The organism is Sphingopyxis sp., assembly GCF_040216815.1.
GTDB lineage: Bacteria > Pseudomonadota > Alphaproteobacteria > Sphingomonadales > Sphingomonadaceae > Sphingopyxis.
Genome location: NZ_JAVJOJ010000006.1, coordinates 1 through 230,686 on the forward strand (window position 1 = coordinate 1; position 230,686 = coordinate 230,686).

Consider the following 230,686-nt stretch of genomic DNA (forward strand, 5'->3'; position numbering starts at 1 on the left):
CACGATCGACAGCTCGATGCCCGGCGGCCATGCCACGCTGACGATCGACAATCTGCGCGTCCCCGCAGACCAGATGCTCGGGCAGGCCGGCGAGGGTTTTCGCTACGCGCAGGTGCGTCTTTCCCCTGCCCGCCTGTCGCATTGCATGCGCTGGCTCGGCTGCTGCATCCGTGCGCACGAGATCGCGACCGACTACGCCAATCGCCGCGAGGCGTTCGGCAAGCCGCTGATCGAGCATGAGGGTGTCGGCTTCATGCTCGCCGAGAATATGATCGACCTGAAACAGGCGGAGCTGATGATCGACTGGTGCGCGGGCGTGCTCGACACTGGATCGCTCGGCACGGTCGAAAGCTCGATGGGGAAGGTTGCCGTGTCCGAAGCGCTGATGAGTATCGCCGACCGCTGCGTTCAGGTCATGGGCGGCACCGGGGTCACCGACCGGACGATTGTGGAGCAGGTGTTCCGCGAGGTTCGCGCCTTCCGCATCTACGACGGCCCGACCGAGGTGCACAAATGGAGCCTAGCGAAAAAGATCAAGCGCGACTGGAAAGCCGGCCTCGCCTGACATGGCTGCCAGTTGACCGGCGAGCGGCCGTAGCGTCAAAATACTTGACGTTTACGTTAACGTCCGGATGATGACCGGAAACCATAGGGTAGAGGAATCGGGCCGATGTCGATCTTGTACGACGAAGGGCAACAGGCGATCGCAACCGAATCGCGGCGCGCGCTCGAGGCGCGGGTCAGCAAGGACGACCTGCTCCCGTTGCTTCAGGCCAGCGGTCAATATCATCAGGCTTTCTGGACCACAGCGAAGGAACAGGGCTGGACGGCACTTGCTCTCCCCGAAGCGCACGGCGGGCTCGCGCTGGGCCTCGTTGAACTGGGGCTCATCGCGCATCAGGCAGGGCGGACGCTAAGTGGGGCTCCCTTCCTGACCTCCAGCTTCGGCGCGGCCAAGGCGATCGAACTGTGCGGGAGCGACGATCAGAAGGCGCGCTGGCTTCCGTCCCTCGCGAGCGGTGAGACGATCGGCGCCATCGCCTTTGCCTCGGGGGCGGATGCCTTGCCCGCCGTCCCGCCGGTGACATGGAAGGTAGGCCAAGTCGAAGGGACCGCTCCCGGCGTATCTGGTGGGCTGTTTGCTGATGTCGTCATCGTTCTGGCGCAAGAGCAGGGAGTGCCTGCGCTGGTCATTGTCGATCTTGCCGGCGTCGAACGCAAGGCCGTCGACAGCTTTGATAACAGCCGCTGTATCGCCGATCTTTTTTTCGCCGGTGCCGCGGCAGAGGTGCTCGTCACCGGCGCCGCGGCGCGCGCGGCGGCGCTCCATATCCTTGCGCTGCAAGCCGTTGTGACCGCGCATGAACAGACCGGCGGCGCCGAAGCGCTGATGGAAATAGCGCGCGACTATGCGGTAACGCGCAAGGCGTTCGGCCAACCGATCGGCGCCTTCCAGTCGATCAAGCACCGGATTGCCGAGCTTTACGGCCTCGTCGAACTCGCGCGCGCCAATGCGATCCACGCTGCCGCGCGCGAAGGACAGGATGATTTCATCACGGCGGCGGCTGCCGCGCGTCTTTCGGCGACAGAAGCCTATGACACCGCGGCCCGCGATTGCGTGCAAATCCATGGCGGGATCGGGGTGACCTGGGAAATCGGCCTCCACCTCCACATGCGCCGCTCGCGCACCCTCGCGCTCGAACAGGGCAGCAGCTTCTTCTGGGAAGATATACTCGTCGACCGCCTTGCAGGAGCTGCTGCATGACCGACCTCGAAACCTATCGGGCCAAAGCCGCCGAATGGTGCGAAGCGATGGTTCCCGCATTCGGCAAGGCCGCGCGCAAGGGGCTGAGCGTTGAAGAGGATCTCGCGCTCGGCCGCCGCTACCAGAAGGCCAAGTTTGACGCGGGCTATGCCGGAATCAACTGGCCGACCGACCTCGGCGGTCAGGGGCTCGGTCATATCGAAAAGATCACCTTCGAAGCCGAAGAGATGAAGCATGGCTTCCCCAATGTTTATTTCGGCATCTCGCTCGGGATGCCCGTCCCGGTACTCATGCAGTTCGGGTCCGATCGCGAATTCGTGAAGGAACGCGTGCTCAAGGCGCTGCAGGGCGAAGAAATCTGGTGCCAGCTGTTTTCCGAACCCTCCGGCGGCACCGATCTCGCCGGTCTGCGGACACGCGCCGAGCCCGACGGCAATGGCTGGAAGATCAATGGACAGAAGGTGTGGACGAGCTGGGCGCAATATAGCGATTATGGCGTGATCGTTGTTCGCACGGACCCGACCGTCGCGAAGCACAAGGGACTCACCTATTTCTGGGTCGACATGAAAGCGCCCGGCGTCACGGTGCGCCCGATCAAGCTCGCGGGCGGCGACAGCCATGTCAACGAGGTCTTTTTCGACGATGTGAAGATCGGTGACGACCATCGCATGTCGCCCGTGGGCGGCGGTTTTGCCGTTGCGATGGCAACGCTGATGATCGAGCGCTATGTCGCGACCGACAGTGCGGGTTTCGGCCCGCACCTCGACCTGTTCGTCGAACTTGCGAAAGAGGTGGAACTGAACGGCCGTCCCGCGATCGAGGACGGACGCATCCGTCAACAGATTGCGCGCAACTATGCGATGCGCGCCGGGCTCGATTCGATCAACCGCCGCGCGCGGTTGATGATGCAGGCGGGTATGACGCCGGGCCCCGAAGGATCGCTGAACAAGCTCGTCGCGGTCCGTTCGCGCCAGAAGCTTTCCGAACTTGCGCTCGACCTCCAGGGAACCGGCGCGTTCGCGTTCGACGAACATGCCTCGCCCAAGGATGATTGGGCGTCGAGCTGGATCAACGCGCCGACCGGCCGCATCGCCGGGGGATCGGACGAAACGCTGCTCAACACGATCGCCGAACGCATCCTGGGGCTGCCGCAGGATCACCGCCCAGACAAGGGCATTCCCTTTAACCAGATTCCCGCCTGAGGAGCTTTCCCATGAAATTCGATTCGACTACTGCCGCCGTTGTCACTGGGGGGGCGTCGGGCCTCGGTCGCGCGACGGCCGAGGCGCTGGCCGCGGCCGGGGTGAAGGTCGCGATCTTCGACATCAACGACGCGCTTGGCGAAGAGGTCGCCGCATCGATCGGCGGGCTGTTTGTCCATGTCGACATCACCGACGAGCAGTCGGTCTTGGGCGGTTATGCAAAGGCCCGCGCCGCACATGGCCAGGAGCGCATTTGCGTTCACTGCGCGATGACCTCGCGCCGCGGCAAGACGCTCGCCTATGACAAGGAAACCGGCAAATACCGCCGCACGCCAACCGAAGATTATGCCTTTGGCGTCGAAGGCATATTGACCGCCAGCTACCGCGTCGCTTCGATCGCCGCCGAGGGCATGGCCACCCTGCCCGAAATGGAGGATGGCGAGCGTGGCGCGATTGTCCTGACGGCCTCGGTCGCCGCGCAGGACGGCCAGATCGGACAGGTCATCTATGGCTCGGCGAAAGCCGGCGTGAACGGCTTGGTGCTGCCGATGGCGCGCGATCTGATGGACCTTGGCATCCGCGTCAATTCGATCATGCCGGGCGTGTTCGGCACGCCGCTGCTCAACAATATGAACCCGAAGGTGAAAGAGAGCCTCGAAGCCTCGGTCCCCTTCCCCAAGCGGCTTGGCAAGGCCGAGGAATATGCCAGCCTCGCGATGGAAATGATCCGCAACACCTATTTCAACGGTCAGGCCGTCCGCCTCGACGGCGCGATCCGCATGGCCCCCCGTTAATTCTCTCCACGAAAGGATATCATCATGGCCGAGGCCTATATCATCGACGCCGTCCGCACCCCGCGCGGGATCGGCAAACCCGGCAAGGGCGCGCTCTCGCACCTCCATCCCCAGCATCTCGCCGCGACCGTCCTCGCCGCGATCCGCGATCGCAACAATCTCGACACCGCGACCGTCGACGACATCGTCTGGTCGACCTCGTCACAGAACGGCAAGCAGGGCGGCGATCTTGGCCGCATGGCGGCGCTGTCGGCCGGATATGACATCAAGGCGAGCGGCACGACGCTCGACCGTTTCTGCGGCGGCGGCATCAGCTCGGTCAACTTCGCGGCGGCGAGCGTGATGAGCGGCATGGAGGATTGCGTCATCGCCGGCGGCACCGAAATGATGAGCTATACGACCGCCTATGCCGCCGAACAGGCGAACGCGGGCCTGCCGCCGCGCTTGATGGGATCGGGCCACGAAGCGCTCGACGAGCTTCACCCGCAATCGCACCAGGGGATCTGCGGCGATGCGATCGCGACGATCGAAGGGATCAGCCGCGAAGATCTCGACGCGCTCGCGCTCGTCAGCCAGCAGCGCGCCGACCGCGCGATCAAGGAAGGCCGTTTTGCCAAGTCGGTCGTGCCGGTGCACAATCCGGACGGCAGTGTCGCGCTCGACCGCGAGGAGTTTCCGCGTCCCGAAACCACCGCCGAAGGTCTGGCCGCATTGAAGCCGAGTTTCGCCGGCCTCGCCGATTTCGACATGGGCGGCGGCTTCACCTTCCGCAAGCAGATCAATCGCCGCTATCCCGATCTCGAAATCCAGCATTTCCATCACGCGGGCAATTCGTCGGGCGTGGTCGACGGCGCGGCCGCGCTGCTGCTGACGTCGAAGGATTACGCCGACAAGCACGGCCTCAAACCGCGCGCGCGCGTGGTTGCCTATGCCAATATCGGCGACGATCCGACGCTGATGCTCAACGCGCCGGTGCCGGCGGCGAAGAAAGTGCTCGAAAAGGCAGGACTGACGAAGGACGACATCGACGTCTGGGAAATCAATGAAGCCTTCTCGGTGGTTGCCGAAAAGTTCATCCGCGACCTCGACCTCGATCGCGAGAAGGTGAATATCAACGGCGGCGCGATGGCACTCGGCCACCCGATCGGCGCCACCGGTTCGATCCTGATCGGCACCGCGCTCGACGAGCTCGAACGCTCGGGCGGCCGCTATGGCCTCGTCACCATGTGCGCCGCGGGCGGCATGGCGCCCGCGATCATCATCGAACGGATCTGATCAAAAGGGACCGCGGATCGCGAGCGTTTTGGTCGGACTGTAGAGGTTCACGAACATGGTCTTGCCGTCGGGCGCGAAGCACACGCCCGCCGGCTCGGTCTGCACCCGGATCCGGGCAAAGGGATAAACTTCGCCGAAGGGAGTGACGCCGCGCAGATGATTGTCGACGGTATCGAGATACTGGTCCTCGCACACGATCAAATGCCCATTGGGCGCGACCGTCAGATTGTCGCCAAAGCTGTAATGAGCGGGATCGGTCGATTCGAGGAACAGTTGCAACCGGCCGGGGACCGCACGTTCGCGGTCGGTCCCTTCGTGAAGCGAGGGACGGTATCGCATGATCTGTCCCTGCTTCACCGCGCCGCCCGAGGTGCAGGTGAAATAAAGTTCGCCCTCGCCCCAATGAATCCCCTCGCCGCGCGCAAACACCGCCGCACCCATTTTTGCGCCGCGATGGCGCAAATCGTCGACGGGGCTTTCGACATCGTCCAGGTCGATCCACCGCGCGAAAAGCCAGCTTCCTGTGGCGATACGCCGCCCGTCCCAGTTGCGGCTGTCGGCGATCGACGTATCGTGAAAGGCGAGCGCCTGCAGCCGCCCGCCGCGGTGCAGCGAGCCTGGCACATCGGGAAGGAAACGATAGAAAAGGCTGTCGTCGCGGTCCTCGGTCATATAGACGATGCCCGTGCGCGGATCGACCGCCGCCGCCTCACGGACAAAGCGTCCCATGGCCTTCAGCGGTTCTGCCTTCACCAACGTCCCCGCATCGGCGGGCACGTCGAAAATCCACCCATGCGGCTGTCCGACGCCTTGAGCGGGGCCATCGACGCTTTCTTCGCAGGTCAGCCAGCTGTTCCATGGCGTGATCCCGCCTGCGCAGTTGCGGATCGTTCCGACCAGGCTGAGATACTGGCGTTCGACCGCCAGGCTGTCCGGATCGAGCACCAGCGTCGTCGTCCCGCCCGGCAGCGCGGTCCCGGCACGACTGTCGAACGCTTCGGGGGGCAACGCCGCGGCTTTGCCGAACGGGCCGTCCCCGCCGTGTCGCGGCTGAAGCTCATGGTTGCGGACCAGCGCGATCTTGCCGCCGCCGAGCTTGAAACATCCCATACCGTCGGCGCGGTTGGGGACGCGATGCCCGTCGGTCATCGATTGGCCCAGCTCGGAGAGGATGCGGTAAGAAAAGCCCGGCGGAAGGTCGATCAGCCCCGCCGGATCGGGTTGCAGCGCACCATAGCCGGGCGCGGTTGCCATCAGCCCGCCCGCTACGGCACGGGTCTGCGCCGCCAGTCCGGCAAAGGCGAGGGCGGCTCCGGCAAAACTGCGGCGATCGAGCATATTCACATCCTTCCCATTTTTAAGAACCAAGACGCACCGAGGCGCCATTGGACACATCGATGACCATTATGCGACGAACATCGTCGGCCATGAAAACGAAAAGGAGCAAATCATGCCAGGACCGCTGAAGGGAATTAGGATCATCGAGTTCGCGGGCATCGGTCCCGGGCCCTTTTGCGCGATGATGCTCGCCGACCATGGGGCGGAGGTGATCCGTATCGATCGCCCCGGCGGCTTCATGGACCCCCGCGATCCGCTCAGCCGCAACCGCACGTCGATCGCGCTCGACATGAAGAACCCCGATGCGGTGGCAATCACACGCGATCTGTGCAAGGGCGCCGACGCGATTATCGAGGGCTATCGCCCCGGCGTGATGGAGCGGCTCGGCCTCGGCCCCGATGTGCTGCTCGCCGATAATCCGCGGCTCGTCTATGGCCGGATGACCGGATGGGGCCAGTTCGGACCCTATGCGCAGGCGGCGGGGCACGACATCAACTATATCGCGCTTTCGGGCGTGCTCCATGGCATCGGCCGGGCGGGTGAGAAGCCCGTGCCACCGGTCAATTATGTCGGCGACTTCGGCGGCGGCGGCATGATGCTGGCCTTTGGCATGACGAGCGCGCTGCTCCACGCCGCGCGCACCGGCGAGGGTCAGGTGATCGATTGCGCAATGACCGACGGATCCGCGCTGCTCGCGGGAATGACCTGGGGGTTCAAGGCGATGGGCCGCCTGAAGGACGAGGCCGGGGTCAACATGCTCGACGGCGGCGCCCATTTCTACGACACCTATCGCTGCGCCGACGGCAAATTCATCTCCATCGGCTCGATCGAACCGCAATTCTATGCGCTGCTGCGCAAAAAGACCGGGCTCGACGCCGACCCCGCCTTCGACGCGCAACTCGACGCTGCGCAATGGGGGCCGCTCAAGGACAAGCTGACCGCGCTGTTCGCGACGAAAACACGCGATGAATGGTGCGCGATCATGGAAATGACCGACATCTGCTTCGCGCCGGTGCTGTCGCTCGAAGAAGCGCCGGAGCATCCGCACAATGCCGCGCGCGAGACATTTCTGACCGTCGGCGGGGCGATCCAGCCGGCCCCCGCGCCGCGCTATTCGGCCACCGCCACTTCGACGCCGCGCCCGGCACCGGAGGTTGGCGCCGATGGCGACGCGGTGCTCGCCGCGCTGGGCTATGACGCCGCAAAGATCGCGGCACTGCGCGAGACCGGCGCGGTGCGCTAGGCCGGTCGAGCGCGGCGCTGCTTTGCTTAGCCGCGCGCCACCGATCATGCTAAGCAACGTGACGGCCATGCGCCGCGAAAGGATAAGCAGACAATGGGCGAATTTTTGAGTGTCGAGCGGCGGGGCAAGATCGCGATCCTGACGATGATCAAACCCGAAAGCATGAATGCGATCGGGACCCACGAGGATTGCCAGGATATCATCGAAACGCTGCGTATCCTGGGGGAAGACCGCAGCGTCAGCGCGATCATCCTGACCGGCAGCGGTAAGGCATTCAGCGCCGGCGGAAACCTGAAAGGAATGCAGGAACGCCAGGGCATCGGTGTGCTCGACCAGCCCGATTCCACCCGCGCCAATTACCGCAAGGGCGTGCAGGCCGTGATCCGCGCCCTGATGGACTGCGAAGTGCCGATGATCGCCGCGGTCAACGGCCATGCGATCGGGCTTGGCGCCGACCTCGCCTGCACCTGCGACATCCGCATTGCCGCAGAAAGCGCCAAATTCGCGTGCAGCTTCATCAAGGTCGGGATCGTTCCCGGTGACGGCGGCGCCTGGCTGCTCCAGAAGATACTCGGCTATCCGCGCGCCGCCGAGCTGTTCCTGACCGGCGATCGCTTTGACGCCGCTCAGGCAAAGGAATATGGTCTGGTGACAGACGTGGTGCCCGATGCGGAGCTGATGGACCGGGCGATCGCGATCGCCGAGCGGATCGTTTGCAATCCGCCGCGTGCGCTGCGTCTGACCAAGCGTCTGCTGCGCGAGGCGCAGCACAGCCGGATGAGCGATATTTTGGAACTGAGCGCGGCCTATCAGGCGATCGTCCACGAAACCGCGGACAACCGCGAAGCGATCAATGCGTTCGTCGAAAAACGATCGCCCGTGTTCACAGGAGAATGACCATGCTCGCCGAGCGCGTTCTGCCCTTGTCCGGCATCCACAATTTCCGCGATTATGGCGGCTATGCGGTCGAGGGCGGCGGGCGGCTTTGCGACGGGGTGCTGTGGCGGTCGGCGCACCATGAAGCCGCCACCGATGACGATCTGGTGGCGCTCGACCGGCTTGGACTCGAAACGGTAATCGACCTGCGCGGCGACGACGAGCGCGAGATGCATCCGTGCCGCCGGTCGGAGAATTTTTCGGCGCGCGTGCTGTTCGCGGGCGGCCTCACCGCCGGGCTTGCCCCGCACCTTCAGGCCGCGGGCGGGGCGATCGATGTCGAGACCGCGCGGGCGCGGATGATCGACACCTATGCGGGGATGCCCTATCGCCCCGCGCTCGTCGCGACGCTGCGCCTCTATCTGGCCGCGCTCGCCGAATATGACGCGCCGAGCCTGGTTCACTGCGTTGCGGGCAAGGATCGCACGGGTTTCGCTGTCGCAATCGTCCACCGGCTGCTCGGCGTGCACGAAGACGATCTGATGCACGATTACCTCCTCACCAACACCGCGGGCAAGATCGAGGAGCGGATCGCGCAGGGCGCGGCGCATATCCGGTCGCGCTACGGCGCCGAAATCCACGACGACGCGATCCGCGCGCTGATGTCGGTCAACCCCGCCTATCTGGATGCCGCATTGGCGACCGTGCGCCGCGACCATGGCGACGTTGCAAGCTATGCCGAGGCGGTGTTGAACTTCACGCCGACGATGCGCGAGGCGATGATCGACCGACTGGTGGCTTATTGAGCCGGCCGATTTCCATCCGACATCCCGGCCTTCGCCGGGATGACGACGGGTTGGAGGTTGCCCTTCGGCTTAGAAGCTACTCCCCCTTCACCAGCACCCCGCCCTTCACCACCGCATCGACGCTTTCCAGCTCGCGCACATCGGCCAGCGGGTCGCCATCGACCGCGATCAGATCGGCAAAGCGGCCCACCGCAATCGCCCCCACATCCTTCTCGCGCCCCAGCGCTTCGGCGGCATTTTTCGTCGCCGCCTGGATCGCCTGTAACGGCGTCATTCCATATTCGACCATGACGCGGAACTGCTTGCCGATGTCGCCGTGCGGCATCACCCCCGCGTCCGATGCGAACACCATGCGCACCCCCGCGCGATGCGCTTTGCGGAAATTGTCGCGCTGGATCTGGGCGATTTCGCGGTCCTTGCGCAGATTATCCTCGAGCACGCCATTTTTCGCGCCCTCCGCCTGCGTATATTCGGTGTTGTAAATGTCCATTGCGAACCAGACGGGGCGCTTCCGGGCAACGGCCATGCGGATACCTTCGTCATCGACGAGGCTTGCATGTTCGATCGTGTCGATCCCCGCCGCGATGGCGGCGCGAATCCCCGCCGCGCCATGCGCATGTGCGGCGACGCGCAGCCCCCATTGATGCGCCTCGTCGGCGATCGCGCGCAGCTCATTTTCGGGCACCTGCAACTGGCCGGGTTCGGTATTGCGCGAAAAAACGCCGCCGGTTGCGCACACCTTGATCACCTCCGCGCCATATTTGCGCTGGCGGCGCACCTGGTAACGCAGTTCGTCGGGCGTGTCGCCGATCCCCTCCTCCTTGCCGTCGGCTTTCTCCAGGCTGGGCGGCAGAAAGGTGCTGTCGCAATGCCCGCCCGTCGCGCCCAGTGCATAGCCCGCCGGCACGATCCGCGGTCCCACCGCATAGCCCGCGTCGATCGCCTGCTTGAGCCCGATGTCGTTGCGCTCCGACGAACCGACGTTGCGCACGGTTGTAAAGCCCGCATCCAGCATGTCGCGCGCGTTCTTCACCGCGGTCATGCCCCAGAAACTGTCGGTGAACTCCAGCCCGCGATAACCGCCGATATCGGCGGGACCGTCGAGATGGACGTGCATGTCTATGAGGCCGGGAATCAGCGTCTTGGTGCCCAGGTCGATGTGATGGACGTCGCTGACCCAGCGGGCAGTACGCGCGTCGGCGATGTCGATGATACGCCCGTCGGCGTCGACGAAGATCGCGGGGTGCTCGACCGTCTTGCCGGTCAGGACGTCGACATAGCGCGCGGCGGTGATGACGGTTTGCGGCCCTGCCCCCTGCGCTGCTGCGACGGTGCCCGTCACGCAGAGCAACGCTGCTCCGCCGACTCCGATTCCGCGCAGAAATCTACGCAACTTTACTCTGGATTGCATATCCCGCCGCCTCATTTTTTTGTGTCTTCAGCCTAGATGGCAAAGCGCAACCGATTAGGACAGCGGAAAATGTCGTCGGCCAAGCACCATCAGATATGCAGCACGCGCCCATAAGCGGCCAGCACGCTTTCGTGCATCGCTTCGCTGATCGTCGGGTGCGGGAAAACGCTGTGCATGAAATCTTCCTCGACCAGTTCGGCGGTCTTGCCGATGGTATAGCCCTGGATCATTTCGGTCACTTCGGCGCCGACCATATGCGCGCCGAGCAGCTCGCCGGTCTTGGCGTCGAATACCGTTTTCACAAAGCCCTCGGCCTCGCCGAGCGCGATTGCCTTGCCATTGCCGATGAAAGGGAAGTTGCCGACGCGAACCTCGTGCCCCGCTTCCTTCGCCTTGGCCTCGGTCAGCCCGACCGATGCGATCTGCGGGTGGCAATAGGTGCAGCCCGGGATGTTGCGCGCATCCATCGGGTGCGGGTGGACGTCCTTGTTGCCGAGTTCCTGCGCGATGGCTTCGGCGGCGATCACGCCTTCGTGACTGGCCTTGTGCGCGAGCCACGGCGGCGCGGTGACGTCGCCGATCGCCCACAGCCCCTTTGCGTTGGTGCGGCAATAGGGGTCGGTGTCGATATGCCCCTTGGTCGTTTTGACCTTCAGCGCCTCCAGCCCGATATTCTCGGTATTGGGGACGATGCCGATCGCGACGATGGCATGGCTATATTCGTCCGCCTGAACCTTGCCGTCCTTGGTCTTGATCTTGGCCGACACGCCGTTGGCGCCGGGCTTCAACTCCTCGACCCCCGCGCCGGTCAGGATGGTCATGCCCTGCTTCTTGAGCTGCTTTTCGAGGAAGGTCGACACGTCGGCATCCTCGACGGGCACGATGCGGTCGAGCATTTCGACGACTGTAACGTCGGCGCCCATGTCGTTGTAGAAGCTCGCAAATTCTATCCCGATCGCGCCCGACCCGATGACCAGCAGCTTCTTCGGCATTTCGGGCGGGGTCATCGCGTGGCGATAGGTCCAGACGCGCTTGCCGTCGGCGGGCGCAAAGGGGAGGTCGCGCGCGCGCGCGCCGGTGGCGACGATGATATGCTTGGCAGTCAGCGTCTCGCTGCCCTTCTCGCCCGTCACTTCCAGCTTGCCCGGCGCGGTCAGCTTACCCGTGCCCATGTGGACGGCGATCTTGTTCTTCTTCATCAGGTGGGTGACCCCCTGATTGAGCTGCTTCGCCACGCCGCGCGACCGCTTCACCACTGCGTCGATGTCGGCGCTGATGTTCGCCGCGGCGAGACCATAATCCTTCGCATGCTGCATATAATGATAGATTTCGGCCGACCGCAGCAACGCCTTTGTCGGGATGCACCCCCAGTTGAGGCAGATGCCGCCGAGCAGCTCGCGCTCGACGATCGCGGTTTTGAGACCGAGCTGCGCGCCGCGGATCGCCGCGACATAGCCGCCGGGCCCCGAGCCGAGGACGATGAGGTCGTAGTTGGTGTCAGCCAAGATTTGCTCCATTTTCAATCCCCTCTCCCTTGAAGGTAGAAGGTTTCATCAGGCCACCAGTCCCAGCGGGCTTTCCACCAGTTCCTTGAAGGTCTTCATCAACAGCGCGCCGTCGGCGCCGTCGATCGCGCGGTGATCGAAGCTGCCGGTTGCCGACATGACCGTCGCGATCGCTAGCGCATCGTCGACCACATAAGGTCGCTTCTCGCCCGCGCCGATCGCCATGATCATCGCCTGCGGCGGGTTGATCACCGCAGTAAACTGCTTGATCCCCATCATCCCCATGTTCGAGATTGAGGCCGTGCCGCCCTGATATTCATGTGGCTGGAGCTTGCCTTCCTTCGCCTTCGCCGCGAGTTCGGACATTTCAGTCGAGATTTTCGACATCGACTTGGAACCGGCATCGGTGATGATCGGGGTGATCAGCCCGCCGGGGATGCTGACCGCGACCGAAATGTCGGCGCGCTTGTACTGGCGCATCACGTCGCCGCCGAAACTGACGTTGCACGAGGGCACGCGCTCCAGCGCGACCGCGAGCGCCTTGATCAGCATGTCGTTGACGCTGAGCTTGATCCCGCGGCTTTCGAGGCTGGCGTTAAGCTCGCCGCGCAGCTTCAAAAGCGCGTCGAGGCGAATGTCGACGGTGAGGTAGATGTGCGGCGCATCCTGCATCGACTGGCTGAGGCGTCGCGCGATCGTCTTGCGCATACCCGACAGTTTTTCATCTTCGTGCGGGATGCCGAAATCGGGGATCGGGCCAGCGGCGGCGGGTGCGGAAGCCGGGGCAGCAGCGGCGGGCGCCGAAGCGGCGGCGGGTGCAGTCGCGCCCGTCGGCGCGCCATCGAGGTCGTCCTTGACGATGCGGCCGCCGGGGCCGGTGCCGGTGATCGTCGCCAGGTCGATGCCGCGCTCGGCCGCGAGGCGCTTGGCGAGCGGGCTCGCCTTGATGCGGTCGCCCGACCCGGCAGGCGCGGCGGCGGGTGCCGGGGTGGGCGCAGGAGCAGGCGCGGGGTCCGCAGCCTTCAGCGCCTCGGCCTTGGTTTCTTCCTTGGGCGCCGCGGCGGGCGCCGGCGCAGCCTTCGCCGCGCTGGCATCTTCGCCCTCGCCCGCGATCACCGCGATCACCGTCCCGACCTTCACATTGTCGGTCCCCTCGGATACCAGAATCTGCGCGATCGTGCCTTCGTCGACCGCCTCGAACTCCATCGTCGCCTTGTCGGTCTCGATCTCGGCAAGCAGGTCGCCCGATTTGACCTCGTTGCCTTCCTTGACCAGCCATTTGGCGAGCGTCCCTTCCTCCATCGTCGGCGAAAGCGCGGGCATCTTGAGTTCGATCGGCATCTTTGTCCTTGTCCCTGTCAGTCTTGCAGGCCGCGCCTGCCGCTACGGATTCTTCCTCGCCATACGCACTGGCCCGGTCAAGGTCCAGCGCGGCAACTTGCGTTTCATACGAATGTGACGCACTCTCCACGCACAAAAAGCATAGCGGGGGTCGGGGGTAATGCGGACATATCTGGTGGTGATCGACGACAGCCCGGAGGCGTCGCTGGCGCTGCGCTTTGCGGCGCGGCGCGCGGCGCGGACGGGCGGCGGGGTCATGGTGCTCGCGATCGTCGCGCCGCAGGATTTCGTGGCGTTCGGCGGGGTGCAGGCGACGATCGAGGCCGAAGCGCGCGAACATGCCGAAGAACTGGTCGCTGCCGCCGCCGACGCGGTCGTGCAGGAAGCGGGCGTGACGCCGCAGATCATGGTCAAGGCGGGCAAGCCCGTCGAGGTGGTGCGCGAGGTGATCGGCGCGAGCGACGAGATTGCGGCGCTGGTGCTCGCGACCGCGGCGTCGGGCGCGCCGGGGCCGCTTGTATCGCATTTCACCGGACAGGATGCGGGAACCCTCCCCTGCCCGGTGATGCTGGTGCCGGGCGGGATCGACCTCGCGCGGCTCGATGCGTTGAGCTGACCGCTGGTCAGACGGTAACGGCGGCGCGCGGCGCCACGGCGCCCTTCCATTCGAGCACAGCAAAGCCAAGGACGCCGAGCGCCTGCGCGGTCACGACGGCGATTCCCAGGCCGGTCATCTGCGCCGAAAAGGCGGCGATGACAGCAAAGCTGGCGGCAACCCAGCCCAGATTGCCGATCGCAATCAGCTTGACGAACGCGGGATTGGGCACCGCCTGCCGAGCGGCGACGATCATCGACAGCGCGGCGGCGAGGCATATCCAGCCGCCGATCGCGACGACCTGCGCCGGCAGGCCGAGCAGTGCGCCGACGGGTTCGGCGGCGAGCAGACCTGCGGCGAAGACACCCGCGCAAGTGAAGGCATCGGCGATAAGAATGGTCTTGAGATTGCGGATCGACATGGTGATTCTCCTTTCGACCCGCCTCAATTGAACCCGAATGCGCATGGCGTCGATTACGCCCAAGGTAATGGAAAAGCCGAAGCGCGACGTATAGCTGCCGTTACGAAGGAGACGATCTATGACCCTCGCACCCGTGGGCGAGCAGCTTCGCGAATGGCGCGCGCGGCGGCGGATGAGCCAGATGGACCTCGCGCTGGACAGCGAGATTTCGACCCGGCATTTGAGCTTTATTGAAACGGGCCGGTCGCGGCCGAGCGCGCTGATGCTGCAACGCATCGCCGATTGCCTGGAGGTGCCGAACCGCGCGCGCAACGCGCTATTGCTTGCGGCGGGATATGCCCCCGATTATCAGGAACGCGATCTCGACAGCCCTGAAATGGCGGGCATGAAAGCGATCGTCGAACATGTGCTGAAGGGGCACGAGCCTTATCCCGCGCTGGCGGTCGACCGGCACTGGAACATGATCGCCGCGAACGCAGCCGTGGGGCTTTTGACGCAGCTGGCGGCGCCCGAGCTGCTGGCGCCGCCGGTCAATGTACTCCGCGTCGCGCTGCATCCGGGCGGGCTGGCGCCCCATATCGCGAACCTCGACGAATGGCGCGCGCACCTGCTCGAACGGCTCGACCATCAGATCGACGCCAGCGCCGATAGCGGGCTGATCGCGCTGCGCAGCGAACTGGCGGGTTATGGCGACGCTGAGCGCGGACAAGACGGCAGCGCGGCCAACGGCATTGCGGTGCCGCTGATCCTCGATACACCGATGGGGCAGATCCGCTTCGTCTCGACGGTGACGATCTTCGGTACGCCCGTCGACATCACGCTGTCCGAACTCGCGATTGAGGCTTTTTTTCCGGCGGATGCGGAAAGCGCGGCGCTGCTCCAGAAAATGGCCGAGGCAGAATAAACCCGTCATTGCGACCCCGGCGAAAGCCGGGGGAAGCAATCCAGAGCGGTCTGCGCAGGCTCTGGATTGCCGCGTCGCTTCGCTCCTCGCAATGACGGGTGCAGGTCAGCGCCGCTTGCCCTGATGCCGGATATTGCCGGGGCGGCCGCGCTTGCCGACCATATGCTTGCCCGCCTTTTTCACCCCGTCGCGTCGCGGCGGACGGTTCCGAAATCCGCCCTCTGGCGCGTCGGGAAGCTCGAAGCGCAGCGCGCCGCTCACCGGGTTCGCTTCCATCAGCCTCAACTCCAGCCGCTGCCCGACGGTATAGCTGACCCGGCCATGTTCGCTGTCGAGCGATCGCGCCGCCTCGTCATAGAAAAAGCGTTCGCTGCCCAGCGTCGATACCGGCACCAGCCCGTCGCCGCCCAGCCCGTCGACCGTTGCGAAAAAGCCGAACGGTTGGACTCCGGTAATGCGCGCGGCGACGATTTCCCCGACCTTGCCCGCCAGATAAGCGGCGACATAGCGGTCGACCGTTTCGCGTTCGGCCTCCATCGCGCGGCGTTCGAGTGCGCTGATTGCCTCACCGATGCGCGACAGCCCCTTGCCATCGGCCTCGCCCAGCCCTGTCTTCGCAGGGAGCCCCTTGGGCTTGCCCGGCACTTCGAGACGGTTGCTGTCGACCAGCGCGCGGTGGACGATCAAATCGGCGTAGCGGCGGATCGGCGAGGTGAAATGTGCATAGGAGCCGAGCGCGAGTCCGAAATGCCCGGAATTGGCGGGGCCGTAATAAGCCTGCGTCTGGCTGCGCAGGATCGCCTCCATGATTTCGGGCAGGCGGTCGTCGCCCGAAAAACCGTCGATCAGCCGGTTGAATACCGCAGGGGTAATCACCTGCCCCAGCGCAAAGCTCTGCTCGAACGTCTCCAGATAATCTTTCAGGCTGACGAGTTTCTCGCGGCTCGGCGGTTCGTGGATGCGGTACATGACCGGCGATTTCTTTGCCTCGAGCGCCTTCGCCGCCGCGACATTCGCCGCGATCATATAATCTTCGATCAGCCGGTGCGCATCGAGCCGTTCGCGCACGCGGATTTCGGCGATATTGCCCGCCTCGTCGAGCATCACCTGCCGTTCGGGGAGGTCGAGGTCGAGCGGAGCCCGCGCGGCGCGTGCCTTGGCGAGCAGCGCCCAGCAGCCCCAGAGATGCTTCAGCGCCGGCAGTACGTCGTCGTCCCAGCCATCGTCGGCCATCTCGGCGTCATAGGCCGCCTGCGCACGCTCATAGGCGATGTTCACGCGGAGGCGGACCAGCGCGCGCGCGAAGCGCCATGACGTCACCTTCCCATGTTTGTCGACCGTCAGATGGCATGCCATCGCAGCGCGATCCTCGCCGGCTTTGAGCGAGCAGACGCCCGCCGACAGCGTTTCGGGAAGCATCGGGACGACCTGATCGGGAAAATAGACGCTGTTGCCGCGCCGCCGCGCCTCGCGGTCGAGCGCGCCGTCGGGGCGGACATAAAAACTGACGTCGGCGATCGCCACGATCGCCTTCCATCCGCCCTTGTTGCCCGGATCTTCGTCGGGAATTGCCCATACGGCGTCGTCATGGTCGCGCGCATCGGCGGGATCGATGGCAAGGATGGGAAGATCGCGCAGATCCTCGCGCCCATCGGGCGTCAGCGGTAGTTTCGCAGCGCGTTCGGCGTCGGCGATTACCTCGTCGCCGAAGACATGGGGTATCTCGTGCTTCGCGATCGCGATCATGCTGAGCGAACGCGGCGCAAAGGGGTCGCCGATGCGGTCGATCACGCGCGCCCTGGTCGCCGGGCCGCGCCCCGACAATTCGGCGCGCACCAGATCGCCGACCGCGGCATCGCCCATGTCGGAGACCGCGAAGTCAAAGCGCGCCCGCTTGTCGGCGGGGCGCAGCCAGGTCATCGGCTTGCCGCCCGGACCCGTATCGGAAACGAGCACGCCGATGATGCTTTCGCCTCCGGCCTGAAGCTTTTTCATCGGGTGCGCAACATGGCCCTTTCCGCGCTCCTCGGTGCGCGCCAGGATACGGTCGCCCACGCCCAGCGCGCTGCGGCGTCCCTTTTCCATCACGCGCAGCCGCGGCGGTGGCCCGCTGCCTTCCCATCGGTCGGGAACGGCCCACACGGCATCGCCCTCGGCCGCCGCGACGCGCAACACGGTGACCCGCGGCAGGCCGCCGCGCTTATGAAAGGCGCGCCCCGGCGCCATGTCGACGATCCCTTCGTCGGTCATGTCTTTGAGCAGCGCCTTCAGCGCGATCTTGTCGGCGCCGCGCAGGGTGAAATGCTTTGCCAGCTCGCGCTTGCCGACGGCGCCGGGGCTTTCCTCGATAAAGCGCAGGATTTCTTCGCGTGACGGAAGACCTGCCGATTGGGACCGTTTGGGTGCCTTCGCCAATTAATAAGTCCGCCCGATCAGCACGCGCTCTACGGCGGGTTCGCCGGTGAAGAAGCAGGCGCCGTCCGCCGGGGCTGCATCGAGCGGGGTGTTGCGCATCGTCAGCTTGAGTGCCTTGAGCTGCTCGACGATCTTGTCGAGCGCGGCACCGGTCGGGCGCGACCATTGGACTTCGACCCAGCCGACGAATTTGTCGTCGCCCGAAAAATGAGCCGCCAGATCGGTGACATCACGCCGGATGCTGGCGTGCAGCCGCGCCTGCGCTTCGGAATGGAGGTTGCGCTGAATTTCTTCCAGCATCGCAACCGCGCCCGCGACGAAATCGGCTTTGCCCAGAAAAGCGGTGTCGAGCTTGCCGTCGTCCTTGTACAGCCGGTCGCGGCGGATCGCGGCGACATTGCCGCCCGCGACGTCGCGCGGGCCGACCTCGACGATGATCGGTGTGCCCTTCTTGACCCAGCCCCAACGCTTCGTCTGCGCCTTGTTCGCACCGGTGTCGAGCAGCACCCGGACGGGCTCGCGGAAGGCGTCGAGCGCCTTGAGGCGCGTTTCAAGGTCGCGGCAATAATCGAGAATGGCGGCATCCTCCTCATTGTCGCGCAGCATCGGGACGATGACGATCTGGTGCGGCGCGATGCGCGGCGGACAGCGCAGGCCGTCATCGTCGCCGTGCGTCATGATGACGCCCCCGATCATCCGCGTCGATGTACCCCAACTCGTCGTGTGGCACAGGCTGTGACCGCCATCCTTGTCCTGATAACGGATATTCGCCGCTTCGGCGAAACCGGTACCCAGATAATGCGACGTTCCCGCCTGCAAGGCCTTGCCGTCCTGCATCATCGCTTCGATCGAATAGGTTGCGACCGCGCCGGGGAACCGCTCATGTTCGGGCTTCTCGCCCGCGATCACGGGCATCGCGAGCACCTCTTCGGCGAAGGCGCGGTACATTTCGAGCGCGCGCAGCGTTTCCGCCATTGCGTCGTCCTTGTCGGCGTGTGCCGTATGCCCCTCCTGCCACAGAAACTCGCTGGTGCGCAGGAACATGCGCGTGCGCATTTCCCAGCGCACGACATTGGCCCACTGGTTGACCTTCAGCGGCAAGTCGCGCCAGCTCTGCACCCAGCGGCTCATCGCCGATCCGATCACCGTTTCCGATGTCGGGCGGACGATCAGCGGCTCTTCCAGCCTTGCCTCCGGGTCGGGAACCAGCTTGCCCTTGCCATCGGCGATCAGCCGGTGGTGGGTGACGACCGCCATTTCCTTTGCGAAACCATCGACATGGTCTGCTTCCTTTTCAAAGAAGCTCAAGGGAATGAAGAGCGGGAAATAGGCGTTCTGAACCCCGGCATCCTTGATCGCCGCGTCCATCACCGTCTGAATACGTTCCCAGATGCCATAGCCCCACGGCTTGATCACCATGCAGCCGCGAACGCCCGATTCCTCCGCCAGATCGGCCTCGGCAATGACATCCTGATACCAAGCCGCAAAATCGGCCTGACGGGTTACGCTGAGCGCATGCTTGATCATCTATCCTGTTTTCTGTGCTGGGGGAGCGGAATACGCCCCGCATTATTTCTTCTTCGCGAGCTCGGCCTTGAGTTCGTCGATTTCGGCCTTGAGCGCTGCGATCTCCGCATCCTTGGCCTTGCCGCCGGCCGCCCCTGGCATGAAGGCCCCTGCCGCCTGCTGGAACATTTCCATGTTGCGCCGCGTCAGCTCGGCGAGCGGGTTCGCGCCCAGCGCGCCTTCGAAGGCGGCGCGCACGTCCTGCTGGTTCTTGCGGAACGCCGCCATCGACGCTTCCAGATATTGCGGGACCATCGCCTGCATCTTGTCGCCATACATGCCGATCAGCTGGCGAAGGAACGACACAGGCAGCAAGGTTTCGCCGCGCGTTTCGGTATCCATGATGATCTGGGTCAGGACATTATGCGTTATGTCTTCGCCGCTCTTGGCATCGACGACGCGGAACTCGCGCCCGTCGCGCACCATCGTTCCAAGGTCGTCGAGCGTGATGTAACAGCTGCGTTCGGTATCGTAGAGCCGCCGGTTGGCGTATTTCTTGATCGTGACGACACCGTCGTCGGCCGTCCCCCTGGACTTTGCCATGATGGCCTCTGCTCCTGCGCATCCGGTTTCGTGGCATTGGCGCCGTTCCGGACAAGCTGCGGCATTAGCATCAAATATTGATGCGTCGCAACATGTCCAGCACGGCCCATCGTCGGCAGGGAGTGATTCGCCTGCGCGGTGCGGTTTGCGTCATCGGCGAGCCCTCTGCCGCTTGCTCCGAGCCAACGCTTGCGTGTCGACCTCATGGCCGCTTCAACGCAATATAGTTTCATCAGAAACGGAAAATTCATCACTTTCTCTCGTATCTATGCCCCTATGAACTGGTTCATTTCGTGTCATTGCATCAAAATTCCAACCCGCGTCGCCTCCCCGGGGTGCCCATCTGTTGCTGAAATGACACACAGGCGTAGCTGGAGTCTTGCCGCTGTAAGAAAATCTACATCAAAGGGTTGTGCGCGCGGATTTTTGCGGCTCTCTAATAGCCAATCCGTTCTCTCAACTCTCTTCTTGAACGGTAACCGGGGAAACATCATGAAAAAAACCAGCCTGATGGTTCGGGGATCTGCCCTGACTCTTGCATTGCTCACCGCTATGCCGGCCTTGGCTCAGGACGACGTGGCGTCGGCCGACGATACGACCGTCGCCGATGACGGCGGAAGGGACACGATTATCGTCACCGGCTCGCGCATTCGTCGTCCCAACCTTGATTCGACGGTGCCGATCACCTCTATCGCCGGTGAAAGCTTTCTGAAGCAGGGACAGACAAACATCGGCGACACGCTGAACGAGCTTCCCCAGCTACGCAGCACCTTTGCCCAGCAAAATCCGGGTCTCGGCATCGGCATCGCCGGTCTGAACCTCCTCGACCTTCGCGGTCTCGGAACACAGCGGACGCTGGTTCTGGTCAACGGCCGTCGTCACGTTCCGGCAGACATCCTGAACAACGCCGTTTCGCCGGACGTTAACACGATCCCGAATGACCTGATCGAGCGCGTTGACATCGTCACCGGCGGCAACTCGGCGATTTACGGTTCGGACGCAATCGCGGGCGTCGTCAACTTCGTGCTGCGCCGCGACTATGAAGGCGTTCAACTGCGCGCCCAGGGCGGCATCACGCAGGAAGGTTATGGCGGCAACCAATATGTGTCAGCCATGGCCGGCAAAAATTTCTCGGAAGGCCGCGGCAATATCACGCTGCATGGCGAATATGCCCGTCAGTCGCGCGTTTTTGCGTCGGATGTTCCGGAGTTTCGTACGCAGGACGGCTTCTTTGTCGTTGATTCGGACATTGGCGGCCTTCCGGGCAACAGCGACGGTTTCCCCGATCGCATTTTCTTCCGCGACGTGCGCAGCTCGACCATTCACTACAACGGCCTCGTGCCGGTCAACCAGCGGTCGAACGACCCGGCCACACCGGCGTTCGAAACTGGCCGGTGCGGTAACGCGACGGCAGCGAACAATGGTGGCACAAACAGCGCCGGTGTGCCGTTCAACTGTACCTACATCTTCACGGACAATGGCCGCCTGACCCCCCAAACCGGTGCACGGTTCGGTACGGGCATCAACAGCGGCGTCGTCGGCGGTAACGGTGACTCCGGTCGCGATGGCAAGCGGCTGTCGGTCCTGCCGTTCACCGAACGTTACAACTTCAACCTGCTGTCCCGCTACGAGTTCAGCGAAGCGGCCGAAGTGTTCGTCGAAGCCAAGTGGAACCGTGTCAACGCGCTCGGCAACAATGCAGGCCCCTCGTTTGTCCAGGGCACCGGCGGGACCGTCGACTTCCGCGAGCGCGTTCGTCTCGACAACCCGTTCCTGCATCCGGCCGATCGCGCCACACTCGCCGATGCTATCGTCGCATCGGGTTGTAACACGTCGTTGACCGTTACTTGCCCGGCCGCAGGAAATTTGACGCCAGCCAACCTTGCCGCGATCGCCGATGGCAGCTACCGCTTCGTCATTGCGCGCAGCTTGATCGACGTCGGCCTGCGCGATGAAAAGTTCCAGCGCGATACCTGGCGCATCGTGGGTGGCCTGCGCGGCACGTTCAACGACGACTGGAGCTACGAAATCTCGGCAAACTATGGCAAGTTCCGCGAAGATGTGACGACTGGCGGCTTTATCGATCGTCAGCGGTTTGCGCTTGCGATGGATGCGGGTCGCAACCCGGTGACGGGCCAGATTCAGTGCCGCTCGCAGTTTGATCCTGCTTCGGCGGTCCCGCTGGTCGGCTTCGCCGCTCCTGCCGCCGACAATGCCGCCCGTCTTGCGGCGGACATCGCAGCGTGCGTTCCCTACAACCCATTTGGTTCGCCCGATAATAGTGCGTCGATCGACTATTTCGCTCGCACCTTTACCGCCAGCTCGGGCCTGTCGCAGTTCGTTCTGTCGGGCTTCGTCTCGGGTGACACCAGTGGGTTCTTCAACCTGCCGGGTGGGCCGGTCCGTTTCGCGCTCGGCGCTGAATATCGCGAGGAAAAGGCGTTTTATGAACAGGATCCGTTCGTAACCAACGGCTTCACCAACGGTGTGTCGATCCCGTCGTTCCGCCCTGATCCGTTCGAGGTGAAAGAACTGTACGGCGAAATCCAGCTCCCGCTGCTCGCGGACATGCCCTTCGCGCATGAACTGACCGTCAGCGGCGCAGGTCGTGTTGCCAAATACCAAGGCGGCACGGGCACGGTGTGGTCGTACAATGCCGGTCTTGACTGGGCACCAATTGAGGATGTCCGTTTTCGCGGGAACTACAGCCGCGCCGTTCGTGCTCCGAACGTGTCGGAAACGGCGTTTCCGCTGGTGCCGAACTTTGCGCCGGGTTTCACCGATCCGTGCGATCCCAGCCGTATCAACACCAATTCGAACCGTGCGGCGAACTGCCAGGCTGACTTGGGAGCGCTGCTTGCCGGCTTCTCGGACATCACCTATTCGCTGCCCATCGTCAGCGGTTCGAACCCGAACCTCGAAGCGGAAAAATCGGATTCCTGGACTTATGGTGTGGTCATTCAGCCGCGCTTTGTCCCCGGTCTGAACGTTTCGGTCGATTATTACGACATCAAGGTGAAGGGTATCATCGCTTCCCTGACGGCGCAGCAGATCGTCAACAGCTGCTACGACGCGGCGGACCTCAACAACGTGTTCTGTCAGCAGTTCACCCGCTTCCGCGGTCCGGGCACAGGTCCGAACGGAGAGATCCCGGGTCGCATTCTGGGCAACTCGCTGATTGCGGCGCCGCTGAACTATGCCAGCCGCGAACGCAAGGGCATCGACGTCAACGTCGCTTATCGTACCAACCTGGGCGACAAGCTGACGTTGAATACGAACCTGATCTACACGCACAATCTGAAGATCAGCAACTTCCAGGATCCCACGAATCCGACCTTCGAAAACCGTATTCTCAGCGAACTCGGTGATCCGAAGAACGAATTCCGTTGGGACGTCGATCTCAGCACCGGTCCGTTCACCTTCGGCTATCGTATGCGTTACATCGGCCCGCAGTATATCAGCGTCTATGAAGATTACTTCGGCATCAACGGTGACGAAACGGGGGGCAACCTCGACTATGCCGACCGCGATACCTATCCGGCGGTATTCTATCACGACATCCGCTTCGAATGGGACGTTACCAAGGAATCGGGTGGTCCGAACCTCAACTTCTACGTCGGCGTCGACAACGTCCTCGACAGGATGCCTCCGCTTGGTTCGACAGCGACGGGTGCCGGTAGCGCAATCTACAGCTTCCGTGGCCGCAACTTCTACGCCGGCGCTCGCGCCCGCTTCTAATCGCGACGCGATCGGAATAGATTGGGGGTCGGGACGATGTCCCGGCCCCTTTTTTCGGTCAGAAGGACGAAACCGTTGCAATTGAGCAACCAAGAGGCGGAACGATTGGTCAAGGAAGGCGTCGACGCGCTCCAGCGCGGTCAATCGGCCATCGCCCGCCAGCGTTTTGAAAGCATCACGCGCAGCGGCCGCGCAAATGGCCAGATATGGCTTTTGCTGGCGGTCGCCTGCCGCAGGGAAGGAGACGTCCTTGCCGAAGAGGCGGCGCTCGATCAACTGCTCGAACTCGAACCCCAGGCGGTACGCGGTCATATCATGAAGGGCGATTGCCGCGCCAAGGCTGGTGACGAACGCAGCGCCCTGCAACGGTATGAAATCGCGCTCCTTATCGCTGGCAAGCAGGAACTGCCGGCTGATCTGCGCGTCGAGGTTCAACGCGCCGAAGCGTGGGTTACGGCTTTCAAGGCGCACGTCGTCGAGCGCCGCGAGGCCAAATTGATCGCTCAGGGTTTGCCACCCGAAAAGCGCAGTAGCCGTTTTCAGCAATCGCTGGATATTCTTGCCGGCCGCCGGAAAATTTTCGTGCAGGAACCGACGGGCTATTATGTCCCCGAACTTCCGCAGATTCAGTTTTTCGACACCGGCGCTTTTGACTGGGTCCCCGCGATCGAAGCCGCGACGGGTGTGATCCAACAGGAAATCGGTGCGCTGCTTGCAGTGGGAGCCGAGGGGTTTCGCCCCTATATGCAAGCCCATGCCGAACAGGCACGCGCGGACGTTAATCCGCTGTTGGATAACGCCGACTGGAGCGCTTTGTTTCTTTGCGAAAACGGAGAGGTCTTCGACGATGCCGTAGCGCGCTTTCCGCGGACGTGGGAGGCGATTCAGGCGGCACCGCTGCCGCGCATTGCGAGCTCGCCAACCGTGATGTTCTCGCTGCTGCGAGCCGGCGCGCGGATCGCGCCGCACACCGGTACGCACAATGCCCGGCTGATCTGCCATCTCCCGCTGATCGTGCCCGCCAATTGCGGCTTTCGCGTCGGCAACGAAGTGCGCGAATGGGATGAGGGAAAACTGCTGATCTTCGACGACACGATCGAACACGAAGCCTGGAACGGCAGCGACGAGGACCGCGTCGTCCTGATCTTCGATATTTGGCGCCCCGAACTTAGCGAGCACGAGCGCGACGAAATCGCGCTGTTCTTCGACACTCCAGCACTGAACCAGCGGCAATGAGCGAGCAGGCCCCTGTTGATCGTGCCCATGCGCTGTTGGAGGCTGGCAAGGCGCAGGCTGCGGTCGACCTGCTCGTTGCCGCTGCCAAGGGTGGAGATGGAGGTGCGCTTTATGAGCTCGCGTTATGGCACGTTTACGGCAATCCCGTGCCGCGTAGCTTCGCGGTCGCGCGCCAGCTGTTTGGGAAAGCTGGCGAAGCAGGACATCGTGATGGTGCGCTGACGCATGCCGTTTTCGTCGCCCTTGGGGCAGGCGCGCCAGCTGACTGGCGTGCAGCACACGCTCTGATAGACCAACTTGCCGCTGGATGTCCGATGGCGGCGCGCCAGCGCGACCTGATTGCGGCAATGGCATTGACGGCCAAGGGAGACGCCGCGCATCCACCGGTGTCCGAGGTCTTATCCACCAATCCCAGAATCGCGGTGGCGCGCGCCCTCTTCACCCCCGACGAGTGCGCTCATATCGCGGCGCTCTCTACGCCGGCGATGCGACCCTCGGTGGTTGTAGACCCAGCGACACATCGTCAGATTCCTCACCCTATCCGCACGTCCGACGGCACTGTGCTTGGGCCGATCCAGCAGGATCTGGTGGTCCATGCGCTCGACCGGCGTCTCGCGGCCGCGACCGGTACACGGGTCGAACAAGGAGAGCCGTTGACAGTGCTGCGCTATGCAGCCGGCCAGCAATATCGCTTGCATCACGATTGCTTGCCGGGCGAAGCGAATCAGCGGGTGATCACTGCGATCGTCTATCTAAACGATGGCTATGATGGCGGCGCCACGCATTTTCCGGCCGCCGGTCTCGAATTCCGCGGTGCGGTGGGCGATGCCATAATATTTGCCAATACGTTGCCCGATGGCCGCGTCGATGAGCGCAGTCGCCACGCGGGCCTGCCCATAGCACGCGGTGAAAAATGGATTTGCACCCGCTGGATTCGGGCGCAGGATTTCGATCCGTGGGGTATGCGCGGCGGCTAAAAGCGTTGCGGTTCAGCACCACCCCCGCGAAAACCGCCTGCCTAGCCCCGTCAGCAATTCATATTGCGACAGGCCGCTGCGATCGGACGTCGACGGCAAATCATAATCGAACGCCAGCCAGTCCCCCTCGTCCAGACCTTCGGTCGCGCCCGCATCGAACGCCGTCAGATCCATCGAAACCCGTCCGATCAGCGGCAAGGCCCTGCCCTGCCATGTCGCACCGCCCGATCCGGCGTGGCTGCGCAGATAGCCGTCGGCATAGCCCAAGTTGGTCACCGCAACGCGCGTGTCGTGCGCCGCGCGCCACGTTGCGCCATAGCCGACGCTTTCCCCGGCGCGAACGGTGCGCAATTGTAGCACGCGCGCTTCTGGAAAGACGACCTGCCGGATATGTCCGTTCGCCTCGTGACGCGGGGTGCCGCCGTATAGCGCGATACCGGGGCGCGTCAGATCAAAGGCATATTCGCTGCCAAGACAGATGCCCGCGCTGTTCGCGAGGCTGTAGCGCCGCGCCCCAACGTGTGTACGCAACGACTGGAAAGCCGCCAGTTGCACCGCATTCTGATCGCTGTCTTCATCGGCCGACGCCAGGTGGCTGAGCAGGGTTTCGATCGTCAGTCCATCGAGCGCGCCCGCCATCGCTTCGTCGATGCGCAGGCCAAGGCGGCTCATGCCGGTATCCACCATCACGTCGCACGGCCGCCCCTCCCCCGTCGCGCGCCAACGCGCTACCTGTTCGACGCTGTTGAGGACGGGCCGCGCGGGAAGCGTTCGCGCCGCGACCATGTCGCTTTCGCCGACGCCGTGCAGCACCGACAGTGCGACGCCTTCCGGCAGCGGCATCAACGCCGCGGCCTCCGCCCAGGTGGCGACGAAAAAGTCGCGGCATCCGGCGACCGCGAGCCGGTGCATGACCTCGCGCGAGCCCAGGCCATAGCCGTCGGCCTTGATCGCCGCCCCGCACGCGGCGCCGCCGCTCTGCGCGGCGAGCCAGCGCCAATTGGCGACGAGCGCGGAGGAATCGAGACGAAGGCGGAGCGGCGGGGTAATTTCGATCATCGCCCTGCCCCTATACGGCTTCGCGGGCCGCGCCAATGGGCCCCGCGAATGGGGGCGTCAGGACGCGGAGGGCGCCCCCTCCCCTGGCCTCTCCCACTGCTCTTCGACCGGATCTTTCAGCATGAAGGCCGTGATCAGGAACGCCGCGAGCACGACGACCCATGTGTACCAGAGGCCGGCGTAGGCATTGCCCGTCTTGGCGATGATGAAGCTGGCGATCAGCGGCAGGAAACCGCCGAAATAGCCGGTACCCAGATGATAGGGGATCGACAGCGACGAATAGCGGACATGCGGCGGGAACATTTCGGACAGCAAGGCCGCGACGGGCCCATAGGTAAAGCCCGATAGCGCGCTGAGCCCCAGCAGCGCGAGGAAGATCATCGCGATCCCGCCCACGCCTGGCACCTGTTTCGCAAAATCATAACCCATCGCCTCGAGCGCGGGCTGGAGCAAAGCCGGGTCTTCGCTGGCAACCTCGCGATCACCGACGCGGATCGTCACGGAGTCGAAGCGGCTATCCGTCTCGGCAATCGTGTAGGGTACGCCAAGCCTGGTCAGCTCGCCCAGCGTTCGCCCGCACGCGGTCGCCTGTTTTTGCGCGAAGGGGTCAAAGCTGCACTGCGATCCCGTCACTGTGACCGGCGCTTTTTCAGCTGCGGCGGTCAGCGCGGGATTGCCGACGCTGCCCATCCACCAGAAGAGCGGAAAGAGAAGCAGCAGCGTCGCGCCATAGCCCCAGACGATCGGCTTCTTGCGCCCGATGCGGTCGGACAGGCGCCCCGCCCAGATGAAAAAGCCCATGCCCACGGCCGCTGCTGTGCCGACGATGATTTCGGCGGCTGTGTCCTCGACCTTCATCGGCCCTTTCAGGAAGGAAAGGCCCGAAAACATCGCGGTATACCAGATAACCGTCAGACCCGCAGCGATGCCGAACAGCGCGATAAAGATACGCCGCGGATTGCCCGGATAGGTAAAGCTTTCCTTCAGCGGGTTCTTCGCGAGCTCGCCTTCCCTTTTCATCGCCTGGAACACCGGGCTTTCGGACAGCTTGAGCCGCATCCAGAGCGAAATGCCGAGCAGGATGAGCGACAGCAGGAACGGCACGCGCCAGCCCCAGCTTTCCCACACCGCGTCGGGCATCAGCGCCTTGCAGCCGAGTACGACGATCAGGCTGAGCACGAAACCGCCGACGACGCTCGCCTGGATGAAGCTGGTATAAAAGCCGCGCTTTCCGGGCGGCGAATGTTCGGCGACATAGACGGCAGCGCCGCCATATTCGCCGCCGAGCGCCAGTCCTTGCAGGATGCGCAGCAGGATCACGATGATCGGCGCAGCGATGCCGATCGTCGCCGCCGACGGAATCATGCCCACGCCCGCGGTCGCGATGCCCATCAAGGTGACGGTGACGAGAAAGGTATATTTGCGCCCCAGCCGGTCGCCGAGAAAGCCGAACAGGACCGCGCCCAGCGGCCGGAATCCGAAACCGACCGCAAAACCTGCCCACACCAGCAAGATCTCGAGCGTCGCATTGTCGCTGGGGAAAAAGGCCTTGCCGATGATCGCGGCCAAAGTGCCATAGATGAAGAAATCATACCATTCGAATACCGTGCCAGCCGACGAAGCGGCGATAACCATGCGAATATCTTTCGCGGTCGGCTGATAAACCGCGCCATGGTCGGCGACGGCGGCTGCGTCGGTCATATGCTCTCCCTGACCCTGAACGGGCTTTGGCTATCTCTAGCGGGCGTCCGCCGCCGCGCAACCCTTCTTGGCGTAGCGTCATTTCGGTGGCACGCTGCAACCCATGAAGTTCATCGACCTATCGATTCCGATCACCAATGACGTCGTTTCCGACCCGCCGGTGATGCGCCCCCAGATCAGCTACATGACCCACGAGAATACGTGGGAACAGATTGCGATGTTCTTTCCCGGCCTCACGAAGGAGGATTTGCCCGACGGCGAAGGCTGGGCGGTCGAGATGCTGTCGCTGAGTACGCACAATGGTACGCATATGGATGCGCCCTGGCATTATCACTCGACCACCGACAACGGCGCCTCGCGCGCGCCCTCGATCGACGAAGCACCGCTCGACCTCTTCTTCCGTCCGGGCGTGAAGCTCGATTTCTCCGACCGCCCGCACGGCCATGTCGTCAGTGCGGCCGAGGTCGAGGCCGAACTCGCGCGGATCGGATACGAACTCCAGCCGCTCGACATCGTCCTCGTCCAGTCGGGCGCCATCTATGGCACCGACAATTTCACCGATCAGGGCTGCGGCATGGGCGCCGAGGCGACGCTTTATCTGACCGAACGCGGCGTGCAGGTCGTCGGCACCGACGCCTGGAGCTGGGACGCGCCGTTCAGCCATACCGCCAGGCGCTGGGCCGAAACGCGCGACCCCTCGATCATCTGGGAGGGGCATAAGGCGGGGCGTATCCGCCCCTATTACCAGATCGAGAAACTCACGAACCTGAAGGCCGTCCCTGCCTTTGGCTTCACCTTCAGCTGTTTTCCGGTCAAGATCGAACGCGCGAGTGCCGGGTGGATCCGGGCGGTGGCCATCGTGGGCGATTGAACCCCGCCTGGACCGCGAACAAGCCGCGCTAACGCCCCCTCATTCCATAATCGATCCGGATACGAACCCACGCGCCGACCATCGGCTTTCCGCCCAGCCGTGGCGGACGCACGCGGAACTGCCACGCCGCGGCGAGCGTCGCGCGCGCGATCTGCGATCCGTTCGGATATTCGTCGAGCCCGACGCAATCCTCGACGCGATAGTCGGGCGCGGTGCGGCAGGCGATCAGCCCCCAGCCGGGGCCGTCGGCGGTGGACAAATAGCCGCGCAGTTCGCCGTCGGTCGGCTCGCGGTACCAGGCCGCGGCATAGAGCGGCTCGCCGTTCGGGGCCGTCCCCACCCGTTCGGGATCGCGATACGCAGAGGATGATCCCCCGGCGTTGGGCGGGCCGTAAACCTGCCCGCCCGTGCGCACGCCGATCCGCGGGACCGGCGCGGGCGGCGACGGGGGCGGGGTCGGTGCTGGCGGCACTGGCGAGATGGCCGGTGCCGCTGGATCGGGCAGCACCGGCTCGTCCGGCGGCGGCTGCGGCAGCGGTTCGAGAACGGCCTGCTCGCTCGTGCGCGGGCTCGCGTCGGCGGTGCTGTCCGCCGCCTGCGGCGCAGCGATGCTGACGACGCTGATCGGTTGCTCCTCGGCGCGCGGCGGCCTCATCCCGCCAAAGCGCAGCAGCATCAGCAGCAGCGCCGGGATCAGAATGGCGAGCCCGACGGCAATCGCGCGGCGCCCGGGCCCGATGCTGAGCCGGTCGACGCGGGAAATGGCGGGAACTGGAGTCAGGAGAGACGATCTTTTGAGACGTTGCCGCCGAAAGGACGGGCCGCATTATGGGTTTCGCGGAAATAGTGGGGCAGCGATTCTTTGGCAAGGCCGGGCGCGGCGGAGTGCGGGCGAACAGCGGCATTTCTGCTATCGATTCTGGCGCTGTCCAGGAACGGCGTTCCGTGTTTCCCTTCATTGTCATTCCCGCGAAAGCGGGAACCCGGTGATGGGTCAGCCGACGCCCGCTCCGGGTTCCCGCTTTCGCGGGAATGACGAATGTTTGGTGAAGAGCACTCCTCTGCCCGGAACCGCCGATGCCGTCAAAACAGCCGCGACCCGTTCGGCACTTCCCGATCCGGCGCAAACAGGATCACTGCACCTTCGGCGTCGGCAAAGCCCAGCGTCAGCACCTCGGACATGAATTTGCCGATCTGGCGCGGCGGAAAGTTGACGACCGCGGCGACCCGCCGCCCCGGAAGCTCATCAAGGACGTAACGATCGACGATCTGCGCGCTGCTTTTCTTCACGCCGATCGCGGGGCCAAAGTCGATCTTGAGCTTGAACGCGGGCTTGCGCGCTTCGGGGAAAGGCTCCGCCTCGACGATCGTGCCGATGCGGATGTCGACCTTCAGAAAATCGTCGAAGCTGATCGGGTCGGCAGCGGGCGTGTTGGTATCGTGATTGAGATGCATCCATTGGGTCCGTCATTGCGAGCGTAGCGAAGCAATCCAGAGCTGTTTACGCGACTCTGGATTGCTTCGCTACGCTCGCAATGACGAAATGGACGCGGCCTTATTCCATCTCCAGAATCACCGCGTCGACCGCCAGGCTGTCACCCTGCGCCGCATTTACCGTTTTCACCGTCCCTGCCTTTTCGGCGCGGAGGATATTTTCCATCTTCATCGCCTCGACCGTCGCGAGCGGCTGGCCGGCCTCAACCGCATCGCCCTCGCCCACGTGGAGCGCGACGAGCAGGCCGGGCATCGGACAGATGAGGAATTTGGAAAGGTCGGGAGGGATCTTTTCGATCATATGTGAAGCGAGCGGCGCGACATGCCAAGGCAGCACGCGCACGTCGTGGATGCGTCCGCGCGTCGTCATCCTCCAGCCCGTGCGCGTCTTGGCGACCTTCACCGCCAGTTCGCGCGCGTCGATCTCGGCGACAACCAGCCGGTCGCCCGGTGTATATTCGAGCGCGATGTCGATCGCCTCGCCGTCGACCTTGATATGCTTGGTCCCAACCTTGACCTTGTGGCTCGCGCCGCCGACCGACACCTGCCACTTCGCGGGCGGGTCGAGCCGTTCGCCGAGCTGGCCGTCGACGCGCCGCGCGCGGTCGGCCTCGGCGCTCGCCATGAAGCCCGCAATGGCCGCCAGCGCGCGCGTTACCTCGTCGGCAGCGGGCGCCCCTGCAAAGCCCTCAGGATATTCTTCGGCGATGAAGCCCGTCGTCAGCTCGCCCGAGCGGAAGCGCGGGTGCTGCATGATCGCCGACAGGAAGTCGATATTGTGGCCCAGCCCCTCGATCTCGAAGCGGTCAAGCGCCGCGACCTGCGAATCGGCCGCCGCGTCGCGCGTTTCGCCCCATGTCACCAGCTTGGCGATCATCGGATCGTAGAAGATCGAAACCTCGCCGCCGTCATAAACGCCATCGTCGACGCGCACGCCGTCGACGCCGCGGCGGCCATTTTCGGCGCCATCATCGGTCCAGCCCGGCACCGGCGGCTTGTATTGCGTCAGTCGCCCGGTTGACGGCAGGAAGCCGCGATAGGGGTCTTCGGCATAGACGCGGTTCTAGATCGCCCAGCCGTCAATCTTGATGTCATCCTGCGTCAGCTCAAGCTTTTCGCCCGCGGCGACGCGGATCATCTGTTCGACCAGGTCGATACCGGTGATCGCCTCGGTCACCGGATGCTCGACCTGCAGCCGCGTGTTCATTTCGAGGAAATAGAAGCTCTCGCCCGTCGGGTCGGCGCCCGACACGATCAGTTCGACCGTCCCCGCGCTGTAGTATCCAACCGCCTTCGCGAGCGCGACGCACTGCTCGCCCATCGCCTTGCGCATCTTTTCGGTGACGAAAGGCGACGGCGCTTCCTCAACCACCTTCTGGTGGCGGCGCTGGATGCTGCACTCGCGCTCGTTCAAGTAGAGGATGTTGCCGTGTTGGTCGCCGAGGATCTGGATCTCGATATGCCGCGGATTGAGAATAAACTTCTCGATGAAGACGCGGTCGTCGCCGAAGCTGTTCAGCCCCTCGCGCTTGACGCTCTCGAACCCCTCGCGCACGTCCTGCTCGCTATAGGCGAGCCGCATGCCCTTGCCGCCGCCGCCGGCGCTCGCCTTCATCATCACCGGATAGCCGATTTCGTTGCTGATCTCGACCGCATGGTCGGTATCGCGGATCTCGCCGACGAAGCCGGGGACGACATTGACCCCCGCTTCCTTCGCGAGCTTCTTCGACTCGATCTTGTCGCCCATCGCCGCGATCGCACCCACCGGCGGGCCGATAAAGGCGATGCCTTCCTTGGCCAGCGCCTCGGCAAAGCTGGTGCGTTCGGACAAGAAGCCATAGCCCGGATGCACCGCCTCGGCGCCGGTTTGCTTGCACGCCGCGATGATCTTGTCGGCGACCAGATAGGATTCGGACGCGGGCGACGGCCCGATATGCACCGTCTCGTCGGCCATCGCCACGAAGGGCGCGCGCGCGTCGGCATCGGAATAGACGGCAACGGTCGTGATGCCCATGCGCCGTGCGGTCTTGATGACGCGGCAGGCGATTTCACCGCGGTTGGCGATCAGGATTTTCTTGAACATCAGCGATCCAGCTTCTTCCAATAACGTCTTGCGTAAAGCGAAAAACTCAACACTGAGACGGCGATTATCACAGCTTTCCACGGCCAGAAGGGAACCTTGCCCGGCGCTTCATCGCTGCCCCAACTTACGAAAAAATAGACTAATCCAGTCAGCATGACCCAAATGACAAATCCTGCGACAATGTTGGCTAGGACGTCGAACAATTTCACTCCGCCGCCTCCATTCGCATCGGCTCTTCGCTCTCCATCGGCCGCAGCCCCAGCTTCGCGAACAGCGCCGCATCGGCATTGTCGCCCGCATTGGCCGTCGTCAGCAGCTTGTCGCCGGTGAAGATGCTGTTCGCGCCCGCCATGAAGCAGAGCGCTTGGCAAGCCTCCGACATGCTCTCGCGGCCCGCCGACAGGCGGACCATCGACTTCGGCATGGTGATGCGCGCGACCGCGATGGTGCGGACAAATTCGATATCGTCGATCTTCGCGAGCGGCGTATCGGCCAGCATGTCGCCGAGCACGGTGCCCTTCACCGGCACCAGCGCGTTGACCGGCACGCTTTCGGGATGGCGTTCGAGCGTCGCGAGCGCGTGGATGAAGCCGACGCGGTCCTCGCGCGTCTCGCCCATGCCGACGATCCCGCCGCTGCACACGTTGATCCCCGCGCTCCGCACTTCCTCCAGCGTATCGAGCCGATCCTGGAAGGTCCGCGTCGAGATGATATTGCCGTAATTTTCCGGGCTCGTGTCGATATTATGGTTGTAATAATCGAGCCCCGCCACCGCTAGCGTCTGCGCCTGCTCCTTGGTCAGCATCCCCAGCGTCATGCAGGTTTCCATGCCCATCGCGCGCACGCCCTCGATCATCTCGACGATCGCGGGCATGTCGCGGTCCTTGGGGTTGCGCCACGCGGCGCCCATGCAGAAACGCTTCGACCCCGCATCCTTCGCCTGCGCCGCCGATTGCAGCACCGCGCGCACGTCCATCAGCTTGGTGGCCTTCAAACCGCTGTCGGCGCTCTTCGACTGCGAGCAATAGCCGCAATCCTCGACGCAGCCGCCGGTCTTGATGCTGAGCAAGGTGCAGAGCTGCACCTCACCACGCGCATGATGGCGGCGATGGACGCCCTGCGCCTCCCACATCAGCTCGTCGAACGGCAGGTCGAACAGCGCAGCGATTTCCTCGCGCGCCCAGTCACGCCGGCACTCGTCGGCGTGCCCCTGCGCAGGCAGGGGCCCATCTCCTGCGCGTGCGGCAAACGCCGCGCCATTTTGCGAGACCCGATGATGGGCCCCTGCCTTCGCAGGGGCACGGTCGGTATTGTAATTCACGCAGCTTCTCCAATCGGCGGCATATTATGTCCAAGCAGGCGCAGCACGTCGGCCGCGCATTCGACAACATTCGATCCCGGCCCATAAATGCCCTGCACGCCCGCGTCGCGCAGATAATCATAATCCTGCGGCGGGATCACGCCGCCCGCGATCACCTTGATGTCGCCGCGTCCCGCTTCCTTCAGCCCCTTGATCAGTTCGGGGATCAGCGTCTTGTGTCCGGCGGCGAGACTAGACGCACCGACCGCATCGACCCCATTTTCCAGCGCCAGCACCACGGTTTCCTCGGGCGTCTGGAACAGCGGCCCCGACACGACATCGAAACCCATGTCGCCAAAGGCCGAAGCAATGACATTGGCGCCGCGGTCGTGGCCGTCCTGTCCCATCTTGGCGACGAGCAGTTTCGGCCTGCGCCCCAGTCGCCGCTCGACCGCCTTCACCCCGTCGACGACCTGCGCCCAACGATCGTCCTCCTTATAGGGTGCGGCATAGACGCCCTTTACCGGCGTCGGCACGGTCGCATAGCGACCGAAGGCATCCTCCATCGCCGAAGAGATTTCGCCCAGCGTCGCGCGCGCGCGCGCTGCGTTGACCGCATGGGCAAGAAGATTGGTCTCGATCGACTGCGGCGCGGCGGCGGCATCGCGCAGCGCCTTCAGCGCGGCCTGGCACGCCGCCTCATCGCGGCTCGCCTTCATCTTGTTGATCCGTGCGACCTGCGCCTCGCGCACCTTCGTATTGTCGACCTCCAGCGTTTCGAGCAGGTCTTCGTCTTTCAGCCGATATTTGTTGACGCCGACGATCACATCGTCGCCGCGGTCGACGCGCGCCTGCCGTGCCGCCGCGGCCTCCTCGATCATCGCCTTGGGCCAGCCCGCCGCGACCGCCTTTGCCATGCCGCCCTCGGCCTCGACGCGGTCGATGATCGCCTGCGCCTTGTCGACCAGTTCCTGCGTCAGCGCTTCGACATAATAGGAGCCGCCCAGGGGATCGACCACATTGGTCATCCCCGTTTCCTCCTGCAGGATGATCTGCGTGTTGCGCGCGATCCGCGCCGAAAAATCGGTCGGCAGCGCAATCGCCTCGTCGAGCGCATTGGTATGGAGGCTCTGCGTCCCGCCGAGCATCGCCGCCATCGCCTCGATCGTCGTGCGGATGACATTATTATAGGGGTCCTGCTCGGTGAGTGAGACGCCGCTCGTCTGGCAATGGGTGCGCAGCATTTTCGAGCGTTCGGATTGCGCCCCGAGCTTGGTCATCGCACGGTGCCACAAAACGCGCGCCGCGCGCAGCTTTGCCGCCTCCATGAAGAAATTCATGCCGATCGCGAAAAAGAAGGACAGGCGCCCCGCGAACTTGTCGATATCGAGCCCCGATGCGACGCCATATTTCACATATTCGATGCCGTCGGCGATGGTGAAGGCCAGCTCCTGCACCTGCGTCGCCCCCGCCTCCTGCATGTGATAGCCGGAGATCGAGATGCTGTTGAACTTGGGCATCTCGCGCGACGTGTAGCCGAAAATATCGCTGATGATCCGCATCGAGGGTTCGGGCGGATAGATATAGGTGTTGCGGACCATGAACTCCTTCAGAATGTCGTTCTGGATGGTCCCGTCGAGCGCCGCGCGTTCGACCCCCTGCTCCTCGCCCGCGACGATGAAAAAGGCGAGGATCGGGATCACCGCGCCGTTCATCGTCATGCTGACCGACATTTTGTCGAGCGGGATGCCGTCGAACAGGATCTTCATATCCTCGACGCTGTCGATCGCGACCCCCGCCTTGCCGACGTCGCCGACGACGCGCGGATGGTCGCTGTCATAGCCGCGGTGCGTCGCCAAATCGAAAGCGACCGACAGCCCTTTCTGCCCCGCAGCGAGGTTGCGGCGGTAAAAAGCGTTCGATTCCTCGGCGGTCGAAAAGCCCGCATATTGGCGGATCGTCCACGGGCGCCCCGCATACATCGACGCCTTCACCCCGCGCGTGAAGGGCGCGAAACCGGGGAGGCCGGGATCGGTGGCCACATCCTCGGCGGTATAGAGCGGCTTGACCTTTATCCCCTCGGGCGTGTCCCAGGTCAGATCACGGCCCTTCACCTCCTTCTCGGCGGCGGCCTGCCAATCGGCGATGGTGGGTTTGTCGGTCATATGCGTATCTCAACCTCATTCCCCTCTCCCCTTGTGGGAGAGGGTTGCGAAAACTTGGCGGCTCAGCCGCCTAGTTGAAGCTGGGTGAGGGGTATGCGGTCCACAGGACCGCGCGAGCTTCGCTCGCAACCCCTCATCCAACTGCGGCTAGCCGCTATCGCGGCAAGCCTTCCTATCCTTCTCCCACAAGGGGAGAAGGGATTAATGCGCGCGCCTCGGCGTCTCCATAATCTCGGTCAGCACCCCGCCCATATCCTTGGGATGCAGAAAGAAAATCAGCGTCCCATGCGCCCCGATGCGCGGCTCGCCGAGCACCCGCTTGCCCATCGCCTCGAACTCGGCCTTGGCGGTATGGATATCGGGCACCTCGTAACAAAGATGATGCTGCCCCCCCGCCGGGTTCTTCTCGAGGAATCCCGCGATCGACGTGTTCCCCGGCAGCGGCTCGATCAACTCGATCTGCGTGCCGTTCATGCCGCTGTCGGTCGGCGTATCGACGAAGCACACCTTCACCCCTTGGCTTGGCAGGTCGAAAGGCTCATGAATATGCGTCGCGCCCATCACGTCGCGGTAAAAGACGATGCTGTCGGCAATCGACGGCGTCGCAATGCCGATATGGTTGAGGCGGCCCAGTTTCACGGCTTCCAATGCTCCACTACCTTGCGGATCGACACGATGAGTTTGTCATAGACCATATTCATAAAGTGACGCCCGGCCTCCGGACTCTCGAAATGGATGTGGACGCCAAGTCCATCGTTTATCGCCGGTCGAGGGTCATATTGCGAAGATTCGACGTTGTTCCAGTCCCACCATTGTCGCACGATTGTCTGCCGTATTTCGAGAGGATGATCGTCGATCGCTCGATCAATCGCCGCCTCCGGGCTCGCATCAGAACGGTCCCAATCTTCGTGCAGATAGCTTTCAAGGAACCGCCGAAGGTCGGGCCAGTTCTCCTCTGCCTTCAACCGGCGCTCGCGCGTTTCCCTGCTCACAGCGGAATATTGTCATGCTTCTTCCACGGGTTCTCCAACTGCTTGTTCCGCAGTTTCCGTAACCCCAACGCAATCCGCCGCCGCGTCGAGTGCGGGTAGATCACCTCGTCGATATACCCCCGCTGCGCCGCGACGAAGGGGTTGGCGAAGCGGTCCTCATATTCCTTCGTCCGTTCGGCGATCTTTTCGGGGTCGCCGATGTCGCTGCGGAAGATGATCTCGACCGCGCCCTTCGCGCCCATCACCGCGATCTCGGCGGTCGGCCAGGCATAGTTCAGATCGCCGCGCAGATGCTTCGACGCCATCACGTCATAGGCGCCGCCATAGGCCTTGCGCGTGATCACCGTGATCTTGGGCACCGTCGCCTCGGCATAGGCGAAGAGCAGCTTCGCGCCATGCTTGATGATGCCATTATATTCCTGCGCGGTGCCCGGCAGAAATCCCGGCACGTCGACGAAGGTGACGATCGGAATCTCGAACGCGTCGCAGAAACGGACGAAGCGCGCCGCCTTCTTCGACGAATTGATATCGAGCACGCCCGCGAGCACCAGCGGCTGGTTCGCGACAATGCCGATGGTCCGCCCCTCGATGCGGCCAAAGCCGCAGATGATGTTTGCGGCGTGCGCCGGCTGCACCTCGAAGAAATCGCCCTCGTCGACCGTTTTGCGGATAAGCTCGTGCATGTCATAGGGCTGGTTCGCGTTGGGCGGGATCAACGTGTCGAGGCTTTCCTCGATCCGGTCATAGGGGTCGGCAGTCGGCCGCTCGGGCACCCCGCTGCGGTTATTTTCCGGCAAATAATCAAAGAAATCGCGCGCCGCGAGCAGCGCCTCAATGTCATTTTCGAACGCCACATCGGCGACCGAGCTTTTGGTCGTGTGGGTGATCGCGCCGCCGAGCTCTTCCTGCGTCACCACTTCATTCGTCACCGTTTTGACAACATCGGGGCCGGTGACGAACATATAACTGCTGTCTTTGACCATGAAAATAAAGTCGGTCATCGCCGGGCTGTAAACCGCGCCGCCCGCGCAGGGGCCCATGATCAGGCTGATCTGCGGCACCACGCCCGACGCCAGCACATTTTTCTGAAACACCTCGGCATAGCCGCCGAGCGAGGCGACGCCTTCCTGAATGCGCGCGCCGCCGCTGTCGTTGAGGCCGATCACTGGCGCGCCGACGAGCATCGCCTTTTCCATCACCTTGCAGATTTTCTCCGCATGACGCTTCGACAGCGAGCCGCCGAAAACGGTGAAATCCTGGCTGAAGACATAAACAAGGCGGCCATTGATCGTCCCCGATCCGGTGACGACGCCGTCGCCCGGAATCCGCTGATCCTGCATCCCGAAATCGACGCAGTCATGCTCGACATATGTGTCGAGTTCCTCGAACGAGCCTTCGTCTAGCAGCACGTCGAGCCGTTCGCGCGCGGTCAGCTTGCCCTTGGCATGCTGCGCGTCGATGCGCTTCTGTCCGCCCCCCATGGCGGCGGCGGCGCGGCGGCGTTCCATTTCGGCGATATTGGCAGACATGCGGCTCTCCGATAGTGTCGAATGCGCCGTCTGCCCCCGCTGGCGCGGCGATGCAAATGCGAATTTGCAAAGTTGCAAAGTGCAAGTTTGCAAAGTACAACCCTTTATGACCGTTCGTGTCGAGCGAAGTCGAGACACCCTTCGACATCGTGCCACACCGAGGGGCATCTCGACTTCGCTCAATGCGACCGGGGATGGAGAAGCGAACAGTGACCCCCACGCGCCTCTACGCCGGACGGCAACTTCGCGGGCTTCGGGAAAGCCGCGCGCTCCGTCAGGCCGATTTCGCGGGCCAGCTCGGCATCTCGGCCTCCTACCTCAGCCAGATCGAGCATGACGACCGCCCGCTGACCCCCGCGTTGCTCGACCGGTTGCAAAAGCTGTTCCCGCTCGAATGGGAAGAAGTCGCCGCCGACGTCGGCGACCGGCGCGCCGGCGCGCTGCGCGAGGCCGCCGCCGATCCGCTCTTTGCCGCCTCGCCCCTCCCCCCCGAGCAGATCGAGCGCGCCGCGCTCCAGCAGCCGCAGCTCGCCGACCAGTTCGTCGCGCTCCACGCGGCCTACCGCCGCGCGGGACAGCGGCTCCAGATCATCGACGAAGCGCTGACCGGCGGCACGGCAGAGGGCAGCCGCCTGCCGTGGGAGGAGGTGCGCGACTGGTTCCACGACGCAGGCAACTATGTCGATCGGCTGGACCGAGCGGCCGAAGCGCTTGCGGGCGAGCTGAGAGGGCGCGTCCCTTCCCCCCCCATCGAAACGATCGAGCGCCGCCTGCGCGACGCGCTCGGCATCTCGATCGTTTACCGCCAAGCGCAGGCGCTCCGCGATTTTGACGCGACGATGCGCCATCTCGTCATTGACCCATCGCAGCCCGCCGAGACGCGGCGCTTCCAGCTCGCGCATCAGCTCGCCGCGCTGGCGCTCGCAGACGAGATCGCGGCGGTGGTCGAGGCGAGCCCGCTGCGCACCGCCGCTGCCCGCCAATTGCTCCACGTCGGCCTTGCCAACTATGCGGCGGGCGCGGTGCTGATGCCCTATGCCCCCTTCCGTGCCAGCGCGCGCGCGGTGCGCCACGACATCGACCGACTGCGCCTCGAATATGGCGTCAGTTTCGAACAGGCGTGCCACCGGCTTTCGACGCTTCAGCGCCCCGGCGCGCGCGGCATTCCGATGTTCTTCTGCCGCGTCGATATGGCGGGCAACATCACCAAGCGGCACAGCGCAACGCGCCTGCAATTCGCGCGCTTCGGTGGTGCCTGCCCGTTATGGATCGTCCACGAAGCGGCGGCGATCCCCGACCGCATCCTGTTCCAGCTTGCCGAGACGCCCGACGGCCTGCGCTATGTGTCGATGGCGAAGGGGCTGGTGAAACCGTCGGGCAGTTACGCGCGGCTACCGCGCCGCTACGCCGTCGCGCTGGGGTGCGAGGCGCAATATGCCGCCGACTTTGTCTATGCCGACGGCGTCGACGTCGAAGCACCGCAGGCGGCAGCGCGGATCGGCCTGTCGTGTCGCATCTGTCCGCGCGATGACTGCGATCAGCGCGCCTTCCCGCCAAGCGACCGCCCGATTTTGGTTGATCCCGACCGGCGTGACGTGGTGCCGTATCGGATTGGATAGTCCGTCGTCCCCGCGAAGGGGGGGCCGTCGTCTGCCTTGCCGTTCCTCGTTCTGAGCAATGCTGCCAGCGGCCCCCGCCTCCGCGGGGGCGACGATTTGACCTATTTCAGCAGCACCAACTCTTCCGCCATGCTCGGATGCAGCGCGATGGTGGCGTCAAAATCGGCCTTGGTCAGCCCCGCCTTCACCGCAATTGCAGCGGCCTGCAAAATCTCCGGCGCATCGGGCCCGATCATGTGCAGGCCGACGACCTGATCGGTCGCCTCGTCGACGATCATCTTGTAGAGCGCGCGCTCATTGCGGCCCGCCAGCACATTTTTCATCGCGCGAAAATCGCTGGTATAAGTGCGGACCGTGCCCAGCTTGTTGCGCGCCTCCGCCTCGGTCATCCCGACCGCACCGATCGGCGGATGGCAAAACACTGCGCTCGGCACATTGCGATAGTCAACAACGGTAGGCTTGCCGCCATAAACGCTGTCGGCAAAGGCCTGCCCCTCACGGATCGCAACGGGGGTCAGCTGGATGCGATCGGTCACATCGCCGACAGCGTAGATGCTGGGGACCGACGACTGGTTCGTATCATCGACCTTGATCGCGCCCTTTGCGTCGAGTTCGACCCCGACATCTTCCAACCCCAATCCCTTGGTGTTGGGGACGCGGCCTGTGGCGATCAGCACCGCGTCGGCATCGATCGGGTCGCAATTGCCGAGATGGACGGTGAGCGATCCGTCCTTCTTTTCCTCGATCGACTGGAAGGGCGCGTTGAATTTGAACTCGATGCCCTTGGTCATCGAAATCTGGAGCAGACGGTCACGGATCTGCTCGTCATAGCCGCGCAGGATCGTATCGCCGCGATTGACGATCGTGACCTTGCTGCCGAACTCGTTGAAGATGCCGGCAAATTCATTGGCGATATAGCCGCCGCCGGCAATCACGATCCGCGACGGCAATTTGTCGAGATGGAAAACCTCGTTCGAGGTGATCGCATGTTCGCTGCCGGGAAATTCGGGGACAAAGGGCCAACCGCCGGTCGCGATCAGAATACGCTCCGCCGTAATGTCCTGACCGTCGGCGAGCTTGACCTTTTGCGGTCCTACGACCGTCGCCCGGCTCTTGAACAAGGTGACTTTGTGATTGTCGAGCGTCTGGCCATAGAGGCCTTCGAGCCGCGTCACTTCGTTCAGCACATTGTCGCGCAGCCGGTCCCAGTCGAATTTGCAGTCGGGCACGTCCCAGCCGAACTGCCGCGCGTCCTTCAGATCCTCGGCGAAATGGGCGCCATAAACGAGCAGCTTTTTGGGAACGCACCCCCGGATGACGCAGGTTCCCCCCACCCGATGTTCCTCCGCCACCGCCACGCGCGCGCCATAGGAGGCGGCGACGCGGCTCGCGCGCACCCCGCCCGAACCCGCGCCGATGACAAAGAGATCGAAATCGAATTTACGCATGGGGCCCCCAATTTTCCGGTCCGGGTGAAATACGGTTCAAGGCCCCATGTGGTTACGCGCCGCCGCCTTGCCAACTGCAAATTGCGCCCGGCGAGGCATGGTGCGCCGGTCAATCGCCCATTGCAGCGTCCATCAACGCCCGCGTTGCGGGATCGAATTCGATCGTGCCTTCGGCCAGACCCTTTGCCATTTCCTTGCCCAGTTCGACCCCGAACTGGTCGAACGGGTTGATGCCAAGCAGCACGGCGTTGGCAAATGTGCGATGCTCGTAGAAAGCGATCAGCGCCCCCAGGCTGCGCGGCGTCACCTGATCGAGCAGGATCGTCGTCGAAGGCCGGTCGCCCGGATAGTGGCGCGCGCCATCGTCGCTCGCCCGCCCGGTCATCAACGCGGCGCCCTGCGCGATGCAATTGGCAACGAGCGTTTCGTGGTGCGCATCGTCGAGCAGATGGTCGGGCTCGCGCGCGACGATGAACTCCACGGGGGTCAGATGCGTGCCCTGATGAAGCAGCTGAAACACCGCATGTTGCGCATCGGTGCCGACGCCGCCCCAGGTGATCGGCGCACTTGCGCGGCCCAGCGGGGCGCCGTCCAGCGTCACCGATTTGCCGTTCGATTCCATTTCGAGCTGTTGCAGATAGTCCGGGAGCAGCCGCAGCCGCTCGTCATACGCAAACACCGCACGTGTCTGGGCCCCCAGCCGGTTGGCGTAAAGCTGGTCGGCAAAAGCAGCGAGCAGGCAGACGTTATCGGCGCCCTCGGCAAGCCGGAAATGCCGGTCCATCTCCGCCGCGCCTTCCAGCAGGTCAGCAAAGGCATCCCAGCCGAGCGCAAGTGCGGCGGGAAAGCCGATCGACGACCAGAGCGAATAGCGCCCGCCCACGGTTTCGCTGAACGGCAGAATGCGCGTTTCGTCGATCCCCCATTCCATTGCGCGGTCGGGCTTGGCGGTGAGCGCGATAAAGCGGCCGAGGGGATCGTCAACGCCCGCCTCGTCGAGCCATTGGAGCGCCGAATTGGCGTTGAGCAAAGTTTCGGTTGTGGTGAAGGTTTTGGAGGCGACCGCGACGAGCGTGTGTTCGGGGCTGAACCGGGCGAAGGCTTCGTCAAGCGCCGCGCCGTCGACATTGGACACCACCGCGACATCATACCGGTCGCTATGACGGCCAAGCGCATCGACGAGCAGATCGGGACCCAGCGCCGACCCGCCGATGCCGATATGGAGCAGATGGCGGATTTCGCCAAAGGCTCCGGCCTCGATCGCGTCGATCATCATCCGCATCCGCTGGTGCAGCGCCTGCGCGACATGCACCGACTCAGGCGCACCATCGCCACGTTCGGCGCTGTGCTCGGCGGCGCGATTCTCGGTCGGATTGGCGATGCCTCCCGAAAAGAGCGTCTTGCGCCGCCCGCCAAAATCCTGTGCCTCGGCAAGTCCCGACAGGATCGCGATCGCCTCGCCGTCGAGGTGCGTCTTGGCGAAATCGAAACGTATGTCGGCGACGTTGCGGACCAGTACTTGCAACCGCGCTTTGGGGTCGGCGGCGATCAGCTCGGCAAGCTTTCGGGGTTGCCAGTCGGCAAGGGCCTGCCAAATGTCTGATGCGGTTGTCATAGGAACGTCCTTCTTTTCCGCTCGGCACGAACGGGGTGCCATGTCGGCTCTTTCTCTAGGCCTGCCGTCCGCACCGCGCCAGCGTCATCCGCCGATATTTGCTTGACGTGGTAACCTATTCATCGCCAATGCCGCGGCATGACCGAAGCCAGTATCGCCGCCGATAATTCGCCCTCCCCCTCCGCGCCGACGCCCGCCCCGGCATCGGCCAAGGAAGAGGCGGTCGACACCGTGCGCTTTCTTGCATTACTCGCGGTCGCCGTTCTTGTTTTTCGCAGCTTTTTTCTGTCGCCGTTCAACATCCCGTCGGAGTCGATGCAGCCGCGCCTGCTGATTGGCGACTATCTGCTCGTCAACAAAATGGCCTACGGCTATTCGAAATACAGCCTGCCGTTCAGCGTGCCATTGATCCCGGGCCGGATATTTCCGCGCACGCCCGAACGCGGCGATGTCGTCGTGTTCAAGGCGCCGCCGACCGCCGACAATGATTATATCAAGCGCGTCATCGGCCTGCCCGGCGATAGCGTCGAGCTGCGCGACGGTATCGTCTGGCTGAATGGCCAGCCCCTGCCCCGCGTACCGATGCCCGATTTCGTGATTCCGGTGACGCCGAACATGGTCGACGCCGCGCGCGCCACCGGCACGCTCCCCTGTTATGCGATGGAGTTCGAGGAAGTGGGGGCCGACGGGCAGCGCCAGTGCCGGTACCCGCAATTTCGCGAAACATTGCCGAACGGCAAGAGCTACGCGATTCTCGACATCACGACGATCGCCGAGGACAATATGCCGCTGACCGTCGTGCCCGACGGGCATTTGTTCCTGATGGGCGACAATCGCGACCGCAGCGCCGACAGCCGTTTCCCCGCGATGGAGAACCAGGGCATCGGTTTGGTTCCCGAAGAAAATCTGGTCGGCCACGCGCTCGTGGGAATGTTCTCGACCGACGGGTCGGCAAGCTGGTTCAATCCGATCAGCTGGTTCACCGCCGCGCGCTGGGATCGCATCGGGGACGGTTTTTGAGCGAGGCTCTCGACACCGCGGCGCTCGCCGGGATCATCGGCGCCGCGCCGGACGACGTGACGCTCTATGACCTCGCGCTCACCCACGGCAGCACCGGACGCGCCGATTATCAGCGGCTGGAGTTCCTGGGCGACCGCGTGCTCGGGCTCGTCCTGGCGTCCGAACTCTTCCGCCGCTTTCCCGACGCCAGCGAGGGCGAGATGTCGTCGCGGCTGCATGTGCTCGCATCGGGTGCAACCTGCGCCGCGGTCTCGCAGCGTCTCGACCTTCCCGCACTGATCCGCTTTGGCGCGCAGGCGCGCAACGACGGCGGGCGCCATAGCGACAATATCGCCGCCGACGTCATCGAGGCGCTGATCGGCGCCATCTATCTCGACCGCGGCATGGATGCGGCGCGCGATTTCATTGTCGCGCATTGGGGCGCGATGATCGACGGGCAACAGGCGGCGCCCAAGCACCCCAAGGCTGCGCTTCAGGAATGGGCCCTCGCGCGGGGGCGTCGCCCGCCCGAATATGAAATCGTCGCGCGGGAGGGGCCCGACCATGCCCCGCGCTTCCGCGTCGCGGTGCGCATCGGAAAGCTCGCGTACGCCGAGGCCGAAGGCGCGAGCAAGCAGTCGGCCGAAAAGGCCGCGGCGGCGGCGCTGCTCGCCGAACTCGAAGGACAGGAAAAATGACGCAGCATTGCGGTTTCGTCGCCGTCGTCGGCGCCCCCAATGCGGGCAAATCAACCCTCGTCAACGCGCTCGTCGGTCAGAAGGTCGCGATCGTCAGCCCCAAGGCGCAGACGACACGCACGCGGCTGATGGGCGTTGCGATGGAGGGCGAAACGCAGATCATCCTGATCGACACCCCCGGGATCTTTGCGCCGAACCGCCGGCTCGACCGCGCAATGGTTGCCGCCGCCTGGGGCAGCCTGGAGGAAGCCGAGGCGATCCTGGTGATGGTCGATGCCGCAGCCAAGCTGACGGGGCGCGTCGAGCGCGTGCTGGAGGGGGTCGCGGGGCGGCCGGAGAAGAAATATCTCGTCCTCAACAAGGTCGACCTTGTGAAGAAGGACACGCTGCTCACAATAGCCACCGAGCTCAATTCGCGGCTCGCCTTCGACGAAACCTTCTTCATCGCGGCGAGCAGCGGTGATGGCGTCCCCGAACTCAAGACGCATCTCGCCGCGCTGATGCCCGAGGGGCCGTGGCACTTCCCCGAAGACGAGGTCAGCGACGCGCCCGAGCGTATGCTCGCCGCCGAAATCACCCGCGAGCAACTCTATCGTCAGCTCCACGAAGAACTGCCCTACCAATCGACCGTCGAGACCGAACTCTTCAAGACGCGTCCCGACGGCAGCGCCGAAATCCACCAGCAAATCTATGTCGCGCGCGACAACCAGCGCGCGATCGTGCTCGGCAAGGGAGGCAGCCGGATCAAGGAAATCGGCGCCAAGGCCCGCGCCGAACTCGCCGAGTTGATGGGGCGCAAGGTCCACCTGTTCCTGCACGTCAAGGTGAAGGAAAATTGGGACGAGGACCGCAGCGTCTACCGCGACATGGGGCTCGATTGGGTCGATTGACGCGTTTCGTCGACTACCTCGCCTGAAGGTTTAGAGCCGCCGGCAATCGTCCGGCGGCGCCTGTCCGTCGAAGCGCGCGGAGATCCACGCCAGCGTGTCGCCCGTCGCATTCCCGCGCGCGCTGTCGATGTGGCCGCCGCCAGGTATTTCGATCCAGCGGAGCGGCGTGCGGCGCTTGCACACGGCCTTGGCGAAGGTTCGGGTGACCGCGGGGGCGACGATCGTGTCCTTGGTGCCTTGGGCGATGAGCAGTGGCCCCGGCACGTTCGCGGGATCGACGCTGTTCGCTCGCATCGTCGCGGCAAAGGGTTGAAGCCGCGTGACATCCTTGCGCTTCACCGCCTGCCGCACCGCGAGGATGCCGAGGATCGTGCCGAGCTTCGGCTTGTTGTGCAGCTCGATGCAATTATTCTCCGCCAGGCGCCGGATCACGCCCTGCGTCGATTTGTTGGTGAAGCCGTCGAGCGAATAGCCGAAATGCTGCGACCAGCTGTGGAGCGTGAAGGCGAGCAGCATCGCGCGCGCATTGGCGTCGCTAGCCTGCCGCATGTTCGCGGCGAGGTCGGTCGGCGGCGCGGCGGCGGCGGTCCCCACGAGCGTCAGGTCGGGCGCATAGTGGCGCGCCGAGGCGGCGGTCCAAAGCGCGGCGTGTCCGCCCTGCGATTCGCCCCACAGCGCAAATCGGCTGCCCGCCGCGGCGCCCGAAATGCCGCGCGCCGCGCGCACGGCATCGAGCACCGAATGAGCGGTGTCGGTCCCGACCAGATAGGGGTGCGGCATCGCACTGCCCAGCCCCGGATAGTCGGGCGCGACGACCACGTAATTTTGCGCGATCATGTCGGCGAGTCCCGGTGTCGCGTCGTAAAATCCGGCGCTGTTCGACGGCGCGCATTTTTCGACCACCCCTGATGTGCCGTGCGCCCAGGCGATCACGCGGCGCGGTTGGCGCGGCATTGCCTCGCGCGGCGCGACGACCATACCCGTCACCTGCTGCGGGCTACCGGCGCCATTACTCGTCCAGTAGCGGATGCGCCATGCCTGCATTCCGGCGGGAGTATCGACGACCGGGTCGGCGGATATGAGAGCGCCGACCTGTTGGGCGGACGCTGACGACGCGAGCGCAAGCAAGGATGCAGCACAGACAGCGAGCAAAGACCGCATACACAAATTCTCCCCGTTTTGCAGGGAGGCTATCATATGCAAACCACAGCGTCATCCCGGCGAAGGCCGGGATCTCTATGGTGCGTCAGGCCAGGACGGCGAGATCCCGGCTTTCGCCGGGATGACGTTAGAGCTGGCTACTCCGCCGCAGCCTTCTTTTTCGCGGGCGCTTTCTTCGCTGTCGCCTTCTTGGCAGGTGCCTTCTTCTTCGCCGCAGTCTTCTTGCCCTTCGCCGGTCCCTTGGCGGCGCGCGCGTCGATCAGTGCGATTGCTTCCTCCTCGGTCAGCGCATCGGGCTCAACCGTCTTGGGCAGCGTCGCATTGGTCGTTCCGTCGGTGACGTAGGGGCCAAAGCGCCCCGCCATCAACTTTATCTCGCCGCCGCTCGTCGGATGCGCACCAAAGGTCTTGAGCGGCTCGGCCTTCGCACGCCCACGCCCACCGCCGTTCGCGGCATCGGCAATGCGCGCGACCGCCGCGTTCATGCCGATCTCGAAAATCTCGGCCGTACCCGTCAATTTCGCATATTTGCCGTCGTGGAGCAGATAGGGGCCATAGCGCCCAAGGCCCGCGACGATCGGCTTGCCCGTTTCAGGGTGCATGCCGACGTCGCGCGGCAGGCTCAAAAGCCGTAGCGCATAATTGAGGTCGAAATCTTCGGCCGCTATGTCCCTGGGGATCGACGAGCGCTTCGCTTCCTTGCCCTCACCGAGCTGGATATAGGGGCCAAAGCGTCCGCTGCGTTTCGTCACTTCCAGCCCGCTTGCGGGGTCGATGCCCAGCGTTTCGGGACCGGTATCGGCCTCGCCATTGCCGCCCGGCTGCGCGAATTTGCGGGTGAACTTGCACTCGGGATAGTTGCTGCACGCGATGAACGGCCCGAACTTGCCGCCGCGCAGCGCGAGCCGCCCGGTGCCGCAATTGGGACAGACGCGCGGGTCGCTGCCGTCACCCTTGTCGGGGAAGAGATAAGGGCCGAGAAATTCGTCGAGCGCGGCGGTAATCTCCGACGGTTTCTGCTCCATCACCTCGCCGGTGCGCGGCTTGAAATCGCGCCAGAAACGGTCGAGAACCGCCTGCCACTGCGCCCGGCCGCCCGATACGTCGTCGAGCTCTTCCTCCAGCCCGGCGGTAAAATCATACTCGACATAACGTTCGAAGAAGCGTTCGAGGAACGCCGTCAGCAACCGTCCGCTCTCTTCGGGGAGAAAGCGGTTCTTTTCGACGCGCACATAGGCGCGGTCCTTGAGCACCTGAAGGATCGAGGCATAGGTCGACGGCCGCCCGATGCCGAGTTCCTCCATCTTCTTGACGAGGCTTGCCTCCGAGTAGCGCGGTGGCGGCTGGGTCTCGTGGCGCTCGACTTCGACGCCCGTTTTTGCAGGCGCATCACCCTTCGCCATCGCCGGGAGCAGGCGCGCGTCCTCGTCCTCAGCGTCGTCGCGTCCTTCGTCGTAAAGCGCGAGGAAGCCAGGGAATTTCACCACCTGTCCCGTCGCGCGCAGCATCGTCCTGCCGGTGCCGTCGGACAGATCGACGCTGGTGCGCTCAAGGCGCGCCGACGCCATCTGGCTCGCGAGCGCGCGCTTCCAGATGAGGTCGTAGAGCCGCGCATGATCGCCGCCGCCGACCTTGTCCTTGCCAAAGTCGGTCGGGCGGATCGCCTCGTGCGCTTCCTGCGCATTCTTCGCCTTGGTCTGATACTGGCGCGGCTTGTCGGGAACATAGCCGCCGTCGTAGCGGTCGGCGATCGCCTTGCGCGCCGCGCTGATCGCGCTGCCGTCCATCTGGACGCCGTCGGTTCGCATATAGGTGATCGCGCCGTCCTCATAGAGCGCCTGCGCGATCCGCATCGTGTGGCTGGCGGAGAAACCGAGCTTGCGCGCGGCCTCCTGTTGCAGGGTCGACGTGGTAAAGGGCGGCGGCGGATTGCGCGTGAGCGGCTTGGTCTCGACCGCATCGACGGTGAAATGACCGGCCTTTACATCGGCTTCAGCGGCGCGGGCATCGGCTTCGCTTCCGATCGACAGCCGCTCGATCTTGTCGCCCTTCCAACGCGACAGCCGGGCCTTGAACGGCGTGCCGCCCATTTCGAAGAGGCCGGTCACCGACCAATATTGCTGCGAGGCAAAAGCTTCAATCTCGCGTTCGCGTTCGACGACGAGGCGCAGCGCGACCGACTGGACGCGCCCCGCCGATTTGGCGCCAGGCAGCTTGCGCCACAGCACCGGCGACAGGGTGAAGCCGACCAGATAGTCGAGCGCGCGGCGCGCGCGATAGGCGTCGATCAGATCATCGTCGAGCCCGCGCGGATGCGCCATCGCGTCGGTGACGGCCTGCTTGGTGATCGCGTTGAACGTGACGCGGTCGACGACCTCCGGCAGCGCCTTTTTGCTGCGCAGCAATTCCTGAACATGCCAGCTGATCGCCTCACCCTCGCGATCGGGGTCGGTCGCGAGGATCAGGCGATCGGCGCCCTTGGCCGCGTCCGAAATTTCCTTCAGCCGTTTCGCCTTGTCGGGATAAAGCTGCCACTGCATCGCAAAGCCGTCGTCGGGATCGACCGACCCGTCCTTGGGCGGCAGGTCGCGCACATGGCCATAGCTTGCCAGCACCTTGAAATCGCGACCGAGATATTTCTCGATCGTTTTCGCCTTGGCGGGCGATTCCACAATCACCAATTGCATGAAAAAACTCGTTCCCCGAAAACTCTTGCGTACATGCGCGCGAGGGTTGCGGGCGCTCCGTCCTTCCGTCAAGGGAATTTAAGGAGCACCCGCAGGGGGATTTCAGCGCAATGCGCCCAGCCGTCCGGTAAGCAGCTCGTTCGCCAGGCTGGCGGCCTTGGCGGCGCCCTCTTCATAATTGCCGGGCTTGGCGGTGAACTGGAATTTTCGCGTCTTGCCAAAGCGCGGCAGTCCGATGCCCGCCGCAGCCGCAAGCCCGCCCGCAACATTCGCGGTCGATTGCACCGCCTTTTCGGTGCCGGTCGACGCGTCGCTCCGTTCGATGAAATCGCCCTCGACGCCGACCGGTGCCTTCACCGTGATCACCGCTTGTTTTCCGTTTGGCGCGATCAGCGTCATGCGCGAATAGTCCGCGGCGACCGAGAGCCCACTGTTCACTTCCAGCCCCTTGAAGCTGAAAAAGCCGGGGCGCTTCTGATCGGAAAAGTCGATCAGATAGACGACGTCGACGACACCGATGCCCGTTTGCTTGGCGTAGTTTGCAAGCGCCATGCCGACCTGGCTGCCGGTCATGTTGATTCCCATGCTGCTCATTCCCGATCCAGTAAAGTCGCCGGGGATCATCAATTGCGAAGGCAGCGCTGACGGCTTGTAAAAGGTCGCCTTGCCCTTGCTGCCCTTTTCGAGCGTGATGTTGATGTCGAGTGGCGCCTCCCGCGCCTTGGTCCTGGCGAGCGCGTCGTGCGCGAAAAGGTCGGCGGGCGTTTGCACAGCATAGCCGCGCGCTTCGAGCTGTGTAACCAAATCGGCATAGGCGGCATCGGTGATCGACTGCATCATTGCGGGCGTCACTCCGACAAGCTCGCTCTTTGCCTTGGTCGTACCGCCAAAGGCGCCCATCAACCCGCCGGTTTTCTGCGTCTGGTCGATCGATTCGAAAATAAAGCCGACATTGAAGGCGCCGATCGCCACGGTGGCGACGCCCTTGGCATTCGACGGGCCCGAAATCTTGACGGGCTCCTTGTCGCGAGCGGTGGCAATGACGGGCTGAACAAGCAGTGCGGCGGCGGCGATCGCCGACAGCAATTTTCGCATGGATATTCCCTCCGACCCCTCTCCCCGCCGTCGACCCCCCGACCGAAAAGAGAAGCTAATCGAAGCAACCCACGCCCCCGCATCGGACAGCTACGGGGGGATGTCAATGGGATGGCGTCATGCCATCAGCTGTTCTGCCACTTGAAATCGGCAGGAAGGATGCACTTGCCCGCATCATATTGGCCGACGCTACGGATGATCTCCCGCTCCTCAGGTTCGATCCGGCGACCACTGATCTGGCTGTCGATCACGCGGCGGACGAGCGCGTCGAGCCGGGTGACGAGGTAACAGTCGATCGCCGGCGGCGCGTGCGGATTGCCAACCCCGCTGTCGTCGGTCAGGAACAGATAGCGCGACTGCGTGGCGGCCGCCATCGCGCGCATCGCATATTCGGCCTTGTCGGCAACGCCCGACGCGGCGACGGGTGTGATGTGGATGCGCTTCGCGCGCGCCGCCTCGGCCGCCCGCCACGTCCGTCCGAGCTTGTCGTCGTGCGGCGGTGCGTCGGCGACGAGCAGCAGCGACTTGACCGCGTCGGCGCGCCAGTCCTGTCCGACCGCGCGGATGAGCGCCTGGTCCATGGCTTCGGGATAATCGCCGCCGCCATTCGCCTGTTGCCGCGCGAGCGCGCCCTGGACGCGCCCGATGTCGCGGTCGAACCCGACCGTCTGCGTCACATAATCGTCGCCGAGGTCGCGATAGAAGACGAAGCCTACGCGGATGTCGAGATCGCGGTGCTTGGCCGTGATCGCGCCGATGATTGATCGCAACTCGGCCTGCAAATATCGGATTTCGTCGCCCATGCTGCCCGTCGTGTCGATCACGAGCATCAGGTCGAGCTTGGACGCCTTGGTTGCTGCGCGGTTGGCGGTCAGCCCCACCTGTTGCCCGCCTGCGGCGTTGGTAACAAGCACGGGCCGCGCATCGGCGATGGTCCGCCCCGCCTGGCGCGCCGAAATGCTGATCCGCTCGCTCAGCCGGTCGAGGCCGGGAAAGAAGACCGCGCTGCCGTCGGCCTGTGTCGCCATCGTGATGCTGTTGCCGTCGCTGCACGTCACGACGACGTCGGCAAAGGGGATCGGCTGGCCGTTCCGGTCCTGCACCTTCACCGTGACGACGCGGGTGGTATCGACACGCGGCAGGTCGCGCACCTCCTGCCCCAGATTGCCGCTGCGGTTCACATAGGCGGCATAGAGTTCAGGGTTGAGCAGGTCGTCATGTTCGCCCGCGGTCAAAAGACCCGCCTGCGGTTGCGGCTGCGGATAGGGCCGCGGCGGATAGGGTGGCAGGATAGATCTGTCGGGGGTCGGGGTCGGCATGGAGGGCGGCGCGGCGCGCGCGCGCGATCCGGTGACGACGGCTTCGGCCGCCGCGCCCGCGCTGTCATAACCCGACGCCTCGGCCGTTGCCGTCGCTGAGATTGGCGGTGGGGGCGGAGGGGGCGCCGGGGGTGGCGGCGGAGCCATCGCCATATCGTCGCGGTCGCGCCGCCCCCGGTCTTCGGATTTGTGATCGCCCCCGGTCTGCCGGCGCGTGGTCGTTTCGGGTCCAAGCTGCGGCAGCGGCGCAGCGTTACGGCAATAGCTTTGCGCGCGATCGGCCGCCGGTTGGGCAATGGCAAGGGAAATGGGCGCTGGGGCGCTCGCCAGCACCGCTGCCATCGTGGCGCTTGTCAAAAGCCGGTGGCGCATCGTCCATCTCCCCACTCATGTAATACAATATCATCAGCCTGTCGCGAGGCCGCTGAACCGTGGCTGAACCGCGACCAGTGGATAGAGGGGCAGTCGCGCGGCGCTGTGCCGTACCTCACACGAGCGATATTTTAGCTCCGGCGTGGCGCTCGATCCGCCCGGCAAGCTCGAGTTCGAGCAGCACCAGTTGCACCGCCGCCGCGTCTTGCCCCGACTGGCGTACCAGTTCGTCGACAGCCACCGGCGTCGGGCCGAGCAGCTCGACAAGTGCGCGCCGCTCGCCCTCGGCCGGCTCGGCGACCGGCGCTGCTGCAAATGCGCAGCCAGTTTCGCGTACCATGCGCCGATCGATCGGACCGATCGCCTCGATCACATCATCGACCGTCTGGATCAATGTGGCGCCTTCGCGGATCAGCAGATTGCATCCCTGCGCACGCGGATCGAGCGGGGAGCCGGGCACCGCCATCACTTCGCGTCCGTAATCGCCCGCACGGCGCGCGGTGATCAGCGACCCGGACCGGGGCGCCGCTTCGATCACCACTGTGCCGTGCGCCAATCCCGCGATAATCCGGTTCCGCGAAGGGAAATGGCGCGCAAGCGGCTCGGTGCCCGGCGGCTGTTCGGCGATCAGCAACTGGTCGTACGCGATCTTTTCCTGAAGGGCTGCGTTTTCGGGCGGAAAAGCGATGTCGATCCCGCTCGCGATCACGCCCGCCGTCGCGCCGACGAGCGCACCGACATGCGCGGCCGTGTCGACTCCGCGCGCCAGACCGCTCACCACCGTCGCGCCCTGCCCTGCCAGATCGGCCGCGAGCTGGCGCGCAAAGCGGCATGCGGCCGCCGACGCGTTGCGCGCGCCCACAATGGCGACGCACGGCGCCCGGAGCATCGCCGTATCGCCGCGAACGACCAGCACGGGCGGAGCCCCCTCGACTTCGCGAAGCAGCGGCGAATAATCCTCTTCGTCGCAGAACAGGTGCCGCGCGCCGAGCGCCGCGACACGCTCGATCTCGCGTTCGGCGATTTCGGCGGGGGCGATCCGCGCCCTGCCCGCGCCGCCACGCAGCACGAGGTCGGGCAGAGCCGCCAGCGCCGCCTCGCCCGACCCGAAACGCTGCATCAGCTGGTGCCAGCTCACCGGGCCGACGTGCGGCGTGCGGATCAGCCGCAGCCGCGCCAGCCGTTCGGCATGGTTCACGCGCGCTCCCCGGCGCCGCCGACGCGCGGCTCGGTCCCGGCGCGCAGCCGCGCGATATTCTCGCGATGCCGCCAGAGGACAATCACCGCGAGGCCGGCGAGGCCGGCGCCGTAAACGGGGTAGCCAAGCGCAAAGGCGGCCGCCGGAGCCGACACCGCCCCCAGCATCCCGCCGAGGGACGAGATACGAAGAAGCAGAACCGCAGCAAGCCATACGCCCGCGAAAACCAGGCCGATGGGCCAGGCGAGCGCGAGCGCGAGGCCAAGCAATGTCGCGACGCCCTTGCCCCCGCGAAATTTGAGCCAGACGGGATAGCAATGGCCGATCATCGCCGCGGCCCCCGCGATCATTGCGGCGTGTTGGTCCAGTTCGGGTGCGAATTGGGGCGCGAGCAGCACGGCTGCGGCGCCCTTTGCCCCGTCGAGCAGCAAGGTGGCCGCGGCCAGCCCCTTGCGCCCCGTCCGCAACACGTTGGTCGCACCGATATTTCCCGACCCGATCTGGCGCAGGTCGCCCGCACCGAACAGGCGCGTCAGGATGATGCCGAAGGGGATGGAGCCCAGCAGATAGCCGCCGGCAATCAACAAATAGATGGTCATTACACTCCCCGCTGCCTTCGCGCCCCTTCTGGCCGGGTTGGCCGAAGCAATCAACGGATTCGCACATATCGCTATCCGAAACGGACAAAGCCGTCACCGCAGCCAAGACGATTGAGGGGCTTTGCATCGCCTGCTAGGCGGAGCCCATGCAGCCAACCGCCCCCGATGCCCCCATTCTTTTCTTCGACAGCGGCCTCGGCGGGCTGACGGTGCTCGGCCCCACGCGCCGCCTGCTACCAACCGCGCCGATCGTTTATGCCGCCGACTATGCAGGGCTGCCTTATGGCAAGAAGAGCGACGAGGAACTTGCCGCGCGCGTGCCTGCGCTGCTCGGTCGCCTTGCCGAACGCTATCAGCCACGGCTCGCGGTTATCGCCTGCAACACCGCCTCGACCATCGCGCTCGCGCATGTTCGCGCGGCGCTGGACCTACCGATCGTCGGGACCGTGCCAGCGATCAAGCCCGCGGCCGCGATGACAAGGACGGGCGTGATCGGGGTTCTGGGCACCGAAGCGACGGTGCGCCAGCCCTATGTCGACGATCTGAGCGCGCGCTTTGCAGGGGACAAGACGGTGCTTCGCCACGGCAGTCCCGGCCTCGTTACGGGCGCCGAAGCAAAGCTTCGCGGCGATCCGGTCGATCCGGAGGTGGTCGCGCGGGCGGTTGCGGGACTTCGCGACCAGCCGGGAGGCGAAGCGATCGACGTTGTCGTCCTTGCCTGTACCCATTTTCCGCTTTTGAAAGACGAACTCCAGTCGGGTTTCGGTCCCGGCGTCGCGCTGATCGACGGCGCCCCGGGCATCGCACGGCGCATCGCATATCTGACCGACGGGCAATCTTGGCCCAGTACGACAACCCCCGCAGCAGCGGTCTTTACGCGCAGCGATCAACGGCGTCCTCCCCCTCTCGAGGCGCTGGCGCCCTATGGCATCGGATCGATCGAAACGATTTGATGGGACAATCTGCCCCAGTGCTGCGAATCGTTCGCACTGGCCTTCGACCGCTTTCGGCGTTATTGGCCCCGATGTTAACAGCCGCCGGGGGAGCGGCGCCCGAAATTTGACTGGCACCTGACTGCGGGGCTGACACGTGAATTACAACGACATTTTCGCCCGTGCGATCGACCGCCTTCACGAAGAAGGGCGCTACCGCGTCTTCATCGACATCCTCCGCAACAAGGGCGCCTTTCCGAACGCGCGCTGCTTCGCCGGCCACAATGGGCCAAAGCCGATCACCGTCTGGTGCTCGAACGACTATCTCGCGATGGGCCAGCATCCGAAGGTCATCGAGGCGATGGAAGAGGCGCTGCACGACGTTGGCGCGGGATCGGGCGGCACGCGCAACATCGGCGGCAACACGCATTACCATGTCGATCTCGAACATGAACTTGCCGATCTGCACGGCAAGGATGGCGCACTGCTGTTCACATCGGGCTATATTTCGAACGAAGCGACGCTCGGCACGCTTGGCAAGCTGCTGCCGAACTGCATCATCTATTCGGACGAGCTCAATCACGCGTCGATGATCGCGGGCATCCGCAATTCGGGCTGCGAAAAGCGCGTGTGGCGCCACAATGACCTTGCGCATCTCGAAGAATTGCTCGCCGCCGACGATCCCGAAGCGGCCAAGCTGATCGCGTTCGAAAGCGTCTATTCGATGGACGGCGATGTCGCGCCGATCCACGCAATCTGCGATCTCGCCGAAAAACACAACGCGCTCACCTATTGCGACGAGGTCCATGCCGTCGGCATGTACGGCCCGCGCGGCGGCGGCATCACCGACCGCGACGAAGCGGCGCATCGCGTGACCATCATCGAAGGCACGCTGGGCAAGGCCTTCGGCGTGATGGGCGGCTATATCGCCGCTGAAAAGAATATCATCGACGTGATCCGATCCTATGCGCCCGGCTTCATCTTTACGACCAGCCTGTCGCCGGTGCTCGTCGCGGGCGTGCTCGCCAGCGTGCGGCACCTGAAGGCGTCGAGCGTCGAGCGCGACGCGCAACAGGCGGCCGCGGCCTATCTGAAGCAGTGTTTCCGTGACGCGGGGCTGCCTGTGATGGATTCGACGACGCATATCGTCCCGCTGATGGTCGGCGACCCGGTGCGCGCGAAGAAGATCAGCGACATTCTGCTCGCCGAATATGGCGTCTATGTGCAGCCGATCAATTTCCCGACCGTGCCGCGCGGCACCGAACGCCTGCGCTTCACGCCCGGCCCCGCGCACGACGAAGCGATGATGCGCGAGCTTACCGAGGCGCTGGTCGAAATCTGGGACCGGCTCGACATGCGCAAAGCGGCCTGAGCGGTCGATAGCGGTTTTCCGGTCCAACCCGGGCAAGACCGTTTCCACCCACGACGCGCGGTGCGGCGTCCGCTGCAGCGAAGGATGTCAAATCCTTTTGATACTTGTACAAATCCTGCAAAGAGCTACCAACTCCTCGCATGGGCGCCCCACGCTACAGCTACACCGCGGTAACACTACACTGGCTAATCGCCCTGCTGCTCGCTTTCCAGATTGCGCTCGGCTGGGCGCTCGAGGGCGATAACAGCCCCGAACTTTTCGCGCGCTATCAACTCCACAAGTCGGTGGGGATCGCCATCCTTCTGTTGAGCGTCGCGCGCCTTGCCGTCCGTTTCGTTTTTCCGCGACCGCCGGTATCCGATGGACCGGCGTGGACGCGCAGCCTCGCAGCGCTGGTCCACGGCCTTTTCTATGCAGTGATGATCGTCGGCCCAGTCACGGGCTGGCTGTTGGTATCGACCGCAAAGATGAAGGTTCCAACGCTGATCTTCGGCATCATCCCCTGGCCGCATCTCCCCGTCGGACGCGGCTGGCATGAACCGGCCGAAGCGATCCATGGCGCGATGGCGTGGCTTGCGATCGCGCTCTTCGTGCTGCATGTCGCGGGCGCGTTGCGCCATCAGTGGCTGCTCGGCAAACCCGAGCTTCAGCGGATGCTTCCTTGGGCGCGCGGCAGGGCCGCCGGGCACACCCTGATCGCGGTGGCCCTGGTTGGCGGCGCCTTTGCGGTTGGCGCGGCGGTCTATCCGGACCGCGAGCAAGCGGCTTCCGCGGAGCCAGCGCGCCCGGCTGCTTCGACGGCGGCGACACCCGCAACTGCCCCCTCCCCATTCCCTGCCGAGACGAACACGCCGGAAACCGGCGAAACATCCGAAGAGCCCACCGCCGCCGAGGCACCAAAGAAGGCGCAGCTTCAGCCGCTTGCCGGCTGGACGGTCGCGCCGGGCGGACGGCTCGGCTTTACGGCGCGCTGGAACGGCGAAGGGATCGAAGGTCGCTTTGAGCGTTGGCAATCGGCCATCCGCTTCAGCCCCGACGATCTGGCAAGGTCAAGCATTCGCGTCACGGTCGACCTTTCCTCGGTCGATACGGGCGACGGACAGCGCGACGATTCGTTGAGGGGCGCCGATTTCTTCGACACGGGGTCGCATCCGAAAGCGGTCTTCACCGCGCGCGACATCCGCCATCTCGACGGAGACCGTTATGAAGCGCGCGGTACGCTTGGCCTGCGCGGCGCAACCAACCCCGCAAGGGTAGGTTTCACTCTGCATATCGACGGCAATCGCGCGCGCGTTGCCGGAACCGCCCGGATCGACCGCACCGCCTTCGGAGTCGGTCAGGGCGAATGGGCGGCGACCGACGCCATCGCCGCGGCGGTTGATGTCGCCTTTTCGTTCAGCGCGACGCGCCCCGCGCCCTGACCCTATCGCGGCCGCCTGTCGAGCCGCAGCGACCAGGCGTAGCCGCGATAGAGGCGCGTAACGGACAGTGCCCCGCCCGCCTCGTTCGCGATGTCACGCGCCGTTTCGATCAGCGTTGCGCGCGGTTCGACATGAAAGCGGGCGAGCCAGCCGTGCAGCGCGGCGCGCCACCATCCGGGCAATTCCTCCTGCTGGCCGAAATCGACGATGTGGAGCGATCCGTGGGGCGGCAAGTGCCGCACCGCTTCGCGCATCGACCCCGGCCAGTCGGGGATCATCGACAGCGTATAGCTTTGAAAAATGCGGTCGAACGGGCCGATCCCGAACAGGCGCTCGGGATCGAAGCCCGTCGCATCGGCCTGGGCCACGCTGATCCGCCTCGAAAGGCCCGCCCGGGCAATCGACGCTCGCGCGCTCTTCAACATCTCGCCCGAAATATCGATGCCATAGAGGCGCGCGCCGGGCCAGCAGCGCGCGGCGGCAATCAGGTTGCGCCCCGTCCCGCAGCCGATTTCGAGAATGCGTCCGCCGACCGGCGGCGCCAGTTCGTCGATCAGCCGATCGCGGCCGAGCAGATAATATTTGCGGGTAAGGTCATAGATATGCCGCTGTCCGCGATAGACGCGATCCATCTGCGCGCCATGTCCCATTCCTTCGCGCACCCATCAGCCTTTCAGGACATAAAGATGCACGCCGCCATAGATCGCCGAACGATCGCGGCGCGTATAGTCGAGCGAAGCTTCGACGCGATAATCCCACCGGCCGAGCAGGTCGTCGGGAAGCCGCCCCGGCAACAGGCTCGGTTCCGCCGCCGTTCGAAAGAGCACGCGCGCGCCGGGCCGCGCGGTGCGCGTCACTTCGCTCCATAGCGCCGCGAGCTGCGCGTCGGTCATCCAGTCCTGCGCATCGAGGAAGATATAGCGGTCGAAGCTCGCGGCATCGCTTCCCGCCAGCATGTCGGTCATATTCGCGTGGAGCATCGTCACCCGCTCGGCGCGCGCCTTGACCGTCGGATAATTTGCGGCCTGCAAATAGGGCGGCAGCGGCACCGCGATCCCCTTGCCATAACCGCGCCCGAACGCCTGCCAGGCGAAATAATTTTCCTGAAGCGGAAAGTCGCAGGCGAGTTTTTCGAGCCGCGCGCGGAGGACGTCGGCCATCGGCTTTCCCGCGGCAAGCGCATCATATTGCGCCGGCGGAATGCCCAGACCGAAAAGCGACGAGCGTTGGTCAGTGATCCAGCGGATGAACTTGCGGTCAAAGAAGGGCGCGAATTTCTCCTCGAAGATCGCGCGTTGCTCCTCGATCGTTCGGGCGGCGAGAAATTCCTTGGGATCGATCCGGTGCAGCCGCGCTACCAGATGCGCAAGACCGATGAAGCTGCCGAGAAGTCCCCGCTTGTAAAGACCATGGGCAAAGCCGTTGATGCGGCGGCGCCCCGCGAGATCGCGGCCTTCCCAATAGCGGCGGCTGTGGTCGTCGAGGTGGGGCCGGACAAAGATGCGATAATCGGCGATGTTTGCGCCGCTGTCGGCATCGGCAAAAAAGCGACGGAAACTCAAATAGTCGGGCAGGCGTTGGACCGCGACCCGCTTCAGATTGCTGAGCGCGACATGCGCGGTGTTGAGGTCGACCGCGACGATTTCGGCAGGGTCGGCGGTAAGGTAAGACAATAGGTTGCAGCCGCCGCTCGCGATCGTTGCGATCCGGTTGCCGGGCTCGATCGCCAGGGCCTCCATGTCGACGAGCGGGTCTTCCCAAATCTGCGCATAGACGAGGCCCTTGAACGCCAGCGCAAAGGCGCGGTCGAGCAGGCGCTGCTTGCGCTCGGCACCCTCGCGGACAACGGCGGCGGCAATTTTGCGATTGGGCTGGCTTGCCATATGTCATGCTCTTCCGGAAACGATGGATCCGGGGTCCACATGACAGCATTTGTTGCGATTCCCGCGTCGGTTCGATGACAAATCGGCGACAGCGTCAAAAATGCGCTGCCGCCACGGTACCGATCGCCGTCACCGTTCAGTCGCGGCAATAACCTTCGCCCTGCTTGACGATCAGGCAGTCCTTCTTGCCCGCAAGATATTTAAGGCCGGTCGCCTCGCCGCTGCCAGGCCGCAGGCTCAACTCCTCCGTACCCCGCGTGAACAGGATGCCTTCTTCGCTGTCCTTGCCGTCGTAGGTCCCCTTTGTGTCCAGATCCGACTGCATCTCCAGCTTATATTTGCCGGGCTCGGCGAGGGTGATTGCAGCGTACATCCCTTCCACACCCATCCATTTTCCGGCCCAATTGGCAAAGCGATGCGCTCCCGCCTGATCGGATGCCGTCGCCGGAGCGCCCCCGGCCGAGACATCGGCTGTCGTCGCCTCCGCGGGTGCCGGTGCGGGCGCTTCGGCCTTTTCACAGCCTGCCAGCAGCACAAGCGCCGCCGCGCTCATCAGAATCACGCTTTTCTGCATCCTGCTTCTCCTTTGCCGTCCAAACGCACGCCTACGGATAAGTTTCCGCCGGCTATTCGGTGATGATCTCCGCAAATTTCAGCGGATCGACATTGCCGCCCGACAGGGTGACGAGCGTTGCATCGGTCGCGCTCACTTTTCCGGCGAGTACGGCCGCAAGCGCCACCGCCCCCCCAGGCTCGACGACAAGGTGCAGCCTTTCGAACGCCAGACGCATGGCGTCGCGCACCTCGCCGCGTGTCACAACAGCGCCCGTCACGCCGCGGGCGCGCAGAACGGCGAAGTTGATCGGCCATGTCTCGGGCGTTTGTAACGCGTCGCATTCGGTGGGATAGGCCATGTCGTCGACGCTCAGAATTTCGCCCGCGGCAAGGCTGCGCGTCACATCGTCCCATCCTTCGGGCTCGACCGCCACGATCTCGGCCTCGGGACAGGCGAGCGCAAGCCCGGCCGTCAAGCCGCCGCCACCGCAGCAGGCGATCACCTTGTCGGGACCGTCTAGTCCGCGCGCCTTCATTTGCGCGGCCGCCTCGATCCCTGCGCTACCCTGTCCCTCGATGATCCACGGGTCGCCATAGGCATGTACCAGCGTTCCGCCGCTCTGTGCGAGCAGTTCGGCGGCGACCGCATCGCGCGATTCGGCGACGCGGTCGTAAAGCACGACCTCGGCCCCCAGCTTGCGCGTCGCCGCAAGCTTCATCGCGGGTGCATTGCTCGGCATCACGATCGTCGCCTTGATCCCCAGCCGCTTTGCCGCCCATGCCACGCCCTGCGCGTGATTGCCGCTCGACACGCCGACGACGCCCCTGGCAACCTCTGCGGGCGTGAGGTCGGTCAGCCGGTGCCAGGCGCCGCGAATCTTGAAGGCGCCAACGGGTTGCAGGCATTCGGCCTTGCACCAGATGGTGCGCCCGTCGATATCGAGCGGCAGCAACGGGGTCTGCGGCAGCAATGCAGCGACTTTGGCCGCAGCGCGTTCGACGCCCGCACGCGTCGGCGCGCGGGTCGGGTCCAGCAAGGGATCGGGGCTTTGTTCTGTCATGGCTTCGTCCTATAGGGCCGGGCATACAAGACAAGGCGGCAAGCGTCCGCGACAGGAGATTTTTCGATGAGCAAGGTTCTGGTGATCGGCGCAGGCGGCGTCGGTTCGGTCGCGGTGCATAAAATGGCGATGAACCCCGACATCTTTCCCGACGTCACGCTCGCCAGCCGGCGCAAGTTCAAATGCGACGCCATCGCCGATTCGGTGAAGAAGCGCACTGGCGTCACGATCAAGACCGCCGAAGTCGATGCCGACCATATCGACGCGACTGCGGCGCTGATCCGATCGGTTGGCGCGACGCACGTGGTGAATCTCGCCCTCCCCTATCAGGACCTGACGATCATGGAGGCGTGCCTGTCGACCGGCGCCCATTATCTCGACACCGCCAACTACGAGCCGCGCGACGAGGCGAAGTTCGAATATCACTGGCAATGGGCGTATCAGGACCGTTTCAAGGAAGCGGGGCTGATGGCGCTGCTCGGATCGGGATTCGATCCCGGCGTCACCAGCGTTTTCACGACCTGGCTTCGCAAACATCATTTCGAGCGCATCGACACGCTCGACATTCTCGATTGCAACGGCGGCGATCATGGCCAGCATTTTGCGACCAACTTCAACCCCGAAATCAATATCCGCGAAGTCACCGCGGTCGCGCGTCATTGGGAAAATGGCGATTGGGTCGAAACGCCGCCGATGTCGGTGAAGCAGTCCTTCGATTTCGAGGAAGTGGGCCCGAAGAATATGTACCTCATGTACCATGAGGAGATCGAAAGCCTGAAAACCCACCTCCCCGAAATCAAGCGCATCCGTTTCTGGATGACCTTCGGCGATGCCTATATCCAGCACCTTACCGTGCTCCAGAATGTCGGGATGACGCGTATCGACCCCGTGATTTACGAGGGCAAGGAAATCATCCCGCTGCAATTCCTGAAGGCCGTGCTGCCCGAACCGTCGAGCCTGGGTGAAACGACGAAGGGCAAGACCAACATCGGCGTCATCGCGACCGGGCTGGGCAAGGACGGTCAGGAAAAGACGCTCTATCTCTATAACATCTGCGACCATGAGGACGCTTATGCCGAAACGGGCAATCAGGCGGTCAGCTACACCACCGGCGTTCCCGCGATGATCGGCGCAGCGATGATGGTGACGGGCACCTGGAGCGGCGACGGCGTGTTCAACATGGAACAGATGGATCCCGATCCCTTCATGGATATGCTGATGAAGCACGGTCTGCCGTGGCAGATGAAGGAACTGGACGCGCCGCTGGACTTTTAACTCTCGCGCCAACTTCTATGCCGTTTGTCCTGAGCTTGTCGAAGCACCGTTCTTCTCTTTAGCCAAGGAAGAACGGCCCTTCGACAGGCCCAGGGCGAACGGCTTTTTATTGGTCAGTAGCTGCAAGGACGCCCCATGAGATATCCCTTCGCAACCCTGGCGGCGCTTGCCCTCGCCACCCCTGCCGCCGCGCAGAATGAAGACCCTTTCGCCCCCGCGCGCGCGATTGTCGCCGACATCGGCAAGATCGTGACGCCAAACGGCGTTCAGGAGACGTTCGAGGTCACGCTGGGCGGGGCACGGCAGGTGGTGAACGTGCGCGGCACCGACCGCGACAATCCGATCCTGCTCTTTGTCCACGGCGGTCCGGGGGCGGTCGAAATGCCCTTTGCCTGGGCCTTTCAGCGGCCGTGGGAGGATGTCTTCACCGTCGTCCAATATGACCAGCGCGGTGCCGGTCGTTCTTATCCGCTGAACGACCCTGCGGCACTCGCGCCGACGATGACTCCCGATCGCTACCGCGACGATGCGATCGAACTGATCGAGCATCTGCAAAAGCGTTTTGGAAAGAAAAAGGTCGTGCTGCTGGGCCACAGCTGGGGTTCGGTCGTCGGCCTGTCGGTCGCGATCAAACGCCCCGACCTGCTGTACGCCTATGTCGGCGTCGGCCAGGGCATCGATTTTCGCGAGGGCGAAAAACTCGGCATGGCGTGGACGCGCGCCAAGGCGCTGGCGGATGGGAACACCGAGGCGGTCGCCGCCATCGATGCGCTGGCGCCCTATCCGCAAGGCGATTTCACCATCGCCAAAGCCGACGGCTGGCGCAAATATGCGATGCCCTATGGATCGCTGATGTACAATAAGCCCGACCTGAAGCTTTATTTCCAGACCCCGCTGCTGTCGCCCGAATATGGCCCCGACGACGTCAAGGCATGGGGCAGGGGCAGCGCCTTTTCCGTCTCGACCGTCTGGCCCCAACTCGCCGACATGAGTTTCAAACCGATCCGAAAGCTCGAAATCCCCGTGGTTTTCCTGCTCGGACGCCACGACTATACGACACCCTCGCCGATCGCCGCGGCATGGCTCGACACGCTTGAAGCCCCCTCAAAATCGCTCGTCTGGCTCGAACATTCGGCGCATATGCCGATGGTCGAAGAGCCGGGCCATTTTTTCGCCGCGCTGGTCCGTGAAGTGCTGCCGCTTGCGCAGTCACCTGACTGAACCGCGCGCTGCGCCGATGCAAATGCTTGCAACGCGTGCCCACGCCGATCATATTCGCTGCGTTCGTGGTCCTCGGGCTCGATGAGCGGCTGCCCACGAATCCTCTCGCTGGCTGGAATCGACCGCGGCGGAGGCATATTTCGTCTTCACGCGACCGCCACGGTCTGACAGGAAATCACACGCCATGGAAACCCGTGCCGGCGACCCCGGAGCCTTTGCCCGCTTCGACCTGAGCCGCGTCCCCTCCCCCGCCTTTGTCGTCGACGCTGCCAAGGTTCGCGCGAATCTTGCCGTGCTGCGGCGGATCGGCGACGCATCGGGCGCGCGCGTTCTCGCGGCTCTGAAAGCCTTTTCCATGTGGTCGCTGGGATCGACGGTCGCGGACTATCTCGACGGCGTCTGTGCGTCGGGGCTCTACGAAGCCAAGCTTGGCCGCGGCGAATATGGCGGTCGCCATGGGGACAAGGAAGTTGCGACCTATTGCGCCGGTTACAAGGAAGCCGACCTCCCCGAAATCGCGCGCCTCTCCGACCATCTGATCTTCAACTCGCCCGGCCAGATCGCGCGGTTTCGGCCGTTGCTCGACGATCTTCGCGCGCGCGGCGAGACGTTCGATGTCGGCCTGCGCATCAATCCGATGCACAGCGAAGGCGACGTCGCCAAATATGACCCGGCGGCGCCGTGCAGCCGGTTGGGGTTTCCGATCACCCAGTTGCTTCCCGAACATATGGAGGGCGTCGACGGTGTGCATATGCACAGCCTGTGCGAACAGGACTTCCCACCGCTCGAACGCACCTGGAGCGCAGTGCAGGCGATGCTGCGCCCCTTTTTCAGCGGGCTCAAATGGATCAACTTCGGCGGTGGCCACCATGTCACGCGCGCCGATTATCAGGTCGATGATCTGATCGCCTTTTTGAAACAGGTGCGCGCCGCGACCGATTGCGACGTGATGATCGAACCGGGCGAAGCGATCGCGCTCGACGCAGGCATCCTCGTCGGCGAGGTCCTCGACCTCTTCCACAACGGCATGAGCATCGGCATCACCGACATTTCGGCGACCTGCCACATGCCCGACGTGATCGAAGCGCCCTACCGCCCCGCGATGCTGGGTGAAGCGAGCGAAGGCGCTCCCACCCGGCTCGGCGGCCCATCATGCCTCGCCGGCGACGTGATCGGCGACTATCGCCTGCCCGGCGGGCCGCGCATCGGCCAGCGCTTCGCGTTTCTCGACCAGGCGCATTATTCGATGGTCAAGACCAACACATTCAACGGCGTGCCGCTGCCGTCGATCTGGCTGTGGGACAGCGAGAGCGACGACCTCAAGCTGATCCGCGAATTCGGATATGAGGATTTCAAGACGCGGCTGGGGTGATCTGACCTGGTACCGTCATCCCGGCCTTCGCCGGGATGACGACTAAACAGCGACAGCTATTATTTCCGCCAGCGCCTGGTGAATGTCGCTCACCACGACCGATCCCTCTCCGACCGATGAAGCGACACGCTTCACCGACCCCTTGCGTACGTCGCCAACGGCGTAAATGCGCGGCCAGCTGGTTTCATAACGCGTCGGCATACGGTCGAGCGACCAGCCCGCCCGGACCAGCTCGACGGGCGCAATGTCGGTGCCCGTCTTTACGAAACCGCGCTCATCGCACACCATTTCGCTTGGCAACCAGCCGGTGTTCGGCGTGGCGCCGAGGAAGAGGAACAGGAAGCGGCATTCGCAATGCCCCTCGGCCCCCGTCTCGCGGCAGCGATAGGTCAGTGCATCGAGGCTGTCCTCGCCGTGCAGCGCCACAACGTCGGTCGACGCGATAATCTCGATATTCGGATGCTCTTCCAATCGCTTGACCAGATATTCCGACATCGTTTCGCGCAGGCTTTTGCGGCGAAAGATCACGTAAACCTTCCTGGCGACACTCGCGAGATAGATCGCGCCCTGCCCGGCCGAATTGCCCGACCCGACGACCGCAACCTCGGCATCGCTGCAAAGCTGCGCCTCCATCGGCGTCGCGCCATAATAGATTCCCCGGCCTTCATAGGCCTCTATCCCCTCGATCGGGAGGCGCTGATATTGCGCGCCCGAGGCAACCACCACAGCGCGCGAGCGCAGTTTGCGCCCGTCGGCAAGATGGAGGCAATAGGCGTCCTTGTCGGGTGCAATCGACGCCGCGCGCACTGGTGCGGCGATTCGTGCGCCGAATTTCTGCGCCTGCACCGTCGCGCGGCGGGCGAGTTCGTTGCCGGAAATGCCGGTCGGAAAGCCAAGGTAATTTTCAATTTTCGACGAGGTGCCCGCTTGTCCGCCCGGCGCGTGGGCATCGAGCGCGATGACCGTCAGCCCTTCGGATGCCGCATAGACCGCCGCCGCGAGCCCGCCCGGCCCGCTGCCAACGACGATCACGTCGGCTGTTGCGCCATCGGGGAGCAGGTCAAGGCCGAGCGCCGCGGCCAACATCTCGGGAGTCGGCTGGACGAGCAGGTCGGCCGCGCCGAGTATCACGACGGGCAGTTGCTCCTCCGCAACGCCCCGCTCGGCAAGCAGATGCGTCGGCACCGGCCCGTCGGCGGGGTCGAACCAGCGATGCGCGACGCCATGTTTGGCGAGCAGGTCGCGGAGTGCATAGACGCTGCGGTCGAGCGCCGCGCCGATCACGATCGTCACGGCGAATCCGCGCTGGTTGCTGAACTCGCGGCGCGCCGACAGCACGCGCACAAAAATGTCGGAATAATGCGAATTGCCCGCGATCAACCGCTGAAAATCGCTATGTGCGATCCGTAATATTTCGCCATCGGCTCCCATTTCGACGCGCGAAAGATGGCGCTGTCCCGTCAGCACCGACAGGTCGCCCGCAAATTGTCCGCGCTCCATCCAGCCAACGCGCTTGCGCCCTTCGTCGGTCGACGCAAAAATGTCGGTGTGCCCCGACAGCGTGACGATGCAATCGGGCGCCACCGCGCCTTCGGCGATGATCAGATCCCCTGCCTTGTACGATTCGACGGTTCCAAAGCCGCAAAGCTCGTCGAGCTCGGCGTCGGAAAAGCTATGATTGACGTCGGCGCGGGAGACCATGGGCACGTCCTTTCAGGATCTTTGATGGCGCAATCTAGCGGCCTTGCTTCCGCCTGTCTCGCGCCGCCGCACCGCTGCCCCGGTTCGCCCCGCCTGCCGCTGCCACGTTACAAAATTGCGTCCAAGGGTCTTTACAGCCCGGACCCCCCGCCATATATGCGCCACCGCTGCCCCAGGGGGACTTCCAATAACCGCAAGGCAGCCTTGGATGTTTCACTTTACCTTTGGGGGTCCCTTGCATTGCACCAGCATCATAGCGCCCACGGGCTGATTCAGGCACTTTCGCCGGTCGAACCTGTTACGCTTGTCCGCCCGCATGCCGCGCGGCGCGCAGCGCGTTTCTTCATCGAGCGATTTCCCGGCACCACCATGTATGCGGTAAAGGCGAATCCGTCGCCTGACCTGCTGCGCGTGCTGTGGGATTCGGGCGTCACCCATTATGACGTCGCCTCGATCGCCGAGGTGCGTCTTGTCGCGCGCACGCTGCCGCAAGCGACGCTCTGCTTCATGCATCCGGTGAAGGCTGAGGAAGCGATTTCCGAAGCCTATTGGAAACATGGTGTACGCACCTTCTCGCTCGACACGCTCGACGAACTCGAAAAGATCGTGCGCGCGACCGAGGGGGCACAGGATCTGAATCTGCTCGTGCGCCTGCGCGTGTCGTCGGACCATTCGAAGCTCAGCCTCGCCGCCAAATTCGGTGCCGAGCCCGAGGATGTCGCCGAGCTGCTGATGGCGACGCGCCAGGCCGCCGACGCGCTCGGCATCTGCTTCCACGTCGGCAGCCAGGCGATGACGCCGCATGCCTATGCACAAGCGATGGAGCGCGTCCGCGCCGCGATTGTCGCCGCGTCGGTCACGGTCGACATCATCGATGTGGGCGGAGGCTTTCCCTCCTCCTATCCGGGCATGGAGCCGCCGCCGCTCGACGCCTATTTCGATACGATCCACCGCAGCTTCGAAAGCCTTCCGATCAGCTATTCGGCGGAACTCTGGTGCGAACCGGGCCGCGCGCTGTCGGCCGAATATAGCTCGCTGATCGTTCGCGTCGAAAAGCGCCGCGGCGAGGAGCTCTACATCAACGACGGCGCTTACGGCGCGCTGTTCGACGCCGCGCACGTCGGCTGGCGCTTTCCTGTCGTGCTGCAGGGCGACGCCGAACGCGATACCGAGCTGGTGCCGTTCAGCTTTTACGGTCCGACGTGCGACGATCTCGACCATATGGCGGGCCCCTTCTATCTGCCTGCCGACATCAAGGCCGGCGATTTCATCGAAATCGGGATGCTCGGCGCCTATGGCTGCGCGATGCGGACCAAGTTCAACGGCTTCGGCGCCGACGAAACGCATGTCGTCAGCGACGAGCCGATGACGAGCCTCTATACCGGCGAAATCGAACAGGAACGCCGCAGCGCGACGGTAACCAAGCTGTTCTGATTGGGCGGCCAAAACTGGTACCGTCCGCCTCGTTTCAATCGTCATCCCCGCGAAGGCCGGGATCTCGCCGGTGCAGAATGACGCCTCGCCGAGATCCCGGCCTTCGCCGGGATGACGTTATTCTCCAGGCTGGTATCGGGAGTTCTCGGCGCTAGATTGCGCCGCCCATGCAGCCCTTTCATCATCTCCTCGCCAACAACCTTGTCGCCAACATCACCAATTTCACGGTGTGGTTCGCGCTGACCTTCTGGACCTTCCTCGAAACCCAGTCGGTATTCGCGACAGGGATGATTGCGGGCATCTATCTGGTGCTGACCGCGATGCTGGGGATCTGGTTCGGCAGTCTGGTCGATCATCATGGCAAACGGCGCATGATGCTCTTCTCCAGCCTCGCCTCGCTCGCGCTCTATGCGGTCGCGCTCGCCGGCTATGCGTTCGATCCCGACATCCGCGACGCGCGAACAGACAGCATCATGCTCTGGCTGTTTGTCCTGCTGACGATGTTGGGGGTAATCGTCGGCAATATCCGCATGATCGCGCTGCCGACGCTTGTGACCATATTGGTCCCCGCGGAACGGCGCGACAAGGCGAACGGGCTTGTGGGGATGGTGAGCGGCATCGGCTTTCTGACCACTTCGGCGATCAGCGGTTTTCTGGTTGCCTGGGGCGGGATGGTCGCGACGCTGATTTTTGCGATCCTCCTGTCGCTGGTGGCGGCGATCGACCTGCTGTTCGTTACGGTCGACGAACCGCGCCCGGCCGAAGCGGACGAGCGGGTGCGCCGCGTCGATCTGGCAGGAACCTTCCGCGTCGTGCGCGGCATTCCCGGCCTGTTCGCGCTGATCCTGTTCGCGGCGTTCAACAACCTGCTCGGCGGCGTGTTCATGGCGTTGATGGACGCCTATGGCCTGTCGTTGATGAAGGTGGAGGAATGGGGCCTGCTCTGGGCGGCCATTTCCTGCGCCTTCATCCTCAGCGGCATCGTCATCGCGCGCACCGGGCTCGGCGCCAATCCCGTCCGCACATTGCTCGCGGTCAATCTGGTGACATGGTCGGTTGCAGCCTTTTTCACCATTCAGTCGTCGATCCTGCTGCTCAGCTTCGGCTGCTTTGTCTGGATGTTCCTGGGCCCCTATGCCGAGGCTGCCGAGCAGACGACGCTGCAAAAGGTCGTTCCCCTCGAACGGCAGGGACGCGTATTCGGCTTTGCCCAGTCGGTCGAGCAGGCAGCCTCGCCCTTCACCGCCTTTCTGATCGCGCCGGTCACGCAGTTCATTTTTGTGCCGCTGATGACCGACGGCGCCGGAGCGGCGGCTATCGGCGACTGGTACGGGCGCGGGCCGGAGCGCGGCATCGCGATCGTCTTTTCGATCGCGGGCCTGCTCGGCGTGCTCGCGACGCTCGCCGCCTTCGCCTCGAAATCCTATCGCCGCATTTCGGCAGCCTATGCCGATGGCGCAGACGGCGACACCAAAGCGGTCGCCGCTGTCTGAAACGCCAGGCGCAAAGCCTCTTCCGTTTCACTTTGCAATGCGTCTATCGTGCGCGGCGATAAAGAAGGAGAGGCCATGTCCATGCTGTCCGGCATTCGCATCATCGATCTGACGACCGTTATTTTCGGCCCCTACGCGACGCAGATGCTGGCCGATCTGGGAGCCGAGGTGATCAAGGTCGAAACGCCGGGCGTGGGCGACATCTCGCGCTATCTGGGAAGCGGCGTTCCCGACCCGACGATGGGGTCGATCCACCTTACCGTGAACCGCGGAAAGCAATCGATCGCGCTCGACCTGAAGAGCGCGGAGGATGCGGCGGTGCTCCGCGAACTCATCGCCACCGCCGACGTCTTTTTTCACAATATCCGTGGCAAGGCGATCGCCAAGCTGGGGTTCGACTACGCGGCGTGCCGGGCTCTCAAACCCGATATCATCTATGTCCACGGCACCGGCTTCGCACAGGACGGCCCCTATGCCGACCTTCAGGCCTATGACGATGTCATCCAGGCGGCGAGCGGCACCACCAGCCTGCTCCCGCGCGTCGACGGCGACCCGCGGCCGCGATATTTTCCGTCGCTGATCGCCGACAAGGTCGCAGGACAATTCGGCGCGCAGGCGATCCTCGCGGCGCTGATCCACAAGCTGCGGACCGGCGAGGGTCAGGCGGTCGAGGTGCCGATGTTCGAATGTTTCAGCGCCTTCATGCTGACCGAGCATCTGCGCGATGCCGCGCTCGACCCGCCGCTCGGCGCCGCGGGCTATCCGCGCCAGCTCGACCCGACGCGCCAGCCCTTCCCGACCCGCGACGGCTATGTCGCGATCGTTCCCTATACGCCCGAATCCACCGCCCGACTGATGGCGCTGCTCGGCAGTAGCGCGCTGCTCGAAACGGCCGAGTTTGCCGCCGCGAAGGAGGAGGGACGGCATATGCCGCTGATCTACGCTGAAATTGCGCGCAAGACGCCCGCAAAGACGACCGCCGAATGGCTCGCGCTGTTCGCCGTGAACGACATTCCCGCGATGGCGGCGCGCGACCTCGACGACATCACGAACGACCCCCATTTCGCCGCAACGGGATTTTTCCGCCGCCGGACCCATCCCGATGTCGGCGCATTTCACGAAATGCAGCCGCCCGTCCGCTATGGCGCGATGCCGCCGCGCGACCTCGGCTTTGCGCCGCGCGTCGATGGCGACGGCGACGCGATCCGCGCCCGGCTGGCCGACGCGAAGGATGGCATTGCATAATGCCGCGCTTGGCGTAGCATCGCGCCACATTGATGGAGGGGGGAAGCCATGTCAGATAGTCTACTTGCACCCGGCGCGGTCCTTGCGCTCTGGACGGTGCTCATGCTCGGCTGGGTCGCCGCCACGCGCTTTTCGGCGATGGCGAAGGTCGGCATCGACATCAAGACGGCGGCGCCGGGCGGGCGCGGTGTCGATCTGGAGCAAGCGCTGCCGCCGCAAACCAACTGGAAATCGCATAATTACACGCATCTGTGCGAACAGCCGACGATCTTTTACGCCGTCATTGTATTCCTGCATCTGTCAGGCGGGGACACCGACCTGACGCGCGGACTGGCGTGGGCCTATGTCGTGCTCCGCATCGTCCACAGCCTGTGGCAATCGACGGTCAACCGCATTCCGGTGCGCTTCGCGATCTTCACGCTGGCAACGATCTGCCTCTTCGCGCTGTCGATCCTCGCCGTCATTGCGACGCTGGGCTGAAAGGATCCGTGATGGACAATAACGCCATACTGGGCCCCGTCGCGACGCTGGCGCTCTGGTCGATGATCATGTGGGTCTGGATGTACGCAACGCGGCTTCCCGCGATGCGCCGTGCAAAGATCGATACGGCCAATCTGGTCGGCGGAACGGGACAGAATCTGGAAAATGTCCTGCCGCCGCAGGTGCAGTGGAAGGCGCATAATTACAATCATCTGATGGAACAGCCGACCGTGTTCTACGCCGTCGCGATCGCGCTGGCGGTGGGCGGCATGGGCGGCGGACTCAACGCGCAGATCGCCTGGGCCTATGTCGCGCTGCGTATCGTGCACAGTCTCGTTCAAGTGACGGTCAACCGCGTGATGTGGCGTTTTCTGGTGTTTGCGCTCGCGAGCATCGCGCTGATCGCGCTCTGCCTCCATGCCTTCATGGGTTTCGTGCTGCACTGAGCATCGATCAGCGGATGAAACGCGCGGCCAGTTCCACATGGGTCGACCAGCGGAACTGGCCGACGGGCTGCACCCGGTTGAGGCGGTAGCCGCCATCGACGAGTATCTTTGCGTCGCGCGCAAAGCTTGCGGGATTGCAGCTGACATAGGCGATCACGGGAACCGATGCCGCGGCGAGTTGCTTCACCTGTTCCTCGGCACCTGCGCGCGGCGGGTCGAGGATGATGGCGCCGAATCGATCGAGCTCGGCGGGCACCAGCGGACGCCGGAACAGGTCGCGATGCTCGGTCGCAACCAGCGCGCGCGCGCGGTTGGCCGCGCCGGCGAGCGCCGCGATCGCATCGCGCGCGCCCTCGGCCGCATAGACTTTGCGCCCTGCCTGCACCGACAGCGCAAAGGTGCCGACGCCCGCGAACAGGTCGGCGACCGCGGCGGCATCGCCGATGCTCTCCATGACCTCCGCGACAAGCGCTGCCTCTCCGGCCGCCGTCGGTTGCAGAAAGGCAAAAGGCGGCACTTCGACCGCGATGCCGCCGAAATTCATCGTCGGCGGATCGGGCTGCCACAGGATTTCCAGCCCCTCACCCTGATCGACCGCGAAGCGCGCCAGCCGATGCGTTCCGGCGAAATCCTGAAGCGCCATCGCCGCGTCGAGTCCCTCGGCGCGGACCCCTTCGAGAATCAGTTCGGCCCCCTGGTTGAGCAACTGCATCTTGACCTTCACCGGCCGCCGCGGCGGTGCGATCATCGCCAGCAGCTCGCGCACCGGCGCAACCAGCGCGAACAGATCGGGGTGCAACAGCGGGCACGTGCGCATGTCGACGATCTGGTTGCTCTGCGCCGCATTGAAACCGATCGCGACCTGCTTGCCTGTGCGAAGCGCGGTGAGCGCGGCGCGGCGACGGCTCTGCGGCGGCGACAGCTGCGCGGGCAGGATGTCGCCCGCCCTTACTTGCTGCGCCGCCAGCGCCCCCGCGACGCGATCGCGCACATAATCGGCCAGCGCCGCCTCAGCGACATGCTGCAGCTGGCAGCCGCCGCATTTGCCGAAATGGCGGCACAGGGGTTCGGCGCGGTTCGGGCCGGGGATCAGGATGCCGTCGGCCCGCACATGGTCGCCCGGCACCGCGCCCGCGACATGGCGGCCATCGCCGGTAACGCCGTCGCCGCGCGCAGCGATGCGGGTAATCAGGGCGGTTTCGCTCACGTCAGTCTTTCACCATATCGTCGGCCACAAGGCCGGGGCCGATAGCGCGGGCGCGCGCAATATGCCAGCCCACCGCCGCCACCGCCGCGTCAAAGGCATCGCCGCCGCGCGCCAGCATCGCGCCGCACGCCCCGGCAAGAACGTCGCCCGTGCCGGCGGTAGCGAGCCAGGGGCAGCCCGGCCACGCGGCCACCACGCGGCCATCGGGGGCGGCGATCACCGTGTCGGCCCCCTTGTAGATGACGACCGCGCGCGTCCGCGCCGCAGCGGCCTTGGCCTTGTCGACCTTGCTGCCGTAAAGTCGCGGAAAGGCGCGCGCGAACTCGCCTTCGTGCGGCGTCAATATCGCCTTGCGCGGGGTTTCTGAGAGGCGGGGTAGCGCCGCATCGATCGCCGCGGCGTCCAGCACGAGCGGCTTGCCCGAATCGAGCGCCGCCTCGACGTCGAACAGCAATTCGTCGCCCGCCGGAAATCCCGGCCCGATCACGACGGCACCAACGCGCGGATCGTCGAGCCGCTCGCCGAACTTCTCGTCACTCTCGGTAATGATCGCCGAAAAGGGTGCGCGCTCGCTGCCGTCGAGCACGACATAGCCCGCACCCGCGCGCAGCGCCGCTGCGGCCGTCAGGCCGGCGGCGCCGCGCATCGGCCCGGAAAAGACCAGCACCATCCCGCGCGTAAACTTGTGCGCCGCAGCCTCCGGTTTCGTCTCGCGCGACCTCGGCAGCGTCCGCATCGCCTTGTTCGCCCCTATGCCGATCGGCGCGAGCAGGACGCGGCCGCAGGCGGGCGCGGTCGGCAGCAGGACGTGCGCGGGCTTCAATGCCCCCAGCGCCAACGTCACATCGGCGCGAAGCGGCGGCATCCAGTCGGTGCCCCCGTCGCTGTCGACGCCGCTCGGCACATCAACCGCCAGGATGCGCCGGTCCGTAAAATGTCCCAAAACAACTGCAATATCGTCGGCGATGGGCCGCGAAAGGCCGGCGCCGAATAGTGCATCGACGATCAGAGGCGCCGCAGCTAGGTGGCCATTAAGGGCTTCGACGGGGCCGCTCCACCGCGCCCGCGCAGCCTTTGCTAGCGCGGTCGCGGGTTCGCCCAGCGCCGCGACGCGCACCGATGCCCCACGTTCGGTCAGCCGTCGTGCCGCGACATAGCCGTCGCCGCCATTGTTGCCCGGGCCACACAGGATCAGGATCGGTGCCCCCGCGGCGATCCGCCAGGCGGTGTCGGCAACGGCCGCGCCCGCGAGCTCCATCAGGTCTGAAAGCGACCTTCCCTGCACCGCGCACGCCGCCTCGGCCTCGCGCATCGCGGCGGCGGTCAGGATCGGGGCGTCGGCGGGAACGGACATGGTGCCATGATTAGCACGGCGCACGGAAAAGATGCGGCTATTATTCTGTGGCGCCGACGCTCGCGGGAAGCCGGTATCGATCCCCCCCGATCGTGACTTCGATCAGCTTGTCGCCGGCAATCGCAACTTTTGCCGGTTCGGAGCCGTCGGCCGACACGACGCCGCGTCCGTCGGTCGTGATCCGGAGACGGCGGTAGCCGACATCGCTGCGCCCGACGACCAGGATAGCGCCGTCGGCGCCGTCCATTTCCTCGATTGTGCAGCTGCGTTCGAAGGCTTCGGCACCCTCGAGCGCACATTCGACCTTTTGTTTGACCGCGTCCGCTTCCTGAGGCGCGCCGCCGCACCCCGCCAGCACGCATAGCGACGCCAGCGCGGTCCAGCGGCGCATCAGCCCTTGCCGCCCTTGATCTGCGACAGGTCGCGCACCGCGCCGCGCGCGGCGCTCGTCGTCATCGCAGCATAGGCCTGCAGCGCCACCGAAACCTTGCGCGGGCGGGGTTTCGCGGGCTGCCAGGCGGCGTCGCCTTTTGCTTCCATCGCCGCGCGGCGCTCGGCCAGCACACTGTCGGCCACGGCGAGCGTGATCGTACGCGCCGGAATGTCGATGTCGATCATATCGCCATTCTCGACCAGCCCAATCGCTCCGCCTTCCGCCGCCTCGGGCGAGACATGGCCGATCGACAGCCCCGACGTGCCGCCCGAAAAGCGCCCGTCGGTGATCAGCGCGCACGCGGCCCCCAGCCCCTTCGACTTGAGATAGCTGGTCGGATAGAGCATTTCCTGCATCCCCGGTCCGCCCTTCGGCCCTTCATAGCGGATGACGACGACATCGCCCGCCACGACCTGTCCGGTCAGGATGCCCGCGACCGCGGCGTCCTGGCTTTCGAACACCTTTGCCGGGCCGCTGAATTTCAGAATGCTGTCGTCGACCCCCGCGGTCTTCACGATACAGCCATCGCGCGCGATATTGCCCGACAGCACCGCCAGCCCGCCATCCTTGCTGAAGGCATGGGATGCCGAGCGGATCACCCCCGCCTCGCGGTCGAGGTCGAGGCTGTCCCAGCGCCGTTCCTGACTGAACGCCGTCTGCGTCGGTACGCCGCCCGGTGCCGCCATGAAGAATTTTTGCACGTCGGGGTCATTCGTGCGCGTGATGTCCCATTTATTCAGCGCATCGCCCAGCGTCGCGCTGTGCACTGTGGGCAGGTGCGCGTGGAGCAGTCCGGCGCGGTCGAGTTCGCCAAGGATCGCCATGATGCCGCCGGCGCGGTGGACGTCCTCCATATGCACGTCGCTTTTGGCCGGGGCGACTTTCGACAGGCAGGGCACGCGGCGCGACAGCCTGTCGATGTCCTCCATCGTGAAATCGACCTCGGCCTCATGCGCTGCGGCGAGCAGGTGGAGCACGGTGTTGGTCGACCCCCCCATCGCGATGTCGAGGCTCATCGCATTTTCAAATGCTTCAAAGCTCGCAATGCGGCGCGGCAGGACGCGATCGTCATCCTCTTCATAATAGCGGCGGCACATTTCGACGATCATCCGTCCGGCGCGCAGGAACAGCGCCTTCCGATCGGCGTGCGTCGCAAGCGTCGAGCCATTGCCCGGCAGCGACAGCCCCAGCGCTTCGGTCAGGCAGTTCATCGAATTAGCGGTAAACATGCCCGAGCATGATCCGCAGGTCGGGCACGCCGAGCGTTCGATCGCCGTGACCTCTTCGTCGGTATAGCTTTCGTCGGCCGCGGCCACCATCGCGTCAACCAGATCGAGCGCGACCTCCTTGCCTTTCAGCACGACCTTGCCCGCTTCCATCGGGCCGCCCGAAACGAAGATGACCGGGATATTGATGCGCAGCGCCGCCATCAGCATTCCCGGCGTGATCTTGTCGCAGTTGGAGATGCACACCATCGCGTCGGCGCAATGCGCGTTGACCATATATTCGACGCTGTCGGCGATCAGGTCGCGCGAAGGCAGTGAATAGAGCATTCCGTCATGCCCCATCGCAATGCCATCATCGACCGCGATCGTGTTGAATTCCTTGGCGACCCCGCCCGCCGCCTCGATCTCGCGCGCGACCATCTGGCCCAGGTCTTTCAGGTGGACATGGCCCGGCACGAACTGGGTAAAGCTGTTGACCACGGCGATGATCGGCTTGCCGAAGTCGCTGTCCTTCATTCCCGTCGCGCGCCACAGGCCGCGCGCACCGGCCATGTTGCGGCCGTGGGTCGTGGTGCGCGAACGATAAGAAGGCATTTTAATTGTTCCTGATAATTTTATTTCAAAATTTGGCGAGGAAAAGCGCCTCTACACGCCTATTCCGCGATATTCAATGCCAGACTGTGACACATGCGCGCCAGCCGCTCGGCGAACAGCGCCTGCCCCTCGGCATCGCTGACCAGATCCTGTCGCATCTCGATCCCGATATAGGGTATCGCGTTCGCCTCGGCGTGGCGGTTCATCGTTGCGTTGAGCAGCTTGCCCGAATAGGGCTGCTGATCGCCGACGATCATCCCTTCGGCCTCCAGCGCGGCGATCGCTGCCGGGGCAAGCCGGTCATCGTCGTTATAGAGCACGCCGACGTGCCACGGCCGCGCCTGATCGGGATGCGCCGCGAGCGACGGCGTGAAACTGTGGAGCGACAGGATCATCGCGGGCCGATGCGCCGCAACCGTCGCCGCGATATGATCGTGATAGGGCCGGAAAAAGCGCGCCAGCCGCGCCTCGCGCGCGGCATCGTCCAGCGCATTGCCCGGCACGGCGTGGCCGTCGCTGGCGATCGGGAGCACGCCGGGCGCGTCCTCGTCGCGGTTGCAGTCGACGACAAGGCGGGACACGCCGCCAAGGATCGCCGCATCGACCGCGCCGCGTTCGACGAGCAACGCCGCGACCTCCGCGACGCCGATGTCGATCGCAATATGGTTCGACAGCAGCGCGGGATCGATGCCCAGGTCGATGTCGTCCGGCACATGCGCCGACGCATGGTCGCCGATCAGCAATATGCCGCCCGCGTGCGCCTCGCCGATCTGCCGCCACGCTTCGCTCACCTTAATGCTCCCGTCATCACCCACCAGCCCGGATGCCGCGCCGCGAGCGCCGCGGCCGCCGCGTCGCGCTCGGCCGCGGCATCGAACAGCGCAAAACAGGTCGCACCCGATCCCGACATGCGCGCCAGCCACGGCCGCAAGGCTCCGAGTTCGAGAAGTAAGTCGGCGATTGCCGGGCAGGCCGCGGTTGCCGGGCGCTGCAAATCGTTGCGCGCGCCGATCAGCTGCGCGCGGTGATCGGTCCCGATATAGAGCGGTCCGCGGTCGATTCCGTCCCATGCAGCAAAGACCGGCCCGGTCGCGACCGGCTGGCGCGGGTTGACGAGCAGCACCGGCGTGCCTTCCACCCGCAGCCCGGCGACCGGGTGCAATTCCTCCCCGGCGCCCGTGCCAAGGCAGGTTGTGCTTGCCACGCACGCGGCGATGTCGGCACCGAGCGAACCGACCAGCCGAGCCAGTGCCTCGTCGCCGACTTCGGGCAGGAAATGCTCGCGGATGAGCCGCGCCATTGCTGCCGCATCGGCCGATCCGCCGCCGATCCCGGCCGCCACCGGAAGCCGCTTGATCAAGCGCACCGCGAGCGGCGGGACCCGGTCGGCGCCATGGCGGCCGCGCAGAAGCGTCAGGATGCGCAGCACCAGATTGTCCGAACCGGCGCTCAGCCCGTCGGCAAACTCGCCTTCGATCACCAGACTGTCGGTCTCGGCAACGACGGTTTCGATCGCGTCGCCATCGTCGACGAAGGCAAACAGCGTTTCGATGTCGTGATAACCATCGGGGCGTCGCGCGCGGACGTGCAGCGCAAGGTTGATCTTGGCCCAGCCCGTTTCGCGCATGATGGCGCTCACGGCGCCACCGTCGCGGGGGTCAGGCCGTCGCGCAGCTTCGCCTCGATCCGCGTCGCCATGTCGGCGTCCGCCAGCAAAGCCGCCGCACGCCAGCTGTAGCGCGCCTGAAACTTGCGGCCCGCCTGCCAATAGGCATCGCCCAGATGCTCGACGATCACCGGATTGTCGGGCTCGCCCCGCTCCGCGCGTTCGAGCAATTCGACGGCATCGTCGGTGCGCCCGGTCAGGAAATAGGCCCAGCCGAGCGAGTCGGTGATGCTGGCATTCTGCGGCGCCTTTGCCCATGCCGCCTCGATCCGCGCGAGCGACTGCTTCACATCCTTGCGCCGTTCGAGCGCCGAGTAACCAGCGAAATTGAGGACGGTGGGATCGTCGGGCTGCAAGGCCACCGCGCGTTCAATCAGCGGCACCGCCGCATCCCATTCGTCCGCCTGGAGCTTCAGCTCCGCGCGCGCCAGCAACAGCGAGCTGCGCAGCGGATGGTCGCCTTTGCCCTGGTCCAGCGCAGCCTCAAGCCGTTCATAAGCACCTGCCGCCGCCTTGCGGTCGCCCGACCGCCGCGCCAGGTCGGCAAGGCGTACGAGCAAGCTGCGTGCGGCATCGCCCCTTGCGGCGGCCTCGGCGCGGCCGAGCGCGGCGGCGAGATCGCCGCTGTCGGCGATGAGCTCGGCCTGCCGCATCGCCAGCACCGCAGGCAGAGCGGCGCGGCTTGTATCGAGCAGCGCCACCGCCGCCTTGCTCTGGCCATCGCGCGTCAGCGCCTCGACCAGCGCCGCGCGCACCGTCCAATCGTCATCGTTCAGCCAGTGGGCCGCACGCGCGAAAAGCAGCGGCAGCTTCGTGCTGCCATTGGGCGTGCGTGCGAGCCCGTCGGCAAGCAGGCCGAGCCATTGTGCGGTCCCCGCGCGCGGGCTTGTCACCGGCTGGTCGGGCAGGAGCAGCATGGGATCTTCGCGCTCCCCGGCGGCCAGCGCGATACGGCGGCGGAGCCGTTCGGCCGCCGCACTCTCGCCTGCCTTCGCAAGCGTTGCCGCGGCGCGCAGACCGACGAGCTGGCTCATCCGGTCGCTGAGCGTAATGCTGTCCGCCAAGGTCGCAGCTTCGGCCGAACGCCCCGCGGCGGCCTGCACCATGACGGCCTGCAAAACGAGCGCCGGTTCGGGGCGCGCGCCGCGCGTCGGATCGATCAGGTGACGCTCGGGCCGCCGACTGCGCGCGCCGGCATCGATCCACGCCTGAAAGGTCGGCGCGATCACGCGTGCGATCGAGTCGGTTCCCGTCTTGTCAGGCCGCCCCGCGAGATAGGCGCGCGCGCCCTTCCAGTCCGACCGGCGCATCGCGTCGACGATCAGGACGAGCTGGGCATCGAAACGAAGATCCCCCGCGCTCCACAATCGCTGCGCGGCGCTGCGCGCGGCCACCAGATCGCCCGCCGCGATCGCCTGTTCCAGCATCCGGCCGCGTACGCCCGGAAGCCCCGGCGCAAGGCTCGCCACCACATTCAGCGCCGAGAGCGCTGCCGCGGGCGTCCCATTTTCTTCGGCCAGCCGGGCGCGGATCAGCGCGTTGAGCGTAGCTCCATCGCTTTCCGAAGCCGACACGGGCGCCGCTGTCGCCAGCGCGCCGGCGGCGAGCAAGCGACAGGCGGGCTTACATATTCGGATAATTGGGGCCTCCGCCGCCTTCTGGAGTGACCCAGTTGATATTCTGGGTCGGGTCCTTGATGTCGCACGTCTTGCAATGGACGCAATTCTGCGCGTTGATGACGAATTTCGGGTCGCCCTCTTCCTCGCCGACGATCTCATAGACCCCCGCCGGGCAATAGCGCTGCGCGGGTTCGTCATAAAGCGGCAGATTATATTCGACCGGGATCGACGGATCCTTGAGCTGAAGGTGGACCGGCTGGTCCTCTTCATGGTTGGTGTTCGACAGAAACACCGACGACAGGCGATCGAACGTCAGCACGCCGTCGGGCTTCGGATAATCGGGTTTGGGCATCATGTCGGCACGATAAAGCGTCTCATTGTCCGGATGATGCTTCATGGTGAAGGGCATTTTGATCTTGAGCGTTTCGGCCCACATCGTGATGCCCGCCAGGATCGTTCCGCCGAGATCGCCCCATTTTTCGACGAGCGGCAGCACGTTGCGAACGACGCTGAGCTCCTTCTTGACCCAGCTGTCGTCATAGGCCGCCTGATAGGCATCGAGCGTGTCGCCCGCGCGACCTGCGCTTACGGCGGCAAAAGCCGCCTCGGCCGCCATCATGCCCGACTTCATCGACGTATGCGTGCCCTTGATTCGCGGCACATTCAGGAAACCGGCGCTGTCGCCGATCAGCGCGCCGCCGGGGAAGGCAAGCTTGGGCACCGACTGATAGCCACCGTCGCTGATCGCGCGCGCGCCATAGGAAACGCGCTTGCCGCCCTTCAATATCTTCGCGATCTCGGGATGCGTCTTCCACTTCTGCATCTCCTGAAAGGGGGAGATGTGCGGATTGCGATAGTTGAGCCAGGTCACAAAACCCAGCGCGACCTGCCCGTTCGCCTGATGATAGAGGAAACCACCGCCGTTGGCATGTTCATCGAGCGGCCAGCCCTGCGTGTGGATCACGCGACCCGGCGCATGAAGTTCGGGGTCGATGTCCCACAATTCCTTGACGCCCAGGCCATAAACCTGCGGCTCGCAATCGGCGTCGAGCGCAAATTGCGGCTTGAGCATCTTGGTGAGGTGGCCGCGCACGCCCTCGGCAAAGAAGGTATATTTGGCGTGAAGTTCGAGCCCGGGGGCATAATCGCCCTTGTGGCTTCCGTCGCGCGCAATGCCCATATCGCCCGTCGCGACGCCTTTGACCGAGCCATCATCGTTATAGAGGATTTCCGCCGCCGCAAAACCGGGGAAGATTTCGACCCCCAGCCCCTCCGCCTGCTCGGCGAGCCAGCGGCAGAGATTGCCGAGGCTGCCGGTATAGGTGCCCGTGTTGTGCATGAAGCCCGGCGAGATGAACTCGGGGAGGTTGAATTTCTTGTTCTTGGTCAGCACCCAATGCTGGTTGTCGTTGACCGGCACCTCGGCGAGCGGGCAGCCCATGTCGCGCCACTCGGGCAATAGCTCGTCGAGCGACTTGGGGTCGATGACCGCACCCGACAGGATATGCGCGCCGACTTCGGACCCTTTTTCCAGGATACAAACCGACAGCTCGCTGCCCGCCTCGTTCGCCAGCTGCTTTAGGCGGATCGCCGCCGAAAGCCCCGCCGGACCCGCGCCGACGATGACCACGTCATAAGGCATCGATTCCCGTTCGCTCACCGCAAATCCCTTTCTGCCGTCCCCGCGCCGATCATTCATCGTGTCCGGCGCTCATTCTGTCACGAAATGCGATGCCCGCCAATTGACGCACCCGTCAACCTCCTGTTTCAAACATTTTCATGGGCGGGCAAAACTCGGCATTGCAGGCGGAAAGCTATTGCGACTGGTGGTCGCTGGCGGGCGTAGACACGCTCGTCGGCGAACAGCCCGCGGGGTGGCTTGCCATCCCGCCCGCGAATGACGCTGCGGCAAAGCGGCCGAAGCGCGCAGCTGAAGCACCCGCGGAACCGCCGCCGCTTCCCGCCGCGCTCCATCGCCAGCCAGTCGAACAGAATGCCGAACCCAGGGGGCCGGTGTCCATTCCCGGCGAATGGGACGATTTCCAGCGCTGGCTGGCGACGCACCCCGACGTTCCGGGCAGCCAGTGGGACGCACGCCGCGTGCTCCCCACCGGGCAAGCAGGCGCGCGGCTGATGCTGCTCACCGCATGGCCCGAAATCGACGATCAGCGCGAAGCACGGCTGTTCGCGGGACAGGCCGGCAAGCTGCTCGATGCAATGTTGCAGGCGATCGGCCTTAATCAAAGCCAATGCTATGTCGCCAGCCTTGCGGTCACGCGCCCGCCGGGCGGCCGGGTCGATGCGGCCGCCGCGGCCGAGCTTGAACGGCTGCTGGAACACCATCTTCGTCTCGCGGCACCGCAACGATTGCTGCTCGTCGGCAGCGACATCCTGCGCATGGCGGCGGGGACCGAGCTGCCCGATGCGCGCGGAAGGTTACTCGATATTAACCAGGGTGGCGACAAGGTGGAAACGGTAGCCGTCGCCCACCCTGCGATGCTGCTGGCCCGCGCGGCGCAGAAGGCGGCGGCGTGGGATAGCCTGAAACTGCTCAACCGGGGACGTTGAGAGATGCCGATCATGACCAGAAGCCTTTTTTCATTGGCCGCCACCGCCGCGGTCCTGGCCGCGGCGCCGGCCATCGCCGCCGACGCCGATCACCCTCCGTTCGCCGGCACGCCGCAAACGGTGTCCAGCATTTTGTCGGCGAAACAGAAACAGCTTTATACACAGATACTGGCGGCGATCCGCGGCGCGCGGTGGAGCGATGCCAAGGCGCTGCTTGACGGCGCGGACGCGGACCCGCTCACCGATTTTCTGCGCGCCGAGCTGCTCGTCGCCGCGAACAGTCCGCGTGCTGAAGTCGCCGACATCATGCCGATCCTTGCGCGCTCGCCGTTCATTCCCCAGGCGGCGCAACTCGGTCGCCTCGCTGCAAAGCGTGGCGCGACCGACATTCCGGCGCTGCCGACCGAGGCGCGCCTCACCTGGGCGGGCAGTGCGCCGCGGCGCGTTGGCGCCGATGCCGTCAGCAGCGATCCCGTTGCGGCGAGCCTTGCCAGCACCATCCCCGACCGCATTAAGAACGACGATCCGGCCGGCGCCGAGGCCTTGCTCAACGCGGTCGTCGACCAACTCAGTCCGCAAGCGCGCGCCGAATGGCGGCAAAAGGTCGCCTGGTCCTATTATATCGAGAATGACGACCGCAACGCGCTCCGCCTTGCGCTCGCGTGCACCGCCGACGGCGGCCCCTGGGGAACCCAGGGCGCCTGGGTCCAGGGTCTCGCCGCGTGGAGGCTCCACGACTATCGCACTGCGCTCGCCGCTTTCGACCGCGTTTCGCGCGAAGCGCCCGACAGCGAGCTGCGCGCCGCTGCCTATTATTGGGCCGCTCGCGCAGCGATCGCAGCGGGCGAACCCACCGCAGTTCAGTCGCGCCTCCGCTCCGCAGCCGCTAACGACGAAACGCTCTACGGCCTGCTCGCGGCCGAGACGCTGGGGATCGAAGCGAACAACCAGCGCGAGAATCTTCGCGCCGACCGCAGCGCGTGGCGCACACTCCAGCGCCTGCCCAATGTGCGGCTCGCCATGGCGCTGGCCGAACTTGGCGAGGAAGATTATGCCGGTGAAACGCTCCGCCATCAGGCGCGCATCGGCGCCCCGGATCAGCATGACGAGCTGATCGCGATGGCGGGCGCGCTCAGCCTGCCCGAAACGCAGCTTTACCTTGCGCATAACACTCCACACGGCCGCAAGCCCGCGATCCAGGCGCGCTATCCGCAGCCCAAATGGGAACCGAGCGGCGGCTGGCGCGTCGATCCGGCGCTCGTTTTTGCCCACACGCTTCAGGAATCGCGCTTTCGGCGCACGGCGGTCAGCAGCGCCGGGGCAACGGGCCTGATGCAGGTGCGTCCCGGCACAGCACGCGACATCGTGCGCTGGGATAGCGCGGTCGCGGCGCTCGGCGACCTCAAGACGCCCGCGGTCAACATGGATCTCGGCCAGCGCTATCTTCAATATCTCAGCCGCGAACCTGCAACGGGCGGCCTGCTCCCCAAGGTCATCGCCGCCTATAACGCCGGGCCCGCTCCGGTCGCCCGCTGGCAGAGCGAGATTCGCGACAATGGCGATCCCCTCCTCTATATCGAATCGATCCCCTATTGGGAAACGCGGGGCTATGTGGGTATCGTGCTGCGCAACTATTGGATGTACGAAGCGCAGCAGGGCAAAACCTCCGACAGCCGCGCCGCGCTTGCGCAGGGCAAATGGCCGCGCTTTCCCGATGGAAAGGATCGGACGCGCCTGAGCTGGGCCGGCAGTATTCCCGATGCCGATTGACGCGAGCCTGGACTTCAGGCCCGTTCGCATTGCGCTGCTGACGATTTCCGACAGCCGCAACGCCGCCGACGATCGCTCGGGGGACAAGCTCGAAGAACTGCTCACCGCCGCGGGACATATTCTCGCCGCGCGCGCGATCATCAGGGACGAGACCGACCTGATCGTCTCGCGTCTCCATAACTGGATCGACGACCCTGAGGTCGACGTCGTGATTGCCACCGGCGGTACCGGTCTGACCGGCCGCGACGTGACGCCCGAAGCGCTCCACCGCCTCGACGGCAAGGATATTCCGGGCTTCGGCGAGTTGTTCCGCTGGCTCAGCTACCAGACGATCGGCACGTCGACGATCCAGTCGCGCGCCTGCGCGGTCGTCGCCCGCGGCACCTATATCTTTGCGCTCCCGGGCTCGACGGGAGCCGTCACCGACGCATGGGAAGGCATTTTGTCGACCCAGCTCGACAGCCGATACAGGCCCTGCAATTTCGTTGAGCTGATCCCGCGGTTGACGGAGTAGCCTCCCCTTCCGTCATCCCGGCCTTCGCCGGGGTGACGATATACAATTGTTCTTTCTTTGTTCTGCGCGGTGCGATACCATCGCCAAGTGGAACCAGCCACCCCCCTCCCCCCGGTCGCCGGCCGCGGCGCGCCGACAAATCTGCGCCCGACACGAACCGGATCGGCCGAACGCATCGCCGATGGCGACTGGCTCGATGCGGCGGAGGAGATCGACGGCGAAGCGCCCAAGTTACGGACGACCGTAACCGTCGAGCATCCGAAGACGATCATCGCGCGCAACACATCACCCGACATCGGTTTCGACCGTTCGATCAACCCCTATCGCGGGTGCGAGCATGGATGCGTCTATTGCTATGCGCGTCCGACGCACGCTTTTCACGACCTGTCGCCTGGGCTCGATTTCGAAAGCCGGCTGTTCGCCAAACCCGACGCCGCGCGGCTCCTTCGGCACGAACTGGCGAAGCGCGGCTACAATCCCGCTCCACTCGCAATCGGCACCAACACCGACGGCTATCAGCCGATCGAGCGCGAATGGCGCATCACGCGAGAGGTGATCGAGGTGCTCGCCGAAACGCGGCACCCGCTGATCATCACGACCAAGTCCGACCGTGTGCTGCGTGACATCGACCTGCTTGCAGATATGGCCCGCGACAATCTGGTCGGCGTCGCCGTGTCGGTGACGACGCTTGATCCGCACATCGCACGAACGCTCGAACCGCGCGCGCCGCACCCGCGTCGCCGCCTTGCCGCGATCCGCACGCTGATCGACGCGGGGGTGCCAACACAGGTCAATATTTCGCCGATCATCCCGGCGATCACCGATCACGAGATTGAGGCGATCATGGCCGCCGCAGCGGAAGCGGGCGCGATCCGCGCCTCCTATATATTGATGCGCCTTCCGTTCGAGGTGGCGCCATTGTTCCGTGCCTGGCTCGACGCGCATTATCCGGACCGCGCGGCGAAGGTGATGCACATGGTCCAGGACATTCGCGGCGGGCGCGATAACGACCCCGGTTTTTTCACGCGCATGAAGGGACAGGGCGTCTGGGCGCAGCTCATTCGCGCGCGTGTGAAGCGCGCCGCGCGCGAACAGGGCATGGATCGCAGCTTCCCCCCGCTACGCAGCGATCTGTTCAAGACGCCCGAACGCGACGGGCAGATGGAGCTGTTCTGAAAACCCCGTCGCCCCCGCGAAGGCGGGGGCCGCCGACGTCATGGAGCGACCGTCGATGAGAAATGCCTATGCCTACATCATGACCAACAAGCCAATGGGAGTCCTTTACATCGGCGTGACGGACAACTTGCCGGTCCGGATTTCTGCTCATCGCGCCCGAACAGGATCGGAGTTCTGCAAAAGGTGGGGCTTAACGCGGCTGATTTATGCTGAGAGGTTCGATCGCATCGACGAAGCGATCTCCCGCGAGAAGGCCCTCAAGAAGTGGAATCGGGTGTGGAAATTGCGACTGATTTCCGAAGCCAACCCGGAATGGGTTGATCTGTTTGAGACCGTCAACGCTTGATCAAGACAGCCAGCGGCCCCCGCCTTCGCGGGGGCGACGCTGTGGTCACGCCTCCGCCAGCGACTTCAGCTTGTAATCCTTGTAATCATCGCGGATCTGCCGCTTCAAAATCTTGCCCGTTGCGGTGTGGGGCAGCTCGTCGACGAACACGACTTCGTCGGGCAGCCACCATTTGGCGACCCTGTCCTTCAGATAGTCGAGGATGCTCGTCTCGCTCACCTCGGCGCCCGGTTTCTTGACGATCAGCAGGATCGGCCGTTCGTCCCATTTGGGATGATAGACGCCGACCGCCGCCGCTTCCTGTACGCCCGGCGCGCCGACTGCGGCATTTTCCAGCTCGATCGAGCTGATCCATTCGCCGCCCGACTTGATGACGTCCTTCGCGCGGTCGGTGATCTGCATGACGCCGTCGGGATGGATCACCGACACGTCGCCCGTGTCGAACCAGCCATCGCTGTCCGCCGCATCGGCGTCGGCCTTGAAATAGCGCTGGACGATCCAGGGCCCGCGAATCTGGAGTCGCCCGCTCGTCTGGCCGTCGCGGGGCAGCTCCGCCCCCTCGTCGTCGACGATGCGCAGTTCGACCCCGAAGGGCGGGCACCCCTGGCGAGAGATGATGTCGACTTGTTCATCAAAGCTTAGCGCATCCCAGTTCCACGGCCGCTTGCCCATCGTCCCGATCGGGCTGGTTTCGGTCATCCCCCAGGCGTGACCGACATAGACGCCGGCTTTCATGAAGCGCTCGATCATCGCGCGGGGGGCCGCCGATCCACCGATGATGACGTGATGCAGCGCGCCATAATCCATCCCGGTCGCGTCCATATGCGCGAACATCGCGAGCCAGACGGTCGGCACGCCCGCGCTGTGGGTCACGCCTTCGGCATGCATCAGGTCGCACAGCGTCTGCGCGTCGTTGGTCGCCGAGAAAACAAGCTTCGCCCCCACGGTTGCCGCGGCGAAGGGAATGCCCCAGCTGTTCGCGTGGAACATCGGCACGATCGGCAGGATTACGCTGCGGCTCGACAGGTCAAAGGCGTCGGGCTGAATTTCGGTTATCGCGTGAATGACGTTCGAGCGATGCTCGTAAAGCACGCCCTTGGGATTTCCCGTCGTGCCGCTGGTGTAGCAAAGCCCCACGGGATCGCGCTCGTCGAGGGCGACCCATTGAAAGCCGTCGTCAGCAGCGGCGATCAGGTCGCGGTAGGATTTATAATCGCCCTGTGCCGGCGCATCGAACAGCACGAAATGCTCGACGGTTGGCAGCTGGTCGCGCAACCGCTCGACGATCGGAAGGAATGCCGCGTCAAAGAAAAGGACACGGTCCTCGGCGTGGTTGATGATATAAACAAGCTGTTCGTCGAACAGCCGCGGGTTCACCGTATGCAGAACGCCGCCCATCCCGGCGGTGCCGTACCAGCTCACCAGATGATGACCGTGGTTCATCGCCAGCGTCGCGATGCGGTCGCCCTTCTTCATCCCCAGCTTCACCATCGCGGCGGCAAAGCGCCGCGCGTCGGCGCCAACTTGGCCCCAGTTGGATCGCGTTATGCTCCCGTCGGCCCATCGCGATATGATTTCGCGCTCCGCATGTTCGCGTGCGGCGTGATCGATCAGGCTGGTGACAAGCAGCGGCTGGCCCTGCATTCCCATGGTGCGGCATCCTCAATTTTTGTCGTTGCCGTTCGGGAATAGGGCGCGATAGCGCCGCTGCGCAAGGGTCAAAGCGTGTCAGCGCGCGCGGAACTCGCGCGGCGCTGCCAGCGACAACTCAACATCGGAAACGCCTGCGACCATGTCGAGCCTCGCGGCCGTATCGGGACCGAGCGCAAAGCCGCGCCCCAGATCGATCCGTATATCCGCTTCCGTCAGGGGATCGCGCGTCGCGACGACGACGCGCCCGCGCGCATCGCCGCGCCGTTCGAGCAGGCCCGCCATTTCGGCGATCGCGTCGGGCAAGTCGACGCGGCACAAAAGCTGAAGCGAGGCGGTCGCCGCGATTTCGGCGAGCGGCTGTGCGCCGCGAACGGTCACGCGCGGCGTCTCTTCGCCTTCGAGCAGGTCGAGTTCGACCGACAGCAAGGCGCAGCCCCCGTCACCCGCCAGGCCTTCGAGCACCTTGCCCGCAGCTTCGTCGAAACAGCTCGATTGGAACTGCCCGCTGCGGTCGGACAGCGTCAGATTGAGAAAGCGGTTCCCGCGCTGCGATACGCGCGCCCGCGCGCTTTCGACCATTGCCGCCATCATCATGGGGATGCGGGTGCCCGGCGTCATTTCGATATTTTCGCAAATATCGCCATAGGTGCGCGCGCCGCGCGCCGACAATATCGCTTCATATTGTTCGACCGGGTGCGCCGAAAAATAGAAACCGAACGCTTCCTTCTCGCGCGTCATCCGCTCGGCCAGCGTCCAGGGTTCGGCCGCGGGCAATTGGAGCACCGGCGCAATCGCAATGTCGCCGCCGAACAGACCGCCCTGCCCCGTCGATCGTTCGTGCGCCGACGCGTTTGCGCAGGCGAGCAGGGCCTCGGCGCCGGCAAAGGCGCGCGGACGGTCGGGTTCGACGCAATCGAACGCGCCCGCTCCGGCGAGCGCCTCGATCTGGCGGCGATTGAGCAGCTTGGGATCAATGCGGCCCGCAAAATCATCAAGCGACGCGAAATCACCCTTTGTCCGCCGCTCCGCCACCAGCGCTTCCATCGCCTTTTCGCCGACCCCTTTCAGCGCACCCAAGGCATAGCGCACCGCCAGGCCGGCATCGGTACGCCCGACCGAGAAATCGGCTTCGCTTTCGTTGATCGACGGCGGTGCGACGTCGATGCCCAGCCGCCGCATATCGTCGATGAATACCGACAATTTATCGGTCTGGTGGCTGTCGAACGACATCGACGCCGCGAAAAACTCGTGCGGATAATGCGCCTTCAACCATGCGGTCTGGTAGGAAAGCAGGGCATAAGCCGCCGCGTGGCTCTTGTTGAAGCCATAGCCCGCGAACTTGTCGATCAAGTCGAACAGCTCGTTCGCTGTCTTTGCGTCGATGCCATTATGCTCGCCGCACCCCTTTACGAAGGTTTCGCGCTGCGCGTCCATTTCTGCCTGGATCTTCTTGCCCATCGCGCGGCGGAGCAGGTCGGCGCCGCCAAGGCTGTAGCCCGCCAGGATCTGCGCGGCCTGCATCACCTGTTCCTGATAAACGAAGATGCCGTAGGTTTCGGCGAGAATGCCTTCGAGCAGCGGGTGCGGATAGGCGATCGGCTCGCGCCCGTTCTTGCGCGCGCCGAACAGGGGGATATTGTCCATCGGCCCCGGACGATAGAGCGCGACGAGCGCGATGATGTCGCCGAAATTGGTCGGTTTCACTGCCGACAGCGTGCGCCGCATTCCTTCGGATTCGAGCTGGAACACCCCGACCGTGTCGCCGCGCTGGAGCAATTCGTAAACGCCGCTGTCGTCCCAGCCCAACGTATCGAGATCGACGTCGATCCCGCGCAGCGCGAGCAGCCGCCGCGCCTCCTTGAGCACCGACAGCGTTTTCAGGCCCAGGAAGTCGAATTTCACGAGCCCCGCGGTCTCGACATATTTCATGTCGAATTGCGTCACCGGCATGTCCGAACGCGGGTCGCGATAGAGCGGAACAAGCTGGTCGAGCGGGCGGTCGCCGATCACGACCCCCGCGGCGTGGGTCGAACTGTGGCGCGGCAGGCCTTCGAGTTGCCGTGCCATGTCGAACAGGCGGCGCACCCCGTCGTCCTGCTTATATTCGGTCATCAGCTCCGAAACGCCGTTCAGCGCGCGCTCGAGCGTCCACGGATCGGTCGGATGGTTCGGCACCAGCTTCGCCAGCCGGTCGACCTGGCCATAGCTCATCTGGAGCACACGCCCCGTGTCCTTCAGCACCGCGCGCGCCTTGAGCTTACCAAAGGTGATGATCTGCGCGACCGTATCGCGCCCGTATTTTTCCTGCACATAGCGGATCACTTCGCCGCGCCGCGTTTCGCAGAAGTCGATGTCGAAGTCGGGCATCGACACGCGTTCGGGGTTGAGGAATCGCTCGAACAGCAGCCCCAGTTTCAACGGGTCGAGGTCGGTGATCGTCAGCGCCCAGGCGACGACGCTGCCGGCGCCCGATCCGCGCCCCGGCCCCACCGGAATATCCTGTGCCTTCGCCCATTTGATGAAGTCGGCAACGATCAGGAAGTAACCGGGAAAGCCCATTTGCGTGATGACATCGACCTCAAAGTCGAGCCGCTCGACATAGGCCTGCCGCTCCTCGGCCGTCAGGTCGGGATAGAGCGCCAGCCGCGCCGCCAGCCCGGCATGGGCGTCGGCCTTCAGCTGCGCCGCTTCCCCCTCGCGGTCGCCGGCAAGGCTCGGCAAAATTGGTTTGCGCTTCGGCGCCATGAAGGCGCATCGCTGCGCGACGACCAACGTGTTGCGGATCGCTTCGGGCAGATCCGAAAAAGCGTCCTCCATCGCTTCGGCCGATTTCAGCCACGCCTCGGGGTTGCTCGATCGGCGATCCTCGCTCTCGACATAGGCCGATTGCGCGATGCACAGCATCGCATCGTGCGCGGGGTGGAACTGCGGCTCGACAAATTGCGCGGGGTTGGTCGCGACCAGCGGCAGCGCGCGGGCATAGGCCATATCGATCAGCGCGCTTTCGGCCGCCTGCTCGGTGGCATCGCCGCGGCGCGACAGCTCGATATAGAGCCGCCCTGTGAAAAGCGCCTCCAACTGCTCGATATAATTCTGTGCGGCCGTCTGCTGCTCACCCGCAAGCAAGCGCGCCAGCGCGCCTTCGCCGCCACCCGTGAGGCAGATGAGCCCATCGGTCTTGCCGGCGAGATCGGCCAGCGTGACATGCGGCTCCTGCTCGACCGGGCGGCCGAGATGCGCGTGGGACACCAGCGCACAAAGATTGTTATATCCCGTCTCGTCCTGCGCATAGAGCGCCAGCCAGTCGATCAGCGGTGCGCCGTTCGCCAGCCGCTGTCCCGGCCGCGCGACGCTCAGCAACGCGCCGACGATCGGTTGCACCCCCGCCGCCGCGCACGCATCACCGAATGCCATGACGCCGTAAAGCCCGTTGCGGTCGGCGACCGCAATCGCCGGAAACCCGCGTTCGCGCGCTGCTTTTGCGATATTCTTGGGGTCGATCGCCCCCTCAAGCATCGTGAAACTGGAAAAAACGCGCAGGGGAACAAAGGGGCTATAGGCCATCCGCCGACGCTAACGCCCCGTCGATGATTCGACCAGCAGAAGTGAACGTCAGTCCAGCATCGCGCGCCATGCGCGCGACACATGCTCGCGGCCGCGCGCGATTACGCAGGCGGCAAGCCCCTGCTCATCGGCGAGCGCGATGGCCGCAGCCGGACCAAGCACGGTCAGCGCAGTCGCCCAGCCGTCGGCCATCATGCAACTGCGATGGACCACCGTGGCCGACGATACGCCGTTGACGATCGGCCGCTCCGTCGCGGGGTCGAAGCTGTGCGAATAATCGCGCCCGCCGTCGGAGAAGCGGCGCCGATAGCTGCCCGACGTCGCCACCGACAAATCGTGCAATGCGACGCGCCATGGGGGCAGCGAAACCGCCGGGGGCATCTCGACATCGACCCACCAGGGTTGGCCATCGGGCCGAATGCCTTCGCCGCGCAATTCGCCGCCGATTTCGAGCAGGAAATGCCGCACGCCCTGCGCCAACAGCCATTCGGCAGCCAGGTCGACAGCATAGCCCTTGGCAATGCCCGACAAATCGAGGGCCGCCTCGCCCGTGCGCCGCACGCGCTGCTTCGCGGCATCGAACTCGATTGCACCGCCTTTTGTCCCCGCATCGGCGGGAACGCGGCCGACCGGGCCGGCGGCACCGAAACCCCAGGCGTCGGTCAGCCGGCCCAGGCCGGGATCAAAGGCACCGCGGCTCGCCTGTGCGATGCCGAAAGCTGCCCGCAGGACATGGGCAAGCTCCGCCGCCACCGGATGCCATATCCCTGGCGGATCGCGGTTGATGCGCGACAGCGCGGACGCCGCGTCCCACTGGCTCATCTGCGCGATAACGACGTCGAACGCCGCCTTCACACCGCGCGCTACCCCCTCGGGCGGCGCCACGGCGTGCAGCGACCAGCACGTCCCCATCGTTTCGCCGACGATGCTTTCGATCGCAGCCTCCGCATCGCGCGCGGCAAAAGCAGCGGGGGTCAGCGCCTTGGGGATCAGAACGCGGTCGGTCAGGGGGCCAGAACCTCAAGCGTCGTCACATAACTCGCGCGACGCTGCGGCCCTGCCGCCGCCGCGGCGTCTTCCTCGCGTCCGGCACGCGGTGTTGTCACATTCAGCCAATAGAGGCCCGGTTCGGGCCAGTTGATCTCGACCTTGCCGTCGGCGTCGGTCTGAAAATCCAGCTGGCCCAGCTGGTCACGATAGCGGATGCCGCCGGGAATGACCGTGACGGGCAGCCCCGCGACAGGCTTTCCGTCGAGCAGGAACTGAAAGGTTGCGGCCTCGCCCGCGAACAGGTCGTTGGGATGGGTCACGGGCACAAGCTCGATCCCCTTGCCGGTCGGTACGAACAGGTTCGTCGTCGGCTCGCCCACCGTCACGAAAATTTCGTTGCGATTGTTCGATTCGGCGGTCCTCACGTTGGTCGCGCCCGCGGGGATACGCTCGGCGAGGTTCGCCGTCGTGGTACCGCGCGGCAGGCGCTCGGTCTTGCCGTTCAGATCATAGCTGCCCATCACGCCGTCGACGACCGAAGCGATGCGCCACGTACCCTTCTGGGTCAGATGGACGTCGAAGGTGCTGCGATAGCGACCCGTCGCCTTGTTTTCGATCGCGGCTTCGTTGCCGTCCGGCGCCCACGCCTTCATCGCATCGAGGCGCAGCGGCTGGTGCTCGAAATAGAAAAGATCGTTCGAGACCGCGGCATCGACCGTAACCCACACGTCGTCGCCCGACAGGACGGTCGACGAAGGCATCATCCACTGACGGTGCGCCGACGCCGGAACGGCGGCAAGGGCCGAAAGCGCGGCGGCCGCAGCGAAACCCCAAATTCGCGTCTTCATATCCCAGTTCCTTTCAATATCAACGGAAGGCGATCGAAACCGCGCCCAATTCGCTCGTCCCGGCGGCACGGCCGCCCGCGCTCGCCTTTGCCGGCCAGCTGAAAGGGATGCGCAGCAGTTCGCGCCCGCCGACTTCGCGTGCGGCTTCGACGACGAGCGTATATTGGCCGGCGTCGGTCGCGCCGAGCTGCACGCGCGAAAAGGAAATCTTGTGCGCGCCGGGTGCGCGCGTGGCGCCGGTGATGCCGTTGGCGGGAAAGCTCATCGACCGGCCCGCCGCGCGCCACCACTGGCGGACGTCGCGGAGCCATTTGGTGCCCTCATTGGCCTTCATGTCATGGTCGTACCAGACCGCGACGGTCTTTGCCTTCGAACCCGGCTTTTCCACCCAGATGGCGACATAGGGTTTGTGATATTCGGCGACCTTCAATCGCGGAATATGGATCGTCACGTCCATCGTGCCGGGGTTCGCGGCAACCGCGGGGGCGACCAGAACGGCACCAAGGCCGATCGTGCCGCCAAGGATGCGCGCGGGGGTGGCAAGCTGCATGTCTGGTCTCCCTAGTGGATGAAGATGATCGCGATCGCGGCGGGAATCGCGAGACCGGCGCCGACAAGCGGCCAGGTGCTGCGCCGCTTGGCCGCGTGAAGCTGGAGGAGAAAGAGGCCGGTTATGGCGAAAACGACGCAAGCAAAGGCAAAAATGTCGATGAACAGGCTCCACTCGCCGCCCGAATTGCGCCCCTTGTGCAAATCGTTGAGATAAGAGATCCAGCCGCGATCGGTGATTTCACCCGTCGCCGCACCCGTCATACGGTCGATGGCCACCCACCCGTCGCCGCCAGGACGCGGCGCGGGCAAATAGACTTCGTCGGGCGACCATTCCGCCTCTGCCCGGGCCTTGACCGGAAAGGCCGCTTCGACCCAGTCGGCGATCGCGGGTGGCAATTTGGCCGCTCCGTCGGCCGGTCCGGTGCGCAACGCCGAAAGCATGGGCGCCGGCATCTGCGCGGTCCTTTCGACCGTGACGGGCGCGCTTTCGATCTCGGCAGCGTGATTGAGCGTAAAGCCCGTAATGGCAAAGAGCAGGAGGCCGATCAGGCTGACGGCCGAGCTCATCCAGTGCCACATGTGCAGCTGTTTCAGCCAAAAGGCCTTGCGGTTCTTTTTCTTCGCCGCCGGTTTGGGCGTGATCGGTGCGTGCATCGAAGCGGATCTTATTCAGTTGGACGCCGCGCATTATCGAGAACGATTCGCAATTACAATTAAATTCCACGATAGCGAGCAGCGCGGCCGAGCGTCGTCACCCGCCCCACGAGCATCAACAGCTTTGCTTGCACGCTTGAGCCTGATCGTTCCCAGAGAAAGGAGGTGGCGGAGACGGAGGGATTCGAACCCTCGGTACCGGATTTACCAGTACGACGGTTTAGCAAACCGTTGGTTTCAGCCACTCACCCACGTCTCCGCATGGTCTGCCGCGCTAACGGCAGGTTTGGCCTAGGGGGGTCGCTATAGCCATGCGCTTCGTGCCTCGCAACGCCAAAGATCGTCCATTTTTTACCGTGCGGCCGTCATTTTGCCGCACAATCGATTCGATCCGGCGCAAAATCGACTCAGGTCATCGCCCGTTCATTGCCCGCCCGCCAAAGCGAGTCATGATTAACGCGGGATCGCTTTCGCGGCGCCGAGATATTTGGGGGTCACCTATGCACAAGACATTCACCAGCCTGGCCTTGGCGACATTGGCGTCGGTCGGCCTTGCGCTGACGCCGGTTCCGGCGGCTGCGCAGATGCGCGAGATCGATCCAAACAATATGCGGATCGATTCCGACCTCGATAATCCGCCGCCGCCGCCGACGGCCGGAGACCCGGTATCGAGCGAATCCTATGACAGCGACCTCGCCACCGGCGACGAGCAGACGAGCGAAGTCGTCGACCCGCCCGCCGCGGCCGGAACAAACAGCGATGCAACGGCGGCAACCGTCGCGGCAGACACCGATTCGACCTACAAAAAGGATGATCTGATCGGCGCCGCCGAAGGCGTGTTCGGCAAGGGCGCCCAGGGCCTCGCCGCGATGATCGAGGACATATTGAAGAAGCAGGGCGAGCCCAACGCCTATATCGTCGGGCGCGAGGCCGGCGGCGCGCTCGTGCTCGGCGTGCGCTACGGGTCGGGAACGCTGCACCACAAGATCGAGGGCGAACTGCCCGCCTATTGGACCGGCCCGTCGGTCGGTTTCGACGCCGGTGCCAATGCCGGCAACACCTTCGTCCTCGTCTACAACCTCTTCGACAGCGAAGACCTCTACAAGCGGTATCCGGCGGGCGAAGGCGCCGCCTATCTCGTCGGCGGCTTCAACGCCAGCTACCTGCGCCGCGGCGACGTCGTGCTGATCCCCATCCGCGTCGGCGTCGGGGCGCGCCTCGGCGCCAATGTCGGCTATATGAAGTTCCGCAAGAAGCAGAACTGGGTGCCCTTCTGAGAACACCCGTTTGCCACGGGGGCGACAGCCCGCGCTTCGGCGCGGGCTTTTGCCTTGCCGGTAACAGCCGCTAACGACCGAAAGCTGCCCTAAACTCTATCGTCATCCCGGCGCAGGCCGGGATGACGGATAAAGAAAGGTCGGAAACCACCCCAAAGCCGACATCCCCTGCGCAAAAAGCACTGTCCTACATGACCCGGCTGTGTCAGCCATGGTTCTGGCCATTTCAACATGTGGACAAAAGCGGACGCCCCTGGGTTCGAGCAGGCGGGCCGATCCGGTCACCGCCCACCCGCCTCCGGGCACAACCGAACGGGGTCTGCACAAGGCTGACCTTTCCTGACCTTTGGCGGGACCAATTACGCCGGGGGCTGCGCAGATCGCTCATCACCCCAGTTCCGGCGCATCGCTAATCGCCGTCGAACGCGATCAGCGTCTCACAGGGCAATCCCGCCGCCCCCAGCCGCGCCGATCCGCCCAGATCGGGAAGATCGATAACAAAGAGAGCCGCTGCCACCTCGGCGCCCACGCTGCGCATCAGCGCCGCCGTGGCGAGAATCGTGCCGCCCGTGGCGAGCAGGTCGTCGACCAGCACGACGCGGTGCCCGGGCAGGACGGCGCCTTCGTGGAGCTCCAGCCGGTCGGTGCCATATTCAAGCTCATAGTCGACGCCGATCGTCACCCCCGGCAGCTTGCCCGCCTTGCGCACCGGCACGACGCCCAGTCCCATCGTGGTCGCCATCGCGGCGCCGAACAGAAAGCCGCGCGCTTCGACGGCAACGATAAGGTCGGGGCGATAGGCCGCGGCACGGGCGCTCAGACGCCGGACGCTTTCGCCGAAACCGGCGGCGTCGCCGATCAGCGTCGTGATGTCGCGAAACTGGATGCCGGGCTTGGGAAAATCGGCGATCGTGCGGACGAGCGACGCGAGGTCGAGGTCCGGCTGGGGCGGGAGGGCGATCATCGGCTGGTCGCCCTCCCCGGCCCTCAATGCTTCTTGTCGGCCCAGATGTTCCGGTACGACAAATATGTCAGCACGGTGAAGATCAGCAGGAAGCCGATCACCGCCCAGCCGACTTGCACGCGCTTCACGAGCTTGGGTTCGGCGGTCCAGACGAGGAAGGCGGTGACGTCCTTCGCCATCTGATCGACGCTCGCCTTCGTGCCGTCGGCATAGGTCACCTGCCCGTCCGACAGCGGCTTCGCCATCGCAAGGTTCAGGTTGGGGAAATAGGGGTTGTAGTGCAGCCCCGTGCCCGGCTTGAGTTCCTTCGGCAGGTTCGCCGGCGGGTTCTGATAACCGGTGAGCAGCGAATAGACATAATCCTTGCCGCCTTCGCGTGCCTTGGTGATCAGCGACAGGTCTGGCGGGAGCGCATTGTTGTTCGCAGCACGCGCCGCGACTTCATTCGCATAGGGTGCCGGGAAATGATCCGACGGCAGGCCGTCGCGCGTCGCCGGTTCGCCGGTGTCGGGGTTGACCGACGGCACCTGGAAACCCTTGGCGAACGTCTTCACCTGGCCTTCGGTGTAACCCAGATCCTGAATGTTGCGGAAGGCGACGAGGTCAAGGCTGTGGCAGGCCGAGCAGACCTCTTTGTACACCTGCATCCCGCGCTGGAGCTGCGCCACATCCCAGTGCGGCATCAACCCGTCGCTGGCGAGCTTCAGGTGCCGCGGATGCTTGACGAAACTATAGGCGGCATTGGGTTCATTCTTCAGCGGCGTCGTGAAAATCGCAAAGACGAGCGCCGTGATGAAACCCAGACCGACGAGAAAACCGAGCGGACGAACCATGGCTGTATCAGCTCCTATAAAAGTCCGGCGCTCAGGCCGTGGCCGCCGACGTGTCGTCGGCATGCTTTGCAAGGACCGCTTCCGTGATCGAATTGGGCATCGGAAGCGGGCGCTCGATGCGCGAGACGATCGGCAGAATGATCAGGAAATGCGCGAAGTAATAAGCCGCACCAATCTGGCTCAAAATGACCCACGGCTGTTCGGCAGGCATCTTGCCGCAGATCGCGAGCAGGACGACGTCGGCCACAAGCACCCAGAAGAAGATGCGATAGAGCGGACGATAGTTCGACGATTTCACCGGCGAACTGTCGAGCCAGGGCAGGAAGAACAGCACGGCGATCGAAGCGAACATCGCGATGACGCCCCACAGCTTCGCGTCGATCCACAGGAAGTTGAAGGTGAAGGCGCGCAGGATCGCATAGAAGGGCCAGAAGTACCATTCGGGGACGATATGCGCCGGCGTCGAGAGCGGATTCGCGGGGATATAGTTATCCGCGTGGCCGAGAAGGTTCGGCGTGAAGAAGGTCAGCGCGGCAAAGACGAGCAGGAAAATCCCGACGCCGAAGCCGTCCTTCGCGGTGTAATAGGGGTGGAACGGCACCGTGTCCTGTTCGTCCTTCACCTCGATACCCGTCGGGTTCGACGAGCCCGGAATGTGCAGCGCCCAGATGTGGAGGATGATGACCCCCGCGATCACGAAGGGCAGCAGATAGTGCAACGAGAAGAAACGGTTGAGCGCGGCGTTATCGGGCGCAAAACCGCCGAGCAGCCAGACACGGATCGGCTCGCCGACGACGGGTATCGCCGAGAAGAAGCCCGTGATCACCTGTGCGCCCCAGAAGCTCATCTGACCCCAGGGAAGCACATAGCCCATGAACGCGGTCGCCATCATCAACAGGAAGATCACGACGCCGAGCAGCCACACCATTTCGCGCGGCGCCTTGTACGACCCGTAATAAAGGCCGCGGAAGATGTGCAGATAGACGACGATGAAGAACATGCTCGCGCCGTTCATATGCGCGTAGCGGATGAACCAGCCGGCGTTGACGTCGCGCATGATATGCTCGACCGAATTGAACGCGACACCCGCATTGGCGGCATAATGCATCGCAAGCACGATTCCGGTGACGATCTGGATCACCAGCGCGGCGCCGGCCAGAACACCGAAATTCCAGAAATAGTTGAGATTGCGCGGCACGGGATAACCGGCGCCGATCGCATTATAGACGAGACGCGGCAGCGGCAGCTTCTCGTCCAGCCACTTCATCAGCGGCTGTTTGGGTTCATAGTGCTTGGCCCAGGGAAAGCTCATCTTATCTCGCTCCTCAGCCGATCGTCACGACGGTGTCGCTGGTGAATTCATAAGGCGGCACGACCAGATTGGTCGGCGCCGGGCCTTTGCGGATGCGTGCCGCGGTGTCGTAGTGCGACCCGTGGCACGGACAGAAATAGCCGCCGAAATCGCCGCGATTCTCGCCCTCGGCCGCACCGAGCGGCACGCAGCCGAGGTGGGTGCAGACGCCCAGAGTGATCAGCCAGTTTTCCTTGCCGGGCTTGGTACGCTCGGCGAGCGTCTGGGCGTCGCGCAAATCGCTCATCGGTACATTGTTCGCCTCGGCGATCTCGGCCGCGGTCAGGTTGCGCACGAACACCGGCTGCTTGCGCCAGCTGGTCTTGATCGCCTGCCCCGTCCCGATCGCCGAAATATCGATCTCGGTCGACGACAGCGCCAGCACATCGGCCGACGGGTTCATCTGGTTGACGAGCGGCACCACGACCGCAACCGCCCCGACCCCAGCGAAACTCACCGCCGCAATGTTGATGAAATCCCGGCGGCGTACGCCATCCTCGATACCGGCGTTGAGTTCAGTTTCACTGGCCATTCGACTGCCCTTGTATGGGTGAACCAAAAATCGTTCTCGAAGGAATGACCGCCCCTGTTGCACGCGCACGAAAACGCACAACCCGGCGGCCCCTCCGGGAATTGCGGGCCTGATAGCGGCACTGTCCGGGCTTGCCAACAGGCAATTTCCGCTTCGTTCGCCGGGGGACGGGCACCCCGCCAAACCTCTCGATTCGCACAAGCTTCAGGATTATGGGCATCGGCATGGAGATCGCGCTGTTCCAACCCGATATCGCCGGCAATGTCGGCACGATATTGCGCACCGCTGCTTGTTTTGGCGTGCCTGCGCACATCATCGAACCCTGCGGATTCCCCTTTGGCGATGCCGCGCTGCGGCGGGCAGGCATGGACTATGCCGTCCGCGCCAATGTGCGGCGCCACGCCGATTGGAAGGCCTTTTCGGCATGGTCGCAAGGCGTTGACGCGCGAACGGTCCTGTTGACGACCGGTGGCGCGGCGCCCCTCCCCCGCTTCACCTTCGAAGCCAATGACATTCTGCTGTTCGGGTCGGAAAGCGCCGGCGTTCCGCCGCATGTTCACGCCGCGACCCGCCACCGGGTCGCGATTCCGATGCAGCCGGGCTTTCGATCCTTGAATGTCGCGGTCGCGGCTGGCATCGCGCTCGCCGAAGCGCTCCGGCAAACGAAAGGTTTTCCCGCATGATCACGCTCGACCCGCAGCAGCAGACCGCGCGCGACTGGTTCGAATCGCTCCGCGACCGTATCTGCGCCGAGTTCGAGGCGATCGAGGCCGAAGCGGGCAGCGACGCGCGCTTTGCCTATACGCCGTGGGACCGCGAGGCCGAAGGGGTCGAGCCCGGCGAAGGCGGCGGCGGCGTGCGCGGTGTGATGACGGGCGCGGTCTTTGAAAAGGTCGGCGTCAATGTCTCCACCGTCGGCGGGCAATTTGCCCCCGACTTTGCCGCGTCGATTCACGGCGCGGGCGAAGACCCCAGCTTCTTTGCCACGGGTATCAGCCTCGTCGCGCATATGGCGAACCCGCATGTGCCCGCGGTTCATATGAACACGCGTTTCCTTGTCACCACGAAGCGCTGGTTCGGCGGTGGCGCCGATCTCAACCCGCCGATTCCCTATGATGAGGATACCGCCGCCTTTCACGCGCGCCTGCGCGCCGCCTGTGCGCCCTTCGGGCCCGAGGTTTATGAACGCTATGCCAAATGGGCCGAGGATTATTTCTACATTCCGCACCGCGGCGTTCACCGCGGCGTCGGCGGCATCTTCTACGATCATCTCGAATGCGGCGACGATGCCGAGTATGATCGCAATTTCCAGCTGACCCAGGCGGTCGGCGAAGCCTTCCTCGACATCTTTCCGCAAATCGTGCGGCGCCGGATGAACCAGCCGTTCACCGACGCCGAGCGCGAGGCGCAGCTCGTCTGGCGCGGCCGCTATGCCGAGTTCAACCTGGTCTACGACCGCGGGACGTTGTTTGGGCTCAAGACCGGCGGGAATATCGACGCCATCCTGATGAGCCTGCCCCCGCTCGCCAAGTGGAGCTGACAAAAGGGACGCCCCGTTCCCGAAGCGCCCCGCGTTCGAATGACCGCTCCGATCAGGCGAAAATATCCCCGGATGCGCGCGGAGCGATGGCGCGATAGACGCCGACCGGCATCGAGAAAGACAACATGATGACCGGCAGATAGACGAGCGCCGCCATCACGATCATCGTCAGTACCGCCCCTGCGGCCGATCCACCTGCCACTGCGCCCAGAATTCCGCCAAAGATCATGCCCGCAACGATGGCATAGGCGAGGACGCCGATGGTGAAGATCAGGTAGAAGCCGACGATCACCCATTGCGACGCGCCGGTCAGCCGCCACGATTCGCCGAGTCCGGTGACCGGATTGCGCGTCAGGCGATCGGCCATCACCGGCCCTGCGACCATGAAGCGGCCCTGGAGCCACAGCATGAAGACGATGATCGCGATATAGACGAGCACCATTACGAAGATCGCACCGCCGCCGATGGCTCCGGCGCCGCCCGATTCCAGCGCGGCAGGCGAAAAGGCCCCCATACCGCCGAGCGCCGTCCCAAAAATCAGCATCAGGATGAGCATGACGATGAAGATGGCGATATAGGCGGCGATCATAATCACGATCATGCCAAAGGCCAGCGCCGGTCCCGCTTGAACCGCCCATCCGAAATTTGGGGCTTCGCCGGGGTGCATCCCGCCGCGCCAGATCAGCATCGACACGGCATAAAAAATGACCGCCGCGATCAATGCGAACAAGCCGATCCTGCCAAATGCGCCGATCGCCACCGACGGGTCGTTGGGCGCCATCGCCATTGCCGAAAAGGTCGATCCAAGGACCAGATAGCCCAGCAGCCCGACGAGGATCAGCGCGCCGCCGACCCACATGAGCATCTGCACCCAATTGGCCTTGAGAAACGCGAACGTCTCCGAAAAGACGCCGCCTATCGTCATCTTGTTCATCTCACTTCCCCCTGTTGTCGAACCATCCTTCTTGCAAATTCGATACGGGTGAGAGCCTGATCTGCGACGCGGCGCGGTTCGCCGTTCCTATCCCTTGCGCGCACCATGTCTCATTGAAACACGTCCGATGCTCCGCGCAGCGCAAGCTGGCGATAGGCTGCGGCGGCAACGGCGGCCGAGAACAGGCTACTGATCGCGCCGAACATCGCCTCGACAAAGCCGCCGGCCATGCTGCCAAAGCCCGGACCGCTGCCCGCGATCACCGCAAGGACGCCGCCGATGATGAGCGCGACGATGAAAATGACGATCGCCACAAGCAGAAGAAAGAAGAACACCGACCAGCCGTTGTTCCGCGTCAATTCCCAGCTCGTGCGAATCGCATCGATCGGATTGTAGATCGCGCGGTCGGCAATGGCCGGCGCCACCAGCGCCAGCCGCCCGACCAGATAGAGGCCCGGTACGATCAGCAGAATGATACCGATGCCGATGGCGATTCCGGTCAATATCTGCGCCACCAGCATCGTCGGGAACAGCATGAACCCGAAGGTCAGCGCTTCGCCGACGCTGACCCCGGTGCGCGCCAGCCATAGGCGCAGGATCGCGGCAGTGCCGACCATCGTGGACAGGGCAACGACGATCTGACCGGGGATCATCTGGCGCGCGCTTTCGCGGAACGACGCCATCAGTTGTTCAAAATCGGCCCCCGCCGGCGGCTCGACGGGCGCGGGTCCGAACCAGGCGAAGGCAAGCGCCGGCAGAAAGAAGAAGACACCGGCAATGGCGATGACCAGCGCCGTGTGGGATTTGAGCAGCAGCAACGTATCGTCCCATGCCGCGCCCATGTCGAATTTTGTCATTGATACCCCGTGATTTTTCGATTTCCCCGTTGCGCCGAAACTGACGATGTTCGGTCCGTCTGTCCAGTCCCGTCAGCACGATCGCGCCTGGGCCTTGCGCAGCGGGCAGCGACGCGCCAGATAGCCCGCACAATGCCCACGCTTCCGCCCCCCCAATGGACAATCGCCCCCGGCCTCACCGACTATGCGACGGCGCTTGCCGACATGGAGGATCGCGCCGCCGCGATTCATTCGGGCGAAAGCGGCGAACGCATCTGGCTGCTGGAACATCCACCGCTTTATACCGCCGGCACGAGCGCCGATCCCGCCGAGTTGCTCGACCCGCGCTTTCCGGTTTATGACGCCGGACGCGGCGGGCGCTATACCTATCACGGCCCCGGCCAGCGCGTCGGCTATGTCCAGCTCGACCTGACACGGCGCGGCCGCGATGTGCGCGCCTATGTCCACGCACTCGAAGACTGGGTGATCGATGCTCTCGCACTACTTGGTGTTGCAGCACGCCGCGCCGAGGGACGCATCGGCATCTGGACCGACGACGAACAGGGGCGCGAGGCCAAGATCGGCGCGATCGGCGTGCGCGTCAAACGATGGGTCACGATGCACGGCTTTTCGCTCAACGTCGCGCCCGACCTCATGCATTTCTCCGGCATCGTGCCCTGCGGCATCGCCGAATATCCCGTCACCAGCCTCGCTGCGCTGGGCAAGGACGCGGATTTTGCCAAGGTCGATGCTGCTCTGGCTGATGCGCTGCCAGCCTTTCTCGACAAGCTGCAGCCGAAAGTTTAGGAACGCCGCATGACGCGCACTTCATTCGTTTCGCTCGCCCTGCTTTCGCTCGCCGCGTGCGGGGGAGGTGACAATGGCGGCAAATCGACGACCAAGCTCGACGCGGTCGAGGTTCAGCCGGGATCGATCAGCGATTCGATGATCATCCTCGACGATGCAACGGGCGACGGCACGGCGATCGACAACAGCGTTCCCGACGACGGCACCGCAAAGAAGGGCAGCGAAACGGACGAAAAGGGCGAGAACGCGACCGAACCCGTGCCCGCGGCGGAAGCCGACGAGAATCCGGAGGCGGTGGACATGCCCGCTGCAAAAAAGGCGGCGCCATCCAGCGCCGCCAAAAAGGCCGAATAGGATCAGCGCAGCCCCAGGCTCTTGTGCGTCTGAAGCGACAGGCGCCAGCGCGGATCGTCCATCACCAGATCGATGCACGCCTGGACATTGGCCGCGGCGTTCGGATCGTCGAGCGGCTGCACGAGCCGGTGCCGGAAATCGAGCTTGGCGAGCCTCGCCACATCGCTGCCGGGCTGCGGCCATACCAGTTTGAGTTCGTCGCCGCTCAATTGCACCAGTTCGCTGCCCGCTTTCGGGCTCACGCAAATCCAGTCGATACTGCGCGGGATGGGCAGCGTTCCGTTGCTTTCGATCGCGACCGCGAAACCGCGCGCATGAAGCGCGTCGATCAGCGCATCGTCGACTTGCAGCATCGGCTCGCCGCCGGTCAGCACGACATAACGATCGTCGGCGCCCGCCCCCCAGCTTTCGGCAATGACATCGGCGAGCGCGCCCGCATCGCGATACTTGCCGCCGAGCGTTCCGTCGGTGCCGACAAAATCGGTGTCGCAGAATTGGCAGATGGCCTTCGCGCGATCCTGCTCGCGTCCCGTCCACAAATTGCACCCGGCGAAGCGGCAAAAGACCGCGCGGCGACCCGCCTGCGCGCCCTCCCCTTGCAGGGTGAGGAAAATCTCTTTGACCGCGTAAGCCATTGGTCAGGCGTAGCGCGTCGGGTCGGCGAGCCGAGCGTCGGCAAAGCCCTTGCTGCGCAAACGGCAACTGTCGCACGCGCCGCAGTGCAGCCCCTCGGGCGTCGGATCATAGCAGGACCAGCTCATCGCCGCATCCATGCCGAGCCGCGCTGCCTCGGCGGCGATGTCGGCCTTCGTCATATGTTGAAGCGGCGCATGAATGTTGAACTGAACGCCCTGATCACCGTCGCGCGTCGCGAGCGCGGCGAGTTTCTCGAACCCCGCGATAAATTCGGGACGGCAATCGGGATAGCCCGAATAATCGAGTGCGTTGACCCCGATCACGATGTCCTCGGCGTGCCGCGCCTCCGCCAGTCCCAGCGTTAACGAAAGAAAGATGAGGTTGCGCGCGGGCACATAGGTGACCGGAATGTCGGCTCCCACCCCGTCCTTGGGCACATCGATGTCATCGGTTAGCGCCGAACCGCCGAACCGGCGAAGGTCGAGCGGCAGCACGATATGTTCGGCGGCGCCGACATCTTCGGCAATCCGCGCGGCCGATTCCAGCTCGACACGGTGACGCTGGTTATAGTCGATCGTCAATGCAACGATCCGCGCGCCGGCTTCGCGTGCCAGCCCCGCGCAAACCATCGAGTCGAGCCCGCCCGACAAGAGGACGATCACCGATTTTCCGGACATATTCTGCATCGGCGCCAGATAGGCCCCGCCTGCGGCGCGCGCAAGGGCCGCGCCGAGCCAAAGAAATGGGCCGCAAGGCTGTGCGCCGTACGGCCCAGTTCGGCGCGAACGCCTTCAGGGAGAAGGGCACACATCGGTATGCCGCGCGTTCGGTCCTAGACGAAAATGGTTAACAAGCGGTTCGCTTAGCAGGCCCCAACACGGCGCGCTTCGATCGCCTGGGAAAAGGGACGGCCTTCGGCGATGCCCTGTGTGTCGATCTGGACCAACCGGTTCGTTTCGCTGCGGATGGTCGTGCGGCCGTGCCCGGCGCCGGGGCACGTATAATGTACCGTCACGGCGTCGGCCTGGTCCTCGATCACATAGCGCGAACAACTCCCACGCGGATGGTGCAGCTGGATCAGGCGGCGCGCGTCCCCGATGCACAGCGTCTGCACGACGGTGGCCGTGCCGCGCTCACGAAGTTGCCAATTGCCCTTTTCCAGCCGGTCGAGCATCGCCAGCGACGGCGCTTGCGCAGGGACCGCGCTCGCAGTGGCCAAAGCGAGCGTCGTCACGGAAAGTCGCATAGAGAGAGAGAAGATCGCCATTCCACCTGTCCATTGGTCGCGTGAGCGACGGATTGCGACCCAGCTCTGTGCTAATCTAGCAATACGCCCGCGTGATTTCAACCGCTTGGCGCCCGATTGGCTCGGCTCGTCGCCGCCGCCGACAGCGAGGCCAGCCTAAGCCGGCGGATTATGTCCCGCGATCTCGTCGAGCGGAATGGGGAAAAAGCGCGAGCAGAAGGCGCAATCGACGACGATTGCTCCCTGATCGTCGGCCATCTCGGCGCGCTCAGCTTCGGGGAATTGCGCCAGGACACCGGCGAAATAATCCACGCTGCACCGGCAGCCGCGCGATACCGGCGCCCCCGGCTCGACGCGTACCTCGTCTTCGTGAAAAAGGCGCCACGCCAGCGTCTCGAGCGATGTCGCCGGATCGGTCAGTTCGTCATCGCGCAGCGTCGCGGCGATCGTCCTCGCATGGTCCCATTCGGGATGATCGTGGCGCACGTGCAGCCGGTCACGCCCGACCTCGCCTTCGGGCAGATGCTGAAGCAGCAGCCCGCCCGCGACGCAGCCCGCTTCGGCATCGTGGCGCGCGGCCAGGCGGATCAGGCTGGGTATCTGTTCCGACTGTTCGAAATAATGTTCGGCGGCATCGCCAATCGACGACCCTTCGAGCGGGACGATGCCCTGATAGCGCTCGCCCGTCGCGGCCTGATCGAACGTGATCGCCAGGAAACCTTCGCCGAACAGAGCAAACAGGGTCGGATCGGATCCGACCTCGGCCAGCCGTTCGCTGTCAAATTTCAGATAGCCGCGCAGCTCCCCCGACTTGTAATCGCATACGAGCAATTCGACCGGACCGCCCCCGGTCTGCGCCTGGAGCGTCAGCTGGCTGCCCTCGGTCTTCAGCGTCGATCCGAGCAGCACGGTGAGCACCAGCGCCTCGGCGAGCAGTTTTTCGGCAGCCGGCGGATAGCTGTGCGCTGCGATGATCTTGTTCAGCACGGGTCCAAGCCGCACCAGGCGCCCGCGCACGTGCCGCTCGGCGATCGTGAAAAGCAGCGGCTGGTCGAACCAGGTTTCGATCGTTTCGCTCACGCCTGCGGCCTCACAGCTTGCCCAGCGCCCAAAGGAGGATCGATTTCTGTGCATGGACGCGATTCTCCGCCTCGTCCCAGACGCGCGACTGCGCGCCGTCGATCACCGCATCGACCACCTCTTCGCCGCGGTGCGCGGGCAGGCAGTGGAGGAAGAGCGCGTCGGCCTTTGCCCCCGCCATCAGGCGTTCGTCGACCTGAAAGGGCGCCATCGCTGCAATCTTGTTGTGCGCATGGTCCTGCCCCATCGACACCCAGGTATCGGTGACGACCAGGTCGGCGCCCGCAACGGCCTCGCGCGCGTCGCGGACAATGTCGATCCGCGCGCCCCTGGCGCGCGCGGCTTCGACGAACGCGGCGTCGGGTTCATAACCCTGTGGAACCCCCGCGCGCACGTTGAAGCCGAACAGTCCTGCCGCCTCGATCAGCGACGCGAGCACATTATTGCCGTCGCCGAGCCATGCGAGTTCGAGCCCCGGCAGCGCCTTCCCGCCTTCGACGATGGTGAGCAGGTCGGCAACGATCTGGCACGGATGCGACAGGTCGGTGAGCCCGTTGATCACGGGAACGCTGGCATGTTCGGCCAGTTCTTCGGCCTTGGCATGATCGTCGGTACGAATCATGATCACGTCGGCGTAGCGGGACAGCACGCGCGCGGTGTCGGCAATCGTTTCGCCACGGCCGAGCTGCGTAGTTCCGGCGTCGAGGATCATCGGCACCCCGCCCAATTGGCGGATCGCGATGTCGAACGACGCGCGCGTGCGCGTCGAATTTTTCTCGAACACCATCGCCAGCACATGATCGGCGAGCGGATTGTCGGCGTCGACCCGCGCCTTCGGCCACTCCGCCCGCGCCGCCTTGCGGTCGAGCGCGTCGGCGAGCATCGCCGCGACGGCGTCGCCGCCCGCATCGGCGAGATTCAGGAAATGCCGCATTACGCTTCGGGCGGCGTATAGCTCGCCGCGCCCGCCGACAGTTTTTCGACAAATTCGTCGATGTGCGACTGTTCGATGTTGAGCGGCGGCAGCACGCGCACGACATTATCGCCCGCCGCGACGGTGAGCAGCCCGTGATTGTCCCGCAGATGCGCGACGAACGCGCGGCTGTCCGACCGCATCTTGACGCCCAGCATCAGCCCCATGCCGCGCACGCTTTCGAACAGTTGGTCGTGATTCGGAATGAGTTGTTCGAGCGCACCGCGCAGCCGCTCGCCGGTGGCCTTGACCGACTCGAGAAAACCGTCCTCCAGGATGACGTCGAACACAGCCTGCCCCGCCGCCATGGCAAGTGGGTTGCCGCCATAGGTCGATCCATGGGTGCCAATCACCATGCCGCGCGCGGCCTTTTCGGTCGCGAGGCACGCGCCGAGCGGGAATCCGCCACCGATCCCCTTGGCGGTCGCCATGATGTCGGGTGCGATTCCATATTGTTCATAGGCGTAAAGCGTGCCCGTGCGCGCGACACCGCACTGCACCTCGTCGAACACCAGCATCAGGTCGCGTTCGTTGCAGATGTCGCGCAGCGCCTGCAGGAAGGGCTGCGACGCGGGACGAATGCCACCCTCGCCCTGCACCGGTTCGATCAGGAACCCGGCAGTGTTGTCGTCAACGAGGTCGAGCGCGGCGTTGAGGTCGTCGAACGGCGCATAGGCAAAGCCCGGCAGCAGCGGGTCGAACCCCTTGCGCAGCTTCTCCTGATTGGTCGCCGAAATTGTGCCGAGGGTCCGGCCGTGGAACGCGTTATTGAACGTAATCAGCGTGTGCTTTTCGGGATTGCCCGCGCTCGAATGATAAGCGCGCGCGGTCTTGATCGCGCACTCGACCGCCTCGGCGCCCGAGTTGGTGAAAAAGACCGTGTCGGCGAACGTATTGTCGACCAGCCGCTGCGCAAAGGCTTCGCCCTGCGGGCTGCCGTAGAGGTTCGACACGTGCATCAGCGTCGCGGCCTGATCCTGGATCGCCTTGGTCAGATGCGGGTGGCCGTGCCCGAGGAGATTGACCGCGATGCCGCTCGCGAAATCGAGATAGCGTTCGCCGCGCTCGCCGATCAGATAGGCCCCCTCGCCTCGCACCGGACGCACAGCGCACCGGGGGTAAACGGGCATCAGCGGCGTGATCGACATGTCGGGCACCTTTCAGGCAAAAGTAAAAAGGCGACCCCGGATGGGCCGCCCTTGGTCGGACCGCCCCTATACCGCCGCGCCCAGAGCCGCGTCAACATGGGTGCTGGCCGTGCAACCAAGGCCAGGCTGCGGCGTTCGCGGAACGATGAATCGCGTGCTCACCTCGCTTGTCCTTGTCACGGCACTCGCCGGATGCAACGCGCTGCCGCGCGACGCCGCGGGGACCACCGAACGAATTGCGCGCGAAGGGGCGATGCGCGTTGCAGTCCTTCCGGGAACCCACGACGCCAGCCCCGCCCTCTCCCTCCTCGGCAATCATGCAAGGCGGCATGACGCGCAACTGGCCATCGTAAACCTTTCGGGCGAACATGCCCTGCGGCGGCTGGAGGATGGCGAACTCGATGCCGTCGTCGGCCATTTCGCCAAAACGTCGCCATGGATGGCCAACATCTCGCTTTCGAAACCCGTCGGACAGGCCGAACCCGTGGATAGCCGACAACCCATATTGCGCATCGCGCGGCGCAACGGCGAAAACGCCCTGATTCTCGCGACCGATCGCGCTGTCGCACAGAGCGCGAAATGAGCCTGCATGGCGGCATCCCGCCCGCAATCGCGGCCGATGTCCGCCGCGGCGAGCGGCTCGAATGGTGGACGCTCGGCTGGATGGGGAGCGTGGTGCTCGTCATGTGGCTGGTGATGGGCGCCAGCCAGGCGATGAAGGCGGCGGTGATTGAGGATTTGCTGAGCCTCATCCCCGCAATCGTTTTCCTGCTTGCGGCGCGTTGGGAACGCCGGGCGCCGAATGCGCGCTTTCCCTTCGGCTATCGCCGTGCGAACAGCCTTGCCTTCCTCGTTGCCGCGACAGCGTTGCTCTCGGTCGGCGCGTTCCTGGCCTATGAAAGCATCTCGACGCTGCTGCGGCAGGAGCATCCGACCGTGGGCGGGATCACGCTGCTCGGGCACACGATCTGGCTCGGCTGGCTGATGCTGGCCGCGCTGGCCTATTCGGTCGTCCCGCCCGTGATTCTCGGGTGGCTCAAGCAGCCGGTCGCCGAACGGATCAAGGACAAGGTCCTCCACACCGACGCGCTGATGCAAAAGGCCGACTGGCAGACAGGGCTGGCGGGGATCGCCGGCATTCTCGGCATCGCCTTGGGCTGGTGGTGGGCCGACGCCGCCGCGGCGCTTTTCATTGCGCTGTCGATCGGCAAGGATGCGACCGGCGCGCTCGAGCAGGCGGTCGCCGAACTGCTCGACGGGACGCCGCGCGCGCTCGATTCGAACGCGCTGTCGGACGATGACACCGCGCTGATCACAGCGCTGAAGGAGCGCTTCGGCGATGTCGATGTTAGGCTGCGCGAAACCGGGCGTTATATCGCGGCCGAAGTCGACTGTCCGTCGCCGCCGACGATTCCGACCGCAGTGGAACTGATGGGCTCCGACGCCGAATGGCGGCTCGCCAGCCTCAGTTTCCGGCCAGAGCCTTCGGATGGCCCCGTTTAAAGGCCCTTGGCCGCCCTTATCGTGAGCTCGAGCGAATGCTTGCGCGCGTCATGGTCGTATATCGACGACGCGATGATCACCTCGTCGACCCCCGTGCGCGCGACAAAGGCTTTGAGCCCCGCGGTGATGTCGTCGGCCGTGCCGACCGCCGAACATTGCAGCACATGGTCTAGGATCGCGCGCGCATTGGGCGGCAGGCTGTCCTTGTAACCCGCGAGCGGCGGCTTCATCTTGCCGGGATTGCCCGTACGCAGCGCGACGAACGCCTGTTGCTGCGAGCTCGCGAGCAGTGCGGCCTCCTCACGCGTGTCGGCCGCGAAGGCGTTGAATGCGGCAACGGCGTAAGGCTCGGCAAGCTGCGCCGAAGGTTTGAACTGGCGGCGATAGATGTCGAGCGCCTCGTCAAGCGCGTCGGGTGCGAAATGGCTGGCGAAGGCATAGGGCAGCCCCAGCATCGCTGCCAGTTGCGCCCCAAACAGGCTTGAGCCCAGGATCCAGAGCGGAACATTCGCCCCCTCGCCCGGCACCGCGCGGATGCCGAGGCGCTCGTCACCGGCAAGAAAAGCCTGCAATTCGAGGACATCCTGCGGAAACTGCCGCTCGTCGCTCGCAAGGTTCCGTCGCAGGGCCTGTGCGACGCGCTGATCCGACCCCGGCGCACGGCCGAGGCCCAGATCGACACGCCCCGGAAACAACGCCTCCAGCGTCCCGAACTGCTCGGCAATCACCATCGGCGCGTGGTTGGGCAGCATGACCCCGCCCGCGCCGATACGGATCGTCGAGGTCGCCTGTCCGATATGTGCCAGCACCACAGAGGTTGCGGCGCTGGCGATGCCTGTCATGCCGTGATGCTCGGCGACCCAATAGCGATGATAGCCCAGCGCTTCGGCGTGGCGGGCCAGATCGGCGGCATTGTCAAGCGACTCTGCGACCGTGCCGGTGTCGGTAACGGGCACGAGGTCGAGGAAGGAGAGTTTCGTCATGAAACCGATATGCGGTGGGCGCCGCGCCGGTTCAAGCGCACCCCTTCGCGGGCGACGCGAAGAAAAACTACGCCCGCTCGTCTTTCGGCGAATCCATGAGCACATAGGTGGTGATCGAATGCACCTGCGGCAGCACGCCGAGCACTTCGGTATGGAAATGCTTGTAGGATGCGAGATCCTCGGTCTCGACGCGCAGCAGATATTCGATCGTGCCGGTGATATTGTGGCATTCGCGCACCTCTGGCGCTTCCGCCATCGCCGCCTCGAAATCGGCTTGCGATTTCTTCGTGTGCGACGACAGGCCGACCGTGACATAGGCAAGGAAGGTCAGGCCGAGCCTTGCGGGGTCGATTACCGCGCGATAGCCCTTGATCACGCCGCTACGTTCAAGTTCCTGCACGCGGCGCAGGCACGCCGACGGTGACAGCCCGACACGGTCGGCGAGCTCGAGGTTGGAGATTCGCCCATCGCGCGACAGTTCGTGCAATATCTTGCGACCAATGGCGTCTATCTTGATCATGGATTGCATAATCTATCGCAATGCAGCCCATTTTTGCAATCCGTAGCGCGCCGAAGCGCATTATATTGCGCGCATGAACCAGACCAGCTTTGCGGCGCTGGCCGCCTTTGCCCTTGTTTCGTCGATCACGCCGGGACCGAACAATATGATGCTGATGGCGTCGGGCGCCAATTTCGGGCTGCGCCGCACCGTGCCGCACGCCCTTGGCGTTGGCATCGGCTTCACGCTGATGATCATCCTGGTCGGGGTCGGACTGATGGGGCTGTTCGACCTCTTCCCCGTACTCAATACCGTGCTCAAGGTGGTCAGTATCGTCTATCTGCTCTGGCTCGCGTGGAAGATTGCAAACGCCGCCGCGCCCGACACGACAGGCATAGCGCGCGGCAAGCCGATGAGCTTTTTCCAGGCGGTGCTGTTCCAGTGGGTGAATCCGAAGGCCTGGTCGATGGCGCTGACGGCAATCGCGCTTTACGCCCCCGACCGCAATCTGGGCGCGGTGGTTCTGGTGGCCGTGATCTTCGGCATCATCAACCTCCCCTCGACCAGCCTGTGGGCGGTGATGGGCGTATCGCTGCGCCGCTGGCTGTCGAGCCCGGCGCGGCTCAAGGCGTTCAACTGGACGATGGCCGCCTTGCTCGTCGGTTCGCTCGCACTGCTGATCTGATTGCAAGGTTGCTTTCCGCAACCTAAAGACGGCGCTCCCCTTCCTGAACGGAGAAAAGAGCCATGCAAAGCCGTCGCCTCGGAAACAGCGCCATCCATGTGTCCGACATCTGCATGGGAACGATGACCTTCGGCAGCCAGACCGACGAAGCCGAAGCGCATCGCATCCTCGATCGCTGTTTCGACGAGGGGATCAGCTTCTACGACACCGCCGAAGGCTATCCGGTGCCGCCCGATGTCAAATGGGTCGGCCGGACCGAAGAGATCGTCGGGCGCTGGATGAAGACCAAGCCGCGTGACGCGATCATCATGGCGACCAAGGTATCGGGGCCGAGCCATGTGTGGTTCAAGTCGCCGTGCCGCGGCGGGATGACCGCGCTCGACCGCCACAATATCATGAAGGCAATCGACGACAGCCTGACACGACTCCAGACCGACTATGTCGATCTTTATCAGACCCACTGGCCCGACCATGACGCGCCCTATGACGAGATGATGGACGCGCTTGATGAGCTGGTCCGCGTCGGCAAGGTCCGTGTCCTCGGCTGTTCGAACGAGACGAGCTGGGGACTGATGAAGTCACTGGCCGCCTCCGAACGGCTGGGGATTGCCCGTTACCATACGATCCAGAATAATTTCAGCCTCAACAATCGCCGGTTCGAGGATGAGCTGGCGCAGGTCTGCCGGCAGGAAAGCGTCAGCCTGATCCCCTATTCGCCGCTCGCGGGCGGCGTTCTGTCGGGCAAATATCAGGGCGGCGCGACGCCCGAAGGCGCACGCTTTTCGCGCTACCTTGCGATGGAGGGTCGGCAGGCGGCAATGGGACGCCGCTTCGTTAACGAGAAGACCCTCGCCGCGACCGAGCGCTATCTGAAAGTCGCCGAGGAGGCCGGACTGCATCCCGTGGCGATGGCAACCGCCTGGTCGAAACAGCATGATTTCGTGGCCTCCACGATCGTCGGGGTCAGCAGCTATGACCAGCTGCAACCCATTTTGGACGCCAAGGAACTCGTACTGGCGGACGATCTGATGAAAGCGCTGAACAAGGTCGGCAAGGACATCCTCTACCCGATGGGCTGAACACCTTGCGCGCTTGCCGCACCGCGCTATTCTGGCCCACCGGACCCAAGGAGCGCCTCATGCCCCCCACCCGCCGTTTCCTCTTCGCGTTCGCCGCTTCGATCGCCGCTGTCGGAACGGCTTATGCCGCCAACCCGGTGATGTTTCGCGACGCGGGGTGCGGATGCTGCCTCAAATGGCTGGAACAGGTGAAGGCGTCGTTCGGCCGCAAGGTCACTGTGGTCAATTCGGCGGACATGGCCGCGATCAAGGACAAGCAGGGCGTGCCGCCGGCGCTGCGCAGTTGCCACACGGTGCTTGTCGGCGGCTATGTGATCGAGGGCCATGTCCCCGCCAAAGACATCGCCCGCCTGCTTCGCGAAAAACCGAAAGGGGTAAAGGGCCTGGCGGTCGGCGGGATGCCGATCGGATCGCCCGGCATGGAACATGGCAGCCACCGCGAGGCGTATCAGGTGATCACCTTCGGCCCCGGCGGCCAGCGCGTTTACGCGAGCTACACCGCAAGCAGCGGTACGCACGCGCATTGAATCATCGCCCGTTATCCCGGCGAAGGTGCGGATGACGATGGAAAGGATGTCGTATTCCGGTCGCTTCTCGCCATCTACCCTACCGCCCGATCTGCGCCGCCTTGTCGCGCAGATCCGCTGCGGCCTGCCGCTTGCCGCGCCGTTCCAGTAGCGCCGCGTATAATTCCATGATCCCCGCGTTCAGAGGCTGCAGGCGATAGGCGCGATCGATCAGCGCCAGCGCGCGCGCATCGTCGCCTCTTGCCGCCCAGGCGCGCGCCAGTTCGCGCAGAACGACTGCGTCGCGGTCGCCGATCCGGCTCCTTATGCGGTCGAAGTGGCCGATCGCCGCCTCCCAATGCTCAAGGTCCATCGCCAGATGCCCGGCAATGCGATCGGCGGCGATGCTCGACGGCTGGCGGTCACGCAGCGCGAGAATCGCCGCGCCTGACCCGGCTGTATCGTCCGCACGATAAAGCGCATTCGCAAGCCGCAGGGTCGTGCGCTCGCCAGCATCAAGATCGCGCGCGGCGCGATACGCCTCGATCGCCAGATCGTAGCGGCCGCCCGCCAGCGCCGCATCGCCCAGCAGGATATGCGCGTCGGCCACTCCGGGATTCGCATCGCGCAGCCGTGCCGCCCGCCCGATCGCGCGCGCCGTATCGCCGCGCAACAAGTCGGCCGAGATCGCCGGGACCGCCTTGACGGGATCGAGCGGCGCCGCATCGGCCGCCGCCGCCAGCAGGCCATAATCGGCATCGACCGCAAAAGGTACAGCTTCGCCGCGGTTCAGTGCCGCTGCGCGGCCCTGATAGTCCGCCGATTCCCCATCGCGGCCCAGCTCCGCGGTCGCGCGTGCGGCGAGGAGCAGCGACCAGCTGTCGGCATCTGGCCGCGCCACAAGCGGCCGCAACGCGGCCAGCGCCGCATCCGGGTCGCCGCCCGCCCACTCGGCCGCCGCGAGAATGCGTCGGGCTGTGAAATTATGCGGCTGTTCGGCCAGCAGCCGTTCGGCCCAGCTCGCCGCCACCGCCTCGCCGCCCAGTTCGAGCTCGACCACAGCATTCAGCAGCATGAAGCCCGGCTCGGCATCAAGTTCACCGCGCGTGCGCTGCAACAGGCTGCGCGCCAGCGCATAATTGGCCGCACGCGCGGCAAGCACCGCCTGCATATAATAGAGCCGCGGGTCGCGCGGCGCGAGCACCGCCGCGCGGCGCAGCGCGACCAGCATCGCGCGATAACGGCCAAGGTCGCCAAGCGTCGCCGCCTGGTCGATCAGTGCGGCGGCATTGCCGGGATCGGCGGCGAGCGCCTTGTCGTACCAGGCGAGCGACGCCCCCAGCCCCTCGGTCGTCCGCACCAGATTGGCCTTGAACGCCAGCGCGGCGCTGTTCCGGCCGTCGAGCTCGATCGCATAATCGACCGCATCGCGTGCGCCGCGCGCGTCGGCATTCGCCTGACGAAAGCGTGCGACGTCAACCCACAGCCCGGCGCTCCGCGGCAGTTCGTGAACGGCGCGGTCATAGGCGTCGCGCGCGCGGCCCAGATCGCCGTTCGCAAGATGGACGTCGCCCGCCACCCATGCGGCCTCGCCCAGCATTTCCGGGATCACGGTCCCTTCGTCGAGCACGGCGAGCGCACGCCGACCGTCACCTTGCAAGACGTGCGCGCGCGCCAGCAACGGCCGCAGCGCTGCGGCGTTCGCGCCCTGGGCCAGCGCGCCCTTCACCGCCGCCTCAGCGCCGACTCCGTCGCCGAGCATGATTGCGACACGCGCCAGCGCGACGCGCTCTGCAATCGCCGACGGATCGTCCGCGATCGTCTGTTGCAAGGCGGCGCGGCGCGCCTCCAGCTGCGCACGCGGCGCATCGCCGCCGTCGCCGCATCCCGCGAGCGTCGCCGCCGCAACAAGCAGCGCGCGCTTCCAGAGGCGGCGAAGATCCATTCAGCCCTGCATCCGATATTGTTTGAGCAGGTCGTACAACGTCGGACGGCTGATTCCGAGCAGCTTGGCAGCGTGGGAGATATTGCCGTCGCACTGCATCATCGCGCGCCGGATCGCCACGCGGTCGGCCGCTTCGCGCGCGCTGCGCAAATTAAGCCACGCTTCCTTGCCGTCGCCTTCCTCCGCCGCCAAATCCAGGTCGTCGCGCGTCACCAGCTTGCCATCGGCCATGATGACCGCACGCTTGATGCGGTTTTCCAGTTCGCGCACATTGCCGGGCCAGCGCCCCTCGTCGATCGCCTGCAGCGCGTCGGGCGCAAAGCCGCGCACGCCGGGGTTCATCTCTGGCGCGTAATGATGCAGAAAATGACGGGCGAGCAGGACCGCGTCGCCCGGCCGTTCGGCGAGCGCGGGGATTTTCACCACCATCTCGGCAAGCCGGTAATAAAGGTCGTCGCGAAAGCTCTGCTCGGCGATCATCGCATCGAGGTCGCGGTGCGTCGCGCACACGATGCGGGTATCAACCGCGATCGCCTTGCGCCCGCCGATGCGTTCGATCGTGCGTTCCTGCAGGAAACGCAGCAGCTTGACCTGCAGCGGCAGCGGAATATCGCCGACCTCGTCGAGAAACAGCGTCCCGCCATGCGCCAGCTCGATCTTCCCCTCGGTGGTCTTGACCGCGCCGGTGAAGGCGCCCTTCTCATGCCCGAACAATTCGCTTTCGAGCAGATTTTCGGGGATCGCGGCGCAGTTGATCGCGACGAACGCGCCGTCGCGCCGCGCGCTCGCTTCGTGCAGCCCGCGCGCGAGCAATTCCTTGCCGGTCCCGCTAGCGCCGAGCAGCATCACACTGACGTCGAGGTTCGCGACACGCTCGATCGTGCGCGCAACTTTCAGCATTTCGGGCGCGCCGGTGATCATGCCGCCAAGCACGCGGTTGTCGCTCGTGCCCTGGCTTGCCAGCCGCGCATTCTCGACCTCCAACTCGCGGACGTGAAAGGCACGCGCGACGATCAGTCCCAGCGCGTCGATGTCGATCGGCTTTTGGTAGAAATCCCATGCCCCGCTCGCGATCGCGGTGAGCGCGCTGGCGCGCGCGCCATGCCCTGATACGACGATGACCTTGGTGTCGGGTTTGGCCTCGACGATGGTTTGCAACGTCCGGAACCCCTCGCGCGTGCCGTCGGGATCGGGCGGCAGGCCGAGGTCGAGCGTCACCACTTCGGGCTCTTCGGCGCGCAGCAGCTCGATCGCCGCGTCATGGTCGCCCGCGACGAGCACCTCATAATCTTCATACGCCCATTTAAGCTGCGTTTGCAGCCCCGGATCGTCCTCGACGACCAGCAATTTGCGCTTCGCCGCCGCTTCGCTCATCCCTGCCCCACCTTCATTGTCCGCGCATCGACATCCGCACCGCTTCGCGCATCGGCGAGCGGCAGCCACAGGGTGAAATTGCTGCCCTTGTTCGGCTCGCTCGCCACCTCGATTGCGCCGCCCATCGCCTCGGCAAGCTGCAACGCCTCGAACGCACCGAGCCCAAAGCCGCCATTCTTGGTCGAGACGAAGGGTTTGAACAGCTCGTCACGAATGAACGCGCGCGTCATCCCGCAGCCCTGGTCGATGACGTCGATCCGCACGCGCCCCTGTTCGGCGACGGCAACAATCTGCACCGGTGTTGCAGGCGCGGACGCATCGATTGCATTGGCGACTAGGTGGCCGACGATCTGCCGGACCGAGCCGACGTCAGCCCATGCGGCAAGCCCCGCCTGGCACCCGACAAACAGCTCGCGCCGCGGCCGCACCTCGGCCGCGATGTCGTTCAGCAGCGTTTCGATCAGCACGCGCCCCGGCTCGGCCGCCGGCCCGCGTTCGCGCGGCGACAGGCGGATCAGCAAATCGGAAAGCCGTCCCGCCGAAATCTTCAGCGTTTGCGTCATGTCGGCACGAAAGGCGGGGTTATCGGCATGTCGCTCCGCGTTGCGCGCGAGCAGGCCAAGCTGGCTCGCCAAATTCTTGATGTCGTGCATGATGAAGGCAAAGCGGCGGTTGAACTCGTCGAAGCGCCGCGCTTCGGACAGCGCCTGCTGGCTCTGCGATTCCGCCAGATAGCTTGCCGCCTGCTGCCCGGCGATCCGCAGCACGTCGAGATCCTCCCAGTCGAGCGCGCGCGACACCGTGGGGCGATGCAGCACAGCGACCGCGATCATCCGCTGGAAATGCAGCACCGGCACGACCACCCAGGCGCGCATATCCGCGAGCAGCCATTCGGGGATCGCCAGATCTTCGCCTCCCTCCCCGCGCCGCTCGGCGTCAAGCTCGACGATATGCTGCGTCTCCTGCAGCATGAAGGCCGACCGCAGCGACAGCATCGCATCCTCGGCAACGCTGCCCGGCCAGTGCCATTGTTCGGCGATGCGAAATCCGCCCGCCGCGCCCGGCGTCAGCAAAAGGGCGCCGGGGCTGCCGGTCAATTCGGCAAGTGCCTTGGCCACGCGGCGGTAAAGGTTGCGGTCCTCTTCGCCCTCATCGTCCTTTGCGCTCTGGCCCAACGTCGCGGTAAAGCGCATCCACTCAGCGCGATAGTCGTAGCGATGCTCGAAAAAATGCTTCGAGATCATCACCGACAACCACGCGCGCGACCGCGCCGACGCGAGCATCAAGACCGCCGCGCCGAGCAGCGCGACGAGCGAGATCGCCTGCGCCAGTTCGGCATAATCGCCGCCCGCAGCGCGCGCGATTGCGACGGTAAGGGCGATCAGAATCAGATAAGCCGCGGCGCCGACCAGGACGAGCGTGCGCGTCGCGGCGGTCCGCGACAGCCGCATCCGTTCGCGCCCCACGTCCATGCCCGCGATTATGTAGGTCGGCAGGGTGAGCAGTCCCACGGCGGGGAGCAGTGCGATCAGCGTCGTCGCCCTTTGCCCGGTCAGCGCGCCTATCAGATAGACGTTGAGTTGATAGGCCCAGAGCATCGCAAAGCCGCCCGCGACCGCCATCACCGGCATCCGCAGCCCCGAGCCGCCCTGCCGCACCCCGGCATCGACCATGATCAGCCCGCCGGTCGCGACGATCATGGCGGCAAAGGTCAGCGTCGGCGCGAGCCACGGTCCCGCCCCCGCGCCGCCGCGCCAATAGGCGATGACACCCAGCAGAAGCGTCAGGAGGGAAATCGTCACGAGCATCCGCAGGATCAACCGCAACGGCGGCGACATCGGCGCGCGAACCGACCAGAAGGTCGCCCCCAGCCAAATGAGCATCGCAAGGTCGCGAAGCGTCTGGACCACGAGCACCTGCGGTGCGGCGGGCGTAAAGATCATCATCGCCGCCGCCCAGAGCGCGGTCGCGGCCGCTGCGAACGCGAGCAGGCGCGGCGCGGGCATCAGCGCCGCGATGCGCGCGTGCGGCCGCAACAGCAACCACAGCGCCGCGCCGGCGAAACCCGCCACCGCAATCCCCGACAATATCTGCGAGAGGCCGCCCAGCGTGGACATTATCGCGCCCCTTCGGGCCACAGCACGACGCGTACCGTCTGGAGCAGGATCAAAAGGTCGAGGAACGGCGAATAGTTTTTGGCGTAATATAGATCATATTCCAGCTTCGCGCGGGCATCCTCGACCGATGCGCCATAAGGATAGTTGATCTGCGCCCAGCCGGTCAGTCCGGGTTTCACCATGTGACGTTCGGCATAATAGGGAAGCTGTTGTTCGAGTTCGGCGACGAAGCTCGGACGTTCGGGCCGCGGTCCGACGAAACTCATGTCGCCCTTCAGCACGCACCAGAGCTGCGGCAGCTCGTCGATGCGGAGCGTACGGATGATCCGCCCGACGCGCGTGATCCTGGGATCGTTCGCGCTTGCCCACACCGCCTTGCCCGCCGCCTCGGCATCGACGCGCATCGAACGAATCTTGACGATATTGTATGTCTCACCGAACAGCCCGACGCGGGACTGGCGGTAAAAAACGGGTCCGCGGCTGTCGAGTTTGACCGCAATCCCCGCAACGATCATCAGCGGCAGCCCGATCACGAGCACGATCAGGCTCGCGGCAATGTCGAACAGGCGCTTGCCCACCTTGGAAATCCGCTGTCCCGCCGAAAAACCGTCGGAAAAGATCAGCCCGCTAGGGTTGGTCGTCGCCAGATCGACGCGCCCCGTCTCGCGCTCGATGAAACTCGCAATGTCGTTGACATACACGCCCGTGGTCTTGACGCGCAGCAGGTCGTTGAGCGGCAGCGCCTTGCGCCTTTCCTCCAGCGCCAGCACGACCTCGCCGGCCCTCAATGCGACCACATGATCGGCCAGGCTGGCGATCTCCTGCCGCGGCACCGCGCCCGGTACGGCGGTCTCGTTCGCGCTCATCGCAATGAAGCCCACCATGTCGAGCCCGCTTCCCGGGGTGTCGGCCATCGCGGCGAGCCGTGCCGCGCGGGGCCCGGCACCCAGCACCAGAATGCGGCGGCGAAACGCATCGGCGCCCGCGGACTGGGTGAGCGCCAGCCGGATCAGGAACAATGCGGCAATCGCGATCCCCATCGCATACAGGCTGTTCGCGCGCCACAGCGTCGCGGTGGGCAGCGCGAACCCCAGCACCGACAGGAAAATCACGCCCAGCGAAATGGCGGCAAGCAGGCGCGCGGTCGCAAAGCTCATCGAGCGCAGCCCTTCGCTGCCGTACATCCCCGTCGCCATCATCGCGAGCGAGTTGGCGGCAGCAAAGGTGGCAAGCGGCAGCGCGCGCTCGCCCAGCGGCCCCGCGTCGAACCCCGCCTGATGCGCATAGAGGTGCCACGCCGCCTCGGCCGCGCCCAGCAGTGCGCAAAATTCGATCAGCGCGAGCCAGACGACCGCGTGCGGGACATAATGTTTGAACAGCCGGAACATGCGCGCGCGATACTACAGCCGAGGCGTCAACTGTCGGTTAATTTTACACTTGCCAAATTGCGGTGACGGGATGACCGATTGCCCTCGACGCGATAGACAGGCCCGATGCCGCACATGATCCGCCCCCGCTTTCGCTTTCACTAGGTCGATGGGATCGCCGTGTTTCGCCGACGCGCCGCTCGGCCTGCTCGAACATGTTCCGAACGAACTGCGCCCGCGCCATTGCCATGACGGCGCCTTTGTGGCGGTCGTGCTCGAGGGCGGCTATCAGGAGGCGGGCGATGAGGGCCGCTTCGACGTTCGACCCGGCGACGCGCTGATCCATCACCCCTTCGAATCGCACCTCGACCGTGTCGAGGCAAAGGGGGCGCGGGTGCTTCTTCTCGGCCTCTCCCCCGCACTCGCGGACACCGCACATGTCCGCGGACGCGTCGCCGATCCCGACCTGCTCGTGCGGCTCGCCGCGCGCGATCCGCGCGCCGCCACCGCGGCCTTCGCCGAACAGTTCGTCGCGGCGCCCGATGCAGCGCTCGACTGGCCCGACTTGCTCGCGCGCGACCTGCGCCGCGGCGAACCCATCCTGCTCGGCGAATGGGCCGAGCGCACCGGAGTGCGCGCCGAAACGCTGAGCCGCGGATTCCGCGCCGCCTATGGTTGCACGCCCAAGGCTTTTCGCGCCGACGCGCGCGCTCGCGCCGCCCTCGCGGCGATTCGCGCGGGCGCCGAACCGCTATCCGACATCGCGCACCGGCTCCATTTCGCCGACCAGGCGCATATGACACATGCAATCGCACGGCTGAGCGGCGCGACGCCCGGCGCGTGGCGCCGCGTCAAGTCGATACAAGACGCCGTCGATCCCACCGTGTAGTGCGCAAACAACACAGTTGATCGGAGATTCGCATGCTCGACCGCCGCACCCTTATCGCCAGTCTCGCCGCGACGTCGGCGCTCGCGGGCTTCCGCAATCCTGCTGCGGCGCTGACTGCCCCCGCGACCACCGGCGAGGGCGCAAAGCTGACGGCGATCTACGAGCGTCTGTACGACCGTCTGGTCGACGAAAGCCCCGAGTTTGCGACCGCGCTCGGGCTCGACAAGGACGCGCGCGCACCGCTCAAGGCCCGCCTCGACGACCGTTCGCCCGCGGGTATCGAAAAGAACCACCAGCTTTATCGCGATGGGCTTGCGGAGCTGAAAAAGATCGACGTGTCAAAGCTTTCGGGCATGGACCTTGTAAACTATGAAACCTTCCGCGGTCCGTGGGAATATTTCGTCAAGGCTTATGACACATTCGACTATGGCCTCCACAGCTGGCCCGAACCGCACCCGGTGACGCAGCTCAGCGGCACCTACCGCTCGATCCCCGATTTCCTCGCCAACCAGCACAGCATCGCGAACGCCGCCGACTCCGAGGCCTATCTGGCGCGCTGCGCCGATTTCGCGGTGCAGCTCGACAATGAAACCGGACGGATCAAGGGCGATCATGCAAATGGGGTCATCCCGCCCGATTTTGTCATCGACCGCGCGCTCGGCCAGTTCGACCGCATCTGGGCGCCCGCGCCTGACGCGCACGGACTGACGAAGAATCTTGCCGTCAAGACAAAGGGCATCCCCGGCGACTGGGCAAAACGCTGCGCCGCAATCGTCGAAGGCAAAATCTATCCCGCGATGCGCCGCCAGGCCGCCGAACTCCGCGCCGTGCGCCCGCGCGCGACGCACGATGCGGGTGTCTGGCGCCTGCCCAAGGGCGAGGAATATTACGCCTATGCACTGCGCTATGCGACGACCACGGGCATGTCGGCCGCGGAGGTGCACCAGCTGGGACTCGACCGCGTCGCCGACCTGAGCGCGCGCGCCGACGCGATCTTCAAGGCGCAAGGGATGACCAAGGGCACGGTCGCCGAACGAATGCGCGCGCTCGGCAAGGATCCGCGTTTTCTCTATCCCAACACCGATGAAGGGAAGGCGAAGCTGATCGCCGAGCTCAACGCCCAGATGCAGGCGATGCAGGCGCGGCTGCCCGAGGTTTTCGGCCGCTTGCCGAAAGCGACCGCCGAAATCCGCCGCGTTCCCGCCGACATCGAGGATGGCGCAACCGGCGGCTATTACCAGATCCCTGCGCTCGACGGTTCGCGCCCCGGCGCTTATTATATCAACCTGCGCGACACCGCGGAAAATCCGTCGTGGACGCTGCCGACGCTGACCTATCACGAGGCATCCCCCGGCCATCACCATCAGATCGCGCTCGCGCAGGAAGCGACGGGCATTCCGCGCCTCCGCCGCCTTCCCGCTTATTCGGTCTATACCGAGGGCTGGGGCCTCTACGCCGAGCAGCTCGCCGACGAGATGGGCGTGTATGAAAACGACCCGTGGGGCCGCCTCGGCTACCTCCAATCCTATATGTTCCGCGCCGCGCGCCTCGTCGCCGACACGGGCCTTCATCATTATCGCTGGAGCCGCGAAAAGGCGATCGCCTATTACAACGACACGCTCGGTACCCCCGAGCCGTCGAACATCACCGAGATTGAGCGCTATTGCGTCTGGCCGGGACAGGCGACGAGTTACATGGTCGGACAGACGCGCTGGGTCGCGATCCGCGAAAAGGCGCGCGCTGCGCTCGGCAACAAATTCGACCTTCGCGCTTTCCACGACACCGCGCTGGCAGCGGGCGCGATGCCGATCTCGGTGCTCGAATCGGTGGTCGATCGCTGGGTCGCGGCGCAACAGGGCTGAAGTCAGCCGCTGGCGGCGGGTTCGCCCAGGTCCGCGGCCAGCACCCCCGCCACGACGCCCCGCCAGTCATCGAAGCGCCAAAAGCCGGGGCTCGACCGGCCGACGATGCGCAGTTGGCGGTCGCCGGGCCCAATCGCCAGATCGGCAGGCCTCACTTCGGCCAACAGATTGCAATCAAAAAAGGTTCGCACGATCACCGCCGCGCCATCCGGACCCGCGCTGCCGATGACGATCGCCAGCATCGCGTTCGAAAGGCTCACCAACGTCCCGACGGGATAAATGCCCAGGCTGTCGGCGAACTGGTCGAGGAGTTGCGGGTCGAAGTGCCCTGTCCAGCGCTGCATGGCGGTCAGCGCTTCGCAAGGCGTCCACGCCCCCTTGTACGGCCGTTCCGACGTCACGGCGTCATATACGTCGCAGATCGCCCCCATGCGGGCATAGAGGGACAATTGATCGCCCGCGAGTCGGCCGGGATAGCCGGTCCCGTCAATTTTTTCATGGTGGCGCAGGCACACTTCCAGCGCAGCGGCGGGAATATCGCCCGATTGCTTCAGAAAGGCATGACCTGCCTCGGGATGCAGCTCGACTGCGCTGCGCTCATGCGTCGTGAGCTTGCCCGGCTTGAACAGCACATCGTCGGCAATCGCGACCTTGCCGACATCGTGCAGCAATCCCGCAACCCCCAGTTCCTGCACCTCGGCCTCGTCGAGCTTCAGGTGGCGAGCGAAATTGATCATCAGCGCACAAACCGCCACCGAATGCAGATAGGTATATTCGTCCTTCTGTTTCAGCCGCACCAGGTCGATCATCGCGCGCGATTGCCGGTGGATCGATTTGCCCACCGTCTCGGCCAGCGCCGCAATCCGCCGCGTCTCGACTGCCCGGCCCATCCGGGCCGCCCCGAACAGGTCGATCACCGCCTGCTTCGATTTGGCAATGATGCGCTCGGCGCGGCGACGTTCCGCCGAATAGCTTGCCGGACGTGCGGGGCGTGCGCCGGGCGGCGGCGCAAAGATCCGCGCCCGCCGCCGCTCGACCCCGTGCCAAGGCGGCGCCAACCCCGGAATCGCCTTGCGCCGCCCGACAGGCGCAGCCTCGGCGTCGGGGTCGCGGATCATCCGGCTGCGGCTGCGATCGACGATCACCCCCCTTACGTCCGACGACCGGATGCGCGCCAGCTGATCCTCGGTCTCGACCATGAACCGGCTACGCCAGAAGGGATGGTCGATCCACCGCCCGTCGAATGCGTCGACGAACATGCCGATTTCAACCTCTTCGGGCTTCATGTGGAGCAACATCGTTTCGGTCCCGCGGGGGCGCCACGCCCTCCTGTCCATTAACGCCGGAACGCTTCGATAATTAAGCAATTATCGCGCGCCGCAGGCGCGTCTTTCGCGGCATCCGTCCCGCCGGAACATATTAATCGGTCGATCACATGTTGCTAATGCGACTGCCTCGCATTAGTGAACGCCACGACTCATCGGAACAATCAGGGGAAAATCAAAGTGAAAACCGCGCGTATCGTCATGCTCGTCTGCACCGCGCTGACCAGCGGCACCGCACATGCCGCCGACGCGGCGACGGCCGATTTCGAGGATCAGGACCAGATCGTCGTCACCGGCTATGCGGGGACCAAGACCGATACCGCGCTGATCGAACTGCCGCAGCCGGTGAAGGTCATCACCGCCGACCAATATGAGGCACAGGGCGCGATCAACATCAGCGACACGGTGAAATATGCCGCGGGCGTGCTTGCCAACCCCTATGGCCGCGACACGCGCGTCGACGGTTTCAACGTCCGCGGTATCGACGCGCTGCAATTCCGCGACGGGATGCGCGACATCTTCTCCTACTATGCCAGCATTACCTCCGACCCCTATAATTTCGAGCGCGTCGAAATCGTCCGCGGCCCCGCGTCGGTGCTCTTCGGCCAGGGCTCGATCGGCGGCCTCGTCAACCTCGTGTCGAAAGCCCCCGGTTTCGAAACGCAGGGCGAAATCAGCCTCGTCTACGGCAGCTACGACCGCAAAGAAGTGCTCGCCGACGTCAATCTGGCCTTGTCCGACAGCGTCGCGATCCGCGCGGTCGGGCGGGCGCGCGATTCCGACACTTATGTCCAGCACGTTCCCGACGACCGGGTGATGTTCGCGCCCTCGCTCCGCTGGAAGCCGACGGCAGACACCGACGTCGTCCTGACCGGGCTGTATCAGGAGGACGACACCGGCTCGACATCGCAGTTCCTGCCGATCATCGGCACCTTCCGTCCCAACCCCGGTGCGCCGGGGCCGCTCGACCGCTATACCTTCGTCGGCAAGCCGGGCTGGGATCGCTACGCCGGTCGCTCGCTCCAGGGCATGGCCAGCGTCACCCATGATTTTTCGGATGCGGTGCGGCTCAGCCTGAAGGCACGCTACATCGACAGCGACCTTGAGTATTTCACTCATTATACGAACAGCTATTCCAACCCCACCGACCCCTTCGCCGCCGACCGCCGCACCATCGGCCTTTACGCCGACGCCAGCGACGCGCGGATGAACGTCTTTTCGACCGACAATAATCTCCAGTTCAATTTCAACACCGGTGCCAATGTTGAGCACAAGCTGCTCGTCGGCGTCGATTACAGCTGGAACAAGGTCGGCAAGCGCGGGGTGTTCGGGTTCGAAACAATCGACCTCTACGACATCGATTATGACGCGCTGCTGACCTATGATCCGACCGGCCCCTTCGCCTATGATTCGCAGAAACAGCTCGGCGTCTATGTCCAGGACCAGATCCGATTCTTCGACCGCGTCTCGGTGGTTCTCGGCGCGCGGCGCGACCGCGTGACCTCGTCGGCGGGGAACAAGGACAATGCCACGACGTTTCGTGCCGGCATCATCGGCGACATCGGCGCGGGCCTCTCGCCTTTCGTCAGCTATACCGAAAGCTTCCTGCCGATCGCCGGGCGCAACGAAAATGCCGATGGCAGCGTCGGCGACCCGTTCCGGCCGCAGACCGGCGAGCAATGGGAAGCGGGGATCAAGTGGAACCCGCGCCCCGGCACGCTCGTCACCGTCACCGGCTTTCGCGTCAAGGAACGCAACCGTGTCCTCTATCTCGCGGGCGGCGGCACCGCCCAGTCGGGCGAGCTCACCACCAAGGGCATTGAGTTCGAGGCGAGCCACAGCCTGCCCGGCAATTTCGACCTGCTCGTCAATTACGGCTATAACAAACTGAAATCCGAAGTGAATACCGACCTCGACTATCTGCCGCGCCACATCGCCTCGATCTGGTCGACCAAGACCTTTGGCCTGCCCGACGAGGCGCAGCTGCGGCTTGGCGCCGGTGTCGTCTACACCGGCAAGCGCCGCTCGACCGGGCCGGCCTGGTCGCTCGTCACCCCCAGCAACACCACGGTCGATGCGCTCGCCGAGGTCAGCTGGAACAACTGGCGTTTCGCGGTCAACGCAACGAATTTGCTCAATAACAAATATTTCGCCTCATGCCTCGCGCGTGGTGACTGCTTCACCGGCGCGCCGCGCAATGTGATGGCGACCCTCGGCTACCGCTTCCGGTGAGTGCGACCGCGCTCCTCCTATGGATCGGCACCGCGGTTATCGTCGCCGCCGTGCTTCAACTGCGCCGTGCATGGGGCCTGCCGCGCCGCTCGACGGCGGCGAACACCATCGGCTGGACGCTGCTGCTCACGGGCGCCATCCTTGCGCTCGCGGGCAACGGCGCGTGGGGTCTCGCGGTCGCATCGCTCGCCGGCATGGCCACCGCCGCGCTGCTTCTCGCCCACGCCGGCTGGACCGCGCCCAAGGGCAAGGGCCGCGCGTCGGACCGCAAGGCGCATATGCTTCCCAAACGCGGCGAACCGCGTGCATTGGGCCGCCGCCTGCTGACCTTCCTCCTCACCGTCCCGCTCGCCTTTGCGGCATCGCTGCTCGCCGCGCTCGGCGCGCGCGCGCTCGCGGGGATGGCGGGGTGGAGCGACGCCGACGGCAACGCCATGACGCTCCTGCTCCTCCCGCTCCTCTGGGGCATCCTCGCTTTCTGGCTGCTGATGCTGCCGCGCCGCCGCGCGCAATGGACCTGCCTCGCCGTCCCCGCCACCATCGGCCTCGGCCTGATCTTTATCGGAGGCGCTGCATGACGCTCGCCATTTCCAAGGACGCCGTCCAGCGCGCGCTTTCGGGGCACGCCGCGATCGGCCTGCTCGCCTCGGCGCTGCTTTACCTCATCTGCCTTACCGGTACCGTCGTCGTTTTCTATCAGGAATGGCAGCGGATCGAACAGCCGGACGCGCCCGAAATGGCGGCGATCGACCCCGATGCGGTCCAGCGCGGCGTCGCCGCGGTGCTTGCGACCGAACAGGGCAAGCCCGCCACCACGCATCTTTACGTCCATATGCCGGTCGAGAGCCTACCGCGCACGACGATCACCACCGATCATCAGGCGTTCCACATCGATGCGGCGGGCAAGATCGCGGCCCCCGAGGAAAACGCCTGGTCCGAATTCCTGCTCGGCGCCCATTATGCACTCAACATTCCGGGCCTCGTCGGGATGACGATCGTGGGCATCTTCGGGGTGATGATCCTCGCGCTGTCGCTGTCGGGAGTCGTCGCGCACCCGCGCATCTTTCGCGATGCCTTTCGCCTCCGCGCGCGCGACAATCATGGCGTCGGCCTCGCCGACTGGCATAACCGGCTGAGCGTCTGGACTTTGCCCTTTTCGCTCGCAATCGCGCTCACCGGATCGATGATCGGGCTCGGCGTCGTCGGTGCCTACGGCCTTGCCGCCGCCTTTTACAAAGATGACGTCGAGGCGGCCTACGCCCCGATCTTCGGCGAAGAACATGGCGCCGACCCTACCCCCGCCCCGCTTGCCAACGTCGCCGCGCCGCTCGCCTGGCTGGCCAAGAACCATCCTGAGGTGCGCCCCACCTATGTCATCCTTCACGACCCCGGCACGCGCGGCCAGCATATCCAGCTCATCGCCGAGCATCCGCGGCGCCTGATCTATGGCGAAACCTATCAATTCGGCGCCGACGGACACTATCACGGCAAGGTCGGGCTGTCCGACGGCCACCTGGGGCAACAACTCGCCGCTTCGACCTACAATCTTCATTTCGGCAACTATGGCGGCCTTCCGATCAAGCTCGCCTATATTCTCTTCGGTCTCGCGCTCACCGTCGTCGTCGCCACCGGCACCTCGATCTGGCTCGGCAAGCGCCAGCGACGCGGCCTCCACGAACCTCGGCTGCGCGCGGGCTGGGACGGCGTGATCTGGGGCGTTCCGCTCGCGCTGGCTCTAACGTTCCTTGCGCGCCTGATTCTCGGCAACGGCGCGCCGCTGATCGCGATCTTCTGGACGCTGACCATCGCGATCCCGCTGCTCGCGATCGCTGTTCCGGCACCGCGCCCGAAACGGCTGCTGCAATATCTGCTGGGTGCGAGCCTCGCCCTGGCGCTCGCGAGCTGGTTTGTCGTTTAAGGACAGCGCCTTCGGCGTCGAGGCGGGGGCCCGCGTCACGCACTGTCCAGGCGTTTTCCCATGCTCATGCGCGCTTCGGGCGCATAGCCGTGCCGCCGGTAGAAGGCCGCGACCGCCTCATTCCCCTCGCGGATCTGGAGGTTGATCTTTTGACAGCCGCGACGCCGCAGACGCGTTTCGGCCTCCTCGATCAGCGCTGACCCGATGCCCGATCGGCGCAGCCCTTCGGCGACCGCAACGGCGTACAGCCAGCCGCGATGACCGTCATACCCCGCCATGGCCGTGCCGACGACCACGCCCTCCGCTTCGGCGACCAGGAACAGGTCGGGTTGGATGCGCAGTTTTTCGGGGATCGCGATGTGCGCGCGATTCCAGGGCGGATCGCCGGGAAAAGCCGCCCGCCACAGCGCGTCCACTCCGTCGAAATGGCGCGCCTCATAGGTCGCGATAACCGGTGCGGTGCTGTCAAACGATGGCGCGGGACTCGTACTGCTCGACGGCGGGTTTCGGGGATGGAGCGGTATCGCCGCGGGCAGTTCCAGCCACTTGTGCTTGTCCTCGGCCCAGACGGCTTGCACCGGCATGGGGAAGTCGGGGTCGGCAAAGCATCCCGCCGCGACTCCGATCAGATGTGGCATCCGGTCGGGCTCCCACCAGACTGCAGATCCGCACGTGACACATGAATGGAAGGTGACGGCAAAGCCGCTCGCCGACGGCCGACGATAGCGCATCGTCTCACCCGCGAGGGTCCGCACCGCCTCGCGCGGGAAAAAGGCGGCGACGCAGAACAGCGAGCCGGTGCGCCGCTGGCAATCGCGGCAGTTGCACAGCGAGACTTTGGCCGGTTCGCCGCGGCATTCGATCCGCAGCGCCCGGCAATGGCACGCGCCCTCTCTGATCATGGTCCCAGCTACAATGCTGAGCGCGCACGGCGCAAACGATTCCATTGCCGCTTCCATTGCCCTTCGGATCGAATGGCGAAGCCCTCCGGTCCGCGCGCTCCCATGCGTTGGCAACGGCCTAACGCGGCTGCTCCTTCGGACAGCGCCTGTGTCTTCGACAAAAAAGGCCGATTTCAGCCATTTCGGGGTTGACCCCCTATGCCCCCGGCGGCCAACATGAGGTATCCAGACAATTGAACGGGGGGTGCGTAATGCGCAAAGCGATAGTCTTTGGTCTTTTGACAATCGGCCTTGCAGGATGTGGGGGCGGGGATTCCGCTACCGAAGCCGGCAGCGTCGACAAGGGCGGAGCGGCGACCGCCGCGACGGCAAGTCCGGATACCGTGCCCGCCAACAAGTTCGACGCGCGGATGTACAGCGTCAGCGAGGCGATGAATACCAGCGTCTTTGGCCTGAAGTTCGACATGACGATCGATCAGGTCCGGGCCGTGCTTGCCGAACAGGGATTTGCGATCCCCAAGGACTATGCCGACCGGGGCGACCCGCGCGTGCGCGGCGAATCGCTCGATCTCGGGCTGGGCCCGAACGCCGACAAGGCACCCGGAACGCGGCAGAAGATGAACTATAACTGGTTCCGTATGCCCGACGGCGTGTCGATCGACACGCCCCGCAGCCAGCGCCCGCGCGAGACCGAGATACTCGCCCCATGGTTCTACGTCGATGCAAAGGGCGAGCAGCGGCTATTCTCGGTCCACTATCGTCGCGGTTTCGATCCCAGCGTCGATCCGCGCGCTTACGCCGGGACGCTGGAAAAACGGTTCGGCGAGCCGAGCAAGATCAGCCGGAACCCGCAGAATGTTTCCGCCTTCTATTATATTCAGATGCCGATACCCGATGGTTATGAAGCCGATGTCGACGACCGCGAGAGTTTTGAGATGGCGCGGCAACAGCCGATCAAGGAAAGCCGTTATTTCTGTCTGACGGCGATGCGGCGCGATGTCGCGAAGTCGCCCACATCCGAATGCGCCAAGGCTCTGGCAGGCGACGGCGCCGGCCAGCGCCTCTTCACTGCGCTCAACGCGCGCAACAAGGGCCATCCCTTTTCACAGTTTCTCGAATATCAGGTGCTGGAAAACAGCATGACGCTCGAATTCCGCGCCGAATGGCTGCCCGAACTGATCCAGAGCGCGGCGGCCGAGCAGGAAGTGCGCGCCGAAATTGAAGCGCGCAAGGCCCGCGCCAGTACCCCCGCGGCCGCACCCAAGGGGCTCTGAAGCGACAGGGACAGGGCGCGGGGATGATATTGGCCAACACCCCGCGCCGCTCCGCGTCCTGCCGCCACTACTTCGCGCCACCAGGCCTTTTGCGATCGCGACGTGTCTGCGCCAGCGCCGCCAGTCGCAGCATCCGTGCAAAGCTGGGGCATTCGAAATGATCGGGTGCCGGACAGGCGGCGACGTGCCGCAACGCCCGCTGGGTCGCCGTCAAGCGGCTGATCGTCCGCCCGATTTCGTCCGCCTTCGCCTCTACCTGTGAGCGGTCGATCCGCGGCTTTCCGTTCGGGGCGAACATGGCGGCGATCTCGCGCAAACTGAAGCCGCCTGCCTGCGCCAGCGCAATCAACGCCAATTGTTGCAGGGTCGCGGGGTCGAATGTCCGTCGAAGGCCGCGCCGCCCGACCGATTCAATCAGTCCCTTTTCCTCATAATAGCGCAGCGCAGAAGCGGGCACGCCGGACCGCCGCGCAAGCTCGGCAATGTCGATCGGGTTCATCGCTTGACCTCAAGTGAACTTAAAGTGGCACTATCAGGGCGAATCGTCGTGCACAAGGCGCGTCGAAGAGCGAGCGGAGGCGATGTGACGGAATTGGAATGGATCATTCTGGTGGGCATCGGCGCGACCCTCACCATGGATGCGTGGAGCCTGCTTCTCCGCACCTTGTTCGGCACGGCATCGCTCGATTACGCTTGGGTGGGCCGATGGATCGGGCATCTGGCGCAGGGCCGGGTCGCGCATCTGCATATTGCTGCGTCGTCCCCCGTCGCGGGCGAACGGCTGCTGGGGTGGACCGCGCATTATGCGATCGGCATCGCCTTCGCCGGACTGCTCTGGCTTCTGGGCGGTGACGAATGGGCCCGGCAGCCGACGCCCTGGCTCGCGATCGCAACCGGGGTCGGGTCGATCGTTGCGCCCTTTTTCATCATGCAGCCCGCGTTTGGCCTCGGTATCGCTGCTGCAAGGACGCCGAACCCGACTTTCGCCCGTTTCCGCAGCCTGCTGACGCACCTTGCCTTCGGTCTCGGTCTTTATGGTTCGGCCTCGCTCGTGGCGGCCATGGCGTCGCCGCAGTTTTGAGACGGCGAGCCCCGAGATATTGCGAGGAACCCTCCCTCAATCCCCCGCGAAATCGAACGCGCTCACGCCGCGCTCGCCGTCGCGGAACCGCAGCGGGCGGCCGAGCGGCGGCATCGATCGCTGGACGCAGCCGGTGCGCGTGCAGCGGCGGCAGCCGAGCCCGATCGGCGTCGCGGGCGACCGCATCAGGTCGATCCCCCGCGCCGCGATCAGCGGCGCTGCAACCTTGGCATCGACCCCGACGCACACGGCGAAGCGCGCGGGCGTGCCGCTGCCCGTCGCGCCGGGCGCGGCGACGCTGCGGCTCTGCGTGAACCAGCGCGTTCCGTCCTCCAGCTCGACCAGGTCGGCGACGACCTCGCCCGGCCGCGCGAACGCTTCGTGCACACCCCACAGCGGACAGCGGGCGTCGCCATCGACCAGCGGCGACTGACTCGCTCCGGCGTAACGCTTGCTCCCTTGCCCTGCGCGGTCGATACGCAGCATGAAGAACGGCAGTCCGCGCGCGCCGACGCGCTGGAGCGTCGTCAGCCGGTGCGCGACCTGCTCATAGCCCGCACCGAAGCGCCGCTGAAGCAGCAGCAGGTCGTACCCCGTCGCGTCGCAGGCGCGGAGGAAACGACCATAGGGCATCATCAGCGCCGCGGCGAAATAGTGGATCAGATGCCGTTCGAACAATCTTGCCGCGGCGGACTCGGTAAATTCCGCCCCCGCGACGAGCGCGTCGATCTCGTCCTTCGCCTCGATCTGCGCCAGTGTCGCCGCCGCCTGAAAGGTCCGCGAGGCAGGGCGCAGCAGCTCATTCAGCATCAGTTGCCGCGCGTGCCAGTCGAGCCAGCGCAGCCGGTCGGGCATCACGTCGGCGGGCAGGATGCGGATGCCAAGCTGGTGCCGCGTGCGCAAACGCTCCGCAATCGTGCCGTACAGGTCGCCGCCCGCAAGCCGCAGCTCGTCGGCCAGATCCTCGGCGCGGGCGTCGAGATCGGGGAAATGATTGCGCCATTTCTCGATCGCGCGGCGCACCGCGGCGACTTCGGGCGCGTCGCCTTCACCTTCGGCCACCGTTTCGGGCATGGCATCGAACAGGCGTGCAAAGGCCGCCGCCGTCGCGGGCGCGGTCTGGAGCCATTCCTCGACATCCGATGCGCCGATTCCCAGATCGGCGAAGCGCGCGTCGGCGAGCCGCCGTCGCAGCCCCGCCACGCCCCCCGGCACCTCGTCGGCGTTCAGCGACGCAGCGTCGAATGCAAAACGCTCGGCCAGTTTGACCAATACCGTGGCACTTAACGGGCGCTGGCCATTTTCGATCAGATTGAGGTAGCTCGGCGAAATGTCGAGTGCTTCGGCCATCGCCGCCTGCGTCATCGCCGCCTCGCGCCGCACGCGCCGCACCGCCGGTCCCGCAAACACCCGCCGTTCCGTCATGGCTTGTAACTTTCTTTTCTAATTTACATGCTCTTTTACACCCTATCGGCCAAATTTACAAATATCATTGACAAAGCTTTTCACTTTCGGTGCGCGGCGGTGCACATTCTACCCATCACCCGGCCACTCTCCCGAACTGGTCGCACCGAAAGGACAAGACGATGGGCTACACCGAAGACATGGCACAGGCAGGCCGCCTCATCCGTGACTATGATGGCACGTGGGACGGCATCAGCGGCGAAAGCGTCGCCCGTATGCGCGCGCAGAACAAGTTCCGCACCGGTCTCGACATCGCACGCTACACCGCGCGCATCATGCGTGCCGACATGGCCGCCTATGACGCCGACCCTGCGAACTACACCCAGTCCCTGGGTTGCTGGCACGGTTTCATCGCGCAGCAGAAGATGATCTCGGTCAAAAAGCATTTCGGCACGACCAAGGGCCGCTACATCTATCTTTCGGGCTGGATGATCGCCGCGCTGCGCAGCGAATTCGGCCCGCTGCCCGACCAGTCGATGCACGAAAAGACCAGCGTTCCGGCGCTGATCGAGGAAATCTACACCTTTCTGCGTCAGGCCGACGCGCGCGAGCTCGGGATGCTGTTCCGCGACCTCGACGCCGCGCGTGCCGAGGGCGACGAGCTCAAGGCGAAGCAGGTCCAGGCCGCGATCGACAACCATGAAACGCACGTCGTCCCGATCATCGCCGACATCGACGCGGGCTTCGGCAATGCCGAGGCAACCTATCTGCTCGCGAAGAAGATGATCGAGGCCGGCGCCTGCGCGCTCCAGATCGAAAATCAGGTCTCGGACGAAAAACAGTGCGGCCACCAGGACGGCAAGGTCACTGTCCCGCACGAAGATTTCATCGCGAAGATCCGCGCCTGCCGCTACGCCTTCATGGAACTCGGCGTCGAGGACGGCATCATCGTGACGCGCACCGACAGCCTTGGGGCGGGTCTCACCAAACAGATCGCCTACAGCCGCCAGCCCGGCGACCTCGGCGATCGCTATAACAGCTTCCTCGACTGCGAAGAGGTCGAAGGCGCGGGCAACCCCGGCGACGTCCTCATCAACCGCGACGGCAAGCTGATGCGCCCGAAGCGCCTTCCCTCGAACCTCTATCAGTTCCGCCCCGGAACCGGCGAGGATCGTTGCGTGATGGATTGCATCGCCAGCCTGGAAAATGGCGCCGACCTGCTCTGGATCGAAACCGAAAAGCCGCACATCGAACAGATTGCCGGCATGGTCGACCGCATCCGCGAGGTTTTCCCGAATGCGAAACTCGCCTATAATAATTCGCCGAGCTTCAACTGGACGCTCAACTTCCGCCAGCAGGTTTATGACAGCTGGGTCGAGGAAGGCCGCGACCTGTCTGCCTACGACCGGGCGAAGTTGATGAGTGCCGATTATGACGAGAGCGAACTGTCACAGGAAGCCGACAACCGTATTCGCACCTTCCAGCGCGACGCGGCGAAGCGGGCGGGCATTTTCCACCACCTGATCACGCTGCCGACCTATCACACCGCGGCGCTCAGCACCGATAATCTCGCCAAGGAATATTTCGGCGAGGAAGCCATGCTCGGCTATGTCAAGGGCGTCCAGCGCAAGGAAATCCGCGAGGGGATCGCCTGCGTCAAGCACCAGAATATGAGCGGCAGCGACATCGGCGACGATCACAAGGAATATTTCGCCGGCGATGCGGCGCTGAAAGCCGCAGGCAAGGACAACACGATGAACCAGTTTGCGGCTTAACGGCCGCGGGGGCAGCGCATTCGCCCCCTGACACGAGCTCGGCGCGAGGGACCCGTTGCACCCCTCGCGCCAACCCTCTCGGCGCGGGACGCCTTGCACAAACGTCCCGCGCCCACCGAGCTTTCCTGGGGAGGAAAGCCTGTCCGCCGGAGGCTTATACGGCCTTCCGGCGGACATTTTTATCGCGGCGTCGCCGTTTCGGCTTCACGCGTCTTGACCAGCGACCAGACAATGCCGCCCACGATCAGCGCGACCGTCACGCCCAGGCTGATCAGCGGCGGAAATTTGTCGCCGCCGAGGATGAAGTCGGCGACGAAAATCTTCGACCCGATGAACACCAGCACCAGCGCGAGCGCATATTTGAGGTAATGGAAACGGTGCACCATCGCCGACAGCGCAAAATAGAGTGCGCGCAGGCCAAGGATCGCCATGATATTCGACGTATAGACGATGAAGGTGTCAGTCGTGATCGCAAAGATCGCCGGCACGCTGTCGACCGCGAACACCAGATCGGCCAGGTTGATGACGACCAGCGCGAGGAACAGCGGCGTCGCGGTGACCACCAGCCTGCCCGTCTTGCTGTCGGCCACGCGTACGAAGAATTTCTCGCCGTGCAGCTCGTGCGTCAACGGTATGTGGCGCGACAGCCATTGGACGACCGGATTGCCCTTCACATCCATCGGCGTGTCGCTCGCGAACAGCATCTTCACACCGGTGAAGACAAGGAACGCCGCGAAAATATAGAGTACCCACCCGTATTCGGTGACGAGCGCCGCGCCGCCCGCGATCATGATGCCGCGCAGCACGATCACCGCGACGATGCCCCATAAAAGCGCGCGATACTGATAGCGCGGAGGGATCGCAAAGGTCGAAAAGATCAGCGAGATGACGAAGATATTGTCGATCGACAGCGCCTTCTCGATGAAAAAGCCGGTATAATATTGAAGGCCCGCCTCGCCGCCCTTCGCGGCCCAGACCCACGCCCCGAACGCCAGCGCAATACCGATATAGAGCGCCGAGAGCTTCAGGCTCTCGCCGATCCCCATTTCCTTGTTTTCCTTGTTCAAAATGCCAAGATCGAAGGCGGTCAACGCGATGACGATCGCGATGAAGGCAAGCCAGAACCAGGCCGGAGTGCCCAGCCAGTCGGTCAACAGAAATTCCATGACTATAGTATCCCTGGATACGCCGAGCGCGCCGCCTTTCGGCAGCGCCCCGGTCGTCAATTATCGGTGATCAGCGGGCGGGCGCGAGCCGAGGTGCCGGTCGCCCGAGCGAACGCAGCGTTATCGCCGCGAGCCGTTCCTTCACCGCGAGCTTGAGCGTCTTCAACCGCAACAGGCGAAGCGGATCGGCGCTCTCTCGGCGCACCTCGTACCGCTCGGCCTCGTCGAGCTGGCGGTGAAGCACGGTCAGGCGATAGAAATTGGGAGAAAAACGCATGGAAGAGGGCCTCCTGATTGAAGAATCAAGCAGGTGACGCCGATGCCGAAACCCTCAGAACAGGGGGGAGAAGGGCCGCAAGCATCGGTGTCACCCGATGCGGTCCGACATCACGTGGCGGGACATGTCCCGCCGACGCCAGAGGGGCCCGGCCCGCATGAATCGCATGTAGGAAGTCCCTCCGGCGCTTGCAAGGCCTTCGCGTCTCGCGCTGTATAGCAAAAAACCGGCGCTCCGGGGGCAAGCCCGGAGTGCCGAAGATTGGGAGGGGGGCTTTATATGCGTCCGGCGTCGGCGGCTTGGCCAACCTTTTGGACGCAGGACCTCCGGCATTTCTCTCCAGCCCCAGGCGATGCCGGAATGAAGACAAAGGCGCGGTCAGGAGACGCGATCGAAATGGGTCGTTTCCAGTCTTTGCCGTTTGTCGCTCGACCAGACAATCGTTTCGGTCATGGATTTCATATCCTTGGCGACGGTATACACCCGCGTCGACACCCGCGCGCCCGCCTTGCCCAGCGTCATTACCAACGTGTCGGGCGCCGGTTGACGCAGAGCGACACTGTCGATGAAATCCATATTGCCCGTGACCGGCACGGCAACACCATCGAGTGCGGCGGTCGATTCCGAATATCGGAAGGAGCCGTCGCGGGCGACAATTTCGACGAGCGTTGTCCACTTGCCGTCCGGCAACGCACGAAAGGTCATTGTCACCCTTTGCGGCCGCTCCTCCGCGGGCATGGGCGATGCGTCGAGCGACCAGCTTCCGACCAGCGGTAGCGACATCGATTCCGCGCCATAGGCGGCGTTAGCTGTTTCGGTCCGATCGGCGGACGGGGCGGCTGCGACCATTAGCCCGGCCGCGGCGAGAGGGATTGCGATAAACATGACGATCATTCCTTTCGAACCACGAACCCCAGCGATTGCGGGGCGTGCCGAACCTGTCACTGTCCGGCGTCCGGTCGAAAGATCGAAATTTTTGTCACAAGTTTCCTGGAGGGTCAGCAGCCGCGCCAATTCGCGGCTGCTGCCGACCCCGGTTTTCCGGCGCGCGCTTCGCAAGCGCTCGTTGATCGACGTTTCCGAACGACCCAGCCGCGCGGCAATCGTCTTGACGGTGTGGCCGACGACCAACAGGCGCAAAACTTCCAACTCGCGCTCGGAAAGGCGCGCGGAGAGGCCCGAAGCAGGTTCATTGGCAGGCATGGCGTCTGCTCACCACAGCGCCGCGAACAGGTCCATCCCAATTTATTTGGGAGAGGAAGGAGCGGGGCGCCGCGCTATGACGCCCCCTTCCCCATCAACTTCATCGTCATCGCCGTCAGCGCCTCGGTCGCGGTCGAGATCACCGCGGGAGCGTCGGGCGCCCAGAAGGGCGAGTGCAGGCTCGGCAGCGTGCGCCCTTCCTTCTTCGCAGCGTCATATTCGGCCTGCGGCACGCCGCCGACCCAGACGATCAGGCTCTTGATGCTCTTGTCCTCGCGTCCGAAACGGCCGAAGTCCTCGCCGCCCATCACCGGCGGCATCTGCACGACACGCTCTTCGCCGAAGCTCGTTTTCAGAAAGGCCGCCATTTCCTCGGTGAAGGCGGGCGTATTATAGGTCGCGGGGGTATATTCGTCCCGCTGGACCGTCACCACCGGCATCCGGTCGTCGGGTATGCCCGCCGCAATCGCTTCGCCCTTCGCAATCCGGGCAATGCCGTCGAGCAGATGGTCGCGCACCGTGTCGGTATAGCTGCGCACCGTCAGTTGCAGCCGCGCCTCGTCCGAAATGATGTTGTGCTTGGCTCCGGCATGAAAGCTGCCGACGGTTACGACCGCGCTGTCGAGCGGGCTGATCTCGCGCGACACGAGCGTTTGCAGCGCGCCGACAATACGGCTCGCGAGGACGATCGGGTCTTTCGTCGCCTGCGGATAGGCGCCATGCCCGCCGACGCCCTTAACCAATATGTCGACGCTGTCGACATTGGCGAGCGCATAGCCCGGCGTATAGCCGATCTTGCCGGCGGGAAACTGCGCCGCGTCGTGGAAGGCGAGCACATATTCGGGCTTGGGGAAACGCGTGTAAAGCCCGTCCTCCAGCATCATCCGCGCTCCGGCGCCGCGTTCCTCGGCAGGCTGGCCGATCATCACCAGCGTGCCCGACCATTTATCCTTGTTGGCGGCCATCAGCCGAGCAACACCGATCCATGCGGTCATGTGCGTATCGTGGCCGCAGGCGTGCATCACGCCCGTCTCGACGCCCTCGGCGGTCGTCACGCGAACCTTGGACGCGCCGGGAAGTCCCGTCTGCTCGGTCACGGGCAGGCCGTCCATATCGGCGCGAACCATCACGACCGGGCCGTCGCCATTTTTCATCACCGCGACGACGCCGGTACCGCCCACTTTTTCGGTCACGCTGAAACCCAGCTTGCGCGCTTCCGCGGCCAGGATGCCCGCCGAGCGCACTTCCATGAAACTGAGTTCGGGATTGGCGTGCAGATCCTGATAGATCGCCATCAGCGACGGCATCTGTTCCTGCACCTCGCCGCGCAGCGCCTGTGCCGACGCGGGCGCAAACGCAGGTGCCGACACGGCCAACGCCGCCACGCTTACCCAAAATCCCCGCATAACCTTCCTTTCCATCATCAATCTGCCGGAACCAGCTCGATCACGTCGAGCAGCGATTCATAGGCCGGCGCGGGCAGCACGAGCCGCCAGCGATTGTCGCCGATCCGTTCGATCAGACCGGCCATGTCGCGCATCCGGTCGCTGCCGTAATTGACCGCCATTTTTTCGTCCCCGAGTTCGAGTGTGCCTAGGAAAATCTGGCGTTCCAGATTGTCGGGAAAGACCAATCCAACCGGCCGCTGCGACCCGGTGAGCTTGGTCAGGCTCGACAGGCCTTGTTCGACCGCAACGCGGCACCGGAACCAGCTATAGGCGATATAGCCCAGTCCGCCGCGACCTTTCGCGCCGATCTTGATCGTCCGGCACCGATAATCGCCCGCGGGCAGATGCGCATTGGGGAGCGCGGCCGTCGGGTGAAGCAGTGCGCCCTCGCGCTCGACGTCGGCGCCATGCCCCTTGGCGCGCGCGTCGGCAAGCGCCGCCTGCCAGCTCGTATACCAACCGCGTATCCGCTGTTTGTCGGCGTCGGTCGCGGTCGCGCGCCACGTCCCGCTCGCCTCCGCCACATCGGCTGCCGACGGCGGCACGGCAGGAACCGTCCGACACGCGCCAAGCGTGACGCCCAGCGCCACCGCCAAAACCCATAAGGTGCGACCCATGATTCTCTGTTTCTCCCCTGTCCCTCTATGGTTAACCTTAGGAGGCGAAAGGGGATTGCTCAAGGGCGGAGCCGGTCAGGCGGCGGTCCACCCCCCGTCGACGCTCAGATTGGCGCCGGTGATATTCGCGGCCTCGTCGCGCGTCAGAAAGGTCGCGAGCGCCGCAACCTGCTCGACGGTCACGAACTTCTTGGTCGGCTGCCCGGCGAGCAGCACATCGTTGATCACCTGTTCGCGCGTCATCCCCCGCGCCTTCATCGTGTCGGGGATCTGGTTTTCGACCAGCGGCGTCCAGACATAGCCGGGGCTGATGCAATTGACGGTGATGCCGGCGTCGGCAACCTCGAGCGCGACCGTCTTGGTGAGCCCCGCAAGCCCGTGCTTGGCGGTGACATAGGCCGATTTGAAGGGCGATGCGACGAGCGAGTGCGCCGACGCCGTTCCGATGATCCGCCCCCATTTTTTGGCGCGCATCCCCGGTACGGCATGGCGGATCGTGTGGAAGGCCGCGGTCAGATTGAGCGCGATGATCATGTCCCATTTTTCGGGCGGGAAATCCTCAACCGGTGACACGAACTGCATGCCGGCATTGTTGACGAGAATGTCGACCCCGCCGAAATCCTTGTCTGCGCGCGCGAACATCGCCTCGATCTCGCCGGGCTTGGTCAGGTCGGCGCCGTCATAGGCGGCCCTGCCGCCGCTGATCGCTTCCAGTCCCTGTCGTTCGGTCTCGATCGCATCGGCGTCGCCGAACCCGTTGATGACGATGTTCGCGCCCTCGGCGGCGAAGGCTTTGGCGATGCCGAGCCCGATGCCCGACGTCGAGCCGGTGACGAGAGCCGTCTTGCCTTTAAGATACATGGTGGAATTCCTTTCGGGTGGGGGATATTATCGGGGATCGCCCGGATCGGCCTTGGGCCTGAGTGCGTTCGATTGCACCGCAAAACTTTCCGACCGCCCTTCGGCGATGCTTTCGGCCAGCAGATGCCCGTCCTTCATCGCCGCTTCGACCGCTGCGTGCCCGAGCGCCCAATTGACTTCCATCGTCGAACGCGAAAATTCGAAGTCGCGCGCGCCGGTCTGCCATGCGGGAGGTTCGTGGATCAGCTGGACGACGTTGAGCGCCTTGCATTCGACCATCCGCCGCACCGCCTTCACTTCGGCGAGGTCGGCATATTCGGCGGGCAGCTTTTCGAGCATCCGGTCGATCAGCCGATGCTCCTTGCGCCGCCGCACCAGCCCGTCGGAGATGCGCCGCGTGCGGCTGGAGTAACGAATATCCTTTTCGCGCGACCAGGCCTCTTCCAGATCGTGCGGCCGCACACCGCGCGCGGGAAAGAGGTCGACCTGAAACACCAGCATGTCCTCGTTCGCCGAATCGACGACATGTTCGAGCGGAGTGTTCGATACAAGCCCGCCGTCCCAATACCATGTCCCGTCGATCTCGACCGGCGGCAGGCCGGGCGGCAGCGCCCCTGACGCCAATATATGCCGCGCGTCGATCGTGTCGCGCCTCGTATCGAAATAACGGAAATTGCCCGTTTCGACCGCGACCGCGCCGACCGACAGGCGAACACTGCCCCGATTGACACGATCCCAGTCGACCAGTCGATCCAGCGTTTCGACGAGGGGCGCCGTGTCATAGAAGCTGACAGCCTCCGGCGTCTGCCGCGCGGCGAGCGCGGGCGGCGGCCAACGCGGCGTGAAAAAGCCCGGAACGCCGAATGCCATCACCTGTCCCGCCGCGGCGATATGCGACCATTCGCGCGCCCAGTCATTGTCAGGCGTCGGCAGCGAGGGGAGCGCCGACGAGACACCTTCCCAGAAGGTGCGCATCCTGCCTACCGCCTGATCGCGCTCATTGCCCGCGATGATCGCAGCGTTGACCGCGCCGATCGAAATGCCGGCGACCCAGTCGAGCTCGATGCCAAGCTCGATCAGCGCCTCATACACCCCCGCCTGAAACGCGCCGAGCGCTCCGCCGCCTTGCAGGACAAGGACGACAAGGTCGGGAAGCGGCAGGGCGGCACGGGCGGCGCGGCGGGGCATGGACTCGCGATCATCGGGTTGCAGACGCGCGATTTGTGCACCGCAGCACGCGCCATTGCAATGGCTTGCCGACCGCGAAGCCCCTTCCAATTGCCCGGCGCTGCTGTAACAGTCAGCATCAAGGACCCCTTGCCGCCGGAGAAAGCCCATGCGCCTCGACGATTATGATCCCGGAGACGATATTCGCGATCTGGGCCGGGGTGGCGGCGGTTTCGGCGGTGGCGGAGGCGGCGGCCTTGGCGGACTATTGATCGGCTTCCTGCCGATGCTCCTCGGCCGCAAGATGGGGTGCGGAACGATCCTGCTGATCGGCGCGGTCGCCTTTTTCGTTCTCGGGCCCGGCGCCAACATGCTGAGCATGGGCGGCGGCACCAGCGATCCGATGGCCGACAGCCGCAGCGGCGCCAATATCGCGTGCGATACCGAGGCTGAACGCTTTGCCTGCAACGTCTTCGGTTCGACGCACACGGTGTGGGAAGGTCTTGTCAGCGGATACCGCAAACCGACGCTGAACTTTTATTCGCATCGCGTCGACAGCCAGGGCTGCGGGTCGGCAAGCGCGGCGATGGGGCCCTTTTATTGTCCTGCCGACCAGGGCGTCTATCTCGATACCGATTTTTTTCGCGAACTCGACCAGCGCTTCGGCGCCGCAGGCGACGCCGCGCAAGCCTATGTGATCGCACATGAAGTCGGACATCACCTCCAAACGATCAGCGGCATTTCGGATCAGGTGCGGCGGGCGCAAGGCCGCAGCTCGCAGGCGGAGGGCAACGCGCTGCAGGTCCGGATGGAGCTTCAGGCCGACTGCTACGCTGGCGTCTGGGCGGCACGCGCCAAGACGCGCGATGGCCAGCCGGTGATGGAGCCGGGCGATATGGAGGAAGCGATGCGCGCCGCCAATGCGATCGGCGACGACACGCTGATGCGCTCGGCGGGCCAGCGCCCCGTGCCCGAAAGCTTCACGCACGGGACGAGCGAACAGCGCATGACCTGGCTGCGCCGCGGTCTGCAAACGGGGGATCCGCGGCAGTGCGACGCCTTCAATACCGCTATCTGACCGCCGCGCTCGCGGCGTCTCTTCTGGCGGCGTCGTCCGCGTCGGCCGAAACCCTCTATATCGAGGCGGGGCGGCTGATCGACGGCGTGACGAACGACGTGCGCACCGGTCAGTGCCTCACAGTCGCGCGCGACCGCATTGCCGCTGTCGGCCCGTGCGGAGCGGCGCCGGAAGGCGCGACGCGGCTCGACTGGTCGGCCTTCACCGTGCTGCCCGGCCTGATCGATCTCCACACCCACCTCGCCGACCTTGGCCAGAGCGCCGACCTGGCCGCGCCGATCAAGGCCTCTCCCGCCGAAACCGCGCTCGTCGGCGCGCGCAATGCGCGCGTCACGCTCGAAGCGGGCTTCACCAGCGTCCGCGACGTGGGCACCTATCGCGGGCTCACCGACGTCGCGCTCCGCAATGCGATCGAGCGTGGCGATGTGCCTGGCCCGCGCATGTGGGTCGCCGGCGCCTATATCACCATTCCCAAAGGCGGCGGCGAACTCAACGGCGTCATCCCGAACGAAGATTTGCCATCCGACATGCGGCTCGGCGTCGCCGCGACGCCCGACGAAGCGGCGGCAAAGACGGCTTATCTTCTCGACCAGGGTGCCGACTTTATCAAGACGATCGCGACCGGCGCGGTGCTCGCGATCGGCACCGAACCCGGCGCGCCCGAACTGACGGTCGATCAGCTCCGCGCCGTGGTAAAGGTCGCGCATTCCCGCGGCAAAAAAGTCACCGCCCATGCCCATGGCGCCGAGGGGATCAAGAATGCGATCCGGGCGGGCGTCGACAGCATCGAACATGCGAGCCTTGCCGACGAGGAAGCGCTTCAGCTTGCGAAGACGCACGGCACCTGGCTCGCGATGGACATCTATAACGGCGATTATATCGACGAGATCGGGACGAAGGAAGGCTGGCCCGCCGAATATCTGCGCAAGAACCGCGAGACGACCGACGCCCAGCGCGCCGCCTTTCGCCGCGCGGTCGAGCTTGGCGTCAACATCGGCTATGCCACCGACGCGGGCGTCTATCCGCACGGACTCAACGCGCGGCAGTTCCGCAACATGGTCCGATATGGGATGACGCCGATGCAAGCGATCCAGTCAGCCACCGGCCGCGCCGCCGAGGAGATGGGGCGCGACGATGTCGGCGCAATCGTCCCCGGCAGGTACGCCGATCTGGTCGCGGTGAGGGCCGACCCGCTCGCCGACATCACCGCCCTCGAAAAGATCGACCATGTGATGAAGGGCGGTATGCTCGTCCGGTAGCGTCGAACGGCGCGCGGTCGTTCAGCTCCCGGCGTCCATCCTAATATTCGACGATGATCCGCACCCGGTCGATGCCGAGCCCCGCCGCGCGCGCGATCTGTTCGCGGCTGCGATCGATCAGGTCCTGAAACTCCTCTGCTCGCGCTGCTTCAGCGCCCGCGTCCTCCCGGGCAGTCGCCAGCGCGACGCCAGTGGGTCGTTCGGGATTCGGGGCGACCGCGCTCTTCAGCTCCACCGCGCTGAGCGTCGCCGGCGATACCGGGCCTTCGAACTGACATCCGAAAAGCCGCCCACTGGCCCAGATGACGACCGCGGTTATGCCCCCCGCATGGGGCAGTTCGATTTCGATCCTGTCGCATGCGGCCAGCTTGATGTCGCTTTCAAACAGCAGGCCCGTTCCCGATATATTATGGATCTGGACCTCGATACCGATCCCGTCATCCTGAACCCCGCTGGCACGGAGGCTCAGTTTTCGGCGCACATTCTGACGTTTTTCGCTATGGGGCGCTACGGGCAGGAAATGTCCATAAATGGGCATAGCCATTTGTCGGCGTTGCCGGTTAACAGAGAGTTAGCGAGACAAGCAAAATGAAGCGTCAGGCTCGCGACAGTCGGATACGCTGGCCGACGGCGGCGCGATCAGCTCGCGCCCGATCCGCGCCGCAGCATGAATCTCGGCGCGCGCGAGCAACAGTGCCAAGTCCTCGCGCCCGATGTCGAACGTTTCACCCAGATCGTCGAGCGCTGCGTCGATATCGCCGATCAGGACACCGGCCGACGCCGCCGCAACCGCGGGCTTCCCTTCAACCGGCGCCGCGCGGTGCGGATAGCTGTGCCCCGAAAAACGGTGAAAGATCCAGCCTGCCAAGACGAGGATCAGCGAATTGATTGCGACGGGCAGCAGCAGATTCGTTGCATGGCCCGACGCCCATGTGTGTCCGCCGATCACGGCGCTCAGTGCCGCAGCGCCGCCCGGCGGATGCAGGCAGCGGAGCAGCGACATGATCAGAATTGCACCGCCGACCGCGATTGCCGACGCCAGCGCCGGCTCGGGCCCCATTCCGGCGGCAACGACCCCGAACGCCGCCGAAATGACATTGCCTCCAACAATCGACCAAGGCTGGGCCAATGGACTTGCCGGCACCGCGAACAGCAGCACTGCAGAGGCGCCGATCGGAGCAACGATCCACGGTGTCGCGGCCGGAAAGCACAAGGCGCAGATTATACCCGCAATGCCTATTCCGATGAGCGCACCGATGCTACCGATCGCGCGGTCACGCAGACTGGCGCCGGCGAGCAATGGCGCAAAAACGCGACCGGTGGCTATCGAGAACGCGCGAAACACATAACTCTCCTTGTCAGGCCTGCCAGTGAACGAGCACGCCGCAACGATCCAGACAGCTTTGGTTGGACCGCGCAAAGTTCGATTTACGATCGCGCTTGAATGCCGCCAGCGCGGCGTTAAACCCCCGCCATGCGAAACCAACTTCTTTCCAGCGCGCTCGCGCTCACCGCCGCCCTTTCCGTCCCCGCCGCCGCGCGGCCGATGACCGAGGTGGACCTAGCGACGATGAAGCGCGTCGCCGCACCGACGGCATCGCCCGATGGCCGCTGGGTCGTCTTCCAGATGACGGAGACTGAGACGGGCACCTACAAGCGTTCGACCGGCCTCTGGCTCGTCGACCGTCATGCAAAGGACGCAAAGCCCACACCGATCGCCGATACGCCGGGCAAGAATGAAACCTCGCCCGCCTTCGACAAGGACGGGCTCCTCTATTTCCTCTCGAACGCATCGGGCAAGGATCAGGTCTGGCGGATCGACCCGAAGGCGGGCGGCGCCGCGACGCAAGTGACCGACACCATGGCCGACGTCGCGGGTTTCAAGATTTCACCCGACGCCACAAAGCTCCTCGCCTGGGGCGACATTCCCAAGGAATGCCCCGATTTCGGCTGCGATGCGAAGGACAAGGGCGCGCTCGTTGGCCCTGGCACCGGACGCCTTTACAAAGATGGCGTCGGCTTCGTCCGCCACTGGGACCATTGGGAAACCCCCGGCACCTATAGCCGCCCCTTCGTTTTCAATCTGGAAGGCGGGAAGGCGACTGCCGCGCGCCCGGCCGATGCGGGGCTCATCGGCGACACGCCCTCCAAACCCTTTGGCGGCGGCGAGGAACTCGCGTGGGGCGCCGACAGCCGCACCGTCTTTTTCACGCTGCGCAAGGCCGACCGGAACGAGCCGATGTCGACCAACCTCGACATTTACAGCTGGCTCGTCGACAGCCGGATGATGCCGATCAATCTGACCGCGGATAATCAGGCGACCGACACCCTCCCCACCCCGTCGCCCGACGGCAGATGGCTCGCCTATGCGGCGATGGCGCGTCCGGGTTATGAAGCCGACCGGCAAGTGTTGATGCTCCGCGAACTTGCGACCGGCCGGACAAAAAAGCTTACAGATGCGTGGGACCGTTCGGTCGGCTCGATCGCCTGGGCACCCGATGGCAAGTCGCTTTATGTCACCGCGCAGGATGTGCTCGAACATCCGGTGTTCCGCGTCGAGGCCGCGACGGGCAAGGTCGAGCGGCTGAAAGCTTCGCCCGACGCGCATGAGGGCAATATCGGCGACGTCACGCCGCTGGCGGGCGGCGCCATTCTCTATTCGCGCAACAGCGCGCTTGCACCGGCCGACCTGTTCGTGCGCGATGCGAAGGGCAAGGTGAACCAGCTCACCGCGGTCAACGCCGCGCAGCTCGCCGAGTTCGACCCGGTCGAAATCGAACGCATCCAGTTCGCCGGCGCGAACGGCGACAAGGTGTGGGGCATGATCCTGAAGCCCGTCAGCCCGGTCCAGAAGCTCCCCGTCGCCTTCATCGTTCACGGCGGCCCGCAGGGCAGCTTCGGCAACAGCTGGTCGACGCGCTGGAATCCGCGCCTCTTTGCGCAGCAGGGTTACGGCGTCGTCACCGTCGATTTTCACGGTTCGACGGGCTATGGTCAGGCGTTCACCGACAGCATCAACAAGGATTGGGGCGGCAAGCCGCTCGAGGATCTGAAGCTCGGTCTCGCCGCGGCAGGCAAGCAGGACGCACAGCTCGACATCGCCAACGCCTGCGCGCTCGGGGCTTCCTATGGCGGCTATATGATGAACTGGATCGCGGGCCAGTGGACCGACGGGTTCAAGTGCCTGGTCCAGCACGACGGCGTTTTCGACCTTCGCGCCATGGCGTTCGAAACCGAGGAGCTGTGGTTCGACGAATGGGATCATGGCGGCCCATGGTGGGAACGCAGCGATCCCGAAAAATGGAACCCGGTGAACCACGTCGCCAAGTGGAAGACGCCGATGCTCGTGATCACCGGCGAAAAGGATTTCCGTATCCCCTACAGTCAGGGGCTGGCTGCATTCACCGCACTCCAGCGCCGCGGCATCCCTTCGCAATTGCTTGTTTTTCCCGACGAGAATCATTGGGTACTGAAGGGCGCAAATAGCGTCCAATGGCATCAGACGGTGTTCAACTGGCTGGAGAGCTATTTAAAGAAATAGAAACCGCTCACGCCATTCGTGTCGAGCGAAGTCGAGACACCCATCGAGATTGGCCCCATGCCGAGGGGCATCTCGACTTCGCTCGATGCGAACGGGTCAGGAAGCTGGAGCGGGCAATCACCCCTTGCCGCCTCGCCCACTGGCTGGCAAAGGCGCCCGGCTATGCCGATGGAAAAGACATTCGATCCCGCCGCTATCGAGGCCAAATGGGCCCGGACATGGGAAAGCCGCGGGCTGTTTCGCCCGTCGCGTCCCGACGCCCAGCCCTTCACGATCGTCAACCCGCCGCCCAACGTCACCGGCGCGCTGCACATCGGCCATGCGCTCGACAATACGCTGCAGGACGTGCTCGTCCGCTACGAACGGCTGCGCGGCAAGGACGCGCTGTGGGTCGTCGGGACCGACCATGCCGGCATCGCGACGCAGATGGTCGTCGAACGCCAGCTCGAAGCCCGGCAGGACAAGCGCACCAACTATTCGCGCGACGACTTCGTGCAGAAAGTGTGGGAATGGAAGGCCGAAAGCGGCGGTCAGATCACGCGCCAGCTGCGCCGCCTCGGCTGTTCGATGGACTGGAACCGTGAACAATTCACGATGGACCCGCATTTCACCCGCGCGGTCGTCAAGGTGTTCGTCGACCTCCACAAGAAGGGGCTGATCTACCGCGACAAGCGGCTCGTGAACTGGGACCCGAAGCTCAAGACCGCGATCAGCGACCTGGAGGTCGAAACGCACGAGGTTCAGGGCGGCTTCTGGCACTTCAAATATCCGCTCGCCGACGGCGTGACGCTGGGCGATGGGCGTGACTTTATCGAGGTCGAGACGACGCGCCCCGAAACGATGCTCGCCGACATGGCGGTCGCGGTGCACCCCGACGATCCGCGCTACAAGAGCATTATCGGCAAGGATGTCCTCCAGCCGATCACCGGCCGCCGCTTCAAGGTGATCGCCGACGAGCACGCCGACCCCGAACTAGGCAGCGGCGCGGTGAAGATCACGCCGGGGCATGATTTCAACGACTTCGACGTCGGCAAGCGCGCGGGTTTCAAGCCGGCCGAGATGCTCAACATGCTCGACGGCGACGCGAACGTCATCCAGACCGCCGACGGGCTGATCCCGGACGAATATCTCGGCCTCCACCGCTTCAAGCGCGATGGCGTCGATGGCGCGCGCGAACTCGTCGTGCAGCGGATGAAGGAAGGCGGCTTCCTGATCCCGCACGTCGACAAGGACGGGGGCGAGCATGACGCCGAACCGCGCACGATCCAGACCCCCTTTGGCGACCGCGGCGGCGTGGTGATCGAACCCTGGCTGACCGACCAATGGTATGTCGACGCCGAAACGCTCGCGCAGCCGCCGATGCAGGCGGTGCGTGACGGCCGCATCAACATCGTGCCGAAGACGTGGGAAAAGACCTTCTTCAACTGGATGGAGAATATCCAGCCCTGGTGCGTCTCGCGCCAGCTTTGGTGGGGGCACCGGATTCCCGCGTGGTACGCCGAAGATGGCCGCATCTTCGTCGCCGAAACCGAGGAAGAGGCGCAGGCAGAGGCCGGCGCGGGCGTTGCTCTCACGCGCGATGAGGACGTCCTCGACACCTGGTTCTCTTCGGCACTCTGGCCCTTCGCCACGCTCGGCTGGCCGGAAAACACTGACCTCCTCAAACGCCACTATCCCAACGACGTCCTCGTGTCGGGCTTCGACATCCTGTTTTTCTGGGATGCGCGCATGGCGATGATGGGGATGGAGTTCATGGGCCCCGAGCGTGAACGACCCGAAGACCAGGTGCCGTGGAAGACGCTCTATCTCCATGGCCTCGTGCGCGCGCCCGACGGCGCGAAAATGTCGAAGTCGAAGGGCAATGTCGTCGATCCGCTCGGGCTGATCGACCAATATGGCGCCGACGCGCTGCGCTTCTTCATGGCGGCGATGGAAAGCCAGGGCCGCGACATCAAGATGGATGACGCGCGCCTCGCGGGCTATCGCAACTTCGCGACGAAGCTGTGGAACGCCGCGCGCTTCTGCGAAGCCAATGGGATTTCGGCGTCGGCCAGCCTCGAAGCGCCCGAAGCGACGCTCCCCGTCAACCGCTGGATCATCGGCGAGGTCGCGGACACCGTCGCCGCGATGGAGACGGCCTTCGCCGCCTATCGCTTCGACGAGGCCGCGAACGCGATCTACAGCTTTGCCTGGGACCGTTTCTGCGACTGGTATCTCGAACTGATCAAGGGGAGCATCGGCGACGAGACCAAGGCCGTCGCCGGCTGGGTGCTCGACCAGATCCTCGTCATGCTTCATCCCTTCATGCCCTTCATCACCGAAGAGCTGTGGACGGGCCTCGGCGACCGTGCCGACTATCCGCTGATCACCGCCAAATGGCCCGCACCGAATGCCGCGCGCGACGCAGGGGCCAGCGCCGACATCGACTGGCTGATCAAGCTCGTCAGCGAACTGCGCGCGGCCAAGGCCGAGCTCGGCCTGCCGCCGGGCGCGCGGCTGACCGCGCATTTCCCGGCGTCGCTCAAGCCCCGAACCGACAAACTCGCGGCGCAGCTCGACCGTCTGGCGCGCCTCGACAATATCAGCTCCGACCCCGCCCCCGTCGGCGCCTCGGCGCAGCTCGTCGTCGCGGGCGAGACGATCACCATTCCCCTGGAGGGCGTGATCGACATCGCCGCCGAACGCGACCGCTTGGCCAAGGCGCTCGCCGCGGCGGAAAAGGAGCGCGACGGCCTCGCTGCGCGTCTCAACAACCCCTCGTTCGTCGAGCGCGCCAAGCCCGAAGCCGTTGAAAAGGCACGCGCCGATCACGCCGCGAAGAAAGCGGAGGCCGATCGGCTGACCGCCGCCCTCGCCCGTTTGGGCTGAATGGGCGCGGCGGCGTCTTTCGACCAAGGCGCGCGCCGCTTCGACTGGCGACGCGCGGCGCGCTAGCCAGCCGGGCGCCTTTAGGGCTAAAAGCCGGGGTAATGAACGCCAATTTCCGCAAAGACGCGCTGCGCGATCAGCGCGCAAAAATGCTCGCCGCAGCGCCCGACTGGCGCGCGTCGGACGCGCGCGTCAATCCGCGTGTCGCGATCGGATCGATCCTCGCCATGTGGCTGATCTATTTCCTGATCACCACCGGCCTTGCCATGCTGACCGGCGCAAGCGAGCAATGGTCCTACGCCGGGCGCCGCGCGATCGTCGTCGTTGCGGGCATTTTATGCACATTCGTGCTCTATCAATTGCTCCAGCGCGCACAGCCGCGCAGTTTCGGCGCGCGCCTTGCCGCCGCGCTCGGTTCCGCGGTCCCGCTGGTCATAATCTATGCGAGCATCAACCTGTTCGTCTTTTTCTACTGGTTCCCCGGCCCCGACACGTCAAAGATCATCGAGGAAGTGCAGTCGAAATTTCCGGTGGCCTGGGAAATGGTGCTCATCCTCGACAGCTCGATCCGCTGGTATTTCTTCTTTGCAGTCTGGGCCGCGCTCTATGTCGCCTTTGGTTATGCGAACGAAATGCGCGCAGTCGAACGGCGCGCCAATCATTTCCGCATGGAGGCCAAAAATGCCCAGCTTCGCGCGCTCCATTATCAGGTCAATCCGCACTTCCTGTTCAACACGCTGAACTCGCTATCGACCCTCGTGCTCAAAGGGTCGAAGAGCGAGGCGGAAACGATGATCATGAATCTGTCGTCCTTCCTGCGTTCGAGCCTTGCGGTCGATCCCGAACAGCTTGTCAGCCTCGACGAGGAAATCGCGCTCCAGCGCCTTTACCTCGACATCGAACAGGCGCGGTTCCCCGACCGGTTGCAGGTCGAGGTGGCGATGCCCGACGAGCTGAAACATGCGTGCGTGCCGGTGCTGATCCTGCAACCGATCATCGAAAACGCGATCAAATATGGCGTGTCGCCCAGCAAGGGCAAAATTGCGATCCGCTTGCAGGCGAGCGCCGAATATGGCTTGCTGGTGCTGCGGATCGAAAATGACATCGACCCCAAAGCGCCCGTTCCCGCGTCGGGAACCGGCCTGGGGCTTGGCAATGTTCGCGAACGGCTGCTCACCCGCTACGGCCCCGCGGCAGGGTGCGAATGGGGCCCGTCGGACGATGGCGGTTTCGCGGTGTCGCTTTGGTTGCCGCTGGCGCGGGAGACTTGCTGATGCTTCAAACTTTACGCACGTTGATCGTCGACGACGAACCGCTCGCGATCGAACGGCTACAGATATTGGCGGGGCAACAGGATGGCGTATCGCTCGTCGGGACCGCCAGCGACGGTGCATCGGCGCTGCGGATGGTCGATGCGCTCGCGCCCGACCTGCTGCTCTGCGACATCGCGATGCCCGATTTGAACGGGCTGGAAGTTGCAGCGGCCATCGAACGGCTCGACAATCCCCCTGCGATCGTCTTCGTCACCGCTTTCGATCGCTATGCGGTCGCCGCGTTCGAGGTGGCTGCCGTCGATTATCTGCTGAAGCCCGTCTCCCCCGACCGGCTGGCGCGCGCACTCGCGCGCGTCCGCGAATGGCGCATGTCCGAACGCGCGCCAGCCCAGAAGAGCAAGTGGATCACCGAATTCTGGGTCCAGAACCGTGGGGAGATGCTGCGGATCGACGCGGCGCAGGTCGACCTGATCGAAGCCGAACGCGACTATATGCGCCTCCACGTCGGCGCGCGCAGCTGGCTGATTCATCAGACGATCAAGTCACTGGAAGCGCGCATGAACCCCGATCAGTTCATGCGTATTCACCGGTCGAAGATGATCCGGCGCGACGGCATCGTCGGGCTGAAGCATCATGGCGACGGCGCGTGGAGTGTCGACTTGGGCGATGGCGGTATTCACCGCATCGGCCGCACCTATCTTCACGACGTAAAGGCGATCATGCACGGGGCATGACCGCCTTTACCGAGTATCGCAAGGGACTGCGATCAGGGAGCGGCAGCGATGACGATCCGCCCGGAATCGACCAAGCGCGCGCCGTTGCCGTTAAAGAGTTCGGCAAGCTTTACTTCGGCGTCGGCCATCGCGCTTTGCTCGCAGCGAAGCGCGGTCGCTCGCTGTGACAATTCCTGCCGGTAATGTGGCCGGCTTCCACATACTTTGCGAACCGCATATTTCACGCGCGTCGCAAGCGATTCGCGCCCTTTGGCGGTCGAAAGATTGAGGTCGTCGTACCGAACCAAAGTGGTGCGCCGTTCGCCATCGTCCTCGGCCGCAGCCGCGGGAACCGCAAAGCTGGTCAGCGCTATCGGCGCCGCCAGCAGGAATAGAGTAGATTTCGCCATGGGGGAGTCCTCACACTGGGGGTATCGGATGCGGGATACGAAATGCCCGGACCGGGGAGACCGACGCCCTCCGCATCCCGCAGCTTTGGAATGCCGCATTCTCTCCATCCGATCACCTCGGGTTCGACCGGTTCCGGAGCGGCGTCGATCAGACCGACAAAGGGCGTCCATTCATCGACGAATGGCCGACCGTTCCGAAATTTCATGACGTTGGCGTTGCATTCTGACGCTGATGCGACCAATTTCTGCCATCGTGAGGAAATTTTCTTACCCCGCGCGCCATAGGGTCGGAAGCCTCCTGCTACGCGGCCTCCTCCTGGCGCTGGTCGGCGCGATCGTCGGCGCCCTGATCGGCCGTTACGTCACCGCATCGAGATTGGACAGCGCCGCTCCTGCCACTCGGCCCTATTCTCAAATGTCCGCCAACCCCGCTGCCGCGGAAACGCCGACGGCGACCGGCATTTCCTGCCCCGATTGTCCCGACAGCTATGGGGTGGCGGCCCGACTGCGCGCCGAACGCGGAAATCGCACCGCCAATAGGTTTCGCGCGCTGGGGACGATCGATATCGATGCCGCGCCGGCCGAGCTGCAGGACGATTATCGATATGGGGGCCGTTTTCCCGATCCCCCGTCCCCGATCGACGATACCCCGCTCCACGGTCGGATCGACGATGCGCGGGACGACGACGGCGCGCAGCCCGATCTGGATGCGCCGACAGCCGACGAAACGCGCGGACGTTAGCGCGGGGGCGTTTGGACCGGCGAAGCGCAGCGCGTCGTATCGCCGGCCTTGCACGCCGCAACGTCGGCCTCCCACTGCATCCGTTCGGCCGCCGACATTGCGGCAACGCGCGCCTTTTCGGCTTCATAGGCGGCCGTTTCTTCGGCAAAGACCTCTTGGTCATGCGCCACCTGCTGCTGCGCTGCGGAGACTTCCTGCGCGTAGATGGTGTTATCGGTCCGCGCCCGCGCTGCCTGTTCGGCGTTGAGGCGCGCCGTATTCGCGCGCTCTTCGGCGGTGGTGCCGTCGGGCAACTTGGTGTTGGCCGCAGCGGGCGCAATGGGCGCATCGGGCGTCTGCGACGCTGCAACCGAACCGGTACCAAGCAGCGACACGGCAACCGAGGCGGCCAGAATTCTTCTGGTCATCGAACTTTCTCCTTCAAACAACCGCTGCGGCGCTAACGCTTCGCCGCGAGGCACGTTCCCGCCACATTTGACCTTGTGCAAGCCAAACGCCATGCTGGTGTCCCTTTCACCTCCGATCGTTCCTGCTTTTGCCTATCGCGCATACACACCGCTTGAACCGCCCCGTCTTTTTCGTGCCGCTCGCGGTGCTGCTTGCGGCCGTTCTGTTCAGCCTGTGGCGGGGCGCGGCCTTTGTTTCGGTCGAAACGGCCATCAACGACTGGATTCTGCGTCACGCCTCGCCGCTGTTCGCCTTGGCCGGGATAGGCTTTCTGGCGCTGCTGCTGTTCGTCGCGCTCTCGCCGCTCGGCGGACGCATCATCGGCGGGGACGAGGCCACGCCGATCCTGCCACGCTGGCGCTGGTTTGCAGTGACGCTCTGCACGACAATCGCCACCGGCATCCTGTTCTGGGGCGTCGCCGAGCCGCTGTTCCATCTCAACGACCCGCCTGCGATGCTGGGGCTCGTGCCAGGCAGCGACGCCGCGGCAAGCTTTGCCATGTCGACGATGTTCCTTCACTGGACGCTGACGCCCTATGCGATTTACACCGTCGCCGGGCTCGCCTTCGCGCTCGTCTATTATGATCGCGGCGAACCCTTCAGCCTGTCATCGCTTTTCGTCCCGTTGATCGGCCAGCGCGCGCACGGTCCGGCGGGCGTCGCGATCGACATGTTCTGCCTGTTCGCGCTGGTCGCGGGCATGGCCGCGTCGCTAGGCGCGGGTGTGCTGGCGCTTGCCGGCGGAATCGAGGGACTATGGGGCATTTCGGGCCGCGCCCCGCTTCGCTGGAGCATCGCGGCGGCGATCGTCGGCACCTTCGTCATTTCCGCCGCGCTGGGGCTCCGACGCGGTATTGCGCGGCTGTCGCTGTTCAACATCTGGCTCTTCGCCGCAATCATGCTGTTCGTCCTGGTCGCCGGACCCACCACCCACCTTCCTTCTCTCGCCCTGTCGGGTGCGAGCGATTATGTCGCGAGCTTTCTGCCGCGCAGCCTGGGCCTTGACATCGAAACCGACTGGCACCGGCAATGGACGATCTTCAACTGGGCCAACTGGTTTGCCTGGGCGCCGGTGACGGCGCTGTTCCTCGGCCGTCTTGCCGTCGGCTACAGCGTCCGCGCCTTCATCGTGGTCAACCTGCTGCTTCCCGCGCTGTTCGGCGCCATGTGGATGATCATCATCGCCGGGACAACGATCACGCTCGACCAGCAAACGGGCGGCGATCTCTACGCTCTCCTGTCCAGCGCCGGTCCCGACCCTCTCCTCTATCGCCTGTTCAGCGAACTCGGCGGCGGGATGCCCGTACTCCTGCTTCTGATCGGCGCGATCTTCATTTCCTATGTCACCGCGGCGGACAGCAATATCTCGGCGATGAGCGCGCTTTCGACGCACGGCATTTCGCCCGAAAATCCCGAAGCGCCCATCGCGGTCAAGCTCGCATGGGGCGTCACCGTCGGACTCGTCGCCACCATCCTGGTCGCCGCCGCGGGGATCGACGGCATCCGTATGATGTCGGTGCTCGGCGGCTTTCCGGCCCTTTTCATCATCCTTGGCGCCGCGGTCGCGCTGACGGTGATGGCGGTCGAGCGTCCGCGGGTTGTGGCCTCGACCGACCCCTGACCCAAGGCGCATGTTGCCGCCGCGCGCGCGCCGCCCTATCTATGCGCACAGGCGCGCAGACCACCCTTGCGCCGCTAGAACAAATCTGGAACATACCCCTCCCATGAGTCTCACCCATATATCGGTGCGCGGCGCGCGCGAGCATAATCTGAAGGGCGTCGACGTCGACCTGCCGCGTGACTGCCTGATCGTCATCACCGGCCTGTCGGGGAGCGGCAAGTCGAGCCTTGCGTTCGACACCATCTATGCCGAGGGGCAGCGCCGCTATGTCGAGAGCCTGTCGGCCTATGCGCGCCAGTTCCTCGAGATGATGCAGAAGCCCGACGTCGAACATATCGATGGACTGTCGCCCGCGATCAGCATCGAGCAGAAGACGACGTCCAGAAATCCGCGCTCGACCGTCGCGACCGTCACCGAAATCTATGACTATATGCGCCTTCTGTGGGCACGCGTCGGCATTCCCTATTCGCCCGCGACCGGCGAACCGATCAGCGCGCAGACGGTGAGCCAGATGGTCGACCGCGTGATGGAATTGCCCGAAGGCACGCGCGCCTATCTGCTCGCCCCCGTCGTTCGCGGACGCAAGGGCGAGTATCGGAAGGAGCTCGCGCAGTGGCAGAAGGACGGCTTCACCCGCGTCCGCATCGACGGCGAATTTTACGAGATCGAGGACGCGCCGACGCTCGACAAGAAATACAAGCATGACATCGAGGTGGTGGTCGACCGCATCGCGGTGCGCGAGGGGATCGAGACGAGGCTTGCCGACAGTTTCGAGACGGCGCTGAAGCTAGCCGAGGGGCTGGCCTATGTGGACCTGGCCGACGGCATCGTACCGGGCCGCGAGGAAGAAGATACCGGCGGCGCGATGAAAGGCGCCGGCATCCCCGCGAACCGCATCATCTTCTCCGAAAAATTCGCCTGTCCGGTCAGCGGTTTCACCATCGCCGAAATCGAGCCGCGCCTGTTCAGCTTCAACGCGCCGCAGGGAGCTTGCCCCGCTTGCGATGGGCTGGGCGAGCGGCTCGAGTTCGACCCCGAGCTGGTCGTTCCCAACCACGCGCTGAGCCTGAAAAAAGGAGCGGTCGTGCCTTGGGCGAAATCGAACCCGCCCTCGCCCTATTATATGCAGGTGCTCGAAAGCCTGGGCAAAGCCTATGACTTCGGCCTCGACACGCCCTGGCAGGATTTGCCCGGAGCGGTGCAGCAGATCATCCTGCACGGGACCGGCGGAATGCCCGTCGAGCTGACCTTCAAGGACGGCAAGCGCACCTACACGACGCACAAGGCGTTCGAGGGTGTGATCGGCAATCTCAATCGCCGGATGCTCCAGACCGAAAGCGCGTGGATGCGCGAAGAGCTAAGCAAATATCAGACCGCGCAGCCGTGCGAGACATGCCATGGCGCGCGGCTGCGCCCCGAACCGCTGGCGGTGAAGATCGCGGGCGAGGACATCAGCCAGTCGGCGCGGCGCTCGGTCGCCGACGCGCTCCACTGGTTCGGAACGCTCGAGGAAAAGCTGAACGACCAGCAGCGGCAGATTGCGAAGGCGATCCTGAAAGAGATCAACGAACGGCTCGGCTTCCTCAACAATGTCGGGCTCGACTATCTCAACCTCAACCGCACCAGCGGAACCCTGAGCGGCGGCGAAAGCCAGCGCATCCGCCTTGCGAGCCAGATCGGCAGCGGCCTGTCGGGCGTGCTCTATGTGCTCGACGAGCCGAGCATCGGCCTGCACCAGCGCGACAACGACCGGCTGCTCGCGACCTTGAAACGGCTCCGCGACCTCGGCAACACGGTGATCGTCGTCGAACATGACGAGGATGCGATCCGCCACGCCGACCATGTCGTCGACATGGGCCCCGGCGCGGGCGTCCACGGCGGCGAAATCGTCGCGCAGGGCACGCTGGAACAGGTGCTCGCAAACACGAAGAGCCTGACCGCCGCCTATCTGACCGGCGCAAAGAAGATCGAGGTGCCGCAGCACCGCCGCCCCGGCAACGGCTTCGACCTGGTGCTGACCGGCGCGCGCGCGAACAATCTGCAGAATGTCACCGCGAAGATCCCGCTCGGCACCTTTACCTGCGTCACCGGTCTGTCGGGGTCGGGCAAGTCGAGCCTGATCATCGACACGCTTTACGCGGCCGCGGCGCGCACGCTGAACGGCGCGCGGATGGTCGCGGGGCCGCACGACAGCCTGACGGGGCTGGAACATTGCGACAAGGTGATCGACATCGACCAGTCGCCGATCGGCCGCACCCCGCGGTCGAACCCCGCGACTTATACGGGCGCCTTTACCGTGATCCGCGACTGGTTCGCGGGGCTGCCGGAGGCGCAGGCGCGCGGGTACAAGCCGGGGCGCTTCAGCTTCAACGTCAAGGGCGGGCGGTGCGAAACCTGCACAGGCGATGTCCTCATCTAGATCGAGATGGAGTACCTGACCGACGTCTATTTGACTTGCGAGACGTGTCACGGCAAACGATATAACCGCGAAACGCTGGAGGTGAATTTCAAGGGTATGAGCATCGCCGACGTGCTCGACATGACGGTCGAGGATGCGGCGGAATTTTTCAAGGCGGTCCCCGCGATCCGCGACAAGATGGCGATGCTGGTGCGTGTCGGCCTCGGCTATATCAAGGTCGGACAGCAGGCGACGACCCTGTCGGGCGGTGAAGCGCAGCGCGTGAAGCTTGCCAAGGAACTCTCGCGCCGTTCGACCGGGCAGACGCTCTACATCCTCGACGAACCGACGACGGGGCTGCATTTCGAGGATGTGCGCAAATTGCTGGAGGTGCTGCAGGCGCTCGTCGACCAGGGCAACAGCGTCGTGGTGATCGAACATAATCTCGATGTCATCAAGACCGCCGACTATATCCTCGACCTCGGCCCCGAAGGCGGGGTGAAGGGCGGCGAGATCGTCGCGGCGGGGACGCCCGAAGAGGTGGTGAAGGAAAAGCGCAGCTTTACCGGGCAATATCTCGCGCCCTTGCTGGGAAAAGGGGTGGAACCGCGATGATCGCCACCGCCGCCGCCGACTTTGCCGCCGCGCTCCCGAACGGCGGCCGCCTGGCAGGGCTCGACGTCGGCACGAAAACGATCGGCGTCGCGCTGTGCGATGCCGGATGGTCGTTCGCGACCCCCGACAAGACGATCCCGCGCCGGAAATTCTCGGCCGATCTCGAAACGCTCAAGGCGCTGATTGCCGCCCAGTCGGTCGTCGGCCTTGTCGTCGGGCTGCCGCTCAACATGGATGGCAGCGACAGTCCGCGCACACAAAGCACGCGCGCCTTCGCGCGCAACCTTGCCCCGTTGGGCCTGCCGGTGCTGCTGTGGGACGAACGCTGGTCGACCGCCGCGGTCGAGCGCGCGATGATCGCCGCCGACGTCAGCCGCGCCAAACGCGCCGAACGCGTCGACAGCGCCGCCGCGGCTTTCATCCTGCAAGGTGCGATCGACGCGATGGTGCGATAGCGCAACGCCAAGACGAACCGTCGCCCCGCGAAGGCGGGGCCACAATCAACCTTGCCCTACGCCGATAGCGCCCCCCACCTTCGCGGGGGCGACGTTCTTTTTACGGATGGCTTGCGATTTCTGCATCTCTTTCCTAAACGCTGCCCTTTAATGACAAGCTCTACCGCCCGACCCGCCAGCGACTATCCGCCCGGTGGCGATGCCTTTCGCCATCGCCACCTGACCGGTATCGCCCAGCTCACCCCGTGGGAGATTTCCTACATATTGGACGCCGCCGAAGAATGGGTCGAACTCAATCGCAGCGGCGCGGCGAAGCATGACGACCGGCTCGCGGGTCTCACGATCATCAACGCCTTTTTCGAAAATTCGACCCGCACGCTTCTGTCGTTCGAGATTGCGGGCAAGCGCCTGGGCGCCGACGTCGTCAACATGCACGCCGCGCAGTCGAGCGTGAAGAAGGGCGAAACGCTGATCGACACCGCGATGACGCTGAACGCCATGCGCGCCGATGCCATCGTTATCCGCCATGCAAGCTCGGGCGCGGTGCAGCTGATCGCCGACAAGGTCGACTGTCCTGTGCTCAACGCGGGCGACGGCCGCCACGAGCATCCGACGCAGGCGCTGCTCGACGCGCTGACGATCCGCCGCCGCCTCGGCAAAGTCGAAGGGCTGACCATCGCGATCTGCGGCGACGTCCTCCACAGCCGGGTCGCGCGCTCGAACATCCTTGCCTTGACGCTGCTCGGCAACGAGGTTCGCGTCGTCGCCCCGGCGACGCTGACCCCGCCCGCGATGGACCGGATGCACGTCGCGACCTTTACCGACATGGACGCGGGGCTGAGCAACGCCGACGTCGTGATGATGCTTCGCCTTCAGAACGAACGGATGGACGGCGCCTATCTGCCTTCGGCGCGCGAATATCATGCGCTTTACGGTCTCACCGAAAGCCGGCTTGAAAAGGCGAAGCCGGACGCGCTGATCATGCACCCCGGCCCGATGAACCGCGGGGTCGAGATCGACAGCAGTATCGCCGATCACCCCACCCGCTCAACGATTACCGAACAGGTCGAAATGGGCGTCGCGGTGCGGATGGCGTGCCTCGACATATTAACGCGGCGCCAGCGGGGAGTGGCGGGATGGAACTGAGGCCGCTGCATATCGTCGGTGCCCGGCTGATCGACGGCGACACGCCGCGCGCGGGCAGCTTGCTGGTCGTTGACGGCCGTATCGCCGCCATCGACCCGGCCGAAATTCCGGGCGGTGCCGAAACCGTCGACGCCAAGGGCAAGTGGCTTGCCCCCGGCATCATCGACCTTGGGGTCTTTGCGACCGACAAGCCCGCCTTTCACTTTGGCGGCATCACGCGCGCCGCGCTGATGCCCGACAATGGACCGCTCGACGGCGCCGGGCTCGTCGAGCGCGCCGCAAAGGGCGGAAAGCCCGACCTTTGGGTTCACCCGCTCGCCGCCGCGACCAAGGGGTTGGAAGGCAGGGAGCTCGCCGAGATCGGACTGATGAGGCAGGCTGGTGCGCGCGCCATCGCCACCGGGCGCGGCCGCATATCCGACAGCGGCGTAATGCGCCGCGTCCTTGCCTATGCGGCATCGCTCGGCCTCGTCACGATCATCCATGCCGAGGATGAGGGGCTGACCGCGGGAGCGGTTGCGACCGACGGCGAGATGGCGACACGACTGGGTCTCGCATCGGCCCCGGCGATTGCGGAAGCGATGGCGATCGCGCGTGACCTTGCGCTGGTCGAGGAAACCGGCGCGCCGGTTCATTTCCGACAGGTTACGACAGCGCGCGGGCTCGACCTGATCCGCGCCGCCAAGGCGAAGGGCCTGCCCGTGCTTTGCGGTATCACCCCGGCCCATCTTTTTCTATCCGACACAGCGATCGGCGATTTCCGCACCTTTGCGCGCCTGTCGCCGCCGCTTCGCAGCGAGGACGACCGCCAGGCCTGCCTCGCCGCCGTCGCCGACGGCACGATCGACATATTGTCGTCGGGGCACGATCCCCGCGGCCCCGAGGACAAGCGCCTGCCCTTCGCCGAGGCGCTGCCGGGCATGGCGGGGGCCGAAACCTTGCTCGCCATGGGACTGACGCTCGTGCGCGACGGGCATGTCACGCCCGAACGATTGTTCGACATGCTGGCCGCCACCCCTGCCTGCCTGCTTGGCGTCGAGGCGGGGCGGCTTGCCGCGGGCATGGAGGCCGACCTGATCCTCGTCGATCCCGACGCGCCCTGGCAGGTCGATGCGAAAAAAATGGCCGCCTGGGCCGGTAATACGCCCTTCGACGGAATGCCCATGCAGGGCCGCGCGACGATGATGTGGAAAGGCGGCATGCGAATAAGGTGAGGTCTGCTGTGAGGTGGGTGAGCGGACATCTTCCGTCATCCCGGCGAAGGGTGTTCAGAGGCATGTGACTCTGAAACACGATCTCACCCTATCGGTTTACCGCACCGGCGAGATCCCGGATCACGCCCGGGATGACGATGAAATGAAGGTCGCGTTCCGCCCTTGAAACAGCCTTCCACATTTCCCATGCGCCCCGCGAAAAAAGAAGTCCGCCGGTGGGCCGGCGGACTTCAAGAGAGCAAGATGGCCTTGGGTCCACCTTCCTCGGGTCGCAAGGCGGTGATGCCGGATTCGCGCGCTGCTTTCGCTACCCATATGGGTAGCGCAGTGATTTTTCCTTTTGTCGCATTAGACTTGCCATCGCCGCCGCGCCCGTCTCAAATGGCTGGGCTGCGTACCTTCGTGGGGGAAGCTGTATGCCGAGCGAGCCGATTGCCGCCTTTCCAAGCGACCATAATGCGCCGCCCGAATGGGAAGTGCTGAACGCGCTGATCGGCGAAATCTATGATTCGGTGCTTCACCCCGAAAGCTGGAACGACACGCTGGCGCGCATTACCGCCGCCCTCTGTCCGCTGAGCTGGGAAGCGGCCTTTCTCCTGTGGGAAAGCAACAATCCACCCAGCGCACGCTTCGTTGCCGCGACCGGCCTCGCGGCTGGGGTGCAGGAAATCTATTCGGCGGTCTACGCGGGCAACCATCCCTGGTCGCGCAAGCTGATGCGCTATGGCAACGGCAGCGTCGTCGATAGCTACGAGCTGATGCCCCGCGAGGAATTTGCCGAATCCGAATTTTTCCGCAATTTCCTGGAGCCTTGGGGAATTGACCGGCTGGTCGCGGTGCTGCTCGACCGGCGCGGCGGAGAGCGGCTGGGGCTGATGCTTCCCGGCCCCGGCGATCGCGACATCGACCGATTGAAGCGCGGGCTGCGCGTCCTTGCACCGCATATGCAGCGTGCGATGCGGATCAGCGACCGGATCGCGGCGCTCGACCTTGCCGCCGGGGCGGCGCGCGCCGCCGCCGATGTCTCGCCCTTCGCCATATTCAGCCTCGACGACCAGCTCGGCATTCTCGCCGCGAACAGCCGCGCCGCCCGATATGAAAAGGCAGGGTTTGTTCGCACCGCGGGCGAACGCTTCGTCTTTACCCACCCGCCCAGCCAGAAGCGGCTGCTCGACCTTGTCAAAAGCCCCGATCCCGCGGGACTGGCGTTCCAGACAGTCGGCCCGGACAACCGCGAGTGCCCCGTGCTGGTCGCGCGCGTGTCGCGGCAGGCTGTTCAGCAGATCGGCGGCACGCGCCTCGGCGCGTCGCTTATCGTGACGTTAGGCAGCTCGCCGGGCGAAACGCCCGTGGTCGAAATCGACCGTGTCGGGCAATGGTTTGGGTTGACCCCGGCCGAGGCCCGGCTCGCCGTCGCACTCGGCGCGGGCGCCACGCTCCAGGATTATGCCGCACGGCGCGCCGTCAGCGTGAACGCCGCGCGTTTCCTGCTCAAGGGCATATTCCGCAAGACCGGTGCCAACAGCCAGGCGCAGCTCGTCGCCATACTCGCCACTCTTCCCGCCACACCCACCAGCTAGACCGCCAAGGCTGCGCGATCTCGCTTGCACCGCTTTCCGTTTACGTTAAGGTCAGTTTCAAACCGCTACCGGAGAATGATTCATGGCCCTTCCCCCGATTTTCGACCGTCTGCGCCTGCCCGTCATCGGATCGCCGCTGTTCATCGTGTCGGGCCCCGATCTGGTCATCGCGCAGTGCAAGGCCGGGATCGTCGGCAGCTTTCCCGCATTGAACGCACGTCCGCAATCGCTGCTCGACGAATGGCTGCACCGGATCACCGAAGAACTCGCAGCGTGGGACCGCGACAATCCCGACCGCCTTTCGGCGCCCTACGCCGTCAACCAGATCGTTCACAAATCGAACGACCGGCTGGAAGCAGACATTGCGACCTGCGCCAAATGGAAAGTGCCGATCACCATCACCTCGCTGGGCGCGCGAGAGGAACTGAACCAGGCGGTGCATGGCTGGGGCGGCATCACGCTGCACGACGTCATCGACGACCGTTTCGCGCGCAAGGCGGTCGAAAAGGGAGCCGACGGCCTGATCCCGGTCGCAGCCGGTGCGGGCGGCCACGCCGGGCGGCAATCGCCCTTTGCTCTGGTTCAGGAAATCCGCGAATGGTTCGATGGCCCCGTTGCCCTGTCGGGGGCGATCGGGCACGGCCGATCAATCCTCGCCGCGCAAGCGTGCGGCGCCGACCTCGCCTATATCGGCAGCGCGTTCATCGCGACCGCCGAAGCCAATGCCGAAGAGGGGTATAAGAATGGCATCGTCGAAGGGCGGGCCGCCGACATCGTTTATTCCAACCTTTTCACAGGCGTACATGGAAATTACCTCCGCGGTTCGATCGTCGCGGCGGGCATGGACCCCGACAATCTTCCCGAAGGCGACCTCAAGACGATGAACTTCGGATCGGGCGGCAACACCAAGGCAAAGGCGTGGAAAGACATTTGGGGGTCGGGTCAGGGCATCGGCGCTGTTTCCGCCGTGCGTCCCGTCGCCGATTTCGTCGGCGAGCTCGAGGCGCAATATCTGGCCGCCCGCCGCGAGCTGGAGGCGAAGGTCCGGCTTTAGCCTGGGGCTCCTGCGAACTGCCGCGCAAAGGCAGCGGCCGCGCCGAAGAGGCCGGGCTGCGGGTGCGTGATCAGCTTGACCGGGATCGCCGACATAAAGCCTTCGAACCGCCCTTTTTCGATAAAGCGTTCAGGAAAGCCCGATCGGACGAGGCTGTCGCGGATGCGAAGGCCCAAACCGCCTGCGATGACCACCCCGCTTGCCCCCTGCGCCAGCGCCAGATCGCCCGCGACGCTGCCGAGCGACAGGCAGAAGCGATCGACCGCCGCCGCGGCAAGGCTGTCCTCGCCACCCAGCGCCGCGGTCCAGATCGCCTTGTCATCGAGCGGCGTCACCGCACGCCCTTCGAGCATCGCCAGCGTTTCATAGATATCGACGATGCCCGGCCCCGACACGATCCGCTCGACCGATACGCGGCGGTGGCGCTTTCGCAACCGCGCGAGGATCGCGTCCTCGATGCTGTCGAGCGGGGCGAAGTCGATATGCCCCCCCTCGGTCGCCTGGACGCGGTATCCGTGGTCGTCGCGCCAGACATGCGCGACGCCAAGGCCGGTGCCGGGACCGATGATGCTGATCGTTCCTGTAGCGGGAAGCGGCTCATCGGGGCCGGTCAGCCTCTCGAAATAGCTCTCGTCCGCCTGCGCGACGGCATGGCCCACCGCTTCGAAATCATTGACGAGGACATGACGGTCGACATTCAGCTTTTCGCCGATCAGCGCGGGGCGGATGATCCAGGGATTGTTGGTGAACCGAATGATCTCGCCGCGTGTCGGCCCGGCAATGGCGATGGCCACCGCGCGCGGGAGTGTCCCGCCCTGCTGGCGCTCGAAGTCCTGCCATGCTGTCTGGAAGCTCGCATGATCGCTGGTGTGCAGCGTCGTCGCCGCGCCCAGCGCGCGAACACGCCCGCCCCCGACTTCGGCAATGGCAAATCGGGCGTGCGTACCGCCGATGTCGACCGTGACGATCTGTTCGCTCATGGCTCTCCCCTGGCGGCTCTCTGTCGCCGTTCCCCGCCGCGCATGTGCGATGACCGGCGGCGATGCAACAAGGCATAGCTATGCGTGCAACCGGCGCGTTTCCACCCCCGGTATTTTTTTTCCAAGGCTCGCGATGCCGCTCTCCGTCTTGTGATTGATGCCGGGATGCCTCCCGGTCCCACTGCACGAGGAACCCGATGCGCAAGACCTTGCTGGCCTCCACCTGCCTGGCCACCCTTATTTCAACCGCCGCCCATGCCGAAACGACAATCACCACGGCCACAACAGCGCCCGTGCGAACTTCGACGATCAAGTCCGGGACGCCCGACGACATCAAGATCACCTCCGCCGGCTCGATCAAACCCACCGTCGCCGGTCCCGCGGTCACGATCGACAGCAATCACAAGGTCGTCAACGAAGGCACTATCGAGTTCAGCAATGTCGATGGCGCAACGGGCATATTGGCAGGCGCGGGCACGAGCGGCGGGATCACCAACAGCGCGTCGGGCAAGATCACGATCGGCGAAACCTATGCCGGCACCGACATCGACAATGACGGCGACATCGACGGCCCCTATGCGATCGGCAGCAATCGGGTCGGCATCGCAACCGCGGGCGCCTTTACCGGCAATATCGTCAATTCGGGGACGATCGCGATCGAAGGCAATGATTCGGCGGGCATCCGCCTCGGCGGTCCGCTGACCGGCAATTTCACCAACGACGGCACGATCACCGTGCTCGGCGACCGTGCGCTCGGCGTCGGCCTCCAGAATGTCACCGGCAATGTCAGGCTCGCCGGCACGATCACCGCGACCGGCGCCGATGCAATCGGCGCGCGGCTGAGCGGCGACATCACCGGCGCGCTCGTCGTGCAGGGCAATCTGACCGCCACCGGCTATCGCACCACGACACCCCCCGCCGATCCGTCGAAGCTTGATGCCGACGACCTGCTGATCGGCGGCCCGGCACTCTCGATCGAAGGCGATGTGACGGGCGGCATCATCCTTGCCGTCCCGCCCAAGGATACGAGCCCGACCGACAAGGATGAGGACAAGGACGGCATCGACGACGACAAGGAAGGATCGGCGGTCGTACGCTCCTTTGGTTCGGCGGCGGCGATCCGCCTCGGTTCAGCCAGCGAAGCGGTGACGATCGGCCCCGTGGCAGGAACCGGAACCGGCCTCGGCTTTATCATCGACGGTTCGGTGCTCGGCAACGGGCTGTATGCGGGCAAGGACGGCAACGCCATCCAGATCGGCGGCCTCGGCGGCGCCGTGACGATCGCGGGCGGCGTCGGCATCGGTGCGACCGGCAGCGTCGCAGCCCAGTCGAAGGACGCCGCCGCAACCGCGATCCGCTTCGGCAGCGGCGCGTCGACCCCCGAGCTTCGCAATGCGGGCAAGGTCGAAGCGACGACCGGCGGCAATGCCGCGGGCGCGATCGCGACGGCGGTGATCGTCGAGGCGGGCGCCGACGTGGCGCTGATCCGCAACAGCGGGGCGATCGCTGCCAAAACCGGCGGCGACAATGGAACCGCCCGCGCGATCGTCGACCTGTCGGGCAATGTCGATATGGTCGAAAATAGCGGGACGATCAGCGCGACCGGCGCCGCCGCGGCATCGGATCGCAATATCGCGATCGACCTTTCGGCGAATGGCGGCGGGGCAACGGTCAAGCAGACCGCGGTTGCCGCCGGAATCGCCGCCCCCAGCGTCGTCGGCGACGTGCGCTTCGGCGGTGGCAACGATGTGTTCGATATCGCCGACGGCTCGGTAAAGGGCGACACCTTCTTCGGCGCAGGGGACAACCGGCTCGCGCTGTCGGGTGACGCAGCCTATGCCGGCGATGTCCGCTTCGGCGCGGGCAGCGACACGATGACCCTCGCCGGAACGTCCAGCTTCAATGGTCTCGCCGATTTCGGCGGCGGCGCCGATACGCTGACGGTCGGCGGCACGTCGGTCTTTTCGGGCACGCTTGCCAATTCGTCGGGGCTGGCCGTGTCGGTGGGCGGCGGCACCTTCGACGTCCGCGGCGCCGCGACGATCGCCTCACTCGCCGTCACCGACAAGGGCGTGCTCGGCGTCATGCTCGACACCGGCAATACCGGCACTGCGCTTCAGGTCGCGGGCACGGCAAGCTTCGCGGCGGATTCCAAGCTGGCACTTCAGCTGTCGAGCATCGAAGAGGCCGAAGGCCAGCATGTGGTGCTCACCGCGGGAACGCTCACTGGCGCGAATAATCTGACGGCATCGCAGACGTTGCTGCCCTTCCTCTACAAGGGCACGCTGAGTTCGACCGCGACCCAGCTGATCGTCGATGTAGCGCGCAAGAGCACGAGCGAGCTCGGCCTCAACCGATCGGAAAGCGGCGCTTTCGATGCGGTGATCGATGCTGTGGTAGCGGACGAGAAGATCGAGGATGTGTTCCTCGGCATCACCGACGGCGACCAGTTCCGCAGCCAGCTTCAACAGATGCTGCCCGAACATGAAGGCGGCGTCTTTGAAACCGTGACCACGGGTTCGCGCGCGCTGGCACGCCACCTCCTTGATCCCAATGCGCCCTATCAGGACGAAGGCAAATGGGGTTACTGGGTCAACCAGGCTGTCTGGGGCACCTCGAAAAGCATTGGCAACACCGCCAGCTATGACGTCAGCGGCTGGGGCATTTCGCTCGGCGCGGAGATCGAGAGCGACGTCGGCAATTTCGGCGGCTCGGTCGCCTTCCTCAGCGGCAAGGACAGCAATGGCAGCAACGCCAACCAGGTGAGCACCAGCCAGTTCGAAGGCGCGCTGCACTGGCGCCTGCGCTCCGACGGTTTCATGGCGAACGCCCGCGTGTCGGGCGCCCCGGTGAAGCTGAAAGGCACGCGCGTCTTTCGCGCCGAAGCGGGCGCCGAGGACATCGAGAAGACGATGAAAGGCAAATGGGACGCAACTTTGTGGTCGGCGTCGGGCGCGGTCGCCTACGACACGCGCCTCGGCGGGCTGACGCTGCGCCCGATGGTCGCGGTCGATTATTACAAGCTTCAGGAAGATGACTATCAGGAAAGCGGCGGCGGCGATGCGCTCGACCTCACCGTACGGGACCGCGACAGCGACGAATTGGCGGTCACGGGCACGGTAACGCTGGGCTTCGAATTTGGCGGCGCCGACGAATATGACGGCTGGACGCGCTTCGAGCTCGAAGGCGGCCGCCGTCAGATCGTTGGCGGCACGCTGGGCGTCACGACGGCCTCGTTCAAGGACGGCACGCCCTTCACCCTGGTTCCCGAAGATCGCACGAGCGGCTGGGTCGGCCGCCTCCGCGGCATTGCCGGCAATTCGGCCTTTCAGGTCGCCGGCGAAGTGTCCGCGGAAGAACAGCAAAGCCATGTCGGCTGGGCGTTTCGTGCGAGCCTGCGGGTCGGTCTCTAGCCCCCCTTGACCGACCCCACCCGCAGGGGGGAAGCAGATCCCCTACCCCGCTTCCCCCCTGCCTAGGATCGAAGAAAAACCCGACAGATGCTTGCCACCGCACCGCCTTCATTCCCCCCTCCACAGTTGCGCGGCCGCGCATGGACGTTATATGACGGCGTGGTCAGGGGAACGTCTGCCGCGGGGCGATGCGGCCTGTTCCGGAAAAAGATGGCGTTCCAAAGCAAGCTATTCATGACCGAGCCGCGCGATCGAAGCGACGCCTTTCAGGGCATTGAGGGCATATTGCTCGCCAACCGGGATCGCATCCTGCGCTTTCTGGAAGTCAGGGGTGCGGGTGACAGCGCCGAGGATGTGTTTCAGGATCTGTGGATGCGCCTTACCGAACGCGGTGTCGGTCCGGTTGCCGATCCCCTGCCCTATGTCATGCGGGCCGCCAACAACCTGATGCTCGACCGCTATCGTTCGGCACGGCAGCGCAGCCTGCGCGACAAGGCATGGGGCGAGACCACCGAAACGCACAGCCCGTCGAGCGAGGCGGCCCTGATCTCGCGCGAGCAACTCGTGCTCGCCGACGCGGCGATCACCGCGACCGGCGAGCGGCCCGCGCGCATCTTTCGCCGCTTTCGCGTCGACGGCGTGCATCAGCGGGAAATCGCCCGCGAAATGGGGGTCAGCCTGAGTACCGTCGAAGCCGATCTGCGCAAGGTCTATGCGGCGCTTGCCGCGTTAAGGAGGCAGTTCGATGCCGGCTGAACCCAATGATGCGGCCGAAGCCCGTGCAATCGACTGGCTGGTTCGCCAGCGCGACCCGGCGTTCGACGATTGGGACGGCTTTGCCGCCTGGCTTGGCGAGGACGCACGCCACGCCGCCATCTATGACTCGCTCGCCAGCCTCGACCGCGATCTGGACGCGCTGCCGCCGGCTCCTTCGGGGGTCAGGATCGGCGAAGCGCCTGCGCCGCGCCGCGTCCTGCCAAGGCGCTGGTTCGGCGGCGCCGTCGCGGCGGCGCTGGTCGGCGCGATCGGCCTGTCGGTCCCGGGCCTGTTCGGCAGCGGCGATCGCATCGAAACAGCGGCTGGCGAACATCGCACCGTCACCCTGGCCGATGGCTCGACGATCGAGATCAACGGCGGCTCGGTGATCGAAATCGACGAGGAACGCCCGCGCTTCGCACGTCTGACGTCCGGCGAGGCGATGTTCAACGTCGTGCACCGCGAGGGCGACCCCTTTGTGGTCGAGGCAGGCGGCGCGCAAATCGTCGACCTGGGGACTGCGTTCAACGTCGTCCGGCGCGACCGCGCAACATCGGTCGCGGTGTCCGAGGGCGTGGTCGTCTACAACCCCGATCGCGACAATGTGCGCCTTGCCGCGGGCAAAAGCCTCGATGCCCGCGATGGAGCCCGCCCGGTCGTGAAAGATACCGAGATCGCCAGCGTCGGCGGCTGGCGGAGCGGCCTCCTCGTTTACAGTGACGCGCCCCTGTCGCTCGTCGCCGAAGATTTGCGGCGGACGGCAGGTATCGAGCTCAGCATCGCGCCCGAAGCGACGGCGGTGTCGTTCCGCGGCGCGCTGATTATCGACAAGGATCGCAGCCGCACGATCGCCGACCTCGCCGCATTGTCGGGAACCCGCGCCGAACGGCGCGGTGAAGGCTGGATATTGACGCGCTGACGATGCGCCCGCGCCTTGCTCTCGCCGCGACAGCGATCCTTCTGACCGTGCCCGCCCCGGCGCTGGCAGGCGAGGAGCGCGCGTTCGACGTCGAAGGGGGCCGCCTGTCGACCGCGGTGCCGGTGATCAGCCGGCAGGGTGGCGTCAGCATCAGCGTCGCCGACGCCGCGCTCTGGAACGCGCGCGTCCGCCCGGTGCGCGGTCGTATGCCGATCGACAAGGCGATCCGCCGCCTGCTCGCCGGCACCGACGCACGCGCCGTCCGCGTCAGCACGACGAGCTGGCGCATCGAACGCCGCCCGGCTCCACAGCGCGCCCGTGCCGCACCTGCGCCGCGACAGACGCCGCAACCGCGGGCACGCGAGCCCGCGAACGATGTGGTCGCGGCCGCGTCGGAAACGATCATCGTCACCGCGTCAAAAACCGACCTGCCCTATTCGCATTTCGCCGGCGTCGTCACCCAATTGGATGGCGGCGATCTGGCGTTTGGGGGCGAGCGCGGGATGGATTCGATCCTGTCGCGCACTGCCACCGTCTCCTCGACCCATCTGGGTCCGGGGCGCAACAAGCTGTTTATCCGCGGTATCGCCGATTCAAGCTTCACCGGCCCGACGCAGGCCACCGTCGGCCAATATCTTGGCGACATAAGGCTGAGCTACAACGCGCCCGACCCTGACCTGCGCCTCTATGACATCGACAATGTCGAAATCCTCGAAGGTCCGCAGGGCACGCTCTATGGCGCGGGATCGCTCGGCGGGATCATTCGCGTCGTCCCCAAGGCGCCCGATCCGCGCGGACCGATGGTCCAGGCGATCGCGGGCGTGTCGCTGACCCAGCATGGCGACCCCGGCGGCGATATCGCCGGGATCGCCAACCTCCCGGTCGGCGACGACGGCCATGCGCTGCGGCTTGTCGGTTATATGATCACCGACGGCGGTTATATCGACAATCCGCTTCGCGGACAGACGGACATCAACCGCGTCCATATTCGCGGCGGCCGCGGCACCTTTCGCCTTGAAGCGGGCAATGGCTGGGCGATCGACATCGGCGGCATGTATCAGGCCGTCACGTCGGACGACGCGCAATATGCCGATAAGGACGCGCCGCCGCTGACCCGCCGGTCGATGATCGAACAGCCGGCAAAGACGCGCTATGGCCTGGCTACGCTGGTGACGATGAAGGATTGGGGCGATCTGCGCTTCCAATCGTCGAACGCCTTTATCGATCACCGGCTTTCCGAACGCTTCGACGCCAGCCTGCCCGCCCGCGAAGGAAGCGGCGGCGGCGGGCCGAATACGGCGATGGGCGCGGTCGATGTCGCGCGCCTGTTCGCGCCGATCACAATCACGCCGTCGCGCGACGTTCCGCGGCGGCTCGACCAGCATAATGCGACGCGGATGTTCGCCAGCGAGAACCGCCTGTGGCGTCCGTATCACGACGGGCTCGGCTGGGTCGTCGGCGCCAGCTTCATCGCCAATCGCGCCCGGCAGGATCGCGAATATGCCTATGGCCCGTTGCGCACGCCGCTGCCCGGCGTGACGAACCGCATCACCGAATGGACCGGCTATGCCGAAGCCACGACCGAATTGCTTCCCGGCATCATCGCCTCGGGCGGGCTTCGCCTCTCGCACGTCCGGTTGGGCGGCATGGCCGAGGATGTTCCCTTCGATCTGGCGGAGGCCGGGCGGGCGACCACCGCATCGCGGCACGAAACCGACCTGCTGCCTTCCGCATCGCTGATGGCAACGCCGCTCGACAATCTTCGCCTTTATGCCCGCTATCAGGAAGGATTCCGCCCCGGCGGGCTTGCGGTCGACGGCAATTTTGTCCGGCGCTTCCTGAACGATCGCGTCCAGACGTGGGAAGCCGGGGTGCGTTTCGGCGACCGCCGCCTGACGCTGCTCGATGCGACACTGTCGGTATCGTACAGCCGCTGGCAGAACATCCAGGCCGATTTCATCGACAGCAACGGCTTTCCGACGACCGCCAACATCGGCGATGGACGCATCACCAGCGTATCGGGTGCGCTCGCCGTGCGGCCGAGCGAGGCGCTGACCTTTGAAGTCGGCGCGGTCTATAATCATAGCCGCGTCGACGATCTGTCGCCGCAGATCCTGCCGGTCTTTGCTGCCGCCCCCGCGCGGCTCGGCCGCATTCCCAACGTCGCAAGCCACGCCGTGCGCGGATCGGCCAATTATGCCACGATGGTTGGTGATCAGGACGTCCGCATCAATGGTTGGGCCAGCTATGTCGGCCCTTCGCGGCTCGGCATCGGTCCGGTGCTCGGTGAAAGCCAGGGCGATTATGTCGACACGGGCCTCGCGATGCGCATCGGCAACGAACGCCGCGGCCTGTCGCTGACGCTCACCAACCTCTTCGATTCGCGCGGCAACCGCTTCTCGCTGGGCACGCCCTTTGTCGAAGGAAATGCCGGCTTTATGACCCCGCTACGCCCCCGCACGCTACGGATCGCCATCGACGTCGCCTATTAGCGAATGGCGGCGTGGAGGGTGAGGAGCGGACATCTTCGGTTCCGTCATCCCGGCGAAGGCCGGGATCTCGCCGGTGCGGTAAACCGTTAGGGTGAGATCCCGGACTGCGCCGGGATGACGATGAAGGGAACAGTAGCAACCGGCGAATGACGCCGCCTTCCAGCCTACAGCCGTCTCGATGCCCCCTTCCTTCTTGGGACGGACTATCCATCAATCCGCAAGCGTCAGCCGCTCATATCGGTCGATGTGATAGTCGGCGCTGCCGAACTGTCCCTCGATCATCGTGGCGCGCTTGAAATAATGGCCGATGGCGAGTTCCTGCGTGATGCCGATACCACCATGCGTCTGGATCGCATTCTGCCCGACGAACTTCGCGCCGCGCGCGACCTTGCTCTTCGCCGCGGACACGGCCGCCATACGCTCGTTCGCGGCCAGACCGAGTTTCAGCGTGCCCATGATCGTCATCGAACGCGCCTGTTCAACCTCCATGAACATGTCGACCATGCGGTGCTGAAGAACCTGGAATTTGGCGATCGGGACGCCGAACTGCTTGCGCTGCTGCGTATATTCGAGCGTGCCTTCGTGAAGCTTCTGCATCACGCCGGTCGCCTCGGCGCAGACCGCCACTGTCGCTTCGTCGACAATCTGTTCGATCAGCGGCAGCGCGGCGCCTTCGCCGCCCAGCAACGCATCGCCGGGAATGGCGACATTTTCGAAATAGATTTCGGACGCGCGGCTGCCGTCGACCGTCGGATAGTCGCGGCGGACGATGCCCGGCGTCTTTGCGTCGATCAGGAACAGCGAAACACCGTCGCGATCGCGATGGCCGCCGCCGGTGCGCGCGGTGACGAGCAGGTGCGTCGCCCAGGGCGCGGCATAAACGACGCTCTTGTGCCCGTTCAGCACATAGCCCGCGCCATCCTTCTTCGCACTCGTCTTGAGGTTCGCGAGGTCATAACGGCCCTGCGGCTCGGCGTAGGCAAAGGCGATGATGGCGTTGCCCGCGATGATTTCGGGGATGATCGCATCGGCCTGCGCGCCGCCCACGGCCTTCAGCGCGCCGCCCGCGATCACCACGGTCGGAAGATAGGGCTCGATCCCGATGACCTTGCCCAGTTCCTCCATGATGATCGCATTTTCCAAAGCGCCCCCGCCGAGCCCGCCATGCTCTTCGGCAAAGGGCGCGCCGAGCATACCGAGGTCCTGCGCCAGCGCGGTCCAGATCGCGGAATCGCGGCCGCTGTCCGAATTGATGAACTTTTGCCGCGTTTCAAAGTCATAAGTGTCGGCCAGAAAGCGCGACAGCGTGTCGCGGATCATGTCCTGCGTTTCGGTGTAGGTGAAATCCACAATCTTATCCTCTTTTTCACCGTCATCCCGGCGACGGCCGGGATCTCGCCGCAGCATCATTGGCGAGAGGTCGAGATCCCGGCCTTCGCCGGGATGACGTCGATTATCTGATCAAAGGCCCAGAACCATCTTCGCGATGATGTTGCGCTGAATCTCGTTCGATCCGCCATAAATGGTCGTCTTGCGCATGTTGAAATAGGTGGGCGCGGCGCGGTGGGCATAATCGGGCCCGATCGGATGCTCGTTGTCGCCTTCTCCGAAACCGCGGAAATAGGGGGCGCCATAATGGCCGACGGCCTCGAGCGTCAGTTCGGTCAGGCGCTGCTGGATTTCGCTACCCTTGATCTTGAGCAGGCTCGATTCGGGCCCCGGTCCCTTCCCCGCATTGGCGCCGGCAAGGCTGCGCAATTCGGTGAATTCGAGCGCCGTCAGATCGATCTCCAGTTCGGCGACCTTGCGCTTGAAAAAGGGGTTGGCGAGAAGCGGCTTGTCGCCGTCGACCTCGGTACGCGCGATTTGCTTCACCTTCTCGATCCCGCGCTTCGACGCAGCGACGCCCGCGATCCCGGTGCGTTCATGGGCGAGCAGGAACTTGGCGCAGGTCCAGCCCTTATTCTCTTCATAGACGCGCTGCGAAACGGGGACGCGGACATCCTCCAGCCACACTTCATTGACCTCATGCTCGCCGCCCAGGGTGATGATCGGGCGTACCGTGATGCCGGGCGATTTCATGTCGATGAGAAGGAAGCTGATGCCTTCCTGCTGCTTCGCGTCCTTGTCGGTGCGGACAAGGAAAAAGCCCCAGTCGGCATGCTGCGCCAGCGTGGTCCAGGTCTTTTGACCATTGACGATATAATCGTCGCCGTCGCGAACCGCCGTGGTGCGGAGCGAGGCAAGGTCGGACCCCGAACCGGGTTCCGAATAACCTTGGCACCACCAATCTTCGCCCGACAGGATGCGCGGCAGGAAATGCGCCTTCTGCTCGGGCGTGCCGAAGGTATAGATTACGGGGCCGACCATCGCGAGGCCGAAGGGCATCAGGCGGACGCAGTCGGCGCGCGCGGTTTCTTCGGACCAGATGAAGCGCTGCGTCGGGGTCCAGCCGGTGCCGCCGTATTCGACCGGCCACGCCGGTGCGATCCAGCCCTTTTTATGCAGGATTTTATGCCAGAGGAGAAAATCCTCCTTGGACAATTCCTCGCCCTCATCCTGCTTGCCGCGAAGCTCCGCGGGGTAATTGTCGGCGATGAACTGGCGGACTTCCTGCTGAAAGGCCAGATCTTCGGGGCTGAACTCCATGTCCATATCGATTCTCCCATTGGGCACTGGCGCCTCTATATCGAGCGCTCACCTTTACGTAAACGGCAAGTTGCAGCTTGCAACGTTTCCTGGGGAATGATCGCGCGGCGCGGCCGACTTGTCCAGCGCGGACGCCGAAGCGACCGGGGCTGGATTCAGCGCGGAGTGACGACGATCATCGCGCCTTCGCTGGCATAGGCGCTGCGGATCTCGGCGATCGACAGCATGACCGGGACCATTTTCCCCTCGCGCGTCATCAGCTCGGTGGAAAGCCGGGCGGGTTGGCCGGTCCGAAAGATCGTCTCCAGCGCCTCGACAAAGGCCTGGCGCTGGCGGACGGGCAACAATGCCGAAAAGCGCACGCGGCGGATTGCCGTCGCATCGACCCCGACCATCGCCGTCAGCCGATCGTTCGCCGCCTCGATCGTCTCCCGCACCGAAATCTGCGCATGGCCGACGGCGCCGCTCGCCTCGATCGCCCGGAACAGGGCACATCTGGCGTCGACCGCCGCATGTTCGTCCATCGCTGCGCTCACGTCGCGCAGGACGATGGCCCCGCCCGTCGGAACGGGTAGCAGGTCGACGCGCAGCCACTGCCCCGGCCGCAATATCCCCGGAATGTCGCCCGTAAAGCGTTCGCGATGGTCGATCAGACGCGCCAGACGATGCATGAGCAGGCTGGTTTCGAGCCCCGGCAACGCCTCCGCCAGCGCGCATCCGATCAGGTCCGACGCGGGCCGCTCCAGCATATCGCATCCCGCGGGATTGACCGCCGCGACGCGCCGTTCGCCATCGACCAGAAACACCGCGTCGCGGATCGATTCGACAAGCCCCGCCAGCGAGGCTTGCAGCGCGTTGTCGCGCGCGGCGACGGCGCCCGCGCCTACGTCGCCGAGCCGGCGATAATCGTCGAGCGAGATCAGCACATGGGCATCCTTGCCATGGTGCGTCACCACGACGGGTTTGCGCGCCGCCTGCAGGCGCCAATTGGCAAAGCCGCGAATGAAATCCGCCGCCGAGACTCGCTGTGGTTCCTGCGCCGTCGCCACTCGATACCTCCGATCACCCAATATCCTTTGCCCCTTATGGCGCAGGGTCCATCGACATTGGATCGGGAAAGGATGATTTGCGGGGCCATTATGTCCTGAATGGCGCCAAAAAGCGGATGATCAGACCAGCCGCGCGCGGCCGCACCGCAGCGCATTGACCCGCGTGTCCGCCTGACCGACATGCAGGCCGAGCAGGCTGGTGAGGTCGCCCAGAACGCTGTCGAGCACCGGCGCGGCCAGTTCCACCGTTTCGCCCACCACCTTGGTCAGCGCGCCCAGGTTGAGCCCCAGGCCGAGGACGTTGACGTCGAGCTCGATATCATCGGCAAGCGATTCCGCCGCCCCGGCGGCCAGCCCGCTGCTCGATACCGTCTTCACCGTCCCCTCATCGATCTCGCCGCGCGAAAAGGCGACGGGCTTTTCGGTAAGGTCGGACAGCGTCATTTCCGCCTGCGCGTCGATGCTGACGAGCGGCAATTTGACGAGCCGCGCGGGTTTCGGGGTGAGCGGGCGCCGCATGTCGGCGAAATCGCCAGCCTCGACGCTGCCGATCGCGACCATCGCGGGCGATGTCACGACGCCCAAGGTCACGGCGGCGCCGACGTTCGGGGCGCAGTCGATCTCCGTGATCCGCGCCGATGCCGAGCCGAGCTCGGCAAGCAACGGGATATGCACGCGCGCGAGCGGGGTGGTGACGCGCGTGTCGATCTTCAATCGTACCTGGGCGGTGCGAATGACGACATCGTGGGTGTCGGTCACGGCGATCAGCGGCGACTCCGCCGGCGGTTCGCCAACCACCAGCGCGACGTCGACCCCCGACCCGCCGGGCAGCTCGCTTGCGAGCGACAGGTCGACCTGCCGGTTCGCGCTGCCCAGAAGCAGCATCGCGCGCAGCAGGCTGAGCGCATTGACCTTGACCGGGTTCGCGGCATCGACGCGAATGCTCGACGATCGCGGGCCAAGGTCGATGGCGCGCGAGGGGATCAGGCTGCGCGGCAAGGCGGCATTGGCAATATGTTCGAGCGCGGTTGCCGCCTCGCCGTCGGATGCCCTTGCCAGCGCCGATACGGCCTGCGGCAGCGTCACCTGGCTGTCGAGCGTCTGCCCAAAGGTCAGGACCTCGGCGCCCACTTCGGTCCGGAGCGCTTCGGAAAAGGCGAGCAGGTCGATGTCGGCGCTGGCGAGCGCATTATAGTCCATCACAGACAGATTGACCGTGCTGCCGGTCAGCCCCGACAGCAAAGCATTGGCCACCCCGCCATTGAGGGCGGCAACGCGCGACCCCAGCGAAAAGGCGGCATAGCCGCGCCGCGCGCCCGTCGCGGTAGCGCGAATGATGCTGTCGGGCCGTCCGGTGAGGAAGCCGCCGAAGAACAGCGGGCGATCCTGGGTCAATGTGATCCGCACGGCGTTGGGCGCCGCGCCGCCCGCCGCGAAGCGTGCTTCGGCGTTGCGCGCCGGATCGGCGGTATAGGTACCCGTCGCCAGCGTCTCGATCCGGATGACGCACGTGCAGTTGGCGGCGATAATCCGCTCCGCCGCCGCGCGCTCCTCGCCCGGCCGGGCCGCTGCCGCCAGCACCGCCGCGTCGGCAATTCCCTGCAATTTTCGCCGGTCGAGGTAGAGCGAACCGACATCGACCGCGAGCGCCGCGGCGCCGATCAGCATCGGCATACCGACCGCCGCGGTGATACTGATGCCCGCGCGGCGGCAGGCGATCAGCGCGGCAAGGAGCGGGCGGATCGCCATGCTCAATCGACCGGCAATTCAAAGGTCGCCTGCGCGCGGATCACATGATCGGGCGCCGGCACGAAGACCGACCGCAGGAAGTCCGACTCGGCGGCGGTAAAGGTCACGGCGACGGTGATCGCCTCGGCGGTTTCGGACACGGCGACGCTGTGCGTTCCCGCCGTGCTGTCGATGCTCCGCGCCACCGCGCGCTGTGCGACCGCGCGGCGATCGGCGGCGTCGAGCCCGACGATCGCGGCGCGCGCGCCATCGTTCGCCGCCTGCTGCACCATGTGCGCGAGCATGAAATAATGGCCATAGACCAAGATGCCCATCAGCAACGCGAGGAGCAGCGGCAACACCAACGCCATTTCGACGATGGCGGCGCCGCGCTCCCCGCGCGCCAGGGTCGCTCCAGTCAGGGCGATCGGGCGGACTATCCGCGAAATTCGGGTCGAGGCCGTCATGCCGGTCAGTATCGCGGCATCGCGTGAAAAGGGCGTCGAGAGGTCCCGACGCCCATTTTACGCATTTTACGCAAGTTCCGGCGTCGCTGGTGGCGCGCTATCCGGCGCAAGCGCGTCCTGCTTGCCGGGACGTTAACGCACGCCCCGCCGCGGCTTGCCGAAAATCCCTATTATTCGGCCGCTTCCAGCTTGTCCTGCGTGCGCAGCTCGAAATCCGTTGCGTCGTGGCGTTCGCGAAGCTGGCTCGCCGGGTCGCCCGTCACGCGATTAACCATCCGGCCGCGCTTCACCGCCGGGCGCGCGGCAAGCTGGTCGGTCCAGCGCAGAACATTCTTATATTCCTGCACCTGCAGAAATTCGCCCGCGTCATAGACGATCCCCTTCACAAGCGCGCCGTACCAAGGCCAGATCGCCATGTCGGCAATCGTATAGTCGCCGCCCGCAATATATTCATGCTCGGCGAGTCGGCGATCGAGCACGTCGAGCTGGCGCTTCACCTCCATCGCATAGCGGTTGATCGGATATTCCTGCTTCGTCGGTGCATAAGCATAAAAATGGCCGAAACCGCCACCGAGGAAGGGCGCGCTGCCCATCTGCCACATCAGCCACGACAGCGTTTCGGCGCGCTTGGCGGTATCGGTCGGCAGAAAGGCGCCGAATTTCTCGGCCAGATGGATCAGGATGGCGCCCGATTCGAACACGCGGATCGGCTCGGCGCCGCTGCGGTCGATCAGCGCCGGAATTTTGCTGTTCGGGTTGGCACCGACGAAGCCGCTCGAAAACTGGTCGCCCTCGCCGATGTTGATCAGCCACGCGTCATATTCGGCGCCACTGTGCCCCGCGGCGAGCAGCTCCTCCAGCATCACCGTCACCTTCACGCCGTTGGGCGTACCGAGCGAATAGAGCTGGAGCGGGTGTTTGCCGACGGGCAATTCCTTGTCGTGCGTCGGTCCCGCGACCGGGCGGTTGATGTTGGCGAAACGCCCGCCGCTTTCCTTGTCCCACGTCCAGATTTTCGGCGGCACATATTCGCTGGTGTCGGTCATCGGGAGGCTCCTTGGTTGATTTTTATACCGGTCGGTAACGTAAGTTGCCGTGCCGCGGCTGTCCACCCTTGCCCGGTCAAATTATATTATCGGCGCGCAAAGCCGCAATCGCAGCGGCGTCATAGCCGAGTTCGGCCAGAATGGCCTCGCTATGCTCGCCAAGCTGCGGCGCGCGCCGCGCCGCCGCCTTGTCGCTCGCCGAAAGCCGGATCGGCGCACGGATGACGGGAACCTCGACCGGCGCGCCCGGATAGGCGACGGGTTCGACAAGCCCCATCGCGGCGACCTGCGGCTCGGCGAGCGCTTCGCTCGGGCGGAGCACGGGCGCCGCCGGTACGCGCGCGGCGCCCAATTCGGCGATCGCCTCCGCGCTCGTGCGCTCGATGCACCATCGCTGCATGATCGCGCTCAGCGCTTCACCATTGTCGCCGCGCAATATGTCGCTCGCATAACGCGGGTCGTCGACCAGTTCGGGGTGGCCGACAAGCCCGGCCCAGCGCTTGAAGATGCCGCTGCCGACGATTTGCGTCACGATCCAGCCGTCGCGGGTGCGAAACAGGTCGGTGGGGGCGGAGCTGAAGCTGCGGTTGCCGATCGGCTGGCGCTCGACGCCGTTCAGCGCGTGGTCGATCGTAAGCGCATTGGACAGCGCCAGCGCGGTGCCGAGCAGCGATCCCGACACGCATTGCCCCTTCCCCGTCGCTTCGCGCTCGCGCAGCGCGAGCAGGATGCCGAAGGCACAGTGCAGCGCGGTTCCGAAATCCACATAATTGACCTGCGCGCGGTAAGGCTGATCGGGTGTGCCGGTGAGGTGCACCGTCCCCGACATCGCCTGTCCCACCGCGTCGAAGCCGACGCGGCTCGCCAGCGGACCTTCGCTGCCGAAAGCCGATGCGGTCGCAAGGATGATCCGCGGGTTGATCGCGGCGAGGCTGTCGTAATCGAGGCCGAGCTTCACGAGCGCATCGTGCGGCAGATTGGCGACGACGACATCGGCGGTTGTCACCAGGCGGCGGACGATCTCGCGGCCCTCCGCACTGCCGGGTTTCAGCGTCAGACAGCGTTTGGCGCGATTCATCTGCATAAACATCGCGCCCGAACCGTCGCCGGCGACCGGCACCGTATAGCGATCGTCGTTGCCCCCCGGCGCCTCGATGCGGATCACGTCGGCGCCATAGTCGGCGAGCAGCGCCGCGCAATAAGGCCCGGCGATATAGCGTCCGAAATCGAGCACCCTGATTCCCGTCAGCGGCACATGCGTCCCTCTCCTTCTCTCGCTTTGGTCAATGGCGCTAGCAGCCGCCCGTCGAGCCGGCCAGCGCCTTCGTCGAAAGCTGCCGCTTGCATGTTCATACGCCGATCATATGGTCGGCACATAATTTCAAACGGGGATAATTTCATGGCGCGCTTCGCTCTCGCCCTTGCGGCGGCTCTGGCTTGTTCGACTTCGGTGTGGGCGCAGAGCGCGCCCGATGCGGGCTCTCAGAAAGACGAGAAATGGGACGTCAACGCTCCGCCGGGCATGACGACGCGCACGGTTCCGATCGCGGTCGACGAAGGCAGCTGGATGAACATCGACGTCGCCCCCGACGGCCGCACCATCGCCTTCGACCTTTTGGGCGACATTTACACGATGTCCATCGACGGCGGCACGCCGACGCGCATCGCCGAAGGGCTCGCCTATGAGCATCAGCCGCGCTTCTCGCCCGACGGGACGCGCATCGCTTTCGTCTCCGACCGCGGCGGCGGCGACAATATCTGGATCATGAACCGCGACGGCAGCGACAAGCGCCAGCTGTCGAAGGAGGATTTCCGCCTGCTCAACCAGCCAAGCTGGTCGCCCGACGGCCAGTTTATTGTCGCCAAGAAGCATTTCACCACCGGCCGTTCGCTCGGCACGGGTGAGGTATGGATGTATCATGTTTCGGGCGGGGCCGGTGTGCCGCTGGTCAAGCGCCCCAACGAACGGCACCAGAAGGAACTCGGCGAGCCCGTTTTCGCGCCCGACGGCAAAAGCGTCTATTACACGCGTAACGTCACGCCGGGTCCGATCTTCGAATATGCGCAGGACAGCAATGGCGACCTGTTCCATATCGAACGCTATAATCTGGGCGATGGCGAGGTCAGCACCGCAGCTTCGGGGCCGGGCGGCGCCGTGCGCCCGACCCCATCGCCCGACGGCAAGCACCTCGCCTTCGTGCGGCGCGAGGGGACGCTCTCAAAGCTGTACGTAAAGGATCTGGAATCGGGCGCCGAGACCAAGCTCTATGACGCGCTCGACCAGGATGTCCAGGAAACCTGGGCCGTTACCGGCGTCTATCCGAACATGGCGTGGACGCCCGACAGCCGCGACATCCTCTTCTGGGCGGGCGGCAAGCTGCGCCGCGTTGGCGCGAGCGGCGGCGAGGCGCGGGTCATTCCCTTCACGATCAACGACGAGCGCGTGATCGTCGACGCGACGCATCCGGCGGTCGAGGTCGCCCCCGACAGCTTCACCACCAAAATGCCGCGCTGGGCCGAAGTGTCGCCCGACGGACGCAGCGTCGTCTTTGAAACGCTCGGCAAGCTCTGGGTCAAACCCGCCGCAGGCGGCACCGCCCGGCGGCTTACCGCGGCGAAAGACGCGGCGATGGAATTGTGGCCGAGCTGGTCGCGCGACGGCAAGTCGATCGTCTTCGTCCGCTGGACCGACCGGGGCCTCGGCGAAATCCATGTCACCGGTGCGGACGGCGGAAGCTCACGCAAAATCACGGCGACGCCCGGCCATTATGCCGAACCGCGTTTCTCCCCCGACGGCAAGACGATCGTTTTCGAACGGCGCGGCGGTGGCGGGCTGGTATCGGGGCGGTGGGGCGAAGATCCCGGCGTCTATCGCATCGCGGCAACCGGCGGCGCTGCCGAGCGCGTCTCCAGCGACGGCGCCAAACCGCAATATGGCGCCGCAAACGACCGCATCTTCATGGTCGCATCGGCCGACGGCAAAAGCCAGCTCGTCAGCACCGGGCTGAACGGTGAGGACAAGCGCGTCCACGCCAGCGGCGAGCTGGTCAGCGATTATGAAATATCGCCCGACGGCCGCACCCTCGCCTTCCGGCAGAATTACGACGCCTATGTCACTCCGTTGATGCCCGGCGGGCAGGATGTCGCGCTCGGCACCAAAAGCGCGGCGCTGCCGGTAACGCGCGTGTCGGGCAGCGGCGCTGACTATATCCACTGGTCGAATGGCGGCGGCCGTCTGCATTGGAGCCGCGGCGCGACGCTGTTCAGCGCCGACCTGTCCCGCCTTCTCGCGACCGCGCCCGCCGACGACAAGGCGCCCAAATTCACCCCGCCCACCGAAGGTATTTCGCTGGCGATGACGCAGGCGACGGCGAAGCATAAGGGCACCCTCGTCATTACCGGCGCCCGAATCGTGACCATGGCCGACAAGGACGGCGGGGTGATCGACAATGGCGCGATCCTCATCGAAGGCGACCGCATCGCTGCGGTCGGCCCGGCGGGCGCCATCACCGTCCCCGCGGGTGCCGTGACGATCGACGCCACGGGCAAGACGATCATCCCTGGCTTCGTCGACGCCCATGCCCACGGCCCGCACGGCGCCGACGAGCTGGTGCCTCAGCAGAACTGGTCGGAAATCACGAACCTCGCGATGGGTACGACGGCCAGCCACAATCCCTCGTCACGCGCTTCGGAAATCTTCGTCTCGTCCGAAATGCAACGTGCGGGGCTCATCCTCGCGCCGCGCATCTTTTCGACCGGCGAGATCATTTATGGCGCCAAGGCGGCGGGGGTCTATGCCGAAATCAACGGCTATGACGACGCGCTCGCGCATGTGCGCCGGCTGAAGGCGCAGGGCGCCAACAGCATCAAGAACTACAACCAGCCTCGCCGCGATCAGCGGCAGATGGTCGTCAAGGCCGCGCAGGCCGAAGGGATGACCGTCGTGCCCGAGGGCGGCTCGCTCTATACGATGGACGTTTCGCTCATCCAGGATGGCAATTCGACCGTCGAGCATAATATCCCGCTGCACGTCTTTTACCGCGATCTTGTGCAATTATGGGGGCAAACGCAGGTCGATTATACCCCTACGCTTGTCGTCACCTATGGCGGGCCCGCGGGCGATCCCTATTGGCGCGCGCACACGAACGTCTGGGAGCATCCCATCCTGACGCGGCATATCCCCCCGGCCGAGCTCGCGGCGAACAACAAGCGCCGCGTGATCGCGCCCGAAAGCGACTATGTCGACGACGATGCCGCGCGCCAGGCGGGCAAGATCGCCGCGGCAGGCCGCATGGTGTCGATCGGCGCGCACGGCCAGCAGGCGGGGCTCGGCGCGCACTGGGAAATCTGGTCCTTCGTACGTGGCGGCTGGAGCCATATCGACGCCCTTCGTGCCGCGACGATCATGCCCGCGACCTCACTCGGCTATGCCCGGGATGTCGGGTCGCTCGAGGCGGGCAAGCTCGCCGATCTCATCATCCTCGACGCCGATCCGACGCAGGACATCCGCAATACCGAGAAAATCCATCGCGTGATGCTCGGCGGACGGCTCTATGATCCGCTCACGATGAACGAGACCCAAACCGGGGACCGCAAACGCGCGCCCTATTGGTGGGAGAGCGACCGGCCCTGAATGTGGCGCGGCCGTTCTTTTTGCAACGAGAGGGTTGCAAGAGCGACGGACCGCCGCTAGGGGCGTCTCCTCTCAACGAGGAGAGTTGGCTGAGTGGTCGAAAGCGTCGCACTCGAAATGCGAAGTGCCGGCAACGGTACCGAGGGTTCGAATCCCTCACTCTCCTCCATTTTTTCCCCGGCCGCCTATATTCCTCATCTTTTCGAGGAGACGACCGACAAGCGCCGCGGGCACGATTTTGGTAGGACACCCTCCCGATATTCGCTGCCGCTTGCCGCATCCAATTCTGTTTGATGCCTGTACAGCCGAGTCATCGGCGATACACCCGGCGACGTGCAATCTATCGTCCTCATCTATGTCGGTCGCGGAGTGCCATTGGAATGAAGGGGTTCGATTTGTCTTTTGGCGAAGGTCGATCCCAACGATTGTCAAGACGCCGCTTCCTAAAGGCAACGGGCTTCGCCGCCGCCGTGTCCCCGGCCATGGCCTGTGCCTCGCAAAACACCACCAGCCTTACCGCTTTCGGTGGCGTCGGTGACGGCGTTACCGACAATTACGACGCAATCCGGCGAGCCCTTTCGGCAATCGGTCCGTCCGGCAGGCTTTATGTCCCGCCGGGCCATTTCAAGCTATATGATGATCGAGCTTTTCAGGGCGCCCCGCCGCTCACCCTGGGCAGTGCGCAAACGATTTTCGGCGACGGCCGGCGATCCATTCTCGATTTTTCACGGCGTAATCTGTCGGCATTTTATGGGTTGGGCATCGCCGGGCGCGGTGTTCGGATCGAAGGGCTGGAGTTTCGGTGCGCATCGAGCCGCCCCGGCTGGACAGCCGCTGTTGCGATCACCGAGGACTCGCGCGACGTGCTCCTTCGCCAGCTCGCCTTTATCGGCGTGGAGGGGCGATCGGGGCATTACGGCGTATTACCTATCGGCGCCGACCTCGATCATTTCTCGATGGAATCCTGTCACTTTCAGGGGCTCGATTTCGGATTCCTGCGCGGGACGTCCGATACGGCTCATTACAGACATCTGAGCTTTATCGATTGCGTCGGTATCGACTGTACCGAGGTGATCGAGATCAACGCACCGGGGCTGTTGTTTGTGAATACGCGGGCCGGGTCGAGCGCCATTGATCGTATCGCAGACTCCGACGGGAACCTGGTGAAAACAACAGGGCTGAAGGCGGGACAGTCGATCCGGTGCAAAGCCTTTCCGGCCGGCGCAAAGGTTGTCGGACGGGACGCGTCGGGAAGACTGATCCTCAGCGCGCCATCATCATTATCGTCCCCGCCGGGCCGGCCGTTCCGGCTTTCGGCCGGCGGAGCCACCCATGGGCGAATAAGCAACCTGGTTGTAAGGGACATCGCCCAATGGGCGGTCGGCATGGCCAATTGCGACGATTGGGACGTGGATGTGAGGGGCGACAATATCGGCTACGAGCTTGTCCACATCGAGGACGCGAGCCGTAACATCCGCCTTCGCGTGTCGGGGTCGAATACCAATTTGAAGCCGGGCGTCGTGGGTAGCCCGAAAGCCGAAAACGGCATGGTCCAAATCCTGACGGGCAGTCACAATATTCGGGTCCAGTTCGACGCGGTCGACCTTCGCCGCTCGCTCTCGCTCGCCCCTGTCGGTATTTGCGTGCAGCCGGGCGGTGTCATGGGCACGACCGGTCAGGAAGTCGGCCCATCGGCCATCCGAATTGGTGGCGAGCTTCTCTGCGACGACAGGGCGCGCGCGGTTGTGGCATTTGAAAGCGATCTGATTTTCGACGATCTGGCCGTTCTCACATCGCAAACGAGCCACGCGCCTCGCCCGCGAATGCGCCTCGCAGGATGCCGCATCTCCGGAACGGTCCGCACAAACGTGCAACGAAATCTATTGATCGAGCGGGAGGCCAACTCCCCCATCGGCAATATCGAAATCGTTTCCGTTCGATAGATTGAACCTGGCGGCTCGCACCGGATAGTCCGGGGCGCCCGCCGGGATCACATCTGGGCGCCCAGCATCGACGGCGCGGTGATCGAGGCGACCACCGCCCCCACGATGAAGAACAGCACGATCGCAACGATGACGACGACGGCGGTATAGCCGAGCGCCTTGTCCTCGGGCACCTTCATCAGCACCGGCAGGCCAAGGTAGAGGAGATAGAGACCGTAAAGCGCGAACAGCAGCCCGATCAGGGCAAGCGCCGGGATCAGCCCGAAGATGCCGCCGATCCACGCGGCGGTACCCGAATAGGCCGCGACTTTCAGCGCCTGAATTTGATCCTTTTGCCCCCCGAAATTGGGCGCGAGTCCGTCGATGACAAGCGCGAGGATGAAAACAGTCGCCAGCGTCAGGCCATAGGACAGGATGGCCGAGGTGATCGCGCTGCCGATCGGCGGGTGCCACGTCACGCCCAATGCCGAGAAACCGACGAGTTGACCGCCGATCAGCGAGGCCAGCGGACCGATCGCCGCCAGAACAAGGACATAGGGGACATAGATCGACTGCGTCGTCGCAGGTTCGGCGGCGATGACCGGCCATGTCTCTTTCGGCTTGAGCAAAATATCCTTCGCGCGCTGAACGATGCCCGCGGCCGGGCCCGAAGGATTGGGTGGTACGTCAGCCATAATGCTTCTCCCCTGAAGGTGCGGCCTGCAACCCGAACGGGACATGCATGGGGCCAGAGGAGCAACTTAGCCCATTCGGCCAATGCATCTGTAACGCTGATCACAGCCGATTCGGCAAACCGCGGCCGATACGAATGTAACGCACTTGAAACGGACGTAAACAGCCATAGATTGACTTTATGACAGCCGAGTCCCCTGCCGAACTTCCTGCCGCCGTTACTGCGCCGCTCGTCGGCCGCGCGCGCTTCGCGCCGGGCGACATCGTGCGCCACCGCATGTTTGACTTTCGCGGCGTCGTTTTCGACATCGACCCGGTATTTGCGAACACCGACGAATGGTATGAAGCCATCCCCGAAGAGCTCCGCCCCCCGAAGGAACAGCCCTTTTATCATTTGCTCGCCGAAAATGGCGACTCATCCTACATCGCGTACGTCAGCCAGCAGAATCTGGTCGCCGACGGCGATGGCGGGCCGATCGACCATCCGGAGGTGGAAACGATGTTCGACGGCCTCGAACGCGGGCGCTACCGCGTCCGGGCGATCCACCGCCACTGAAGCCGACGTCAGGCCTTCAGCTTCCAGCCTGACGCAAGCAGGCGGTACGTCACCAGCGCCAGTACGACATTGACCGCCACGAGCACCAGCACGGCGGTCGACACCGGATTGTCGATCGTCGCATCGACCGTCCCGATGAAGGCATAGCGAAAGCCCATGATCGCATAATAGACCGGATTGGCGTGCGCGACGCCCTGGAACCAGGGCGCAAGCAGATCGACCGAATAAAATGTGCCCGACAGAAGCGCCAGCGGCGTGACGACGAAATTGGTCACGGCCGCGGCATGGTCGAACTTTTCGGCCCAGACCGAGGTGATGAGGCCAAGAAAACCCAGCATCATCGCACCAAGGACGCCAAAAACCGCGACCGCCCACAGATGATCGACCCCGACATGCACGCCGGGCCAGAACAGCATCGCCAGCCAGAGCGCGAAGCCGACGAGCAAGGCGCGCGTGATCGCGGCACCGACCAGCGCGATGACCAGCTCGCCGACCGCGAGCGGCGGCATCAGATAATCGACGATCGTACCCTGGATCTTGCCGACGAGCAGCGAGAAGCTCGAATTGGCAAAGCTGTTCTGGAGCATCGCCATCATAATCAGCCCCGGCGCGATGAAATCGGCAAAGGGTACGCCGATGACGGTGCGCCCCGCCCCGCCAAGCGCGACCGTGAAAATGACGAGGAAAAGAAGCGTGGTGATCGCCGGCGCCCAGATTGTTTGCAACTGCACCTTGAAAAAGCGCCGCACCTCCTTGACATATAGCGCTCGCATACCCGGCACGTTCAGCGTGAGGATGTGCGGGACGCCGGGTTCGGCAAAAGCCGGAACCGCGCGAACATTTGCCGAGTCGGGGTGCGAAATTTGGGGCTGGTCGTTCATGGCGTTCTCGCCTATCGCCTCCCCGATCTTACCGCAAGCTGGGCCGTCGCAATGTCGATCCGTCGGAATCGGAACCGGCACGACAGGCCCGTTGCGGGAAATGATGAGGAATTTGAAGCATGTCATGGACTGACGAGCGCATCGAACAGCTGCGCAGCATGTGGGAAAAGGGCCTGACCGCCAGCCAGATCGCCGACGAACTCGGCGGGGTCAGCCGCAACGCGGTGATCGGCAAGGCGCATCGTCTGGGTCTGAAATCGCGCCCCTCACCCGTCAAGGCGACCGAAAAGGCCGCCCGGCCCGCCAAGGCCGCAGCGCCCGCCGTGCCGAAGGCGTCGCCAGTGGCGGCCGCGCCGCGCCCGGCGGCTCCCGCCGCGCCGCGCCCGGCGCCGGTGGCCGCGCGCCCCGAACCCAAGCCGGTTGCCGAGGCGGCGCGCGAGGATGGCGTCGAGGCCGCGCCCAAGCCCGATACACCGCGCATCGTTTCGATCGGCCCCGGCGGCTTCATCCGCCAGGGACCCGGCGATCAGCAAGCACCGATCCCGCCCGCGCCGCCGCGCCGACTGGTGCCGGCGAAGCCGAGCCCCGAAATTGCCGACAAGACGAGCCTGCTCGATCTCAACGACCGCATCTGCCGCTGGCCGATGGGACATCCGGGCGAGCCCGATTTCCATTTCTGCGGCGAAGCGGTCAATCCGGGATTTCCCTATTGCGTCGAACATTGCGGTCGCGCCTATCAGGCGCAGCTGCCGCGCGGCACGCGCCGCCCTCCGCCACCGCCGCCCTTTGGGGGCCCCAGGGTTCGGTAAGGGCGTCCGGTGAGGCCCTTCGGCCAGGATTTCGAATTTGCGCGCGCGCTCGGCCTGCAAATGGTCGAACGCGGCGACGGACGCTGCACGATGGCGATCGACATCGAGCGCGAGCGGCATTTCAACCCGCAGGGGGTCGCGCATGGCGGGGTCGCCTATTCGCTCGCCGATACCGCGATGGGCGGCGCGCTGTTCAGTACGCTCGACAAGGGTTTCTGGTGCGCGACGCTGGAAATCAAATTCAATTATCACGTCGGCGTGCGTGAGGGGCGACTGATTTGCGAAGCGAGCGTGCTGCACAAGGGCAAGCGCATCGCAAATATCGACGCGCGGCTGTTTCAGCACGACCGGCTGGTGGCGAGCGCCAACGGAAATTTCGCAATCTTTCCCGCGCCCGACCCTCGCTAAGCTCATCCATTCTCTGGGGCTCGTCATCCCGGCGATGGCCGGGATCTTGCCGGGCCGTAAAGAAGTAAGCTTGAGATCCCGGCCTTCGCCGGGACCACAAAAAAGGCGCCGGATCGTCGACCCGGCGCCTTCCTGTCGCTCCCGATAGATCAGAAGCGATAGCTCAGCGTCCCGCGCACGCTGTGCGTGCGGAAATGCGGGTCGCTGCGGCGAATATCGGTGCCGCCGCCGTTCAGCAGGAACGGGTTGGTCGCGGGTGCGGTGCCCGCCCCCACATTGACGACATAGTCGTTGTCCTTGACGTCGGTGTAGAGATATTCGAGGCCGATCCCGATGTTGTTCGTCACCATCAGCTCGGCACCGCCGCCGACCGTATAGCCCCAGGCGTTCGTCTTGCCATTGTCGGCAAAGCTGTTCGCGGTGTTGGTCGTCGTGAACTTGTTGTCGAGCCGCGCATAGGCGCCGCCGCCCGTGACATAGAAAAGCGCGCCGCCGCCGGGCGTATAGCCCGCGCGCAACCGCGCATTGGCCTGATAATCGGCCTCGCGGCTCATCGTGTAGCTCGCCGGCGTGGTCGAAAAGCCGCTGACGCTGTCGCGCGCGACGCTGTGGCCGCCTTCGACCACCGCGCCGAGCACGAAATTGCCCATGCGCTTGTCATAGCCAAGCCGTCCGAAAAACTCGGGGCCGTCCTTGTCGTTGCGGCAACCCATATTGGCGGTGCCGGTAGCCGCCCCGTTGCAGAAGCCGGGGGAAAAGGCGTTGGTTCCGCCAGCGGTGTTGACGGTGTCGCCATAGGTGCCGTCGCGGTCGGTGTCGAACACCAGCGTTTCGCCGCGGTCGTTGCCCTGAAGCGTGGCGCCGCCGCCGATCGAAATATAGGGTCCATCGAAATCCCGCGACGGATCGCGGTTGTCCTGCGCAACGGCCGGAACGGCCAGGACCGATGCCGCCGAAGCGGCGAGGAGAGCTGCGAATTTCATGTTTTTACTCCACTTTTTGATGACTTTGCAGTCGCCCCCTCAACCCGCGGCCGATCACGATAGTTCCTTCAGCGTACCGAAATGCGATGAAGCGATGCCGCCGCGGGCCGGATGAAGCGCGCCAAAACCGCGCTTGCCAGCGCCCTTCCCCGCCCCGTATAGCCAAGGCATGAGTCACGATTTGTTCGACGCCGCGCCCCCCGCTTCCGACAGCTATAACGCTTCGCAGATCGAGGTGCTGGAGGGGCTGGAACCCGTCCGCCGACGGCCCGGCATGTATATCGGCGGCACCGACGAGCGCGCGCTGCACCATCTTGCCGCCGAAGTGATCGACAACAGCATGGACGAAGCCGTCGCGGGTCATGCGACGCGCATCGAAGTCATGCTCGACGTCGGCAACCGGCTTACCATCGTCGATAACGGCCGCGGGATGCCGGTCGATCCGCATCCGAAATTTCCCGGCAAGTCCGCGCTCGAAGTCATTCTGACGATGCTCCATTCGGGCGGCAAGTTCGAGGGCAAGGCCTATGCGACGTCGGGCGGCCTGCACGGCGTCGGCGTCAGCGTCGTCAACGCGCTGTCCGCCGAAACCGAGATCGAGGTCGCGCGCGCCAAGCAGCTCTATCGTCAGCGCTTCGCGCGCGGGCTTCCGCTCGGCCCGCTCGAAGAACTCGGCCCGACCCCCAACCGCCGCGGCACGAGCGTGTCCTTCGTCCCCGACCCCGAAATCTTCGGCGAGCACGGGCGTTTCAAGCCGCAGCGGCTCTATCGCATGGCGCGTTCGAAAGCCTATCTGTTCGCGGGGGTCGAAATCCGCTGGAAATGCGCGCCCGAACTGATCGGCGACGACACGCCTGCCGAAGCGGTGTTTCAGTTTCCCGGCGGGCTTGCCGACCATCTGAAGGAACAGATCGGTACGCGCGAATGCGCGACCGCCGAGCCCTTTGTCGGGCGCCAGGATTTTCCGGGCGATCAGGGGCGCGCCGAATGGGCGATCGCCTGGCCGCTGTGGTCGGACGGGTCGTACAGCTGGTATTGCAACACCATCCCCACCCCCGCAGGCGGCACGCACGAAGCGGGGCTGCGCGCCGCGCTGACCAAGGGGCTGCGCGCCTTCGGCGAGCTGATCGGTCAGAAAAAGGCGGCCCAGATCACAGCGGAGGACGTGTTCAACGGCGGCGAGATGATGCTGTCGGTGTTCATCCGCGATCCGCAGTTCCAGAGCCAGACCAAGGACCGCCTGTCGAGCCCCGAGGCCGCTCGCCTGACCGAAAATGCGGTGCGCGACCATTTCGACCATTTCCTGTCGGACAATATGGACCGCGGCCGCGCGCTTCTGGGCCTCGTCCTCGACCGCATGGACGAGCGCCTCAAGCGCAAGGCCGAGCGCGAGGTCAAGCGCAAGACCGCGACCAGCGGGCGCAAGCTCCGTCTCCCCGGCAAGCTCACAGATTGTGCGAACGACGGCCCCGAAGGCACCGAGCTTTTTATCGTTGAGGGCGACAGCGCGGGCGGCAGCGCCAAGCAGGCGCGCGACCGCAAGACGCAGGCGATCCTGCCGATCCGCGGCAAGATCCTGAACGTCGCGAGCGCCAGCGCCGACAAGATCCGCGCCAATCAGGAAATCGCCGACCTGGCGCTCGCGCTGGGCTGCGGGATGCGTAAGGATTGCGACGCCGATCGCCTCCGCTACGAAAAGATCGTCATTATGACCGACGCCGATGTCGACGGCGCGCATATCGCGACCTTGCTGATGACCTTCTTTTTTCAGGAAATGCCCGACATCGTGCGGAACGGCCATGTCTATCTGGCGCAGCCGCCGCTCTATCGCCTCACCGCGGGCAGCCTCTCCGCCTATGCCCGCGACGACGCGCACCGGGCCGAACTGGAGGCGACGCTGTTCAAGGGCAAGAAGGTCGAGGTCGGCCGTTTCAAAGGCTTGGGAGAAATGAATCCCAACCAATTGAAAGAAACGACAATGGACCCCGCCACACGCAGCCTGCTGCGCGTCACGTTGCCGCAGGAATATGAAGAGCGGCACCAGGTCAAGGATCTGGTCGACCGGCTGATGGGCAAGCATCCCGAACATCGGTTCCAGTTCATTCAGGCCAACGCCGCCAGCCTCGACGAAGCCGCGATCGACGCTTAGCGACGGGAGGGCAAAAATGACAAGGAAGGACACGTCAGCCCGTCGCCGTTTCGCCCTCCCCCTTCTAGCGCTGCTGTTCACGGCCGCGCCGATGATCGCCACGCCACCGGCGCTGGCGCATCAGTCGCCCGGCACGGGCGCACTCGCCGACACCGCCTTCACCCGCCGCGCGAACCAGCTTGTCGATCTGCTCACGGGGCGGATCGCCTTTGCGGACTATTTCGACCCCGGCTTTCAGAAGGCCGTGCCCGAAGCCCAGTTCCGCGCCATCGCGACCAATCTGATCGCCCAATATGGCGCCCCCGTCGCGGTCGATGGCGCGGCGTCGGCGAACGGCTTGTCGGGCACCGTCCAGCTGCGTTTTGAAAAGGGGGTCGCGACGGTGCTGCTCGACGTCGCCGCGGGCGCGGGCGAAAAGGTCGTCGGGCTTCGCATCACCGACGTCGCCATGGCGAACGACAGTTTCGACACGGTCGCGGCAGAGCTGGCGGCCCTCCCCGGACGCACCGGCTTTCTGGTCGCCGAACTTGCCGGGGACGGCTTCGTACCCATCGCCGCGGCCAGCGCCGACCGGCAGTTCGCGGTCGGCTCGACCTTCAAACTCTATATATTGAACGAATTGGCGGCGCAGATCGCCGCCGGCGAGCGCAAATGGTCCGACGTGGTGTCTTTGACGCACGCCAGCTTTTCGTCGGCCGCTACCGCCGGCTGGCCCGTCGGCACGCCCGTCACGCTCCAGACGCTCGCCAACTGGATGATGTCGGTCAGTGACAATGGCGCGACCGACACGCTGATCCACCTGATCGGGCGCGAGCGGATCGAGGCGCGGATGAAAGCGGCCGGGCACAGCGATCCATCGCGCAACATCCCCTTCCTCACCACCGTCGAGGCCTTCGCGCTCAAAGGCAATAATTTCGAGCGCGAGCGCGCGGCGTTCGTCGGCGCGTCCGACGCCGAGCAGCGGCGGCTGCTCGAAGCGCACGCCGGCCGGATGGTTTTGGACAATGTCGACGGGGTGAGTTTTGCGGGTGGCCCGCGTTTCATCGACAGCCTCGAATGGTTCGCCAGCCCCAACGACCTCGCGCGCGCGTTCGTCGACCTGCGCGCGCGACAGTCGGCGGAGGCCATGGCGGCCATCGCAATCAACAACGGCGTCGGACCGGCGGCGGCCGCCGACTGGGCATGGCTCGGTTACAAGGGTGGATCGGAAACCGGTGTGTTGTCGATGAGCCTGCTCGGCCAGCGCAAGCGCGACGGCAAATATATGGTCGTGATCGCCAGCTGGAACGATCCCGACGCGCCGGTGGCGGCCGAAACGATGGTCGCGCTGGTCAAGCGACTGCTCGCGCTCGCGGCGAAACAGGTCAGGCCGTCAGCGCCGCGACCAGCGCCTTGACCTTTGCCTGCCGCCACTGCGGCGTCGGCGCGACGAGCCAATAGCCGCGTTTGACCGCGACGGCCTCGCCCACCTGCCGCACGCGGCCGGCGGCAATGTCGCTCTCGGCAAGCATCGCGGGGACATTGGCGTGACCCAGCCCGTTCGCGGCGGCATCGATCGCGAGTCCGGCGTCGCCCAGCCGCAACGCGGGTTCGCCATCGGCAACGGGGCAGCCCGGCCAGGCGATGCGCGTGTCGCTGCCCGCCCCCGGCCCCGCGACCGTCACCATCAACGGCTCGCCCAGTGCGACGCCTTCATGGTCGCCCGCGCCGTCGGTCCAGAAAATCGCGAGGTCGAGGTTGGCTTCGGTGAAATCGATCCCCGCGTCCGCCGACACCAGGGTAAAGCGCACATCGGGCGCCTGCTGGCTGTAGCGCGCGAGGCGCGGCGCCAGCCATTTGGCGGTCAGGTCGCGCGGCGCCGCGATCGTCAGCGATTGCGACGATTGCCCGGCCTGCATCGCGCGCACCGACTCCTCGAATTGCAGGAATCCCTGCCGCAGTGCATCGAGCCCCGCCTGCGCCTCGCCCGTCAGTTCCAGCCCTTTGGGCGTACGGCGGAACAGCACGACGCCCAGCATGTCCTCGAGCGCGCGGATCTGTTGTCCGACCGCGGCGGGTGTCACCGCCAGTTCGTCGGCGGCGCGCGTAAAGCTCAAATGACGGGCAGCGGCGTCGAAAACGCGCAGCGCGTTCAGAGGCAGGTGCGTACGCTTCATGACGCGGTGGCGGGGGCCACAAGCGGAAAGAGCGGAATAGCGACGAGCATCTGCGATCCGTCGCCGAGTTCCATCGTATAGCTGCCGACCATCGATCCTTCGGGGGTGGGCAGCGGACAGCCCGAGACATAGTCATACGCACCGCCGGGCGCGATCAGCGGTTGCTCGCCAACGACGCCTTCGCCTTCCACTTCGCTGATCTGACCGCGCCCGTCGCTGATTCGCCAGTGCCGCGTCAGCAGCTGCACCGCCGTATCGCCATGATTTTCCACCCGGACATGATAGGCCCAGAACCAGCGGCCAAGCGCCGGGTGCGACTGTTCGGGCAGATAGCTTACGGCGACACGCACGGTGACGGGGCCGGTGGTCGCGGCAAAGGGGAAAAAGGAGTCGATCATCTCCACCCCAGATTCGCCTAAAGCCCCACCTGGGTCAATGCCTGGTCCAGATCGGCAATGATGTCGCGCGGGTCTTCAAGACCGATGTTGATGCGCAGCATCCCTTCGACAACACCCATGTCGGCCCGCGCCTCGGCACTGACGCCATAATGGGTGGTCGAGGCGGGGTGACAGCAAAGACTGCGCGAATCGCCGATATTGTTGGAAATATCGACAAGTTCGAGCGCATTGAGCAGCGCCATCGCCTGTTCGCGGCCTTCGAGGACGAAGGAAAAAATCGGCCCGCAATCGTCCATCTGACTTTTCGCCAGATTATGTTGCGGATGGCTCGGGAGGCCGGGGTGCAGGATCTTTGGCACGCGGCTTTCGACGAACTTGCCCACTGCGAGCGCATTCTCGGACTGGCGCCGCGCGCGCAGGTCGAGCGTTTCGAGCCCCTTCAGCACCACCCAGGCGTTGAACGGCGACAGATTGGGTCCGGTGTTGCGCTGAAACGGCAGCAGCACCTCGGTAATGAACTTCTCGGTTCCGCAGACGGCGCCCGCCAGCACGCGCCCCTGCCCCTCCATCAGCTTGGTCGCCGAATAGGCGACGACATCGGCGCCGAAATCCATCGGACGCTGGAGCACGCTCGTCGCAAAGGCATTGTCGACCACCGTGATGATGCCGTGCGCCCTCGCCAGCGCGCAGACATGCCGCATATCGACGATGTCCATCGTGGGATTCGCCGGCGTTTCAAAGAAAAAAACCTTGGTGTTCGGCTTGATCGCCTTTTCCCACGCGTCATTGTCGCGCCCATCGACCACGCTCGTCTCGATGCCGAAGCGGGGGCAGAGATGGTCGACCAGCCAGCGGCACGACCCGAACGCCGCCTTCGCCGCGACGATATGATCGCCGGCCGACAATTGGCAGAGCAGCGCGGCGGTCATTGCCGCCATGCCCGTCGCCTGCGTCCGGCAGGCTTCCGCCCCCTCCATCAGCGCGATGCGCTCCTCGAGCATCGCCACCGTCGGATTCTGGAGGCGCGAATAGGTCATGCCCTGCGCTTCGCCCGCGAAGCGCGCGGCGACTTCCTCGGCGCTGTCATAGGTATAGCCGGAGGTAAGGAAGAGCGCCTCGGACGTCTCGCCATGCTCGCTGCGCCAGGTTCCGCCGCGCACCGCCTGCGTCGCGGGGTGCCAGTGGCTCGTCCTGCTGCGATCGAAACCCGTCGTCTTTTTCATTCTTTTGTCCGTATCACGAGATTGTGAGTGCCGAAACCACGGCATCGCCGAGCGCCGCGGTTCCCATATTGCCGCCGAGGTCGGCGCCGCGACAGCCATCGGCGAGCACCCGGCCCACCGCCGACTCGATCCGCGCCGCGCTTGCCTCGTCGCCAGCCGAATGGCGCAGCAACATCGCCAGCGACAGGATCATGGCAAGCGGATTGGCGATGCCCTTTCCGGCGATGTCGGGCGCGCTCCCGTGGATCGGTTCGTAAAGGCCGCGCGTGCCGTCGCCGAGCGACGCCGACGCCAGCAGTCCGATCGAACCGACGCACATCGACGCCTGATCGGACAATATGTCGCCGAACAGATTGCCCGTGACGATAACGTCGAACTGACCCGGATTGCGCACCAGCTGCATCGCGGCATTGTCGACATACATATGGCTGAGCTCGATGTCGGGATATTCTGCCGCAACCTCGATCACCACGTCGCGCCACAGCTGCGAGGTTTCGAGCACATTCGCCTTGTCGACCGAGCAGAGCCGGCCCCTGCGGCCCTGCGCCGCGCGAAAGGCCACATGCGCGATGCGCCGCACTTCGCTTTCGCCATAGGCCATGACGTCATAGCCTTCGCGCTCGCCATTCGCGGTGGTGCGCATACCCTTTTCGCCGAAATAGACGTCGCCGCCCAGCTCGCGGACGATCAGGAGGTCGATAGCCGACGCGATCTCGGGCCGCAGCGCCGAGCTGTCCTCAAGCCCTGCGAACAGCTTTGCCGGACGCAGGTTGGCGAACAGGCCAAGCTCCGAGCGAAGCCCCAGGATCGCCTGTTCGGGGCGCAGGTGGCGCTCGACCGTATCGAAGCGCGGATCGCCGACAGCACCGAACAGAATCGCGTCGGCGGCTTTCGCCTTCGCCAGCGTTTCCGGCGGGAGCGGGTGGCCGGTCACTTCATAAGCCGCCCCGCCGACGAGCGCGCGGTCGAGCGTCACCGGGATCGCTAGCCGGTCAAGGACCTTTTCGGCCTCCGCCATGATTTCCGGACCGATACCATCGCCAGCCAGCAGCAGGATTTTCAATTCAGGACCCCTTCGCGGATTCATTGTGCCGTGGCGACAAACTTCCCGCGTCCCCGCGAAGGCGGGGCCCCATCACGTGCCGGTTCCACGGGGGCGCCGACCGGAGATGGGCTCCCGCCTTCGCGGGAGCACGGAGCTTGTCGCTCAGGGACGCCGCCGCTCTAGGCAGCGCCGCCGCCTCACGCAACCGCCCTCTTCAGCCGATCGATCAATCTTTGCCTCACGCCCGCCAAGTCGCGGTTGCGTCCGTCGAGCAGGTCGCGGTCGATAAAATGGCCGGTGATCGTCAGGAAATCGAGCACGTCCGTCATCGTCGGTTCGCTCTCCGCCGCATCGGCATGGTCGTGCCGCAGGAAGGGCGGCAGGCGGAGCAGCCGCTTTTCATAACCCGCCGCCGCCGCCGCGCTCACCGCGCGGCCGCTTTTGGGGCTGACGAACGCCAGATCCTCGCGCACTCCCGTCGCGACGCATTCGCCAAGATCGAGCCCGAAGCCCAGCTCGGCGAGCAGCAGCAATTCATATCGGCCGAGCGCGAGGGCCCATTGCCGTGCCGAGGGCGCGACGCCGATTGCCTCCAGCACCGCCGCCAGAACCGCATAGAGCGCGGGATAGGGTTGCCCTTCGGGCAGCGTCGCCGCGGTCAGGCTCGTCACCCAATCGATCGCCGCCGCCGCCAGCGGCTCGGCGAGCAATGGGGCGCGGCTCGTCTGCAATTCGACCGTCGCGCCGCCGAGCTGCTCTTCGCTGCGCGCGCGCAGCTCGAGCGCGACAAGATTGCCGGGCACCAGCACCGGCCGCAGGCGTCGCGACCGCCCGCCGCGCACATATCCCGCGACCAGCCCCGCCTCATGCGTCAGCGCGCGCAGGATCGCGCCATGCTCGCCATGCGCGCGCACCGCGCAGACGATCGCGTCGGCGATCAGGCTGGCCAAAGCACCATCTGCGTCTGCGTCACCAGCGCAACCTCGGCTCCTTCCGCGGTGCGGATGCGCGTCTGCCATACCGACAGCCGCTTGCCGATCTTCACCGGGATCGCTTCGCCGACCAGCACCGATCCGACCGGTCCCGCGCCGAGGAAATTGGTCTTGCTTTCGATCGTCGTCGTGCCGGTCGCGCCTTCGGGCAGGGTCAGGAAAGCGCCCACCGCGCCAAGGCAGTCGGCAAAGGCCATGATCGCGCCGCCGTGGACGATCTGCCCCGCGGTGCAGATTTCGGGCCGGACGGGCAGCTTGCCCGCGACGCGATCCTTTCCGGCTTCGTCGATGGTGACGCCCAGCGTTCCCGCGAGTGGCATGGTGGCGGCGAAATCCATAGTCTCGGCTCCTACGCAAGCCCCTCCCCTTCAGGGGAGGGGTTGGGGTGGGGCCATCGGCCTTGCGCTAGGCCGCTGGCCCCACCCGCTGCGACTAGCGAGCAAGCTCGCAAGTCTCGCTGCCCTCCCCTGAAGGGGAGGGCGTGGTTTGTTTATTACCCCCCCGGATTGTAAAAATCATACACCGCCTGCGCGACCCCCGCGCTCACGCCCGGCGCCTTTTTCAGATCCTCCAGGCTCGCGCCCCGGATCGCGCGCGCGGTGCCGAAGTGCATCAACAGCGCCTTCTTGCGCGCAGGGCCGATGCCCGGCACCTCGTCGAGCGGCGAGCTGCCCATGGCCTTCGCGCGCTTTTGCCGGTGCGCGCCGATCGCGAAACGATGCGCCTCGTCGCGCAGCCGCTGGATATAGAACAGTACCGCATCGTTCGTCGGCAGCGTGAATTCGCGCCCGTCGGGCAAGTAAAAGGTCTCGCGCCCGGCGTTGCGATCGGGGCCCTTCGCGACGCCGACAAAGGGCAGATCGTCGATACCCAGCTCGGCAAAGACCGCCGCGACCGCCGAAACCTGTCCCTTGCCGCCGTCGATCAGCACCAGGTCGGGCCATTCGCCCTGCGTGCGTTCGGGATCCTCTTCGATCGCGCGCGCGAAGCGGCGCTGGAACACCTCGCGCATCATCGCGAAATCGTCGCCGGGCTGCGTTTCGGCGCGCTTGATGTTGAACTTGCGATACGCGCCCTTGATCCAGCCCTCGGGGCCCGCGACCACCATCGCGCCCAGCGCATTGGTGCCCTGAATATGGCTGTTGTCGTATATTTCGATCCGCTGCGGCGGATCGTCGAGGTCGAACAAGTCTGCCAACTCGCGTCCCAGCTTTGCCTGGCTGCTGCTCTCGGCCAGCCGCCGGTCGAGCTCCTCGCCCGCATTGCGCACCGCCTGGTCGAGCAGCCGCTTGCGGTTGCCGCGCTGCGGCACGCTGATCTCGACCTTGCGCCCGGCGGTTTCGCCGAGCGCTTCCGCCAGCACCGTGCAATCGTCGGGCTCGCGGTCGACCAGGATCAGCTTCGGCGGCGGCACGCCTTCATAAAATTGCATCAGAAAGCTCGCCATCACCTCCGCCTCGGGGACGCCGGCAACATGCGCCGGGAAAAAGCTGCGATGTCCCCAATTCTGGCCGCCCCGGATGAAGAAGCCCGCGATACAGAGCTGCCCGCCCTTCGCCGCGAGCGCAAACACATCGGCGTCGCCCAGCCCGTCGGCGTGTACCGACTGGCTGCCCTGGATGAAGGTCAGCGCCTTCAACCGGTCGCGGAGCACCGCCGCCTGCTCATAATCCATCGCGTCGGCGGCCTTGGTCATCGCGTCGCCCAGCCGCTTCTGCACCGCGGTCGAGCGACCTTCGAGGAAGTCCTGCGCGTCGCTCACCAGCCCGGCATAATCCGCCTTGGAAATACGGTCGACACACGGCGCCGAGCAGCGGCGAATCTGGTAAAGCAGGCACGGGCGCGAGCGGTTGGCGAAGAAGCTGTCGGTACAACTTCGCAGCAGAAAGGTCTTCTGCAGTGCGTTGAGCGTCCGCCCGACCGACCCCGCGCTCGCGAAGGGGCCGTAATAGCGCCCCTTGGCGCGCCGCGCGCCGCGATGCTTCTGAACGCGCGGAAAGTCGTGATCGGTGCGCAGCAGGATGAAGGGAAAGCTTTTGTCGTCGCGCAGCAGCACATTATAGGGCGGGCGATACCGCTTGATCAGCTGCGCCTCGAGCAGCAGCGCCTCGGCCTCGCTCGTCGTCGTAACAATCTCCATCGCGCGCGTCTGCGACACCATGCGCTGCAACCGCTGCGGCAGGCGCGCGACTTGCGTATAATTGGCGACGCGGTTCTTGAGCGCGCGCGCCTTCCCCACATAAAGCACGTCGCCGCGCGCATCGAGCATCCGGTACACGCCGGGCCGCGCGGGCAATTTCCGCACCACCGCGCGGATCGCTTCGGCGCCGCGCTCGAGGTCGGGCTTGTCGCCATCCTCGTCCCCGCTGCCGCGCACGACATAGGTGGCCTTTTCCTCGTTGAATCGGTCGGGAGCGTTCGGGCGGGCCATGATTTCTCATGTAGGCGAAGGTGATACGACCCGCCATAGTGCGCGCGGTAAAACATGGGAGGGGTCTTATGGAGTTACGGGGGAAACTGGCGCTGGTCACGGGCGGCAGCGACGGCATCGGGCGCGAAATCGCGCTGCAATTGCAGGGGATCGGCGCCGAAGTGATCGTCAGCGGCCGGTCCGCGGACAAGCTGAACGCGATGGCGGCGCTGGGTTTCGGCACGATCGCGGGCGATCTGTCGACGCCGGCGGGGATCGACGCAGTGGTCGGGGGCGTGGCGGGCAAGCCGCTCGCGCTGCTCGTCAACAATGCCGGGGTCGGCAGCGCCTACGAGCTCGACGATCCCGCGGCGCTCGACAGCGCGGCGCACTGCATCCGCACTAATCTCGACGCGCCGATCGCGCTCTGCACCCGCCTGCTGCCCGTGCTGCGCGCGCAGCGCGAGGCGGCGATCGTCAACGTCACCTCGGGCCTGGCGATCGCGCCGCGCGCCGGCGGCCCCATCTATTGCGCGACCAAGGCCGCGCTGCGCAGCTATACGCAGGCGATCCGGCATCAGCTCAAAGACAGCAATGTCCGCGTGATCGAGGCGCTGCCGCCCGTCGTCGAAACCAGCATGACCGCCGGGCGCGCGGGCAAGAAGATGCGCGCGCACGACTGCGCCGCCGAAATCGTCCACGGCATCCGTACCGGAAAAAAAGAGGTCAATGTCGGGATGGTGAAGATGCTGCAACTGGTCCACAGCATCTCACCCGCGCTCGCCCGGCGGATCATGATCCGCTATTGACCGGCCGGGCCGGATTATCCGTGCCGAAGCCTGGTCTGGGGTGGGGAGCGGGCATCTTCAGGTCCGTCATCCCGGCGAAGGCCGGGATCTCACCGGTGCAGTAACCCGATAAGGCGAGGTCCCGGCGTTCGCCGGGATGACGATGCACGAAAGGTCCGCTTTCCATCCGCTGCCAGCCCGGGCGCTCCAGCCACGACACCGCACACCAAAACGCCCGCGGACATACCGCGGGCGCCCTGTTTCCGGTCATGTCACCGCGCGTCAGCCCTTGGCGACGCCCGCAATAGCCTGATCGACCAGCGCCTTGTCGGCGGCGGCGTCATGCTTGTCGGCGATCAGCTTCGCCGCCGCGTCGGTCGCCGCCTTCGCGGCTGCCGTGCGCACTTCGCTCAGCGCGTTGGCTTCGGCCGCGGCGATGCGTTCCTCGGCCATCTGCTTGCGGCGCGCGATCAATGCGGTCGCGTCGGCCTTTGCCTTGGCGATCAGCGCTTCAGCCTCGGCATCGGCGCGCGCGCGCATCTCATCGGCTTCCTTCGCGGCGTCGGCGAGCTTCGCCTCATATTCGGCCTTCAGCGATTCGGCGTCGAGCCGCAGCTGCTCGGCTTCGCTCAGCTGCTTCGAAATCTCCGCGATCCGCTTGTCGAGCATCGCGCCGATCGCGCCGGGCACGCCCTTCCAGACCAGGATGCCCAGAAAAACGAGCATCGCGATCGACACCCAGACGGTCGCATTCAGCCCAAACGCGGTGGGTTCGGTGGCCCCTTCGGCCAGTATCAGCGTCAAATCAGTCATTTAAGAACCGCCTTCACCGCCGCCTTGGCATCCGCCGCGGCAATTTTTACGCCCGACAGCTTGGCGACAAGTTCGCCCGCCGCCTCGGCGGCCACGGCTTCGATCTCGGCCATCGCCGAGCTGCGCGCCGCGGCGACGTCCGATTCGGCTGCCGACAATTTGGCCGCGAGTTCGGCGTCGACCTTGGCCAGACGCTTTTCGGCGTCTTTCGCGGCCTTGTCCTTGGCTTCGGCCACAGCTTTCTGCGCCGCGGCACGACTCGCCTCGCCCTGCTGGCGATAGCTTTCCTCCAGCGTATCGGCGGCGGCATGCGCCGCTTTAGCCGCCGCAAGATCGTCGGCAACCTTGCGGTCGCGCGCGTCCACCGTCGCTTCGATCTTGGGCAACATGCCGCGGCCGATCACGACATAAATGCCGGCGAATACGACCAGCAGCCAGAAAAGCTGCGAGGCAAGATACCAATTGTCAGCGGTAAGCTGGGCTATCTGGGGCATGAAAGGCGAACCTTGAAAACTTGAAAAACCTGCATGGCGTCGCCGGCTCCAAGCGAGCCGACGGCGCCATGATCGTCCGAAATCAGACGACGAAGAGCAGGATCATCGCAACGACGAACGCCAGCAGGCCGAGAAGTTCGGCAGCGGCGAAGCCGATGAACAGGCGGCCCTGCTGGCCGTCGGCAGCGGCCGGATTGCGCAGCGCGCTTTCGAGGAAGCTGCCGAACACATTACCCACGCCGATCGCGGCCATGCCGGCACCGATCGCGGCCAGGCCAGCACCGATCAGCTTTGCTGCTTCTGCGTCCATTATCGTAACTCCTTGGTGTAAACGTTTGTTATAAACGGGATTAGTGAAGGTTGACCGCGTCGTTGATATACAGCGAGGTCAACAGGGCGAAGACATAGGCCTGGATGCCGGCGACGAGCAGTTCGAGCGCGCTGATGCCGATCATCAGCGTGAAGCTGAGCACCGAAACGATCGAGCCGAGCCACAAGGTTTCGGCGTTGAAACCGTTGATGACAAAGCCCGACAGCACTTTCAGCAGCACGTGCCCCGCGGTCATCGCGACGAAGAGCCGCAGGCCGAGGCTGAACGGACGGACCATGAACGACACGAACTCGATCGGCGCGATGATCGGTATCATCGGCAGCGGCGTACCGTGCGGCACGAACAGCGAAAAGAAGTGGAGACCATGGCGCCAGAAACCGACAACGAGCACGATCGCGAAGCTGATCAGCGCGAGGACGCCGGTGATCGCGATATGGCTGGTGACGGTGAAGGGGTGGAGCCCCAGCACGCCCAGCGGCAACATGCCGAGCAGGTTGCAGAAAAGGATGAACATGAAGAGCGAGAAGACATAGGGCGTATATTTGCGGCCTTCGGTGCCGATATTTGCCATCATCATGCTCGAAATGAAGCCCGTGAAGCCTTCGACCGCGGCCTGCCAGCGGCCGGGAACGAGCTGGCGACGCATTCCGCCCCACATGAACAGGCCGAGCGCGATTGCGGCGACCACCATCCACAGCGCGCTGTTGGTGAACAGCACTTCCTGCCCGCCGAGGTTGAAACCGCCGCCCAGCGGCGTCACCTCAAACTGGTGCATCGGGTCGATCTTGCCGGATTCCGCCGCCACTCTTCACTCCACACGCAATGCGGGGCGGCACACCCGGCCGTCCCGCCAACAATGTCCTTTGCGCCCCGCTATTTGCGCGGCGTTGTTGTCAAGCGAATGATGTTCCGGAACGCCACGACGATGCCCATGAACAACATGCCCAACAGCCCCCAGGGTTCGGTGCCTGCGAACCGATCGATCAGCCAGCCGAACAGGCCGCCGCCGATCAATCCGCCCAGCAACTCCGCCAATACCCGGTTGCCGAGCCGGTAATTGGCATCGGATTCCGGTCCGGCGTTTGCTGCGGTCCGCCTTGCCTCTGCGGCTTCGGCCCGGTCCAATCGCTCTTCGAGCGAGACCAGGCGCGAATCCTCCGAGCCAAGTTCCGGATCGCTGCCCTTGCCCGTCATTCTCTCGCCATCCTCCTGAAACGAAACCGGAAAATCCCGATTCCGCCTGCAAAAAAAGGCCCGAAAATTCGGGGTACCCCTAAGGCGCGGCCCGTTTAGGAACGCCGCCCGATTAAGTCAATGCTTCGCTTGTGCACACGAAAATGCCGCCGCGTTTAGGGGCGCGGCGGCATCTGAAGGGCCCCGCGGGGCCCCCGTTATGCGTAAATGCGTTACGGACAGCGCGCGTCGCGTTCGGGCGGGCTTGCGTCGCGCGTCTTCCACGCGCCGCCGGGGGTCAGATATTTCTCACCCGGCTTGGTGCTCGCAATCAGGTTGCATCCGCTGGTGAAGGCGAATTGCTCGACGGTGCTCCCCGTCGCCTGCGCACGCTCGGTATAAGCGGCCTTGCGCTTGATATTGATGTCCTGCACCAGCGCGCGGATCGCCGGCGTCGGCGCGGTGGCGAAGCCCAGATAGCCGTCGGGCTGCTCGCCGATCTGTCCCGCGGCGCGCGCGGCGGCATAAGCGGGATCGCGCTGCGCCATCGCCGACGGCACGGCCAGCGCCACGGCTGCGGTCGCGGCGACGGCCGCAAGCGCCAATCCGGTTGTTTTTCCTGTATTCCAACGCATCATATTCATCCCTGTCATCAGAATATCTCGCTATTCTGCTCGATGAGCTTCTTGGCATCGCCATCCAGCCTGTACACCACTTCCTGCCGGATGTTGATGTTCAGGTTGATTTCGATCGGCTTGTCCGGCGTTTCGATCTGGACGCAGCCCATCATGGCCGACATCGCAATCGTTACCGCCAGACAGCGGCTCGTTATGGCCAGCCTCCTTGCTCCGGTCTTGGTCATATTCATTGCACAGGCTCGCTTGCTGGGGGCTGAACGGGAGGAGCGGCGCCGCGCGCGGCCGCTTCGGCTTCTTCCTGCGCGCGCATCAGCGCCGGCAGATTCTGTTCGATGAGCAGCGACGGATCGTAAAACCCCTTCGCCGAGGTCAGCAGTTGGCGGAAGGGCGCCGTGATCTTGACGTTGAAAACGAGCGGCAGCCGCGCGACCTGGCGAGTCAAGAAATTGCGCGTCGCGCCTTCGCCCTGCCCCACGCCGCCAAAGCGGATGTCCGTCACCATTTCGCCGTCGAGATCCCCGTTGAGCACGATCGTCAGATCGTCATATTTCAGGCTGCGCAGCGCGCCAAAGGCAAAATTGGCGATCGCGCCAAGGTTGCGGTTCGTGAGTTCGCCGACATAGGCGAGCGTACCGCCGCCTTCGCGTGCGTCGATGCGTCCGCCCTCGATCCGCCCGCCCAGCCCGTCGAACACGACCGGAAGCGTGCCGTCGAACTTGCCCGTCGCATTGATATTGTCGAATCCGAAGCTCTGCAAAAATACCGCGGCATCGACGCCCACCACGTCGAAGGTCATCCGCCGCGGCTGGTCGGCGGCGAAGTTGAGCGTCGCCGGATGCAGCAAAAGCTCGCCGCCCGCAAAAGGCCAGCGTCCGCCTTCGATCCGCACGCGATTGTCGCCGAGCAGCCGATATTCGATCTCGCCGTCGCGCACCGGGATGCCGGGGTTGACCTCCTTGATCCGCGCAATCTGTCCCGGCACCGAGCGCAGGCCGATCAGATCGTCGAAGCTGAGCGTGGCGGTCAGGCCCGTTACCGGACCGAAAGCCGCGGCAAGGTCGGTTCCCGCGGTCGCAAAGGTGCCGCGGCTGGTCACGCCCGCCGCATCCCACTCGATCCGGCCGTCACCGACGACCGATCCCTGCACATTGGCAACGACGCCCTTCGCGAGATAGGTCAGCTGGTCGGGTTGGAACGCCTCGTCGAAACGTAGCTCCTCCACATTCAGGTCGGCGGCGCCGCTGCCGTCGGCAAAGCGGTGGCGAATGACCGTATCGAGGATTTTTGTGCCCGTCGCGCGCTCGGCAAAACCCGCCGTCGCCTCGATCGCGCCATCGGCAAAGCGCAGCACGGCATCGCGGCTGACGAGCGGGTAGAAGCGCGCATCGGGCGCCGCGCTGTCGGTCAGCCTCAGGCCGCCTTCCAGTGTCAGCGCGCCATCGGCCCAGCGCCACCCGCCGGCGATCTCGCTCATGTCGAGCGGGACCGCGCCGATTTTCGCCGCCGCGCCGGCCAGTTCGCCCGCCATGCCCCGCCCCGCCGTGTGGCCGGAAACGCTCTCGGCGCTGAAACGGGTGACGCTCTCGCCCTCGCCCAGCCGGAAATCCGCCGCCGACAGCGTCCAGCGCCGCGTCGCGAGGTCGATGGTCGCCGGCCCGCTCGCGATACGCAGCGGCGATTCGCCGCTCGTTCCGGCAAGGGCGATGCGCGGCACGCGGATCGTGCCACGCAGTCCGCCCGGTCCGGCGCTGAGCAGTGGCGCCCCTGCGCGGCTGCACAGGTCGATCGCGCTCCGTGCCAGGCGAAAGCCACCGGCTTCGATCCGTTCGGCGCCGACGCGGTGGCATCCGCCATTGAGCGCGAACGCGCCGGTCGGAGCCAGCGTCCCCGCCAGCGGCACGCGCAACCGCTCGATACGCCCGTCCCCCAGCGGCCCCGACAACAGCGTGGTCGTTGCAAAGCGCAGCGTTCCGCCAGCACCGCCCGCAAAACGCACCGGATCGATCGCCAGACGACTGCCCCGCGCTTCATAAACGGCAAAGCGCGCTTCGCCGCGCAGGCTGCCGTCGGCGCGGCGATCGAGTTCAATCGTCGCCGCGGGCAGGTCGCCGCCGCCCAGGCTCCATTCACCCGTGGCCAGCAACGCGGGTCGTTCGGCACCGTAAAGATAGCCGATGCGGCTGTCCGCGCTGCCGGTGAACCGCGCACCGCTGGCGCTTATGAGCCGCGGCGCGATCAGGTCGACGCGCGCCAGGGACCCTTCGCCCACCAGCTCGAAACCCGCGCGCCCGCTTGCGCTCGCCAGCGCGCGGCCGATCGCCGCCGCCGCTTTCGTCGCGAGCGGGCCGATGGGCGTGCCGTCCAGACCACGCGCGCTTTCGACGATCGTGCGCCGCGCTGCAGCACTCGCGCTGGCATTTGCGAACTCGACCGATCCTTCGAGGCGCGGCGCAGCGCTCCCGACACTCCCCTTTGCGTCGAGTCGCACCGTTCCAGCGGCAAAAGCGGGCCCGCGCAGCCGCGCCATGTCCGCGGCAATGTCGAGCTTCGTCTGCACCGCGCTGCCGTCGAAACGTGCGCGCACGCCCAGCCGGTCGGCGCGAAGCGATGCGGCGACCAGCGAAGCAATGCTGGCGTCGGCACTGCCCCGCCACTGCTGCAAATCTTCCGACAGTGACACGTCAATCGCGACCGCGGGCGACGAAGCCCGCACCGTGCCCTCGGCGCAGCTCAGCGCCTGCCCGCGCAGCGGCCCGGCCAGCGCGGGGCGCACATCGCGCACGCGCACATCGCCGTAAAAACTGACCCCGCGCACGCTGCACCCCGCCGCCGCCAGCAGCGGCGCGACGAGCGCTAGCTTGCCCGCAAAATTGTCGCGAAGATTGCCCGCCCCGTTCAGCGCGGCGCCGACATCGCCCCACGGCGTTTCGACGCGTGCGCGCGCATCGCGCAGCATCACCGACAGGTCGGGCAAGGCAAAGGGATCTTTGCTGTCGGGATCGCGGAACCGGTCGAGCGCGCCGAAGGACAAGCGGCCGTCCACGAACCGCCCGTAAAGGCGCACGCCTTCGGCGCGGATTTCCGACACATAGGGGCCGGTCAGGCCATAGCCGAGCAGCACTTCGACATTCGCGGCGGTGAGGTCGGGGCGCGCCGGATCGCCGATGACGATGTTCGACAGTCTTTCGCTGCGAAAGCCGATGGAATCGATACGATATTGCGCCGGCACCCCGCGGCTTTCGAGCTGGCCGCGGATGAATTCGTCGGCGATCGGTTCGCGCGCCAGCCACGTCCCCGCCGCCAGCGCGGCCACCGCGCCGGCCGTCATCCAGCGCTTTTTGAACAGCAGTTTCCGGGGGCGCCCGCGCCGTCGCGGTGCTTCTTCCGCCGCGGTCATGCCACAACCCCGGACCCCACCGCCGCGGGCTCATAAAGAAGAGCGTCGATTGCCGTCATGGCGTGCGAAATATCGTCCCTCGGCCCCATCCTGCGCAGGATAGCAACGCTGGAAATCGCGTTTCGCTCCAGCAAATTGGTCCGCTTCGCCATCTTGCCGTCCTATTGCCGTTGAGTGCGCCGAACAAGGCGGTTATTCCCGGCGCGATGGGGGACAGCGAGACACCGGATCACCTTGGGCACCGCGCGCGGCTGCGCAGCCGCCTGCTGGGCGATGCGGAAGGCCTCGCAGACTATGAACTCGTCGAATATCTGCTCGCGCTCGCGGTTCCGCGGCGTGACACCAAGCCGCTCGCCAAAAAGCTGCTGCACGAATTCGGCTCGCTCGCGCAACTCGTCAGCGCCGATCCCGAATCGCTCCGCCGCGTCGACGGCCTTGGCGATACCGGCATCGCGGCGCTGAAAATCGTCCATGCGGCCAGCCTTCGCCTGCTGAAAGGCGAATTTCGCGACAAGCCGCTGCTTTCCAGCTGGGATGCGCTGCTCGATTGGCTGCGCGCCGACATGGGGCCGATCGACGTCGAGCGGGTGCGCATCCTCTATCTCAATTCGCGCAACATGCTGATCCGCGACGAACTGGCTAGCGAGGGGTCGATCGACCAATCGGCCATCTATGTCCGCGAAGTGATCAAGCGTGCGCTCGAACTCGGCGCCTCGGCGATCATCATCGTCCACAACCATCCAAGCGGCAGCCCCGAACCGAGCCGGCAGGATATTCGCGTCACGCGCGAAATTGCCGAGGCCGGCGCGCGGCTGGGCATTGTGCTCCACGATCATATCATCATCGCAGGGTCCGACCATCGCAGCTTCCGGTCTCTCGGGCTGCTCTGACCGCCGCGGCGTTTGACTAAACCGGCGGCGCACGACATCATCGCGCGATGAAGATTCGGCAGCGCCCTCTTCGTTTGCACTCCCACGCGGGTCAGCTTCTCGCGGGCATCTAGCCCCGGGTTCCGGCGCAGTGCGTCCTGGGCCCGGGGCGCCTCTCTCGACCGACGTTTCCTGGCGGCGCATCGCTGCGACCGCCATCCAGCCTGTCACGAAAGCCCGAACCATGACGACCCCTCGCGCGGCGAAGAGCCCGCCCATCCAGATGATCGACCGCGAAGCCGACCGGCTGACCGAACTGGCGCTCAGCAAGGAAGACGATCTGCCGCAGGTGTGCGGCCTGCTGCTGCGCGAGATCAATCGCGCGACCATCCGCACCGCCCCGCGTTTTCCCTCCGACATCGTGACGATGCAATCGCGCGTCACGTTCGCCGACGCCGCGACCGGCGCCGAGCGGACGGTCGAACTCGTCTATCCGGGCGACGCCGACATTTCCGCCGGCCGGATCTCCATCCTGACTCCGGTGGGCGCGGGGCTGATCGGCCTGCGCGAAGGCCAGTCGATCCTGTGGCCCGACCGCGACGGCCACGAACGCAAATTGACGATTCTCAAGGTCGAAAGGGCGGTGGACCGCGCCGCGTGACTGTGAAACGCGCACCAAAACAGCCGCCGGAACATTCCGGCGGCTGCTCGGTCATACCGTGGCGCGAAGGCGATCAGTTGCCGCGCGACAGAAAGGCGGTGAGTTCTGCCTTGCTCACGCCGCCCGACTTGTCGGCGTCGGCGGCAACATAGGCCTGCCCGATCCACGCCTGCACTTCGGCCGATTCGGGATCGGCGGCCGGATCGGTGGCGGCGCGCAGCTTTTTCATCCAGGCACCGAATTCGGGCTCGCTTAGTTCGCCGCTGCCATCGCCGTCATAGGTCGGAAATTCCTGATCGACGATCTGCGCGATCTGGGCGGGAGTGGCCGCGGTTCCCGACGGCGCAGGTTCGCTCGCCGCGGGCGGAACCGACGCATCGGGAACCGGGGCGGGCGCGGGGGCGGGGCTGGTCGAATCGGGCAGCGGCGCCGGCGTCGCCGGTTCGGTCGTCGTCGGGGGATTGGTCGGGTCGCCCGCGGGCGGGGTGGTCTGCGCAATCGCCGGAATACTCGCGGCGGCAGCGCCAATCAAAAGCATCTGTTTCAACATCGTCATTCTCCTGAAGAAGTCGGTTACCGGGGTTCCGCTTCGGTCGGCTCGTCGGGGTTCGCGGGTTCGTCGGTCGGCGGGTGGGGTTCGGCCGGCGGCGTCTCGTCAGGCGTCGGTTCGCCACGTGCCGGTTCGTCCGTGGGTGTAATGGTCTCGTCGCCGGGCGCGCTCTCTTCGACCGGCTCTTCGTCCGCAGGTGCAGGCTGGGTCGTCGGTGCCTCGTCTTCGACCGGGGGCGTCTCCCGCGCAAACGCTGGGGCGGCGATCGCGACGGCTCCGATCAAAAGCATATGTTTCAGCACGTTCATTCTCCTCTGGCGGCGACGTTGACCGATTTGCGACCCGTCGCCTTGATGATGGGCAAGGAAGCAACCCGTCCGGTTTCGGTCGGTTGCGGCGTCGCGGCATTTGGCGAAACGCCCCGTCCCTGCTAGGGGGCGCCCCGTCGTGATTCCGTCGGGAAACTGCGACAAGGCGCCCAAAAAGGAAGGAAACTCAATGGTTCCGCGTTATGCACGGCCGGAAATGACGGCGATCTGGTCGGCCGAGAATCGCTTTTCCATCTGGTTCGAGATCGAGGCGCACGCGACCGACGCGCTCGCCGAGCTTGGCACGGTGCCCAAATCGGCCGCCAAGGCGCTCTGGGAGTGGTGGGCGACCAAGCCCGCGATCGACGTCGCCGCGATCGACGCGATCGAGGCTGTCACCAAGCACGACGTCATCGCCTTCCTCACCTGGGTCGCCGAAAATGTCGGCGAAGAAGCGCGCTTCATGCACCAGGGCATGACCAGTTCCGATGTGCTCGACACCTGCCTCGCCGTGCAGCTTGCGCAGGCCGCCGACATTCTGCTCGCCGACCTCGATGCGCTGCTGGACGCGATCAAGCGCCGCGCGTTCGAGCACAAGCTCACCCCGACGATCGGCCGCAGCCATGGGATCCATGCCGAACCCGTCACCTTCGGGCTCAAGATGGCCGAGGCCTATGCCGAATTTTCGCGCTGCAAGGCGCGGCTTCAGGCGGCGCGTGCCGAGGTCGCGACCTGCGCGATTTCGGGCGCGGTGGGCACCTTCGCCAATATCGACCCGCGCGTCGAAGCGCATGTCGCGGCCAAGCTCGGCCTCGCGATCGAGCCCGTTTCGACGCAGGTGATCCCCCGCGACCGCCACGCGATGTTCTTTGCGACGCTCGGCGTGATCGCCTCGTCGATCGAGCGGCTCGCGGTCGAGGTCCGCCACCTTCAGCGCACCGAAGTGCTGGAGGCCGAGGAATATTTCTCCCCCGGACAAAAGGGCTCGTCGGCGATGCCGCACAAGCGCAACCCCGTGCTCACCGAAAACCTCACCGGTCTCGCGCGCATGGTGCGCAGCGCCGCGATCCCGGCGATGGAGAATGTCGCGCTGTGGCACGAACGCGACATCAGCCATTCGTCGGTCGAACGCTTCATCGGCCCCGACGCCACGATCACGCTCGACTTCGCGCTCGCGCGGCTTACCGGCGTCATCGACAAATTGCTCGTCTATCCCGAACGGATGCAAAAAAATCTCGACCGAATGGGCGGGCTCGTCCATTCGCAGCGCGTGCTGCTCGCGCTGACGCAGGCCGACGCCAGCCGCGAGGACAGCTATGCGCTGGTTCAGCGCAACGCGATGAAGGTGTGGGAATCGGACGGCCAGCTGTCGCTGCTCGAACTGCTGAAAGCCGATGCCGACGTCACCGCGCGGCTGTCCGCGGACCAGCTGACCGCGCTGTTCGATCTCGATTATCATATGAAGCATATCGACACGATCTTCGACCGGGTATTCGGCTGAACGCACGACCCGCCCAGCCCATTCGGTCATCCCGGCGAAGGCCGGGATTTCGCCGTTGCGCTTCGCTACGCCGTTGAGATCCCGGCCTTCGCCGGGATGACGATGATCGGGACAATGGCGTCCGGGCTGGAATCGCGCCGCAATCTGTCATAGTGTCCAGGCCGGACCGGCAGAGGGAGCAAGGCAAGGTGGGCATGGTGCGAACGATCATCTGGGTGATACTGACCGCGGTGCTGGTCATCTTTGCGATGGCGAACTGGCAGGTCGTCACCGTCACCATCTGGCCGGGTTGGGAAGCCGAGACCAAGCTGCCCGTCGTCATCCTCGCCGCCTTCCTGATCGGCGCGCTGCCGATGTGGATCGCGCTGCGCACGACGCGCTGGTCGCTGAAGCGCCGCCTCGACGCGAGCGAACGGCAGGCGGCAGACCTGCGCGCGCTCGCGCATCGCCCGGTCGAGCCTGCGCCGGCAGCCGCGCCGGTCAATGACATCCCCCCTGCCCCCACCGACCTCTTCTCCCCGGACAAGCCATGACCTCGCCCCTCTACCTCGCCATCGACACCCCGCATCTCGACGCCGCGCTCACCCTTGCTCAAAAGGTTCGGCACCATATCGGCGGCCTCAAGCTCGGCCTCGAATTTTTCTGCGCCAACGGGCATCATGGCGTGCACGAGATGGCAAAGCTCGGCCTGCCGATCTTCCTCGACCTGAAGCTCCACGACATTCCGAACACGGTGGCAAAGGCGATCCAGGCGCTCCGACCGCTCGAACCCGCGATCCTGACCGTCCACGCCGCGGGCGGCCGCGCGATGCTGGAAGAGGCCAAGGCCGTGGCGGGCAAGGATACCAAGGTCGTCGCCGTCACCGTGCTCACCAGCCTCGATGCCCCCGACTTGGGCGACATCGGCGTTGCGGGCACCCCGCACGACCAGGTCGTCCGCCTCGCCGCGCTCGCGCGCGAATCGGGGCTCGACGGCATCGTCTGTTCGGGGCAGGAGGTGAAATCGGCGCGCAAGGCGTGGCCTGGCGGCTTTTTCGTCGTCCCCGGCGTCCGTCCGGCGAACGGCCGGACCGGCGACCAGAAACGCATCGTCACGCCCGCACAGGCGATGACCGACGGCGCCTCGATCCTCGTCGTCGGCCGCCCGATCAGCCAGTCGCAGGACCCCGACCTCGCCGCACGCGAAATCGAAGCGACGCTGTAAAGCTCCCATCCGTCATCCCGGCGAAGGCCGGGATCTCGCCCTCAGGTCATTATCGCGCCGGCGAGGTCCCGGCCTTCGCCGGGATGACGACAGGAAGACACCATGCCCCCATTCGTCAAAATCTGCGGCCTTTCCACGCCCGAAGGCGTCGATGCCGCCATCCGCCACGGCGCCACCCACATCGGCCTTGTCCATTACGAGCCGAGCCCGCGCCACGTCGACCTCAAAACCGCGGCGGAGCTTCGCAAGCGCGCGGGATCGCACGTCAAGGTCGCGCTGTTGCTCGTCAACGCCTCGCAGCAACTGACCGGCGACGCGCTCGGCATGGTGCGCCCCGACATCGTTCAGTTTCACGGCAGCGAGACGCCCGAATGGCTCGCGGTCGTCAAGCGGCTCGCGCCCGCCGAAATCTGGAAGGCCATCGGGCTCAAGGATGCCGAAACCCTCACCCGGATGCAGAAATATCGCGGGATCGCCGACCGCATCCTGTTTGATGCTCCCGCCGCTGCGCTCCCCGGCGGCACGGGAACGCGCTTCGACTGGTCGCTCCTTAAAAATCACCGGCATACAATGGATTGGGGCATCGCGGGCGGGCTGACCCCTGCCAATGTCGCGCAGGCGATTGCCGAAACGGGCGCGCCGCTCGTCGATGTCTCGTCGGGCGTCGAAAGCGCCCCCGGCGTCAAGGATGTGGACAAGGTCGCCGCTTTCCTTAAAGCGGCGGGACGATGACGACGCTGCACCCCCTCGTCCTGCGCATCGGGATACGATGGCGCTGATCGCTTGAGACCTGTCTTCAAGTGAACGCCGACCCGTAACCGATGGATATAGTGATGACCGACGCCCCCACCCTACCGAACAGCCTCCGTTCCGGCCCCGACGAGCGCGGCCATTTCGGCGATTTCGGCGGCCGCTATGTCGCCGAAACGCTGATGCCGCTGATCCTCGATCTCGAACGCCATTATCGCGCGGCGCAGGCCGACCCCGCGTTCAAGGCCGAGTTCGATTACCTGCTCAAAAACTATGTCGGCCGTCCGAGCCCGCTGTGGTTCGCGCAGCGGCTGACCGAGCACTTGGGCGGCGCGAAAATCCACCTCAAACGCGAGGATCTGAACCACACCGGCGCGCACAAGATCAACAATTGCATCGGCCAGATCCTGCTCGCGAAGCGGATGGGCAAGACGCGCATCATCGCCGAAACCGGCGCGGGGCAGCACGGCGTCGCGACCGCGACCGTCGCGGCGCTCTTCGGTCTGCCGTGCACCATCTTCATGGGCGCGGTCGACGTCGCGCGGCAACAGCCCAATGTGTTCCGCATGAAGCTGCTCGGCGCCGAAGTCGTCGCGGTCGAGAGCGGTGCCAAGACGCTGAAGGACGCGATGAACGAGGCGCTGCGCCACTGGGTCGCGAACGTCCACGACACCTTTTACATCATCGGCACGGTGGCGGGCCCGCACCCCTATCCCGAACTCGTCCGCGACTTCCAGTCGGTGATCGGCGACGAGGCACGCGCGCAGATCCTCGAAGCCGAAGGCCGCCTGCCCGACATGCTGATCGCCCCGGTCGGCGGTGGATCGAACGCGATCGGGCTGTTCCACCCGTTCCTCGACGACGACGGCGTCGAGATCGTCGGCGTCGAAGCGGCGGGCGAAGGCTTGGACGGCAAGCACGCCGCGAGCCTCGCGGGCGGGCGCCCGGGCATCCTCCACGGCAACAAGACCTATTTGCTGCAGGATGAGGACGGCCAGATCACCGAGGCGCACAGCATCTCTGCGGGTCTCGACTATCCGGGCATCGGGCCGGAACATAGCTGGCTCCACGACATCGGCCGCGTTCGCTACGAGCCCGTCACCGATGAAGAGGCCCTCGCCAGCTTCCAGAAGCTGACAAAACTCGAAGGCATCATCCCGGCGCTCGAAAGCGCACATGCTATCGCCGCCGCCGAACGCATCGCGCCGACGCTCGGCAAGGACAAGATCATCATCGTCAACTGCTCGGGCCGGGGGGACAAGGATATCTTTACCGTGGCCGATGCGCTGGGGGTGAAGCTCTAATGAAATCTCGGCATACTCTAGCGGTCATCGTCATTCCGGACTTGATCCGGAATCCATTGGTCCACAGTTGCGTGAATGGATCCCGGATCAAGTCCGGGATGACGAAGCGGGGAAGCGTAGTCGGCAACGCGCACGAGGAGGCTATATGACCCGCTTCGCCGCCACCTTCGCCAAACCACACCCCGCGCTCGTCGCCTTCATAACGGGCGGCGACGGTGACACTGCCGCGAACCTCGACGCGCTCGTCGCGGGGGGCGCCGACGTGATCGAGCTTGGCATGCCCTTCACCGATCCGATGGCCGATGGCCCCGCGATCCAGGCCGCGAACCTGCGCAGCCTCGCCAAGGGCACGACCACCGCCGACTTGTTCGCCATCGCCGCCGCGTTTCGCCAGCGTCACCCCGATACGCCGCTCGTCCTGATGGGCTATGCCAACCCCATGACGATCCGCGGCGCCGACTGGTTCGCCGCCGAATGCGCGAAAGCGGGCGTCGATGGCGTGATCTGCGTCGACATCCCGGCAGAGGAAGACCCCGAACTCGGCCCCGCGCTCCGCGCCGCCGGCGTCGACCTCATTCGCCTCGCCACGCCGACCACCGACGCCGCGCGTCTGCCCGATGTACTGAACGGCGCGGGCGGTTTCCTTTATTATGTTTCGGTCGCCGGGATCACCGGGCTGCAACAGGCCGCTCAGGCGAGCATCGAGGACGCCGTCGCGCGCCTCAAATCCGCGACCGACCTGCCCGTCGCGGTCGGCTTCGGCGTCCGCACCCCCGAACAGGCCGCGGCCATCGCGCGCGTCGCCGATGGCGTCGTCGTCGGATCGGCCTTTATCGACATCATCGCCGAACATGGCGACGCCGCGGCGCCGCATGTCGAGGCTTTCACCCGCACCCTCGCCGATGCTATCCACGGCGCAAAGGAGATCGCCGCATGAGCTGGCTCGACCGCGTTCGCAACGCCCTGCCTTTCGGGGCCAAGCGCGACACCGCCGACAATCTTTGGCACAAATGCCGCCAGTGCCAGCAGATGGTCTTCGTCAAGGAATGGGAAGACAATCTCAACGTCTGCCCGCGCTGCGACCATCATGATCGTATCGGCGCCAAGGAACGCTTCGCACAGCTCTTCGACGGCGGCCTCCACGAGCTGATCGCCGCCCCCGCGGCGCCCGAGGATCCGCTGAAGTTCCGCGACACCAAGAAATATGTCGACCGCATCAAGGCGGCGCGCGCGCAGACCGGCGACCGCGACGCCTATCAGAATGCCTTTGGCCGCATTTCGGGCCAGGGCGCGGTGATCGGCGTGCAGGATTTCGCCTTCATGGGCGGGTCGATGGGTGTCGCCGTCGGCGAAGCCTTTGTCGCGGGGGTCGAGGCCGCGATCAAGCGCGGCGTCCCCTATATCGCGATCACCGCCGCGGGCGGCGCGCGGATGCAGGAAGGCACGCTGTCGCTGATGCAGATGCCGCGCGCAACGGTGGCGCTCGCGCGCCTGCGCCGCGCCGGCCTGCCCTATATCGTGCTGCTCACCGATCCCACGACCGGCGGCGTCACCGCGAGCTATGCGATGCTCGGCGACATCCAGATCAGCGAGCCCAAGGCGCTGATCGGCTTTGCGGGCCAGCGCGTGATCGAGAATACGATCCGCGAAAAGCTGCCCGAAGGGTTCCAGCGCGCCGAATATCTGCTCGACCATGGGATGATCGACATGGTCGTGCATCGCAAGGAGCTGCCCGCCACGCTCGGCCGCCTGATCGGCTATCTGGCGCCCGAAAAGGCGGCCTGATCCTATCGCCCCTCCCCTTCAGGGGAGGGGCAGCGAGACTTGCCAGCTTGCTGGCTAGTCGCAGCGGGGTGGGCTTTGCGACGCTACCCCCACCCCAACACAGTGGCAGGTCGATCATGCCCCCGGCATGATCCAAACTGTCCGGGGGACAGTTTACCTGCCACTCCTGAAGGGGAGGGGCTTGCGAAAGCCCGCAAGAATGCCCGACCACGCCCGCTCAGCCGACCCCGCCGTTCAGGCCCAGCTCGATCGCCTCGCCGCGCTGTCGCCGGGGCGCGACATTCTGGGCCTCGAGCGCATCGCCGAACTGTGCCGCCGCCTTGGCGATCCGCAGCATCACCTGCCGCCCGTCCTCCACGTCGCGGGGACCAACGGCAAGGGATCGACCTGCGCCTTCCTCCGCGCCGCGATCGAGGCACAGGGGCTCTCCGCCCATGTCTATTCGAGCCCGCATCTCGTCCGCTTCAACGAACGCATCCGTCTTGCCGGAACCCTGATCGACGACGCACTGCTCGCCGCGCTGCTCGCCGAGGTGCTCGACGTCGCCGACGGCCTTCAAGCCAGCTTTTTCGAGGTCACGACCGCCGCCGCCTTCCTCGCCTTTGCGCGCACGCCTGCCGACGCCTGTATCGTCGAGGTCGGGCTTGGCGGACGGCTCGACGCGACCAATATCATCGCGGCCCCCACGGTGTGCGGCATCGCGTCGCTCGGCATCGACCATGAAGCCTTTCTGCTCGCGCCCGAGGCCGACGTGCCCGCGCTGCCCCACGACCGCATCGCCTTTGAAAAGGCCGGGATCGCCAAGGCGCGCGCGCCGCTGGTGACGCAGGCCTATCCCGCGTCGATGCGCACGGTGATCGCCGCGCGCGCCGCCGCCGTGGGCGCGCGCCTTGTCGATCGCGGCTCCGCGTGGGACGCGCATGTCACCGACGGCCGCCTCCGCTATCGCGACGCGCGCGGTACGCTCGACCTGCCGCCGCCCGCCATTGCGGGCATGCACCAGGCCGACAATGCCGCGCTCGCGGTCGCGATGCTGCGCCATCAGGACGCGATCGCGATCGACGACGCCGCGCTCGCCGCCGCGACGGCGCGCGCGCACTGGCCTGCGCGGATGCAGCGGCTTGGCGCCGGGCCGCTCACCCGCCTGGTGTCGCCGGGAACCGCCGTCTGGCTCGATGGCGGGCATAACCCCGACGCGGGCGTCGCGCTCGCAAAGGCGCTGGAGACTATGGCACCGCTGCACATCGTCTGCGGCCTGCTCGCGAACAAGGATGCGATGGGTTTCCTCCGCCCTATCGCCAGCCGCATCGCCTCGTTCCGCGCTGTGCCGATCCTCGGCCACGAGCATCACCATCCCGCCGCTCTCTGCCAGCAGGTTCGCGAAACGCTGGGTATCGCCGAAGCGCACCCGTGTAGCGACGTACCCGCCGCGCTGCGCCAACTGGGCAGCACGCCGGGCGACATCCTCATCTGCGGCTCGCTCTATCTCGCCGGCGAGGTCCTCGCCGCGAACGGCGAGCTACCGGACTAGGTTCGCACTGGCGCAGGCCGATCTTCCTCAGGGTGCGCGAGCTCGTGCCCGTCGTCCTCCGTGCTCGGTTGCCGGACGGTCTGAACCACGAATCCCTTGCGCCAAAGCATCCAAAGCAACAGCATTCCGGGCGCCGCGATCACCACGGTCACGATCCAGAAACCGACCCACCCCAGTCCCTCGGCAATATAGCCTCCCGGCGTTGCCAGCCAGGTGCGTCCCACGGCAGCAAAGGACGACAGCAATGCGAACTGCGTCGCCGTATAGGCGAGGCTGGAAAGCCCAGACAAATAGGTGACAAAAACGGTCAAGCCGATCCCGCTCGTGAAATTTTCGGCCCCGACCGCGACCGCGAGCATCAGCGGCGAATGGCCGACCGCTGCCAGCACGGCGAAAAGGAAATTGCTGAACATCATCAGCAATCCGGATACGAGCAACGCCCGCCCCATACCGAGCCACGCGATGAAGGGCGCCCCGCATGCCGAACCGACGATCAGTGCAACAAAACCGACGCCCTTGTTGATCGCGACGAACTCGGTATCGGTGAAGCCCAGTTCGACGATCATCGGATTGAGCATCCCCTGCCCCATGGCATCGCCGACCTTGTAGACAAGCACGAACAGCAGGATCAGCACAGCGCCATTACGGCCCAGAAATTCGCGGAACGGATTGACGACCGTGTCTTTCAGCCACGCCCCGAAGCCGCCAGCCAGAGCGTTGGCGCGAGCGGGATCGAAGCGCCCCGACCCGGCGTAAAGCGCGCCGAGGAAGGCCGGGAGCACAGCCAGTCCGGTAAAACCGTACGCGGTTGCCCATCCAAGATTAAACCCCTCGGGCGACGCCAGCGCGATGGTGCCGACACCGGCGATCAGGTTGCCGGTGCGATAGCCGAACTGGTTCATCGCGGTCCCATGCGGCAATTCGGCGTCGGTAAGGATTTCGATGCGGTATGCGTCGATGACGATGTCCTGTGTCGCCGACAGAAAAGCGACGGCGATCGCCCAGAAGGCAAAGGGCGCCAGATTGTCGTTCGTCGGATTGCTGGTGCCGAGGTTCCAGATCGCAATCACGAGCAGCGCCTGAATGAAAAACAGCCAGCCGCGCCGCTGTCCGAACGCTTTGGTCAGGAAAGGCAGCGGCAATCGGTCGACCAGCGGCGCCCACAGGAATTTCAGCGTATAAGGGGTGGTCAGGCCGATCGCGAAACCGATGGTCGATTTCTCGATCCCCACTTTCGAAAGCCAGAAGGTCATCGTGCCGAGCAGCAGAGTAAGCGGAAAGCCGCTGGAGATGCCGAGCAGGAACGCCACAATGGGCATCGGCTTGCGATAGGGCGCGAAGCTCGGCACCACGAACGCAAGCCCGATCACCAGCGCAATCACACCGATCAGCACCGCTGTATCCAGCCCGAGTTGCATTTGATGTCCTTTCCCCGCCCGCAGCGCTATCCCTCAGGGCCTAAAGCCTCTTCTCCAAATTGGAAGCGGGTAAATGACCGGCGCGCCGGTCCGCCGGGGCTCAGGCCGCGGCGGGGCGCCAATAGGTTGTCAGGCCCGCAACCTTGCGCGGTGCCTGATTCTTGCAGATCATCGTCTCCAGCGCCTTCAGCGCCGCGACGAGCGCGCCCGCGCTATGCGGTTTGCCGAGGCAAGCCATGGCGATCTCGCTTGCGTCGTCGGGGCACTGGCCGGTGACGAGCAGCACTGCGATCCCGCGGTCGCGCGCCAGCCGCGCCACCTCGCGGCCCGTCATATGCCCCGCAAGGCCCAGGTCGAGCACCAGCGCGTCGACCTGCTCGGCCGCCATGATCGCGACCGCGGCTTCGCCCGAATCGACCGTCGCGACGACATCGTAACCGCCATGTTTCAGAATATGCTCGTTGTCGAACGCCGTCAGCGGGTCATCCTCGATGACCAGCAGCCGCTTGATGCAGGAGGGACGCGACGCAAAAAGCATGAAATCTCCCTTTCGATGCGCCATGACTCGCTCTGGCGCGCGGCGCAATATCGCTTCTGCTTGCCATCGACGAAGCGACACTTTTCCGGCTATGAGCGTGACCACAACGCCACAGTCTTTTCCCGCATAACGACAAGAAAGCCGCATCCGTTCCGATGACGCCCCCCCGCCGCCCCCGCTCGACACCCCGCACGCCCGTTCGCGACGCTCCGAAGGGCCGCCGCGCCGCGCGCGCCGCCGCGCCGCCGCGCAAACTCCCCGCCGAACCCGAGCGCGAGGACGGGCCGCAGCGCATCGCCAAGCTGCTCGCGCGCGCCGGGGTCGGCTCGCGCCGCGACGTCGAACGGATGATCGAGGAAGGGCGCATCGCGCTCAACGGCGAAATCGTCGCCCAACCCGCGCCGCTCCTCGCGTCACTCGACGGGCTGACCGTCGACGGCAATCCGGTCGCCAAGCCCGTTTCGACACGCCTCTATCGCTTTCACAAGCCCGCGGGCTGCCTCACCGCGGCGCGCGATCCAAAAGGGCGCAAGACGATCTATGACATATTGCCCAAGGGATTGCCGCGGCTGATGCCCGTCGGCCGCCTCGACTATAATACCGAAGGGTTGCTGCTCCTCACCAACGACGGCGAATTCAAGCGCCAGCTTGAGCTGCCTGCGAGCGGGGTCGAGCGCACCTATCGGGCGCGCGCCTTTGGCGACATCAGCCAGACGCAGCTCGAGGAACTGGTGCTGGGGATCGAGATCGACGGCATCCGTTACGGCAAGATAGACGCCAACCTCGAACGCCGCACCGGGCGCAACCAGTGGATCGAGATGACGCTGACCGAGGGCAAGAATCGCGAGGTGCGCCGCGTGCTCGAACATCTGGGGCTTCAGGTCAGCCGCCTCATTCGCACGCGCTATGGCGAATTTACCGTCGCCGGGCTCGACATGGGCGCGGTCGAGGTTGTTCCGCGCGACGAATTGTTCAAGTTCCGGCGGCAACTGGACAAATGAGGGTCATCGCCGGCGAATGGCGCGGCCGCAAGCTGCTCGCGCCCAAAAACGACGCCACCCGCCCGACCGCCGACCGCACGCGCGAGACGCTCTTCTCGATGCTCGCGAGCCGCCTTGGCAGCTTCGAGGGGCTGTATGTCGCCGACCTCTTCGCCGGATCTGGCGCGCTGGGGATCGAGGCTTTGTCGCGCGGCGCCGAGCAATGCCTGTTCGCCGAACAGGACCAGGGCGCGCTCGACACGCTGCGCAAGAATCTCGGCGCGCTCGGCGCCACCCCCCGCGCCGACGTCCGCGCCGGATCGGTGCTCGCGCTCGGCCCTGCGCGCCGAACCTATGACCTGCTGCTCTTCGATGCGCCCTATGCCACCGGCGCGGGTAGCGTCGCGCTCGACAAGCTCGCCCGCCTCGGCTGGGTTGCCCCCGACAGCTGGATTTCGATCGAAACCGGCGAGCGCGAAACGGTCGAGGTTGCGGGCTTTGAAATCGACGCCGAACGGCGCGTCGGCAAGGCGAAGCTGACGTTGCTCAGGCCGGCGTAGCGGTCCGTCGCACCATCAAGAGACCCAGCCAGCTGACGATCCCGGCAAGCGCCAGATAATAACCGACGGTTTCGGTCCCGCCCCGATCGGCAAGCGCTTGGGCAACGATCGGCGCCATCGCGCCGCCCAATATGCCGCCGGCGTTGAACGCAACCGACGCCCCGGTATACCGCACGCGGACCGGAAACAGCCCGGTCAACCAGCTTCCAAGCGGGCCATAGACCAGCCCCATCACGAAAAGCGCCGCTGCCAGCCCGATAAAGATCAGCGCCCAGCTCTCCGACGCCAGCGACGGCCCGAAAAGAATCCCGATCAGCATCGTCGCACCGCACCCCCAGGTCAGCACGCGCTGCGCGCTCGACGCGTCGCTCCAATATCCCGCGGCGATGATCCCGATGGCCATGAACAGGATCGCGCCGAGCTGGATCAGCAGGAATTGCTCCTTCGGATGCCCCAGAGCCGTCGTTCCATGCGCAAGCGCGAAACTGGTCGCGAGGTAGAAGATCGCGAAGCAGGCGACGACGGCAAAGGTGCCCGCAAGCGTCGCAACCAGATGATGCCGGAACAATTCGCCCAGCGGCACGGCCACGGGCGCCTCCTTTTCGAGCGCATCGGCGAAATCGGGCGTCTCGCCGATCTTCAGCCGTACCCATAGCCCGAGACCCACCAGGATCGCCGATAACAGGAATGGAATTCGCCAGCCCCAGGCGGCGAAATCACTGTCGCTGAGCCCCAGGCCCAGCAACAGGAACAGCCCGTTCGCGGCAATGAAGCCCACCGGCGCCCCGAGCTGCGGAAACATGCCGAACCGCGATTTCCAGCCGGGCGGCGCATTTTCGACCGCGAGCAGCGCCGCCCCACCCCATTCGCCACCGAGACCGAAACCCTGTCCAAAGCGCAGGATGCACAGCAGCAGCGGCGCGGGCCAGCCGACCATCGCATAGGTCGGCAGGAATGCGATGAGCAGGGTCGACGCTCCCATCAGCATCAGCGACGCAACCAGCGTCGATTTGCGCCCGATCCGGTCGCCATAATGGCCAAAGACGATCGCCCCGACGGGCCGCGCAAAGAAAGCGAGCCCGAAGGTCATAAAGCTGTACATCAGCTGGGCCGATGCCGAACTTTCGGGAAAGAAAAGCGGTCCGAACACCAGCGCCGCCGCGGTGCCATAGATGTAGAAATCATAAAATTCGACCGCGGTGCCGACGAGGCTCGCGGTCAGGATACGCCGGTGTCGTCGATAGGGTGCCAGATCCACAGGTGATGCCCCTCCCCTTCCATGTCGCGACGCTTTGCGCGCGCGTCCTGCGCGGCGCAAGTGCAATACGAAGGTCAGCCGCCGCCGGCAGCAAGCTGCGCACGCAAACGCAGCAATGCGCGCTCGGGGACAGGCGCCAGCGATGCCGCGGGCTTGCCCTTGCGCAACCGTTCGCGATCCTTCTCCGACGGCTCGACACGGCGAACGCGTACCGGCGCATGGCCTTGCGCCTTGATGCCAAGCTGTTCGGCCGCACCGCGCGACAGGTCGATGAGGCGCCCGCGCGCGAACGGACCACGATCGTTGACGCGAACGATGATCCGCCGCCCGCTATCGAGCGACGTGACCTCAACATAGGTCGGAAGCGGCAGGGTCGTGTGCGCCGCGCTTATCCAGCCGGGCCGGAATTTTTCGCCATTGGCGGTGCGGCTGCCCGATTCGTTCCCATACCAGCTCGCATAGCCGAGTGCGTCATAGGTGGGGACTGCGGCGGGCACATAGGTCACGCCGCGGATCGTATAGGCGGGACCGATGCGAACCGGCGCGTCGGCTACGGGCCGATATTGGCCTCCGGCACAGGCGGAAAGGGCCAGAAGGGCGAAGGCCGTTCCGGCCAGTTGCATTATCGGGCGTAACGGCATGGGCCGATCGTAAAGGTCTGCAACGGGGAGATAAAGTCCACAAGTGCGGCTATTTTTTGGGGGACGGAGGTTGACGCGCCGAGTCGGCATCCTCGCCCTCTGGCGAAAAAGCGGATTTACGGTCGCTTCGGGTCAAAAACAGACGTTCGATTGGCGAAAATCCGCTCACGCGTTACAGCGATGTCCATGACCGATTTCCGCCTCCATCGGCCCGGCATCGTCGGCACCGGCCGGGTCGCACAGGCGCTCGCCCTGGCGCTGACACCACATTCGAGCGGAACTCCGATACTGTGGGGCCGTTCGTCCGAAAACGCGCGCGGCGCGGCGGCGCGGGCCGGTGTCCGCGCGGAGCCGAACCTCGACAGGCTGCTTGGCGAATGCGACATCATCGCCATCGCCGTGTCCGACAGCGCACTCGCCACCGTTACCGCCGATCTCGCGGAACGAATGGCCGACGGCGGCAAGCCCTTTGTCTTTCACGTCAGCGGCGGCAGCGGCGCGGCGATTCTGGCGCCCTTGCGCCAAAGGGGCGCGCTCACCGCCGCGATCCACCCCGCGATGACCTTCACCGGCGATCCGGTGGTCGAGGTGCAGCGCATGGCGAATGCGCGCTTTGCCATCACCGGCTCGACGCCCCACGCGACCAACCGCGCGAAACAGATTGTCGCCTGCCTCGGCGGCGTCGCAGTCGAAATCGCCGAGGACCGGCGCGCGCTCTATCACGCCGCGCTCTGCCACGCGTCGAACCATCTGGTGACGCTGACCGCCGGCGCGTCGCAGGCGCTGACCGACGCGGGCGTTGACGATCCCGCCGCGCTGCTCGCCCCGCTCGTCCGCGCGGCGCTCGAAAACAGCCTCGCGCACGGCTTCGAGGGGCTCTCGGGCCCGTTGCTTCGCGGCGATGCGCGGACCATCGGCGATCATCTCGAAACGCTCGGCGCGCTCAGCCCGGGCCTCCTCCCCGCCTATCGCGCGATGGCGGGGGCGACGCTGAGCGAGCTTGCGCGGCGCGAAACGCTCCCCTCGGACCGCCTCACTGCACTGGACAGCCTGCTCGCTGTTCCCTAATCGTTCGCGCGTGCATACGCCCCCCATCTCGACGCCCGACCTCACCCGCCCAGATCCCTCGGACCCGCCCTATCTGCAAGGGTTGAACGGCCCGCAGCGGCAGGCGGTGCTGACGACCGAGGGACCGGTGCTGATGCTCGCGGGCGCGGGCACGGGCAAGACCGCGGCGCTGACCGCGCGCCTCGCGCATATCATCGCGACGCGCCGCGCCTGGCCGTCCGAAATCCTCGCCGTCACCTTCACCAACAAGGCGGCGCGCGAGATGCGCGAACGGATCGGGCGGATGATCGGCGACGCGGTCGAAGGAATGCCGTGGCTCGGCACCTTTCACAGCATCTGCGCCAAGATGCTGCGCCGCCATGCCGAGCTGGTCGGCCTGCAAAGCAATTTCACCATCCTCGACACCGACGACCAGCTTCGCGTGCTGAAACAGCTCATTCAGGCCGAGGGGCTCGACGAAAAGCGCTGGCCCGCGCGCCAGCTTGCGGGACTCATCGACAAATGGAAGAATCGCGGGCTGACGCCTGCCGACCTCGATGCCGCCGACAAGGAGGCCTATGCCGATGGCAAGGGCCAGCATTTCTATGCGCTCTATCAGGCGCGGCTGAAGACGCTCAACGCCTGCGACTTCGGCGACCTCTTGCTGCACATGCTCACGATCCTGAAAACGCACCGCGACGTGCTCGAATATTATCAGGCGCGCTTCAAATATGTGCTCGTCGACGAATATCAGGACACCAACGCCAGCCAATATCTCTGGCTCCGCCTGCTCGCGCAGGCGCGCAAGAATATCTGCTGCGTCGGCGACGACGACCAGTCGATCTATTCGTGGCGCGGGGCAGAGGTCGCGAACATCCTGCGCTTCGAAAAGGACTTCCCCGGTGCGACCGTGATCCGCCTCGAGCAGAATTATCGCTCGACGCCGCAGATCCTCGCCGCCGCCTCGGCGCTGATCGCGCAGAACTCGGATCGGCTCGGCAAGACGCTCTGGACCGAGCTTGAACCCGGCGACAAGCTGCGCGTCGTCGGCGTGTGGGACGGGCCCGAGGAAGCGCGGCGGATCGGCGAGGAGCTCGAAACGCTCCAGCACCGCCAGGTCAGCCTCGACCGCACCGCCATCCTCGTCCGCGCGCAGTTCCAGACGCGCGAGTTCGAGGATCGCTTCATCGCGATCGGCATGCCCTACCGCATCGTCGGGGGTTTCCGTTTCTACGAACGCGCCGAAATCCGCGACGCGCTCGCCTATCTCCGCCTCGTCCACTCACCCGCCGACGACCTCGCCTTCGAACGCATCGTCAATGTTCCGAAGCGCGGGCTTGGCGACAAGGCACTGCAACGCATCCACCAGTTCGCACGGGCCGAACGGGCACCGTTGTTCCACGCCGCCGCGCGCATCACCGAAACCGACGAACTGACCCCGCAGGCGCGCCGCCAGCTCGCGAACTTCGTCGCGATGATGCGAAATTGGCAGGGCAAGGCAAACGAACTGTCGCACCCCGAGCTCACCCAGCTCATTCTCGACGAATCGGGCTATACCGCGATGCTTCAGGCCGACCGCAGCGCCGAGGCCGCGGGGCGGCTCGAAAACCTCTCCGAACTCGTCCGCGCGATGGAGGAGTATGAAACGCTCGAGGAATTTCTCGAGCATGTCAGCCTCGTCATGGACCGCGACAATGACGATCAGGTCGAAACGGTCACGATCATGACGATCCACGCGGCGAAAGGCCTCGAATTCGATCATGTCTTCCTCGCCGGCTGGGAGGATGGCGTCTTTCCGTCGCAGCGCGCGATGGACGAGGGCGGCACCGCCAGTCTCGAGGAGGAACGCCGCCTCGCCTATGTCGCGATCACCCGCGCGCGTCAGCGCGCGAGCATTTATCACGCCGCGAACCGCCGCATCTATGGCCAGTGGATGAGCAGCATCCCCAGCCGCTTCATCGCCGAAATCCCCCCCGAACATGTCGAGATGGAGAACAGCTTCGGCGGCGGGCAAAGCCTGTGGCGCGCCAACTGGTCGGCGCAGGGCGACCCCTTTGCCCATGTCGCGGAACGCCAGCCCGCGCGCACGATGACGCGCGGCCCGGCGTGGCAGCGCGCAATGGCGCAAAGCTCGACCGTCACCCGCGCGCCCGCCCCGTCCGAACGCGGACCCGCCGCATCGGTCGGCGCCAAGCCGCGCGCCGACCTCGCGATCGGGCTTCGCGTCTTTCACGAAAAATTCGGCTATGGCGAAATCATCGACATCGACGGCAACAAGCTGGAGGTCGAATTCGATCAGGCCGGCAGCAAGCGCGTGCTCGACAGTTTCGTCCGCACGGCCTGAACGTCCGTCCGCCGCTCGCTTGCAAAGACCGGGCGCCCCGTTATGGCAAAGGCCATGACGGGGCAGACGACATGGCTCGACCAGGCGCGCGACGCGCATCGGCGCGGTGACGTCGCGGCCGAAACGGCGGCGCTCGACGGTGCGATCCGCGCCGACCGCGGCAATATCGCCGCGCTGCTCGCGATGGCCGAACTGAAGCGGCGGCTCGCCGACGACCGCGCGGCGGGCAGCTATTACCGCCTCGCGCTTGCCACCGCGGCGCAAGCGCGCAGCGTTCCGCCCGCGCTCCACCCCGGCCTTCAACGCGCCGAAGCCTTTCTCACGGCGACCGAGCGCGCCTTCGCCGAACATCTGCTCGCACAGCTCGGCGCCGCAGGCATCGATCGACGCAAAGCGCCCCCGCGCGTCGCCGAAGCACTGAATATGCTCGCGGGCGAACAGCCGCTGTACCTGCAACAGCCGAGCATGTTCTATTTCCCCGGCCTGGCGCAGCGCCCCTTCTTCGACCGCAGCGCCTTCGACTGGGTGCCAGCTCTTGAGGCGGCGACCGAGGCGATCCGCAGCGAAGTCATGGCCTTGATCGACAGGTCAGCCGACCGCTTCGCGCCCTATGTCACCGCCAGCACCGACCGGCCGCCGCCGAACAACCCCCTTCTCGACAAGCCCGATTGGGGCGCGGCCTGGCTGTGGAAGGACGGCGCGGTGGCAGAGGGGATGGACCGGCTGTGCCCCGCGACGCTCGCGGCGCTCGACCTGGCACCGCGGCCCGTCATTCCGAACCGCGCACCGATCGCGCTCTTTTCGCGCCTGATGCCCGGCACGCATATCCAGCCGCATCACGGGCTGCTCAACACGCGCCTGATCTGTCACCTGCCGCTGATCGTCCCCGACGGCTGCGGCCTGCGCGTCGGCGCGGAAACGCGCAGCTGGCGCGAGGGCGAATTGCTGATCTTCGACGACAGTTTCGAACATGAAGCGTGGAACCGCGGGAGCAGCGACCGCACCATCCTGCTGTTCGAAATCTGGCGTCCCGACATCGACGCCGACGAGCGCGAACAATTGACGCACATCTTTGCGGCAATCGACACCTATGGTGAACAATAGACAAGGGACAGGAAGACGATGACCAATGCGGGCATGGACGCCGACATCTACGACGCCTTTATCGAACAGCTGCAACGCTATGTCCGC

203 protein-coding genes, 2 tRNA genes and 2 pseudogenes (1 of these 207 cut by a window edge) are annotated in these 230,686 nt (G+C 65.0%); 95 read left to right on the plus strand and 112 right to left on the minus strand.

Going from position 1 to position 230,686, the window contains the following annotated elements:
* From RIA72_RS08940 to RIA72_RS08960, 5 genes are all read left to right on the plus strand, one after another.
* Positions 1–565 (plus strand): acyl-CoA dehydrogenase family protein (locus RIA72_RS08940; RefSeq protein ID WP_350031835.1); only part of this gene is annotated, 565 nt, incomplete at its 5' end.
* 105 nt (positions 566–670) lie between these two features.
* Positions 671–1,765: an acyl-CoA dehydrogenase family protein gene (locus RIA72_RS08945; RefSeq protein WP_350031836.1), complete on the plus strand. Its 1,095-nt coding sequence runs from the start codon at positions 671–673 to the stop codon at positions 1,763–1,765.
* Positions 1,762–2,967: an acyl-CoA dehydrogenase family protein gene (locus tag RIA72_RS08950; RefSeq protein ID WP_350031837.1), complete on the plus strand. Its 1,206-nt coding sequence runs from the start codon at positions 1,762–1,764 to the stop codon at positions 2,965–2,967. Before RIA72_RS08945 ends, RIA72_RS08950 begins: the two co-directional genes overlap by 4 nt.
* Before the next feature lie 11 nt (positions 2,968–2,978).
* Entirely contained in the window at positions 2,979–3,761 is a 783-nt protein-coding gene (locus RIA72_RS08955) for an SDR family NAD(P)-dependent oxidoreductase (RefSeq protein ID WP_350031838.1), read from the plus strand.
* 24 nt (positions 3,762–3,785) lie between these two features.
* Positions 3,786–5,036, plus strand: a complete 1,251-nt coding sequence (locus RIA72_RS08960) for an acetyl-CoA C-acetyltransferase (protein ID WP_350031839.1) — start codon at positions 3,786–3,788, stop codon at positions 5,034–5,036.
* Here RIA72_RS08960 and RIA72_RS08965 read toward each other — a convergent pair whose 3' ends face one another.
* Positions 5,037–6,374: an alkaline phosphatase PhoX gene (locus RIA72_RS08965; protein WP_350031840.1), complete on the minus strand. Its 1,338-nt coding sequence runs from the start codon at positions 6,372–6,374 to the stop codon at positions 5,037–5,039. It abuts the gene before it with no gap.
* 112 nt (positions 6,375–6,486) lie between these two features.
* Here RIA72_RS08965 and RIA72_RS08970 point away from each other — a divergent pair, with 112 nt between their 5' ends.
* The 3 genes from RIA72_RS08970 to RIA72_RS08980 all read left to right on the plus strand — a co-directional run bounded on the left by RIA72_RS08970 (position 6,487) and on the right by RIA72_RS08980 (position 9,299).
* A complete protein-coding gene (locus RIA72_RS08970; RefSeq protein WP_350031841.1) occupies positions 6,487–7,617 on the plus strand; it encodes a CaiB/BaiF CoA transferase family protein in 1,131 nt (376 codons plus the stop codon).
* 93 nt (positions 7,618–7,710) lie between these two features.
* Positions 7,711–8,514: a crotonase/enoyl-CoA hydratase family protein gene (locus RIA72_RS08975; RefSeq protein WP_350031842.1), complete on the plus strand. Its 804-nt coding sequence runs from the start codon at positions 7,711–7,713 to the stop codon at positions 8,512–8,514.
* A complete protein-coding gene (locus RIA72_RS08980; RefSeq protein WP_350031843.1) occupies positions 8,511–9,299 on the plus strand; it encodes a tyrosine-protein phosphatase in 789 nt (262 codons plus the stop codon). Before RIA72_RS08975 ends, RIA72_RS08980 begins: the two co-directional genes overlap by 4 nt.
* A gap of 76 nt (positions 9,300–9,375) precedes the next feature.
* On the opposite strand, the gene RIA72_RS08985 is transcribed toward RIA72_RS08980, so the two are convergent.
* The 3 genes from RIA72_RS08985 to RIA72_RS08995 form a co-directional block, all read right to left on the minus strand.
* A complete protein-coding gene (locus tag RIA72_RS08985; protein ID WP_350031844.1) occupies positions 9,376–10,710 on the minus strand; it encodes a Xaa-Pro dipeptidase in 1,335 nt (444 codons plus the stop codon).
* 89 nt (positions 10,711–10,799) lie between these two features.
* Entirely contained in the window at positions 10,800–12,215 is a 1,416-nt protein-coding gene (gene lpdA, locus RIA72_RS08990) for a dihydrolipoyl dehydrogenase (protein ID WP_350031845.1), read from the minus strand.
* A 48-nt stretch (positions 12,216–12,263) separates the two neighbouring features.
* Positions 12,264–13,556: a pyruvate dehydrogenase complex dihydrolipoamide acetyltransferase gene (locus tag RIA72_RS08995; protein ID WP_350031846.1), complete on the minus strand. Its 1,293-nt coding sequence runs from the start codon at positions 13,554–13,556 to the stop codon at positions 12,264–12,266.
* 160 nt (positions 13,557–13,716) lie between these two features.
* On the opposite strand from RIA72_RS08995, the gene RIA72_RS09000 reads away from it, so the two are divergent.
* Positions 13,717–14,172, plus strand: coding sequence for a universal stress protein (locus tag RIA72_RS09000; protein ID WP_350031847.1), 456 nt, complete (start codon positions 13,717–13,719; stop codon positions 14,170–14,172).
* A 7-nt stretch (positions 14,173–14,179) separates the two neighbouring features.
* On the opposite strand, the gene RIA72_RS09005 is transcribed toward RIA72_RS09000, so the two are convergent.
* Entirely contained in the window at positions 14,180–14,572 is a 393-nt protein-coding gene (locus RIA72_RS09005; RefSeq protein WP_350031848.1) for a hypothetical protein, read from the minus strand.
* A gap of 118 nt (positions 14,573–14,690) precedes the next feature.
* Between RIA72_RS09005 and RIA72_RS09010 the strand changes: the two genes are divergently transcribed.
* Positions 14,691–15,476: a helix-turn-helix domain-containing protein gene (locus RIA72_RS09010; protein WP_350031849.1), complete on the plus strand. Its 786-nt coding sequence runs from the start codon at positions 14,691–14,693 to the stop codon at positions 15,474–15,476.
* 105 nt (positions 15,477–15,581) lie between these two features.
* Here RIA72_RS09010 and RIA72_RS09015 read toward each other — a convergent pair whose 3' ends face one another.
* From RIA72_RS09015 to phaR, 3 genes are read right to left on the minus strand one after another with little or no spacing between them, the layout of a single operon-like run.
* Positions 15,582–17,891 carry a ribonuclease R family protein gene (locus tag RIA72_RS09015; RefSeq protein WP_350031850.1) on the minus strand — a complete coding sequence of 770 codons (2,310 nt, stop codon included), beginning with the start codon at positions 17,889–17,891 and terminating at the stop codon, positions 15,582–15,584.
* Positions 17,892–19,418: a proline--tRNA ligase gene (gene proS, locus RIA72_RS09020; RefSeq protein WP_350031851.1), complete on the minus strand. Its 1,527-nt coding sequence runs from the start codon at positions 19,416–19,418 to the stop codon at positions 17,892–17,894. It abuts the gene before it with no gap.
* A 42-nt stretch (positions 19,419–19,460) separates the two neighbouring features.
* Entirely contained in the window at positions 19,461–20,000 is a 540-nt protein-coding gene (gene phaR / locus RIA72_RS09025) for a polyhydroxyalkanoate synthesis repressor PhaR (protein WP_350031852.1), read from the minus strand.
* Positions 20,001–20,492: 492 nt separating this feature from the next.
* On the opposite strand from phaR, the gene RIA72_RS09030 reads away from it, so the two are divergent.
* The 3 genes from RIA72_RS09030 (at position 20,493) to RIA72_RS09040 (ending at position 25,951) form a co-directional block, all read left to right on the plus strand.
* Complete coding sequence (locus tag RIA72_RS09030; protein WP_350031853.1) at positions 20,493–23,738, plus strand: TonB-dependent receptor domain-containing protein; 3,246 nt, start codon at positions 20,493–20,495, stop codon at positions 23,736–23,738.
* A 75-nt stretch (positions 23,739–23,813) separates the two neighbouring features.
* Positions 23,814–24,974, plus strand: a complete 1,161-nt coding sequence (locus tag RIA72_RS09035) for an aspartyl/asparaginyl beta-hydroxylase domain-containing protein (RefSeq protein ID WP_350031854.1) — start codon at positions 23,814–23,816, stop codon at positions 24,972–24,974.
* Positions 24,971–25,951, plus strand: coding sequence for a 2OG-Fe(II) oxygenase (locus tag RIA72_RS09040; protein ID WP_350031855.1), 981 nt, complete (start codon positions 24,971–24,973; stop codon positions 25,949–25,951). The genes RIA72_RS09035 and RIA72_RS09040 overlap by 4 nt, the downstream gene beginning before the upstream one ends.
* A 12-nt stretch (positions 25,952–25,963) precedes the next feature.
* Here RIA72_RS09040 and alr read toward each other — a convergent pair whose 3' ends face one another.
* Both alr and RIA72_RS09050 read right to left on the minus strand, forming a co-directional pair.
* Complete coding sequence (gene alr / locus RIA72_RS09045) at positions 25,964–27,010, minus strand: alanine racemase (RefSeq protein WP_350031856.1); 1,047 nt, start codon at positions 27,008–27,010, stop codon at positions 25,964–25,966.
* Positions 27,011–27,067: 57 nt separating this feature from the next.
* Complete coding sequence (locus RIA72_RS09050; protein ID WP_350031857.1) at positions 27,068–28,711, minus strand: MFS transporter; 1,644 nt, start codon at positions 28,709–28,711, stop codon at positions 27,068–27,070.
* 103 nt (positions 28,712–28,814) lie between these two features.
* Here RIA72_RS09050 and RIA72_RS09055 point away from each other — a divergent pair, with 103 nt between their 5' ends.
* Positions 28,815–29,582 carry a cyclase family protein gene (locus RIA72_RS09055; protein WP_350031858.1) on the plus strand — a complete coding sequence of 256 codons (768 nt, stop codon included), beginning with the start codon at positions 28,815–28,817 and terminating at the stop codon, positions 29,580–29,582.
* Between the two features lie 28 nt (positions 29,583–29,610).
* Here RIA72_RS09055 and RIA72_RS09060 read toward each other — a convergent pair whose 3' ends face one another.
* From RIA72_RS09060 to RIA72_RS09100, 9 genes and pseudogenes are all read right to left on the minus strand, one after another.
* On the minus strand, positions 29,611–30,258 hold the full coding sequence (locus RIA72_RS09060; protein WP_350031859.1) for a hypothetical protein: 648 nt from the start codon (positions 30,256–30,258) through the stop codon (positions 29,611–29,613).
* Between the two features lie 407 nt (positions 30,259–30,665).
* On the minus strand, positions 30,666–31,037 hold the full coding sequence (locus tag RIA72_RS09065; RefSeq protein ID WP_350031860.1) for a tRNA-binding protein: 372 nt from the start codon (positions 31,035–31,037) through the stop codon (positions 30,666–30,668).
* A 100-nt stretch (positions 31,038–31,137) separates the two neighbouring features.
* A pseudogene (locus RIA72_RS09070) lies at positions 31,138–33,159 on the minus strand (ATP-binding protein).
* A complete protein-coding gene (locus RIA72_RS09075) occupies positions 33,159–33,368 on the minus strand; it encodes a hypothetical protein (RefSeq protein WP_350031861.1) in 210 nt (69 codons plus the stop codon). The pseudogene RIA72_RS09070 and the gene RIA72_RS09075 overlap by 1 nt, the downstream one beginning before the upstream one ends.
* Positions 33,365–34,381 carry a biotin synthase BioB gene (gene bioB / locus RIA72_RS09080; RefSeq protein ID WP_350032093.1) on the minus strand — a complete coding sequence of 339 codons (1,017 nt, stop codon included), beginning with the start codon at positions 34,379–34,381 and terminating at the stop codon, positions 33,365–33,367. The genes RIA72_RS09075 and bioB overlap by 4 nt, the downstream gene beginning before the upstream one ends.
* 95 nt (positions 34,382–34,476) lie before the next feature.
* Positions 34,477–36,624, minus strand: a complete 2,148-nt coding sequence (scpA, locus tag RIA72_RS09085; RefSeq protein WP_350031862.1) for a methylmalonyl-CoA mutase — start codon at positions 36,622–36,624, stop codon at positions 34,477–34,479.
* Positions 36,625–36,825: 201 nt separating this feature from the next.
* A complete protein-coding gene (mce, locus tag RIA72_RS09090; protein ID WP_350031863.1) occupies positions 36,826–37,263 on the minus strand; it encodes a methylmalonyl-CoA epimerase in 438 nt (145 codons plus the stop codon).
* Positions 37,260–37,616, minus strand: a complete 357-nt coding sequence (locus RIA72_RS09095) for a hypothetical protein (protein ID WP_350031864.1) — start codon at positions 37,614–37,616, stop codon at positions 37,260–37,262. Before RIA72_RS09095 ends, mce begins: the two co-directional genes overlap by 4 nt.
* Positions 37,613–39,145, minus strand: a complete 1,533-nt coding sequence (locus tag RIA72_RS09100; RefSeq protein WP_350031865.1) for an acyl-CoA carboxylase subunit beta — start codon at positions 39,143–39,145, stop codon at positions 37,613–37,615. Before RIA72_RS09100 ends, RIA72_RS09095 begins: the two co-directional genes overlap by 4 nt.
* 182 nt (positions 39,146–39,327) lie before the next feature.
* On the opposite strand from RIA72_RS09100, the gene RIA72_RS09105 reads away from it, so the two are divergent.
* A complete protein-coding gene (locus RIA72_RS09105) occupies positions 39,328–40,764 on the plus strand; it encodes a helix-turn-helix domain-containing protein (protein ID WP_502957949.1) in 1,437 nt (478 codons plus the stop codon).
* A 101-nt stretch (positions 40,765–40,865) separates the two neighbouring features.
* On the opposite strand, the gene gor is transcribed toward RIA72_RS09105, so the two are convergent.
* Together gor and pgi are read right to left on the minus strand one after the other, a co-directional pair.
* Positions 40,866–42,212, minus strand: a complete 1,347-nt coding sequence (gor, locus tag RIA72_RS09110; protein WP_350031867.1) for a glutathione-disulfide reductase — start codon at positions 42,210–42,212, stop codon at positions 40,866–40,868.
* A 109-nt stretch (positions 42,213–42,321) separates the two neighbouring features.
* Positions 42,322–43,827: a glucose-6-phosphate isomerase gene (pgi, locus tag RIA72_RS09115; protein ID WP_350031868.1), complete on the minus strand. Its 1,506-nt coding sequence runs from the start codon at positions 43,825–43,827 to the stop codon at positions 42,322–42,324.
* Between the two features lie 138 nt (positions 43,828–43,965).
* Between pgi and lepB the strand changes: the two genes are divergently transcribed.
* Genes lepB through era form a run of 3 tightly spaced genes read left to right on the plus strand, consistent with a single transcriptional unit; the run spans position 43,966 to position 46,414 of the window.
* Positions 43,966–44,847: a signal peptidase I gene (gene lepB, locus RIA72_RS09120; RefSeq protein WP_350031869.1), complete on the plus strand. Its 882-nt coding sequence runs from the start codon at positions 43,966–43,968 to the stop codon at positions 44,845–44,847.
* Positions 44,844–45,524: a ribonuclease III gene (rnc, locus tag RIA72_RS09125; protein ID WP_350031870.1), complete on the plus strand. Its 681-nt coding sequence runs from the start codon at positions 44,844–44,846 to the stop codon at positions 45,522–45,524. Before lepB ends, rnc begins: the two co-directional genes overlap by 4 nt.
* Positions 45,521–46,414: a GTPase Era gene (gene era / locus RIA72_RS09130; protein WP_350031871.1), complete on the plus strand. Its 894-nt coding sequence runs from the start codon at positions 45,521–45,523 to the stop codon at positions 46,412–46,414. Before rnc ends, era begins: the two co-directional genes overlap by 4 nt.
* Positions 46,415–46,444: 30 nt before the next feature.
* Here the strand turns inward: era and RIA72_RS09135 are convergent, their stop codons facing one another.
* From RIA72_RS09135 to plsY, 6 genes are all read right to left on the minus strand, one after another.
* Positions 46,445–47,458 (minus strand): alpha/beta fold hydrolase, encoded by a 1,014-nt coding sequence (locus tag RIA72_RS09135; protein WP_350031872.1) that lies wholly within the window; start codon positions 47,456–47,458, stop codon positions 46,445–46,447.
* 254 nt (positions 47,459–47,712) lie between these two features.
* On the minus strand, positions 47,713–50,262 hold the full coding sequence (gene topA / locus RIA72_RS09140; protein WP_350031873.1) for a type I DNA topoisomerase: 2,550 nt from the start codon (positions 50,260–50,262) through the stop codon (positions 47,713–47,715).
* A 102-nt stretch (positions 50,263–50,364) separates the two neighbouring features.
* Complete coding sequence (locus tag RIA72_RS09145; RefSeq protein WP_350031874.1) at positions 50,365–51,357, minus strand: hypothetical protein; 993 nt, start codon at positions 51,355–51,357, stop codon at positions 50,365–50,367.
* Positions 51,358–51,482: 125 nt separating this feature from the next.
* Complete coding sequence (locus RIA72_RS09150; RefSeq protein WP_350031875.1) at positions 51,483–53,048, minus strand: VWA domain-containing protein; 1,566 nt, start codon at positions 53,046–53,048, stop codon at positions 51,483–51,485.
* Between the two features lie 115 nt (positions 53,049–53,163).
* Positions 53,164–54,246, minus strand: coding sequence for a DNA-processing protein DprA (gene dprA / locus RIA72_RS09155; protein WP_350031876.1), 1,083 nt, complete (start codon positions 54,244–54,246; stop codon positions 53,164–53,166).
* Positions 54,243–54,845 (minus strand): glycerol-3-phosphate 1-O-acyltransferase PlsY, encoded by a 603-nt coding sequence (gene plsY, locus RIA72_RS09160; RefSeq protein ID WP_350031877.1) that lies wholly within the window; start codon positions 54,843–54,845, stop codon positions 54,243–54,245. Before plsY ends, dprA begins: the two co-directional genes overlap by 4 nt.
* A gap of 146 nt (positions 54,846–54,991) precedes the next feature.
* Here plsY and murI point away from each other — a divergent pair, with 146 nt between their 5' ends.
* The 3 genes from murI (at position 54,992) to RIA72_RS09175 (ending at position 58,570) form a co-directional block, all read left to right on the plus strand.
* Positions 54,992–55,798, plus strand: a complete 807-nt coding sequence (murI, locus tag RIA72_RS09165; RefSeq protein ID WP_350031878.1) for a glutamate racemase — start codon at positions 54,992–54,994, stop codon at positions 55,796–55,798.
* 136 nt (positions 55,799–55,934) lie between these two features.
* A complete protein-coding gene (hemA, locus tag RIA72_RS09170; protein WP_350031879.1) occupies positions 55,935–57,149 on the plus strand; it encodes a 5-aminolevulinate synthase in 1,215 nt (404 codons plus the stop codon).
* A gap of 140 nt (positions 57,150–57,289) precedes the next feature.
* On the plus strand, positions 57,290–58,570 hold the full coding sequence (locus RIA72_RS09175) for a YceI family protein (RefSeq protein WP_350031880.1): 1,281 nt from the start codon (positions 57,290–57,292) through the stop codon (positions 58,568–58,570).
* 2 nt (positions 58,571–58,572) lie between these two features.
* Here the strand turns inward: RIA72_RS09175 and RIA72_RS09180 are convergent, their stop codons facing one another.
* The 4 genes from RIA72_RS09180 to RIA72_RS09195 all read right to left on the minus strand — a co-directional run bounded on the left by RIA72_RS09180 (position 58,573) and on the right by RIA72_RS09195 (position 62,069).
* On the minus strand, positions 58,573–59,220 hold the full coding sequence (locus tag RIA72_RS09180; RefSeq protein ID WP_350032094.1) for a class I SAM-dependent methyltransferase: 648 nt from the start codon (positions 59,218–59,220) through the stop codon (positions 58,573–58,575).
* 15 nt (positions 59,221–59,235) lie between these two features.
* Positions 59,236–60,453, minus strand: coding sequence for a BtaA family protein (locus tag RIA72_RS09185; RefSeq protein WP_350031881.1), 1,218 nt, complete (start codon positions 60,451–60,453; stop codon positions 59,236–59,238).
* Between the two features lie 136 nt (positions 60,454–60,589).
* Positions 60,590–61,027, minus strand: a complete 438-nt coding sequence (locus RIA72_RS09190) for a hypothetical protein (protein WP_350031882.1) — start codon at positions 61,025–61,027, stop codon at positions 60,590–60,592.
* A gap of 52 nt (positions 61,028–61,079) precedes the next feature.
* Entirely contained in the window at positions 61,080–62,069 is a 990-nt protein-coding gene (locus tag RIA72_RS09195) for a threonine ammonia-lyase (RefSeq protein ID WP_350031883.1), read from the minus strand.
* Positions 62,070–62,135: 66 nt separating this feature from the next.
* On the opposite strand from RIA72_RS09195, the gene RIA72_RS09200 reads away from it, so the two are divergent.
* The 3 genes from RIA72_RS09200 (at position 62,136) to RIA72_RS09210 (ending at position 65,937) form a co-directional block, all read left to right on the plus strand.
* On the plus strand, positions 62,136–63,344 hold the full coding sequence (locus tag RIA72_RS09200; protein WP_350031884.1) for a saccharopine dehydrogenase family protein: 1,209 nt from the start codon (positions 62,136–62,138) through the stop codon (positions 63,342–63,344).
* 135 nt (positions 63,345–63,479) lie between these two features.
* Positions 63,480–64,565, plus strand: coding sequence for an alpha/beta fold hydrolase (locus RIA72_RS09205; protein WP_350031885.1), 1,086 nt, complete (start codon positions 63,480–63,482; stop codon positions 64,563–64,565).
* A 184-nt stretch (positions 64,566–64,749) separates the two neighbouring features.
* On the plus strand, positions 64,750–65,937 hold the full coding sequence (locus tag RIA72_RS09210) for a carboxynorspermidine decarboxylase (protein WP_350031886.1): 1,188 nt from the start codon (positions 64,750–64,752) through the stop codon (positions 65,935–65,937).
* A 42-nt stretch (positions 65,938–65,979) separates the two neighbouring features.
* Here RIA72_RS09210 and RIA72_RS09215 read toward each other — a convergent pair whose 3' ends face one another.
* A complete protein-coding gene (locus RIA72_RS09215; protein ID WP_350031887.1) occupies positions 65,980–67,638 on the minus strand; it encodes an FAD-dependent oxidoreductase in 1,659 nt (552 codons plus the stop codon).
* A gap of 240 nt (positions 67,639–67,878) precedes the next feature.
* On the opposite strand from RIA72_RS09215, the gene RIA72_RS09220 reads away from it, so the two are divergent.
* From RIA72_RS09220 to RIA72_RS09240, 5 genes are all read left to right on the plus strand, one after another.
* Positions 67,879–69,072, plus strand: a complete 1,194-nt coding sequence (locus RIA72_RS09220) for a type III PLP-dependent enzyme (protein ID WP_350031888.1) — start codon at positions 67,879–67,881, stop codon at positions 69,070–69,072.
* Between the two features lie 167 nt (positions 69,073–69,239).
* Entirely contained in the window at positions 69,240–70,565 is a 1,326-nt protein-coding gene (locus RIA72_RS09225; protein WP_350031889.1) for an MFS transporter, read from the plus strand.
* A gap of 75 nt (positions 70,566–70,640) precedes the next feature.
* Positions 70,641–71,810: a CaiB/BaiF CoA transferase family protein gene (locus RIA72_RS09230; RefSeq protein ID WP_350031890.1), complete on the plus strand. Its 1,170-nt coding sequence runs from the start codon at positions 70,641–70,643 to the stop codon at positions 71,808–71,810.
* A 48-nt stretch (positions 71,811–71,858) separates the two neighbouring features.
* Positions 71,859–72,290: an MAPEG family protein gene (locus RIA72_RS09235; protein ID WP_350031891.1), complete on the plus strand. Its 432-nt coding sequence runs from the start codon at positions 71,859–71,861 to the stop codon at positions 72,288–72,290.
* Between the two features lie 11 nt (positions 72,291–72,301).
* Entirely contained in the window at positions 72,302–72,736 is a 435-nt protein-coding gene (locus RIA72_RS09240; protein ID WP_350031892.1) for an MAPEG family protein, read from the plus strand.
* A 7-nt stretch (positions 72,737–72,743) separates the two neighbouring features.
* On the opposite strand, the gene RIA72_RS09245 is transcribed toward RIA72_RS09240, so the two are convergent.
* From RIA72_RS09245 to RIA72_RS09280, 8 genes are read right to left on the minus strand one after another with little or no spacing between them, the layout of a single operon-like run.
* The gene (locus RIA72_RS09245; RefSeq protein WP_350031893.1) at positions 72,744–73,943 is read right to left on the minus strand and encodes a class I SAM-dependent RNA methyltransferase; all 1,200 of its coding nucleotides are present in this window, start codon (positions 73,941–73,943) and stop codon (positions 72,744–72,746) included.
* A gap of 1 nt (position 73,944) precedes the next feature.
* Positions 73,945–75,297, minus strand: coding sequence for an NAD(P)H-hydrate dehydratase (locus RIA72_RS09250; protein ID WP_350031894.1), 1,353 nt, complete (start codon positions 75,295–75,297; stop codon positions 73,945–73,947).
* A 40-nt stretch (positions 75,298–75,337) separates the two neighbouring features.
* Positions 75,338–75,688, minus strand: coding sequence for a hypothetical protein (locus tag RIA72_RS09255; protein WP_350031895.1), 351 nt, complete (start codon positions 75,686–75,688; stop codon positions 75,338–75,340).
* Positions 75,688–77,550, minus strand: a complete 1,863-nt coding sequence (gene ilvD, locus RIA72_RS09260) for a dihydroxy-acid dehydratase (RefSeq protein WP_350031896.1) — start codon at positions 77,548–77,550, stop codon at positions 75,688–75,690. The genes RIA72_RS09255 and ilvD overlap by 1 nt, the downstream gene beginning before the upstream one ends.
* A 59-nt stretch (positions 77,551–77,609) precedes the next feature.
* Positions 77,610–78,341, minus strand: coding sequence for an N-formylglutamate amidohydrolase (locus tag RIA72_RS09265; RefSeq protein WP_350031897.1), 732 nt, complete (start codon positions 78,339–78,341; stop codon positions 77,610–77,612).
* A complete protein-coding gene (locus tag RIA72_RS09270; RefSeq protein ID WP_350032095.1) occupies positions 78,338–79,177 on the minus strand; it encodes a 4-(cytidine 5'-diphospho)-2-C-methyl-D-erythritol kinase in 840 nt (279 codons plus the stop codon). The genes RIA72_RS09265 and RIA72_RS09270 overlap by 4 nt, the downstream gene beginning before the upstream one ends.
* Before the next feature lie 8 nt (positions 79,178–79,185).
* The gene (locus tag RIA72_RS09275; protein ID WP_350031898.1) at positions 79,186–80,790 is read right to left on the minus strand and encodes a tetratricopeptide repeat protein; all 1,605 of its coding nucleotides are present in this window, start codon (positions 80,788–80,790) and stop codon (positions 79,186–79,188) included.
* 49 nt (positions 80,791–80,839) lie between these two features.
* Positions 80,840–82,495 carry an electron transfer flavoprotein-ubiquinone oxidoreductase gene (locus tag RIA72_RS09280; RefSeq protein WP_350031899.1) on the minus strand — a complete coding sequence of 552 codons (1,656 nt, stop codon included), beginning with the start codon at positions 82,493–82,495 and terminating at the stop codon, positions 80,840–80,842.
* Between the two features lie 119 nt (positions 82,496–82,614).
* Between RIA72_RS09280 and RIA72_RS09285 the strand changes: the two genes are divergently transcribed.
* From RIA72_RS09285 to RIA72_RS09305, 5 genes are all read left to right on the plus strand, one after another.
* Entirely contained in the window at positions 82,615–83,403 is a 789-nt protein-coding gene (locus tag RIA72_RS09285; RefSeq protein ID WP_350031900.1) for a uracil-DNA glycosylase family protein, read from the plus strand.
* Between the two features lie 12 nt (positions 83,404–83,415).
* A complete protein-coding gene (locus tag RIA72_RS09290; RefSeq protein ID WP_350031901.1) occupies positions 83,416–85,173 on the plus strand; it encodes a lytic transglycosylase domain-containing protein in 1,758 nt (585 codons plus the stop codon).
* The gene (gene moaB / locus RIA72_RS09295; protein ID WP_350031902.1) at positions 85,163–85,687 is read left to right on the plus strand and encodes a molybdenum cofactor biosynthesis protein B; all 525 of its coding nucleotides are present in this window, start codon (positions 85,163–85,165) and stop codon (positions 85,685–85,687) included. Before RIA72_RS09290 ends, moaB begins: the two co-directional genes overlap by 11 nt.
* Before the next feature lie 87 nt (positions 85,688–85,774).
* The gene (locus RIA72_RS09300; protein ID WP_350031903.1) at positions 85,775–86,863 is read left to right on the plus strand and encodes a PA0069 family radical SAM protein; all 1,089 of its coding nucleotides are present in this window, start codon (positions 85,775–85,777) and stop codon (positions 86,861–86,863) included.
* Between the two features lie 55 nt (positions 86,864–86,918).
* The gene (locus tag RIA72_RS09305; protein WP_350031904.1) at positions 86,919–87,209 is read left to right on the plus strand and encodes a GIY-YIG nuclease family protein; all 291 of its coding nucleotides are present in this window, start codon (positions 86,919–86,921) and stop codon (positions 87,207–87,209) included.
* 45 nt (positions 87,210–87,254) lie between these two features.
* Here RIA72_RS09305 and RIA72_RS09310 read toward each other — a convergent pair whose 3' ends face one another.
* The 7 genes from RIA72_RS09310 to RIA72_RS09340 all read right to left on the minus strand — a co-directional run bounded on the left by RIA72_RS09310 (position 87,255) and on the right by RIA72_RS09340 (position 95,729).
* Positions 87,255–88,859, minus strand: coding sequence for a long-chain fatty acid--CoA ligase (locus RIA72_RS09310; protein ID WP_350031905.1), 1,605 nt, complete (start codon positions 88,857–88,859; stop codon positions 87,255–87,257).
* A 78-nt stretch (positions 88,860–88,937) separates the two neighbouring features.
* Positions 88,938–92,426 (minus strand): DNA polymerase III subunit alpha, encoded by a 3,489-nt coding sequence (gene dnaE, locus RIA72_RS09315; RefSeq protein WP_350031906.1) that lies wholly within the window; start codon positions 92,424–92,426, stop codon positions 88,938–88,940.
* A 48-nt stretch (positions 92,427–92,474) separates the two neighbouring features.
* Positions 92,475–93,338: an FAD:protein FMN transferase gene (locus RIA72_RS09320; protein ID WP_350031907.1), complete on the minus strand. Its 864-nt coding sequence runs from the start codon at positions 93,336–93,338 to the stop codon at positions 92,475–92,477.
* 92 nt (positions 93,339–93,430) lie between these two features.
* Positions 93,431–94,264 carry a DUF4198 domain-containing protein gene (locus RIA72_RS09325; protein WP_350031908.1) on the minus strand — a complete coding sequence of 278 codons (834 nt, stop codon included), beginning with the start codon at positions 94,262–94,264 and terminating at the stop codon, positions 93,431–93,433.
* A 19-nt stretch (positions 94,265–94,283) separates the two neighbouring features.
* Positions 94,284–94,814: a DUF2271 domain-containing protein gene (locus RIA72_RS09330; protein ID WP_350031909.1), complete on the minus strand. Its 531-nt coding sequence runs from the start codon at positions 94,812–94,814 to the stop codon at positions 94,284–94,286.
* Positions 94,815–94,825: 11 nt separating this feature from the next.
* The gene (locus RIA72_RS09335; RefSeq protein WP_350031910.1) at positions 94,826–95,470 is read right to left on the minus strand and encodes a PepSY-associated TM helix domain-containing protein; all 645 of its coding nucleotides are present in this window, start codon (positions 95,468–95,470) and stop codon (positions 94,826–94,828) included.
* Positions 95,471–95,636: 166 nt separating this feature from the next.
* Positions 95,637–95,729 (minus strand) — tRNA-Ser (locus RIA72_RS09340).
* 241 nt (positions 95,730–95,970) lie between these two features.
* On the opposite strand from RIA72_RS09340, the gene RIA72_RS09345 reads away from it, so the two are divergent.
* Complete coding sequence (locus RIA72_RS09345; protein ID WP_350031911.1) at positions 95,971–96,747, plus strand: DUF1134 domain-containing protein; 777 nt, start codon at positions 95,971–95,973, stop codon at positions 96,745–96,747.
* A 409-nt stretch (positions 96,748–97,156) separates the two neighbouring features.
* Here RIA72_RS09345 and RIA72_RS09350 read toward each other — a convergent pair whose 3' ends face one another.
* From RIA72_RS09350 to petA, 4 genes are read right to left on the minus strand one after another with little or no spacing between them, the layout of a single operon-like run.
* On the minus strand, positions 97,157–97,711 hold the full coding sequence (locus RIA72_RS09350; protein ID WP_350031912.1) for an adenine phosphoribosyltransferase: 555 nt from the start codon (positions 97,709–97,711) through the stop codon (positions 97,157–97,159).
* Positions 97,712–97,734: 23 nt separating this feature from the next.
* On the minus strand, positions 97,735–98,544 hold the full coding sequence (locus RIA72_RS09355; RefSeq protein WP_350031913.1) for a cytochrome c1: 810 nt from the start codon (positions 98,542–98,544) through the stop codon (positions 97,735–97,737).
* A gap of 31 nt (positions 98,545–98,575) precedes the next feature.
* Positions 98,576–99,856 carry a cytochrome b gene (locus tag RIA72_RS09360; RefSeq protein WP_350031914.1) on the minus strand — a complete coding sequence of 427 codons (1,281 nt, stop codon included), beginning with the start codon at positions 99,854–99,856 and terminating at the stop codon, positions 98,576–98,578.
* Positions 99,857–99,869: 13 nt separating this feature from the next.
* On the minus strand, positions 99,870–100,427 hold the full coding sequence (gene petA, locus RIA72_RS09365) for a ubiquinol-cytochrome c reductase iron-sulfur subunit (RefSeq protein ID WP_350031915.1): 558 nt from the start codon (positions 100,425–100,427) through the stop codon (positions 99,870–99,872).
* Positions 100,428–100,651: 224 nt separating this feature from the next.
* On the opposite strand from petA, the gene RIA72_RS09370 reads away from it, so the two are divergent.
* Positions 100,652–101,110, plus strand: a complete 459-nt coding sequence (locus RIA72_RS09370) for a tRNA (cytidine(34)-2'-O)-methyltransferase (RefSeq protein WP_350031916.1) — start codon at positions 100,652–100,654, stop codon at positions 101,108–101,110.
* On the plus strand, positions 101,107–101,967 hold the full coding sequence (hemF, locus tag RIA72_RS09375; RefSeq protein ID WP_350031917.1) for an oxygen-dependent coproporphyrinogen oxidase: 861 nt from the start codon (positions 101,107–101,109) through the stop codon (positions 101,965–101,967). The genes RIA72_RS09370 and hemF overlap by 4 nt, the downstream gene beginning before the upstream one ends.
* 52 nt (positions 101,968–102,019) lie before the next feature.
* Here the strand turns inward: hemF and RIA72_RS09380 are convergent, their stop codons facing one another.
* Both RIA72_RS09380 and RIA72_RS09385 read right to left on the minus strand, forming a co-directional pair.
* Positions 102,020–102,901, minus strand: coding sequence for a hypothetical protein (locus RIA72_RS09380; protein WP_350031918.1), 882 nt, complete (start codon positions 102,899–102,901; stop codon positions 102,020–102,022).
* Between the two features lie 110 nt (positions 102,902–103,011).
* Positions 103,012–103,758, minus strand: a complete 747-nt coding sequence (locus RIA72_RS09385) for a DUF7847 domain-containing protein (RefSeq protein ID WP_350031919.1) — start codon at positions 103,756–103,758, stop codon at positions 103,012–103,014.
* A 132-nt stretch (positions 103,759–103,890) separates the two neighbouring features.
* On the opposite strand from RIA72_RS09385, the gene lipB reads away from it, so the two are divergent.
* Together lipB and RIA72_RS09395 are read left to right on the plus strand one after the other, a co-directional pair.
* Positions 103,891–104,544 carry a lipoyl(octanoyl) transferase LipB gene (gene lipB, locus RIA72_RS09390; RefSeq protein ID WP_350031920.1) on the plus strand — a complete coding sequence of 218 codons (654 nt, stop codon included), beginning with the start codon at positions 103,891–103,893 and terminating at the stop codon, positions 104,542–104,544.
* A 9-nt stretch (positions 104,545–104,553) separates the two neighbouring features.
* Positions 104,554–104,898 carry a hypothetical protein gene (locus RIA72_RS09395; protein WP_350031921.1) on the plus strand — a complete coding sequence of 115 codons (345 nt, stop codon included), beginning with the start codon at positions 104,554–104,556 and terminating at the stop codon, positions 104,896–104,898.
* A 2-nt stretch (positions 104,899–104,900) separates the two neighbouring features.
* On the opposite strand, the gene queE is transcribed toward RIA72_RS09395, so the two are convergent.
* The 6 genes from queE to RIA72_RS09425 all read right to left on the minus strand — a co-directional run bounded on the left by queE (position 104,901) and on the right by RIA72_RS09425 (position 109,981).
* Positions 104,901–105,533 carry a 7-carboxy-7-deazaguanine synthase gene (gene queE, locus RIA72_RS09400; protein ID WP_350031922.1) on the minus strand — a complete coding sequence of 211 codons (633 nt, stop codon included), beginning with the start codon at positions 105,531–105,533 and terminating at the stop codon, positions 104,901–104,903.
* 3 nt (positions 105,534–105,536) lie between these two features.
* Positions 105,537–106,220: a 7-cyano-7-deazaguanine synthase QueC gene (queC, locus tag RIA72_RS09405; RefSeq protein ID WP_502957950.1), complete on the minus strand. Its 684-nt coding sequence runs from the start codon at positions 106,218–106,220 to the stop codon at positions 105,537–105,539.
* A gap of 176 nt (positions 106,221–106,396) precedes the next feature.
* Positions 106,397–106,801, minus strand: a complete 405-nt coding sequence (locus RIA72_RS09410) for a DUF3617 domain-containing protein (protein WP_350031924.1) — start codon at positions 106,799–106,801, stop codon at positions 106,397–106,399.
* A gap of 135 nt (positions 106,802–106,936) precedes the next feature.
* Positions 106,937–107,860, minus strand: coding sequence for an Hsp33 family molecular chaperone HslO (hslO, locus tag RIA72_RS09415; protein ID WP_350031925.1), 924 nt, complete (start codon positions 107,858–107,860; stop codon positions 106,937–106,939).
* 10 nt (positions 107,861–107,870) lie between these two features.
* Entirely contained in the window at positions 107,871–108,794 is a 924-nt protein-coding gene (gene argF / locus RIA72_RS09420) for an ornithine carbamoyltransferase (RefSeq protein ID WP_350031926.1), read from the minus strand.
* Positions 108,794–109,981, minus strand: coding sequence for an aspartate aminotransferase family protein (locus tag RIA72_RS09425; RefSeq protein WP_350031927.1), 1,188 nt, complete (start codon positions 109,979–109,981; stop codon positions 108,794–108,796). The genes argF and RIA72_RS09425 overlap by 1 nt, the downstream gene beginning before the upstream one ends.
* A 145-nt stretch (positions 109,982–110,126) precedes the next feature.
* On the opposite strand from RIA72_RS09425, the gene RIA72_RS09430 reads away from it, so the two are divergent.
* Both RIA72_RS09430 and RIA72_RS09435 read left to right on the plus strand, forming a co-directional pair.
* Positions 110,127–110,564 (plus strand): hypothetical protein, encoded by a 438-nt coding sequence (locus RIA72_RS09430; protein ID WP_350031928.1) that lies wholly within the window; start codon positions 110,127–110,129, stop codon positions 110,562–110,564.
* Positions 110,561–111,484: a cation diffusion facilitator family transporter gene (locus tag RIA72_RS09435; RefSeq protein ID WP_350031929.1), complete on the plus strand. Its 924-nt coding sequence runs from the start codon at positions 110,561–110,563 to the stop codon at positions 111,482–111,484. Before RIA72_RS09430 ends, RIA72_RS09435 begins: the two co-directional genes overlap by 4 nt.
* On the opposite strand, the gene RIA72_RS09440 is transcribed toward RIA72_RS09435, so the two are convergent.
* The gene (locus RIA72_RS09440) at positions 111,481–112,467 is read right to left on the minus strand and encodes an LLM class flavin-dependent oxidoreductase (RefSeq protein ID WP_350031930.1); all 987 of its coding nucleotides are present in this window, start codon (positions 112,465–112,467) and stop codon (positions 111,481–111,483) included. The genes RIA72_RS09435 and RIA72_RS09440 overlap by 4 nt on opposite strands.
* A gap of 67 nt (positions 112,468–112,534) precedes the next feature.
* The gene (locus RIA72_RS09445; RefSeq protein WP_350031931.1) at positions 112,535–112,987 is read right to left on the minus strand and encodes an Lrp/AsnC family transcriptional regulator; all 453 of its coding nucleotides are present in this window, start codon (positions 112,985–112,987) and stop codon (positions 112,535–112,537) included.
* Positions 112,988–113,060: 73 nt separating this feature from the next.
* Here RIA72_RS09445 and RIA72_RS09450 point away from each other — a divergent pair, with 73 nt between their 5' ends.
* The 3 genes from RIA72_RS09450 to RIA72_RS09460 all read left to right on the plus strand — a co-directional run bounded on the left by RIA72_RS09450 (position 113,061) and on the right by RIA72_RS09460 (position 115,257).
* A complete protein-coding gene (locus RIA72_RS09450) occupies positions 113,061–113,651 on the plus strand; it encodes a LysE family translocator (RefSeq protein WP_350031932.1) in 591 nt (196 codons plus the stop codon).
* 62 nt (positions 113,652–113,713) lie between these two features.
* The gene (locus RIA72_RS09455) at positions 113,714–114,730 is read left to right on the plus strand and encodes an aldo/keto reductase (RefSeq protein WP_350031933.1); all 1,017 of its coding nucleotides are present in this window, start codon (positions 113,714–113,716) and stop codon (positions 114,728–114,730) included.
* A 59-nt stretch (positions 114,731–114,789) separates the two neighbouring features.
* Positions 114,790–115,257 carry a DUF411 domain-containing protein gene (locus tag RIA72_RS09460; RefSeq protein WP_350031934.1) on the plus strand — a complete coding sequence of 156 codons (468 nt, stop codon included), beginning with the start codon at positions 114,790–114,792 and terminating at the stop codon, positions 115,255–115,257.
* 79 nt (positions 115,258–115,336) lie between these two features.
* Here the strand turns inward: RIA72_RS09460 and RIA72_RS09465 are convergent, their stop codons facing one another.
* From RIA72_RS09465 to RIA72_RS09480, 4 genes are read right to left on the minus strand one after another with little or no spacing between them, the layout of a single operon-like run.
* Positions 115,337–117,181, minus strand: coding sequence for a tetratricopeptide repeat protein (locus RIA72_RS09465; protein ID WP_350031935.1), 1,845 nt, complete (start codon positions 117,179–117,181; stop codon positions 115,337–115,339).
* Positions 117,182–118,555, minus strand: a complete 1,374-nt coding sequence (gene prsR / locus RIA72_RS09470) for a PEP-CTERM-box response regulator transcription factor (RefSeq protein ID WP_350031936.1) — start codon at positions 118,553–118,555, stop codon at positions 117,182–117,184.
* Positions 118,552–120,672 carry an XrtA/PEP-CTERM system histidine kinase PrsK gene (gene prsK / locus RIA72_RS09475; RefSeq protein ID WP_350031937.1) on the minus strand — a complete coding sequence of 707 codons (2,121 nt, stop codon included), beginning with the start codon at positions 120,670–120,672 and terminating at the stop codon, positions 118,552–118,554. The genes prsR and prsK overlap by 4 nt, the downstream gene beginning before the upstream one ends.
* Positions 120,672–122,060, minus strand: a complete 1,389-nt coding sequence (locus RIA72_RS09480; RefSeq protein ID WP_350031938.1) for a TIGR03013 family XrtA/PEP-CTERM system glycosyltransferase — start codon at positions 122,058–122,060, stop codon at positions 120,672–120,674. Before RIA72_RS09480 ends, prsK begins: the two co-directional genes overlap by 1 nt.
* A 148-nt stretch (positions 122,061–122,208) precedes the next feature.
* Between RIA72_RS09480 and RIA72_RS09485 the strand changes: the two genes are divergently transcribed.
* Complete coding sequence (locus tag RIA72_RS09485; protein ID WP_350031939.1) at positions 122,209–122,928, plus strand: helix-turn-helix domain-containing protein; 720 nt, start codon at positions 122,209–122,211, stop codon at positions 122,926–122,928.
* 32 nt (positions 122,929–122,960) lie between these two features.
* On the plus strand, positions 122,961–124,790 hold the full coding sequence (locus RIA72_RS09490) for a DUF885 domain-containing protein (protein WP_350031940.1): 1,830 nt from the start codon (positions 122,961–122,963) through the stop codon (positions 124,788–124,790).
* A 2-nt stretch (positions 124,791–124,792) separates the two neighbouring features.
* On the opposite strand, the gene RIA72_RS09495 is transcribed toward RIA72_RS09490, so the two are convergent.
* A complete protein-coding gene (locus tag RIA72_RS09495; RefSeq protein ID WP_350031941.1) occupies positions 124,793–126,088 on the minus strand; it encodes an HD-GYP domain-containing protein in 1,296 nt (431 codons plus the stop codon).
* A gap of 228 nt (positions 126,089–126,316) precedes the next feature.
* On the opposite strand from RIA72_RS09495, the gene RIA72_RS09500 reads away from it, so the two are divergent.
* Genes RIA72_RS09500 through RIA72_RS09510 form a run of 3 tightly spaced genes read left to right on the plus strand, consistent with a single transcriptional unit; the run spans position 126,317 to position 130,265 of the window.
* On the plus strand, positions 126,317–128,347 hold the full coding sequence (locus tag RIA72_RS09500) for a TonB-dependent siderophore receptor (protein WP_350032096.1): 2,031 nt from the start codon (positions 126,317–126,319) through the stop codon (positions 128,345–128,347).
* Positions 128,344–128,925, plus strand: coding sequence for a hypothetical protein (locus tag RIA72_RS09505; protein WP_350031942.1), 582 nt, complete (start codon positions 128,344–128,346; stop codon positions 128,923–128,925). Before RIA72_RS09500 ends, RIA72_RS09505 begins: the two co-directional genes overlap by 4 nt.
* Positions 128,922–130,265, plus strand: coding sequence for a PepSY-associated TM helix domain-containing protein (locus RIA72_RS09510; RefSeq protein ID WP_350031943.1), 1,344 nt, complete (start codon positions 128,922–128,924; stop codon positions 130,263–130,265). Before RIA72_RS09505 ends, RIA72_RS09510 begins: the two co-directional genes overlap by 4 nt.
* Positions 130,266–130,300: 35 nt before the next feature.
* Here RIA72_RS09510 and RIA72_RS09515 read toward each other — a convergent pair whose 3' ends face one another.
* Entirely contained in the window at positions 130,301–131,167 is an 867-nt protein-coding gene (locus tag RIA72_RS09515; protein ID WP_350031944.1) for a GNAT family acetyltransferase, read from the minus strand.
* Positions 131,168–131,418: 251 nt separating this feature from the next.
* Between RIA72_RS09515 and RIA72_RS09520 the strand changes: the two genes are divergently transcribed.
* On the plus strand, positions 131,419–132,441 hold the full coding sequence (locus RIA72_RS09520) for a hypothetical protein (RefSeq protein ID WP_350031945.1): 1,023 nt from the start codon (positions 131,419–131,421) through the stop codon (positions 132,439–132,441).
* Positions 132,442–132,508: 67 nt separating this feature from the next.
* Here RIA72_RS09520 and RIA72_RS09525 read toward each other — a convergent pair whose 3' ends face one another.
* A complete protein-coding gene (locus tag RIA72_RS09525; protein WP_350031946.1) occupies positions 132,509–132,940 on the minus strand; it encodes a helix-turn-helix domain-containing protein in 432 nt (143 codons plus the stop codon).
* An 84-nt stretch (positions 132,941–133,024) separates the two neighbouring features.
* Between RIA72_RS09525 and RIA72_RS09530 the strand changes: the two genes are divergently transcribed.
* Complete coding sequence (locus tag RIA72_RS09530; protein ID WP_350031947.1) at positions 133,025–133,522, plus strand: DUF2938 domain-containing protein; 498 nt, start codon at positions 133,025–133,027, stop codon at positions 133,520–133,522.
* A 36-nt stretch (positions 133,523–133,558) separates the two neighbouring features.
* Here the strand turns inward: RIA72_RS09530 and RIA72_RS09535 are convergent, their stop codons facing one another.
* A complete protein-coding gene (locus RIA72_RS09535; protein ID WP_350031948.1) occupies positions 133,559–134,947 on the minus strand; it encodes a helix-turn-helix domain-containing protein in 1,389 nt (462 codons plus the stop codon).
* Positions 134,948–135,108: 161 nt separating this feature from the next.
* Between RIA72_RS09535 and RIA72_RS09540 the strand changes: the two genes are divergently transcribed.
* On the plus strand, positions 135,109–136,701 hold the full coding sequence (locus RIA72_RS09540; RefSeq protein ID WP_350031949.1) for an isocitrate lyase: 1,593 nt from the start codon (positions 135,109–135,111) through the stop codon (positions 136,699–136,701).
* 179 nt (positions 136,702–136,880) lie between these two features.
* Here the strand turns inward: RIA72_RS09540 and RIA72_RS09545 are convergent, their stop codons facing one another.
* From RIA72_RS09545 to RIA72_RS09575, 7 genes are all read right to left on the minus strand, one after another.
* A complete protein-coding gene (locus tag RIA72_RS09545; RefSeq protein ID WP_350031950.1) occupies positions 136,881–137,867 on the minus strand; it encodes a TerC family protein in 987 nt (328 codons plus the stop codon).
* A 70-nt stretch (positions 137,868–137,937) separates the two neighbouring features.
* Positions 137,938–138,144, minus strand: a complete 207-nt coding sequence (locus RIA72_RS09550; protein WP_350031951.1) for a DUF465 domain-containing protein — start codon at positions 138,142–138,144, stop codon at positions 137,938–137,940.
* Positions 138,145–138,522: 378 nt separating this feature from the next.
* The gene (locus RIA72_RS09555) at positions 138,523–139,347 is read right to left on the minus strand and encodes a helix-turn-helix domain-containing protein (RefSeq protein ID WP_350031952.1); all 825 of its coding nucleotides are present in this window, start codon (positions 139,345–139,347) and stop codon (positions 138,523–138,525) included.
* A gap of 74 nt (positions 139,348–139,421) precedes the next feature.
* A complete protein-coding gene (locus tag RIA72_RS09560) occupies positions 139,422–140,753 on the minus strand; it encodes an amidohydrolase (protein WP_350031953.1) in 1,332 nt (443 codons plus the stop codon).
* 17 nt (positions 140,754–140,770) lie between these two features.
* The gene (locus RIA72_RS09565) at positions 140,771–141,412 is read right to left on the minus strand and encodes a DUF4893 domain-containing protein (RefSeq protein ID WP_350031954.1); all 642 of its coding nucleotides are present in this window, start codon (positions 141,410–141,412) and stop codon (positions 140,771–140,773) included.
* Between the two features lie 75 nt (positions 141,413–141,487).
* A complete protein-coding gene (locus RIA72_RS09570; RefSeq protein WP_350031955.1) occupies positions 141,488–142,273 on the minus strand; it encodes a 3-hydroxybutyrate dehydrogenase in 786 nt (261 codons plus the stop codon).
* A gap of 27 nt (positions 142,274–142,300) precedes the next feature.
* Positions 142,301–143,461 carry a patatin-like phospholipase family protein gene (locus RIA72_RS09575; RefSeq protein ID WP_350031956.1) on the minus strand — a complete coding sequence of 387 codons (1,161 nt, stop codon included), beginning with the start codon at positions 143,459–143,461 and terminating at the stop codon, positions 142,301–142,303.
* 148 nt (positions 143,462–143,609) lie between these two features.
* Between RIA72_RS09575 and ypfJ the strand changes: the two genes are divergently transcribed.
* Positions 143,610–144,518 (plus strand): KPN_02809 family neutral zinc metallopeptidase, encoded by a 909-nt coding sequence (gene ypfJ, locus RIA72_RS09580; protein ID WP_350031957.1) that lies wholly within the window; start codon positions 143,610–143,612, stop codon positions 144,516–144,518.
* Entirely contained in the window at positions 144,491–145,777 is a 1,287-nt protein-coding gene (locus RIA72_RS09585) for a metal-dependent hydrolase family protein (RefSeq protein WP_350031958.1), read from the plus strand. Before ypfJ ends, RIA72_RS09585 begins: the two co-directional genes overlap by 28 nt.
* Before the next feature lie 40 nt (positions 145,778–145,817).
* On the opposite strand, the gene RIA72_RS09590 is transcribed toward RIA72_RS09585, so the two are convergent.
* A complete protein-coding gene (locus tag RIA72_RS09590) occupies positions 145,818–146,321 on the minus strand; it encodes a PilZ domain-containing protein (protein ID WP_350031959.1) in 504 nt (167 codons plus the stop codon).
* A gap of 27 nt (positions 146,322–146,348) precedes the next feature.
* Complete coding sequence (locus tag RIA72_RS09595) at positions 146,349–147,263, minus strand: HPP family protein (RefSeq protein WP_350031960.1); 915 nt, start codon at positions 147,261–147,263, stop codon at positions 146,349–146,351.
* Here RIA72_RS09595 and RIA72_RS09600 point away from each other — a divergent pair.
* The 4 genes from RIA72_RS09600 (at position 147,252) to RIA72_RS09615 (ending at position 154,194) form a co-directional block, all read left to right on the plus strand.
* On the plus strand, positions 147,252–149,318 hold the full coding sequence (locus tag RIA72_RS09600; RefSeq protein ID WP_350031961.1) for a S9 family peptidase: 2,067 nt from the start codon (positions 147,252–147,254) through the stop codon (positions 149,316–149,318). The genes RIA72_RS09595 and RIA72_RS09600 overlap by 12 nt on opposite strands.
* A 162-nt stretch (positions 149,319–149,480) precedes the next feature.
* Positions 149,481–152,186, plus strand: a complete 2,706-nt coding sequence (locus RIA72_RS09605) for a valine--tRNA ligase (RefSeq protein WP_350031962.1) — start codon at positions 149,481–149,483, stop codon at positions 152,184–152,186.
* A 101-nt stretch (positions 152,187–152,287) separates the two neighbouring features.
* Positions 152,288–153,460 carry a sensor histidine kinase gene (locus RIA72_RS09610; RefSeq protein ID WP_350031963.1) on the plus strand — a complete coding sequence of 391 codons (1,173 nt, stop codon included), beginning with the start codon at positions 152,288–152,290 and terminating at the stop codon, positions 153,458–153,460.
* Positions 153,460–154,194, plus strand: coding sequence for a LytR/AlgR family response regulator transcription factor (locus tag RIA72_RS09615; RefSeq protein WP_350031964.1), 735 nt, complete (start codon positions 153,460–153,462; stop codon positions 154,192–154,194). Before RIA72_RS09610 ends, RIA72_RS09615 begins: the two co-directional genes overlap by 1 nt.
* Before the next feature lie 32 nt (positions 154,195–154,226).
* Here the strand turns inward: RIA72_RS09615 and RIA72_RS09620 are convergent, their stop codons facing one another.
* A complete protein-coding gene (locus RIA72_RS09620) occupies positions 154,227–154,583 on the minus strand; it encodes a UrcA family protein (RefSeq protein ID WP_350031965.1) in 357 nt (118 codons plus the stop codon).
* A 415-nt stretch (positions 154,584–154,998) separates the two neighbouring features.
* Here RIA72_RS09620 and RIA72_RS09625 point away from each other — a divergent pair, with 415 nt between their 5' ends.
* Positions 154,999–155,325, plus strand: coding sequence for a hypothetical protein (locus RIA72_RS09625; protein ID WP_350031966.1), 327 nt, complete (start codon positions 154,999–155,001; stop codon positions 155,323–155,325).
* Here RIA72_RS09625 and RIA72_RS09630 read toward each other — a convergent pair.
* Positions 155,322–155,732, minus strand: a complete 411-nt coding sequence (locus RIA72_RS09630; protein WP_350031967.1) for a hypothetical protein — start codon at positions 155,730–155,732, stop codon at positions 155,322–155,324. The genes RIA72_RS09625 and RIA72_RS09630 overlap by 4 nt on opposite strands.
* 152 nt (positions 155,733–155,884) lie before the next feature.
* Between RIA72_RS09630 and RIA72_RS09635 the strand changes: the two genes are divergently transcribed.
* From RIA72_RS09635 to RIA72_RS09665, 7 genes and pseudogenes are all read left to right on the plus strand, one after another.
* Positions 155,885–157,393, plus strand: coding sequence for a BCCT family transporter (locus tag RIA72_RS09635; RefSeq protein WP_350031968.1), 1,509 nt, complete (start codon positions 155,885–155,887; stop codon positions 157,391–157,393).
* Positions 157,394–157,496: 103 nt separating this feature from the next.
* Positions 157,497–160,406, plus strand: a pseudogene (gene uvrA / locus RIA72_RS09640) (excinuclease ABC subunit UvrA).
* Positions 160,403–160,861, plus strand: a complete 459-nt coding sequence (gene ruvX, locus RIA72_RS09645; RefSeq protein ID WP_350031969.1) for a Holliday junction resolvase RuvX — start codon at positions 160,403–160,405, stop codon at positions 160,859–160,861. The pseudogene uvrA and the gene ruvX overlap by 4 nt, the downstream one beginning before the upstream one ends.
* Before the next feature lie 150 nt (positions 160,862–161,011).
* A complete protein-coding gene (locus RIA72_RS09650; RefSeq protein ID WP_350031970.1) occupies positions 161,012–162,007 on the plus strand; it encodes an aspartate carbamoyltransferase catalytic subunit in 996 nt (331 codons plus the stop codon).
* The gene (locus tag RIA72_RS09655) at positions 161,998–163,221 is read left to right on the plus strand and encodes a dihydroorotase (protein ID WP_350031971.1); all 1,224 of its coding nucleotides are present in this window, start codon (positions 161,998–162,000) and stop codon (positions 163,219–163,221) included. The genes RIA72_RS09650 and RIA72_RS09655 overlap by 10 nt, the downstream gene beginning before the upstream one ends.
* Positions 163,222–163,637: 416 nt before the next feature.
* Positions 163,638–164,801 carry a helix-turn-helix transcriptional regulator gene (locus RIA72_RS09660; RefSeq protein WP_350031972.1) on the plus strand — a complete coding sequence of 388 codons (1,164 nt, stop codon included), beginning with the start codon at positions 163,638–163,640 and terminating at the stop codon, positions 164,799–164,801.
* An 82-nt stretch (positions 164,802–164,883) separates the two neighbouring features.
* Positions 164,884–165,855, plus strand: coding sequence for an NAD(P)H-dependent flavin oxidoreductase (locus RIA72_RS09665; RefSeq protein WP_350031973.1), 972 nt, complete (start codon positions 164,884–164,886; stop codon positions 165,853–165,855).
* Here the strand turns inward: RIA72_RS09665 and glk are convergent.
* Positions 165,852–166,835, minus strand: a complete 984-nt coding sequence (gene glk, locus RIA72_RS09670) for a glucokinase (protein ID WP_350031974.1) — start codon at positions 166,833–166,835, stop codon at positions 165,852–165,854. The genes RIA72_RS09665 and glk overlap by 4 nt on opposite strands.
* Positions 166,836–167,032: 197 nt before the next feature.
* On the opposite strand from glk, the gene RIA72_RS09675 reads away from it, so the two are divergent.
* The 4 genes from RIA72_RS09675 to RIA72_RS09690 all read left to right on the plus strand — a co-directional run bounded on the left by RIA72_RS09675 (position 167,033) and on the right by RIA72_RS09690 (position 174,415).
* Positions 167,033–170,248: an autotransporter outer membrane beta-barrel domain-containing protein gene (locus RIA72_RS09675; protein ID WP_350031975.1), complete on the plus strand. Its 3,216-nt coding sequence runs from the start codon at positions 167,033–167,035 to the stop codon at positions 170,246–170,248.
* 234 nt (positions 170,249–170,482) lie between these two features.
* A complete protein-coding gene (locus RIA72_RS09680) occupies positions 170,483–171,004 on the plus strand; it encodes an RNA polymerase sigma factor (protein ID WP_350031976.1) in 522 nt (173 codons plus the stop codon).
* Positions 170,994–171,923 carry a FecR family protein gene (locus tag RIA72_RS09685; protein ID WP_350031977.1) on the plus strand — a complete coding sequence of 310 codons (930 nt, stop codon included), beginning with the start codon at positions 170,994–170,996 and terminating at the stop codon, positions 171,921–171,923. The genes RIA72_RS09680 and RIA72_RS09685 overlap by 11 nt, the downstream gene beginning before the upstream one ends.
* Positions 171,924–171,925: 2 nt before the next feature.
* The gene (locus RIA72_RS09690; RefSeq protein WP_350031978.1) at positions 171,926–174,415 is read left to right on the plus strand and encodes a TonB-dependent receptor; all 2,490 of its coding nucleotides are present in this window, start codon (positions 171,926–171,928) and stop codon (positions 174,413–174,415) included.
* Between the two features lie 210 nt (positions 174,416–174,625).
* Here the strand turns inward: RIA72_RS09690 and RIA72_RS09695 are convergent, their stop codons facing one another.
* The 7 genes from RIA72_RS09695 to RIA72_RS09725 all read right to left on the minus strand — a co-directional run bounded on the left by RIA72_RS09695 (position 174,626) and on the right by RIA72_RS09725 (position 182,609).
* Positions 174,626–175,765 carry an acyl-CoA dehydrogenase family protein gene (locus RIA72_RS09695; RefSeq protein WP_350031979.1) on the minus strand — a complete coding sequence of 380 codons (1,140 nt, stop codon included), beginning with the start codon at positions 175,763–175,765 and terminating at the stop codon, positions 174,626–174,628.
* Positions 175,766–175,876: 111 nt separating this feature from the next.
* On the minus strand, positions 175,877–177,070 hold the full coding sequence (locus RIA72_RS09700; protein ID WP_350031980.1) for an acyl-CoA dehydrogenase family protein: 1,194 nt from the start codon (positions 177,068–177,070) through the stop codon (positions 175,877–175,879).
* Between the two features lie 149 nt (positions 177,071–177,219).
* Entirely contained in the window at positions 177,220–178,113 is an 894-nt protein-coding gene (locus RIA72_RS09705) for a PAS domain-containing protein (protein WP_350031981.1), read from the minus strand.
* Between the two features lie 120 nt (positions 178,114–178,233).
* The gene (locus RIA72_RS09710; RefSeq protein WP_350031982.1) at positions 178,234–179,862 is read right to left on the minus strand and encodes a TadG family pilus assembly protein; all 1,629 of its coding nucleotides are present in this window, start codon (positions 179,860–179,862) and stop codon (positions 178,234–178,236) included.
* A gap of 2 nt (positions 179,863–179,864) precedes the next feature.
* Positions 179,865–180,308, minus strand: a complete 444-nt coding sequence (locus RIA72_RS09715; protein WP_350031983.1) for a TadE/TadG family type IV pilus assembly protein — start codon at positions 180,306–180,308, stop codon at positions 179,865–179,867.
* A 170-nt stretch (positions 180,309–180,478) separates the two neighbouring features.
* Complete coding sequence (gene yghU, locus RIA72_RS09720) at positions 180,479–181,354, minus strand: glutathione-dependent disulfide-bond oxidoreductase (RefSeq protein ID WP_350031984.1); 876 nt, start codon at positions 181,352–181,354, stop codon at positions 180,479–180,481.
* 76 nt (positions 181,355–181,430) lie between these two features.
* Complete coding sequence (locus RIA72_RS09725; protein ID WP_350031985.1) at positions 181,431–182,609, minus strand: CaiB/BaiF CoA transferase family protein; 1,179 nt, start codon at positions 182,607–182,609, stop codon at positions 181,431–181,433.
* Positions 182,610–182,753: 144 nt separating this feature from the next.
* Between RIA72_RS09725 and RIA72_RS09730 the strand changes: the two genes are divergently transcribed.
* The 3 genes from RIA72_RS09730 (at position 182,754) to RIA72_RS09740 (ending at position 187,930) form a co-directional block, all read left to right on the plus strand.
* Positions 182,754–185,987: an amidohydrolase family protein gene (locus RIA72_RS09730; RefSeq protein ID WP_350031986.1), complete on the plus strand. Its 3,234-nt coding sequence runs from the start codon at positions 182,754–182,756 to the stop codon at positions 185,985–185,987.
* Positions 185,988–186,066: 79 nt separating this feature from the next.
* Positions 186,067–186,156, plus strand: a tRNA-Ser gene (locus tag RIA72_RS09735).
* A 211-nt stretch (positions 186,157–186,367) separates the two neighbouring features.
* Positions 186,368–187,930 carry a hypothetical protein gene (locus tag RIA72_RS09740; RefSeq protein ID WP_350031987.1) on the plus strand — a complete coding sequence of 521 codons (1,563 nt, stop codon included), beginning with the start codon at positions 186,368–186,370 and terminating at the stop codon, positions 187,928–187,930.
* A gap of 47 nt (positions 187,931–187,977) precedes the next feature.
* On the opposite strand, the gene RIA72_RS09745 is transcribed toward RIA72_RS09740, so the two are convergent.
* Positions 187,978–188,604 (minus strand): Yip1 family protein, encoded by a 627-nt coding sequence (locus tag RIA72_RS09745; RefSeq protein WP_350031988.1) that lies wholly within the window; start codon positions 188,602–188,604, stop codon positions 187,978–187,980.
* Between the two features lie 179 nt (positions 188,605–188,783).
* On the opposite strand from RIA72_RS09745, the gene hspQ reads away from it, so the two are divergent.
* Positions 188,784–189,158 carry a heat shock protein HspQ gene (gene hspQ, locus RIA72_RS09750; protein ID WP_350031989.1) on the plus strand — a complete coding sequence of 125 codons (375 nt, stop codon included), beginning with the start codon at positions 188,784–188,786 and terminating at the stop codon, positions 189,156–189,158.
* Positions 189,159–189,166: 8 nt separating this feature from the next.
* Here the strand turns inward: hspQ and RIA72_RS09755 are convergent, their stop codons facing one another.
* Positions 189,167–190,039 carry an ABC transporter permease gene (locus tag RIA72_RS09755; RefSeq protein ID WP_350031990.1) on the minus strand — a complete coding sequence of 291 codons (873 nt, stop codon included), beginning with the start codon at positions 190,037–190,039 and terminating at the stop codon, positions 189,167–189,169.
* A gap of 119 nt (positions 190,040–190,158) precedes the next feature.
* On the opposite strand from RIA72_RS09755, the gene RIA72_RS09760 reads away from it, so the two are divergent.
* Positions 190,159–190,848: a GcrA family cell cycle regulator gene (locus RIA72_RS09760; protein WP_350031991.1), complete on the plus strand. Its 690-nt coding sequence runs from the start codon at positions 190,159–190,161 to the stop codon at positions 190,846–190,848.
* Positions 190,849–190,857: 9 nt separating this feature from the next.
* A complete protein-coding gene (locus tag RIA72_RS09765) occupies positions 190,858–191,256 on the plus strand; it encodes a PaaI family thioesterase (RefSeq protein WP_350031992.1) in 399 nt (132 codons plus the stop codon).
* A 149-nt stretch (positions 191,257–191,405) separates the two neighbouring features.
* On the opposite strand, the gene RIA72_RS09770 is transcribed toward RIA72_RS09765, so the two are convergent.
* Positions 191,406–192,239 carry an outer membrane protein gene (locus RIA72_RS09770; protein ID WP_350031993.1) on the minus strand — a complete coding sequence of 278 codons (834 nt, stop codon included), beginning with the start codon at positions 192,237–192,239 and terminating at the stop codon, positions 191,406–191,408.
* Between the two features lie 169 nt (positions 192,240–192,408).
* On the opposite strand from RIA72_RS09770, the gene parE reads away from it, so the two are divergent.
* Together parE and RIA72_RS09780 are read left to right on the plus strand one after the other, a co-directional pair.
* Positions 192,409–194,388 carry a DNA topoisomerase IV subunit B gene (gene parE / locus RIA72_RS09775; protein ID WP_350031994.1) on the plus strand — a complete coding sequence of 660 codons (1,980 nt, stop codon included), beginning with the start codon at positions 192,409–192,411 and terminating at the stop codon, positions 194,386–194,388.
* 91 nt (positions 194,389–194,479) lie between these two features.
* A complete protein-coding gene (locus tag RIA72_RS09780; RefSeq protein ID WP_350031995.1) occupies positions 194,480–195,784 on the plus strand; it encodes a serine hydrolase in 1,305 nt (434 codons plus the stop codon).
* Here the strand turns inward: RIA72_RS09780 and RIA72_RS09785 are convergent.
* From RIA72_RS09785 to uvrC, 7 genes are all read right to left on the minus strand, one after another.
* Positions 195,753–196,544 carry a LysR family transcriptional regulator gene (locus RIA72_RS09785; RefSeq protein ID WP_350031996.1) on the minus strand — a complete coding sequence of 264 codons (792 nt, stop codon included), beginning with the start codon at positions 196,542–196,544 and terminating at the stop codon, positions 195,753–195,755. The genes RIA72_RS09780 and RIA72_RS09785 overlap by 32 nt on opposite strands.
* Positions 196,541–196,942: a Co2+/Mg2+ efflux facilitator ApaG/CorD gene (gene apaG, locus RIA72_RS09790; protein ID WP_350031997.1), complete on the minus strand. Its 402-nt coding sequence runs from the start codon at positions 196,940–196,942 to the stop codon at positions 196,541–196,543. Before apaG ends, RIA72_RS09785 begins: the two co-directional genes overlap by 4 nt.
* Before the next feature lie 17 nt (positions 196,943–196,959).
* Entirely contained in the window at positions 196,960–198,165 is a 1,206-nt protein-coding gene (locus RIA72_RS09795; RefSeq protein ID WP_350031998.1) for a trans-sulfuration enzyme family protein, read from the minus strand.
* A gap of 13 nt (positions 198,166–198,178) precedes the next feature.
* Positions 198,179–199,252 carry a 3-isopropylmalate dehydrogenase gene (gene leuB / locus RIA72_RS09800; protein ID WP_350031999.1) on the minus strand — a complete coding sequence of 358 codons (1,074 nt, stop codon included), beginning with the start codon at positions 199,250–199,252 and terminating at the stop codon, positions 198,179–198,181.
* Between the two features lie 155 nt (positions 199,253–199,407).
* Positions 199,408–200,160, minus strand: coding sequence for a DNA repair protein RecO (gene recO, locus RIA72_RS09805; protein ID WP_350032000.1), 753 nt, complete (start codon positions 200,158–200,160; stop codon positions 199,408–199,410).
* Complete coding sequence (locus tag RIA72_RS09810) at positions 200,148–200,540, minus strand: PaaI family thioesterase (protein ID WP_350032001.1); 393 nt, start codon at positions 200,538–200,540, stop codon at positions 200,148–200,150. Before RIA72_RS09810 ends, recO begins: the two co-directional genes overlap by 13 nt.
* Before the next feature lie 155 nt (positions 200,541–200,695).
* Complete coding sequence (uvrC, locus tag RIA72_RS09815) at positions 200,696–202,633, minus strand: excinuclease ABC subunit UvrC (protein WP_350032002.1); 1,938 nt, start codon at positions 202,631–202,633, stop codon at positions 200,696–200,698.
* Between the two features lie 68 nt (positions 202,634–202,701).
* Here uvrC and RIA72_RS09820 point away from each other — a divergent pair, with 68 nt between their 5' ends.
* On the plus strand, positions 202,702–203,421 hold the full coding sequence (locus tag RIA72_RS09820) for an SDR family oxidoreductase (RefSeq protein WP_350032003.1): 720 nt from the start codon (positions 202,702–202,704) through the stop codon (positions 203,419–203,421).
* 261 nt (positions 203,422–203,682) lie between these two features.
* Here RIA72_RS09820 and RIA72_RS09825 read toward each other — a convergent pair whose 3' ends face one another.
* The 8 genes from RIA72_RS09825 to RIA72_RS09860 form a co-directional block, all read right to left on the minus strand.
* Positions 203,683–204,213: a F0F1 ATP synthase subunit B family protein gene (locus tag RIA72_RS09825; RefSeq protein ID WP_350032004.1), complete on the minus strand. Its 531-nt coding sequence runs from the start codon at positions 204,211–204,213 to the stop codon at positions 203,683–203,685.
* Positions 204,210–204,707 carry a F0F1 ATP synthase subunit B family protein gene (locus tag RIA72_RS09830; protein WP_350032005.1) on the minus strand — a complete coding sequence of 166 codons (498 nt, stop codon included), beginning with the start codon at positions 204,705–204,707 and terminating at the stop codon, positions 204,210–204,212. Before RIA72_RS09830 ends, RIA72_RS09825 begins: the two co-directional genes overlap by 4 nt.
* 82 nt (positions 204,708–204,789) lie before the next feature.
* Positions 204,790–205,017 (minus strand): F0F1 ATP synthase subunit C, encoded by a 228-nt coding sequence (locus tag RIA72_RS09835; protein WP_003044110.1) that lies wholly within the window; start codon positions 205,015–205,017, stop codon positions 204,790–204,792.
* Between the two features lie 40 nt (positions 205,018–205,057).
* The gene (locus RIA72_RS09840) at positions 205,058–205,843 is read right to left on the minus strand and encodes a F0F1 ATP synthase subunit A (protein ID WP_338425584.1); all 786 of its coding nucleotides are present in this window, start codon (positions 205,841–205,843) and stop codon (positions 205,058–205,060) included.
* Between the two features lie 68 nt (positions 205,844–205,911).
* Positions 205,912–206,232 carry an AtpZ/AtpI family protein gene (locus RIA72_RS09845; protein ID WP_350032006.1) on the minus strand — a complete coding sequence of 107 codons (321 nt, stop codon included), beginning with the start codon at positions 206,230–206,232 and terminating at the stop codon, positions 205,912–205,914.
* A 212-nt stretch (positions 206,233–206,444) separates the two neighbouring features.
* Positions 206,445–206,849, minus strand: a complete 405-nt coding sequence (locus RIA72_RS09850; protein ID WP_350032007.1) for a YdbL family probable chaperone protein — start codon at positions 206,847–206,849, stop codon at positions 206,445–206,447.
* A 14-nt stretch (positions 206,850–206,863) separates the two neighbouring features.
* Complete coding sequence (locus RIA72_RS09855; protein ID WP_350032008.1) at positions 206,864–207,079, minus strand: YnbE family lipoprotein; 216 nt, start codon at positions 207,077–207,079, stop codon at positions 206,864–206,866.
* Positions 207,076–210,246: an intermembrane phospholipid transport YdbH family protein gene (locus RIA72_RS09860; RefSeq protein WP_350032009.1), complete on the minus strand. Its 3,171-nt coding sequence runs from the start codon at positions 210,244–210,246 to the stop codon at positions 207,076–207,078. The genes RIA72_RS09855 and RIA72_RS09860 overlap by 4 nt, the downstream gene beginning before the upstream one ends.
* Positions 210,247–210,452: 206 nt before the next feature.
* Here RIA72_RS09860 and radC point away from each other — a divergent pair, with 206 nt between their 5' ends.
* Together radC and rnk are read left to right on the plus strand one after the other, a co-directional pair.
* Complete coding sequence (gene radC / locus RIA72_RS09865) at positions 210,453–211,136, plus strand: RadC family protein (protein WP_350032097.1); 684 nt, start codon at positions 210,453–210,455, stop codon at positions 211,134–211,136.
* A 223-nt stretch (positions 211,137–211,359) separates the two neighbouring features.
* Complete coding sequence (rnk, locus tag RIA72_RS09870) at positions 211,360–211,776, plus strand: nucleoside diphosphate kinase regulator (RefSeq protein WP_350032010.1); 417 nt, start codon at positions 211,360–211,362, stop codon at positions 211,774–211,776.
* Positions 211,777–211,849: 73 nt separating this feature from the next.
* Here the strand turns inward: rnk and RIA72_RS09875 are convergent, their stop codons facing one another.
* Positions 211,850–212,326, minus strand: a complete 477-nt coding sequence (locus tag RIA72_RS09875) for an EF-hand domain-containing protein (protein ID WP_350032011.1) — start codon at positions 212,324–212,326, stop codon at positions 211,850–211,852.
* A gap of 23 nt (positions 212,327–212,349) precedes the next feature.
* Positions 212,350–212,634, minus strand: a complete 285-nt coding sequence (locus RIA72_RS09880) for a hypothetical protein (protein WP_350032012.1) — start codon at positions 212,632–212,634, stop codon at positions 212,350–212,352.
* Between the two features lie 190 nt (positions 212,635–212,824).
* On the opposite strand from RIA72_RS09880, the gene purB reads away from it, so the two are divergent.
* From purB to RIA72_RS09920, 8 genes are all read left to right on the plus strand, one after another.
* The gene (purB, locus tag RIA72_RS09885) at positions 212,825–214,135 is read left to right on the plus strand and encodes an adenylosuccinate lyase (protein WP_350032013.1); all 1,311 of its coding nucleotides are present in this window, start codon (positions 212,825–212,827) and stop codon (positions 214,133–214,135) included.
* A gap of 194 nt (positions 214,136–214,329) precedes the next feature.
* On the plus strand, positions 214,330–214,668 hold the full coding sequence (locus tag RIA72_RS09890; protein WP_350032014.1) for a lipopolysaccharide assembly protein LapA domain-containing protein: 339 nt from the start codon (positions 214,330–214,332) through the stop codon (positions 214,666–214,668).
* On the plus strand, positions 214,665–215,339 hold the full coding sequence (gene pyrF, locus RIA72_RS09895) for an orotidine-5'-phosphate decarboxylase (RefSeq protein ID WP_350032015.1): 675 nt from the start codon (positions 214,665–214,667) through the stop codon (positions 215,337–215,339). Before RIA72_RS09890 ends, pyrF begins: the two co-directional genes overlap by 4 nt.
* Before the next feature lie 102 nt (positions 215,340–215,441).
* Entirely contained in the window at positions 215,442–216,071 is a 630-nt protein-coding gene (locus tag RIA72_RS09900; RefSeq protein WP_350032016.1) for a phosphoribosylanthranilate isomerase, read from the plus strand.
* Between the two features lie 101 nt (positions 216,072–216,172).
* Complete coding sequence (trpB, locus tag RIA72_RS09905; protein WP_350032017.1) at positions 216,173–217,393, plus strand: tryptophan synthase subunit beta; 1,221 nt, start codon at positions 216,173–216,175, stop codon at positions 217,391–217,393.
* Positions 217,394–217,538: 145 nt separating this feature from the next.
* Entirely contained in the window at positions 217,539–218,330 is a 792-nt protein-coding gene (trpA, locus tag RIA72_RS09910) for a tryptophan synthase subunit alpha (protein WP_350032018.1), read from the plus strand.
* Positions 218,327–219,178, plus strand: a complete 852-nt coding sequence (gene accD, locus RIA72_RS09915; protein WP_350032019.1) for an acetyl-CoA carboxylase, carboxyltransferase subunit beta — start codon at positions 218,327–218,329, stop codon at positions 219,176–219,178. Before trpA ends, accD begins: the two co-directional genes overlap by 4 nt.
* Before the next feature lie 199 nt (positions 219,179–219,377).
* A complete protein-coding gene (locus RIA72_RS09920; RefSeq protein WP_350032020.1) occupies positions 219,378–220,709 on the plus strand; it encodes a bifunctional folylpolyglutamate synthase/dihydrofolate synthase in 1,332 nt (443 codons plus the stop codon).
* On the opposite strand, the gene RIA72_RS09925 is transcribed toward RIA72_RS09920, so the two are convergent.
* Positions 220,706–222,127 (minus strand): AmpG family muropeptide MFS transporter, encoded by a 1,422-nt coding sequence (locus RIA72_RS09925; protein ID WP_350032021.1) that lies wholly within the window; start codon positions 222,125–222,127, stop codon positions 220,706–220,708. The two genes, RIA72_RS09920 and RIA72_RS09925, sit on opposite strands and share 4 nt — an antisense overlap.
* A gap of 100 nt (positions 222,128–222,227) precedes the next feature.
* Positions 222,228–222,665 (minus strand): response regulator transcription factor, encoded by a 438-nt coding sequence (locus RIA72_RS09930; protein ID WP_350032022.1) that lies wholly within the window; start codon positions 222,663–222,665, stop codon positions 222,228–222,230.
* 155 nt (positions 222,666–222,820) lie between these two features.
* On the opposite strand from RIA72_RS09930, the gene RIA72_RS09935 reads away from it, so the two are divergent.
* Both RIA72_RS09935 and rsmD read left to right on the plus strand, forming a co-directional pair.
* A complete protein-coding gene (locus tag RIA72_RS09935; RefSeq protein ID WP_350032023.1) occupies positions 222,821–223,666 on the plus strand; it encodes a pseudouridine synthase in 846 nt (281 codons plus the stop codon).
* A complete protein-coding gene (gene rsmD, locus RIA72_RS09940; RefSeq protein ID WP_350032024.1) occupies positions 223,663–224,205 on the plus strand; it encodes a 16S rRNA (guanine(966)-N(2))-methyltransferase RsmD in 543 nt (180 codons plus the stop codon). The genes RIA72_RS09935 and rsmD overlap by 4 nt, the downstream gene beginning before the upstream one ends.
* Here rsmD and RIA72_RS09945 read toward each other — a convergent pair.
* Together RIA72_RS09945 and RIA72_RS09950 are read right to left on the minus strand one after the other, a co-directional pair.
* Entirely contained in the window at positions 224,192–225,457 is a 1,266-nt protein-coding gene (locus RIA72_RS09945) for an MFS transporter (RefSeq protein ID WP_350032098.1), read from the minus strand. The two genes, rsmD and RIA72_RS09945, sit on opposite strands and share 14 nt — an antisense overlap.
* A gap of 80 nt (positions 225,458–225,537) precedes the next feature.
* Positions 225,538–226,086 carry a septal ring lytic transglycosylase RlpA family protein gene (locus RIA72_RS09950; RefSeq protein WP_350032025.1) on the minus strand — a complete coding sequence of 183 codons (549 nt, stop codon included), beginning with the start codon at positions 226,084–226,086 and terminating at the stop codon, positions 225,538–225,540.
* Between the two features lie 204 nt (positions 226,087–226,290).
* Between RIA72_RS09950 and RIA72_RS09955 the strand changes: the two genes are divergently transcribed.
* The 4 genes in view from RIA72_RS09955 to RIA72_RS09970 are tightly spaced (at most 42 nt apart) and all read left to right on the plus strand, a layout consistent with a single transcriptional unit that may run on beyond the window.
* On the plus strand, positions 226,291–227,172 hold the full coding sequence (locus tag RIA72_RS09955) for a Rossmann-like and DUF2520 domain-containing protein (protein WP_350032026.1): 882 nt from the start codon (positions 226,291–226,293) through the stop codon (positions 227,170–227,172).
* Positions 227,173–227,182: 10 nt separating this feature from the next.
* Positions 227,183–229,495 carry an ATP-dependent helicase gene (locus tag RIA72_RS09960; protein ID WP_350032027.1) on the plus strand — a complete coding sequence of 771 codons (2,313 nt, stop codon included), beginning with the start codon at positions 227,183–227,185 and terminating at the stop codon, positions 229,493–229,495.
* Between the two features lie 42 nt (positions 229,496–229,537).
* Complete coding sequence (locus tag RIA72_RS09965) at positions 229,538–230,599, plus strand: aspartyl/asparaginyl beta-hydroxylase domain-containing protein (RefSeq protein WP_350032028.1); 1,062 nt, start codon at positions 229,538–229,540, stop codon at positions 230,597–230,599.
* Between the two features lie 18 nt (positions 230,600–230,617).
* On the plus strand, positions 230,618–230,686 hold the 5' portion of the coding sequence (locus tag RIA72_RS09970; RefSeq protein WP_350032029.1) for an acyl-CoA dehydrogenase family protein. It continues 1,095 nt past the right edge of the window; the window shows 69 of its 1,164 coding nt (coding positions 1–69); it begins with the start codon at positions 230,618–230,620; its stop codon lies off the right edge, out of view.

Bases quoted from the DNA above. Each gene is read 5' to 3' on its own strand.
- RIA72_RS08945 (WP_350031836.1), top strand. From the start codon at position 671: ATGTCGATCTTGTACGACGAAGGGCAACAGGCGATCGCAACCGAATCG.
- RIA72_RS08950 (WP_350031837.1), top strand. From the start codon at position 1,762: ATGACCGACCTCGAAACCTATCGGGCCAAAGCCGCCGAATGGTGCGAA.
- RIA72_RS08955 (WP_350031838.1), top strand. From the start codon at position 2,979: ATGAAATTCGATTCGACTACTGCCGCCGTTGTCACTGGGGGGGCGTCG.
- RIA72_RS08960 (WP_350031839.1), top strand. From the start codon at position 3,786: ATGGCCGAGGCCTATATCATCGACGCCGTCCGCACCCCGCGCGGGATC.
- RIA72_RS08965 (WP_350031840.1), bottom strand. From the start codon at position 6,374: ATGCTCGATCGCCGCAGTTTTGCCGGAGCCGCCCTCGCCTTTGCCGGA.
- RIA72_RS08970 (WP_350031841.1), top strand. From the start codon at position 6,487: ATGCCAGGACCGCTGAAGGGAATTAGGATCATCGAGTTCGCGGGCATC.
- RIA72_RS08975 (WP_350031842.1), top strand. From the start codon at position 7,711: ATGGGCGAATTTTTGAGTGTCGAGCGGCGGGGCAAGATCGCGATCCTG.
- RIA72_RS08980 (WP_350031843.1), top strand. From the start codon at position 8,511: ATGACCATGCTCGCCGAGCGCGTTCTGCCCTTGTCCGGCATCCACAAT.
- RIA72_RS08985 (WP_350031844.1), bottom strand. From the start codon at position 10,710: ATGCAATCCAGAGTAAAGTTGCGTAGATTTCTGCGCGGAATCGGAGTC.
- RIA72_RS08995 (WP_350031846.1), bottom strand. From the start codon at position 13,556: ATGCCGATCGAACTCAAGATGCCCGCGCTTTCGCCGACGATGGAGGAA.
- RIA72_RS09000 (WP_350031847.1), top strand. From the start codon at position 13,717: ATGCGGACATATCTGGTGGTGATCGACGACAGCCCGGAGGCGTCGCTG.
- RIA72_RS09005 (WP_350031848.1), bottom strand. From the start codon at position 14,572: ATGTCGATCCGCAATCTCAAGACCATTCTTATCGCCGATGCCTTCACT.
- RIA72_RS09010 (WP_350031849.1), top strand. From the start codon at position 14,691: ATGACCCTCGCACCCGTGGGCGAGCAGCTTCGCGAATGGCGCGCGCGG.
- proS (WP_350031851.1), bottom strand. From the start codon at position 19,418: ATGATCAAGCATGCGCTCAGCGTAACCCGTCAGGCCGATTTTGCGGCT.
- phaR (WP_350031852.1), bottom strand. From the start codon at position 20,000: ATGGCAAAGTCCAGGGGGACGGCCGACGACGGTGTCGTCACGATCAAG.
- RIA72_RS09030 (WP_350031853.1), top strand. From the start codon at position 20,493: ATGAAAAAAACCAGCCTGATGGTTCGGGGATCTGCCCTGACTCTTGCA.
- RIA72_RS09040 (WP_350031855.1), top strand. From the start codon at position 24,971: ATGAGCGAGCAGGCCCCTGTTGATCGTGCCCATGCGCTGTTGGAGGCT.
- alr (WP_350031856.1), bottom strand. From the start codon at position 27,010: ATGATCGAAATTACCCCGCCGCTCCGCCTTCGTCTCGATTCCTCCGCG.
- RIA72_RS09050 (WP_350031857.1), bottom strand. From the start codon at position 28,711: ATGACCGACGCAGCCGCCGTCGCCGACCATGGCGCGGTTTATCAGCCG.
- RIA72_RS09055 (WP_350031858.1), top strand. From the start codon at position 28,815: ATGAAGTTCATCGACCTATCGATTCCGATCACCAATGACGTCGTTTCC.
- RIA72_RS09060 (WP_350031859.1), bottom strand. From the start codon at position 30,258: ATGCTGCTGCGCTTTGGCGGGATGAGGCCGCCGCGCGCCGAGGAGCAA.
- RIA72_RS09065 (WP_350031860.1), bottom strand. From the start codon at position 31,037: ATGCATCTCAATCACGATACCAACACGCCCGCTGCCGACCCGATCAGC.
- scpA (WP_350031862.1), bottom strand. From the start codon at position 36,624: ATGACCGACAAACCCACCATCGCCGATTGGCAGGCCGCCGCCGAGAAG.
- RIA72_RS09100 (WP_350031865.1), bottom strand. From the start codon at position 39,145: ATGTCTGCCAATATCGCCGAAATGGAACGCCGCCGCGCCGCCGCCGCC.
- RIA72_RS09105 (WP_502957949.1), top strand. From the start codon at position 39,328: ATGCGACCGGGGATGGAGAAGCGAACAGTGACCCCCACGCGCCTCTAC.
- gor (WP_350031867.1), bottom strand. From the start codon at position 42,212: ATGCGTAAATTCGATTTCGATCTCTTTGTCATCGGCGCGGGTTCGGGC.
- pgi (WP_350031868.1), bottom strand. From the start codon at position 43,827: ATGACAACCGCATCAGACATTTGGCAGGCCCTTGCCGACTGGCAACCC.
- lepB (WP_350031869.1), top strand. From the start codon at position 43,966: ATGACCGAAGCCAGTATCGCCGCCGATAATTCGCCCTCCCCCTCCGCG.
- era (WP_350031871.1), top strand. From the start codon at position 45,521: ATGACGCAGCATTGCGGTTTCGTCGCCGTCGTCGGCGCCCCCAATGCG.
- RIA72_RS09135 (WP_350031872.1), bottom strand. From the start codon at position 47,458: ATGCAGGCATGGCGCATCCGCTACTGGACGAGTAATGGCGCCGGTAGC.
- topA (WP_350031873.1), bottom strand. From the start codon at position 50,262: ATGCAATTGGTGATTGTGGAATCGCCCGCCAAGGCGAAAACGATCGAG.
- RIA72_RS09145 (WP_350031874.1), bottom strand. From the start codon at position 51,357: ATGCGAAAATTGCTGTCGGCGATCGCCGCCGCCGCACTGCTTGTTCAG.
- RIA72_RS09150 (WP_350031875.1), bottom strand. From the start codon at position 53,048: ATGCGCCACCGGCTTTTGACAAGCGCCACGATGGCAGCGGTGCTGGCG.
- plsY (WP_350031877.1), bottom strand. From the start codon at position 54,845: ATGACCATCTATTTGTTGATTGCCGGCGGCTATCTGCTGGGCTCCATC.
- murI (WP_350031878.1), top strand. From the start codon at position 54,992: ATGCAGCCAACCGCCCCCGATGCCCCCATTCTTTTCTTCGACAGCGGC.
- RIA72_RS09175 (WP_350031880.1), top strand. From the start codon at position 57,290: ATGGGCGCCCCACGCTACAGCTACACCGCGGTAACACTACACTGGCTA.
- RIA72_RS09180 (WP_350032094.1), bottom strand. From the start codon at position 59,220: ATGGGACATGGCGCGCAGATGGATCGCGTCTATCGCGGACAGCGGCAT.
- RIA72_RS09185 (WP_350031881.1), bottom strand. From the start codon at position 60,453: ATGGCAAGCCAGCCCAATCGCAAAATTGCCGCCGCCGTTGTCCGCGAG.
- RIA72_RS09190 (WP_350031882.1), bottom strand. From the start codon at position 61,027: ATGCAGAAAAGCGTGATTCTGATGAGCGCGGCGGCGCTTGTGCTGCTG.
- RIA72_RS09195 (WP_350031883.1), bottom strand. From the start codon at position 62,069: ATGACAGAACAAAGCCCCGATCCCTTGCTGGACCCGACCCGCGCGCCG.
- RIA72_RS09200 (WP_350031884.1), top strand. From the start codon at position 62,136: ATGAGCAAGGTTCTGGTGATCGGCGCAGGCGGCGTCGGTTCGGTCGCG.
- RIA72_RS09205 (WP_350031885.1), top strand. From the start codon at position 63,480: ATGAGATATCCCTTCGCAACCCTGGCGGCGCTTGCCCTCGCCACCCCT.
- RIA72_RS09210 (WP_350031886.1), top strand. From the start codon at position 64,750: ATGGAAACCCGTGCCGGCGACCCCGGAGCCTTTGCCCGCTTCGACCTG.
- RIA72_RS09215 (WP_350031887.1), bottom strand. From the start codon at position 67,638: ATGGTCTCCCGCGCCGACGTCAATCATAGCTTTTCCGACGCCGAGCTC.
- RIA72_RS09225 (WP_350031889.1), top strand. From the start codon at position 69,240: ATGCAGCCCTTTCATCATCTCCTCGCCAACAACCTTGTCGCCAACATC.
- RIA72_RS09230 (WP_350031890.1), top strand. From the start codon at position 70,641: ATGTCCATGCTGTCCGGCATTCGCATCATCGATCTGACGACCGTTATT.
- RIA72_RS09235 (WP_350031891.1), top strand. From the start codon at position 71,859: ATGTCAGATAGTCTACTTGCACCCGGCGCGGTCCTTGCGCTCTGGACG.
- RIA72_RS09240 (WP_350031892.1), top strand. From the start codon at position 72,302: ATGGACAATAACGCCATACTGGGCCCCGTCGCGACGCTGGCGCTCTGG.
- RIA72_RS09250 (WP_350031894.1), bottom strand. From the start codon at position 75,297: ATGTCCGTTCCCGCCGACGCCCCGATCCTGACCGCCGCCGCGATGCGC.
- RIA72_RS09255 (WP_350031895.1), bottom strand. From the start codon at position 75,688: ATGCGCCGCTGGACCGCGCTGGCGTCGCTATGCGTGCTGGCGGGGTGC.
- ilvD (WP_350031896.1), bottom strand. From the start codon at position 77,550: ATGCCTTCTTATCGTTCGCGCACCACGACCCACGGCCGCAACATGGCC.
- RIA72_RS09270 (WP_350032095.1), bottom strand. From the start codon at position 79,177: ATGCGCGAAACGGGCTGGGCCAAGATCAACCTTGCGCTGCACGTCCGC.
- RIA72_RS09285 (WP_350031900.1), top strand. From the start codon at position 82,615: ATGGGCGGGCAAAACTCGGCATTGCAGGCGGAAAGCTATTGCGACTGG.
- RIA72_RS09290 (WP_350031901.1), top strand. From the start codon at position 83,416: ATGACCAGAAGCCTTTTTTCATTGGCCGCCACCGCCGCGGTCCTGGCC.
- moaB (WP_350031902.1), top strand. From the start codon at position 85,163: ATGCCGATTGACGCGAGCCTGGACTTCAGGCCCGTTCGCATTGCGCTG.
- RIA72_RS09305 (WP_350031904.1), top strand. From the start codon at position 86,919: ATGAGAAATGCCTATGCCTACATCATGACCAACAAGCCAATGGGAGTC.
- RIA72_RS09310 (WP_350031905.1), bottom strand. From the start codon at position 88,859: ATGGGAATGCAGGGCCAGCCGCTGCTTGTCACCAGCCTGATCGATCAC.
- dnaE (WP_350031906.1), bottom strand. From the start codon at position 92,426: ATGGCCTATAGCCCCTTTGTTCCCCTGCGCGTTTTTTCCAGTTTCACG.
- RIA72_RS09320 (WP_350031907.1), bottom strand. From the start codon at position 93,338: ATGGGGACGTGCTGGTCGCTGCACGCCGTGGCGCCGCCCGAGGGGGTA.
- RIA72_RS09325 (WP_350031908.1), bottom strand. From the start codon at position 94,264: ATGAAGACGCGAATTTGGGGTTTCGCTGCGGCCGCCGCGCTTTCGGCC.
- RIA72_RS09330 (WP_350031909.1), bottom strand. From the start codon at position 94,814: ATGCAGCTTGCCACCCCCGCGCGCATCCTTGGCGGCACGATCGGCCTT.
- RIA72_RS09335 (WP_350031910.1), bottom strand. From the start codon at position 95,470: ATGCACGCACCGATCACGCCCAAACCGGCGGCGAAGAAAAAGAACCGC.
- RIA72_RS09345 (WP_350031911.1), top strand. From the start codon at position 95,971: ATGCACAAGACATTCACCAGCCTGGCCTTGGCGACATTGGCGTCGGTC.
- RIA72_RS09350 (WP_350031912.1), bottom strand. From the start codon at position 97,711: ATGATCGCCCTCCCGCCCCAGCCGGACCTCGACCTCGCGTCGCTCGTC.
- RIA72_RS09355 (WP_350031913.1), bottom strand. From the start codon at position 98,544: ATGGTTCGTCCGCTCGGTTTTCTCGTCGGTCTGGGTTTCATCACGGCG.
- RIA72_RS09360 (WP_350031914.1), bottom strand. From the start codon at position 99,856: ATGAGCTTTCCCTGGGCCAAGCACTATGAACCCAAACAGCCGCTGATG.
- petA (WP_350031915.1), bottom strand. From the start codon at position 100,427: ATGGCCAGTGAAACTGAACTCAACGCCGGTATCGAGGATGGCGTACGC.
- RIA72_RS09370 (WP_350031916.1), top strand. From the start codon at position 100,652: ATGGAGATCGCGCTGTTCCAACCCGATATCGCCGGCAATGTCGGCACG.
- hemF (WP_350031917.1), top strand. From the start codon at position 101,107: ATGATCACGCTCGACCCGCAGCAGCAGACCGCGCGCGACTGGTTCGAA.
- RIA72_RS09380 (WP_350031918.1), bottom strand. From the start codon at position 102,901: ATGAACAAGATGACGATAGGCGGCGTCTTTTCGGAGACGTTCGCGTTT.
- RIA72_RS09385 (WP_350031919.1), bottom strand. From the start codon at position 103,758: ATGACAAAATTCGACATGGGCGCGGCATGGGACGATACGTTGCTGCTG.
- lipB (WP_350031920.1), top strand. From the start codon at position 103,891: ATGCCCACGCTTCCGCCCCCCCAATGGACAATCGCCCCCGGCCTCACC.
- RIA72_RS09395 (WP_350031921.1), top strand. From the start codon at position 104,554: ATGACGCGCACTTCATTCGTTTCGCTCGCCCTGCTTTCGCTCGCCGCG.
- queE (WP_350031922.1), bottom strand. From the start codon at position 105,533: ATGGCTTACGCGGTCAAAGAGATTTTCCTCACCCTGCAAGGGGAGGGC.
- queC (WP_502957950.1), bottom strand. From the start codon at position 106,220: ATGCAGAATATGTCCGGAAAATCGGTGATCGTCCTCTTGTCGGGCGGG.
- RIA72_RS09410 (WP_350031924.1), bottom strand. From the start codon at position 106,801: ATGGCGATCTTCTCTCTCTCTATGCGACTTTCCGTGACGACGCTCGCT.
- argF (WP_350031926.1), bottom strand. From the start codon at position 108,794: ATGCGGCATTTCCTGAATCTCGCCGATGCGGGCGGCGACGCCGTCGCG.
- RIA72_RS09425 (WP_350031927.1), bottom strand. From the start codon at position 109,981: ATGTCGATCACGCCGCTGATGCCCGTTTACCCCCGGTGCGCTGTGCGT.
- RIA72_RS09430 (WP_350031928.1), top strand. From the start codon at position 110,127: ATGAATCGCGTGCTCACCTCGCTTGTCCTTGTCACGGCACTCGCCGGA.
- RIA72_RS09435 (WP_350031929.1), top strand. From the start codon at position 110,561: ATGAGCCTGCATGGCGGCATCCCGCCCGCAATCGCGGCCGATGTCCGC.
- RIA72_RS09440 (WP_350031930.1), bottom strand. From the start codon at position 112,467: ATGACGAAACTCTCCTTCCTCGACCTCGTGCCCGTTACCGACACCGGC.
- RIA72_RS09445 (WP_350031931.1), bottom strand. From the start codon at position 112,987: ATGATCAAGATAGACGCCATTGGTCGCAAGATATTGCACGAACTGTCG.
- RIA72_RS09450 (WP_350031932.1), top strand. From the start codon at position 113,061: ATGAACCAGACCAGCTTTGCGGCGCTGGCCGCCTTTGCCCTTGTTTCG.
- RIA72_RS09455 (WP_350031933.1), top strand. From the start codon at position 113,714: ATGCAAAGCCGTCGCCTCGGAAACAGCGCCATCCATGTGTCCGACATC.
- RIA72_RS09460 (WP_350031934.1), top strand. From the start codon at position 114,790: ATGCCCCCCACCCGCCGTTTCCTCTTCGCGTTCGCCGCTTCGATCGCC.
- RIA72_RS09465 (WP_350031935.1), bottom strand. From the start codon at position 117,181: ATGGATCTTCGCCGCCTCTGGAAGCGCGCGCTGCTTGTTGCGGCGGCG.
- prsR (WP_350031936.1), bottom strand. From the start codon at position 118,555: ATGAGCGAAGCGGCGGCGAAGCGCAAATTGCTGGTCGTCGAGGACGAT.
- prsK (WP_350031937.1), bottom strand. From the start codon at position 120,672: ATGTCCACGCTGGGCGGCCTCTCGCAGATATTGTCGGGGATTGCGGTG.
- RIA72_RS09480 (WP_350031938.1), bottom strand. From the start codon at position 122,060: ATGTTCCGGCTGTTCAAACATTATGTCCCGCACGCGGTCGTCTGGCTC.
- RIA72_RS09485 (WP_350031939.1), top strand. From the start codon at position 122,209: ATGGGATCGCCGTGTTTCGCCGACGCGCCGCTCGGCCTGCTCGAACAT.
- RIA72_RS09490 (WP_350031940.1), top strand. From the start codon at position 122,961: ATGCTCGACCGCCGCACCCTTATCGCCAGTCTCGCCGCGACGTCGGCG.
- RIA72_RS09495 (WP_350031941.1), bottom strand. From the start codon at position 126,088: ATGTTGCTCCACATGAAGCCCGAAGAGGTTGAAATCGGCATGTTCGTC.
- RIA72_RS09500 (WP_350032096.1), top strand. From the start codon at position 126,317: ATGCTCGTCTGCACCGCGCTGACCAGCGGCACCGCACATGCCGCCGAC.
- RIA72_RS09510 (WP_350031943.1), top strand. From the start codon at position 128,922: ATGACGCTCGCCATTTCCAAGGACGCCGTCCAGCGCGCGCTTTCGGGG.
- RIA72_RS09515 (WP_350031944.1), bottom strand. From the start codon at position 131,167: ATGATCAGAGAGGGCGCGTGCCATTGCCGGGCGCTGCGGATCGAATGC.
- RIA72_RS09520 (WP_350031945.1), top strand. From the start codon at position 131,419: ATGCGCAAAGCGATAGTCTTTGGTCTTTTGACAATCGGCCTTGCAGGA.
- RIA72_RS09525 (WP_350031946.1), bottom strand. From the start codon at position 132,940: ATGAACCCGATCGACATTGCCGAGCTTGCGCGGCGGTCCGGCGTGCCC.
- RIA72_RS09535 (WP_350031948.1), bottom strand. From the start codon at position 134,947: ATGACGGAACGGCGGGTGTTTGCGGGACCGGCGGTGCGGCGCGTGCGG.
- RIA72_RS09540 (WP_350031949.1), top strand. From the start codon at position 135,109: ATGGGCTACACCGAAGACATGGCACAGGCAGGCCGCCTCATCCGTGAC.
- RIA72_RS09545 (WP_350031950.1), bottom strand. From the start codon at position 137,867: ATGGAATTTCTGTTGACCGACTGGCTGGGCACTCCGGCCTGGTTCTGG.
- RIA72_RS09550 (WP_350031951.1), bottom strand. From the start codon at position 138,144: ATGCGTTTTTCTCCCAATTTCTATCGCCTGACCGTGCTTCACCGCCAG.
- RIA72_RS09555 (WP_350031952.1), bottom strand. From the start codon at position 139,347: ATGCCTGCCAATGAACCTGCTTCGGGCCTCTCCGCGCGCCTTTCCGAG.
- RIA72_RS09560 (WP_350031953.1), bottom strand. From the start codon at position 140,753: ATGCGGGGATTTTGGGTAAGCGTGGCGGCGTTGGCCGTGTCGGCACCT.
- RIA72_RS09565 (WP_350031954.1), bottom strand. From the start codon at position 141,412: ATGGGTCGCACCTTATGGGTTTTGGCGGTGGCGCTGGGCGTCACGCTT.
- RIA72_RS09570 (WP_350031955.1), bottom strand. From the start codon at position 142,273: ATGTATCTTAAAGGCAAGACGGCTCTCGTCACCGGCTCGACGTCGGGC.
- RIA72_RS09575 (WP_350031956.1), bottom strand. From the start codon at position 143,461: ATGCCCCGCCGCGCCGCCCGTGCCGCCCTGCCGCTTCCCGACCTTGTC.
- ypfJ (WP_350031957.1), top strand. From the start codon at position 143,610: ATGCGCCTCGACGATTATGATCCCGGAGACGATATTCGCGATCTGGGC.
- RIA72_RS09590 (WP_350031959.1), bottom strand. From the start codon at position 146,321: ATGGCTATGCCCATTTATGGACATTTCCTGCCCGTAGCGCCCCATAGC.
- RIA72_RS09600 (WP_350031961.1), top strand. From the start codon at position 147,252: ATGCGAAACCAACTTCTTTCCAGCGCGCTCGCGCTCACCGCCGCCCTT.
- RIA72_RS09605 (WP_350031962.1), top strand. From the start codon at position 149,481: ATGCCGATGGAAAAGACATTCGATCCCGCCGCTATCGAGGCCAAATGG.
- RIA72_RS09610 (WP_350031963.1), top strand. From the start codon at position 152,288: ATGAACGCCAATTTCCGCAAAGACGCGCTGCGCGATCAGCGCGCAAAA.
- RIA72_RS09615 (WP_350031964.1), top strand. From the start codon at position 153,460: ATGCTTCAAACTTTACGCACGTTGATCGTCGACGACGAACCGCTCGCG.
- RIA72_RS09620 (WP_350031965.1), bottom strand. From the start codon at position 154,583: ATGGCGAAATCTACTCTATTCCTGCTGGCGGCGCCGATAGCGCTGACC.
- RIA72_RS09625 (WP_350031966.1), top strand. From the start codon at position 154,999: ATGTCCGCCAACCCCGCTGCCGCGGAAACGCCGACGGCGACCGGCATT.
- RIA72_RS09630 (WP_350031967.1), bottom strand. From the start codon at position 155,732: ATGACCAGAAGAATTCTGGCCGCCTCGGTTGCCGTGTCGCTGCTTGGT.
- ruvX (WP_350031969.1), top strand. From the start codon at position 160,403: ATGATCGCCACCGCCGCCGCCGACTTTGCCGCCGCGCTCCCGAACGGC.
- RIA72_RS09650 (WP_350031970.1), top strand. From the start codon at position 161,012: ATGACAAGCTCTACCGCCCGACCCGCCAGCGACTATCCGCCCGGTGGC.
- RIA72_RS09655 (WP_350031971.1), top strand. From the start codon at position 161,998: ATGGAACTGAGGCCGCTGCATATCGTCGGTGCCCGGCTGATCGACGGC.
- RIA72_RS09660 (WP_350031972.1), top strand. From the start codon at position 163,638: ATGCCGAGCGAGCCGATTGCCGCCTTTCCAAGCGACCATAATGCGCCG.
- RIA72_RS09665 (WP_350031973.1), top strand. From the start codon at position 164,884: ATGGCCCTTCCCCCGATTTTCGACCGTCTGCGCCTGCCCGTCATCGGA.
- glk (WP_350031974.1), bottom strand. From the start codon at position 166,835: ATGAGCGAACAGATCGTCACGGTCGACATCGGCGGTACGCACGCCCGA.
- RIA72_RS09675 (WP_350031975.1), top strand. From the start codon at position 167,033: ATGCGCAAGACCTTGCTGGCCTCCACCTGCCTGGCCACCCTTATTTCA.
- RIA72_RS09680 (WP_350031976.1), top strand. From the start codon at position 170,483: ATGACCGAGCCGCGCGATCGAAGCGACGCCTTTCAGGGCATTGAGGGC.
- RIA72_RS09685 (WP_350031977.1), top strand. From the start codon at position 170,994: ATGCCGGCTGAACCCAATGATGCGGCCGAAGCCCGTGCAATCGACTGG.
- RIA72_RS09690 (WP_350031978.1), top strand. From the start codon at position 171,926: ATGCGCCCGCGCCTTGCTCTCGCCGCGACAGCGATCCTTCTGACCGTG.
- RIA72_RS09700 (WP_350031980.1), bottom strand. From the start codon at position 177,070: ATGGACATGGAGTTCAGCCCCGAAGATCTGGCCTTTCAGCAGGAAGTC.
- RIA72_RS09710 (WP_350031982.1), bottom strand. From the start codon at position 179,862: ATGGCGATCCGCCCGCTCCTTGCCGCGCTGATCGCCTGCCGCCGCGCG.
- RIA72_RS09715 (WP_350031983.1), bottom strand. From the start codon at position 180,308: ATGACGGCCTCGACCCGAATTTCGCGGATAGTCCGCCCGATCGCCCTG.
- yghU (WP_350031984.1), bottom strand. From the start codon at position 181,354: ATGACCGACACCAGCGAATATGTGCCGCCGAAAATCTGGACGTGGGAC.
- RIA72_RS09730 (WP_350031986.1), top strand. From the start codon at position 182,754: ATGGCGCGCTTCGCTCTCGCCCTTGCGGCGGCTCTGGCTTGTTCGACT.
- RIA72_RS09740 (WP_350031987.1), top strand. From the start codon at position 186,368: ATGAAGGGGTTCGATTTGTCTTTTGGCGAAGGTCGATCCCAACGATTG.
- RIA72_RS09745 (WP_350031988.1), bottom strand. From the start codon at position 188,604: ATGGCTGACGTACCACCCAATCCTTCGGGCCCGGCCGCGGGCATCGTT.
- hspQ (WP_350031989.1), top strand. From the start codon at position 188,784: ATGACAGCCGAGTCCCCTGCCGAACTTCCTGCCGCCGTTACTGCGCCG.
- RIA72_RS09755 (WP_350031990.1), bottom strand. From the start codon at position 190,039: ATGAACGACCAGCCCCAAATTTCGCACCCCGACTCGGCAAATGTTCGC.
- RIA72_RS09760 (WP_350031991.1), top strand. From the start codon at position 190,159: ATGTCATGGACTGACGAGCGCATCGAACAGCTGCGCAGCATGTGGGAA.
- RIA72_RS09770 (WP_350031993.1), bottom strand. From the start codon at position 192,239: ATGAAATTCGCAGCTCTCCTCGCCGCTTCGGCGGCATCGGTCCTGGCC.
- parE (WP_350031994.1), top strand. From the start codon at position 192,409: ATGAGTCACGATTTGTTCGACGCCGCGCCCCCCGCTTCCGACAGCTAT.
- RIA72_RS09780 (WP_350031995.1), top strand. From the start codon at position 194,480: ATGATCGCCACGCCACCGGCGCTGGCGCATCAGTCGCCCGGCACGGGC.
- RIA72_RS09785 (WP_350031996.1), bottom strand. From the start codon at position 196,544: ATGAAGCGTACGCACCTGCCTCTGAACGCGCTGCGCGTTTTCGACGCC.
- apaG (WP_350031997.1), bottom strand. From the start codon at position 196,942: ATGATCGACTCCTTTTTCCCCTTTGCCGCGACCACCGGCCCCGTCACC.
- RIA72_RS09795 (WP_350031998.1), bottom strand. From the start codon at position 198,165: ATGAAAAAGACGACGGGTTTCGATCGCAGCAGGACGAGCCACTGGCAC.
- leuB (WP_350031999.1), bottom strand. From the start codon at position 199,252: ATGAATCCGCGAAGGGGTCCTGAATTGAAAATCCTGCTGCTGGCTGGC.
- RIA72_RS09810 (WP_350032001.1), bottom strand. From the start codon at position 200,540: ATGGATTTCGCCGCCACCATGCCACTCGCGGGAACGCTGGGCGTCACC.
- uvrC (WP_350032002.1), bottom strand. From the start codon at position 202,633: ATGGCCCGCCCGAACGCTCCCGACCGATTCAACGAGGAAAAGGCCACC.
- RIA72_RS09820 (WP_350032003.1), top strand. From the start codon at position 202,702: ATGGAGTTACGGGGGAAACTGGCGCTGGTCACGGGCGGCAGCGACGGC.
- RIA72_RS09825 (WP_350032004.1), bottom strand. From the start codon at position 204,213: ATGACTGATTTGACGCTGATACTGGCCGAAGGGGCCACCGAACCCACC.
- RIA72_RS09830 (WP_350032005.1), bottom strand. From the start codon at position 204,707: ATGCCCCAGATAGCCCAGCTTACCGCTGACAATTGGTATCTTGCCTCG.
- RIA72_RS09835 (WP_003044110.1), bottom strand. From the start codon at position 205,017: ATGGACGCAGAAGCAGCAAAGCTGATCGGTGCTGGCCTGGCCGCGATC.
- RIA72_RS09845 (WP_350032006.1), bottom strand. From the start codon at position 206,232: ATGACGGGCAAGGGCAGCGATCCGGAACTTGGCTCGGAGGATTCGCGC.
- RIA72_RS09850 (WP_350032007.1), bottom strand. From the start codon at position 206,849: ATGATGCGTTGGAATACAGGAAAAACAACCGGATTGGCGCTTGCGGCC.
- RIA72_RS09855 (WP_350032008.1), bottom strand. From the start codon at position 207,079: ATGAATATGACCAAGACCGGAGCAAGGAGGCTGGCCATAACGAGCCGC.
- RIA72_RS09860 (WP_350032009.1), bottom strand. From the start codon at position 210,246: ATGACCGCGGCGGAAGAAGCACCGCGACGGCGCGGGCGCCCCCGGAAA.
- radC (WP_350032097.1), top strand. From the start codon at position 210,453: ATGGGGGACAGCGAGACACCGGATCACCTTGGGCACCGCGCGCGGCTG.
- rnk (WP_350032010.1), top strand. From the start codon at position 211,360: ATGACGACCCCTCGCGCGGCGAAGAGCCCGCCCATCCAGATGATCGAC.
- RIA72_RS09875 (WP_350032011.1), bottom strand. From the start codon at position 212,326: ATGTTGAAACAGATGCTTTTGATTGGCGCTGCCGCCGCGAGTATTCCG.
- RIA72_RS09880 (WP_350032012.1), bottom strand. From the start codon at position 212,634: ATGAACGTGCTGAAACATATGCTTTTGATCGGAGCCGTCGCGATCGCC.
- purB (WP_350032013.1), top strand. From the start codon at position 212,825: ATGGTTCCGCGTTATGCACGGCCGGAAATGACGGCGATCTGGTCGGCC.
- RIA72_RS09890 (WP_350032014.1), top strand. From the start codon at position 214,330: ATGGTGCGAACGATCATCTGGGTGATACTGACCGCGGTGCTGGTCATC.
- pyrF (WP_350032015.1), top strand. From the start codon at position 214,665: ATGACCTCGCCCCTCTACCTCGCCATCGACACCCCGCATCTCGACGCC.
- RIA72_RS09900 (WP_350032016.1), top strand. From the start codon at position 215,442: ATGCCCCCATTCGTCAAAATCTGCGGCCTTTCCACGCCCGAAGGCGTC.
- trpB (WP_350032017.1), top strand. From the start codon at position 216,173: ATGACCGACGCCCCCACCCTACCGAACAGCCTCCGTTCCGGCCCCGAC.
- trpA (WP_350032018.1), top strand. From the start codon at position 217,539: ATGACCCGCTTCGCCGCCACCTTCGCCAAACCACACCCCGCGCTCGTC.
- accD (WP_350032019.1), top strand. From the start codon at position 218,327: ATGAGCTGGCTCGACCGCGTTCGCAACGCCCTGCCTTTCGGGGCCAAG.
- RIA72_RS09920 (WP_350032020.1), top strand. From the start codon at position 219,378: ATGCCCGACCACGCCCGCTCAGCCGACCCCGCCGTTCAGGCCCAGCTC.
- RIA72_RS09925 (WP_350032021.1), bottom strand. From the start codon at position 222,127: ATGCAACTCGGGCTGGATACAGCGGTGCTGATCGGTGTGATTGCGCTG.
- RIA72_RS09930 (WP_350032022.1), bottom strand. From the start codon at position 222,665: ATGCTTTTTGCGTCGCGTCCCTCCTGCATCAAGCGGCTGCTGGTCATC.
- RIA72_RS09935 (WP_350032023.1), top strand. From the start codon at position 222,821: ATGACGCCCCCCCGCCGCCCCCGCTCGACACCCCGCACGCCCGTTCGC.
- rsmD (WP_350032024.1), top strand. From the start codon at position 223,663: ATGAGGGTCATCGCCGGCGAATGGCGCGGCCGCAAGCTGCTCGCGCCC.
- RIA72_RS09950 (WP_350032025.1), bottom strand. From the start codon at position 226,086: ATGCAACTGGCCGGAACGGCCTTCGCCCTTCTGGCCCTTTCCGCCTGT.
- RIA72_RS09955 (WP_350032026.1), top strand. From the start codon at position 226,291: ATGACCGATTTCCGCCTCCATCGGCCCGGCATCGTCGGCACCGGCCGG.
- RIA72_RS09965 (WP_350032028.1), top strand. From the start codon at position 229,538: ATGGCAAAGGCCATGACGGGGCAGACGACATGGCTCGACCAGGCGCGC.